The 230,686-nt window shown below is 29.0% G+C and carries 224 protein-coding genes and 3 tRNA genes (2 of these 227 running past the window's edge); 113 read left to right on the plus strand and 114 right to left on the minus strand.

From position 1 onward, the window contains the following. Positions 1 to 2,923, plus strand: partial view of a M16 family metallopeptidase gene (locus tag F7018_RS03335; RefSeq protein WP_150898577.1) — the 3' portion only. Its footprint begins 50 nt before the window's first position; only the last 2,923 of its 2,973 coding nucleotides appear in the window; its start codon lies off the left edge, out of view; its stop codon occupies positions 2,921 to 2,923. 92 nt (positions 2,924 to 3,015) lie between these two features. Then, positions 3,016 to 3,762, plus strand: coding sequence for a 3-oxoacyl-[acyl-carrier-protein] reductase (fabG, locus tag F7018_RS03340; protein WP_150898578.1), 747 nt, complete (start codon positions 3,016 to 3,018; stop codon positions 3,760 to 3,762). Between the two features lie 228 nt (positions 3,763 to 3,990). Here fabG and F7018_RS03345 read toward each other — a convergent pair whose 3' ends face one another. The 3 genes from F7018_RS03345 to F7018_RS03355 all read right to left on the minus strand — a co-directional run bounded on the left by F7018_RS03345 (position 3,991) and on the right by F7018_RS03355 (position 7,523). Beyond that, positions 3,991 to 4,395 carry a helix-turn-helix domain-containing protein gene (locus F7018_RS03345; protein ID WP_150898579.1) on the minus strand — a complete coding sequence of 135 codons (405 nt, stop codon included), beginning with the start codon at positions 4,393 to 4,395 and terminating at the stop codon, positions 3,991 to 3,993. 432 nt (positions 4,396 to 4,827) lie between these two features. Beyond that, positions 4,828 to 6,150 carry a sensor histidine kinase gene (locus F7018_RS03350; protein WP_150898580.1) on the minus strand — a complete coding sequence of 441 codons (1,323 nt, stop codon included), beginning with the start codon at positions 6,148 to 6,150 and terminating at the stop codon, positions 4,828 to 4,830. 2 nt (positions 6,151 to 6,152) lie between these two features. Further along, positions 6,153 to 7,523 carry a sigma-54-dependent transcriptional regulator gene (locus F7018_RS03355; protein ID WP_150898581.1) on the minus strand — a complete coding sequence of 457 codons (1,371 nt, stop codon included), beginning with the start codon at positions 7,521 to 7,523 and terminating at the stop codon, positions 6,153 to 6,155. A gap of 167 nt (positions 7,524 to 7,690) precedes the next feature. On the opposite strand from F7018_RS03355, the gene F7018_RS03360 reads away from it, so the two are divergent. The 8 genes from F7018_RS03360 to F7018_RS03395 all read left to right on the plus strand — a co-directional run bounded on the left by F7018_RS03360 (position 7,691) and on the right by F7018_RS03395 (position 19,434). Next, the gene (locus F7018_RS03360) at positions 7,691 to 8,938 is read left to right on the plus strand and encodes an efflux RND transporter periplasmic adaptor subunit (protein ID WP_150898582.1); all 1,248 of its coding nucleotides are present in this window, start codon (positions 7,691 to 7,693) and stop codon (positions 8,936 to 8,938) included. A 4-nt stretch (positions 8,939 to 8,942) separates the two neighbouring features. Continuing rightward, positions 8,943 to 9,335: a hypothetical protein gene (locus F7018_RS03365; RefSeq protein ID WP_150898583.1), complete on the plus strand. Its 393-nt coding sequence runs from the start codon at positions 8,943 to 8,945 to the stop codon at positions 9,333 to 9,335. Between the two features lie 11 nt (positions 9,336 to 9,346). Beyond that, positions 9,347 to 10,048 carry an ABC transporter ATP-binding protein gene (locus tag F7018_RS03370; RefSeq protein WP_150898584.1) on the plus strand — a complete coding sequence of 234 codons (702 nt, stop codon included), beginning with the start codon at positions 9,347 to 9,349 and terminating at the stop codon, positions 10,046 to 10,048. Between the two features lie 11 nt (positions 10,049 to 10,059). Continuing rightward, complete coding sequence (locus F7018_RS03375) at positions 10,060 to 12,477, plus strand: ABC transporter permease (RefSeq protein ID WP_150898585.1); 2,418 nt, start codon at positions 10,060 to 10,062, stop codon at positions 12,475 to 12,477. 1 nt (position 12,478) lies between these two features. Continuing rightward, complete coding sequence (locus F7018_RS03380; RefSeq protein ID WP_150898586.1) at positions 12,479 to 14,890, plus strand: ABC transporter permease; 2,412 nt, start codon at positions 12,479 to 12,481, stop codon at positions 14,888 to 14,890. Between the two features lies 1 nt (position 14,891). Beyond that, on the plus strand, positions 14,892 to 17,303 hold the full coding sequence (locus F7018_RS03385) for an ABC transporter permease (RefSeq protein ID WP_150898587.1): 2,412 nt from the start codon (positions 14,892 to 14,894) through the stop codon (positions 17,301 to 17,303). After that, entirely contained in the window at positions 17,296 to 18,063 is a 768-nt protein-coding gene (locus F7018_RS03390; RefSeq protein WP_150898588.1) for a GIN domain-containing protein, read from the plus strand. Before F7018_RS03385 ends, F7018_RS03390 begins: the two co-directional genes overlap by 8 nt. A 126-nt stretch (positions 18,064 to 18,189) precedes the next feature. Further along, a complete protein-coding gene (locus tag F7018_RS03395; RefSeq protein WP_150898589.1) occupies positions 18,190 to 19,434 on the plus strand; it encodes an Hsp70 family protein in 1,245 nt (414 codons plus the stop codon). Here the strand turns inward: F7018_RS03395 and F7018_RS03400 are convergent. The 22 genes from F7018_RS03400 to F7018_RS03505 all read right to left on the minus strand — a co-directional run bounded on the left by F7018_RS03400 (position 19,429) and on the right by F7018_RS03505 (position 41,598). Next, positions 19,429 to 20,838 (minus strand): cytochrome P450, encoded by a 1,410-nt coding sequence (locus tag F7018_RS03400; protein ID WP_175578628.1) that lies wholly within the window; start codon positions 20,836 to 20,838, stop codon positions 19,429 to 19,431. The genes F7018_RS03395 and F7018_RS03400 overlap by 6 nt on opposite strands. A 191-nt stretch (positions 20,839 to 21,029) precedes the next feature. Then, positions 21,030 to 24,725, minus strand: a complete 3,696-nt coding sequence (purL, locus tag F7018_RS03405; RefSeq protein ID WP_150898591.1) for a phosphoribosylformylglycinamidine synthase — start codon at positions 24,723 to 24,725, stop codon at positions 21,030 to 21,032. 104 nt (positions 24,726 to 24,829) lie between these two features. After that, on the minus strand, positions 24,830 to 25,624 hold the full coding sequence (locus F7018_RS03410) for a carboxypeptidase-like regulatory domain-containing protein (protein WP_150898592.1): 795 nt from the start codon (positions 25,622 to 25,624) through the stop codon (positions 24,830 to 24,832). A 120-nt stretch (positions 25,625 to 25,744) separates the two neighbouring features. Continuing rightward, positions 25,745 to 25,817: transfer RNA gene (locus F7018_RS03415), tRNA-Lys, on the minus strand. A 166-nt stretch (positions 25,818 to 25,983) separates the two neighbouring features. Beyond that, complete coding sequence (locus F7018_RS03420) at positions 25,984 to 26,589, minus strand: hypothetical protein (RefSeq protein ID WP_150898593.1); 606 nt, start codon at positions 26,587 to 26,589, stop codon at positions 25,984 to 25,986. Positions 26,590 to 26,717: 128 nt separating this feature from the next. Further along, positions 26,718 to 27,080, minus strand: coding sequence for a hypothetical protein (locus F7018_RS03425; RefSeq protein ID WP_150898594.1), 363 nt, complete (start codon positions 27,078 to 27,080; stop codon positions 26,718 to 26,720). A gap of 159 nt (positions 27,081 to 27,239) precedes the next feature. Further along, positions 27,240 to 27,743, minus strand: coding sequence for a hypothetical protein (locus tag F7018_RS03430; RefSeq protein WP_150898595.1), 504 nt, complete (start codon positions 27,741 to 27,743; stop codon positions 27,240 to 27,242). Positions 27,744 to 27,884: 141 nt separating this feature from the next. Beyond that, positions 27,885 to 28,379: a hypothetical protein gene (locus F7018_RS03435; RefSeq protein WP_150898596.1), complete on the minus strand. Its 495-nt coding sequence runs from the start codon at positions 28,377 to 28,379 to the stop codon at positions 27,885 to 27,887. Further along, positions 28,366 to 30,060, minus strand: a complete 1,695-nt coding sequence (locus F7018_RS03440) for a hypothetical protein (RefSeq protein ID WP_150898597.1) — start codon at positions 30,058 to 30,060, stop codon at positions 28,366 to 28,368. The genes F7018_RS03435 and F7018_RS03440 overlap by 14 nt, the downstream gene beginning before the upstream one ends. Positions 30,061 to 30,273: 213 nt before the next feature. Then, positions 30,274 to 30,795 (minus strand): DinB family protein, encoded by a 522-nt coding sequence (locus F7018_RS03445; RefSeq protein WP_150898598.1) that lies wholly within the window; start codon positions 30,793 to 30,795, stop codon positions 30,274 to 30,276. Between the two features lie 38 nt (positions 30,796 to 30,833). Next, entirely contained in the window at positions 30,834 to 31,526 is a 693-nt protein-coding gene (locus F7018_RS03450; RefSeq protein WP_150898599.1) for a LytR/AlgR family response regulator transcription factor, read from the minus strand. Continuing rightward, positions 31,526 to 33,250, minus strand: a complete 1,725-nt coding sequence (locus F7018_RS03455; RefSeq protein ID WP_150898600.1) for a histidine kinase — start codon at positions 33,248 to 33,250, stop codon at positions 31,526 to 31,528. Before F7018_RS03455 ends, F7018_RS03450 begins: the two co-directional genes overlap by 1 nt. A 61-nt stretch (positions 33,251 to 33,311) precedes the next feature. Beyond that, entirely contained in the window at positions 33,312 to 34,739 is a 1,428-nt protein-coding gene (locus F7018_RS03460; protein ID WP_150898601.1) for an SBBP repeat-containing protein, read from the minus strand. Between the two features lie 100 nt (positions 34,740 to 34,839). Beyond that, on the minus strand, positions 34,840 to 35,664 hold the full coding sequence (locus F7018_RS03465) for an alpha/beta hydrolase (RefSeq protein WP_150898602.1): 825 nt from the start codon (positions 35,662 to 35,664) through the stop codon (positions 34,840 to 34,842). A 236-nt stretch (positions 35,665 to 35,900) separates the two neighbouring features. Beyond that, the gene (locus F7018_RS03470) at positions 35,901 to 36,884 is read right to left on the minus strand and encodes a hypothetical protein (RefSeq protein ID WP_150898603.1); all 984 of its coding nucleotides are present in this window, start codon (positions 36,882 to 36,884) and stop codon (positions 35,901 to 35,903) included. Between the two features lie 118 nt (positions 36,885 to 37,002). After that, positions 37,003 to 37,416 carry a hypothetical protein gene (locus tag F7018_RS03475; RefSeq protein ID WP_150898604.1) on the minus strand — a complete coding sequence of 138 codons (414 nt, stop codon included), beginning with the start codon at positions 37,414 to 37,416 and terminating at the stop codon, positions 37,003 to 37,005. A 14-nt stretch (positions 37,417 to 37,430) separates the two neighbouring features. Beyond that, positions 37,431 to 38,267: a hypothetical protein gene (locus F7018_RS03480; protein ID WP_150898605.1), complete on the minus strand. Its 837-nt coding sequence runs from the start codon at positions 38,265 to 38,267 to the stop codon at positions 37,431 to 37,433. A 203-nt stretch (positions 38,268 to 38,470) separates the two neighbouring features. Continuing rightward, positions 38,471 to 38,836 carry a DUF2200 domain-containing protein gene (locus F7018_RS03485; RefSeq protein WP_150898606.1) on the minus strand — a complete coding sequence of 122 codons (366 nt, stop codon included), beginning with the start codon at positions 38,834 to 38,836 and terminating at the stop codon, positions 38,471 to 38,473. 24 nt (positions 38,837 to 38,860) lie between these two features. After that, entirely contained in the window at positions 38,861 to 39,511 is a 651-nt protein-coding gene (locus F7018_RS03490) for a hypothetical protein (protein ID WP_150898607.1), read from the minus strand. A gap of 24 nt (positions 39,512 to 39,535) precedes the next feature. Beyond that, positions 39,536 to 40,705 (minus strand): TlpA family protein disulfide reductase, encoded by a 1,170-nt coding sequence (locus F7018_RS03495; RefSeq protein ID WP_150898608.1) that lies wholly within the window; start codon positions 40,703 to 40,705, stop codon positions 39,536 to 39,538. A gap of 33 nt (positions 40,706 to 40,738) precedes the next feature. Continuing rightward, complete coding sequence (locus F7018_RS03500) at positions 40,739 to 41,257, minus strand: hypothetical protein (protein ID WP_150898609.1); 519 nt, start codon at positions 41,255 to 41,257, stop codon at positions 40,739 to 40,741. Between the two features lie 119 nt (positions 41,258 to 41,376). Then, positions 41,377 to 41,598 (minus strand): phosphate ABC transporter substrate-binding protein, encoded by a 222-nt coding sequence (locus F7018_RS03505; protein ID WP_150898610.1) that lies wholly within the window; start codon positions 41,596 to 41,598, stop codon positions 41,377 to 41,379. 327 nt (positions 41,599 to 41,925) lie between these two features. Between F7018_RS03505 and F7018_RS03510 the strand changes: the two genes are divergently transcribed. From F7018_RS03510 to F7018_RS03525, 4 genes are all read left to right on the plus strand, one after another. Then, positions 41,926 to 43,209: a phosphatidylserine decarboxylase gene (locus tag F7018_RS03510; protein ID WP_150898611.1), complete on the plus strand. Its 1,284-nt coding sequence runs from the start codon at positions 41,926 to 41,928 to the stop codon at positions 43,207 to 43,209. A gap of 130 nt (positions 43,210 to 43,339) precedes the next feature. Next, positions 43,340 to 43,792, plus strand: coding sequence for a histidine triad nucleotide-binding protein (locus F7018_RS03515; RefSeq protein WP_150898612.1), 453 nt, complete (start codon positions 43,340 to 43,342; stop codon positions 43,790 to 43,792). Between the two features lie 291 nt (positions 43,793 to 44,083). Further along, complete coding sequence (locus F7018_RS03520) at positions 44,084 to 44,674, plus strand: helix-turn-helix domain-containing protein (RefSeq protein WP_150898613.1); 591 nt, start codon at positions 44,084 to 44,086, stop codon at positions 44,672 to 44,674. A 148-nt stretch (positions 44,675 to 44,822) separates the two neighbouring features. Continuing rightward, positions 44,823 to 46,475, plus strand: coding sequence for a serine hydrolase (locus F7018_RS03525; RefSeq protein ID WP_150898614.1), 1,653 nt, complete (start codon positions 44,823 to 44,825; stop codon positions 46,473 to 46,475). A 47-nt stretch (positions 46,476 to 46,522) separates the two neighbouring features. On the opposite strand, the gene F7018_RS03530 is transcribed toward F7018_RS03525, so the two are convergent. After that, positions 46,523 to 47,422: an EamA family transporter gene (locus tag F7018_RS03530; RefSeq protein WP_150898615.1), complete on the minus strand. Its 900-nt coding sequence runs from the start codon at positions 47,420 to 47,422 to the stop codon at positions 46,523 to 46,525. A gap of 269 nt (positions 47,423 to 47,691) precedes the next feature. Here F7018_RS03530 and F7018_RS03535 point away from each other — a divergent pair, with 269 nt between their 5' ends. The 8 genes from F7018_RS03535 to F7018_RS18285 all read left to right on the plus strand — a co-directional run bounded on the left by F7018_RS03535 (position 47,692) and on the right by F7018_RS18285 (position 55,936). After that, the gene (locus tag F7018_RS03535; protein WP_150898616.1) at positions 47,692 to 48,846 is read left to right on the plus strand and encodes a helix-turn-helix domain-containing protein; all 1,155 of its coding nucleotides are present in this window, start codon (positions 47,692 to 47,694) and stop codon (positions 48,844 to 48,846) included. Positions 48,847 to 48,988: 142 nt separating this feature from the next. Next, complete coding sequence (locus tag F7018_RS03540) at positions 48,989 to 50,182, plus strand: flavin monoamine oxidase family protein (RefSeq protein ID WP_150898617.1); 1,194 nt, start codon at positions 48,989 to 48,991, stop codon at positions 50,180 to 50,182. 6 nt (positions 50,183 to 50,188) lie between these two features. After that, positions 50,189 to 51,529: a flavin monoamine oxidase family protein gene (locus tag F7018_RS03545; protein ID WP_150898618.1), complete on the plus strand. Its 1,341-nt coding sequence runs from the start codon at positions 50,189 to 50,191 to the stop codon at positions 51,527 to 51,529. Positions 51,530 to 51,945: 416 nt separating this feature from the next. Further along, entirely contained in the window at positions 51,946 to 52,641 is a 696-nt protein-coding gene (locus F7018_RS03550; RefSeq protein ID WP_175578629.1) for a sensor histidine kinase, read from the plus strand. Further along, on the plus strand, positions 52,638 to 53,351 hold the full coding sequence (locus tag F7018_RS03555) for a LytR/AlgR family response regulator transcription factor (protein ID WP_150898620.1): 714 nt from the start codon (positions 52,638 to 52,640) through the stop codon (positions 53,349 to 53,351). The genes F7018_RS03550 and F7018_RS03555 overlap by 4 nt, the downstream gene beginning before the upstream one ends. Before the next feature lie 104 nt (positions 53,352 to 53,455). After that, positions 53,456 to 54,889: a serine hydrolase gene (locus tag F7018_RS03560; protein WP_150898621.1), complete on the plus strand. Its 1,434-nt coding sequence runs from the start codon at positions 53,456 to 53,458 to the stop codon at positions 54,887 to 54,889. Positions 54,890 to 54,899: 10 nt separating this feature from the next. Further along, positions 54,900 to 55,574: a CPBP family intramembrane glutamic endopeptidase gene (locus tag F7018_RS03565; RefSeq protein ID WP_150898622.1), complete on the plus strand. Its 675-nt coding sequence runs from the start codon at positions 54,900 to 54,902 to the stop codon at positions 55,572 to 55,574. A 197-nt stretch (positions 55,575 to 55,771) separates the two neighbouring features. Then, positions 55,772 to 55,936: a hypothetical protein gene (locus F7018_RS18285; protein ID WP_175578630.1), complete on the plus strand. Its 165-nt coding sequence runs from the start codon at positions 55,772 to 55,774 to the stop codon at positions 55,934 to 55,936. A 279-nt stretch (positions 55,937 to 56,215) separates the two neighbouring features. Here the strand turns inward: F7018_RS18285 and F7018_RS03570 are convergent, their stop codons facing one another. Genes F7018_RS03570 through F7018_RS03580 form a run of 3 tightly spaced genes read right to left on the minus strand, consistent with a single transcriptional unit; the run spans position 56,216 to position 60,169 of the window. After that, the gene (locus F7018_RS03570; protein WP_150898623.1) at positions 56,216 to 57,217 is read right to left on the minus strand and encodes a helix-turn-helix transcriptional regulator; all 1,002 of its coding nucleotides are present in this window, start codon (positions 57,215 to 57,217) and stop codon (positions 56,216 to 56,218) included. A gap of 2 nt (positions 57,218 to 57,219) precedes the next feature. Beyond that, positions 57,220 to 59,526: a CAP domain-containing protein gene (locus F7018_RS03575; protein ID WP_150898624.1), complete on the minus strand. Its 2,307-nt coding sequence runs from the start codon at positions 59,524 to 59,526 to the stop codon at positions 57,220 to 57,222. A 28-nt stretch (positions 59,527 to 59,554) separates the two neighbouring features. After that, positions 59,555 to 60,169 (minus strand): HD domain-containing protein, encoded by a 615-nt coding sequence (locus F7018_RS03580; RefSeq protein WP_150898625.1) that lies wholly within the window; start codon positions 60,167 to 60,169, stop codon positions 59,555 to 59,557. A 173-nt stretch (positions 60,170 to 60,342) separates the two neighbouring features. On the opposite strand from F7018_RS03580, the gene F7018_RS03585 reads away from it, so the two are divergent. The 14 genes from F7018_RS03585 to F7018_RS03650 all read left to right on the plus strand — a co-directional run bounded on the left by F7018_RS03585 (position 60,343) and on the right by F7018_RS03650 (position 74,146). Further along, positions 60,343 to 61,719, plus strand: coding sequence for an RtcB family protein (locus F7018_RS03585; RefSeq protein ID WP_150899277.1), 1,377 nt, complete (start codon positions 60,343 to 60,345; stop codon positions 61,717 to 61,719). Positions 61,720 to 61,724: 5 nt separating this feature from the next. Next, complete coding sequence (locus F7018_RS03590; RefSeq protein WP_150898626.1) at positions 61,725 to 62,651, plus strand: hypothetical protein; 927 nt, start codon at positions 61,725 to 61,727, stop codon at positions 62,649 to 62,651. Between the two features lie 133 nt (positions 62,652 to 62,784). Then, the gene (locus F7018_RS03595; protein ID WP_150898627.1) at positions 62,785 to 63,081 is read left to right on the plus strand and encodes a phage repressor protein; all 297 of its coding nucleotides are present in this window, start codon (positions 62,785 to 62,787) and stop codon (positions 63,079 to 63,081) included. Between the two features lie 675 nt (positions 63,082 to 63,756). Continuing rightward, on the plus strand, positions 63,757 to 65,148 hold the full coding sequence (locus F7018_RS03600; RefSeq protein WP_150898628.1) for an RtcB family protein: 1,392 nt from the start codon (positions 63,757 to 63,759) through the stop codon (positions 65,146 to 65,148). Between the two features lies 1 nt (position 65,149). Next, on the plus strand, positions 65,150 to 65,842 hold the full coding sequence (prfH, locus tag F7018_RS03605; protein ID WP_150898629.1) for a peptide chain release factor H: 693 nt from the start codon (positions 65,150 to 65,152) through the stop codon (positions 65,840 to 65,842). A gap of 4 nt (positions 65,843 to 65,846) precedes the next feature. Next, the gene (locus F7018_RS03610; protein ID WP_150898630.1) at positions 65,847 to 66,377 is read left to right on the plus strand and encodes a tetratricopeptide repeat protein; all 531 of its coding nucleotides are present in this window, start codon (positions 65,847 to 65,849) and stop codon (positions 66,375 to 66,377) included. 718 nt (positions 66,378 to 67,095) lie between these two features. After that, on the plus strand, positions 67,096 to 68,196 hold the full coding sequence (locus F7018_RS03615; protein ID WP_150898631.1) for a slipin family protein: 1,101 nt from the start codon (positions 67,096 to 67,098) through the stop codon (positions 68,194 to 68,196). 94 nt (positions 68,197 to 68,290) lie between these two features. Further along, positions 68,291 to 68,599 carry a hypothetical protein gene (locus F7018_RS03620; RefSeq protein WP_150898632.1) on the plus strand — a complete coding sequence of 103 codons (309 nt, stop codon included), beginning with the start codon at positions 68,291 to 68,293 and terminating at the stop codon, positions 68,597 to 68,599. A gap of 176 nt (positions 68,600 to 68,775) precedes the next feature. Continuing rightward, complete coding sequence (locus F7018_RS03625) at positions 68,776 to 69,549, plus strand: XRE family transcriptional regulator (protein WP_150898633.1); 774 nt, start codon at positions 68,776 to 68,778, stop codon at positions 69,547 to 69,549. A gap of 311 nt (positions 69,550 to 69,860) precedes the next feature. Continuing rightward, positions 69,861 to 70,988, plus strand: a complete 1,128-nt coding sequence (locus F7018_RS03630) for a methionine aminotransferase (protein WP_150898634.1) — start codon at positions 69,861 to 69,863, stop codon at positions 70,986 to 70,988. Between the two features lie 52 nt (positions 70,989 to 71,040). After that, positions 71,041 to 71,949 carry an AraC family transcriptional regulator gene (locus F7018_RS03635; protein WP_150898635.1) on the plus strand — a complete coding sequence of 303 codons (909 nt, stop codon included), beginning with the start codon at positions 71,041 to 71,043 and terminating at the stop codon, positions 71,947 to 71,949. 87 nt (positions 71,950 to 72,036) lie between these two features. Continuing rightward, positions 72,037 to 72,564 (plus strand): nuclear transport factor 2 family protein, encoded by a 528-nt coding sequence (locus F7018_RS03640; RefSeq protein ID WP_150898636.1) that lies wholly within the window; start codon positions 72,037 to 72,039, stop codon positions 72,562 to 72,564. 1 nt (position 72,565) lies between these two features. Continuing rightward, the gene (locus F7018_RS03645; RefSeq protein ID WP_217701350.1) at positions 72,566 to 73,108 is read left to right on the plus strand and encodes a nuclear transport factor 2 family protein; all 543 of its coding nucleotides are present in this window, start codon (positions 72,566 to 72,568) and stop codon (positions 73,106 to 73,108) included. A 9-nt stretch (positions 73,109 to 73,117) separates the two neighbouring features. Next, positions 73,118 to 74,146, plus strand: coding sequence for an alpha/beta hydrolase (locus F7018_RS03650; protein ID WP_150898637.1), 1,029 nt, complete (start codon positions 73,118 to 73,120; stop codon positions 74,144 to 74,146). A gap of 84 nt (positions 74,147 to 74,230) precedes the next feature. On the opposite strand, the gene F7018_RS03655 is transcribed toward F7018_RS03650, so the two are convergent. From F7018_RS03655 to F7018_RS03665, 3 genes are read right to left on the minus strand one after another with little or no spacing between them, the layout of a single operon-like run. Continuing rightward, positions 74,231 to 75,412 (minus strand): M50 family metallopeptidase, encoded by a 1,182-nt coding sequence (locus F7018_RS03655; RefSeq protein ID WP_150898638.1) that lies wholly within the window; start codon positions 75,410 to 75,412, stop codon positions 74,231 to 74,233. A gap of 48 nt (positions 75,413 to 75,460) precedes the next feature. Continuing rightward, positions 75,461 to 76,165, minus strand: coding sequence for a LytR/AlgR family response regulator transcription factor (locus tag F7018_RS03660; protein ID WP_150898639.1), 705 nt, complete (start codon positions 76,163 to 76,165; stop codon positions 75,461 to 75,463). A gap of 2 nt (positions 76,166 to 76,167) precedes the next feature. Then, complete coding sequence (locus F7018_RS03665) at positions 76,168 to 77,100, minus strand: sensor histidine kinase (protein WP_175578631.1); 933 nt, start codon at positions 77,098 to 77,100, stop codon at positions 76,168 to 76,170. Positions 77,101 to 77,336: 236 nt separating this feature from the next. Between F7018_RS03665 and F7018_RS03670 the strand changes: the two genes are divergently transcribed. After that, positions 77,337 to 79,187: a S41 family peptidase gene (locus F7018_RS03670; RefSeq protein WP_150898641.1), complete on the plus strand. Its 1,851-nt coding sequence runs from the start codon at positions 77,337 to 77,339 to the stop codon at positions 79,185 to 79,187. A 44-nt stretch (positions 79,188 to 79,231) separates the two neighbouring features. On the opposite strand, the gene F7018_RS03675 is transcribed toward F7018_RS03670, so the two are convergent. The 18 genes from F7018_RS03675 to F7018_RS03760 all read right to left on the minus strand — a co-directional run bounded on the left by F7018_RS03675 (position 79,232) and on the right by F7018_RS03760 (position 94,219). Further along, positions 79,232 to 80,161, minus strand: coding sequence for a helix-turn-helix domain-containing protein (locus tag F7018_RS03675; protein ID WP_246175032.1), 930 nt, complete (start codon positions 80,159 to 80,161; stop codon positions 79,232 to 79,234). A 45-nt stretch (positions 80,162 to 80,206) separates the two neighbouring features. Next, positions 80,207 to 80,572 carry a DUF2255 family protein gene (locus F7018_RS03680; RefSeq protein WP_150898642.1) on the minus strand — a complete coding sequence of 122 codons (366 nt, stop codon included), beginning with the start codon at positions 80,570 to 80,572 and terminating at the stop codon, positions 80,207 to 80,209. A gap of 85 nt (positions 80,573 to 80,657) precedes the next feature. After that, positions 80,658 to 81,707: an alpha/beta hydrolase gene (locus tag F7018_RS03685; RefSeq protein ID WP_217701352.1), complete on the minus strand. Its 1,050-nt coding sequence runs from the start codon at positions 81,705 to 81,707 to the stop codon at positions 80,658 to 80,660. A 161-nt stretch (positions 81,708 to 81,868) separates the two neighbouring features. Beyond that, on the minus strand, positions 81,869 to 82,177 hold the full coding sequence (locus tag F7018_RS03690) for a hypothetical protein (RefSeq protein ID WP_150898643.1): 309 nt from the start codon (positions 82,175 to 82,177) through the stop codon (positions 81,869 to 81,871). A 65-nt stretch (positions 82,178 to 82,242) separates the two neighbouring features. Then, positions 82,243 to 83,175, minus strand: coding sequence for an alpha/beta hydrolase (locus tag F7018_RS03695; RefSeq protein ID WP_150898644.1), 933 nt, complete (start codon positions 83,173 to 83,175; stop codon positions 82,243 to 82,245). Positions 83,176 to 83,333: 158 nt separating this feature from the next. Beyond that, positions 83,334 to 84,230, minus strand: a complete 897-nt coding sequence (locus F7018_RS03700; RefSeq protein ID WP_150898645.1) for a helix-turn-helix domain-containing protein — start codon at positions 84,228 to 84,230, stop codon at positions 83,334 to 83,336. Positions 84,231 to 84,282: 52 nt separating this feature from the next. Then, the gene (locus F7018_RS03705; protein WP_150898646.1) at positions 84,283 to 85,110 is read right to left on the minus strand and encodes an SDR family oxidoreductase; all 828 of its coding nucleotides are present in this window, start codon (positions 85,108 to 85,110) and stop codon (positions 84,283 to 84,285) included. A 218-nt stretch (positions 85,111 to 85,328) separates the two neighbouring features. Further along, positions 85,329 to 86,240: a bifunctional metallophosphatase/5'-nucleotidase gene (locus F7018_RS03710; RefSeq protein ID WP_150898647.1), complete on the minus strand. Its 912-nt coding sequence runs from the start codon at positions 86,238 to 86,240 to the stop codon at positions 85,329 to 85,331. Beyond that, positions 86,240 to 86,989, minus strand: a complete 750-nt coding sequence (locus tag F7018_RS03715) for a 5'-nucleotidase C-terminal domain-containing protein (protein ID WP_246175033.1) — start codon at positions 86,987 to 86,989, stop codon at positions 86,240 to 86,242. The genes F7018_RS03710 and F7018_RS03715 overlap by 1 nt, the downstream gene beginning before the upstream one ends. Positions 86,990 to 86,998: 9 nt before the next feature. Continuing rightward, on the minus strand, positions 86,999 to 87,442 hold the full coding sequence (locus tag F7018_RS03720) for a hypothetical protein (RefSeq protein ID WP_150898648.1): 444 nt from the start codon (positions 87,440 to 87,442) through the stop codon (positions 86,999 to 87,001). Continuing rightward, the gene (locus tag F7018_RS03725; protein ID WP_150898649.1) at positions 87,432 to 88,628 is read right to left on the minus strand and encodes an ABC transporter permease; all 1,197 of its coding nucleotides are present in this window, start codon (positions 88,626 to 88,628) and stop codon (positions 87,432 to 87,434) included. The genes F7018_RS03720 and F7018_RS03725 overlap by 11 nt, the downstream gene beginning before the upstream one ends. Next, positions 88,625 to 89,257, minus strand: a complete 633-nt coding sequence (locus tag F7018_RS03730; protein WP_150898650.1) for an ABC transporter ATP-binding protein — start codon at positions 89,255 to 89,257, stop codon at positions 88,625 to 88,627. The genes F7018_RS03725 and F7018_RS03730 overlap by 4 nt, the downstream gene beginning before the upstream one ends. 1 nt (position 89,258) lies before the next feature. After that, positions 89,259 to 90,938 carry a PhoX family protein gene (locus F7018_RS03735; protein ID WP_150898651.1) on the minus strand — a complete coding sequence of 560 codons (1,680 nt, stop codon included), beginning with the start codon at positions 90,936 to 90,938 and terminating at the stop codon, positions 89,259 to 89,261. 3 nt (positions 90,939 to 90,941) lie between these two features. Then, positions 90,942 to 91,439, minus strand: a complete 498-nt coding sequence (locus F7018_RS03740; protein ID WP_150898652.1) for a hypothetical protein — start codon at positions 91,437 to 91,439, stop codon at positions 90,942 to 90,944. Beyond that, entirely contained in the window at positions 91,439 to 91,915 is a 477-nt protein-coding gene (locus tag F7018_RS03745) for a hypothetical protein (protein WP_150898653.1), read from the minus strand. Before F7018_RS03745 ends, F7018_RS03740 begins: the two co-directional genes overlap by 1 nt. Positions 91,916 to 91,942: 27 nt before the next feature. Further along, positions 91,943 to 93,157: a GTP-binding protein gene (locus tag F7018_RS03750; protein ID WP_150898654.1), complete on the minus strand. Its 1,215-nt coding sequence runs from the start codon at positions 93,155 to 93,157 to the stop codon at positions 91,943 to 91,945. Then, entirely contained in the window at positions 93,157 to 93,822 is a 666-nt protein-coding gene (folE, locus tag F7018_RS03755; protein WP_175578632.1) for a GTP cyclohydrolase I FolE, read from the minus strand. The genes F7018_RS03750 and folE overlap by 1 nt, the downstream gene beginning before the upstream one ends. Further along, the gene (locus tag F7018_RS03760; protein WP_150898656.1) at positions 93,815 to 94,219 is read right to left on the minus strand and encodes a MerC domain-containing protein; all 405 of its coding nucleotides are present in this window, start codon (positions 94,217 to 94,219) and stop codon (positions 93,815 to 93,817) included. The genes folE and F7018_RS03760 overlap by 8 nt, the downstream gene beginning before the upstream one ends. 544 nt (positions 94,220 to 94,763) lie before the next feature. Here F7018_RS03760 and F7018_RS03765 point away from each other — a divergent pair. Continuing rightward, complete coding sequence (locus F7018_RS03765; protein ID WP_150898657.1) at positions 94,764 to 95,648, plus strand: helix-turn-helix domain-containing protein; 885 nt, start codon at positions 94,764 to 94,766, stop codon at positions 95,646 to 95,648. 89 nt (positions 95,649 to 95,737) lie between these two features. Beyond that, positions 95,738 to 96,238: a hypothetical protein gene (locus F7018_RS03770; RefSeq protein WP_150898658.1), complete on the plus strand. Its 501-nt coding sequence runs from the start codon at positions 95,738 to 95,740 to the stop codon at positions 96,236 to 96,238. A gap of 52 nt (positions 96,239 to 96,290) precedes the next feature. On the opposite strand, the gene F7018_RS03775 is transcribed toward F7018_RS03770, so the two are convergent. Further along, positions 96,291 to 96,992, minus strand: coding sequence for a LytR/AlgR family response regulator transcription factor (locus F7018_RS03775; protein WP_150898659.1), 702 nt, complete (start codon positions 96,990 to 96,992; stop codon positions 96,291 to 96,293). Further along, positions 96,989 to 97,993, minus strand: a complete 1,005-nt coding sequence (locus F7018_RS03780; protein WP_150898660.1) for a sensor histidine kinase — start codon at positions 97,991 to 97,993, stop codon at positions 96,989 to 96,991. Before F7018_RS03780 ends, F7018_RS03775 begins: the two co-directional genes overlap by 4 nt. Before the next feature lie 193 nt (positions 97,994 to 98,186). Here F7018_RS03780 and F7018_RS03785 point away from each other — a divergent pair, with 193 nt between their 5' ends. The 10 genes from F7018_RS03785 (at position 98,187) to F7018_RS03825 (ending at position 115,743) form a co-directional block, all read left to right on the plus strand. Then, the gene (locus F7018_RS03785) at positions 98,187 to 99,101 is read left to right on the plus strand and encodes a hypothetical protein (protein WP_150898661.1); all 915 of its coding nucleotides are present in this window, start codon (positions 98,187 to 98,189) and stop codon (positions 99,099 to 99,101) included. A gap of 33 nt (positions 99,102 to 99,134) precedes the next feature. Next, positions 99,135 to 100,304 (plus strand): serine hydrolase domain-containing protein, encoded by a 1,170-nt coding sequence (locus F7018_RS03790; RefSeq protein WP_150898662.1) that lies wholly within the window; start codon positions 99,135 to 99,137, stop codon positions 100,302 to 100,304. A 107-nt stretch (positions 100,305 to 100,411) separates the two neighbouring features. Continuing rightward, on the plus strand, positions 100,412 to 100,783 hold the full coding sequence (locus F7018_RS03795; RefSeq protein WP_150898663.1) for a VOC family protein: 372 nt from the start codon (positions 100,412 to 100,414) through the stop codon (positions 100,781 to 100,783). Positions 100,784 to 101,194: 411 nt separating this feature from the next. Then, positions 101,195 to 102,901 (plus strand): 7TM diverse intracellular signaling domain-containing protein, encoded by a 1,707-nt coding sequence (locus F7018_RS03800; RefSeq protein ID WP_150898664.1) that lies wholly within the window; start codon positions 101,195 to 101,197, stop codon positions 102,899 to 102,901. A gap of 106 nt (positions 102,902 to 103,007) precedes the next feature. Continuing rightward, on the plus strand, positions 103,008 to 104,651 hold the full coding sequence (locus F7018_RS03805) for a helix-turn-helix domain-containing protein (RefSeq protein WP_150898665.1): 1,644 nt from the start codon (positions 103,008 to 103,010) through the stop codon (positions 104,649 to 104,651). Between the two features lie 323 nt (positions 104,652 to 104,974). Then, positions 104,975 to 109,420: a hypothetical protein gene (locus F7018_RS03810; protein WP_150898666.1), complete on the plus strand. Its 4,446-nt coding sequence runs from the start codon at positions 104,975 to 104,977 to the stop codon at positions 109,418 to 109,420. A gap of 41 nt (positions 109,421 to 109,461) precedes the next feature. After that, on the plus strand, positions 109,462 to 112,581 hold the full coding sequence (locus tag F7018_RS03815) for a leucine-rich repeat domain-containing protein (RefSeq protein ID WP_150898667.1): 3,120 nt from the start codon (positions 109,462 to 109,464) through the stop codon (positions 112,579 to 112,581). A gap of 281 nt (positions 112,582 to 112,862) precedes the next feature. Further along, entirely contained in the window at positions 112,863 to 115,076 is a 2,214-nt protein-coding gene (locus F7018_RS03820; protein WP_175578634.1) for a T9SS type A sorting domain-containing protein, read from the plus strand. Between the two features lie 17 nt (positions 115,077 to 115,093). Continuing rightward, positions 115,094 to 115,261, plus strand: a complete 168-nt coding sequence (locus tag F7018_RS18295) for a hypothetical protein (protein ID WP_175578635.1) — start codon at positions 115,094 to 115,096, stop codon at positions 115,259 to 115,261. Between the two features lie 167 nt (positions 115,262 to 115,428). Continuing rightward, positions 115,429 to 115,743, plus strand: a complete 315-nt coding sequence (locus F7018_RS03825; protein WP_150898669.1) for a hypothetical protein — start codon at positions 115,429 to 115,431, stop codon at positions 115,741 to 115,743. Here F7018_RS03825 and F7018_RS03830 read toward each other — a convergent pair. After that, positions 115,731 to 116,018, minus strand: a complete 288-nt coding sequence (locus F7018_RS03830) for a hypothetical protein (RefSeq protein WP_150898670.1) — start codon at positions 116,016 to 116,018, stop codon at positions 115,731 to 115,733. The two genes, F7018_RS03825 and F7018_RS03830, sit on opposite strands and share 13 nt — an antisense overlap. A gap of 105 nt (positions 116,019 to 116,123) precedes the next feature. Next, positions 116,124 to 117,212: a glycoside hydrolase family 53 protein gene (locus F7018_RS03835; protein ID WP_150898671.1), complete on the minus strand. Its 1,089-nt coding sequence runs from the start codon at positions 117,210 to 117,212 to the stop codon at positions 116,124 to 116,126. 185 nt (positions 117,213 to 117,397) lie between these two features. Between F7018_RS03835 and F7018_RS03840 the strand changes: the two genes are divergently transcribed. The 14 genes from F7018_RS03840 (at position 117,398) to F7018_RS03905 (ending at position 129,133) form a co-directional block, all read left to right on the plus strand. Then, entirely contained in the window at positions 117,398 to 117,997 is a 600-nt protein-coding gene (locus tag F7018_RS03840) for a DUF6642 family protein (protein WP_150898672.1), read from the plus strand. Positions 117,998 to 118,061: 64 nt separating this feature from the next. Beyond that, positions 118,062 to 119,063, plus strand: coding sequence for a metal-dependent hydrolase (locus tag F7018_RS03845; protein ID WP_150898673.1), 1,002 nt, complete (start codon positions 118,062 to 118,064; stop codon positions 119,061 to 119,063). A gap of 102 nt (positions 119,064 to 119,165) precedes the next feature. Further along, entirely contained in the window at positions 119,166 to 119,660 is a 495-nt protein-coding gene (locus F7018_RS03850; protein WP_150898674.1) for a MarR family winged helix-turn-helix transcriptional regulator, read from the plus strand. A gap of 1 nt (position 119,661) precedes the next feature. Then, a complete protein-coding gene (locus F7018_RS03855; RefSeq protein ID WP_150898675.1) occupies positions 119,662 to 119,985 on the plus strand; it encodes a cupin domain-containing protein in 324 nt (107 codons plus the stop codon). A 312-nt stretch (positions 119,986 to 120,297) separates the two neighbouring features. Next, on the plus strand, positions 120,298 to 120,669 hold the full coding sequence (locus tag F7018_RS03860; protein WP_150898676.1) for a BlaI/MecI/CopY family transcriptional regulator: 372 nt from the start codon (positions 120,298 to 120,300) through the stop codon (positions 120,667 to 120,669). After that, entirely contained in the window at positions 120,666 to 121,553 is an 888-nt protein-coding gene (locus tag F7018_RS03865) for a M56 family metallopeptidase (protein WP_150898677.1), read from the plus strand. Before F7018_RS03860 ends, F7018_RS03865 begins: the two co-directional genes overlap by 4 nt. 140 nt (positions 121,554 to 121,693) lie before the next feature. Beyond that, entirely contained in the window at positions 121,694 to 122,245 is a 552-nt protein-coding gene (locus F7018_RS03870) for a hypothetical protein (protein ID WP_150898678.1), read from the plus strand. Positions 122,246 to 122,307: 62 nt separating this feature from the next. After that, positions 122,308 to 122,787: a hypothetical protein gene (locus F7018_RS03875; protein WP_150898679.1), complete on the plus strand. Its 480-nt coding sequence runs from the start codon at positions 122,308 to 122,310 to the stop codon at positions 122,785 to 122,787. A 288-nt stretch (positions 122,788 to 123,075) separates the two neighbouring features. After that, positions 123,076 to 123,714: a hypothetical protein gene (locus F7018_RS03880; RefSeq protein ID WP_150898680.1), complete on the plus strand. Its 639-nt coding sequence runs from the start codon at positions 123,076 to 123,078 to the stop codon at positions 123,712 to 123,714. Positions 123,715 to 123,759: 45 nt separating this feature from the next. Next, positions 123,760 to 124,761: a sensor histidine kinase gene (locus tag F7018_RS03885; RefSeq protein WP_175578636.1), complete on the plus strand. Its 1,002-nt coding sequence runs from the start codon at positions 123,760 to 123,762 to the stop codon at positions 124,759 to 124,761. Then, entirely contained in the window at positions 124,758 to 125,519 is a 762-nt protein-coding gene (locus F7018_RS03890; protein ID WP_150898682.1) for a LytR/AlgR family response regulator transcription factor, read from the plus strand. The genes F7018_RS03885 and F7018_RS03890 overlap by 4 nt, the downstream gene beginning before the upstream one ends. A gap of 112 nt (positions 125,520 to 125,631) precedes the next feature. Beyond that, entirely contained in the window at positions 125,632 to 126,411 is a 780-nt protein-coding gene (locus F7018_RS03895; protein WP_150898683.1) for a sterol desaturase family protein, read from the plus strand. A gap of 359 nt (positions 126,412 to 126,770) precedes the next feature. Then, positions 126,771 to 127,463 carry a hypothetical protein gene (locus F7018_RS03900; protein WP_150898684.1) on the plus strand — a complete coding sequence of 231 codons (693 nt, stop codon included), beginning with the start codon at positions 126,771 to 126,773 and terminating at the stop codon, positions 127,461 to 127,463. Further along, positions 127,463 to 129,133, plus strand: coding sequence for a phosphotransferase (locus F7018_RS03905; protein WP_150898685.1), 1,671 nt, complete (start codon positions 127,463 to 127,465; stop codon positions 129,131 to 129,133). The genes F7018_RS03900 and F7018_RS03905 overlap by 1 nt, the downstream gene beginning before the upstream one ends. A 40-nt stretch (positions 129,134 to 129,173) precedes the next feature. Here F7018_RS03905 and F7018_RS03910 read toward each other — a convergent pair whose 3' ends face one another. The 12 genes from F7018_RS03910 to F7018_RS18305 form a co-directional block, all read right to left on the minus strand. Beyond that, entirely contained in the window at positions 129,174 to 129,992 is an 819-nt protein-coding gene (locus F7018_RS03910; protein WP_150898686.1) for an abortive infection system antitoxin AbiGi family protein, read from the minus strand. Between the two features lie 233 nt (positions 129,993 to 130,225). Further along, positions 130,226 to 133,471 (minus strand): hypothetical protein, encoded by a 3,246-nt coding sequence (locus tag F7018_RS03915; protein ID WP_150898687.1) that lies wholly within the window; start codon positions 133,469 to 133,471, stop codon positions 130,226 to 130,228. Between the two features lie 121 nt (positions 133,472 to 133,592). Further along, positions 133,593 to 134,258: a hypothetical protein gene (locus F7018_RS03920; RefSeq protein ID WP_150898688.1), complete on the minus strand. Its 666-nt coding sequence runs from the start codon at positions 134,256 to 134,258 to the stop codon at positions 133,593 to 133,595. A gap of 814 nt (positions 134,259 to 135,072) precedes the next feature. Continuing rightward, complete coding sequence (locus F7018_RS03925) at positions 135,073 to 135,324, minus strand: DUF2798 domain-containing protein (RefSeq protein ID WP_150898689.1); 252 nt, start codon at positions 135,322 to 135,324, stop codon at positions 135,073 to 135,075. 74 nt (positions 135,325 to 135,398) lie between these two features. Continuing rightward, on the minus strand, positions 135,399 to 136,799 hold the full coding sequence (locus F7018_RS03930; RefSeq protein ID WP_150898690.1) for an aldehyde dehydrogenase: 1,401 nt from the start codon (positions 136,797 to 136,799) through the stop codon (positions 135,399 to 135,401). Positions 136,800 to 136,819: 20 nt separating this feature from the next. After that, the gene (locus tag F7018_RS03935) at positions 136,820 to 137,605 is read right to left on the minus strand and encodes an SDR family NAD(P)-dependent oxidoreductase (RefSeq protein ID WP_246175034.1); all 786 of its coding nucleotides are present in this window, start codon (positions 137,603 to 137,605) and stop codon (positions 136,820 to 136,822) included. A gap of 82 nt (positions 137,606 to 137,687) precedes the next feature. Continuing rightward, positions 137,688 to 137,948 carry a hypothetical protein gene (locus F7018_RS03940; protein ID WP_150898691.1) on the minus strand — a complete coding sequence of 87 codons (261 nt, stop codon included), beginning with the start codon at positions 137,946 to 137,948 and terminating at the stop codon, positions 137,688 to 137,690. Positions 137,949 to 138,040: 92 nt separating this feature from the next. Continuing rightward, a complete protein-coding gene (locus tag F7018_RS03945) occupies positions 138,041 to 138,607 on the minus strand; it encodes a Crp/Fnr family transcriptional regulator (protein ID WP_150898692.1) in 567 nt (188 codons plus the stop codon). A gap of 117 nt (positions 138,608 to 138,724) precedes the next feature. Further along, on the minus strand, positions 138,725 to 138,874 hold the full coding sequence (locus tag F7018_RS18300) for a hypothetical protein (RefSeq protein ID WP_175578637.1): 150 nt from the start codon (positions 138,872 to 138,874) through the stop codon (positions 138,725 to 138,727). A 152-nt stretch (positions 138,875 to 139,026) separates the two neighbouring features. Further along, entirely contained in the window at positions 139,027 to 142,287 is a 3,261-nt protein-coding gene (locus F7018_RS03950) for an ABC transporter permease/M1 family aminopeptidase (protein WP_150898693.1), read from the minus strand. A 1-nt stretch (position 142,288) separates the two neighbouring features. After that, on the minus strand, positions 142,289 to 143,182 hold the full coding sequence (locus F7018_RS03955; RefSeq protein WP_150898694.1) for an ABC transporter ATP-binding protein: 894 nt from the start codon (positions 143,180 to 143,182) through the stop codon (positions 142,289 to 142,291). A 132-nt stretch (positions 143,183 to 143,314) separates the two neighbouring features. After that, a complete protein-coding gene (locus tag F7018_RS18305) occupies positions 143,315 to 143,470 on the minus strand; it encodes a hypothetical protein (RefSeq protein ID WP_175578624.1) in 156 nt (51 codons plus the stop codon). Positions 143,471 to 143,591: 121 nt separating this feature from the next. Here F7018_RS18305 and F7018_RS03960 point away from each other — a divergent pair, with 121 nt between their 5' ends. Next, entirely contained in the window at positions 143,592 to 144,188 is a 597-nt protein-coding gene (locus F7018_RS03960) for a sensor histidine kinase (protein WP_246175036.1), read from the plus strand. Then, entirely contained in the window at positions 144,185 to 144,895 is a 711-nt protein-coding gene (locus F7018_RS03965) for a LytR/AlgR family response regulator transcription factor (protein WP_150898696.1), read from the plus strand. The genes F7018_RS03960 and F7018_RS03965 overlap by 4 nt, the downstream gene beginning before the upstream one ends. A 3-nt stretch (positions 144,896 to 144,898) precedes the next feature. On the opposite strand, the gene F7018_RS03970 is transcribed toward F7018_RS03965, so the two are convergent. Together F7018_RS03970 and F7018_RS03975 are read right to left on the minus strand one after the other, a co-directional pair. Further along, entirely contained in the window at positions 144,899 to 145,351 is a 453-nt protein-coding gene (locus F7018_RS03970) for a DUF6702 family protein (protein WP_150898697.1), read from the minus strand. A 3-nt stretch (positions 145,352 to 145,354) separates the two neighbouring features. Then, positions 145,355 to 146,617, minus strand: coding sequence for a YHYH protein (locus tag F7018_RS03975; RefSeq protein WP_150898698.1), 1,263 nt, complete (start codon positions 146,615 to 146,617; stop codon positions 145,355 to 145,357). A 201-nt stretch (positions 146,618 to 146,818) separates the two neighbouring features. On the opposite strand from F7018_RS03975, the gene F7018_RS03980 reads away from it, so the two are divergent. Then, positions 146,819 to 148,150, plus strand: coding sequence for a sulfatase-like hydrolase/transferase (locus F7018_RS03980; RefSeq protein WP_246175037.1), 1,332 nt, complete (start codon positions 146,819 to 146,821; stop codon positions 148,148 to 148,150). Between the two features lie 70 nt (positions 148,151 to 148,220). On the opposite strand, the gene F7018_RS03985 is transcribed toward F7018_RS03980, so the two are convergent. After that, positions 148,221 to 148,775: a 1-acyl-sn-glycerol-3-phosphate acyltransferase gene (locus tag F7018_RS03985; RefSeq protein ID WP_150898699.1), complete on the minus strand. Its 555-nt coding sequence runs from the start codon at positions 148,773 to 148,775 to the stop codon at positions 148,221 to 148,223. A gap of 104 nt (positions 148,776 to 148,879) precedes the next feature. On the opposite strand from F7018_RS03985, the gene rmuC reads away from it, so the two are divergent. Next, positions 148,880 to 150,223: a DNA recombination protein RmuC gene (gene rmuC, locus F7018_RS03990; protein ID WP_150898700.1), complete on the plus strand. Its 1,344-nt coding sequence runs from the start codon at positions 148,880 to 148,882 to the stop codon at positions 150,221 to 150,223. Positions 150,224 to 150,271: 48 nt separating this feature from the next. On the opposite strand, the gene glyA is transcribed toward rmuC, so the two are convergent. The 9 genes from glyA to F7018_RS04035 all read right to left on the minus strand — a co-directional run bounded on the left by glyA (position 150,272) and on the right by F7018_RS04035 (position 155,540). Continuing rightward, entirely contained in the window at positions 150,272 to 151,546 is a 1,275-nt protein-coding gene (glyA, locus tag F7018_RS03995) for a serine hydroxymethyltransferase (RefSeq protein ID WP_150898701.1), read from the minus strand. A gap of 113 nt (positions 151,547 to 151,659) precedes the next feature. Further along, positions 151,660 to 152,061 carry a hypothetical protein gene (locus F7018_RS04000; RefSeq protein WP_150898702.1) on the minus strand — a complete coding sequence of 134 codons (402 nt, stop codon included), beginning with the start codon at positions 152,059 to 152,061 and terminating at the stop codon, positions 151,660 to 151,662. Positions 152,062 to 152,137: 76 nt separating this feature from the next. Beyond that, complete coding sequence (locus F7018_RS04005) at positions 152,138 to 152,617, minus strand: GNAT family N-acetyltransferase (protein WP_150898703.1); 480 nt, start codon at positions 152,615 to 152,617, stop codon at positions 152,138 to 152,140. Between the two features lie 9 nt (positions 152,618 to 152,626). Beyond that, positions 152,627 to 153,217 carry a TlpA family protein disulfide reductase gene (locus F7018_RS04010; protein WP_150898704.1) on the minus strand — a complete coding sequence of 197 codons (591 nt, stop codon included), beginning with the start codon at positions 153,215 to 153,217 and terminating at the stop codon, positions 152,627 to 152,629. 24 nt (positions 153,218 to 153,241) lie between these two features. Then, on the minus strand, positions 153,242 to 153,478 hold the full coding sequence (locus tag F7018_RS04015) for a hypothetical protein (protein ID WP_150898705.1): 237 nt from the start codon (positions 153,476 to 153,478) through the stop codon (positions 153,242 to 153,244). Positions 153,479 to 153,582: 104 nt separating this feature from the next. Continuing rightward, a complete protein-coding gene (locus F7018_RS04020) occupies positions 153,583 to 153,951 on the minus strand; it encodes a hypothetical protein (protein WP_150898706.1) in 369 nt (122 codons plus the stop codon). A 50-nt stretch (positions 153,952 to 154,001) separates the two neighbouring features. After that, positions 154,002 to 154,526 carry a hypothetical protein gene (locus F7018_RS04025; protein WP_150898707.1) on the minus strand — a complete coding sequence of 175 codons (525 nt, stop codon included), beginning with the start codon at positions 154,524 to 154,526 and terminating at the stop codon, positions 154,002 to 154,004. A 13-nt stretch (positions 154,527 to 154,539) separates the two neighbouring features. After that, positions 154,540 to 155,010: a GNAT family N-acetyltransferase gene (locus F7018_RS04030; protein WP_150898708.1), complete on the minus strand. Its 471-nt coding sequence runs from the start codon at positions 155,008 to 155,010 to the stop codon at positions 154,540 to 154,542. Next, on the minus strand, positions 155,010 to 155,540 hold the full coding sequence (locus F7018_RS04035; protein ID WP_175578638.1) for a GNAT family N-acetyltransferase: 531 nt from the start codon (positions 155,538 to 155,540) through the stop codon (positions 155,010 to 155,012). The genes F7018_RS04030 and F7018_RS04035 overlap by 1 nt, the downstream gene beginning before the upstream one ends. Positions 155,541 to 155,789: 249 nt before the next feature. Between F7018_RS04035 and fahA the strand changes: the two genes are divergently transcribed. Next, a complete protein-coding gene (gene fahA / locus F7018_RS04040) occupies positions 155,790 to 157,070 on the plus strand; it encodes a fumarylacetoacetase (RefSeq protein WP_150898710.1) in 1,281 nt (426 codons plus the stop codon). Positions 157,071 to 157,120: 50 nt separating this feature from the next. On the opposite strand, the gene F7018_RS04045 is transcribed toward fahA, so the two are convergent. Continuing rightward, positions 157,121 to 158,293 (minus strand): MFS transporter, encoded by a 1,173-nt coding sequence (locus F7018_RS04045; RefSeq protein WP_150898711.1) that lies wholly within the window; start codon positions 158,291 to 158,293, stop codon positions 157,121 to 157,123. Continuing rightward, positions 158,294 to 158,875 (minus strand): HD domain-containing protein, encoded by a 582-nt coding sequence (locus F7018_RS04050; protein ID WP_246175038.1) that lies wholly within the window; start codon positions 158,873 to 158,875, stop codon positions 158,294 to 158,296. It abuts the gene before it with no gap. A 73-nt stretch (positions 158,876 to 158,948) separates the two neighbouring features. On the opposite strand from F7018_RS04050, the gene F7018_RS04055 reads away from it, so the two are divergent. Then, on the plus strand, positions 158,949 to 159,506 hold the full coding sequence (locus F7018_RS04055; protein ID WP_150898712.1) for a Crp/Fnr family transcriptional regulator: 558 nt from the start codon (positions 158,949 to 158,951) through the stop codon (positions 159,504 to 159,506). A gap of 11 nt (positions 159,507 to 159,517) precedes the next feature. Here F7018_RS04055 and F7018_RS04060 read toward each other — a convergent pair whose 3' ends face one another. Together F7018_RS04060 and ytxJ are read right to left on the minus strand one after the other, a co-directional pair. After that, positions 159,518 to 161,077 carry a DEAD/DEAH box helicase gene (locus F7018_RS04060; RefSeq protein ID WP_150898713.1) on the minus strand — a complete coding sequence of 520 codons (1,560 nt, stop codon included), beginning with the start codon at positions 161,075 to 161,077 and terminating at the stop codon, positions 159,518 to 159,520. Between the two features lie 71 nt (positions 161,078 to 161,148). Beyond that, positions 161,149 to 161,541: a bacillithiol system redox-active protein YtxJ gene (ytxJ, locus tag F7018_RS04065; protein ID WP_150898714.1), complete on the minus strand. Its 393-nt coding sequence runs from the start codon at positions 161,539 to 161,541 to the stop codon at positions 161,149 to 161,151. Positions 161,542 to 161,682: 141 nt separating this feature from the next. Between ytxJ and clpB the strand changes: the two genes are divergently transcribed. The 4 genes from clpB to F7018_RS04085 all read left to right on the plus strand — a co-directional run bounded on the left by clpB (position 161,683) and on the right by F7018_RS04085 (position 167,360). Continuing rightward, the gene (gene clpB, locus F7018_RS04070) at positions 161,683 to 164,286 is read left to right on the plus strand and encodes an ATP-dependent chaperone ClpB (RefSeq protein ID WP_150898715.1); all 2,604 of its coding nucleotides are present in this window, start codon (positions 161,683 to 161,685) and stop codon (positions 164,284 to 164,286) included. Positions 164,287 to 164,397: 111 nt separating this feature from the next. Then, positions 164,398 to 164,958, plus strand: coding sequence for a DUF4956 domain-containing protein (locus F7018_RS04075; RefSeq protein WP_150898716.1), 561 nt, complete (start codon positions 164,398 to 164,400; stop codon positions 164,956 to 164,958). Further along, on the plus strand, positions 164,958 to 166,859 hold the full coding sequence (locus tag F7018_RS04080; RefSeq protein WP_150898717.1) for a PEP/pyruvate-binding domain-containing protein: 1,902 nt from the start codon (positions 164,958 to 164,960) through the stop codon (positions 166,857 to 166,859). Before F7018_RS04075 ends, F7018_RS04080 begins: the two co-directional genes overlap by 1 nt. A 3-nt stretch (positions 166,860 to 166,862) precedes the next feature. Further along, positions 166,863 to 167,360, plus strand: a complete 498-nt coding sequence (locus tag F7018_RS04085; RefSeq protein WP_150898718.1) for a SixA phosphatase family protein — start codon at positions 166,863 to 166,865, stop codon at positions 167,358 to 167,360. Between the two features lie 3 nt (positions 167,361 to 167,363). Here F7018_RS04085 and F7018_RS04090 read toward each other — a convergent pair whose 3' ends face one another. Next, positions 167,364 to 168,086, minus strand: a complete 723-nt coding sequence (locus tag F7018_RS04090) for a DUF6503 family protein (protein WP_246175039.1) — start codon at positions 168,084 to 168,086, stop codon at positions 167,364 to 167,366. 130 nt (positions 168,087 to 168,216) lie between these two features. Further along, complete coding sequence (locus F7018_RS04095; protein ID WP_150898720.1) at positions 168,217 to 168,846, minus strand: OmpW/AlkL family protein; 630 nt, start codon at positions 168,844 to 168,846, stop codon at positions 168,217 to 168,219. A gap of 134 nt (positions 168,847 to 168,980) precedes the next feature. Between F7018_RS04095 and smpB the strand changes: the two genes are divergently transcribed. The 5 genes from smpB to F7018_RS04120 all read left to right on the plus strand — a co-directional run bounded on the left by smpB (position 168,981) and on the right by F7018_RS04120 (position 172,632). Further along, positions 168,981 to 169,439 carry an SsrA-binding protein SmpB gene (smpB, locus tag F7018_RS04100; protein WP_150898721.1) on the plus strand — a complete coding sequence of 153 codons (459 nt, stop codon included), beginning with the start codon at positions 168,981 to 168,983 and terminating at the stop codon, positions 169,437 to 169,439. Next, complete coding sequence (locus tag F7018_RS04105; protein WP_150898722.1) at positions 169,439 to 170,335, plus strand: UbiA prenyltransferase family protein; 897 nt, start codon at positions 169,439 to 169,441, stop codon at positions 170,333 to 170,335. The genes smpB and F7018_RS04105 overlap by 1 nt, the downstream gene beginning before the upstream one ends. Continuing rightward, entirely contained in the window at positions 170,322 to 170,903 is a 582-nt protein-coding gene (locus F7018_RS04110; RefSeq protein ID WP_150898723.1) for a Maf-like protein, read from the plus strand. The genes F7018_RS04105 and F7018_RS04110 overlap by 14 nt, the downstream gene beginning before the upstream one ends. A 53-nt stretch (positions 170,904 to 170,956) precedes the next feature. After that, on the plus strand, positions 170,957 to 171,907 hold the full coding sequence (locus tag F7018_RS04115) for a transketolase family protein (RefSeq protein WP_150898724.1): 951 nt from the start codon (positions 170,957 to 170,959) through the stop codon (positions 171,905 to 171,907). Between the two features lie 119 nt (positions 171,908 to 172,026). After that, the gene (locus tag F7018_RS04120) at positions 172,027 to 172,632 is read left to right on the plus strand and encodes a porin family protein (RefSeq protein WP_150898725.1); all 606 of its coding nucleotides are present in this window, start codon (positions 172,027 to 172,029) and stop codon (positions 172,630 to 172,632) included. Between the two features lie 56 nt (positions 172,633 to 172,688). On the opposite strand, the gene F7018_RS04125 is transcribed toward F7018_RS04120, so the two are convergent. After that, positions 172,689 to 173,558: an FKBP-type peptidyl-prolyl cis-trans isomerase gene (locus F7018_RS04125; protein WP_150898726.1), complete on the minus strand. Its 870-nt coding sequence runs from the start codon at positions 173,556 to 173,558 to the stop codon at positions 172,689 to 172,691. Positions 173,559 to 173,638: 80 nt separating this feature from the next. Between F7018_RS04125 and F7018_RS04130 the strand changes: the two genes are divergently transcribed. Together F7018_RS04130 and F7018_RS04135 are read left to right on the plus strand one after the other, a co-directional pair. Beyond that, on the plus strand, positions 173,639 to 174,028 hold the full coding sequence (locus tag F7018_RS04130; RefSeq protein WP_150898727.1) for an RNA-binding S4 domain-containing protein: 390 nt from the start codon (positions 173,639 to 173,641) through the stop codon (positions 174,026 to 174,028). A 25-nt stretch (positions 174,029 to 174,053) separates the two neighbouring features. Next, positions 174,054 to 174,557: a phosphoribosyltransferase domain-containing protein gene (locus tag F7018_RS04135; RefSeq protein ID WP_150898728.1), complete on the plus strand. Its 504-nt coding sequence runs from the start codon at positions 174,054 to 174,056 to the stop codon at positions 174,555 to 174,557. Here F7018_RS04135 and F7018_RS04140 read toward each other — a convergent pair. Continuing rightward, on the minus strand, positions 174,538 to 175,068 hold the full coding sequence (locus F7018_RS04140) for a shikimate kinase (RefSeq protein ID WP_150898729.1): 531 nt from the start codon (positions 175,066 to 175,068) through the stop codon (positions 174,538 to 174,540). The genes F7018_RS04135 and F7018_RS04140 overlap by 20 nt on opposite strands. 107 nt (positions 175,069 to 175,175) lie before the next feature. Between F7018_RS04140 and F7018_RS04145 the strand changes: the two genes are divergently transcribed. From F7018_RS04145 to F7018_RS18310, 5 genes are all read left to right on the plus strand, one after another. Further along, positions 175,176 to 175,251 (plus strand) — tRNA-Lys (locus tag F7018_RS04145). A 35-nt stretch (positions 175,252 to 175,286) separates the two neighbouring features. Further along, a tRNA-Leu gene (locus F7018_RS04150) sits at positions 175,287 to 175,370 on the plus strand. Between the two features lie 558 nt (positions 175,371 to 175,928). Next, complete coding sequence (locus F7018_RS04155; RefSeq protein ID WP_150898730.1) at positions 175,929 to 176,291, plus strand: hypothetical protein; 363 nt, start codon at positions 175,929 to 175,931, stop codon at positions 176,289 to 176,291. Positions 176,292 to 177,586: 1,295 nt separating this feature from the next. After that, positions 177,587 to 177,859 carry an STAS domain-containing protein gene (locus tag F7018_RS04160; RefSeq protein ID WP_150898731.1) on the plus strand — a complete coding sequence of 91 codons (273 nt, stop codon included), beginning with the start codon at positions 177,587 to 177,589 and terminating at the stop codon, positions 177,857 to 177,859. Positions 177,860 to 179,059: 1,200 nt separating this feature from the next. Next, positions 179,060 to 179,218 (plus strand): hypothetical protein, encoded by a 159-nt coding sequence (locus F7018_RS18310; protein ID WP_175578639.1) that lies wholly within the window; start codon positions 179,060 to 179,062, stop codon positions 179,216 to 179,218. A gap of 517 nt (positions 179,219 to 179,735) precedes the next feature. Here the strand turns inward: F7018_RS18310 and dsrP are convergent. From dsrP to F7018_RS04190, 6 genes are read right to left on the minus strand one after another with little or no spacing between them, the layout of a single operon-like run. Beyond that, positions 179,736 to 180,953 carry a sulfate reduction electron transfer complex DsrMKJOP subunit DsrP gene (gene dsrP / locus F7018_RS04165; RefSeq protein ID WP_150898732.1) on the minus strand — a complete coding sequence of 406 codons (1,218 nt, stop codon included), beginning with the start codon at positions 180,951 to 180,953 and terminating at the stop codon, positions 179,736 to 179,738. A gap of 10 nt (positions 180,954 to 180,963) precedes the next feature. Continuing rightward, positions 180,964 to 182,091, minus strand: a complete 1,128-nt coding sequence (locus tag F7018_RS04170) for a 4Fe-4S dicluster domain-containing protein (RefSeq protein ID WP_150898733.1) — start codon at positions 182,089 to 182,091, stop codon at positions 180,964 to 180,966. 7 nt (positions 182,092 to 182,098) lie between these two features. Continuing rightward, on the minus strand, positions 182,099 to 182,725 hold the full coding sequence (locus F7018_RS04175; RefSeq protein WP_150898735.1) for a cytochrome c3 family protein: 627 nt from the start codon (positions 182,723 to 182,725) through the stop codon (positions 182,099 to 182,101). Beyond that, entirely contained in the window at positions 182,725 to 183,414 is a 690-nt protein-coding gene (locus F7018_RS04180) for a nitrate reductase cytochrome c-type subunit (protein ID WP_150898737.1), read from the minus strand. The genes F7018_RS04175 and F7018_RS04180 overlap by 1 nt, the downstream gene beginning before the upstream one ends. Positions 183,415 to 183,418: 4 nt before the next feature. Next, the gene (locus F7018_RS04185; protein ID WP_150898739.1) at positions 183,419 to 185,743 is read right to left on the minus strand and encodes a molybdopterin-dependent oxidoreductase; all 2,325 of its coding nucleotides are present in this window, start codon (positions 185,741 to 185,743) and stop codon (positions 183,419 to 183,421) included. A gap of 7 nt (positions 185,744 to 185,750) precedes the next feature. Beyond that, positions 185,751 to 185,987, minus strand: a complete 237-nt coding sequence (locus F7018_RS04190; RefSeq protein ID WP_150898740.1) for a hypothetical protein — start codon at positions 185,985 to 185,987, stop codon at positions 185,751 to 185,753. 272 nt (positions 185,988 to 186,259) lie between these two features. On the opposite strand from F7018_RS04190, the gene F7018_RS04195 reads away from it, so the two are divergent. The 11 genes from F7018_RS04195 to F7018_RS04245 all read left to right on the plus strand — a co-directional run bounded on the left by F7018_RS04195 (position 186,260) and on the right by F7018_RS04245 (position 195,512). Then, positions 186,260 to 186,601, plus strand: a complete 342-nt coding sequence (locus tag F7018_RS04195) for a winged helix-turn-helix domain-containing protein (RefSeq protein ID WP_150898741.1) — start codon at positions 186,260 to 186,262, stop codon at positions 186,599 to 186,601. A gap of 104 nt (positions 186,602 to 186,705) precedes the next feature. Further along, positions 186,706 to 187,278, plus strand: coding sequence for a fasciclin domain-containing protein (locus tag F7018_RS04200; protein WP_150898743.1), 573 nt, complete (start codon positions 186,706 to 186,708; stop codon positions 187,276 to 187,278). A gap of 20 nt (positions 187,279 to 187,298) precedes the next feature. Continuing rightward, positions 187,299 to 187,802 (plus strand): c-type cytochrome, encoded by a 504-nt coding sequence (locus F7018_RS04205; RefSeq protein WP_150898744.1) that lies wholly within the window; start codon positions 187,299 to 187,301, stop codon positions 187,800 to 187,802. Positions 187,803 to 187,821: 19 nt separating this feature from the next. Beyond that, complete coding sequence (gene nosZ / locus F7018_RS04210; RefSeq protein ID WP_150898745.1) at positions 187,822 to 189,786, plus strand: Sec-dependent nitrous-oxide reductase; 1,965 nt, start codon at positions 187,822 to 187,824, stop codon at positions 189,784 to 189,786. A gap of 88 nt (positions 189,787 to 189,874) precedes the next feature. Beyond that, positions 189,875 to 190,465: a hypothetical protein gene (locus F7018_RS04215; RefSeq protein ID WP_150898747.1), complete on the plus strand. Its 591-nt coding sequence runs from the start codon at positions 189,875 to 189,877 to the stop codon at positions 190,463 to 190,465. 1 nt (position 190,466) lies between these two features. Beyond that, positions 190,467 to 190,889 (plus strand): nitrous oxide reductase accessory protein NosL, encoded by a 423-nt coding sequence (locus tag F7018_RS04220; RefSeq protein ID WP_150898748.1) that lies wholly within the window; start codon positions 190,467 to 190,469, stop codon positions 190,887 to 190,889. A 41-nt stretch (positions 190,890 to 190,930) separates the two neighbouring features. Next, positions 190,931 to 192,343 carry a nitrous oxide reductase accessory protein NosL gene (locus tag F7018_RS04225; RefSeq protein ID WP_150898749.1) on the plus strand — a complete coding sequence of 471 codons (1,413 nt, stop codon included), beginning with the start codon at positions 190,931 to 190,933 and terminating at the stop codon, positions 192,341 to 192,343. 10 nt (positions 192,344 to 192,353) lie between these two features. Further along, entirely contained in the window at positions 192,354 to 192,788 is a 435-nt protein-coding gene (locus F7018_RS04230; RefSeq protein ID WP_150898751.1) for a CopD family protein, read from the plus strand. After that, positions 192,789 to 194,033, plus strand: a complete 1,245-nt coding sequence (locus F7018_RS04235; RefSeq protein ID WP_150898752.1) for a nitrous oxide reductase family maturation protein NosD — start codon at positions 192,789 to 192,791, stop codon at positions 194,031 to 194,033. Continuing rightward, a complete protein-coding gene (locus F7018_RS04240) occupies positions 194,030 to 194,737 on the plus strand; it encodes an ABC transporter ATP-binding protein (protein WP_150898754.1) in 708 nt (235 codons plus the stop codon). Before F7018_RS04235 ends, F7018_RS04240 begins: the two co-directional genes overlap by 4 nt. Further along, positions 194,730 to 195,512 (plus strand): ABC transporter permease, encoded by a 783-nt coding sequence (locus F7018_RS04245; protein ID WP_150898755.1) that lies wholly within the window; start codon positions 194,730 to 194,732, stop codon positions 195,510 to 195,512. Before F7018_RS04240 ends, F7018_RS04245 begins: the two co-directional genes overlap by 8 nt. A gap of 6 nt (positions 195,513 to 195,518) precedes the next feature. On the opposite strand, the gene F7018_RS04250 is transcribed toward F7018_RS04245, so the two are convergent. Next, positions 195,519 to 195,968, minus strand: coding sequence for an RrF2 family transcriptional regulator (locus tag F7018_RS04250; RefSeq protein ID WP_150898756.1), 450 nt, complete (start codon positions 195,966 to 195,968; stop codon positions 195,519 to 195,521). 46 nt (positions 195,969 to 196,014) lie between these two features. Continuing rightward, a complete protein-coding gene (locus F7018_RS04255; protein ID WP_150898758.1) occupies positions 196,015 to 197,229 on the minus strand; it encodes a hypothetical protein in 1,215 nt (404 codons plus the stop codon). 125 nt (positions 197,230 to 197,354) lie between these two features. Between F7018_RS04255 and F7018_RS04260 the strand changes: the two genes are divergently transcribed. Further along, positions 197,355 to 198,623, plus strand: coding sequence for an acetyl-CoA hydrolase/transferase family protein (locus F7018_RS04260; RefSeq protein WP_150899285.1), 1,269 nt, complete (start codon positions 197,355 to 197,357; stop codon positions 198,621 to 198,623). Positions 198,624 to 198,726: 103 nt separating this feature from the next. Here the strand turns inward: F7018_RS04260 and ccsA are convergent, their stop codons facing one another. The 5 genes from ccsA to F7018_RS04285 all read right to left on the minus strand — a co-directional run bounded on the left by ccsA (position 198,727) and on the right by F7018_RS04285 (position 206,037). Continuing rightward, positions 198,727 to 201,873, minus strand: coding sequence for a cytochrome c biogenesis protein CcsA (ccsA, locus tag F7018_RS04265; RefSeq protein ID WP_150898759.1), 3,147 nt, complete (start codon positions 201,871 to 201,873; stop codon positions 198,727 to 198,729). A gap of 81 nt (positions 201,874 to 201,954) precedes the next feature. Beyond that, complete coding sequence (nrfA, locus tag F7018_RS04270) at positions 201,955 to 203,448, minus strand: ammonia-forming cytochrome c nitrite reductase (RefSeq protein WP_150898760.1); 1,494 nt, start codon at positions 203,446 to 203,448, stop codon at positions 201,955 to 201,957. A 7-nt stretch (positions 203,449 to 203,455) separates the two neighbouring features. Next, the gene (nrfH, locus tag F7018_RS04275; protein ID WP_150898761.1) at positions 203,456 to 204,052 is read right to left on the minus strand and encodes a cytochrome c nitrite reductase small subunit; all 597 of its coding nucleotides are present in this window, start codon (positions 204,050 to 204,052) and stop codon (positions 203,456 to 203,458) included. An 18-nt stretch (positions 204,053 to 204,070) separates the two neighbouring features. Next, positions 204,071 to 204,796: an iron-sulfur cluster repair di-iron protein gene (gene ric / locus F7018_RS04280; protein WP_150898763.1), complete on the minus strand. Its 726-nt coding sequence runs from the start codon at positions 204,794 to 204,796 to the stop codon at positions 204,071 to 204,073. A gap of 2 nt (positions 204,797 to 204,798) precedes the next feature. Continuing rightward, positions 204,799 to 206,037 (minus strand): alginate export family protein, encoded by a 1,239-nt coding sequence (locus F7018_RS04285; RefSeq protein WP_150898765.1) that lies wholly within the window; start codon positions 206,035 to 206,037, stop codon positions 204,799 to 204,801. Between the two features lie 164 nt (positions 206,038 to 206,201). Between F7018_RS04285 and F7018_RS04290 the strand changes: the two genes are divergently transcribed. The 4 genes from F7018_RS04290 (at position 206,202) to F7018_RS04305 (ending at position 209,691) form a co-directional block, all read left to right on the plus strand. Continuing rightward, positions 206,202 to 207,194: a zinc-binding metallopeptidase gene (locus tag F7018_RS04290; RefSeq protein WP_150898767.1), complete on the plus strand. Its 993-nt coding sequence runs from the start codon at positions 206,202 to 206,204 to the stop codon at positions 207,192 to 207,194. Between the two features lie 166 nt (positions 207,195 to 207,360). Next, positions 207,361 to 207,687, plus strand: coding sequence for a DUF6438 domain-containing protein (locus tag F7018_RS04295; protein WP_150898768.1), 327 nt, complete (start codon positions 207,361 to 207,363; stop codon positions 207,685 to 207,687). Between the two features lie 100 nt (positions 207,688 to 207,787). Beyond that, on the plus strand, positions 207,788 to 208,993 hold the full coding sequence (locus F7018_RS04300) for a multidrug effflux MFS transporter (protein WP_150898770.1): 1,206 nt from the start codon (positions 207,788 to 207,790) through the stop codon (positions 208,991 to 208,993). Positions 208,994 to 208,995: 2 nt separating this feature from the next. Next, positions 208,996 to 209,691 (plus strand): pseudouridine synthase, encoded by a 696-nt coding sequence (locus tag F7018_RS04305; protein ID WP_150898772.1) that lies wholly within the window; start codon positions 208,996 to 208,998, stop codon positions 209,689 to 209,691. 65 nt (positions 209,692 to 209,756) lie between these two features. On the opposite strand, the gene F7018_RS04310 is transcribed toward F7018_RS04305, so the two are convergent. The 14 genes from F7018_RS04310 to F7018_RS04375 all read right to left on the minus strand — a co-directional run bounded on the left by F7018_RS04310 (position 209,757) and on the right by F7018_RS04375 (position 223,016). Next, positions 209,757 to 210,236, minus strand: a complete 480-nt coding sequence (locus F7018_RS04310; RefSeq protein WP_150898774.1) for an Lrp/AsnC family transcriptional regulator — start codon at positions 210,234 to 210,236, stop codon at positions 209,757 to 209,759. An 83-nt stretch (positions 210,237 to 210,319) separates the two neighbouring features. After that, entirely contained in the window at positions 210,320 to 211,372 is a 1,053-nt protein-coding gene (locus F7018_RS04315) for a M14 family zinc carboxypeptidase (protein ID WP_150898776.1), read from the minus strand. Between the two features lie 6 nt (positions 211,373 to 211,378). Next, positions 211,379 to 212,845, minus strand: coding sequence for an aminotransferase class V-fold PLP-dependent enzyme (locus F7018_RS04320; protein ID WP_150898778.1), 1,467 nt, complete (start codon positions 212,843 to 212,845; stop codon positions 211,379 to 211,381). A 90-nt stretch (positions 212,846 to 212,935) separates the two neighbouring features. Beyond that, complete coding sequence (locus F7018_RS04325) at positions 212,936 to 213,757, minus strand: hypothetical protein (protein ID WP_394350028.1); 822 nt, start codon at positions 213,755 to 213,757, stop codon at positions 212,936 to 212,938. 42 nt (positions 213,758 to 213,799) lie between these two features. Next, complete coding sequence (gene glmM / locus F7018_RS04330; protein WP_150898780.1) at positions 213,800 to 215,191, minus strand: phosphoglucosamine mutase; 1,392 nt, start codon at positions 215,189 to 215,191, stop codon at positions 213,800 to 213,802. 147 nt (positions 215,192 to 215,338) lie between these two features. Further along, positions 215,339 to 217,108 (minus strand): 30S ribosomal protein S1, encoded by a 1,770-nt coding sequence (gene rpsA / locus F7018_RS04335; RefSeq protein ID WP_150898782.1) that lies wholly within the window; start codon positions 217,106 to 217,108, stop codon positions 215,339 to 215,341. A gap of 525 nt (positions 217,109 to 217,633) precedes the next feature. Further along, positions 217,634 to 217,843, minus strand: coding sequence for a hypothetical protein (locus F7018_RS04340; protein ID WP_150898784.1), 210 nt, complete (start codon positions 217,841 to 217,843; stop codon positions 217,634 to 217,636). 125 nt (positions 217,844 to 217,968) lie between these two features. Continuing rightward, a complete protein-coding gene (locus F7018_RS04345) occupies positions 217,969 to 218,274 on the minus strand; it encodes a hypothetical protein (RefSeq protein WP_150898786.1) in 306 nt (101 codons plus the stop codon). 245 nt (positions 218,275 to 218,519) lie between these two features. Continuing rightward, complete coding sequence (locus F7018_RS04350; protein ID WP_217701353.1) at positions 218,520 to 219,014, minus strand: matrixin family metalloprotease; 495 nt, start codon at positions 219,012 to 219,014, stop codon at positions 218,520 to 218,522. A gap of 383 nt (positions 219,015 to 219,397) precedes the next feature. Further along, positions 219,398 to 220,012: an IMPACT family protein gene (locus F7018_RS04355; RefSeq protein ID WP_150898790.1), complete on the minus strand. Its 615-nt coding sequence runs from the start codon at positions 220,010 to 220,012 to the stop codon at positions 219,398 to 219,400. Beyond that, a complete protein-coding gene (locus F7018_RS04360) occupies positions 220,012 to 220,875 on the minus strand; it encodes an EamA family transporter (RefSeq protein ID WP_150898792.1) in 864 nt (287 codons plus the stop codon). Before F7018_RS04360 ends, F7018_RS04355 begins: the two co-directional genes overlap by 1 nt. 1 nt (position 220,876) lies before the next feature. Further along, the gene (locus tag F7018_RS04365; RefSeq protein WP_150898794.1) at positions 220,877 to 221,485 is read right to left on the minus strand and encodes an HAD-IA family hydrolase; all 609 of its coding nucleotides are present in this window, start codon (positions 221,483 to 221,485) and stop codon (positions 220,877 to 220,879) included. Continuing rightward, positions 221,478 to 222,530 carry a bifunctional diaminohydroxyphosphoribosylaminopyrimidine deaminase/5-amino-6-(5-phosphoribosylamino)uracil reductase RibD gene (gene ribD / locus F7018_RS04370; RefSeq protein ID WP_150898796.1) on the minus strand — a complete coding sequence of 351 codons (1,053 nt, stop codon included), beginning with the start codon at positions 222,528 to 222,530 and terminating at the stop codon, positions 221,478 to 221,480. Before ribD ends, F7018_RS04365 begins: the two co-directional genes overlap by 8 nt. 6 nt (positions 222,531 to 222,536) lie before the next feature. Continuing rightward, positions 222,537 to 223,016: an LEA type 2 family protein gene (locus F7018_RS04375; RefSeq protein ID WP_246175041.1), complete on the minus strand. Its 480-nt coding sequence runs from the start codon at positions 223,014 to 223,016 to the stop codon at positions 222,537 to 222,539. A gap of 38 nt (positions 223,017 to 223,054) precedes the next feature. On the opposite strand from F7018_RS04375, the gene F7018_RS04380 reads away from it, so the two are divergent. The 6 genes from F7018_RS04380 to F7018_RS04405 all read left to right on the plus strand — a co-directional run bounded on the left by F7018_RS04380 (position 223,055) and on the right by F7018_RS04405 (position 226,056). Then, positions 223,055 to 223,546, plus strand: a complete 492-nt coding sequence (locus F7018_RS04380) for a GNAT family N-acetyltransferase (RefSeq protein ID WP_150898797.1) — start codon at positions 223,055 to 223,057, stop codon at positions 223,544 to 223,546. Then, the gene (locus F7018_RS18845) at positions 223,543 to 224,118 is read left to right on the plus strand and encodes a YIP1 family protein (protein WP_150898799.1); all 576 of its coding nucleotides are present in this window, start codon (positions 223,543 to 223,545) and stop codon (positions 224,116 to 224,118) included. The genes F7018_RS04380 and F7018_RS18845 overlap by 4 nt, the downstream gene beginning before the upstream one ends. 11 nt (positions 224,119 to 224,129) lie before the next feature. Continuing rightward, positions 224,130 to 225,011, plus strand: coding sequence for a peptide chain release factor N(5)-glutamine methyltransferase (prmC, locus tag F7018_RS04390; protein ID WP_150898801.1), 882 nt, complete (start codon positions 224,130 to 224,132; stop codon positions 225,009 to 225,011). 71 nt (positions 225,012 to 225,082) lie between these two features. Beyond that, positions 225,083 to 225,430, plus strand: coding sequence for a roadblock/LC7 domain-containing protein (locus F7018_RS04395; protein WP_150898802.1), 348 nt, complete (start codon positions 225,083 to 225,085; stop codon positions 225,428 to 225,430). 22 nt (positions 225,431 to 225,452) lie between these two features. Next, on the plus strand, positions 225,453 to 225,827 hold the full coding sequence (locus F7018_RS04400; RefSeq protein ID WP_150898803.1) for a hypothetical protein: 375 nt from the start codon (positions 225,453 to 225,455) through the stop codon (positions 225,825 to 225,827). Continuing rightward, positions 225,814 to 226,056 (plus strand): hypothetical protein, encoded by a 243-nt coding sequence (locus F7018_RS04405; protein ID WP_150898804.1) that lies wholly within the window; start codon positions 225,814 to 225,816, stop codon positions 226,054 to 226,056. Before F7018_RS04400 ends, F7018_RS04405 begins: the two co-directional genes overlap by 14 nt. Before the next feature lie 76 nt (positions 226,057 to 226,132). On the opposite strand, the gene pdxR is transcribed toward F7018_RS04405, so the two are convergent. After that, positions 226,133 to 227,614, minus strand: a complete 1,482-nt coding sequence (gene pdxR / locus F7018_RS04410; protein WP_150898805.1) for a MocR-like pyridoxine biosynthesis transcription factor PdxR — start codon at positions 227,612 to 227,614, stop codon at positions 226,133 to 226,135. An 80-nt stretch (positions 227,615 to 227,694) separates the two neighbouring features. On the opposite strand from pdxR, the gene F7018_RS04415 reads away from it, so the two are divergent. The 6 genes in view from F7018_RS04415 to F7018_RS04440 are tightly spaced (at most 39 nt apart) and all read left to right on the plus strand, a layout consistent with a single transcriptional unit that may run on beyond the window. Beyond that, positions 227,695 to 228,213 (plus strand): DinB family protein, encoded by a 519-nt coding sequence (locus F7018_RS04415; RefSeq protein WP_150898806.1) that lies wholly within the window; start codon positions 227,695 to 227,697, stop codon positions 228,211 to 228,213. Next, positions 228,213 to 228,503 (plus strand): DUF1272 domain-containing protein, encoded by a 291-nt coding sequence (locus F7018_RS04420; RefSeq protein ID WP_150898807.1) that lies wholly within the window; start codon positions 228,213 to 228,215, stop codon positions 228,501 to 228,503. The genes F7018_RS04415 and F7018_RS04420 overlap by 1 nt, the downstream gene beginning before the upstream one ends. Next, positions 228,481 to 229,026, plus strand: a complete 546-nt coding sequence (locus tag F7018_RS04425; RefSeq protein ID WP_150898808.1) for a GNAT family N-acetyltransferase — start codon at positions 228,481 to 228,483, stop codon at positions 229,024 to 229,026. The genes F7018_RS04420 and F7018_RS04425 overlap by 23 nt, the downstream gene beginning before the upstream one ends. After that, entirely contained in the window at positions 229,023 to 229,682 is a 660-nt protein-coding gene (locus F7018_RS04430) for a pyridoxamine 5'-phosphate oxidase family protein (protein WP_150898809.1), read from the plus strand. The genes F7018_RS04425 and F7018_RS04430 overlap by 4 nt, the downstream gene beginning before the upstream one ends. Before the next feature lie 39 nt (positions 229,683 to 229,721). After that, positions 229,722 to 230,189 carry a CAP domain-containing protein gene (locus F7018_RS04435; RefSeq protein WP_150898810.1) on the plus strand — a complete coding sequence of 156 codons (468 nt, stop codon included), beginning with the start codon at positions 229,722 to 229,724 and terminating at the stop codon, positions 230,187 to 230,189. 22 nt (positions 230,190 to 230,211) lie between these two features. After that, a protein-coding gene (locus F7018_RS04440) for an ATP-grasp domain-containing protein (RefSeq protein WP_150898811.1) crosses the window boundary here: on the plus strand, positions 230,212 to 230,686 show its 5' portion. Its footprint extends 425 nt past the window's final position; the window shows 475 of its 900 coding nt (coding positions 1–475); its start codon is at positions 230,212 to 230,214; its stop codon lies beyond the right edge, outside the window.

Here is a 230,686-nt window from a genome sequence, read left to right on the forward strand (position 1 = left end):
GAGTTGTAAACAAACAACAACCTCCACAGCAAATGAAGTAATAACTGAACAACACACAAGTCAAGACGGTTTTAAATATGAAACCGTAACTAATGATCCAACGGGATTACGATTATACACTTTAGACAATGGTTTAAAAGTATATTTAAGTAAAAATACTGATGAACCAAAAATCCAAACTTACATAGCAGTAAGAGCAGGTTCAAACTATGATCCAAAAAACTCAACAGGTTTAGCTCACTATTTAGAGCACATGGTTTTTAAAGGAACTCACAAAATTGGTACTGCTGATTGGGAAAAAGAAAAAGAGTATTTGAAACAAATTTCAGATTTATACGAAAAGCATAGAGCAGAAGAGGACCCAGAAAAGAAGTTAGCTATTTATAAAGAAATAGATAAAGTATCTTTAGAAGCTTCTAATTATTCAGTAGCAAATGAGTATGATAAAATGACTGCTTCTTTAGGAGCAACTGGTACAAATGCTCATACTTGGTTTGAGGAAACAGTTTATAAGAACAAAATACCAGCTAACGAATTAGACAAGTGGTTAGATTTAGAAGCTGAGCGTTTTAGTACGTTAGTATTACGTTTATTCCATACAGAATTAGAAGCTGTATTTGAGGAGTTTAATAGAGGACAAGATAACGATTTTAGAAAGCGTTATGCAGCTATGTTAGACGGGTTATTTCCAAAGCACCCTTACGGACAACAAACTACTATTGGTACAGGGGAGCACTTAAAGAATCCTTCAATGGTAGATATTCATAACTATTTTGACAAGTACTATGTACCAAATAACATGGCAGTAGTTTTAGTTGGAGATTTAGATTTTGATGCTACAATTAAGAAAGTAAACGAAACTTTTGGAAAGTTTGAGAAAAAAGAATTAAAACACCCAGTTTTACCTAAAGAAGATCCAATTACTCAACCTATTATTAAAGAAGTATTTGGACCAACTTCAGAATCAGTATCTATTGCATATAGATCAGGAGGAGTTAATACTGAAGAGGAAAAATTTGTTACTCTTTGTGATATGATTATGGCAAATGGTAATGCAGGTTTAATCGATTTAAACTTAAACCAAAAGCAAGCTGTACAAAGAGCAAGCTGTTCACCTACATTCTTGAATGATTATGGATACCATTCTTTCTCAGGAAATCCTAAATCAGGACAATCTTTAGATGAAGTAAAAGATTTATTATTAGAACAAATCGAAAAATTAAAGAAAGGTGAGTTTGAAGAATGGATGATTGAAGCTGTAGTTAACGACTTAAAATTAAGTCAAACTCGTCAATATGAGAATAATACAGCGTTAGCTAGTGCATATTTTAATGCGTTTATCCACCATGAAAACTGGGCAGACAAAGTAAAATTCTTAGAAGATTTAAAGAAAATTACTAAAAAAGAATTAGTAGACTTTGCTAATAAATTTTACCAAAACAATTACGTTGTAACTTACAAGCGTAAAGGAGAAGATAAAAACATTGTAAAAGTTGAAAATCCAGGAATTACTCCAGTTAAATTAAACAGAGATAAGAGTTCTGAATTCTTAAAAGAGTTTAACAAGAAAAAATCTGCACCATTACAGCCAAAGTTTGTTGATTATAAAACAGCTATTAAGGAAACAAAAATGGCTAATGATATTAAAGTATCATATGTTTTAAATGAAAACAATGATTTATTTGACTTAAATATCATTTTTGATATGGGTAAAGACAATGATAAAAAGTTAAGCCTTGCTGCTGGATACCTTGAATACCTTGGAACAGACAAATATTCTGCTGAACAAATTAAAAAAGAGTTTTATAAATTAGGAGTAGATTATTATGTAATTGCTCAAGATGATAAAACATATGTAGGTTTAAGAGGATTAAAAGAAAACTTACCTAAAGGATTAGAATTATTAGAACACTTATGGGATAATGCAAAAGCTGACCAAGATGCTTATACTAAATATGTAGAGAAAATTTATAAAGGACGTCAGGACGGTAAAACTCAAAAAGGAAATATTCTTTGGAACGGGTTATATAGTTATGGTAAGTATGGAGAAAACTCTCGTTTAAGAGATATTATGCAAATTGATGAGTTAAAAGCTATCAATCCTGAAGATTTAGTGAACATTGTTAAAGGAATGAAAAATTACAAGCAGCGTATTTTTTACTATGGTAAAGATGTAGACGCAGCTGTAACAGCTTTAAACGATTACCATAAAATTTATGGAGAATTAAAAGATTATCCAGAAGCTAAAAAGTATGAAGAGTTAAAAACTGGTGGTAATGTATTCTATACAAACTACGATATGGTTCAAACAGAAATGATTTTCTTAGCTAAAGGAGAGCCTTTCAAGCCAGAAAACTTAGCAGCTTCAACTTTATTTAACACGTATTTTGGAAGCGGATTGTCATCAATTGTATTTCAAGAAATTAGAGAAAGTAAGTCTTTAGCTTATTCTGCATTTGCTTCATATAGTAATGCAAGAAAGAAAGATGATCCTAACTATGTATTGGCATATGTTGGTACTCAGGCAAATAAATTATCACAAGCAGTAGATGCTATGATGGATTTAATGAATAACATGCCTGAGGCAGAGAAGCAATTTAATGCAGCTAAAAACGCTACATTAAAGAAATTAGCAGCTCAAAGAATTACAAAATCTAATATTTTCTGGTCTTATGAAAGATTAAAAAAGTTAGGTATTGATAATGACAACAGAGAAGAGATGTACAATACTATTAAGAATATGACTATCGAAGATTTAAAAGCATTTTTCGATAAAAACGTTAAAGGAGAGTCATATAACGTAATGGTAATTGGAAATAAAAAAGACTTAGATGTTAAGTCATTACAAAAATTAGGTAAGATTCAAGAGTTAGATGTTGATTACTTATTTAATTATGTAAATGAAAAAAAGATAAAGTCTTAGTAAAATAAAAATTTATCTACTTAAAATCCTGCTAAAGATTATTTTTTAGCAGGATTTTATTTTTATATTTGACCTATTAAAACAACTAATAAATGAGACTTTTAGAAAATAAAACAGCAATTATTACAGGAGCTACCAGAGGAATTGGTAGAGGAATTGCTTTAGAGTTTGCAAATCAGGGATGTAATGTTGCATTTACTTATAGTTCATCTGTTGATGCAGCAGTTGCATTAGAAAAAGAATTGGCAGAATTAGGAGTAAAATCAAAAGGATATCAATCAAATGCGGCTGAATTTGACGCAGCTCAAGAGTTGGCAAAAAATGTTTTAGAAGAATTCGGATCTATAGATGTATTAGTAAATAATGCAGGTATTACTAAAGATAATTTATTAATGCGTATTTCTGAAGATGATTTTGATAAAGTAATTCAAGTAAATTTAAAATCTGTATTCAATTTAACCAAAGCTGTTATTCGTCCAATGATGAAACAAAGAGCAGGTTCTATTATTAATATGAGTTCTGTTGTTGGGTTAAAAGGAAATGCAGGTCAAGCAAATTATGCTGCTTCAAAAGCAGGAATTTTAGGATTTTCAAAATCTGTAGCTTTAGAATTAGGATCTCGTAATATTAGAAGTAACGTAGTTGCTCCTGGTTTTATTGAAACAGAAATGACAGCTAAATTAGATGAGAAAGTTGTAGAAGGTTGGAGAAATGAAATCCCTTTAAAAAGAGGAGGTACTCCAAAAGATATTGCAAACGCATGTGTATTCTTAGCTTCTGATATGAGTGCTTATGTAACTGGACAAACTTTATCTGTAGACGGAGGAATGTTAACATAGGAATATTAGCTTTTAAAAAAGCTAGGTTCAATTAAATAAAAAAAGCCTGTATCATTTTTTTGATACAGGCTTTTTAACTTAAAGGGTATCTTGGAGGGGACCAAGATGATAAGGGGTATCTTGAGGGAATCAAGAAGATAAATATTTTCTTAGTAGGGGTCTAAGAAAAGAGGGGTTTTTCTTAGAGGGGTGATTGTCTAATTAAGGGGCAGGGAAAATATTTTTACACTATCTTTTTTTATAGTCCTCAAAAGTGCCATCTTCATATAGCACAACAATGTTTTTTATTTTTTTATCTAGTATTCTCTGTTGCTCCTGTATGGAAATATTTTCGTTTTTTTTTGAAATATCGTCAGGAGAGGGATTTGAAAATAATGATGGAGAAGTGGTAGCTTCTTCAACATTTGTAAAATTTTCTTTTATAGTATTCGGAAAATTACCTTTACCATATACTAACCAATCTAATTCTACTTCTTCAAAAGCCTTTTCAACTTTTATAATAAAATCCAAGCTTGGTTTATTTCTTCCAGAGAGCAGGTGAGAAATACTTGATCTTGGTACATCAATTCTATCAGCAAAACTTGAAGCTGTTAAATTGTAATAGTCTAATATGCTTTTTAATCTCTCTATCATTTACAATTGTGAACGTGTAATTATTGTTTACGTTTGTAAATATATGTAGATTTACTTTTGTAACCAAATATATTTAAGGTTTTCTTACAGAAAGGGTGTTTTAACCCTGAAAAACACTTTACCTAACGATGCTTAATTATCTAATAAACAGTAAGTTATGTGTTTTGTATAGAGAAAAGTTATATAGCGCTAAAAATCTAACTCTTAATTGATAAAATATTAGTATACACTTGTAACATACTTAAAAACACGGTTATTTAAGGTATTTATAAGCTTTACATATGTAATTTTATTAAAGATAAGTGTATGAGATACATATAATAGCTAATATGATAGTATAAAAGCTATTTAAAGACTTAAAAACTCATAAAAATAGTGTAATTGATCTAATCAAAAGGTGATAATTGACCGTTTACAATTGTAAAAAAGAAGTTAATTTATAAATGTAACAGTAAAAACTGTGTTGCCTGGCTTAGATTTAAACTGTATAATACTATTATGAGCTTCTATTATACTCTTACTTAATGTTAGTCCAATACCAGAGCCATCTTTTCGTGTAGTGAAGTAAGGAACGAATATATTATCCTTAATCTCTTCTGAAATACCTATACCGTTATCTTTAACCCTTAAATAGGGCTTATTAGCCTTATTAACGTCTATTTCTATTGTTATCACAGGGGTATCTATACCTTCTAAAGCATGCAACGCATTCGATATTAAGTTTATAATTACTTGTTCTATTTGCTCCTTATCTGCATAAATCTCATTGTTTACATTTGTAAACTTGTCTAATTTGATGTTTTTCGACTGAAATTCTTTGTTAAATAAGTTTAACGTATTATCCACAAGCGAAACTAAATTTAGTTTTTGCTTATTTGGTAATGGAAGTTCTGCTAGTTTTCTATAAGTGTCTACAAAGGAAGTTAAATGTTTAGAACGCTTTTTTATAATTTTTAAACCAGTTGATAATTCTTCTAATGTTTCCTCATCTACTTCATCTTGAATCAAATCTTCTAAATTTTCAGCTAAACTACTTATAGGTGTTATGGTATTGATAATTTCATGAGACATTACATTCATTAATTTATACCAAGCTTCTTTTTCTTTTTTATTAATTAATTGTTGGATGGTTTCCAGAGTTATAACTAAATACTGATCTTCATTTGTTTGTGTAACTGAGCTTTTAAAAAAGAAATCTTCTTCTTTATTATTTACTTTTAAAGAAATCGTATGCTTTAAATGCTTCCATTCAGAAATAAATTCTGACAAATTTCCAATTCTATTTTTTAACAAATTCCAATTATAAAACTTAGGAATTTTTAAAAAATCAATAAAGGCTTTGTTTATTTGAAATACATCAATAGTATCTTCAGGATCTTTTCTTAATATAAGAACACCAATGGTTAAGCTTTCTATTATATTACTAAAAATTAGTGTTTCGGAAGTTGTTTGTAAACTTAGCTTCCTATGTTTCTCTAGTAATAGGGCTGTTTTATTAAACAAAGGGGTTTCTCTTTTTTCTTTAGAAATAGTATTAGAATAGTCGTTGTTTAATAAACAATCAATAGATTTTTCTATATCAGCAAACAATTTTTTTAAAAAATCGATAAACAGAAATATTTGAAAAACAAATATTAATGAAAAACCAACACTATTGGCTATTAAACCTTTAGTATAAGTATAAAAAATAATGATCCCATTAATTGTCAGAAATAGAATTCGTAGTATTATCTGTGTAAGTTGTGATTTTCCCAAAATTAAAGTCCAAATTTTTCTAAGCGTCTGTAAAGAGCTGCTCTTGTTAAACCTAAATCTTTTGAAGCTTTAGAAATATTACCTTGATGCTTATTCATAGCTTGTTGAATTAGCATTTTTTCAGTTTCTTCTAAATTAAGATTATCACCTAAAGATACATTCAATTTCTTTGTAGAAAAATGTAAATCTTCTAATTGAATAGTATTAGAATCGGTAATAATCACGGCACGTTCAATAATATGTTCTATTTCTCTAATATTACCAGGCCACTGATAATTTTTCATAGCATTGATAGCTTCCTTTGAAAATTCAATTATACTTTTTCTATATTTTTTAGAAAGCTTTTTCAAAAAGTGATTAGCTAATAATAAAATATCATCTTTTCTTTCTCGTAATGAAGGTAGATTTAGTTCTATGGTATTAATTCTAAACAATAAATCTTGTCTAAAACTTTGTTCTTCAACCATGTCATGAATTGGAGCATTAGTAGCACAGATGATTCTTACATCAATATCACGTTGTGTACCTTCACCTAATCGTGTAATTTTTCTGTTCTGAATAACAGTTAATAGTTTAGCTTGTAAGTGGAGTGGGAGGTTGCCTATTTCATCTAAAAAAATTGTTCCTTCCTTGGCCAATTCAAAACGCCCTAAAGTATCTTTTTGAGCTCCTGTAAAAGCACCTTTTGCATAACCAAATAACTCACTTTCAAATAAATTTTCGTTTAAAGAACCTAAATCAACATGAATAAAAGGATGATTCTTTCTTTCAGATAATAAATGAATTTCCTTAGCAAACACGTATTTACCTGTACCGTTTTCACCTAATATTAGAATATTGGCATCGGTTGGAGCTACCTTTTGCATTAATTTCATTGCTGATTTCATCGCTGGAGAATTTCCAATAATATGTTCTGTTTGTTTATGGAAGTCTTTATCCTGTTGTTCTTGAACTGTAGAAAGTTGAGAAGTTTTTCTTAAAGAACGAGCTAATTCAACACCAGCATTTACAACACCATACAGCTTTTCTGTTTTCCAAGGCTTTAAAATAAAATCGGTAGCACCTTGTTTTATAGCATCAACAGCTAAATTGACCGATCCGAAAGCCGTCATTAGAATAACCGTAGTTTCAGGACTAATCTCTTTTATTTGTTTTAACCAATACAGTCCTTCTTTACCATCCTCAAAACCAATCCTATAGTTCATATCAAGTAATACAACATCAATAGTAGCATTGGTTAAATGATTACTAATTTTCTTAGGGTTGTTTGTAGTGATAATTTCTGAAAAATATTTTTTCAAGCTTATTCTGGCCGAAAATAGAATATCATCGTCGTCATCTACAATTAAAATAGTTGCATCTTTTTTTCTCATAATATTACATAATTACATAGTTGTTTGAATTTGGACAAATAAATGTTCGTTTTTGAACACTTAATTTTTGTTTTAAAAACATAACGCACTGATTTTTAATGTTTTATGTACTTGTTCTTTTTGTGGCACATTTATCGTCTTAATTAGGTCAAACAAAGCAATTTATAATGGATAAGAAGATTAAGCCAAAAAATAAAAAGAAGAAAAAAATGATTTTATGGGGTGCTCCAATAGTGTTATTACTAGCAATAATTCTAATGAACCTTACACGTAAAAGCCAAATAAATTTGAAGCGTATGGATATGAGTATACGTGAGGTAAAAAGTGGAGATTTTGAAGATGTTGTTTTATTTAATAGTACTGTAGAACCAAAAACATCGGTTTTAGTAAATGTAATTCAAGGAGGTTCAGTATCAGAAATTTTTGTTGAAAGTGGACAAATGATAAAAAAAGGAACTCCTTTACTTAGAGTATACAATCCAAATGCAGAATTAAATTACTTAACTCAAGAAACAGCAATTATTGAACAAATAAATAATTTAAGAAATATTAGAGTTAGTATTAAGAATCAGCAGTTAACACTAGATCAACAACTGTTAAGTATTGATAACGATTTTAAAAATGCTAAAAGACAACACGACTTAGATAAAAAACTTTTTGACAAAGGAGTAGTCGCACAGAATGATTATCAAAAAACAGCACAACAGTTTCAGTTTCAGAAAGAAAGAAAAAACGTTATAAAACAAAGTGTTAGCGAGGAAAAAAAGAGTAGAGATACTCAACTATTGAGGATAAATACTTCGATAACCAATATGCAAAAGAGTTTAGAATTACTTAGAAAGAACAAAGAAAACTTTACAGTTAAAGCTCCTGTTGATGGATTGCTATCTTCTTTTAATCCAATTTTAGGAGAAAATTATAATCAAGGACAACCAATTGGAAAAGTAGATGTGTTAGATGGTTATAAGTTAATGGCAAAAGTAGATGAATACTACATTGCAAAATTGAATGAAGGTATTAAAGGGAATGTTGCTATCAATGCTAAAAATTATGAAATCAAACTTTCAAAAATACAACCAGAAGTAGTTAACGGACAGTTTCAAATAGAGTTACAATTTCAAAAAGACTCATTACCTAAGGACGTAAAAAGAGGAATGTCTTTAAAAAGTAAGGTCTTTTTATCAAATAATAGTAAAGCTTTGTTAATACCTAAAGGACAGTTCTATCACTCAACAAATGGAAAATGGGTTTTTGTATTAAACTCAGACAACAAAGCTGTTAAGCGAAATGTAAAAATAGGAAGAGAGAATCCTTTTTATTATGAAGTATTAGAAGGTTTAAAAGAAGGTGATAAGGTAATTACTTCTAATTACGACGATTTTAAAAATGTAGAAGAAATAAATATTCAAGAATAATAAAATGATGATTAGATTAAGCATATTTTTAATACTGATATTTATGGTTTCTTGCGCACCAAAAATATTTTATAATAACATAAGCGCTAGAGATTGGAGTATTCAAAAAGAAAAAGAAGAACTCGATGCATCATTCAGCTATTTCTCTGGTAGTGTATATCAAGATATAGCAATAGAAAAGGATGGTGAATTAAAGTTAATCTGGAATACCAATTTAGAAAAGGGAGCTATAGAATTCTCACTGATTGATACTAAAGGAGAAAAACTATGGAATTCAACAAAACAAATAAAAAATGGAACTGAAGAAGTAAATGTTCCAATAACAGAAAAAGGAATTTATAAAATAGAAGTAAAAGGATATGACGCTTCTGGAAAATTTGATTTAAAATGGAAATAAAAAATAACAAAATGATAGCAATAAAAGAATTAACTAAAGTATATAGAACTGAAGATGTTGAAACTACAGCATTAAACGCATTAAGTTTAGAAGTAAAAGAAGGAGAATTTGTTTCTATAATGGGAGCTTCTGGTTGTGGAAAATCAACTTTATTAAATATCATTGGTTTGTTAGATGCACCTGATGGAGGAAGTTATTTGTTTGATGAAACTGAAGTTGCAAATTATACAGAAAAAGAAAGAGCTAGTTTACGTAAAGCAAATATAGGTTTCGTTTTTCAAAATTTTAATTTAATAGATGAGCTTACAGTTTATGAAAATGTTGAATTACCATTAATCTATAATAATGTAAAATCATCAGAACGTAAGCAAAGAGTAAATGAAATATTAGAGCGTATTGGAATAGCACATAGAGCTAAACATTACCCATTGCAATTATCTGGAGGTCAGCAGCAAAGAGTAGCGGTAGCTAGAGCATTAGTTACGAAGCCAAAATTGATTCTTGCCGATGAACCTACAGGAAATTTAGATAGTAAAAACGGAAATGAAGTCATGGAATTATTAACAGAATTACATGCAAGTGGAGCTACTATTATCATGGTAACGCACTCTTCATACGATGCTCAATTTTCATCACGAGTAGTTACATTAAAAGATGGGGAAATTGTTTCAGAAAAGAAAAATGAACACAAAGTAGACATTTTGATTCAATAAAAAAAGTTACTATGATACAAACGTGGTTTAAAATATTTTATAGAAACAGTAAGAAAAACTGGCTGAACATTTTGATTAATGTTTTAGGATTAACTTTAGGATTAGCAGGTTTACTTATAGTACTACTTTATTTTCAAGATGAAAAAGGTTATAATAGTAAAAACCCTAATAAAGAATCTATTTACAGAGTAGTACACAAAATGTCTGATGGTGATATTTGGACGAGTAGTACTGCTGTAGAAGGAGCTAAATATAAAGAAGAAATTCCAGAAATTACTTCTGTATACATGTCTAATGATTGGTATGACAGTAGTTTACTAATAGCAGCTGGAAAAAAAGTATACTCTAGAGATATCTTAATGGGGCAACCGAACTTTTTCGAATTTTTTCCTTTTGAAGTGGTAAAAGGAAGTGTGGAAGATTTTGAGAAAGTAAGAAATCATATGGCGCTTTCAGAGGAAAAAGCAAAAGCACTTTTTGGAAATGTGTCTTTGGCTTTGGGAGAAACAGTAGAAATAAACAAAAGAGTATACAAAGTAGCTTTAGTTTATAAAATTACAGGCAAACATTACTACATGCCGCAAATAGTAGTACAATACGAGAAAGAACCGAAAGGACATTGGGGTAATTTTTCTTTTGGATTATTTATTAAAACTACTCAAAATGCTGAGAGTAATAGTTTAATTGAAAAAATGGATAATGTTTGGTTTACAAACCAAGTAGAACCACAATCGAAGATAGATGGAGTTTCTACTAAAGAATGGGAAGAAAAATACGGAACAAAAGTATTGTTAGAATCTTTAACAGATATTCGTTTAAAATCGTTAGGTAAAGATGCTGGTCCAGAAGGAAAAGGAAACTATCAGTTAATACTTATAATGTTAACCTTATCAATTTTATTGATTATTATTTCATGTGTAAACTTTATTAATTTATCTACAGCATCAGCAACTCAAAGGGCTAAAGAAGTTGGAGTTAAAAAAACATTAGGATTATCAAAATTGACTTTAACACGTCAGTTTGTTTTAGAAATAGTTCTTCAAGGAATAATAGCCTTTGTACTAGCAGTCATATTAGTAGAACTGTTGTTACCTTATTTCAATGACTTTATGCGAAAAAGTATTTCAATTGCAGATGGAACTGCTATATATCAAGTAGCTATAATAGCAGTTGTAATATCATTCATTATTGGAAATATACCAGCAGTTTATTTGGCTAATTTCAAATCGGTAGAAGTCCTTAAAGGAAATATTTCACGAAGTAAAAGAGGAAGACTTGCAAGAAGTATAATGTTAGGATTTCAGTTTTTAATATCAGGATTCTTTTTAATTGGCTCATTAATAATTTATAAGCAAGTAAATTATATGATGAATAAAGATTTAGGATATAATGGAAATCAAGTAATTACGGTTTCTCTAAACGATCCAGAAAACAGGTATAAAAAGTATCTGTTGGCTAAAAAAGAATTAATCAAACATCCAAATATTGAAGTTGTAACTAGTAATTATTTCTTACCTGGTGGAGGTAATTCCAACTCAACTAATGTAGGATATAAAGATTTATCTGTTCAAACCAATAGTAATGCAATGGATTTTGAATACATGGATATGGTAGATATGAAAGTAATTAAAGGTAGAGGGTTACAAGCTAACTTGGCATCAGATACTATTAAAAATGTATTGATAAATGAAACATTAGCCAAAGCATTTGGAATTTACGATAATCCACTAGGAAAGAAAATTAGTACAGGTTTTAGTTCTGAAGATAATGATGGTAAAAACTTAAATGTTATAGGAATGGTTAAAGATTATCATATATATGGAATGGATGCCAAAATACCACCAATTATAATGATGCATTGGAATTCTTTTGATTGGATGAAACAAAATTTTTGGGTTGTTCAGTTTAAAATTAAGTCTAATGATATAGAAAAAACCATTGCAGATATTGAAGATTATTGGAAGCAAAATGTAGAACAAGGATACCCTTTTAGTTATCAGTTTTTAAATAAACGTTTTGCTCGTACATATCGAAAATACCAAAAGCAAAAAACAATTTTTACGGTTCTTACTGTAATTGTAATAGTAATATCACTTTTAGGATTGTTTGCTTTAGCAACATTAAGTATTCAACAAAGGTTAAAAGAAGTTGCGATACGTAAAACATTAGGTGCGACTGTACAGGAAATTATGTATCAATTGATTAAAAACTTTGTGAGAATAGTATTAATAGCTTCAATAATATTAATTCCAGTAGCATATTATTTTATGCAAAGTTGGCTAGATAATTTTGTCTATCGAATTGATATGCCTTTATTACCATACTTAATAACACCAATAATATTAATGATTTTAGTGTTTTTAGTGGTAGGATTAAAAGCTTTTAAAGCAACAAAAGTAGATTTAATTAAATACCTAAAATTTGAATAGTATGTTCCAAATATGGTTCAAGATATTTTATAGGAATAGCAAGAAAAATTGGCTAAATGTACTTGTTAATATTCTAGGATTAGCTTTAGGGTTTACTACAGCTTTAATTGTATTAGCGTATTTAAATGACGAACAAAGCTATAATTCGAGTAATCCACAAAAGGACAATATTTATAGAGTTATTCACAGGATGTCTAATGGAGGAGTAGGAGCACATAGTACTATAGTAGAAGGTGTTACTTATAAAGAAGAAATCCCAGAGATATCAGATTATTATATAAGTCCAAATTGGTATTATTCAGAATTAGTAAAGGTTAATGGGAAAAATCAATTTTCTGAAAACATTTTAAAAGGTTCTGCTAATTTCTTTGATTTTTTTCCTTTTAAAATTATAGAAGGAAGTCAAAAAAAGTTTAGTGAGGCAAGAAATAATATCGCGATATCAGAAGAACAAGCACGTATCTTTTTTGACAATAAATCTCCTATCGGAAAAACGATAGAGTTTTTAAACAGAGTATTTACTGTTACTACGGTATATAAAATTGTTGGAAAGCATTATTATATGCCCAATATGATAATACAGTATAAAAATGAATTGCTGGATCAAGATTGGGAGAATTTAGGTGTTAATTTATTTGTTAAGGTAGCAGAAGAAACAAATCAAGATGATATAGAGAAAAAGGCATCAGATGTTTGGTACAAAAACTATGTACTACCATTTTCTAAAAAGGAAGGAATTACACCAGAGGAGTTTGTAGAAAAACAAGGAATAATACCTTATTTAGAGTCTATTGAAGATATTCGCCTAAAAACAGTAACCGGAAATGCTGGACCAGAAGGAAAGGGTAGTTATCAATTAATATTAATCATGTTATCATTATCAATATTAATAATTATTATTTCTTACGTGAATTTAATCAATCTTTCTATAGCCACAGCATCACAAAGAGGAAAAGAAGTAGGAATTAAAAAAACGTTGGGACTTACTAAGACAAAATTGATAATGCAATATGTGTTAGAGATTGTAATTCAGGGACTAATAGCTTTTATGTTTTCTCTATTGTTATTAGAGCTTATCATGCCTTCATTCAATCTTTTTATGAGCAAATCAATATCGCTATATAAAATAGATTTATTGATAAAATTCTTGCTTTTTGTCATACTAGCCTCAGCTATTATAGGAGTTATTCCATCAATTTACTTATCAAAGTATAAAACAGTTGAAGTGTTAAAAGGTAATGTGTCTAGAAATAAGCAAGGAGTTATTATAAGAAATCTAATGTTAGGAATACAGTTTTTGGTTTCTGGTTTTTTCTTAGCTAGTTCAATAATAATTAATCAGCAGGTTAATTATATGGAAAATAAAGATTTAGGCTTTAATGGAGAACAAGTTTTGATGATTCCTATGAATGAAAACGATGAAAAATATAATAAATATTTATTAGCGAAGAAAGAATTAACTAAACACCCAAATATTGAAGATGTTACAAGTAATCTATCAATTATTGGAGGAGGTATGGGAATGGGAGCTAGGCTTGATTATAAAGGAACTTCAGTAAGAACGAGTTTAGATGCTATAGACTATAACTTTTTAAAAGCATTAAATATTGAGGTTTTAAAAGGTAGGGATTTTAAAGAAGAAATAGCTTCTGATACCATAAAAAATATATTAATCAATGAAGCTTTAGCTAAAACATTAAACATATATAACGATCCTATAGGAAAAGAAATACCTACTAGTTTTGGTGGTTATTCGAATGTAACTATGAAAGTTATAGGTATGGTGAAAGATTATAATGTAGATGGTTTAGATACCAAAATAAGACCTACAGTCTTTTTACATTGGAATGGGTTTGATTTTATGAAAAGTATGCTTTCAACAATTCAAATTAAAATTAAACCAGATAATTTGGATAATACTTTAAATTTTATAGAAGATTATTGGAGTAAAAATGTAGAGCAAGGATATCCATATAATCCTACTTTTTTAAATAAACGTTTTGCGAAAACGTATAAGAAATATTTAAATCAAAAGACTTTGTTTTTTATTTTAACAGTAATAGTAATTATCATTTCATTATTAGGATTGTTTGCATCGGCTACGTTAACCATAGAACAGAGGTTAAAAGAGGTAGCTATACGTAAAACATTAGGAGCAAGTGTACAGGAAATTATACTTCAACTAATAAAAAGTTTTATGAAAGTAGTAGTTGTAGCATCTGTTTTTTTAATACCAATGGCTTATTACTTTATGCAAGGTTGGTTAGATAATTTTATCTATCGAATCAATATGCCTTTGCTACCATATATAGTAACACCAGTTGTATTAATGGTACTAGTATTTTTAGTTGTAGGTTTAAAAGCTTTCAATGCTACCAAAGTAGATTTAATTAAATATCTAAAATTCGAGTAATATGTTTCAAACATGGTTCAAGATATTTTATAGAAATAGTAAGAAAAACTGGTTAAACACTTTTATAAATATAAGTGGTTTAACCTTAGGATTAGCTGGATTATTAATAGTGCTTTTATATTTAAATGAAGAGCAAAGTTATAATCAGTGGAATCCAAATAAAGACGATGTATATAGAGTTAATTTAAAAAAGCCAAAATCAGGTGAAGTTTGGTATACTGTTAATCCAGGAATGTATCTTACATATCCAAAAGAAATACCAGAAGTAACAGATGCTGTTATGGTAAAACCTTACTATAGGAGTAGAGTTATACAGTATGATGAAGTAAATGAGTTTAATAACAAAACAATTTTTACGGATCCTAATTTTTTCGATTTTTTTCCTTTTAAAATTGTAGAAGGATCAACTCAAAAGTTTGCAGAAACAAGGAAAAACATAGCGCTTTCAGTAGACTATGCAAAACGAATTTTTAAAGGAGCTAGTGCGGCTGGAAATTCTGTAAAAATTGATGGTAAAGATTATTTAGTTGCCTGTGTTTATAAGATTCCAAAAAATTCACATCAAGAGCCTGATTTAATAATACAATACGATACACCTTTTGAGGTACATTGGGGAAATCACAATAATGAGCTGTTTTGTAGAATTACAAAAGGAGCAGATATAGAATTGGTTAGGCAAAAAATGACTCAAATTTTAGTTAATGTACATAAAAAGTATGCATTACAAGAAGGTGTTTCAGAAGAAGAGTTTGACGAAAAGTTTGATGCTCCAGGAATCTTATTAGATAAGTTAAGTACAATTTACTTACATAGTACTGCAAATAGAGCTGGACCTAGTGGAACAGGAAATTATCAATTGTTAATGGTATTGTTAGGACTTTCTATACTGTTAATCATTATATCTTGTGTCAATTTCATTAACTTATCAATAGCTTCAGCTAGTCAAAGAGCAAAGGAAGTTGGGGTAAAGAAAACACTGGGGTTGTCTAAAACAAATTTATTATTTCAATATGTACTTGAAATTGTTGTACAAGGTTTAGTTTCCTTTGTTTTTGCTCTTATCATTGTAGAGTTAGCATTACCTTTTTTTAATGAGTTTATTCAAGTAGAGATATCAATTTTTGAAGTTAAATCATTAATAACTTTATTGGTAAGTGTGGTTTTAATATCGATTTCAATAGGAGGTATTTCCGCTTTATACTTATCAAATTTTAAACCAGTAGAAGTTTTAAAGGGAAATATTTCTAAAAATAAAAAAGGGAATTTAGCAAGAAACATCATGTTGGGGCTTCAGTTTTTAATTTCTGGATTCTTTATTATCAGTATGTTAATAGTTTCTAGTCAAATTAATTATATGGTTGAAAAAGACTTAGGTTTTGATAAAGAGCAAGTATTAACTGTTGATGTGTATAGTATAGAAAATGAGTTTGAAAAATATTTATTAATGAAGCAAATCTTGTCAAATGATCCTGATATAGTCGATGTTACAGCAAGTATGTTTGTACCTGGTGAAGGCTTTGTAAACGGAACTTCTTTAGTACATGAGGTAAATGACAAACGATTTAATTCGGCTTCAAATTTGGTTGATTATAATTATATAGATTTTGCGAATATAAAAGTATTAAAAGGAAGAAGCTTCTCTAAAAACATTGCTTCTGATAGTATTAATAAAATTATTATTAATGAAACTGCAGCAAAGCAACTAGGCATTTACAACAATCCAATTGGTGAAAAATTAGGTTTAGGATGGTCAGATGATATGTCTTTAGAGGTAATTGGAATGGTGAAAGATTATCATTTTGATGGATTTGATGCCAAAATAGCACCGATGTTTTTTGTTCTTTGGGATACTTATAAAGAAGCAAAGTCTTGGATGCCAGCAATTCAGTTTAAAATTAAATCTGGTGATATAGAAAATACCATTGCTAAAATTGAAAGCTTCTGGAAAGAAAATGTAGATGCAAAATACCCTTTTTCATATCAGTTTTTAGATAAAAAGTTTGCAAAAACGTACGATAAATATAAAAAACAACAAAGTATGTTTTTAATATTATCTGTAATTGTGGTAATTATAGCTTTGTTAGGACTATTTGCTTTAGCAACATTAACCATTCAGCAGCGTTTAAAAGAAGTAGCTATACGTAAAACCTTAGGAGCATCAGTAAAAGAAATTATGTTCCAATTGGTAAAAAGCTTTTTACAAATAACATTAATAGCTTCGGTTTTTTTAACTCCAATCGCATATTATTTAATGCAAAATTGGTTAGATAATTTTGTTTATAGAATAGATATGCCAATACTTCCATACATTATAACTCCTTTAGTATTAGTTATACTAGTGTTAGCGGTTGTAGGGGTAAAGGCTTATAATGCAACAAGGATAGATTTAATTAAATATTTAAAATTTGAATAAAATAATTATGAGGAGAAATGGTTTATTTGCAAGCTTATTGCTAGTTTTCTTATTGAATGTCAGTTTAATAGCTCAAAATAAGGTAATTCCTTTAGAAGGAGCTTATAATAAAATAATAGTTAGTCCACACATAGAAACTGTATTTATTGAAGGAAAAGAATCTAGCATTGAAATAAAAAACTTAGATGTTTCCGAAGAAAAATTTAAGTATGAACTGAAAAATAAAACACTTCATATTTATTTAGAAGGAGCAAAAACAGTAACAAAGAACAAAAATGTAAGGTATAACAATGGTAAAAGAAAAGTACCAATTTATAGAGGTACTAAGGCACAGATTATTGTAAAACATATACCAGTTAAAATATTTTCAATAAGAGGAGAGGAGGATGTACTTTTTAAAAACTTAACATCAGATAATGAGAGTAAAATACGATTGTATGGTGAATCAAAAACAACTATTGAAAATGTAAAAGCTAATAAACTACGTTTTACTATCTATGGAAACAGTAAAGTAACAGTTAATAAAGGTAGTGTAGACAATTTAAAAGTTATAGCTTATGGAGAAGCGAAATTTATGGCAACCAATTTAGAAACAAAAGAAACTAAGGTAACCTCGTATGGTGCAGCGTCTTTTAAACTTAATGTGTCAGATAGACTGAAAGTTACTGCATATGGAGAAGCTAAAGTATTATACAAAGGAAACGCAACAGTTAAAAAAGGAATTGTTATAGGAAGATCTACTATTAAAAAAGTAGATTAATATTTTATGTAGTTCAGAAAAAAGCTGCCTTTAAAAGGCAGTTTTTTGTTTTATAAAAGAATACTTTTTTGCTTAGAAAGACTAAAGATTAATGTAAATTGCGCGTCTTTCAATTTTCTAGGTGTTATGCAAAATATTTGTGGATTAGATTTCGGGACTTCTAATACAATTAGTACAGTTTATAAGGGAGGAAAGACCATTATGGTTCCTTTTGAAAACAATAATAAATCGCTACCAAGTAGTGTGTTTTTTCCATTTGAGGCAATAGATAAGCCCATTTATGGAGATTTAGCCACCAATACTTATGTAAACAATGGCTATGGTAGATACATGAAAAGTTTTAAACGAATTCTTGGAACTCAGTTTTTTGAACAAAGAACAGCTTTAAAACCAGGAACCAATATCTTTTTTCACGATATTATTGTAAACTATTTAAAACATGTAAAAGAGAAAACTGAAGACTTTTTAGGAGGTGAAACTGATTATGTAGTTGTGGGAAAACCAGTTAGACTTTCTGAAAAAGAAAAAGGGGCAAACTCAGGAATAACACAGTTAGAATCAATTTTAAAGAGTGTAGGATATAAAAACTATTCTTTTTTAGAAGAACCCATAGCTGCAGCTTATTATCATAAAGAGAAAATAGATAAAAATTCCTTAGCTATTGTGGCCGATTTAGGAGGTGGAACTTGTGATTTTACTGTGGTTGGAATAAATGAAGATAAAAAAGATTTAAACATATTAGCTACTTCTGGAATCTCTTTAGGAGGAACAGATATTGATAGTAACTTTGCTTTAGAAGTATTTTTTCCTGAATTAGGTTATAAAACAATAGATAAATTCAAAGGATTAACCTTACCAGCATTGCCATACAGACAAGCTTCCGACTGGAATAAGATTACTACCTCATTATATACTAAAAAGACTGAATTTTTAGTTCGAAAAATGATTAACAATGCGAAGTATAAAGAAAAAGTAGTACAGTTAAAGAGCTTAATAGAAAATAAGAAAGCCCATTCTTTATTAAATCAAATAGAGCAAACAAAAATAAAACTATCAGATGCTAAAGAGCTTATGTTTAGTAGTGAATTTTTATCTAATATCAATTTAACAATTTCAAAAAGCTTATTAGAAGATGCAATTAATGGTGTTATCAGCAAAATAGTAGCTACAGCTAATGATTGTTGTTTAGAAGCAGGAGTTAATGAAAAATCGATTGACTACCTTATTTTAACTGGAGGCACCAGTAAAATACCTTTGGTAAAGCAACTATTTAAAGAAACTTTTTCAAAGGCAAAACTGATAGAAAATAACTCTATGGATTCGGTAGCTTTAGGTTTATTAGAAAAAGCTAAAAAAGATGCGAATCTATAAATTGGCTTTTTTAAATTGAACTTTTAAGTTTTCTGGATATACAGTAAAAGCAAAGTTTTCCTCAACATCTTCAGGTTTTACGCTTAAACTAAGGTCAAATTGTTTGCAAATACTAGAAATAGCGGTTGTCATTTCTATAATTGATAAATGCATACCAGGACATAATCTAGAACCACCACCAAATGCTTTAATAGCTTTAGGAGTATGGTTTTTATGATAAGGACATTCAGATTTTAACCATCTGTTGGGATCAAAATCATTAGAATTAGAAAAATAGCCTTCTTCCATAGCTGCATAGCTATTCAACAGAATAATGCTTGTGTCTTTTGGAATAGCAATATTATTAACAGTAGTCGCTTCATTTGCTTGAAAATACAGCATTGGAGTAGTAGGTTTCAAGCGAATAGCTTCTTGAATTACAGCATTGGTATATTTTAAACTAGAAATAACATCATAATTATCTGGAACAAAACCATCATATTGAGAGGCTTCTTCTCTAATTTTTTGAACTATTTCAGGATGCTGTGTTAAATAATACAAAGTCCAGCCTAAAGTATTAGAAGTAGTGTCTTCACCAGCTAATAACATGGCTATTACATTTCCATACAAGGTTTTTTCATCAAAAACAGTGTCTTCTTTTTCGCTTTCAACCAATAAAGCTTCTAAAAAATTAGAAGGTGCTTCTTTTAATTCAGGATTGTTTGCTAATCTAACCTTAGCTTCATTAATAAAATCGTAAATAATAGCTTCTATCTCTTTAAGCGACTTTTTTAACAAACGATCTTTAGCTGAAGGTAAAATACGCCACATTGGAATTGGAGCAGTTATACGTTCATTAATCATTGGAAAAATTAGCTCTAAATAATTTTGAAAACGATCCTCTTTATTATGTATTGTATTTAGTTTATAACCAAAAGCAATTTCTGTTGTTACGTCAATTGTAAAGGCAATAAAGTCATTTATAATATCTATAGTATTACTTTGGGTAGTGTATCCTTCTATTTTGGAAACTAGATTTTTAGTTTTTTCTTGAATAATAGGGTAGTAGCCTTTTACCTTTTTTACACTTAAGGCTTCAGCTACAGGTTTGCGTTGTTTTTTCCAATGAGCTCCTTCGGCATTAAATACAGTATGAAATCCCATTTCGATAAAGACTTCATTAATTTTAGAGAGTCTTCTGAAGGTATCAGGTCTTTGTTTTAAAACGGTATTATTAAAATCTACATTAGCAGAAACAAGAGCTTTTAAGGGACCTAATTTAACTGTAAAGAATTCACCATGTTCTTTAGCCCATTGTTCTAAAATACGGTGTTTATTCTTTTTCTTGAAGTCTTTTAAGTTTCCTAATAAAAAACTGCCTTTTGGAGTATTTAAATCCTTTATGGTTTTAGTGAGGGTGTCCATTTTAGTTGTTAGTTTTTGTAAAAATAATAATACAAATTGTAACAATGGGTATATATAAAAAGAAAGAGGACACATAAATGCGTCCTCTAAATTTATATTGTTAATCTAACCCTTCAAATATAGATTAATAATAAGCCACAAAAGTAATGTGAATTAAAGAAAGGGTCTGTAACATTTGTTACACTTAAGATTTATTTAACATTTTTAACGTTTTCAATCCACTTTCTAGCATTTACAAAGGCTTCCAACCATGGAGAGACCTCGTCTTTTCTACCAGCAGGGTAGTTTGCCCAGTTCCATTGGAATGTAGAACGTTCAATATGAGGCATTGTAACTAGATGACGTCCAGTAGTATCACACAACATTGCTGTGTTATAATCAGACCCATTTGGGTTGTTAGGATACCCTTCATAACCATATTTAGCAACAATATTATAATTCGACTCACTTTCAGGTAAATTAAATTTTCCTTCACCATGTGAAATCCATACACCAAGCTCTGTTCCTGCTAAAGAAGATAACATTACCGAGTTATTTTTTTGAACTTTTACTGAAGTAAATGAACTCTCGTGTTTTTTCGAATCATTGTGAATTAATCTTCCATGTACTTTATGATCTGGATTGATTAAATCTAACTCCATCCATAACTGTGCACCATTACAAATACCTACGGATAAAGTATCTTCACGTTTAAAGAAGTTCTTTAAAGCAGTATTGGCTTTTTCATTGTATAAAAATGCACCAGCCCATCCTTTAGCAGATCCTAATACATCAGAATTAGAAAAACCACCAACAGCTCCAATAAATTGGATATCTTCTAAGGTTTCACGACCAGAGATTAAATCGGTCATATGTACGTCTTTTACGTCAAAGCCAGCTAAGTACATAGCATTAGCCATTTCACGCTCTGAATTCGATCCTTTTTCACGAATAATAGCAGCTTTAGGCCTGTTTGTTACGTTTCCAACAGTATCACTTAATTTCCCTGTAAAATGTGTAGGGAATGTATAAGTTAATGGTTGTGCTTTATAATTATCAAATCGATCTTGAGCTAAACCATTTGCTGTTTGTTTTTGATCGAATAAGAATGAAGTTTTATACCAAACATCTCTCATTTCAGTAACATTGAAAGAGAAAGTATCTTCATTATTTTTAATAGTTACGGTTCCGCTATTATTGGCAGTACCAATTTTAAAGAACTCAATATTCTTTTCAGCTAAAACAGATTCAACACTTGCATCTGCTTGGAAAACAATTCCTGCATTTTCAGAGAACAATACTTTTATTGAGTCTTCTTCATTTAAAGATGTTAAATCAAAGTCGGCACCTAAATTCACATCAGCAAAACACATTTCTAATAAAGTTGTAATAAATCCACCAGAAGCAATATCATGCCCAGCTGATAATTTATCGGCTTTAATTAAATCTTGTATTGTATTAAAAGTATCTTTTACAAAAGTAGTATTTTGAATATCTGGAGCTTCACTACCAATAGTATTTAATACTTGATTGAATGAACTACCTCCTAATTTATAAGTATCTTGTGATACATTGATGTAATAAACACTTTGTCCGTTATTTTGTAATACAGGCTCAACAACTTTAGAAATTTCATTACAGTTAGCTGCAGCAGAAATAATAACGGTACCTGGAGAAATTACTTCACCATCAGGATATTTTTGCTTCATAGAAAGCGAATCCTTTCCTGTTGGCACATTGATACCTAAATCGATAGAAAAGTCAGAAATAGCTTTTACAGCTTTGTATAAACGAGCATCTTCACCTTCGTTTTTACAAGGCCACATCCAGTTTGCCGATAATGAAACTGATGTTAATCCATCTTTTAAAGGTGCCCAAATAATGTTAGTTAACGATTCTGCAATAGAATTTCTACTTCCAGCTCCTGGATGAATTAAACCTGAAATAGGAGAGTGCCCAATAGTAGTTGCAATTCCTTCTTTTCCGTTATAATCTAATGCCATTACACCTACATTGTTAAGTGGTAATTGTAATGGACCAACGCATTGTTGCTTAGCTACTTTACCACCTACACAACGGTCTACTTTATTAGTTAACCAATCTTTACAAGCTACGGCTTCTAATTGTAATACTTGTTCTAAATAGATTTGTAGATTTCTTGTTTTGTATCGAGGGTTTTTATAATTTCTTACAACTGTCTTATCAGTCATAATTGTTTTTGGAGAACTACCAAACATATCTTCCAATGCTAAATCCATTGGTTTGTCACCTTTAGTTTCAGATTCAAACGTAAAACGATTATTTCCAGTAACATCACCTACAGTATAAATTGGAGAACGTTCACGCTCAGCAATTTTTTCTAAGGTTTCTATATGTTTTTCAGCAATTACTAATCCCATACGCTCTTGAGATTCGTTTCCAATAATCTCTTTAGCAGATAGGGTAGGATCACCTACAGGTAATTTGTCTAAATCAATTTTTCCACCTGTATCTTCTACTAATTCCGATAAACAGTTTAAGTGTCCACCAGCCCCGTGATCGTGAATAGAAACAATAAAGTTATCATCGCTTTCTACCATACCACGAACCGCATTGGCAGCACGTTTTTGCATTTCTGGATTGGAACGTTGTACAGCATTTAATTCAATACCAGAAGAGAACTCTCCAGTATCTGCAGAAGAAACAGCAGCTCCACCCATACCAATCCTGTAGTTTTCACCACCTAGAATTACAATTTTATCACCTTCATTAGGTGTTTCTTTCAATGCTTGCTCTGCTTTTCCGTATCCAATACCACCAGCTTGCATAATTACTTTATCATAAGCTAATTTTCTAGCTTCTGATTCGCTTGCAGCTGAATTTTCTTTGTGTTCAAAAGTAAGTACAGAACCCGTAATTAATGGCTGTCCGAACTTATTTCCAAAGTCTGAAGCACCATTAGAAGCTTTGATTAAAATATCCATTGGTGTTTGGTATAACCAATCTCTAGCTTCAAATTTCTTTTCCCAAGGACGATCTTCTTCCAAACGAGAATATGAAGTCATGTATACCGCTGTTCCTGCTAATGGTAATGAACCTTTACCACCAGCCAAACGGTCTCTAATTTCTCCTCCTGAACCAGTTGCAGCTCCATTAAAAGGCTCTACAGTAGTAGGGAAGTTGTGTGTTTCTGCTTTTAAAGATATTACTGAATCAAATTCTTTAGTTTCGTAAAAATCTGGTTTGTCAGCAGTTTTAGGTGCGAATTGCTCTACTTTTGGCCCTTTAATAAAGGCTACATTGTCTTTATAAGCAGAAACAATATCGTTTGGATTTTGTTTTGAAGTTTCTTTAATCAATTTAAACAATGAGGTAGGCATTTCTTCTCCATCAATGATAAAAGTTCCGTTGAATATTTTATGACGACAGTGTTCTGAATTTACTTGTGAAAACCCAAAAACCTCACTATCGGTTAACTTACGTCCAATTTTTTCTGATACTTCTTCTAAATACGTAACTTCTTCCTCACTTAAAGCCAATCCTTCTTGTTGATTGTACGCAGCAATGTCGTCAATCTCTAAAATAGCTTCTGGTTGAATTTCAATAGTAAATGTACCTTGATTAAGTCCGTTGAATTTTTGAGAAATCATTGGATCGAAATCTGAAAACTCTTCAGAAACGGCTTCAAACTCTTCTATTCTAATAATATCTGAGATCCCCATATTTTGAGTAATCTCAACAGCATTGGTACTCCAAGGAGTAATCATAGCTGCACGTGGACCAACAAAAAAGACGTCCAAAGACGCCGCGTTTATTTTAGGTTGGTTGCCAAATAACCAAGTAAGTTTTGAAACTGTTTCTGTACTTAATTCTTCTGTTGTTTGAACAGCAAATACTTTACTGTTTACGTTTCCAAAGAAATGAATCATTATGTTTGTTGTGTTTGTGTGTTGTTTTAAAGGCGTAAATTTAATTCTTTTGATTGAATTAAAAGCATAAAAAAAGCAGCATTTTTTTGCCGCTTTTTTATAGTTTAATTTCTTTTATCAGGAATTCGATTTCGTTCTATTTTCCCTTTTTTAAGTGCTTTATAGTTTTCGTAGCAGTTTAATACAGCTTCAATCATTTGTAAGTCGCTTGCTTTTTTTATAAAATACTCTGAGTAATTACAATCGTCTAAAAGTTTAGTCAGTTCTTGACGATCCATTTCTAAATATTCCATCATTACTTCTCTATCAAACTTTCCTGCTAACATTTTTCGTAAATCGTCTTCTTTTTTTAGTTTTTTCAGCTTTCTCAGCTGTTTAGGTTTCTTTCCAAAGAGATTGTATACCAAATCTACTGGATTTAATAGTTTAGCTATTGGAGAAGAAGAAATTCTTTGCGGTTTTCCTATTTCATATGTTTGAGGTAATCCGTTTATATGTATACGTGTAAACTTGTCTTTTGGGACTTGTTTTATATCAACTTCTAAAACTCCAATTAGTTTGGTTGATTTAATTACCACTTCTTTTACTTCCTCTGGTTTTTCTTCTAAAGAGATTACTACTTCGTTTCCTTTTAAAAGATCATTAGTTATTTTTAGTTTGATTGAAGAAAAACCTAAAAAAGACACTAAAATGGTATCGTTTGCTTTTGAAGTTAATTCAAATAGCCCTTTTTCATTGGTAATGGTTCCTACAACCGAATTTAAGTTTAATACGTGTGCTGCACTTAAAGGTTTTTTAGTTTCAGCATGAATTATCTGACCTTTTAATTTCTGTTCTTGGGAAAAACCTAAAAACGAAATAAATAATAAGAGGGTTAAAAAAGTATATTTATTTTGCATGTTGCAATAATAAGAATAATTGCAATGAAACTAGTTAATAAACTGTGAAATTGATGGTTTAGGAGAGGAGAAGAAAGATGTAAAAACAAAAAAAGCTAAGCAAATGCTTAACTTTTTTAGTGACCGGGCTGGGGCTCGAACCCAGGACCCTCTCCTTAAAAGGGAGATGCTCTACCAACTGAGCTACCCGGTCATTTAATTGCTTTCCTAAAAGCGGTTGCAAATATACAACGGTTCTTTAAATACACAAAAAAAAATGACAAAAAATTGTATTTATTTTGCAATTATTTTTGTGTGTTATTTTATCTATTTGGTTTTCAAAAAGGTATGTTTTATTTTTTTTAGAAATTTTTATGGGTTTAAATTGCCCAAGTAGATATTAAACCTATCTTTTTCCATTTCCCATTTATTTTTTCAAAAACAAAATCTTCTCCAGAAGATCTTCTATGAATACCAAAACATACTCTATTCATTTTTTTGTTAAAAATAGGTTTATCAATTAAAAAATAACTTTCGTTATGTAGTCTTTCTAAAGGTGTCATCCTTTCATGTACTATTTTACTTAAAGAATCATGAGTAACTCCCTCTTTAAGAAGTTCAGAAGTATTGAGAATTTGGTAATTATACTTAGCTAACATTTTTAAATCAAATGTTTTGTTTTTCTCAATTTGCTTTTTAAGAAATAGAGTATCCTTTTCTTTAAGGTTATGTGAAAGATATTTAAGATAACTAACCGTTTCAATTTCATCTTCTTTTTCAATCATATAAGGTAATTGAGGTAAAAAGTTAAAGTCAGAAATAAATACTCTTTGGTATGGTATTAATTTTAAATCTGTTGTATCAGACAATATCTCATTCAATATTCTTGCTTTATCAGTATTACTAATAATTACTTCACTACTTTTCGTTTTACAAGATATTATGATTACTGATATCAATAATAATATTTTAAGCTTCATTTTCATCAAATACAATTTTTAAAAATGAAAATACAAAGTATTTACTAAGAATGAAAATAGGAGAGAAGTAATTGAAAATAAATTAAAACCCACTCAATAATGAGCGGGTTTAATATATTCATGTCAGAAACTATTTATAAATCGGTGCTCCAATTAATTTCTTTTTTATTAGTATCCACTTTTCCTAAACGGTAATACAATGAAGATGTTACAGTGTTGGTTGTTTCATGTACTGTAGTCACCATACCTTCATCATTAATAGCTACAGAGGGATTAAAGCCTTTGTCAAATGAATGGTCTTTTCCCCAAGAAATCTTATCATTTTCTATAATTCCTACTTTATAATATAACGTGTTGGTAGCAATATTTGAAGTTTCGTGTACTTCAATCACTACATTTTTACTATTAGAAGCTACTGAAGGAGACTTCCCTGAGCTGTATTTTTTGTTTGTACTTGAGTTTGCTGCTACTGCTACGGTTTCTGGATTGTTACTCATAATCTGAAGGGTTTTAAATTATTGTTATCTACTTAAATCTATCATATAATTTGAAACTATCTCAGGTAAAAACCTTAAGATTACATAGGTGTTTTACCTGTTTTTATATAAGGATAATCACTTGTTGTTTTGAGAATTAAATATTTTTAAGAAGTAATATTAGTATGCAACTGTAGTAACACCTACTTTATATGATATATATTTATTTTTATCTATTTTATATAAAAAATAAATATCTTTAAAACTTAGAGGTTTACCTGTGTCAGGTTCTTTTCCATTAATTTGTTTCCATCCTTCTGTTAAGAGCCAATTATAATTTACAATTTTAAGCTGATAAAATTTACAGGGTTCTATCGTTATTTTTTTCTTTGATAAAATTACGAAGGTTAATTTAGTGACATGAATATTTAAGTTATCTCTACCACCTTCTGCATCCCATTCAAAAGTTCCTTTTTCTTTAGCTTCTTTTACCTTTTTTTGATGATAATCATATTCTTTTTTATTATAAACAGTAATGTAGTTAGTTAATACATCTAATTCTCCAATAATTAGATACTTATTACTTTTCTTATTATTCATGATAAAATATACGTCTTCTTTATTTTGAGAAAATGTAAAAACTGAATAAAAGAAAATTATATATAATAATTTATTTGCATTCATTATTTCCTCATTTTTCATAATTAGAATAAGAAGTATTTGCTTACATTTTTACTCCAAGGTTTTGTATTAAATGATAGAAATGTTTATTGATTAAAATTATAAGTACTTCCTTAGTTAAAGTAAAGTCTTGTAAAGATTTATTTAACGAGCTATTAATGTTCTTCCTACCTTAAATTTTAAATACTTATCTCTATCAACTTTAAGTAAAAAATATAAATCTTTAAATAAAATATTAGGATTATTTTCTTTCCAACTGTTTTGAATTAACCATTTATAATTAACTAATTTTAATTTTGAAAAGACTATATCAGAATGGTTAATAAATGTTGTTTTACTATTATGTTGTCTGCTAAAAGATAATGTCTCAACTATTTTATAGCTTTGAAAATTATAAAACTTTTTTTCTTTTTTGTCATTTTCTATTTGTTGTTTTTCTTTTTCATATGAATTTCTATCATAAAATAGAAAACTTTGCAAACACTTCTTATTTTTAACATTTTGAATTTCTTTACCTCCGCTATTAGTAATAATATATTTTGGATTATCAATATCTAATATATAATAAGCATCATTATTTTTTGTTTGAGAAAAAAATAAAAGAGGTATAATAAATAAGAATAATTTAATTACATCCATTATTTTCTGAGTTTTTGAAATTAATAATAGCTTGTTTTATCTTTTGTTGTTTGATAGCTGTAAAAACAGGATCAGCATACATTTTATCCCAAGCATTAGTACCTTCTAAGCCAGCCCATGCTAAATATTTATATAATTGATCAGGGTATGTTTTTCCTATTGCTGTAGCATATTCTTTTAAAGCTTTTTTCATTGCAACTCTATAATAATCAGCCATATAATTATGATGTGGATTTTTAGGATAGTTATCATAGTAATTGAAAAGAGTAGGAAAGTCTGACTCACTACCATTTAATGTGTAAGTATTTGGTGGAGTGTATAATATACCTCCAGTAATATAAACTTTTCTATAAATGTCAGCATGAATCATTTCATGAATAATAGTATGAGCTCCCCATAAAGAAGGAGTATTTTTCATTTCATTTATATCTAAAATAATTGTTATTATATCCCCATACTTAGTTTCACCCGAAATACCTGATTTTAAATTACTCATAGTTAACTTAAGATTAATAAGTGAGTTGGTTCCATCAAATTTTTGTAATGTTTTTTTTACCAAATTATTATTTTTCAACTTATCATAAACACATTTAGCTTTTTCTGTAAGTTGATTAATAATTTGATCTTCAAAATCAATTTCAGCTTCGGGGTTATGCATTAATGTTTTGATAACTTCTTTAGTCCAATTTTTAGCTTTGTCAGTGTTATTCTTTTCTAAAAACTTATCAATTTTAATGGCAATATTTGTGTTTTTTCTTAAAAAATCTTTTTGATCTTTATTTAGGTTTAAAGTATTGGCCACTTTAATATATGTAATATCTTCAGTTATAATTCCAATGTCTCCATTTTCTGTAGGGCAAGGGGAGGTAGTAGAATTATTTTTCATTAAAACAACAACATCTACACTACCATCTGTACAAGAAGTTACTTGAGTTATAGAAGCTCTATCTGACCCTTGACCATTACAACTTTCACCTGGAAGATGATTTCCTCCAGCCCTGCATCTATTAACATGAATATAGGTTGTACAAAATACAGAGCCACCATTATAACTGTTTCCAACAGGTTGTGTTGTATCATTGTTTTGAGATCCACTTCCTCCATTATTACCACTTGTAGGAAAATTTCCTTGAGAAGGATTAAAATCTTGTGGATCGCAATTTGTACTATTACGTTCTAATAATTTAGGGTCTAAAGAAAAATCTTTAAGATTATATTTTGTAACAGTCCCCTTAAAATAAGCAATATCAAAATAATTTTTCTTGAAGGTAGAGTATTGATCAGAAGTACAAGTATATTTTCTAATATATGGATTACCTATTTGCCCATTTTTATCTCTATTAATAATTAAATTATAAAATGTAAATTTTTCAGGGTTATTAACCTCGATGGAAAAAGTATAGTTTATAATACCTTCGGTGTTTGTTATTTTTAAAATATTATCAGTTAAAATGGTAAAATTTCTACCTATAGTTTTATTTTTTTGAAAATCATTTTTGATATTCTGATTAATTAAACTTTCTACTTTTGGAATTGTTTTCACGGAAATAAATTCTATAGTTCCATTATATTTTTGATTCGGAGATACTGGTTGTACTATCTCTTCCTTTTCACAATTCAACAATAACATAATCCCTATTAGAGATATTACAATCTTTAAACTTATTACTTTCTTTTTCATGCCTAATCAATTGGTTATTATAACTTTTTGAATAGGGATAAGGATTCGATAGTAAGGAAAAATGTATTTTAATTCTTCCTAAGATTAATCAAAAAAAGTGTTTATACATAGAGTAAATGAATAAACGGTAGGTTTTATGTAATAAACGGTTTAAATTATTGTTTTAAAGGTGTATAAATAAGTTGAAAAAGGAAATTATATATAATGTGAAATTTATTTATCTAAAGGTAAGTATCGTTCTTTTATAATATTTAAATGATGTATCTGATGAGCTGTAATGGTAAGTCCTATAGCGTAGAGTGGCATTTCATATTCAAAAAACACACAATTAGTATTGAGTATTTCTTTATTAAAAGATTGAAACATCATTACTGTTGATTCTCTTACAACACGGAGTTCTTTTATCAACTGTTCAATAGTTACCTCATTAGCATTTGAGTTATTTCCCATAATCTCTTGATCATGTGCCTCTGGAATAGTTCCTTCTTTTCGAGCAAAAATTATAGCTCTAAAACCCCAAATTCTTTCCCAATCAATAAGATGTTGAATAATTTGATTAATGGTCCATTTATCTTTTTCATAAGTTTTTAAACCAATTCTGTTTAATTGAGAAATGTTAATAGAATCAATAGCTTTTAAACTTAGTTTAAAAGCTTCTGTGAGTTCTTTTCCTGCATTTACTGTATAAACATATTCCAAAAACGCTGGATTCTTTTTAGCTGTAGATTCTTCCATTGTTGTTTTTGTTACTAAGTTACTAAAAAAGGAAGTGCTTAGATGCTATTAAGGAAATGTTTATTATATATAGTTCTACTTAACGCCACAGTATTACCAGTATTTAATTCAATACTATATTTACCGCCTCCATGTTTAATTATATTTTTAATTTTTGATTTTTTCACAACATATGAACGATGTATTCTAATAAAACTATCGGGTAAAATTTTTGTGAGTTTTTCCAGATTCTTGTCATGTAAGTGTTTATTATTATCATTTGTACTTATTTCTGAATAATTACCACATGCTTTTATAAACTCTATGTTTTCAATATCTATTAGTTTTATTATGTTTTTAACCTTAATTGAAAGGTATTTGAGATTTTCTCTATAAGAACTACTATTATTCAAAAATCTATCAATAGCAGCTTTAAATCGTGTTTCAATAATTGGTTTACTAATAAAATCTAAAACTCCATAATCAAAGGCAGTTACGGCATTTTCTCTATTAGCTGTTATAATTATTGTTTGAAAAGATTCTGCCATAACCGATTTAAGCAATGTAAACCCACTTTTACCGTTAAGATTCAAGTCTAAAAGCAACAAATCATAAATTTCTTCTTTAATATAATATTGAGCATCTTTTAAAGAATGTGAAACAGTTATTTTACTGTTTGGTAAATGTTTCTTTGTTAAATCCACAATATAATAGGCAACTAAAGTTATGTCTTCTACTATTAAAACTTTCATTATTTGTGCTTTATTTTAATAATTGATTCCCATCCATTATCAACTTTTTTAGATAATAACTGCCATTTATCTGGATAACATTCTTCAAGTCTAGATTCAATATATTTTAAACCGGTTCCTGAAGTACGTATAAAATTTGTATTCATGTTACTATTATTGAATAGTCGATATATTGTAGAGTTTTTTCTTTCTTGTTTACTCAATTCAAAATAAGCATTTTGATTACCAGTATAGCCATGTGTAATGCCATTTTCTATTAAAGTATGAATTATAGTAGGAGGAATGGTTTCTGTACCTATGATTCCTTTTGTACTCATTGTATATTCAGCATTTTGTTGAATACTCATAATTTTAAGATGTACTTTACATATATCAATTTCTTGAGCTATAGGTACTAACTTCTTTTTATTCATAATAGATAACAAATGAAACTCTTCGGATAAAGCTTCTATCATATTACTAGCAGCTTTTGGTTTTTTATAAATTAAATGCTGTAATGACATTAAAGAATTTATCATAAAATGAGGTAGAATTAGTTTTTGTAAAAATTGATATTCAAGATGCTCTATTTTAAGTTTAGATTCACTAAGAGATTTTGTTTTGTGTAATATACTTTTTGCTGATATAAAAATCATAACTAAGGCAAAAACAAGTATACCAATACTATCAAGCTTATAAATTAATGAAGTAATGAAATAATTACTATTTACAAAAGGCAAGGACTCTAAACTATTCTGATCATCTAAATAATTAAGTATGAATAATAAGACTAAAGACAATGTAATAAAGGAGCTATTTTTTTTTCTCTTTTGAATAGCAACTAAACTTACAATAAGTGGAAAAACACTTAAAATTATTGCTGTATTAATGTTTACTAAAGTAGTTAACCAGTATGAAAAAATAAAAACCAAAATAGACATTATAATAACCTTCTTAGAAAAGTTATATTGATACAATAGTATAATTAGTAATACACCATAAGAAAGGTATTCTAAAACACTTCTTAAAGTATAACTACTTATAAAATAGGTAGATGAAACAAATCCGTTCCAATACATAACTTCATTAATCATAATGAAACTATTTACCAAGAATAATAATGAAAGTAGTAAGAATGTTTTTTTTCTTTCTAAGGAGAAATAAAGAACCAAATTAATAATAAATACAAAAATAAAAATACCTAAAAAGAGGGTAGGAGCTGTAGTCATTATAGCTGTATGCTTTTGAAATTCAGTTAAACTACCTAGGGTTAAATCTCTAATAATAACATTTGATTGACTTTTATAATTGGTAAACTCTATTTCAATTGTATTAATTCCTGATATAAGATTTTCTTTAGATATTTTTCTCCGAACTAAATTTTTTCCTCCCAATAGAGCTGGTTTATTGTACTCAATAATACCGTTTTTAAGAATCAGTTTATTATTTACATATAGATTTGCAGCATTAATATTTGTTCGAAATTCTAACCAAATATCTCCTTTGTTAATTATATTATCCGATACTTTAAAATTGTAAAATAGATACCACAATCCTTTTTTAGAACTTGTTATAGAAGAAATCTCTTTAGCACTTAATTGATTTTCAATGAACTTTTTATCACTACCTTCATATAAAGTAGCTATTTCTAATGTACTTAAATCAATGACACTTCCTGTATAATTAGGAATGTCATTGATTGTTGTGATATTTATAAAATACGTTATGATGAAAAGTATTCTCAAAACTTATAAAATATTAGTCTTACAATATTACACTATCTTAGAAATTGAAAAAATAACTTTTTTATTTTATTAAAAAACGTGAGACAACAATATCAAACCTTCCACCTTTAAATGTAGATTGAATAGCATTTTTGGGAGAAAAATTTGAAGAGTTTGACCCGCCAGAAACGGTTATAACATTATCGGTTCCTAAAGATAATCCTTCAAAAAAATCCTCACCATTGCCTCCAAATAAGTTTGAAAAAAGTATTGTTGATCCATGCATGTCTAACATAGTAATAAACGCATCTATTTCGCCGCTTACATTTATTGAAGTATTGTTGTGATTAGGGTAATTGTTAGACTCTGTATAGCCTACTATAATAGCCGATCCATTTTTATTTAGAATGAAATTTCTTGGGTTTTCATTTTTTGTTCCCCCCAAATAGGTTGAATAAATTAGTTTTTTTTCATTTGGGTTAAACTTAGTTATAAAAGTATCTCTAAGACCTGCTAAATTAGTTTGAAAAGCTTCTTTAGTCGTAGGGTAATCAGATGAGTTCGTAAATCCCATGATATAAGCATTCTCATAAGGATCGATATCAATATTATAAAGCCTTTCAGAATCTTTTCCTCCAAAATAGCTAACAAACTCTAGAACTGATTTATTAGTATTCATAATAGCTACAAAAGCATCATCTTTTCCTTTATTTAGGGGTTGTATAGCATTTATAATTGGCAAATCTTTTGAATTTGTTGTACCGGCCATATAAAGTTTTCCTTTATCATTCGTTTTGATAGAAAACCCTATATCATTACCTGAACCCCCAAAGTAAGTAGAAAATAATACCTTTCCGTTGGAATCTAATTTTGTAATAAAAGCATCTATTCCTCCAGCTAATTTAGATTGAAAAGCCCCAGAAGTAATTGGGAAATTTTTAGATGCTGTTCGTCCAATAATATAAACATGACCATTTTGATCTAATGAAATACTTCTTCCATCTTCATCTTTTTTACCTCCTAGAAAGGTAGACCAAATTACTTTCCCTTTTGGGTTTATTTTTAAAACAAAGGCATCGCTTTTTCCTCCAAATTTGGTTTGAAAACCATTTTCTTTTATAGGAAAATCTTTTGAGTATGTAGTTCCCACTGCATAAATATTTCCTAACTCATCAGAAATTATTCCTTGAACAGCATCCCATTTAGAGCCTCCTAGTTTAGTTAAATATTCTACTTCTTTTCCTGTTTTATTGAGTTTTACAACTAAAGCATCCATTCCACCACTAATAGTATAAGGATATTTATGATAGCCTGGTAAAGTTTTAGAATTAGTGTGACAACCTAAATATGTATTTCCATTTTTATCAACAGTTACAACGTCGGCATCATCTGTACCTGAACCTCCATAAAGTGTTGAAAAAATAGTAGTACGGTATAAACCTTGACTTTGTAATTGACTTGTTACTAATAAAAGACTGGTAAAAATTTTTAGAACTATGTTTTTTGTCATTTTTAAGTTTTTAACTCAAAACTAAGTTTAACATTTATCGTTCATTATAAGAAAATTATGAATTACACGTGAATAATCTGAATCTCACTTTTGATGTTTTTTAAATAAATAGATTATTTTTTTCAAAGATAAAATTTACCAAATGATTTTGTTCTTCTCCTAGTTTATGAACTATTTGATAATGGTTTAAATCCTCGTAGCCATAATATTGTATCAAAGCTTTAGACTTGTTTTTATCATATAATTTTTTCGATTCTTCAATGAACAAATCAGTTTCATTTAAACCTACACTTAATAAAACTGGACATTTTATAACAGATAAATCTTTATTTATAATGCTATAATCCATTACATCGTTATCGCTCAATTTTAAAGTTTCATTGAGATAACTGTTTTTTATTGGGGCTAAATCAAAAATTCCACTAAGACTACAAATAGCTTTAATATTAACTCTTAAATTCTCATTTATTAAATAAATCATTAAGGCTAAATGTCCGCCTGCTGAATGGCCTGAAAGTGTAATTTTATTAGGATTTCCGTTGTATGTATGCGCTTCTTTTATGATCCAATTTGTAGCATTACTAACATCTTCTATGAGTGTTTTCATAGTAACAGTTGGAATGAGTCTGTAATTTATAACACAAACTGTAAAATTGTTTTTTACAAAAGGTTCTGCTACAAAACTATAACTCTTCTTATCTAGTCCTCTCCAGTAACCTCCATGAATGAATATTAAAATAGGGGAGTTAGCAACTTTAGAGGGAAAAATATCTAAGGTTTGTAATGGAGCCTCTCCATATTTCTTATCTAGAAAGCAAGTATAGTTTTTTCTGACTCTTTCTGATTCACTTTCATTAATATCTAAAAAATCTTGAAAATTAGGATGGCATGCACGTAGATTTAACTGATTTTCTGGGGTTTTCATAAGGAGACTAGTATACAACGAATATACTTAAAAAGTGAGTTTAATTCATAGAACTATAACTATTTTAGGAATATAATATTACCTGATAATTTTCTTCTTATCTCTTAGAATTCTTTAATAAATAATACGGGGTTCTTTTTGAACCTTCAGTAATTCCAATAAAGTGTATATTTTGATCGTCATTTCTAAATCATTTTTACATCGTATAAATCTATATAGTAGGAGAGGAGGCTAATTTATTTTTCAGTTTGTTTATGAATCCAATCTATTAGTTCACTTTTATTTATGGCATCCCAAGTTGATTGAACGGTTTTCTTTTTTGAAGGATTATCTCCTGGTTGTAATACAATCAAATCTGTATTTTCATTACCTACAAGCCTTAATTCAGCTAAAAAACTGACTATATCTGTAGAGTTATTTTCATAGAGAGTCTTATATTGTTTTGTCAATTTATATTTAATAGCAGGCTCTATATAAGCTCTTATAGCATAGTTTTTATATAGTGGAATATTTCTGTTTTTCTCATCATAATAATTATATGCTGAAAAATTATGGTAGCTGTTAGGCGAAGTTTTTGGAGTTCCTTTTAAATGTGTTTCTAACATATAATTCATAAAAGTAGGCTCCCATAAGTTATTTCGTTTGATTCTTATTTCACGCTTGTGTTGATACCATTTTCTTGTCCAGTCTAATGTAAAATTACAAATTACAATTCCCTTTATATTTAATTGAAAATCAAGATTATTCTCTTTTGAGACTTTGATATATCTCATTGCTCTATGTCCTGTTAAACTCGCTCCTAAGAAAAATATGTTTTTATTAGGTAGTTTATAATCAGTAAAAGCTTTTTCTATAAGTTTATGTGCTGAAATTATTGAAGAATTAGAAAAGTAAAAATCAAAAGGAATTTCAGTAGAAACAGACAATACTGCAAAGTTCTTTTTAAGTGCTTCGCTATAAGTTTGTTTAGCACTTTTGTTCTTTTTATCGTATCCTGAATCCTCTAGAAAAATAAGAATACCCTCAATTTCTTTATAATTTGGTAGCATTAAAGTATAACCTTCTTGAATATAAGGAAAGAAGTCTTTTGAACCTTTTCCTATTCTTAAACTATCTTTTTTTAAAGGAGCGTACTGTTCAACTATTTTCTGTGAAAAAGATTTAGTGCTAAAAACAGCTAACAAGATGATTATAAAGAATGATTGAATACTTTTACTCATTTTCTTTCTAGACTTTAGATAATAATGTTAAAAGCGAATATAATTTAATACAATGATAAAGTTTTAAAAATTAATACGTAAGCCTCAGTTTTATAGTAAGTTTAACATAATGAAGAAATTAATTTTTTACTCTAGTTCCTACACTAAATTCAGCAAAAGCAAGCAATAATATAATAGTTATTTCGGTTAAAATGTATAACCATCCTATATAAGTAATTAAATGAAAGTGATAAACAGCAAACCCTAAGGATATACAAAAATACAATAGATTGAGTATAGCTATTCCTTTTAATAGCACACCAGTTTTTGAATACTTTTGTTTAAAGCTATAGATATCATATAAAGTAAAAAACAAAGGTACAATGGCTAAGATATATAATACTGAAGATGGAATTCCAAATAATGCTTCAAATCGTACTAATACTACCCCCAACATAAAAGAAGATAATATTGCTCCAAAGCCATCTATTAAAAATAGTTTTTTTGGATGTTGTTGAATCTTAGTTAGTAAACTATTTAGATATGTAAGCATTTATACTATAGGAATTACTTTTTTTCTTGTCGCAGAATTTTCTCATTTTTGCGACCTTTAGCTAATTCAAAATAAAATATTTCATCTTTTTCATCTCTTTTAGCAGTGAAATAACCTGTTCTATCTGTAATTAATATATAATTTATTTTTTCTTTAGAATGAATCAAGTTTTTTATTTTTTTTGGTGAAGACCAATAATTATCTTCTTTAAGTTTTGAAGAAAATAAGTCTCCTCTCTTTTTATCTCTTTGAGAATAAACAATAGTATTATCATTTATTAAAACTGGATGATAATTTTTCTGTTTTATATTTAATTCATCTAAATTTCTTTTAAAATACCAATCTGAATTTAAATTTTGTCTCGCATACAACTTTAGCTTTATTTGATTAGCTTCGTTTGATGAAATTATCATTGATAACCCATTTTTTAAAAAGGCACAATGACCATATGATAACTTTTCAGAATCTAAATTTATTAATTTAGGGTTAAATAAATTGAAGTTATTAATATCACATTTATATAATTGTAAATTACCTGTTATTTTGTTATTTGAGGTGAAATAAAACTCATTAGAAATAGGTAAATATATACCATTAGACATATGATAAAAATCTTTTCTATTTTTGATTTGAAACTTAATTAAGTTGCCTAGTTTAGATTTATTTTTAATTTCTGTATAGTATAAAGAATAAAAATTAGTTTCTTCGTCAAGAGCAGAAATAATTAACCCTTTTTTATATTTAGAATTAGTATAAGCATCTAAATTGATATTTGTTTTTTCTACTATATATGGACTTTTACATGAAGGAAAGGCAAAAAGAAATAATAGTATATAATGTAACTTTTTCATACTTTAATTAGTAAAGTTTAATTGAATATTCCATGAAAATTTGAACATGGTAAGATCTTAGCTTTTTTTGACAAATATAATTAAACCTTGATATCTATTCATAAAAAAAGCAAACCGAAGTCTGCTAGTATCAAAAGCTTTTAATTCTATCGCTTTTATGTTTCTTTCAATATGATATATCTTAATGGGTATTACTTCTTTTCTTATCGCAGAATTTTCTCCATTTTACGACCTTTAGCTAATTCATCAATCAACTTTTCCATACGCCTACATTGTTTATATAATAAAAATTCATCTTCTATTTCTTCAATTCTATAACCACAAACAACTCCTTTTATTAGGTGCGCATTAGGATGTATCGTTGCTTTTTCAAAAAAAGTTTTAAAAGTTACTTTTTCTTCGATGAATGCATCCAATTGCTTTTTATCAAACCCTGTTAACCATTCTATAATTTGATTAAGTTCTTCAATAGTTCTACCATTTTTCTCTATTCTATTCACATAATGTGGATAAATAGAAGCAAATATCATATTGGCAACTTGTTCATTTTTTTTTGCTGTAACTTTCATATTTGTTATTCGATTAATGGTTAATTATATAATTAAAAGACATCTTTCTCCCATATCATGTTCTCCAATTAAAATCATTGCTTGGTGTCTAAAATTGAATTGATCAAAAAGACCTTTTTTCTGTAATTCAATAAGAACATCATGTATTGCAATACACCCTTTAAAATATAAAAAATCATGCAATTCATCAAAACCTTTTAAATCCCAATATTCATTATCTTCTAAAACATATTTTTTCTCAATCTCATCATCGTCATCTAAAAATGAAAAGCTATCGTAAAACTCCAATAAAAAACTAGGATGATGCTCCAGTTCTTCAAGTATTTCATATTGCAAATCTAAGTCTACTTCTTCTTCACTTAATTTATAACTTTTCCAATCATAAATTCCATAAGTATGAGCCTGTCTTGATTTCCACCAAGTTGTATCGTATTCAAATAATAAAGCATCAAGTTTTGGAACTGCTTCTATTTTAGCTAGAATATTTCCCCATTGTTCTATGTTTGAAATTAATGTTTTTTCAATTTTATATTTATAAATATTAAAGTCAAACGTTGAAATTCTTTTTTCTAAGTCTAATAATAATTGATGTTTGTTTTGAATAGACTTGTACTGATTTAAATTCAAGTTCATTTCAAACTCTAAATGTTCTCTGATTCTTTTATTATTTAACATTAGTTGGCTTTTAATGAATCTTATTTATAGATTTTCTTCAATAATTTTTACAATATCATTTATATTTTTTTCAGAAAAACTATTTTTAATAGCTATAATTTTACCATCTTTATCTAAAACCATAAAGGTAGGAGCTCTTTGAATTCCATAAGTTAATGCCATCTTTTTTCCTTTATATAAACTTGGGAATTCAATTTTATAATCGGTAAGGTAGTTTTCTAGTTCTTTTTTAGAATAGTCTTCAACATATTCAACTCCATAAATTTTAAAATCGTTTTTTTTAAACTTTCTTTTAATTTTATTTAGACTTGGAATTGCTTTTAGACACGCTACACAGCCTTTAAACCAAAATTCTAATAAGACCACATTTCCTTTTAATTTAGATAGATTTACTGTACTATTATTATTTAACTCAGGTAACACCCAATTAGTAATTTGTTTTCCAACATTGTTAAGCATGCTATTTTTACGTAGAGTAAGATATTCTTCTATTGTAAAAACAGGATAATCATTAGGTAAATATTCTCCAGTCCAAAGTTTATTATCAAATTTGTAATCTAAGGCTATGTTTTCAATAGTTCTACTTATAAAACCAGTTTTTCCACTTTGACTAATTATTTTATAAGGAAAATAATTGCTTTTATTTAGAATTAAATAATACTCAGAATCATTATTATCGTTCTCTTTAAAGTTATAATTAATCCAGTCTATGTATTTATTTTTAAGCAAAAAATTAAAGACTAAGTATTTATTGTTATTAATAATAGTATCATTTTTTCTTATAATAGAGATACTATCGTTTTGAATAATTTTTGGCAAGAGTTGTTTTAAAGCACTTATGGTAAGTAGTGTAGGATTGTTAACAGATTCATTACTAGTATCGTTATTTATAATAGTAATTTTCTCTTTATGATCTGACTGCATTGTTTTACTACCATTGTAAATAAGTTCACCTTTTAATGAATTAAAATGATATTTTAAATTATTTGATTTATCAATTCTAAAATCAAAAGATATAGTATCTAAATCTTTAAAAATCAATTTTCCTTTGTCCTTAAACTCAAAAGAGGAGGTATATTTTATTGTTTTTATATTGGATAGATTAATAGAAACCTCCTTTAATATTTTTTTGTTTGATTTAGAACAAGAAGCTAATGTAATTATAGAGAATATGATTAATAATGTCTTTTTCATAAGGAAAAATTATTGTTTTAGGAGAGTTTCATTTTATTGAGGTATTCCAATTTGAGCTCTTGTTTTTCCTGTTTTCTTTTCTAAGGTAGAAACTAGTTCATCAAAACCAACTAAATGCATGTGTGCTTTAATGTTTTTATCAGCACTAATAATCTTCATTTCTAAACTTTGTTTTCCAAAAGATAAATCTTGAATTTCTGTCCATCTGATTTCTTTTTGTTTCCCAAAGAGTGTTTTTTCAATAATTGCTAAATCAGTTATTTTTATATAAGATATATACCCTTTAGCAAATAGTAATAAGCCCACAATAAAAGATACGATACTTGAAATAATGGCTAAAATTTGATCATTTTCCTTTGCAAAAAAGAAGGCAAATATTAACAGAGCAACGCCTCCAGTGATTACAAAAACTCCAATTATAGGGTATAGTTTAGGGAGTTGTAAAATTAAATTTCCACTCTCATCTTTTCGAGGTTTCTTTTTAGAAATAGCTAAGAGTAAAGACATAACAATTGAAACAATAATAACGGGTAGAATACTTTTTGATATCATAGTAGTTTTTTTTAAGTAATGTGAAGTAAAACTTCTTGCAATTTTTTCACAAATATAGTTAAACCTTGATATGTATTTATAAAAAAAGCAAACCGAAGTTTGCTTGATGTTAAAAGTCTTTATTTCCATTGCTTTTTACGATTCTTTTTCCAAGATCTCGTATTTTTAGAAATAGTAGAATTAATAGTTTCAAATCCATGAGGAAAGCAAAAAGAACAGCCTCCCATTTTTATGTAATTAATCTCCCTTGAAACCTTTACATTTGAAATTTTCTTTGGAAAATCGATGAAACCGTATTCATTTAATCCAAAAACTTTTTTTAATCTCTTAAGATTTTTCAATTTTTTATTGTTTTAAGTTAAGTACTTAAAACAAGGTTCCTTTTAATATTAGAATTAAGTATTTCATTTTATAGCGTTTTCACAAATATAATAAAGTGTATAATACTTTTAAGATAAGTTTTCTTTTATACCTAATAATCTTGCTCTTATTCAAAAATAATCAAGTTCTATGGTTTTTTTTATCATTTAAACCTTATGAATACTCAAATTTGAGTTGTTAATAATAGTTATCTAATTGATTTTTAATAAGATTAATAATCGTTTTTAACAAAGGTGAAATCTGAAAAACCTTATAAAAAGAGTAGGAACCAACTAAATCAACTAAACATGGAAAACACAATTAATGTAGCTGATTCTACTACTAAAACACATCAGCCAATTGTTGAACAATTAAAAGTTCTTTTGAATAATAATTTAGAATTAAAAGGAGCATTAATATCTTCTTTAATGATAGCTTCTGGTATGGCTAAAGAAAAACTAAATGATCAATTGTATAATGGTTTGAATGAAGTTTTTAATAATAATGCATGGCCAACAACCATAGAAGATTATTATGATTATTTAGATATCTATGTAAAATTAGTACCTAATGAAGAAATATCAGAGAACTATCCAGATGCATGGAGGAGTGGTCCAAATCAAAATGGATACAATCAAAAAGTTTATGATTTATTATGCCAATTTTATTGGTTAGTAGATCAAAATGAGCCAGGTTCTGATGTAACTATCCAAAGTTTTCCAGAATTTGCAGAATGGCTTGTAGCCTTTGCAAATAGTTGGGGAGAGTTTTGTAGTACTACCAATTCTTTTACAGAAAAATCGAAAGCTTCTTTTAAAGCCAATCCAATGTACAACTGGGATTTATACTCAGACAATGAAGAGAGCTGGGATACCTTTAATAAATTCTTTTATCGTGAGTTTAATAATGCTGCAGAAGGAACAGGAATAAGTCCTTTAAGACCTATTACTGATCCTACTAATAACAAAACTATAGTTGCACCAGCAGATTGTACATATAAAAAGGATTATGCTATTGATGCTAATGGGAATGTATTAGAAGATGGTAAACAAGCCTCTGTAAATTTAAAACATACACATTCTATAGGTTCAGTTACTGAACTTTTAGACGGAAGTCAATATGCAGAAGCTTTTAATGGAGGAACTTTTGTACACTATTTTCTAGGACCATTTGATTATCATCGTTTTCATACACCAGTTTCTGGATATGTCTTAGAGAGTAGAAAAATATCAGGCAAAGTATATTTAAACGTTCAAATAAAACAAGATGGACAATGGGATGCACCAGATGGAGCAGATAATGGGTATGAGTTTAATCAATCTAGAGGATTGATAATTTTAGACACGCTAGAATTAGGTAAAGTAGCTGTGCTTCCTATAGGAATGTGTCAAGTATCCGGTGTTTTAATGAATTCAGGTTTAGAAGGAAAAGAAGTGATAAAAGGGCAGGAGTTTGGTAAGTTCCAATTTGGAGGTTCTGATATTATCATGCTATTTGAAAAGAGTCCTGAAGAGCTATATATGTACAAAAGAGATCCAGGTCATAACCGTATTCATTTTCAATATGGTCAAGCAGCAATATTGGCTAAATAGACAACATATTTTTGCACATAATAAAGAAACGGAGAATATTAAATATGTTCTCCGTTTTATATAAAAGCATATTATATCTTTTTGTTTACTTTGGGGTATCATTAAATTATAATTAAACTCAACTCAGAACATGCAAAACAAACATCTTTTTACAATCATTCTTATATTTCAATTTCTTGTAGGGTTTGCTCAGTCTAAAGAATATCAAGCTAAAAAAGAAAGAAAAATAAAGCAAGGATCAGTATTTACTAAAATTATAAAAAAAGAACTACCAGCTACTATTTTATATGAAGATAAAGATGTTATTGCTTTTCTACCAATAAGATTACAATCCAAAGTACATGTATTAATAGTACCTAAAAAAGAGATCCCTACCATTAACGACATTAATGAGAAAGATGCTATGTTACTTGGTAAATTGTTTTTAGTGGCTAAAAAAATAGCTAAAGAAAAAGGTGTTGCAGAAACAGGATATCGTTTATCAATGAATATTAATGAAGATGCAGGGCAATCTGTTTTTCATTTACATATGCATTTGCTAGGAGGAGAAAAATTAGGTCCAATGGTTCAAATAAATAAATAACAACAGTATTTCTTTTCGCTTTACTTAAAAAGGAAAGCAATTCGTCTAAAGATTAATCCATCTCGTCTAATTTTAAAATTTTAATCCTAATTCAAAACTATCTTTACAGTGTAATTAAAAGTTTGATATACATTTTTAACAATTTTAATTAAAAGTTTAGAAAAGAAGCATTCCGGGGGGACAGGCTTCTTTTCTTTTTTATTTCACTTTATAAGCAATGAAAAAGAATAAGTGAACATGAATTATTATATATTGCGTATTAAATTTCAATGAATTTATTTACATGTGATTATGCAGAATGAAAATTCAAGTTTAGCAACTAATTTAAGCGCTTATCGTAAAAATTTAGGACTTTCTCAAGAGGCCTTAGCAGAGAAAGCGAATGTGTCTTTAAGTACTATTCAACGTATAGAAAAAGGGACAGTAACTCCTCGTGCTTTTACGATTAAAATTTTGGCAGAAACATTAAATGTAGATATTACAAGTTTAATGAGCTCTACTACTCAAAGTGAAACTTCAAATTCAAATATTTCTCCTTTAAAAAAGTTAAACTTAGTAACACTTTTTTTTGTTTTTCTACCTTTTATAAACCTTATCGTTCCAACTATATTCTGGAGAATGAATGAAGAGTTAGAAAATAAAAACTCTACAGCAGGGAAAATTTTAAGTTTTCAGTTATTATGGAGTTTTATTGTAGTGATAGGAATGGGAATTACACTTTTTTTAGGAAACCTGATTATTGGAGCGGGTGATAGTCTTTTCTTTATTATGATTTATTATTTACTAGCTGTGCTGTTTAATATTTTTACAATTGCTAAAACAGCTTTTAAGTTGAATAATAAGGATGAAAATATACTTTCCTTTATTCCAAACTTATTCTAAACTCAAATTTATTTAACTTATTAATAGTCAGTATATTGTTTTCAAATGACATATAAATGCGGTAAAAAAGCTATAGGTTTGACATAAGATAATATCCGACATCATTCTAGTTTTACTATTCAATTTTAAAAGAATAGAAATAAACAGAATGAAGAAAAGTATTTTAAAAATCAGCTTAGCTATTATAGCTTTATTAATAATTTGGGGAGGATTCGTTTTTTTTAAACCAGCTCCAAAAACGATTAATGATTTAATGGAAAGCTATGTGAATCCTAGCATTAAAATTAAAACAAGGAGTCCATTTAGCGGAAGTGTTTTAGTGGCCAAAAATGGAAAAATAGTTTTTGAAAAAGCTTATGGAGAATCTGATAGAAAATCAAAAGCACTTAATACAATAGACACTAAATTTGGTATTGGTTCTGTAACAAAACAGTTTACAGCAATGCTTATCATGCAAATGGTAGCAGAAAAAACAATAAACCTACAAGATACTATAGGAAAGTATTTGCCTTATTTACCTAAAGATAAAAAAGATCATATAACTATTCATCAGTTATTGGCTCATACATCAGGATTGCCACATTATGAAGGTTTAGATGCCATAGGAGTAAGTTTAAGAGAATTTGGAAATACAAGTTATACACCAAAGGAGCTAGCAATATTGATAGGAAAAACAAATTTGGTAAGAAAACCAGGGAGGGCATATTATTACAGTAGTTTTGGTTATGACTTGTTGGGAACTATTTTAGAGAAAGTATCAGGTAAAACATACAAAGACTTGTTAAGTGAGAGAATAATAAAACCTCTTGGATTAAAAAACACAGGTTTTGAAAGTAATGAATATGTAGCTAAAGAATTAGCAAAAGGGTATAGGTATAGAGAAGTTTATGGATTGGATTGGTGGACATCAGAACATGGTGGAAAAATCACTGAAGCTCCCTTTAGAGATCAGTCAACTGCTTATTCTGCTGGTGGAATGCATTCTACTGTTAGAGATTTATTTACATGGAGTAAAGCTTTAAAAACATTCAAACTCTTATCTCCTGAATTAACAAAAATAATGCTAACACCCAATAAACATGGGCATTGTTATGGTTTAGTAAGAAACTGGGACGATATTGTAGAAAAAAATATAAATGTAAGATTATATGGACATGGAGGAGCTTTGGCCGGAAATAGTGCTTTTATAGCTTTATATGATGACGGAACTACAATTATTTACTTGGCTAATAGGAATAATTTAAAAGCTGAAGAAATATTACATCAAATGCACATACGCGCAAATAATTTAAAAGATGAATTTAAGTTAAAAGGATATCCAAATAGAAGTTCCTATTCAAAGTTTATAGAAGCAGGTGGGATGCCTGTATTGCATGATTATTTTAACAGACTTTCTAAATACAGCGGTTATAAAGTAAATCCTTCAAACAGTACAATGAGAGGTGTTATGAATATTCATTTAGAGGCTAAAAAATATACCATAGCAGATAGTTTAAAAATGGCTTTTATCAATAATTTTAATAAAGATGAAAGAACTCTTAATGAATTTGGATATTACTTTTTAAATTCCCATTATCCTAAGTATGCTTTAGACTTTTTTAAAGAAAATACTTCTAAATATCCGTATTCATCTAATGCTTGGGATAGTTTAGGAGAAGCATATTTGACTTATGGAAATTACAATGAAGCTGTAAACTGCTATAAGAGAGCTATAGAAATAGGAGAAAAGATAAATCATAGTGCATTAAGACTTTACAAGGAAAATCTTGAGAAAGCATTGGAAAAACTAACTAATAAATAGGTTAGAAAGGAGAATATTTAGTAATGTTAATATTCTCTTTTCTAATTTTAAGAGTATAAAATTAGAAATACACCTATCATAATACCTGCTAAAGGAACTAATTTTTTTCGTTTGTTTTTTTCTTTAAAAACAAGCCCACCTAATACAACAGCAATAATTATTTGACTGCGTTTTATAGCTGATAATAACATTATTAAAGCATCAGGATCTTGTAGCGCTTTAAAATAAAAATAATCGGCGGTTTGTAATAAAACACCAACAGCAATAATTGTCCATCGCCATTTAAAATCCTTTCGTTTTTGTTTGTATGGAAACCAGGTTATTGATAAAATAACAATTAAAATAAGTATCGTATACCAACAAAACCAAAATTGTAGTGTTTGTGGATTTAAACTTAAATTCTGAATTAAAAACTTATCATATAACCCGCTAGATGCTCCTAAAAATGTAGCACCAATAATGGCAAAAATCCATTTATTTCTTTTAAAATTAATTCCTTCTTTTTTCCCAATTTTAGAATAGAGAATTACTGATAATATAATAAGGAAAAAACCAATCCATTGTAAAAAGTTAGGACTCTCTTTATAAATTACGATAGCTCCTATAAAAGTAAAAAAAGGGCCAGCAGAACGAATTGGCGTAACAATAGTAATAGGTAAATGCTTTAATGCCTGATAAGCTAATATCCATGAAGAAGCCATAATCATTGATTTTATAAAAATAAAACCATGAGTTGTCCAAGGAATATCGCTAATATGAAAACCTATTTTCTGCGTATACTCAGGATAAAATATAGAACCAATAAAAAACGGTACTAAAAACAAAAAACCAGAAGAAATAGTACCTAAAAGTACAGGAAAGACTTCGTTTCCTTGTACAGCATGCTTTTTACATAAATTATGTAATCCTAAAAAAAGAGCGGCCAATAAACCTAAATACATCCACATGCCGCGAATATAGTTTTTTAGACTATTTCAAATTCAAAATAATTTAAAAAAAGTACAATGAAAAAAGCTTTATATTTTTTAGGATTATTACTTATAGTAAAAAGGGGGTTTTCCCCTACAAGCAATTATATAGGAAACTATATTTGCCTCCGTATTTGTAGAATGTGGGGACATTGTAAGAATGCAACAATAAAAAGCATCTTTAGAAAAAAGGATGCTTTTTTTATTTTATATGTAGATTTGTTGTTCATAGCAATTACAAATTAACAATGTTAAAAAAATTAAATTTCTTGGATGTTCTACTTACAATTGAAGTTCTTTTTGCATTCATTTTATTCTTTTTTTTAATTCGTCTAACATTTAAAAGCAAGCGATATTTTCCTTTACTATTATTTGTTTTATTATCGCTTTTTGATTCTTTTATTTCAGCTTTAGTAGAAACAGGCATTATTAAAAAGATGCCTTATTTGATAGATACTAACGAGCCTTTTTTTATGTTGTTTGGTTTGCTGTTGTTTCTCTATGTTAGAAATCAAGTGCATCAATGTTTTTATTTTAAAAAGACTGACTTTTTACTTTTTATTCCTTTTGTTTTTGCTTTACTAACCTATCTTCCAATTTTTCTTCAAAGTTCATCTAATAAGTTAGTTGAATTGACTTTAGAAAAGAATGTAATATTTGATACTTCAGCATATATATGGGAATGGAATTTTTATCTAGTTGTAAATATTTACTTTTTACTTAAAGCCTTAAGAGAATTAGATATTTATAACTTAAAATTAAAAACACAATTGTCTAATATTAGAAACTCCAACCTTTATTATACACAGGTTTTAATTAAAATATGTATTGGATTATATGTTTTAGAGTTTCTTTTAACTTTTTTAACTTATTATGGGATTACTTATAATAAACTTATTTATTCATTATTAGAAGTATTGAGTGGTGTATTTTTACTATTGATTGCGGTAGATGCTATTCTTTCTCATAAATACATTGCAGAAAATAATTTATCTAAAACAAATTTATCACTCGTAACTGATATCGGTTCAGAAGAGAAAACTGTAAAGTATGCTAGTTCAGGATTGAATAATGAAGCTTCAAAAGAAATTAAAAAACGCCTACTACAATTCATGAAGGAGCATAAACCTTATTTAAAACCCAAATTACGTATTAAAGAATTATCAGAAGCTATTAATATTCCTTCTCATCATCTTTCCCAAGTAATTAATGAATCCTTTCAACAAAACTTTTATGAGTTTGTAAATAGCTATAGAATAGAAGAGGCTATGAAAATTTTAAAAGATCCTAAATATAAAAATTATACATACGAATCTATTGCTTTTGAAGCTGGATTCAATTCAAGATCTGCTTTTTATACAGCTTTTAAGAAAATTCACAACACAACTCCTTCTAAAATGTAATCGTAACATAATTAGACATTTACTTGTGTTTATTTATAAGTTAACACAACTAATTTGCTTAATATTTGTCTCAACTTAAGAGTTAAAACAAAATAAAAAAGATTTCTCTATTCCTTTGCCTCTAAATATTAAAACAAAGGTTATGAGTAAACTTTTAAACAGCACTTTAAGCACTTTTTTAAGCATCTTTTTTCTGACCTCCACAATGGTTTCATGTAATAGAAAAACGGATATTATAAACCAAAATGATTTTGAAGGAGAAGTAATTATTATAGGTGCTGGAGCTGCCGGTTTAGCTGCAGCTAAAATGTTAGATAGTAAAGGGATTAATTATAAAATTTTAGAAGCTACAAATTATTATGGAGGAAGAGTTCAAAAAAACAATGATTTTGCCGATTTCCCCATAGATGAAGGTGCCGAATGGATTCATGCAGATAAATCTATATTAAATACATTAATTGGAAAGGAAGGTAAAGAACCTAGTATTGAAACTATTTTATACCAACCAATGAATGTATACTCTTTTGATGGAAAGAATTATAAAAAAGTACCTAAAACAAGCTTAGAATATGCATATTCGCTTTTTACAGAATATAAATTTAAGAATACAACTTGGTATGACTATTTAGATAATCATTTTGCTAAAAATGTAAAGCATAATATAATCTACAATACAAAAATCACTACAATAGATTACACAGGAAATAAAGTGAAAATTGTGACAGAAAAAGGAAAAGAATATCAAGCAGACAAAGTAATTTTAACTGTTTCTGTTGGAGTTTTAAAATCAAAAGCTATCAACTTTATTCCTGCTTTAACATCTAACAAAATAAAAGCAATAGAATCTGTAGATTTTTTACCTGGTTTTAAATTATTCTTAAAGTTTTCAGAAAAATTCTATCCAGATATGATTGCTTGCGAGACTTCAAATGGAGAAAAAACTTTTTATGATGTAGCTTATCATAAAAATAGTCAGGATAATGTATTAGGGCTGCTTTCAACAGGCATTTCAGCTGAAAAGTACTATCAGTTAGGGAGTCAAGAAAAAATCATCAAAGAAGTACTTAAAGAATTAGATGAAATATATGATGGAAAAGCCTCAAAACATTATTTAGGTAAATATTTAATTAAGAACTGGGGCAAACAAATATATACTTTAGGTACTTGGACCAGTAATGAAACTGATACTTCAAGTTTAAAAGAACTAAATAAACCACTTCAAAACAAAGTGTTTTTTGCAGGAGAAACTTATGATTTAAATGAAGAACGATCAACTGTACAGGGAGCTATATTATCTGGTTACAATACTGTTAAGTTAATCTTAGAAAAAAACTAAGACTCTATGAACTCAATTATAGCAATTATACTAGTAACTACTTCTTTATTTTCTTTCAACAAAGAGCAGGAGGCTCTAAAAAATAAGGAAAAGAAAATAATCATAATTGGAGCAGGAATTTCAGGATTGGCTGCCGCAAAATATTTTAAAGAAAAAGGTATTAATCCTATTGTTTTAGAAGCTCAAAATAAAGTAGGAGGTAGGTTAAAAACAGATAGAAGCTTAGGAATCGCTTTTGATGAAGGTGCAAGCTGGATTCATGGTTCAAAAGGCAACCCTATAACAACTATAGCAAAGCTATCTAAAGCTAAAACATTTTTTACAGATGATAATAATACAGAAGTATATAATATTGCCGGAACTAAATATCAAGCTAGATTTTTAAGGAGACAAGAAAGAATATATAAAAGGAAAATAAATCGAATTAAAGGAAAGAAAAACCAAAGTTTTGGTAAAGGGTTTTATACAAAATTCCCAAAGTATATAAATAATAATCTTTGGACTTATATGCTTTCTGCTTATTTAGAATTTGATACAGGAGGAGATATTTATAAATTATCATCCACTTATTTTTATGATGATGAAGCTTTTGGAGGGGACGATCTTATAATAACTAATGGATATGATAATTTAACCAATTATTTAGCTGAAGAGATAGATATTAGATTGAATAATAACGTAACCCATATTAATTATACTAACAATACTGTTCTTATAACCACTAATGAAGATACATATGAAGCAGATTTTGTACTGGTAACAGTTCCTTTAGGTGTTTTAAAGAATAAAAGCATAACCTTTATACCATTACTACCTAAAAAAACTCAAAAAGCTATTGAAGGTTTAGAAATGGGTTCAGTAAATAAATTTTTACTTACTTGGGAAAAATCTTTTTGGAATACTGATTTACAATACATTGGTTATACTCCTAAAAAGAGAGGAAAGTTTAATTATTTTATGAACCTGAATAAGTTTGCTCCAATAAATGCCTTAATGACTTTTGCTTTTGGAGAATTTTCTAAAAAGACAGAACACATGTCTGATGAAGAAGTAACTCAAGAGATAATGACAAATTTGAGAGTTATTTATGGTCCAAATATTCCAAATCCTACTAATATTTTAAGAACTAAATGGAGTACAAATAAATACACATTTGGTTCTTATTCATTTGCAACAAATGGTACAACTCCTGAATACTTTGAAGTATTTGAAGAATCAATTAATAATAAGATATTTTTTGCAGGAGAACACACAATCGTAGATTATAGAGGTACTGTCCATGGAGCTTATTTAAGTGGAATTAGAGAAGCTAATAAGATTATTAAACTATTTACTTTAGATAGATAAAATATCTATAAACGTCTATAAAAAATAAAAGAACATCTATAAAATAATAAAAACTAAGGTAGATTATTTTACCTTAGTTTTTCATTATGATAAACGCTCAAGAAAGAAAGTATTTAAAAATTTTATTCCATATTTTAATATGGTTGCTTTTGTTTACTTACCCCTTAGCTTCACTAAATGAAGAGTATCTTATTCATAGAAACTGGGTGTCGCTAACATGTATTTTTATTGCTTTTTATATAAATTACTTTGTTATAGTAGACCTTTTTTTCTTTAGAAATAAGAAACCGGTATTCTATATACTCAACATTCTGTTAATAATACTACTATATGTTTTATTACGACATACGTTAAAATTAAGTTTATTTCATCCCACAGTTGACGGTAAAATTGTACGACAGGTAAGAAATGGAGCAATGACTACTATCCAATTAATTTTACCTATTATCTTAAGTATTGGAATGTGCCTTGGTTTAAAGGTTAATATAAGGTTTCGTAAAAGTCAATTATTACTAGAGCAAATAAAACAAACACAATTAAATTCAGAAATTAAATACTTAAAATACCAAGTACAACCACATTTCTTATTTAATACGTTGAACAATATTTATGCATTAGTTGATTCAGCTCCTGAAATAGCTAAAGAATCTATACATACTATGAGTAAAATGATGCGCTATTTATTGCATGAAGCCTCTAATAGCAAGGTTTCTTTAACTAAAGAGATTGAATTTATAGAACGTTATATTGAATTAATGCAATTAAGAGTATCATCTAATGTAACATTAAAAAAGAACTTCCCTATCATAAATCAGCCAATACAAATAGCTCCTCTGTTATTAATTTCATTTGTAGAAAATGCATTTAAACATGGCATAGATGCTGTAAAACCTAGTTTTATCAATGTAGAGTTAAGTATAAATGGAAAATATATAAATTACAGGGTAGTAAATTCTTCATTCCCTGAAAAAGAAAAAGTAACTAACTCTGGTATTGGTTTAGAAAACTTAAAAAAACGATTAGAATTAGTATATCCAAAGAAATTTGAACTAAAAACCAAAGAAGAAGCTAATCTATTCATTGCCGAATTAAAACTTAAATTTAAAGAATGAAACTATCTTGTATTTTGATTGATGACGAACCTTTAGCTTTAAATTTATTAGAAGGTTACATTAATTCCATTCCATTTTTAGAATTAAAAGCTAAATGCAATAATGCTATTGTAGCTTTTGAAATCATAGAAAATGAAACTATAGATTTAATTTTCACTGATATTCAAATGCCTAATCTGTCTGGAATTGAATTCTCAAAAATGATTTTAAATAAAAATATAAAAGTTATTTTCACTACTGCTTTTGAAGAGTTTGCACTCGAAAGTTATAAGGTAAATGCTATTGACTATTTAGTAAAACCAATAAGTTATACTGAGTTTTTTTCAGCAGCAAACAAAGCCAAACAGCTACTTTTTAATAGTGCACCTAGTAAAACTTCAATGGATGATTATATATTCATCAAATCAGATTATAAATTGATTAAAATAAATCTGAAAGACATTATTTATGTAGAAGGATTGAAAGACTACCTAAAGTTTTATACAGTTAATTCAGAAAAACCATATCTGACTTTAAAAAGTATGAAATCGCTTGAAGAAGAATTATCTAACAAATACTTTATGCGTGTACATCGTTCATTTTTAGTTAATTTAAAAATGATAACAACCGTAGAAAGAAATCGAATTGTCTTTGGTGAAAAATACATTCCTATCTCAGAAAAGTATAAAGAAAATTTCCAAAAATTTATAGAAGGTGATTTTTTAAAGTAGATAGAAAATAGTTAAACTTCTATAAAAAACGCTTCTAGGTATATTTCATTTTAGTAGAAAAATCAAATTTCTCAACTTCGAAATAGAAATAAAATTATATACCTATGAATAAAATAGCTGTTTATCTAATCATTTGTTTAACATCTAACTTTTATGCTCAAAATTTCAATGCAAAAATTGATCAATCCATTCAAAAATATATCGAATTAGATCAATTCTCAGGAACGGTTTTATTAGCTAAAGATGGTAAAATTCTTTATCAAAAAGCATGTGGAGATGCTAATAAAAGTTATGGTGTAAAAAATACAATAGATACAAAATTCAATATTGCATCAATGGGAAAAATGTTTACAGGTGTTTCCATAATGCAATTAGAAGAACAAGGGAAATTAAACATTAATGATCCTGTTATTAAGTATCTTAAAAACTTCCCTTTAGGAAATAACATTACAATATTTCATCTATTATCTCATACATCTGGAGTTGGAAATTATATGAGAGCTTCTGACTATAGATCTGACAGACATCGATTTAAAGAGATTAATGATTTATTACCAATTATATATCAACAAGAATTAGTTTTTAAAGAACCAGGTAAAAGGTTTTCTTATTCCAATTCAGGAATGATTTTATTAGGAGCTATTATAGAAAACATAACGGAGTTATCATATTCAGAATATATTACTAAAAATATATTTGAACCCTTGAAAATGAAGAATACTATAATGAAATTTGGTGATGAAGTAGTTAATAACAGAGCTACAGGTTACTCAAAATCCATATCAGGAAAATATTATAATAATACTCCTTATGGTAGCTCTCCGTTTCCAGATGGCGGCATCTTATCAACCGTAAAAGATATGCTAAAGTTTGATCAAGGACTTTATAATTCAACTTTGATTAATGAAATTTCTAAACAGAAAATGTTTAAAGCCTTAAAAGTAACCTATGGTTTAGCTTTTCAAGTCGAAAATAGACAAGGCAATAAAGTAGTAGGGCATGGCGGTGGTATGCCTGGATTTTCATCATACTTTTCTAGATATTTAAAAGATAAATATACCATTATAGCTTTATCTAATTATGATTTAATTTCTAGAAATATTGTACGTCAAATTGAAGGAATTCTCTATAATAAAGAATATCCTTTACCAAAAGAAAGATTACGTGTTTTCATTTATAAAAACATGGGTACAATTAAGAGCATGAAATCATTTGATGCTATTGTTAATTATATTAATAATAATCAATATTCACTTAGGCATCCTCAGAGATTAAATATTATAGCCTATGAATTTTTAAAAGAAAAAGAAATAGACTTTGCAATAAGCTTATTCAAATTGAATGTACATTTATTCCCAGATGAACCTAATGTTTATGATAGTTTAGGAGAGGCTTATGAAAAAGACAAGCAATATAGTTTAGCACTTAAATATTATGAAAAAGCTGTAGCGTTAGCAAAAAAGCATTCACACAGATCATTAGAATCCTATAAAACAACGCTAGAAAGATTTAAGAAACAAATGAGTAAGGTTTTATAATTTGTAAGAGATGACCAGTTTTATAAAACAAAATAATCAATTAAGTTATTTTTTAGATCTGATAGTATATTTAGCAATAATGTTTCTTATTAGAGAAATACATATTCCTAATACACACTTTTTAGTAAATACATTTTTGTATTCCGGAACAACTTTTATAGTCGCTACATGGCAAATGAATAGGAGAGGAGTCACATGGAGCTCAATAGGTTTGAAAAGGCCTAAAAGTATTTTTATAACACTTTTAAAAGCAGTTTTTTTGTTTTTAGTTATAATAGCTACATTTCTGATTTTTAAATTTATTCAAGAATCTTTTTCATTGGTTAAAGAAAATCCTACCAGAGGAATAAAAACAGGAAAATCGTTAAGCAATGGAGATTATGGATATGTATTTTCTATTATAATTTTTATTTGGCTTCAATCTGCATTAGAAGAGCTACTAGAGCGTGCATTTTTAATTACTTGGTTAGAGAGGCTTTTTGAAAAAACATCGTTTAAAACAACTTTAGCAATCATAATTCAAGCATGTATATGGGGTTTTAGACATTCATATGATATTTCTGACAGATCCTTGTCAGTAGCTTTGGTTGGAATTATTATGGGAATAGCTTACGTGAAGTTTCATAGAAATTTATGGACTCTTATTATTGCACATTGTGCAATGAATACAATGTCTTTAATATAAAAGCATATTAGTTTGGCTTTTAATAGATTTAAAAACCAAACTAATATATAAAAACCTGTAATACAAATAACTATATAATTCAATTTTTAGTTTATCGAACGTTTTCTTCATTTCGTCGACACTTCACCCTGTTTAAACTAACAGATTAAAAAACAAGTAAATAGCCATAGTATCTTAGCTAAAAAATTAAAGAAATAATGAAAGCTCAACCAATTTTAGTAAGACTAGTTAAGATATGTGGAAATAAATATGATATTAAATTTCCTGAATTAGAACTTAATATGACTGTAAATAAAGATTTTTTTGCAAAAATTTCTAATAGTCCTGAACAATATAAATTTTTAGTATATCCTTATAACTAAGAAAACTATTTTAGAATAGATTAAACTAGTAATCAGTTATTTATTAAAGAATCAAAGTTCTTTAAAGGTTTGTAATTCAATTCTTTTTTAGCTTTTTCTTATACTCTGTCAATACTAGGCAAAAACTCCCAATTATTCTTTTTTTAATAATCAATAGCTTGTGGATAATTATCAGAATTCAACAGATGAATTTTTCAACTTTAAACAGATCAATAAAGAACCGTTTTAAATCTACTGCTTTCTTAAAATTAGAATCAAGTTTCAAATAACAAAAAAAACTTAAGAAGTATAATTCTCTATTGCTTTATGTAATTTGTCTATCATACGCTGTCGTAAACGTGCTGGTTTTAATATTTCAATGCTGTTACCAAAACCAAGGATTTTACGTTCCAATTCATAATTAACTTGAACTAAAATATTAAATATCACTCCATCATCGGTTCGTTCTATTAAACGTTGACTTCTATGAAAAGGTTTGGTAATAACATAAGGAGCATTTTCTTTATCAATCCAAAATTCAATGCGTTGTGCTCTAGTGTTGGCTACTGTAGCACCGATTACATCTTTATAATATGTATCTCCATCAATTTGCAAATCGTTATACTCTTGATTCTCTTCTTGTACTATATTTGATATTCTATCTAGAGCAAGAGTGATGTATTGTTTTTTACCAGAAGCTAATAAAAACCATCTGTTATTATACTCCTTCAATAATTGAGGATGTACGGTCATATTGCTTGCTTTACGAGCTTTAAATGATTGATACGTAATTGTTATTACTTTTTTATTTTGAATGGCTGCATAAATAGGATCAATATATTTTAAACCTTTTAATTGTTCATTTTTATCTAAATGAATAATTGCTCGATTTGTTTTTTGTGAAGCATAAACAGAATCTTCTAATCTCTGTAAAACACCATCCATTTCTTTAAACAAAGAAAAATCTTTAAACTGACGTAAAACTTGAATAGCTTCATTCATAATTTGAACATCATTATCTGTTACTGGGATATTCATAATACTGTATTCTTCTTCAGAATAACGATAAAATTTACGATCATATACTTCAATAGGAGCATTGTAGCCTAGTTTATCACTTCGCATTGATTGAATATCCAATTGAACAGTTCGCTTGCTTACATAAACATCTTTACCTTCATATTCATATAAAGCATCAGAACAAGCTTCAATTAAATCATCCAAAGTCCAACGTTTCATTTTATTTCGCAAACATTGATCTATTGTTTTATATCGAATTAGCGCATTTTTATTAGAAGCCATATTTAGTTTTTATTACAGGTTGAACAGTATAAATCTTTTATATAATCGAAGCGTAAATTCTGATAATTTCTATTAATCCAATTACACCATCTGTTTTTATTATACTTAATAGCTTTTTGTTGTATCATTTTCAATAAAATCTTTTCTTGTTTATCAGGATAAGCAATTAAAGTTTGAGCCAAAATAAAGCTAGCATCTTCATTTAATTTACCATCTATATATCCTTTAGATAATAAATTAATCGTTAAATGATACATACTCCAACGATTAAAGAATAAGGCTAAATTAACATCATCTTCAATACTTGAAGATTTTTTGCTATAATAATCTGTTATAAAGACAAATGAGTCATTTATTTTTTGGTAATTATTAATTTGTCCATAATAATTAATTATAGCCATTTGATAATTTAAATACAGTGGATTAATTTCTTCACTATTTTTATAATGAGAAAATAACTTATCTACTTTCTCTGGGTGCAATACTCTGGCCAATCTTTTTTTATCTGTATCCCAAAACATTAATAACTGTTTTGCAGTTATTGAATAAAGGTTTAATAAATTTTTTTGTGCACCAGAATTAAGCTTATCATAATTTTTCAACCAGTAGTTTATATAATAAATTATAGTATCTATTTGATAAAAATTAATATTCTTAATTATTAAAGCACTTGTATTTTGAACTAAATCTTTTTGATGTAGTAACCTTTCTAAGATAAAATCTTGATCTAAGATATAATTAAGGTCATTTTTCTGATTATATAAAGTCGCTAGAGCTTTATTGGCAATATTTATATCATTATTTAATAAAGCATTTATTAAATTATAATAAGCATGGTTTTTATCCGTAGCTGCCCAAGTTCCTTTTTCAAAAATAATAGCTTTAGATTTTCGTTGATTCTCAAACTGTTGTTTCCATTTATTCCTCAACTTTGTATTAGCTAGTTTACGTTTTTCTTTTTTAGAGCTATTAAGTTTTTTATCCAAACCATAAATTTCTAATTGAAAATCAAATAATTCCCAGTTTTCTTTAGCTTCTGTTACAATTTTTATTTGATTAAGCTTTAAGTTATTCTTTAAATACTCTTTTATAAAAACAGCACGTTTATTAAACAAATATTGATTATTTTTAAACGTTCCATCAATAGATGTAAAGCTTTTAATATCAATTAAATTTGTTTTGTCTTTATTAACTTTTATAGGAGTGATTTTATGAGCTGTAACTTTAGAAGAATAGAAGTCAAAGTATAACTCTTTTACAAATGATATTCCTTCAGTTTTTAGTTTTATATTAGGTGTAAATATCTTAGGTTTAATTGGAATAAGATTATATTCACTTGAAGGAATTGTAACTGGTATTTTATAAGCACATTTATTACGCCCTTTTATAATAATTATATTAGGTGCTATTATTTTATTCTTTAAAAAATCAGGTATTTTACCCAATGAAATTACTACTCGATAATCACCTTTAGCTTTATTTTTAGAAATTAATTCGTCTCTATAAAATGGAGGTAATAATACACCATCATAAATAGGTGAGGAATCTAATTTATTCTTAGCACCACATTTTATTTGATCTTTAGTTACTAAATCAACAGCAATGCCATCCCATGAATCATTGAAAATAGTATTAAAGATTTCTTTATTATGAAATCTAAGTATAATTTCATTTTCTTCAATAGAAATATTATTTCCCAGGCTTGCAATAATATTGTTGAATCTATGAAGAGATTTACAATCAGTATTATTTCTTATACCAAATGCATCTTTAGATAATTGATTTGGGACTTTATAAATTTTGTTACCAAAAACATGGGCTACAAAAAACTGTCTTTTTTTGATATTATAAGAAAATCCAAAATCAGCATAAGAAAATTCACTACCAATCATGGTACTATAATGATCTGGCGATTTTTTCCATGCTTTAAACATTAAGTTAGCAATTAAACCTAGTTTTTTATTAGAAAAAGGAGGCTTTATTGATCTTGTTTTCAATACATTTTCACCAACAGATGTAAAAGATTCAGAATATTTTAATACTCTTTTATAAGGAGTTTTTAGTTCTTCACTTTTTTGAGAATGAGTTACATTATTAGATTTAGACATGTAATCAGCATGAAGTTTTGCAGCTTTAGCAAGATTTATGTCTTTTTCTAATAAATGTATCCCCATTTTTTTTCTCTGGAGATTAATTTTTTTTGTTAACAAATCATTCAAGTATTTTTCTTGCGATGTAGTCAACTGTTGAGAATAAATTGAATAAATGTTTACACTTATAGCAATTAATAGTAGTATTTTATTTTTCATAGTAAAGCCAATTAAACAAAAACGATGCCTAAATGCTTTTTAATTCATTTTTCAAATTTGTTCTTGCTTGTTCTTCGTATAAATCTCTAAACGTTGCTGTAGCATAAATAAAGGGCTTATTAATGAAGTGTTGCAATACTTTCTTACGTCCTTTTTTATAAAGAAAATTAGGAACCGATTTGTATTCTTCTCGTATCAACTTAGTATACTTAGAATAAATATCAGAGGAGGTACCTAAAATTCCTAAATCAAAATCGATAAGCCATTTCGTATCACTGTCATTTGCCTCATGAGTTTTAGTGGCTATGATTTGTTTGTGAATAGCATCTAAGTTATTAGAAGATAAATCAATTTTAGAAAGACAATCAAGAGCATATAAAGCGCTTTTTTCTTCGTTATCTTTTTTCCAAATATTATAGATAATATCATGATAAAATACAGAGAATGATACTATATCTATATGTTCAATCTGATTCTTATAAGTATCAGCATAATTGAAAATCTCTTTTAGATGCGTTAGATTATGGTAAGCTCTATGCTTTTCAGAATAATTTGTTACTATCTCTTTCCATAGTAATTCTTTAATAGTAACATCATTCGTATACTTAGATATCAATTCTGAAAAACGTTGTTCTAAATTCATTTACATCAATTTTTTGATAAAATTAGAAAATAATCCCTACTACGCAAAAAGATTGCGCACCTTAGTTGAATATTTGTACCGGAATCATAAAAAAAGAAGAAATTCTTAACAGTAATCGCTCCACAAAACAAGGAGTTTGTGGAGCATAAAAAATGAAAATTATGAAAAATGAAATGAAAATAACGGGAAAAGAATTAATAGGATGGGGACATAAACCAGGGAAATGGTTTCCAGAAGCTCTAGAGTATATAAATAAAAATGAGCTATCTGAAAGTGAAATATTAGAGTATTTAGAACAATTTAAATCAGGACCAGAGATGCCATTGTTGGATAATCCAATGGATTTTAAAATAAATATAAAGGCTGAAAATGAATTAGAAGAAATTAATGTTAATTCTGTAGTTACTTCTATGGAAGTCTTGATGAAAACTCCAACAATAGTTAACGGAGCAATCATGCCGGACGCTTGTCCAACTGGCCCCTCAGGAACTATTCCTGTAGGAGGGATTGTAGTAGCGAAAAATGCCATACATCCAGGAATGCATAGTGCTGATATTTGCTGTTCAGTAATGTTAACAGATTTTGGAAAAGCTAAACCTAAAGATGTTTTAGATGCTGCACATTCAGTAACTCACTTTGGATCTGGTGGTAGAGATAGAAATACCCAATTTCGTTTTCCTATGGATTTATTAGCTGAAATAGAAGCTAATCCATTTCTAAATAATCAAAAATCGATTTCTGCAGCTAGAAGTCATTTGGGAACACAAGGAGATGGGAATCATTTTTTATTTGTTGGTAGATCTAAAAAAACAGGAAATACAATGATGGTTACACATCATGGAAGTAGGGGATTTGGAGCAAATTTATATAAACGAGGAATGCATATAGCTGAGCAATTTAGAAAAAAATTATCTCCTAAAACTTTAAAACAAAACGCATGGATTCCATTTGAAACTGAAGAAGGGAAGAATTATTGGGAGGCATTACAAATTATACGTAAATGGACCAAAAAAAATCATGAAGTATTGCATGATGCGACTCTAGAAAAATTAGGACTTATAAGAGAAAATCGATTTTGGAATGAGCATAATTTTGTTTTTAGAGATGGTGATTTGTTCTATCATGCCAAAGGAGCAACGCCATTAAACCCTAAATTTATGCCTGATATTACTGGGCCAAGGTTGATTCCTTTAAATATGGCTGAACCAGTATTAATTGTAGAAGGAAATACTACTGAAAATAATTTAGGTTTTGCGCCACATGGAGCAGGAAGAAATGTGAGTAGAACACAACATAGGAAAAGTAAAAAAGGAACAATACAAGAAATATTCGATGAAGAAACAAAAGGTTTAGATATTCGTTTTTTTTCAGAAGAAATTGATATTACTGAGTTACCTTCAGCTTATAAAAACGCTAAAACAGTACGTAATCAAATGAAAGAGTATGGTTTAGGAAATGTAATAGATGAAGTTTTACCATATGGCTGTATTATGGCTGGTGATTGGCAGAAAAATGCACCTTGGAAGAAACGAAAAAGAAGAAATAAATAATTGATATGACAGATGAGGATATAATCAATTTATTAGATATAGAACCAATAATTAATGCTAGATATAACCATCTACTTTATGCCATAACTGATTGGAATAATGAAGTAATAAATGTGGATGATTATCTAATGCAAGTAAAAACTTATTTAAATATTAATGAAATTACTTCAGAAGTATTAAAATCAAAAGTAAAATCATTTACTATCAATAATAGTAAAGATATTTGGAATTTAGAATCTATCAGTGAATTAGTTATATTTTTAGAAAATCAAAATAATTACTTGAAAAATATGGGGATTAGTAAAGTTTTAAAACAAAAAGCATATGAAGTTTTGATAAACAAAATTGATATTGAAACTTTTGAGGGATTTATATATAAATTAACAGAGAAAGCAGAATTTAGTAGTAATAGTTTATTGTTTGATATTGTTAGCATTAACTATAAATCTAAAAAATCAAAAAAAGAATTAAAGAGTTTAATAAAAAAGCTTTTCACTAAAAATGAACTATTAAGCTTAAATGTTTATGAGAATTGTTTAAAAATAATACAATATGAAAACATAGAAGAATTTGATAATAGTCTTAAATACCTTTCAGATCAATATGTGGAAAGTAACTATGAATACAATGTTTTCTATAACTTTTATAGACTTAATAACGAAAGTGTTTTTATTTCAGAAATGGGGTATAGTTACATTGAAATAGATAAAGAGCAAATTATAAAAAACACAAAAGAATATTCAAAAATTGTTATTGACATGTTTAATTTTTATAAAGAAAATGAAGACTGGGATAATTTTTTGACAGATAAAAATTATAACAATTTTAATTATGCTAAAAAAGATAACGAGGATATAGAATCTTATATTCCGAAAAAAAGAAAAACAAATAAGTTTTATGATTCTCTTCTTAATTTTTTAGGGCTGACTTAAATTTTACAAACAAAATTTGGAAGTTTAAAAGTATTTTATTCATCTTTGCGTTAGTTCATTGACAGGTTCTTATCTAATTTTTATAAGATATGTAACACAATAATGCGTTACATAATTTATAAAATATAGTATTATGAATTGGAAAATTCAAAAATTGACTAATGGAGAAACCATTATATCAAAAGAACCAGGTAATTCTATGTTACCTCTTTTAAAATCTAAACAACCAGTAAAATTAGCTCCTATTAATTGGAAAGATTGTAAAGCTGGAGATATTGTTTATTGCAAGGTTCGTGGAAATTGTTTTACACATCTTGTAAAAGGTAAAAATGATAAAAGAGGACTATTGATTGGTAACAATCATGGTAGAATTAACGGATGGACAAAAAATGTTTATGGAAAAGTAGTAGAAATACTTCCAATGCCATAGGTATTATTAAAAAAGAAATTATTAATTATATTTTATAAAAATAAAGTAAAAAGCTTATGAGCATAATTAAATTACATAAAATGGGCGCTAAACTGCGACTTTTTAGGTCGGTGTTCTAGGTTAAAAACTTTAAAAAGCATATTAAAGGCGTCCAAAATTGATTTTTTGGACGTTTTTTTATATTTTTTTTTCAAAAACTAATAGATGCCAATACATCGTGTAAGTTTTAGCTACATAACAATAAATCAAAGAGTTATCTAAACTCATTATATCCGCACAAAAGCGGACAGGTATCCTCTTGTTTAAAATTAAATATAACTAGGTGATTATCAGTGAAGTAAATTGGTTTTTGATTTGCATGATTGAAAAAATCCTTTTATGTTTGCACCGCAATAAAGCACAAAACAATTTTAAAACGAAGTAACATGTTTAAATTTCAAATCAACATATGTACAGTAATAGAACCAGGTTCTAGTGTACAGTATTTACTTCGCGACTTTCTTCACAAATAGATAATTAATTATACTATATATGAAAAAGTCCGAAGCAAAAACTTCGGATTTTTTTATGGCTATTTTCTAAAGATTTCCCGAAGTGTTAGCTCGAGTACATTCGAGGTTAAATAGGAGTCAACCAAAGTTGATTCCCTAAAATCAAACATCTCAAAATTAAATCATGGGAAATAAATTAAAAGGAAAAGACCTAATAAAATTAGGGTTTCCAAAAAATAATAGTATCAATATTGCTTTAGGGCAAATTAACAGATACCGGAAAAGAGAAAAGAAGGAACGTATTTTAGAGGAGGCTAAAGAAGTATTACTTGAGCCTGATAGATTTCAAGGAAATGCTATTTGGGGTAAAGTAGTAGAAGGATTACTAAAGCCTGTAGAAGTTCGTTTTCACGAGTTAAAAAATACAAGAGCTCCTTTTACAATTTACGGAGAAAATGAAATAGATGATCAAGCAAAATATCAATTATATAACGCTTTAAAATTACCAATTGCTGTACAAGGCGCTTTAATGCCCGATGCACACTCAGGTTATGGTTTACCAATTGGAGGTGTACTAGCTACTGAAAACACTGTAATCCCCTATGGAGTAGGAGTAGATATTGGTTGTAGAATGTGTTTAACTGTCTATCCGATAAAAGCATCTTATTTAAAAGGAAAAAGACATCAATTAGAAAGCATCCTTTCAGAACACACAAAGTTCGGTATGCGAGAAACACACAAGGTAAAACATGATCATGAAATATTTGAGCGTTCAGAATTTAAGGACATTCCTTTAGTTAAGCGATTAAAAACAAAGGCATATCAACAATTAGGAACCTCTGGAAGTGGAAATCATTTTGTTGAATTTGGAATTGTAAATATTACAGACGAGAACAATGAATTTCAATTACCAATTGGCGAATATATTGGCTTATTAACGCATAGTGGAAGTCGAGGTTTAGGAGCAAATATAGCAAAGCACTATACCTATTTGGCAGCAAAACAATGTCCTTTACCCAAAAATGTTCAACATTTAGCATGGTTAGATTTGAATACTCATGACGGACAAGAATATTGGTTAGCAATGAATTTAGCTGGAGATTATGCTAAGGCGTGTCATGATAATATTCATAAACGAATAGGAAAATTGTTAGGAGCTAAAGCCATTGCTAAAATTGAAAATCATCACAATTTCGCTTGGAAAGAACAAGTAAATAATCAAGAATTAATTGTGCATAGAAAAGGAGCTACACCAGCTAATAAAGGGCAATTAGGTATTATTCCAGGTTCTATGACAGCGCCAGGTTTTATTGTACGTGGTTTAGGTAATGAAGAAAGTCTTAATTCGGCTTCACATGGAGCAGGTCGTTTGTATTCACGTAGAAAATGTAAAGAAAAGTTTACTAAAAGTGATATCAAACATCAGTTAAAAATGAACGATGTAACTCTTATAGGAGGAGGAATTGATGAAGCTCCAATGGCCTATAAAAATATTAAAAAGGTAATGGCAAATCAACAAGAATTGGTGGAAGTAATAGGAACATTTACCCCAAAAATTGTAAGAATGGATACATAAAATGGAAACAAAAATAATACAATTAACAGCTGCAAAAGGACCTGCAGAATGTGCATGGGTTGTAGCCAAAGTGCTAAAAATATTCTTAAAAGAATTGATAATTAATAAGATTGAATATCAAATACTTCATAAAGAAAACGGAATAGAAAATGGCACGGTACAATCAGTAAGTATAGAATTAAATGGTAAAGAGATTTCGAATTTCTTAAAGAATTGGCTAGGGACAATTCAGTGGATAGGAGTATCTACATTCAGAAAATACCATAAACGTAAAAATTGGTATATAGGATGTTATGAATTGAATCAGGTTCAGCAAAATACAATTTATGAAAAAGAAATTCAATTTCAAGCTATTAGAAGTTCTGGGGCAGGAGGGCAGCATGTAAATAAGGTAAGCTCAGCAATAAGAGCAAAACATTTACCTACTGGAATTCAAGTTTTAGTTATGGATAGCCGATCACAACATCAAAACAAAAAAATAGCAGTAGAACGATTAAAAGAAAAAGTTTCGGAACATAATACAAATCAATTAAAAGAAGCTGTAAAACAAGAATGGAAAAACCATTTGAATTTAGAAAGAGGAAATCCTATTAAAATATTTACAGGTTCCGATTTTAAACAAAAAAAGAAAGAGAAATCTTTTAAAACAACACGTAATCAGTTGAAAACAGATTTGCGTAAACAATTAGAATAAAATCATGGAAAACTATATAAATAATTATGTTTTTAAGGCATTAGACGCATTTTATTACGATTTAGAAGAAACAATGGAGTCTTTGAATTATGCTTTGTCTTATGACGATAAAAATACAATGGCACTAACATTAATGGGTAGAGTATATGCTGAAAAGTTATATAAATACTCAGAAGCTATTGAATATTATAAAGAAGTTTTAGCTATCAATATCAATGCTTTTGAAGTGTACTCACCTTATATCAATGTGTTGTTATGGAATGAAGATTTAAAAGAGGCTGAAGATTTTATTGACTTTGCATTAACAGTAAAAGGATCAGATAAAGCAATGTTATATTTAAAGAAAGCTGTTGTAAAAGAACATCAGAAAAAATATAAATCAGCTTTAAAGTTTATCAAGTTAGCAAAAGAGCATAGCTATAATTCTGATTTCATGTATACTATTGATACAACTAAAGATCGTATAAAAGAAAAAATGCCCAATACAAAGAAGAAAAAAACAACTAAAAATAATAAAAAGAAGAAGAAAAAGTAAAATATTTTCAACTACGCAAAAAGATTGCGCAACAGTGTGTAATATTTGCAGTGTAATTATGAAAAAGATCGCGCCTAAGTGGGAAAATTGCAAAAACACCTCACTTTATAAAAGACTGAAGTGAGGTTAGATTTAGAAATAAGATTTTAAAAATATCAAGCAAGTCTTGTTGAGTGTTTCAGTATAGCACCATTGTATAATTCCGTACAATATTTGTATTCGGTTATTATATACAACTAGCCTTGAAGGTTTTGATTATTTACCAAAAATAATCAGCATTCTATGTACGGAGGTTCGAATCCTTCCATAACGAAAGTTATGTAGCAAAGCGGTTATGCAATAGAGAATTCCGTGTGGGTTCGAGTCCCACTATCCGTTAGGATATCGTCTAATTGGTAGGACACTAGATTTGGGTTCTAGAGAATTCGGGCAGTAAAATGCCTATTATTTGAGGAAGCTCATCAACTTGTAAAACTGATGACCATTAACAAAAGCGGTATATTTTTTATGAGTTCTTTCGAGAACACTTAAAAAAGAACTTTGAAATTTTTAATTTTTTAAATAAGAAAGTAGTTCCTTTTTATAAATCAGTTGATTTTATATATGATTTCAATCCATTTTAAAAAACGAATTGTGGCCTTTTTAAAAAGATCAATTTCCGTGCTTTCTTAAGCATTTAAAATATATCGTTTTTATAAAACCATAAAAAAATAGAAGAATGAAAAGAATAAAAATTAACACAGGAAAAGTAGGATTGGTATTTAAAAAAGGAGAATATCAAAAAGTAATTACTGAAGGTACACATTGGTTGTATTTAAATCAAAACGTCATTATTTATGATTTAACAAGTGAGTTTATCGGAACTATTGCCATAGAAATCTTATTAAAAGATACAGTTTTAGCAGACATGTTAGATATTGTAGAAGTAAAGGATAATGAATTCGTATTAGTTTATGAAAACCATAATTTTAAAAGAGTATTAGAAGCCGGTAGGTATTTTTATTGGAAAGGTTTAATTAATAGAACTTTTCAAAAAATAGATAAAAGCAAAATTTATATTACAGAAAATATAGATAAAGCATTGTTTAGTAATTATCAATTAAATAAACATATTAGAGCTTTTGAAGTAGCAGCCTATGAAAAAGCCTTATTGTTAGTAAATGATGTATACACAAAAACATTAACAGGAGGAACTTATCGATTTTGGAGAAATGATACATCTATTAAAATTGCCAAAGCAGATATGAGACAATTGCAATTAGAAATAGCTGGACAAGAATTATTAACAAAAGACAAAGCCAATGTAAGAATTAACTTTTATACGCAGTATAAAGTAGTTGATATTGAGAAAGCTTTGTTAGATAATAAAGAGTATGAAAAGCAATTGTACATTTTAATGCAATTGGCTTTAAGAACTTATGTTGGAGGTTATACCTTAGATGAATTGTTAGAGAAAAAAGAAAACATTGCTAATGCAGTATTTGAAGAAGTTTCTAAAAACACTAATCAGTTAGGAGTAAAAATAGTGAATTGCGGAATTAGAGATGTTATTTTAACTGGTGATATGAAAGATATCATGAATCAGGTTTTAATAGCTCAAAAAAGAGCACAAGCTAATATTATAACAAGGAGAGAAGAAACTGCTTCTACTAGAAGTTTATTAAATACAGCCAAATTAATGGAAGACAATGAAATGTTGTTCAAATTAAAAGAAATGGAATATGTAGAAAAAATTGCCGATAAAATTGGTGAGATAACAGTTTCAGGTAATGGCAATGTTGTAAAGCAGTTAAAAGAAATTTTTACGGTTAATAATTAATAAGTTTATAAATGTAAATAGAGGTATATAAATGTGAAAAAAAGGAGTTTTTGACGAAACTCTTTTTTTTCTTATATTAGAGAAAAATAAGATTATGTCCCTCAACATTAACAATTTAATTGACAAAAATCTTCCTTTAATAGAGAAGCTTACAAGGTCAAAAAAAGCAAACACGAGTATCTGGAGACTCGTAGGATTAGACAACAAAGAATTAAGTGATGTTTACGAATGTAACAGACTTGGTGATGAAATGGAAGCCAAATCTTTAATAAAACGTAAAAGAGCAATGATTCTAAATCTTACCGCAAAGGGTAAAAGAATACTTAAAAATGGAGGATGGTTAAAATACCGTCAACAACTTTTAAAAGAAAAAAATACGGTTCTGGAGCTTACAGAGTCTTAAATAGATTCAGTCTTTTTATTCACAACAACTACTTTGATTTTCAAGTCGAAGCGTATATTTAGTGTATAAAATCAATTAAACTAATCGGTTTTAGAGAGATTATTTGATGTAAAGAATTACGAATATTTTTCCTTAAAACTACAAATTGTAGCAGTACTTGTTTATATTTGTAGCAAATGAGAAAAATATCAACAAATATACGCCATTTAAGAAAATTAAGAGGATTAACTCAAGAACAATTTGCAGAAAAACTAGATATAACAAGGTCTAGAGTTTCTTCATATGAAGAAGGAAGATCAGAGCCTTCTATTGAGTTTTTAATCACTATATCAGATTATTTTAAGTTACCTATTGATGTTTTAGTGAAAAACGATTTAACGTTTTCAAAAGAATCATCATTCATAGAAATTGGGAGTCAAAGAGTGCTTTTCCCAATAATGGTAGATAGCGAAGATGATAACTTAATAGAAATAATACCTACAGAAGCATCTGCTGGTTATTTATTAGGTTATGACGATCCTGAATATATTGAACAATTGCAAAGAATAAAACTACCTTTTTTACCAGTTGGTAAGCATAGAGCTTTTCCAATTAAAGGAGATTCTATGCATCCTATGAAAGACGGATCATTTGTTGTAGCTCGATTTATTGAAAACATAAACGAGGTTAAAGATGGTGTTTCCTACATAATTGTTACTAAAAACGACGGAATTACCTATAAGAGAGTATATGATAAAATTGAAGAGAATAAAACATTATTGTTAGTTCCTGACAATAGAAATTATCAAAGCTATAATGTTCCAATTTCTGAAGTTGTAGAACTATGGGAATTTACTTGTAGTATTAATACTCAAGAATACGACGAAAGAGATTTAAAAATAAGCAGTATCGCTACGATGCTTACGCAATTAGGTGTAGAATTAAAATCGTTAGCACAATTAGAAAAATAAGTATCGATTAGACTATTTAAGCTTCTAAAGCAAAAGTATAAACGAGGATTGAATTGTATTCAATTCTCGTTTTTTATTATCATCAATAGATACTATTTACTCATTCTCTTATCTGATTTTATCCTTAGGCAAACTTAGCCTTCAATACATTTTATTTTCTACATTTTTTTAGGTTTCTTGTATTTAATACTTTTCATCAAAGTAGTAAGAGCCCCCCGCTTTAATTAAAAATACTTTTCAATTTTTGGAAAGTATTTTTTTATCAGTACTCTTAAAATTATAGTATTTTCGTAGCAATAAGTTTTATTTCTATGTCAAAGTTACCTGGTACTACAGCTAGTATATTTTCTGTAATGTCGCAATTAGCACAACAGCATAATGCGATTAATTTATCACAAGGATTTCCAAATTTCCCAGTCGATGAAAGATTATTACAAATATCTCAGCGTTTATTAACTGAGAATATTCATCAGTATACACCTATGGCTGGGCTACCTTCTTTGCTTCAAAAAATAGCTTTATTAACGCAAGAAAACTATCAAAGAAGTATAAACACTTCTACAGAATTATTAATTACATCAGGAGCTACACAAGGAATTTACACAGCAATCAATACTTTGGTAAACCAAGGAGATGAAGTAATTATTTTAGACCCTAGTTATGATAGCTATGAACCTTCTGTTTTAGTAGCAGGAGGGAAGCCAGTAAGAATTTCTTTGAGTGACGATTATTCGCCAAACTTCAATCGAATAGAATTGGCAATTACTTCAAAAACAAAGTTAATTATTGTAAATAATCCACACAATCCAACAGGAAAAATTTGGAAGGAAGAAGAGTTTGAAGCTTTAGAAACTATTTTAGAAAAACATGCTCATGTTTTACTACTGAGTGATGAAGTATATGAGTACATTTCGTTTAAACATTCACATATATCCGTAAATACTCGTCCTAAGCTAGCAAATAAAGCGATTATAGCATCATCCTTTGGAAAATCACTACATGTTACAGGTTGGAAAGTTGGATATTTAATCGCTCCAGAATTTTTAATGAAAGAAATTAAAAAGATTCATCAATTCTTAGTTTTTAGTGTAAACAGTATTTCACAACACGTTATTTCAGAATACTTAGATATTGTCAATTTTAATGAAGTAGCAGACATGTATGCTAAAAAAAGAGCTTTATTTCAAAACTTATTAAAAGATAGTCGTTTTGAGGTTTTACCTTCAGAAGGAACTTATTTTCAAATAGTCAATTATAAAGAAATCAGTACTAAAAACGATATGGATTTTGCTACAGATTTAATAACCAATCATGGTGTTGCTGCTATTCCTATATCCGTTTTTTATAAAGACGCAACCGATAAACAAATGCTTCGATTTTGTTTTGCAAAAACAGATGAAACTTTAATTGCTGCTGCAGAACGATTGAAGCAGATATAAGAAGCTTTAAAATTATATAGCTTATATTTATTAGAAAATGTAGATTTGATTTGTGAAGCATTTTAAAAACATACAAGATTATTGTAAGGCAATTAATATTCCACCTTCAAAGCATCCTTATTTTGATATCAGGAGCTTTGAAGACAATATGCCTACAGTTGTTTCTAAAATGGAATCTTTTAAGCACGAATTTTATGCCATTGCTATAAAAGTAGAAGGAACTGGGAAGGCCATTTCTGGACATCATACTAATTTCCCTAAAGGAGCTACCGTTTTTTTCAATTCGCCTTTTCAACTAATCTCTTGGGATATACTTCCAGATTGGGAAGGCTATTATTTAATGTTTTCAAAAGAATTTATTACACAATCAAAGCATTTACAACAGCTTTTAAAAGAGTTTCCTTTTCTAAAAATAGATAAGTCAATACCTTTTGAAGTACAACCTAAAGAGGTATCTAAATTACTGGCTATTTATGAAACAATACATGAAGAGCAGCAAAATTTAAAGGATGATTCTTTATTAATAATGGAAGCTCAGTTATTAGTATTACTTAATTATGTAAAGCGTTTTTTCAATGCACAAGTAAATAAAGAAGAAGCTTTGGAAGAATTTAGAAAAGCGGATGTAAATCTCTTATCACGTTTTCAAACATTAATAGAAACTAATTTCTACGAAAGCAGCATAGCTAATAAAAAAGCACATTCTCCAAGTTTTTATGCTGAGAAACTTGCCGTACATCCAAATCATTTAAACGCTACTGTAAAACAAATTACTGGACATACCGCAAAGAAACACATACAAAATCATATTCTACGCTTGGCAAAATCACGATTGCTACAAACTCAAATGAGCGTTAAAGAAATAGCTTATTCATTACATTTTGATGCTCCTAACAATTTCAATAGTTTTTTCAAAAAAAATACCTCACAAACACCAAATTCCTATAGAAAAAATCACTAATCTTTGATTTTTATACTTCTTAGTTTGATTTCATAAACTTTTCAGAAAAAGCCTGTCGCATCTTTGTACTATCAAAAACAAAGAGGTATGAGAGCAGCGATAATTTTAATTACAATGGTTTTCTTCATTGGATGCCAAAACACTGAAAAACAAACAAATATTATGAATGACACTAACAAAATTCAACAGGCTATAAGTAACTTATTTGTAAATACAGATAATAAAAACTGGAAAGAAGTAGAAGAATTATTTGCTTCTAAAGTAACTCTTGATTATTCATCTATGACAGGTAATCCAGCCTCAGAAATTACTCCTAATGAAATTACAACTGGTTGGAAAACAGTATTACCAGGATTTGAATACACACATCATCAAATAGGAAATTTTATTACAAAAATTGATGGAAATAAGGCACATTCTTTTTGTTATGGTACCGCAACACATTATTTAAAAGATGAAAAAGGAAATATATGGACTGTTGTTGGTAGTTATGATTTTATCCTTAAAAGCATTGAAAATAACTGGGAAATTACTTCTATGAAGTTCAACTACAAGTACCAAGATGGAAATAATATGCTAATACAAAAAGCTATTGATAATGCTAAATCTAACTAAGATGAAAAGGTTATTAGTCCTATTATTAATCGGGATTTTTACATCATGTAGCAATTCAGAAAAAATAAAAAAATTAGAAATCGAATTACATAAATTAAAAGAACAACAAACTAAGATTATGGATATAGCAACTAAAAATAAAACATCAGTAAAAGCTTTTTTTAAGGCTTTAGAAGATGAAAATATTGATAAACTGGTTGATTTATTTGCTGACGATGCTAAGCATATAAACCCATATCATTCAGGTATTTTTCCAAAAGGTACTTCAGGAAAAGATGGAATTAGAACCTATTGGACTCCTGTATTTCCAAATTTTGACGGTATGACTTTTCCTATCGAGGAAATATATGCAATGGAAGACCCTACAATGGTTTTTGTAAAATATTCAGGGAATATCAAATTAAAGAATAATGCCGGAGTGTATACCAATAATTATTATTCCACATTTAAATTTAATACTGAGGGTAAAATAACTGAATATGTAGAAATTTTTAATCCAATTGTTGCAGCTCGTGGCTTTGGGTTACTAGAAAACATTAAATAAAACTAACAAATGAAAACATACATTTTAAGCTTACTAAGTGTTTTATGCTTATGGAGCTGTAAAACAGAGAAAAAAACAGAAGAAGTAAAAACTTCAACAAACAAAATAGCAATAAAAAAACAGGTAGAAATGAAAAAAGTAAATTTTAAAAGTGAAGGATTAAATTTAGTTGGAAATATTTATTACCCACCTAATTTTCAAATAGGAAAACAATATCCAGCTATTGTATGTTCAGGAAGCTGGACTACTGTAAAAGAGCAAATGGGAGGTTTATATGCTAAACGTTTAGCAGAACAAGGTTTTATTACCTTATCATTCGATTTTAGAAATTATGGAGAAAGTGAAGGAGAGCCAAGAGCTTGGGAAAATCCAACAATGAAGATTCAGGATATTGAAAATGCAGTTGCTTACTTAAAAACCAGACCTGAAGTAAAAGGAGATGCAATTGGTGCTTTTGGAGTATGTGCGGGATCAATGTATACTTTAATAGCTGCTTCAGAAGATAACGATATTAAAGCAGTTGCAACCGTAGCTTCATGGTTACATGATGGAGAAGCTGTAAAATTATTTTACGGTGGAGAAGAGGGCGTACAAAAACGTATTAAAGCAGCTCAAGAGGCAAAAAAGAAATTTGCTGAAACAGGTGAGTTTACTTATATCAAAACGATTTCAACTACTGATGATACAGCTGCTATGTTTGGTGAATTTGATTATTATTTAAATCCAGATAGAGGAGCAATTCCACAATGGAGTGCTGATAAGTTTGCAGTTGCAACTTGGGAAGATTGGTTAACCTTAGATCCATTTCCATCAGCAAAAAACTTAAACAAACCTGTTTTTATGTTACATAGTGATGGTTCTGTATTACCAGATTATACTAAAAAGTATTTTGAAGAAATTAGCTCAAAAGATAAAGAACTGTTTTGGGTTGATACTGAAATTCAATCACCAATGCACCAATTCATGTTTTACGATCAAGAAAAAGAAGTGTCTTTAGCAGTAGAAAAAACAAGCGCTTTTTTTAAGAATAAACTTTAATTCCCCTTAGTTTTTTTTATTAAAGCGCAGAATGAAAGGAGGCTATAAACTTATAGTCTCTTTTTTATTATTATTTTATCTAGCTCATCTATTTTCAATAACTAATTTCTTTTTTACTTTTTCTAAATAAGTATTTAACAAATGTGTAGTATCATCTAATTCTTTAGCTTTTTTTAAATAGTCTAGTGCTTTTTCATATTCATTATTTTCAAAATAATAAAGACCAAAATTTAGATAACAATAAGAATTTGTTCCATCTATTTTCATTGATTTTTTTAAGTCCTCAAATCCTTCTTTTTTATCTCCTAATTTAATTTTTGAAAATCCTCTATTATTCAATGCATAAGCGAAATTTGAATTTAACAATATAGCTTTTTCAAAGTCTTTCAAGCCTTTTTCATAATCTTCTAAAATATTATAAGTATAGCCTCTATTATTGAATGCTAAATCATTATTAGGATCCATTTCAATCGCTTTATTATAATCTTTTATCGCTTCATTATATTTACTCAAGTGTGATTTTAGAAGACCTGAATTAGTATAATCATTTGAATCAAGCTCTTTTTTAAATTTCACAATATATAAATCGTTTATTTTCAAAGCATTTACATAATCTTTTTCTTGCAAATAAGCACTTATCAATAACCGATATACTAATTGTTTTTTATATCCCTTTTTTAAAACTTTTTCTAAAGCTAAAGCACTTAAATAGTATTCTTTTTTATTATAATGTCTAATTGCAATATTATATTCTTCTGGTGTATATTTATATTTAATCAATTCCAATAATTGTTTTCCATCATTATATATACTAGAATCATCATATAATTTGATTGGACGATTACTTGGTAAAATGTCTACAAGAAAATCATAGTATGTTGAGACGTTAAAAAGAAACAAAAAAACTTTTAAATTATCGCTTAACTCATAAAAGAAAATAAAATAACTTAATATTAATGATAATATTAAAGAAGCTATTGGTCCCATTAAAACTATAATAATATGCTTGTTTATAGACATATTTCCATTTTCAAATCTACAAAGACCTATTTTCCAATTAAATAGTTCCTTATTTAAAAAAAGTTCTAATCTTCCTATCTTAACTATAAGGCTCTTTTTTGTATTGCCATAGGAACCTAAGTATATAGTAACTTTTTCTTTAGTAAACAGTAAAGCTGGAATTCCATGCCCCAATTCATGTATTAACGTTGATAATGGCCTTAACACAGCCCCAAAGAGTAATATGAATAAAATAAAGATGTACATACAATTTTTGAGGTTCAATATAATGTAATTCTAATAATTCCGTAGTTTTTACAACTTATTATTCTCTAAATACTCTTTTAATTGATTTCTATAACTATTACCAACTGGTATTTCATGAGAATTAATCAACACACACTTACTATTGTATTGAGATATCTTTTTTAGTGGAATTATAAAAGATTTATGCACTCTAATAAAGTCTGAACTACTTAACTTTTCTTCTATTGATTTTAGTGTTTTTAAAGCTAAATAATAGTTTTTACCACATACAATTTTTGCATAATCTTTCATTCCTTCGATATAGTCTATATCTTGTACAAATACTTTTACAAATTCATCACCTTCTTTGATAAAAAAAGACTTTTCTTGATCTTTTTCTTTTATGTTTACTTCTTGTATATTGAATTTGAATCGTTCTATCGTCTTAGTAAATCGTTCGAACGATAATGGCTTTAAGAGGTAATCAATCACATTCAATTCAAAACTTTCTATCGCATATTCAGAGTAGGAGGTAACCATTACAAATTGTGTTTTATTCTGGGTCAGTTTCACCATTTCTATACCTGATATTTGAGGCATAGCGATATCCGTAAAAACTAAATCTATTATATTTTCATTCAAGTATTTAAAGGCTTCTACTGAGTTTATAAAAGTTTTAGCAATTTCAAACTCAGGAAATCTTTTTAGATAATGAACCAAAACATCTATAGCCAAAGGTTCATCATCAATAATAATAACTTTATACTTTTTCATGCTTAAAAGTTAATTTTAAGTTGCGCTAAATATACATTGTTTTCACTTTCTAGTAATAATTCATGCTTTTTGGGATAAGATAATTGTAACCTGTTTTTTAAATTTTCTAACCCTTTTCCTTCTCTTGAATTTTGATTAAAGTGTTGCTGATCTTGAATACTGTTTTTCACTTTAAATAGTAATGATTTATCGTCTACATCTATAGTTACATTTACAAATGAATTCGAATCATTTGTGTAAAATCCATGCTTAAAAGCGTTTTCTACCAAAGTAATTAATAACAAGGGTTCTATGCTTATTCCTTGAGGAGTTCCTTCTATTTGTAAACTTATATTTGCTTGCTCTCCAAAGCGTATTTTCTCAATAGTAATATATTCGTTAATAAATTTTAACTCATGTTCTAATTTTACTTGTTTATGAACCGAATCGTCGGTTAAATAACGCATCATTCCTGATAGTTTTAAAATAGTATCTGAAGTTTTCGGATTGTTACTTAAAGACATACTATACAATGAATTAAAAGCATTAAATAAGAAATGAGGGTGTAATTGATTTCTTAATAATTGACCTTTAGCCAATTCTAGTTCATTTTTTAATTTTTCATACTTATTAAAAAAATCTAGTCGATTCACTATTTGTATTAAAGCATAGAATAAAAAGGTTTTCCCAATAAATTCTGTAAAAAAATCAAAAGTTCTATCTATTAATATTTCATCATGAATTCTATATGATTTTGTTGCGGCCAATACTGCAATTATGATTATAAATAGTATAATAAAACTTGTTTTAAACCAAAACTTATGAAGCTTTAACACGTAATAGTAAAGTAAATATGCAAGGACTGTAAACACAAAATATTCTACTGCATCACATGTTAAAAAAAGCAACCAATAATCTGGTAATAACGACATTGTTTTATCTAATAACATTATCATAATAATGCTGATAAAAATTATATGAAAAGTTACTTTAAAAACTTGTATTTGTTTATCTGACAATTGAAACATAGCTAAACCTTAAAACTCTTTTGTAAAGATATTAAAATGCCTTTCAGTTAAATCGATGTTCATAGTAAGGTTATCTATCCAGAGTTTACGTTTGTCGATTTCATTTTTCTTGGGGTAAGAATAGAAATATGTTTGAATAGATTTTAATTATAAAAACATATAAAATGAAGGCAAAAATTATAGGAATTATAATTGCTCTATGCTCCCTTAGTGCTTTTGGACAAAAACTTACACTAGAAAAAGCGTCCCCTTTTACGGCTGTTAAATGGGAAAATAATCAACCAATTGTACAGTTTGAAAATGAATGGTATTCTTTTGAAAAACTAGACAATTTTACTAGAAATAAGATATTAAACTTCTGCAAAAAAGAATTTGGACATAAATGGAAAAAACGCTTTTCAGAAGACCTTGTAGAAGTTTTACAAAGATTAAATTATACACCGAATCAAAAAGTACAACTAACTTTATCTAGAAAAGGTATTTCTAAGGAATATACTGGAATGTTTACTGCTGAAAACAGAAAAAAATGTTTACTCTATAATAGAGCTCAAAAAAACTCTAAACCTGTTAAAAAAGCACTAAAAGAGGTAAGTAAAATGCAAGCTATTGATGATTTAAAACAGTTTAGTCATATTCTTAATAATAAATCATCCTATGCTCAACTTTCTAACTACGATTACAATACTGCTATAAAAAAACTAGCTGCAACTATATTAAGTAGTAATAAAGAAACTATAAATATTGATAAATTGACGCATGAAATAGGTAAAATAATGGCTGAAATAGGAGATAGGCACTCATCTATAAAAAATGAAGCTTTTAATAGAAAAGCACATAATACGTATAATTTAAGGTTGCCCTTTGGCATTACAATTTTAAACGGAAAAGCTATTGCAGTTCAACAAAAACCTAATAGTAAAAAAGAATATCGTTACTACAATAATGAATATCCTTACATTAAAAGTATTGATGGTATTGCTATAGAAATCTTAATGAATGACTATAATTATAGAAATAAAAAAGCTCCTAAAGAAGCAAAACTTACACGAGGAGCCAATACTATTCAAAAGCTAGGTGCACTTTTATTTAAAAATAACAAAAACTGTCCTAAAACAGTAGAAGTAGAATTTTCAAACAATAAAAAAACTAAAAAGGAAACTGTTGAATTAACATTAGATAAGAAGGGATATATCTCAAATTTAAGCGTTCATAGTTTTATTTCTATGATGAACATTCAAGCAGGACGTTTTAATGACACTAAAAAGCTGTTGACTAATAATATTGGTTACATTAAAATTCCAAGAATGTTTAATTATAAAAGAGTTGAAGGATATGAAGATTTTTTAGAAAATACTATAAAGGAATTTTCAAAAACCAAAGCTCTGATTATTGATGTACGAGATAATCCAGGTGGCAGAAGAGTTATTTTACAAACTTTTGCGAAATATATAGTACAACCAGCACAATCTCCTTGGATAGCCAATGTCGCATATTTACGTACTAATGAAAAATTAACCACTGATGAAAGTTCAATGAGTAGTCGTTATTTAAATAGCTATAATTCAAATGAGTTTTCAGAGTCAGATAAAGCAGCAATAAATACTTTCAATAAAACTTATAAAACAACTCAACAATTTGATAAGTCTAAATTTAGTAATCCATTTTATATGGTTTTACGAAGTGGAAAAACTCCATATCAAAAGCCAGTATATATTCTTGTGAATGAAAACAGTTTTAGCGCTGCTACCGTATTTACTACAGCTTTTAAAGGGTTACCAAACGTAAAAATTGTTGGAGTTACTACCGATGGCTCTAGTGGAAATTCAAGAAAAGTGTATTTAAACAATTCTAAAATAAGAATCAAAGTATCTTCCATGCTATCTTTCCAACGAAACGGAAAAACACTAGATGGTAATGGAACAGAGCCTGATATTTATATCCCTGTTGATAAAACTCAAGTTTTTACAGGTAAAGATACTCAGTTAGAGAAATTAGTTACTTTAATTAATAAATAGGAGAGAAGTCTTATTTAAAAAAGGTGGATAAAACTATCCGCCTTTTAATTCAATGAATGATTTTTAATATACTCTTTAGGACTCATTCCTACTTTCTTTTTAAATACCCTTGTAAAATACTGAGGATACTCAAAACCAAGTTTATATGCAGTTTCTGATATGGATAAATTTGGATTTAGCAACATGCTTTTTGCTTCTTCAACTAAAAATAAGTTAATTTGATCTACAGCAGTTTTCCCTGTTTCTGCTTTGATAGTATCACTCATATAACGATGACTTACATTTAACTGAGCTGCCATCCAGTCTACTGTAGGAATACCTTCCTCTGCTAATAAATTTTGTTCAAAATAACTATTTAGAATTTCCTTAAATCTTGTAATTAGAATTTTATTCTCATCCGTTCTGTTCAAAAATTGTCGTTTATAAAATCGATCCGCATACTTTAATAAAGTATCTAACTGAGATATGATGATTTCTTTACTAAACTCATCTTGGTTATTATGATATTCCGTTTTAATATTTTTAAAAATATCTTTTATAATCTGTTCTTCTTTAGGCGATAAATGAAGTGCTTCATTTACATTATAATTAAAGAAATTATATTTTTTAATGCTTTCATAAATATCCAAATTCCTGATATAATCTTTATGAAAAGAAATATGATAGCTTTCCGAACTAAAAACCATATCGTTAAAGGTTAAAGTTTGGTTGGGAGCTGTAAATAACATAGTTCCATTGGTACAATCATATTTGGTACGTCCATAAGACAATTCACCAGAAATAATGTTTTTAAAACTAATACTATAAAAATCACATGAAAGTATTACTGGCTCATTAAAAGCATAGGTTTCGCAACTAGATTTCTCGTTCTCTTTTAAATCTGTATGCAGTATGCTAAACAATGGATTTTCTGGCTCTGGAAAATCATAATATTTATGCATTTCTGATATATTATTGAAGCTAAATACTGGCATTATTGTTATTTTGTATTATAAATTTACTATTTAATTTTGATACTCTTAATCAAATATTGGAATCAATTCTAAAGTAGAAGCTTCATGCTTTTTAGTATTGTAGGTTAATCGCATTGCTGGATATAATAAACCTAATAATTTTCTATACGCTTTATTTACTTTCGGATTTACTTCATCTAAATCATGAGGAACTACACCTTTAATTTCTACTTCTAAATTTCCAATTTTCATAGCACCTTCTGGATTTACCAAAAAAGCATCGTACCAACTTCGTTTTCCGAATTTATATTGACGTACAAAAAAGCGTCCTTCAGTAGCAACAATGGTAATGTCGATAAAACGATGGTCTCCGCATCTAATTTGATGTACTTTTTTACTTTGTACTAATGTTTCTAATTCTTGAATTGTCATATAAAGTCATTTTAAAAAGAACCTTTTGTTATTATCATTAGATAAATCAAAAGACTCTTATCTTATAAAAATGTATAAGGAATTATTATTTATTAAAGAATTCTGCTACAGCATCTGTTGATACCTTTACTGCTTCCGGCTTGTAGTAGAAATCTACATGCCCAAATTCTTCTAAAGCCATAACTTCGTGTTCATTTGTTAATTTGTCAATAAATTGTGTTGAACAAGGGGCAGTCATTGCATTTTTACCATATACAACTAAAGTAGGTTGCACAATTTTATCTGCATATGCTTCTCCAATAGAAATTAATGACTGCATAGCTTGGTCGCCAATATGTAAATTTGAAAAGGTTTTAACAGCTTTAGGTCCTCTAAACCCATCTCTTCCGTAATAATCATAGGATTCAGCAGCCATTTCCGGATATGCTGCGGCCTCCATAGCTTCTTCTCTTGACATATCATCAGTAAGCCCAAAAGGAACTACAATATCTGCTTCTCCAGTTTCATACATTTTCTGCTTTGATGCATTAGCTGCAGCAATCATTTGATTAGCAGCATTTTTATCGGCCCATTGAAAACCATCTGCTGCCATCATACCAGAAACCATTGCAATTTTCTTAATTCTATGATCGGTAACAGCTGCCGATGCAATGATAGAACCACCCTGACAAACTCCTAATCCTTCAATCTCTTCTACAAAAGGTAATGTTCCTAAATAAGAAACCGCATCCCAAGTATTTTCTATTAATCTAAACATATATCTAGATTTTTTATGCTCTCCTGGTAATGCTGGAGAATCTCCCATTCCTAAATAATCGAAGCCTAAGAAAACAAAGCCTCTTTTTGCCATTTCTGGCCCATAGGTTGCCATAACCTGTCCTTTAACTTGTGGAAACGGGCTAGCACTTACAATGGCCTTGTATTTTTTGTTTGGGTCAAAACCTTCAGGTAAGTATAAATCTCCTGCTAATTCTACTCCAAATGATGTAAATGTTACACTGTTTTTTCCTGCTTTTAAATTTTCCATTGTATTCTCTTTTTTAGTTGTTATTTGTTCTGAAACCGTTGTTTTTTGTTCTTTTTTACAACTTATAGTTAGTATTACTATACTTGCTAGTATTAAAACTTGTTTCATTTTTATAATGTTTAATGATTACAGTGCAAATTTAAATCGGCATCCAAGCTTGAAACTTAAACATTTTGGTATGAGACTTATACTTTTTGGTTTTATCATTTTAGAATAGAAAAACGCCTTAGTGGTTAACTAAGGCGTTTTAGTTCTTTATAAAATGAATTTTATAAGTTAGGATTGCTTCCAAAAGAATAAGCACACATTAAAGCACATACTGCTATTCCAACAAACATAAGGATGGTACCTATAATGTTTTTAGAATCAATTTTACTAGCTCTATACAAAAAGTAACCAATAATCATATTCATCAAAGCCCAAATAACATTTTGAATAGGAGAAGACAATCCAACTCCTGGAGGGGCTCCAAAAGGTGATGGGAATTCTTGTCCAGAAACACCATTTACCAAATGAGGGATTACATTAGTCAAGAAAAAACCTGCACCAAATGCTGCTAAATAATTATACCATTTCATAGATATGAGTTTAAAATTAAAAAGCAAAGAGCTATGATTTAACTCTTGTACTTCCTATATTGTTATTACTTATTAAAAAACTCTGCTACAGCGTCTGTAGATGCTTTTACAGCTTCTGGTTTCCAGTAAAAGTCTACGTGACTAAACTCGTCAAAAGCTAATACTTCTGGACTATTGCTTAATTTATCAATAAATGCTGTTGAACAAATTGCTGTTGCTGCATTCTGACCATATACCACAAGAGTTGGTTGAATGATTTTATCAGCATAGTGCTCTGCAATAGAAATAAGCGATTCCATAGCCTGATCACCAATATGTTCGTTTGTAAAATGCTCCACTTTTCCTGGCCCTGCCACACCATCTTTGCCATAGAAGTTGTAGGTATCATCTGCCATTGGTGTTCCTGTAGCAACAAATTCTTCTCTGGTCATAGTATCGTTAATAACATTTGGCCAATTGTAATCTGCTTCTCCTGTTTCGTACATTTTTTGCTTAGATGCGTTTGCTCCAGCAATCATCATATTAACAATATCTCTGTTGCCCCATTGGAAAGCATCTGCTGCCATCATTCCTGAAACGGTAGCAATTTTCTTAATTCTGTGGTCAGTTACAGCGGCTGATGCAAGTATAGAACCTCCTTGACATACACCTAATCCATAAATTTCATCAACAAAAGGTAGTGTTCCTAAGTAAGATACAGCGTCCCAAGTGTTTTCAATCAATCTAAACATATATCTAGATTTCATATATTCTCCTGGTAATGCTGGAGAATCTCCCATTCCTAAAAAGTCAAAGCCCAAATAGATAAATCCTCTTTTAGCCATTTCTGGACCATAGATAGCTGGAATTTGTCCTTTTACCTGTGGAAATGGACTTGTACCAACGATGGCTTTATAGGTTTTACTTGAATCAAAGTTTTCTGGCAAGTATAAATCGCCTGCTAAATCAACTCCAAAAGATTTAAATGTTACGCTGTTTTTTCCTGATTGTAAATTCATAATATGTTGTTTTAAAGTTTTGTTTTAATTATTTGATGACAAAATTAATCCAGCGACGCGTTTAAGTACTTAAACATTTTGGTATGAGACTTATACTTTTTGGTATAAATAAGAAAATCCACTTTTTTAAGTGGATTTTCTACAATTCTATTAATTCTCTAGTTCAGAGTATGTCTATATTCTTTGGGCGACTTTCCCGTTTGTTTTTTAAATAATTTACTAAAATGTTGTGGATATTCAAATCCCAAATCATATGCTATTTGACTAATACTTTCAGAAGTTCCTATAAGTTTGTCTTTCGCTTTTTCAACAATAAAAAGAGTTATATGTTCTTTTGCACTTTTTCCTGTTTCTGTTTTCAAGGTATCACTTAAATAACGTTGCGAAACATTCAATCTTAAAGCTATATCTTCAATATTTGGAATACCACTTAACTGATTTTCATTATAAAAACATCTCAGTTCAACTTTAAATTTATCTAATAAAATACTTGAAACTTCTTTTCTATTTAAAAACTGACGTTTATAAAACCTGTCTGAGTATTTCAACAATGTTTCTAGTTGAGAAACAATAATATCCTTGCTAAACTCATCATGATTATTGTTGTACTCAGCTTCAATAGTTTCAAAAACCGACTGTATTAACTTCTCTTCTTTAGGAGATACATGTAAAGCTTCGTTTGTTGAATATGAAAAATATCCATAATCATTGATTTTTTTTGATAATTCTGTACCTCTTATGAAATCTTCATGAAAAGTAATTATAAACCCATTTTGCTCCATTTCAGTGGTTTCATCCCATTGCATTATTTGCCTTGGAGCCATAAACACCATAGCTCCATTAGAAAAGTCATATTTTGTACGACCATAGGTTAAACTTCCTGAAATTACTCTCTTAAATGAAATGGAATAACAATTATTCATCATAGGAGGGGAGCTCTTTCGCAATGACTTTATAAAACTTTTATTTATTGAAACTACACTTAATAATGGATGCTCTGATTTAGGAGCATTTATATATTCTAAGTAGTTTGAGATACTTTTAAAATGTAACATAACTCTTCACTTTAAAATGCTTTTGACAAAAGATAAGTAAAAACTTTTATTCTTAATTTAATAATCCAAATTGATTTGATACCATTTCGAAAAATGCCTTATCATCCATTGATTTACGTGCTGCCATGAATTGTTCTGCATCTGGACCTGCTATATACCTTAGTTGTTCTTTATTGTCAGTTACCGCATTGTATACGATTTCAGCAATGCTATCAGAAGTACTAAGATGTCCCATATATTCTTGAACTGCTGCCATATATTTTTCTAATCCTTCTTTATAATCGCTAATTTCCTTATTACAGGTTAACGATATATTATTGATAAACTCTGTATTGACACCTCCTGGCTCAACCAATTTCACATCAATCCCTAACGATTTTAATTCATATTGAATAGAGCCTGTAAAACCTTCTACAGCATGTTTTGTTGCATGATATAAACCTTGATACGGTAATGTAAATAAACCTACAATGGATGAAACATTTAGAATAAGTCCATTTTTATTGGCTCGCATATGGGGTAAAATAGCTTTGGTTGTTCTAATTACTCCAAATACATTTACATCAAAAATACGTTGCATTAAAGTCTCGTCTGAAGCTTCAGCAATCCCCATCATACCAAAACCAGCATTGTTAATTAAAACGTCTATTTTACCAAAGGTTGTTAATCCTTTTTCTATAGCTGAATCAATAGTGTTTTGTTTAGTAACATCTAATTCTGTAACTAATACATTATCAAGTTTATTTAACTCAGTTTCTTTTTCTGGAGTTCTCATGGTCGCAATCACATTCCATCCTTTTGATTGAAAAATCTTTACTGCTGATTTACCTATTCCTGTTGAACTTCCTGTTATTAATACTGTTTTATTTGTTGAATTCATTGTTTAAAAATTAATATTAAATCTTAAAACAAAATTCTGAACAACTAAGAATTAAAACGTATACTTTTTTACATGAGTTGTATACTTTTTTACTTTAAAGCATTAAAACAGAAAGGCTATAAATTGGCAAGTGGAAACTTAAAATAATATTAAGTTCCCACTGTAGCCCCCATTTAACTTACTATAATTAATAGCAAACTTTATTTTTAAGTTATTTCTTAAACCAAAATTGTTGTTCCTGATGATGATTTATTTTTCGATTCATCAAAATAAAAATCAATTCGACCAAGATTTACTCCATAAGCTCCAACTTGATTTACCAACATATTTTTGCCTTCAATATTTTTTACAATGGTAGGTTTAGGTAAAAAAGTATGTGTATGTCCTCCAATTATTAAATCAATATCCTTTGTGACTTTAGCTAAATTTAAATCGGAAATTTTCTCTGGATTATTTTTATAATAGTACCCTAAATGTGATAAACAAATGATTAAATCACATTTCTTCTCATTTTTCAACTCTGCGGTTATATCTTGAGTAACTGTTATAGGATCTAGATAACGAGTTTCTTTATACATCTTTTTATTTACTAGACCATCAAGTTCAACCCCTAAGCCAAAAATCCCTATTTTAATTCCGTCTTTTACTATAATCTTATAAGGTTTTACATGTGTGTCTAATACCGTGTTTTTGAAATCGTAATTTGCAGATACAAAATCGAATTTAGCGTTGGGAAGCTGCTTATATAAACCATCTATTGAATTGTCAAAATCGTGATTTCCCAAAGTTGCTACATCGTATTTTAACATGCTCATTAACTTAAATTCAAGTGCTCCTCCAAAGAAATTGAAATAGGGAGTACCTTGAAAAATATCTCCTGCATCTAATAAAAGTGTATTTGGGTTTTCTCTCCTTACTTGTTCTATTAAAGTTGCTCTTCTAGATACCCCTCCTTTATTAGCATATCTATTATGATTTGCATTAAAAGGCTCAATATGACTATGTGTATCATTGGTATGCAAAATGGTTATATGATGTTGTTGCTTACCTATAAATGATGGTAATGTTAATCCACTAGCTGCTAAAACAGATGCACTTCCAACTTGTTTTATAAAATCTCTTCTCTTCATTACTCTATAATTACACGGTTATCAATTGAAGCTTGTAAGGTGTCAACCTTTTTAAAATACTCTATAATCACATCTCTCATTTTGCAATCTAACTTCGTTAACTTTTCAGGATTTTTGAAAAAGGTCATTTTATCTCCTCCGCTTTGTAAAAAATCTGATGTTAGTACTGTATACGATTTGTTTTTATCAAAATCTTTTCCTCTGATTTTAAGTAAGTAATCATTATCATTTAATGTTAAATTTACATTTCTACAAAAAGGATGCGCTGTTTTATTTTTAATAAAATAATCTACTAATTCTGTAATTTTCTCACCTGTAAGAGTTACCGCTACAAGTTCATTTTCAAAAGGCATTAGTTTAAAAGCACGTTCTACAGTTACTTTTCCTTGTGGAATTGTTGCTCTAATCCCTCCATTATTAAGCATTACAAAATCGATAGACTCATTTGTTTTCTTTTTATAAATAGGATTGGCCATTCTATAGCATAAATCGGCCATTAAATTCCCTATGGAAGTTTGCATTCCTTCATTATTTTTAAGAAAATCTTTAGGTGCATAGGTAAGTACCTCTTGCATTTCTGCTGTTAACTTCTCCTTATATGGAGCAATTACACTATCTATTTTTTCTGAAGATGCAATTGTAGTACTTACAGCTATATTTTTGGCTGTTATTTTATTAAGGCTCTTAGATTCTCTCTTACAAGAAACTAGAACCAGTAATAAAAGGAGTAAACGAAGTGTTCTCATCATAAAATTTCTTTACTTTTTATTATATAATTCTATTCTACATTCTGTGAGAATATAATTAAAATGTTCAACATCGTTACTATTTAATTTTAAAATTCCTCTTGCTGTAACTGTAGCATCTGTTCTAAAATTGCGTTTGCCTACTACATGTAATTCTATGGCTGTTTCTGGACCTCCAACTCCACAAAAAAAACAAGAAGACATAGGACCTTTAGATAAAACAAAAATTCTTCCTTTTGGATCTACATTTAGAAAGTATCCTGTAATAGCTATCGACCTACCATTTAAGCTTTTAACCGATTCTGAAAATGTTGGATGTAAAAAAGTTTCATCGTGTTCTGGAAAGTATTTATCTCTAAACTTTACTTTAGATAAATCATTCCACGTAACCTTCTGCTGACTAAAGCAAAGGCTAACAATACTTAGAAACACTATGAATAAAACTTTATTTTTCATTACTTAAAATGGTTGAAATATTCATTTTCACAATAGGGTAGATAGCTAAGGTAATTGCCATAATTATGAATAAAAACACCAATAAACCGATATTTGATATTTCTTGAAATGATAATTCTTTAATAATATCTTGATGAAAAATTGATTTAATAACATACTCTAAACCTATTTTCAAAATAATTAAAGCCAATACAAAGGCTAGTAATAGAATTATAAAGCCTTCATAAGCAACTATTTTTATTAGTTGGTATATGCTTGCTCCAAAAGATCTAAAAAGAGCTAAATCAAATGCTCGTTCTTTTATTATTTTATATAAACTTATAAAGATTGTAATACCAGATAATATTAAAATTAAATAGGCTATCCATGTAATGGTTTTTAAACCAATTCCTGTATACTCATATAATCTATCTAATTCATATACAGGTAATGCAGCTTGCAAATTTGTTTGCTTATCTATTTTTCTAGGAAATGTTAAAAACGCAGTAGGATTCTTAAATGAAACTAATAACGAAGTGATTTCTTTATCCTCTTCTATTTCTTCATGTTCATGCTCATGATGTTCATTACCATGGTCATGTGCATCCCAAATACTTTCTAAACTTGTTAGTAATAACCTATCAATTACTTTATCTGTTTGTTCTAAAACTCCTACAATAGTATATTTTTCATCATGTGATTCTATATCATTTTCTATTAAACCATGTGAGCTTAAAAAAGTATCTCTAATATCTAAATCTAATTTTTCAGCTACTGTGGCACCTATAACTATTTCAAAAGTGTTTTTTATTTGAGTTCCCTTTGCTAAGCTTGCATTGTATAAGGTCATAAACTCATTTGTAGTTCCTACAATTCTGTAACCTTTATAATTATCTCCGTAGGAGATAGGCACAGCTTTTTTGATTAAAGGACTATTAGTAATTTCTTTAACTTCTCTAAAAAGAATATTCCCAGTAGGATTATCAACATGTAAAACTGATGCTAAAACCAACTGTAAAGGACTCCCTTTAGCTCCGATAACTAAATCAATTTCTCCTAAATTATTCTTTCTTTGAAATTCAAAAGATGACTTTAATTGCTGAGTACCTAAAAGAAGTACTATACTAAGCGCTAATGAGAAAACACTTAAAATAGTATACAGTGGTTTAGACTTTATATTTTCTATGCTAATCTTCCAAATATTCATTCTAAAGTGATTTTATTTTGAAAGAATGGTTTAATTCTCTGATCGTGAGTGATTAAAATTAATTTTGCTTTGTGTTGTTTAGCTTGTTTTTTTAGTAATTCAATAACTATCTTACAATTCTCATCATCTAAACTAGATGTTGGTTCATCTGCTAAAATGATCTTTGGATTATGAACTACGGCCATTGCTATATTTAGCCTCTGCAATTGTCCCTCACTAAGTTCTTTTACTTTGCTGTTTATACAATGTTTAATTCCTAGTTCTTCTAATAACCTGTTAATCTTGTTATTGTCGACTTTTTTCTTACTAAAAAAAAGACGTGTTTGTAAATTTTTTAAAACACTTAATGATTGAATAGTATATTTTTTTTGAAAAACCAATCCAATATGTTTCCCTCTAAATTCATCTAATTCGCTATTAGAAAGTAAACTTATATCTATATTTTCTACTATTACTTTTCCTTTTGATGGTTTTAGCAAACCTGCCAATAAATGAAGAAATGTAGTTTTCCCTATCCCAGATTTACCAAGAATGAGCAAGCTCTCATTCTCAGTTACTGAGATATTGGGAAAACTTAATAAAGACCCCAGATCTTTATATTGAAAAACAAGATTTTCAGTTTGAATCATCTTATAACTCTTCTATTTTATTTAGGTTGTTCATTTTTGCAATCAAATTTCCTTTAATTGCTACTACTGCTGATTTAGGTATATTATCGGCATCAAAAGGCCATGTACTTGTTGGGTTTTTAATATCTTTTGTTTGTTCTCCTGGATGTTGAACACTTAAAAACAAAGTCTCTCCATCTGGAGAAAACCAAGGTCCAGTAAGCTCTGCATCTTTTGGGGCTGAGGCTACTCTGATTACCTTCCCAGCTTCTTTTCCATATCTAGGTATTACAAAAAGGCTGTTATTTTTAAAAGGCATATAAGGTTTATCCTCTCTATTCATTGAGCTACCAGACATATCTGATGTCATCCATAAATTCCCTGATAAATCAAAAGCTAAATTGTCTGGACAAGAAAATCCATTTTCTTCGCCTCCAGCTAAATAAGCAGAAGCTTTAAACGTTAGCGCATCAAATTCTCCTTTAGCTTCTTCAATTTTAAGAATTGAACCGTGATAGTCGTTTTTCTCTTTGTTATTTGTTAGTGTAACAAAAATATTTCCTGTTAAAGGATCTATTTCAATGTCTTCAGGTCTATTTAATTCTGTAGCTCCTAAAAGTTTTGAAGCTTCTCTTGCTCTTATAAGTACCTCTGTTTGGTTTTTAAACTTATTTTTTAAAACAGGTTGATTTTCCCAATCTAGGGCTAACCATTTACCATTAATAGTATCAGCAACATACAGAGTTCCTTCTTTAAGTGAGTGTGGTTTAGATGATATAAATTTATATAAATGTTCACTGTTTCTATCATCTCCAGTATAAGCAACTACACGTTTGTCTTCTAACTCATAAAGAGTACAGCATTCATGTGCAAACCTTCCTAAGGCAATGTGTTTTTGTGCTGTTCCTTTTAAAGGATCAACTTCAACTACCCATCCATAATGTTCTGGAGGATATTTGTAAAATTTTTCCCATCCATAATCGCTAGGTTGATGTGTTGGTTGATTGTTTTTATCATAAACTGTTTCACCCCAAAAACCGTCATAATTTTCTTCACAAGTAATGAAAGTCTTCCAAGGTGTAATTCCACCAGAACAATTACTATTTGTTCCTATAACCGTTGTTTTTCCTTTTATAGGACTGTCCCAATTTAGTTCTATGGGGGTTTGTGCTGTAATACGTCTGTTTAATGGATCATTTTTTACAATTTCCCATACTCCTTTATTTTCTCTTACTCTAACAATACTACCACCAACATTATACATTTCTTTATTTACTTGTTCAATGGTTCTATGTTCTTCTGGATTTTCATAGTCCCAGTAATTAAAACCTGAAACAAACATCGGATTTATATACTCATGATTTACCCACAGTAAACCATCTTTGGGGTTATTTTCATCTAATGGAATGAAACAGGTAAAATCGTTATTAAACCCAAAAGTATCTTTATCGTTAATCTTGTCGCCCCATTTTATAAGTACTTGATAATTTAATTCATCTGTAAGTAACAAATCATCTTTATCAGAAGGAGCTAAGTCTTTTATTGTTATTTCTTTTAACTTCCTTAAAAACTCTTCAGATATTTTTTGCTTAGATAGGGGAGTTGTTGTATTCCCACAACTAGTTATAAAAGGAGGTATTGTTAAAACTCCCAAGCTAGCTTTTCCTAAAAAGGATATAAATTTTCTTCGATTGTATTCCATGCTTTAATTCAGAGAATGCTTTTTTAAACAGGTTAAATTTGAATAAATACTCTTAAAATTATTTTCATACCTGTTATATACTTTACCACTTATTTTTACTGATTGTCTGGGAAAATTACCCAAACTAAGCTGTAACTCTTTTATCTTATTATTAAGGAAATATGAAAAAATAGCATCTTGTCTATGGTCACCCAACCAAACTAATTCTGAATGCCTTTTCTCTTTGGTTATTTTATTATAAAATGAATCTAACCCACTTATATTTGAAAAAGATTGTCCTCCTAATGCATCTAAAATGATTTTATTATCATTAGAAAGGACAAAACAAATGTTCTTTATATGATTTTTTATGATTAATTCTTTTAAGCTGTCTAAAGTTTTATGGTTTGGTGAAAAAGAATTTCCTAACGATGTATAAAAATAGTTTTGATACTTGAAAGTATCATTAACAACTGTTTCTAAACAATCTGTTGGGCATAAAAGAAAAAGAACTTTATTCATTAGGCTACATTATCTGGATTTGTATAAGGGAATGATGAATGGTGTAAGTCTATTTTTAATTCTCCATCAACTAACTGATAACCAAATGTGTATTCTACTTTAGCTTCATTTCCTTCTAAATCTGTAAAAAAATAGTTCCCCATAGCAATGGCACGATTGTCTTCAAAAATAAATCCTGCATTTTCAAATCGAACTTTAGTCCATGGTTGAATAGCAAACCCTTTATCTTCCTTACAAGCTCTATCTTCACCTGCAATAAAATATGACAAAGCTTCTGCTTTTGTTGGTCTAAATTGTTCTATCTCACATTTGGTTGGCTTGAATAAAACAGCAGCAGTTTTAAAAGCATAACGCTCATCTAAAAATTCTTTTGCATAGTTCTCACATTCAGATCTATTATCTTTCAATGAACCTATTTTAACTACTCCATTTCCCCATTTAGTTTGTGCATCTAGTACTTGTTCTTTTGTTATCATTTTTAATATAATTTGAAGTTTAATATTTTAATTTGCATAAGTTCTCTGTACAGGCCAATTATCCTCATAACCAATTGCCCATTCGTGAGTTGATAATTCTTTGTTTGTTGCTAAACATGCATCCAATTTGGATGTTATCTCTGCTTCATTCATATTTTGACCGATGAAAACAATCTCATTTTTTCGATCACCAAAAGTGATGTCCCATTCACTTTCAATAGTTCTTTGGTTATTTAAAAATGAAGCATGTTGCGAACGTTTTTCAAAAGACATACTTGCCCACCAAACACCTGCGCTATCTGCTCTTAAAGAACCACCAGCTTGTCCCCAAATGAGGGCTTGTTCTGGACGCGAAGCAATCCAAAACAAACCTTTACTTCGTATAATTGTATGAGGAAACTCTTGCGCTACATAGTTCCAAAAGCGAATAGGATCGAACGGTTTTTTACTTCTATAAACAAATGAATTAATACCGTATTCTTCAGTTTCAGGAGTATGATTTTCTTTGTTTAACTCTTCTATCCATCCTGCACTTTGCTCAGCTTCTTCAAAGTCGAAAAGCCCCGTATGAAGTATTTCTTTAGAATTAATTTTACTAAATGCTGATTCAATAATCTTTGCTGACGGATTTAGTTTATGAATGGTAGCTCGTAAAAGAGCTAAATCTTCTTTTCTGACTAAATCTATTTTATTCAAAATGATAACATTAGCAAATTCAACTTGATCTGTTAATAAGTTAACTATAGTACGATAATCTCCTTCAATATCTGTTAAATCTCTATCTATTAAAGTTTCAGAACTTCCAAAATCCTTAAAGAAATTAAAAGCATCTACCACAGTAACCATCGTATCTACATAACTAAAACTAGATAAATCGATACCTTTTTCTTCATCTACAAAAGAAAATGTTTGAGCTACTGGAATAGGCTCACTAATACCAGTGCTTTCAATAAGTAAATAATCAAATCTGTTTTCTCTTGCTAATCGTTCAACTTCAATCATTAAATCTTCCCGTAGTGTACAACAAATACAGCCATTACTCATTTCTACAAGCTTTTCTTCTGTTCGAGACAACGTATTTTCACTTTTAACTAAGTTAGCATCTACGTTTACCTCACTCATATCATTCACAATAACAGCTACTTTTAGCCCCTCTTTGTTATGCAAAATATGGTTGAGTAAAGTTGTTTTCCCAGCACCCAAAAAACCACTAAGTACAGTTACAGGAAGTTTTTTATTCATTAGTCTATGTTTGAATTATTGATAATATTTAGAAATTCTTTCCTTAAGCCTTCGTCTTTAAATGCTCCACTATATTCAATCGTTGTTGTATAACTGTTCTTATCTTTAATGCCTCTTGATGAAACACATAGGTGTTTAGCGGCAATCATTACAATTACATCTTCAGTATCTAGAGCATTTTGTAAATCTTTAAGAATTTGGAGAGATAATCTTTCTTGAACCTGAGGTCTATGTGCATAGTAATCTACCAAACGATTAATTTTAGATAAGCCTACAACTTTATCTTTTGGCATATAAGCTATATGTGCATGACCTGTAATAGGTAAAAAATGATGTTCACAAGCAGAATCAATGGTTATATTCTGTTCAACCAACATTTTTTTATATCCATATTTATTTTCAAAAATTGAAAGCTTTGGCTTATTCTTTGGATTCAAACCATAGAAAAGTTCTTTTACATACATCTTTGCAAATCTGTAAGGAGTACCAGATAAACTATCATCTGTCAAATCAAGACCTAATTCCTCCATTATTTTCCCGAAATGGTATTGAATTTCTTTTATCTTTTCATCATCTGATTTTTCAAAAGCATCTGGACGTAAAGGAGTTTCTACATTTGATGAAAAATGATTATCTCCAATAATTTCTATCTGTTCTTTATTCATGATTAACGGTGTATTTATCTGATTTACACTGACAGTATTTTAAATTGTAAACATGTAATACTATCAATATAGTAGCTGGTATATGCACAGCATATTCTGGAATAGAAATCCAGTTCAATTTTTCATTAAGAATAACAACAAGTAATAAAGCCCATGTTACCCAAAAAGCTGGTTTTATATACTTATTTGTTGTTGTTTCTGCTGAACGATAAATAGCCAAAAATGAAATAGCTAAGAAAACATAATCTATACTTTTCCACCACGTAGGAGCATTTTCACAACCTCCAGTTGCACAAGTTTGGACTATAAATAAAAAAGGAGTAGCAATACAGTGTATCATACACAAACCACTTGCAAATGCACCAAAAGTATCTGGTTTAGCTAAAGTTATTTTCATTATTTGTTTTTATAATTAAACGCAACTTAGTTGCAAATATATACATCTTTTTTATTTTAATGCAACAAAGATGCGTTAAGTTGAGTTGTTATTTTTTCTAATAGATATAAAAACAGAGTAGGAGAAAAGAATAAAACAAATTGATAAAGAGGAATAAATATGGTTAACAAGCTATAAATCAGCAACAGAAGTGTAATTTTAATTAATCGAAGCTTTTGTACATTTCATCGACACTTTTTGTCCTTTAAACTAATAAGTAATATCAAATTTTAGCATTTTTTGTAAAGAAAAATTTTAAAACATGAAATTTTATAGCTATATTGCAACTGGTAATCAACAGGTTACCTAGCAATTGTATAGGTCGGGGGACTTATTTTTGCTAAGAAAGAACTCTACTTGTAGGGTTCTTTTTTTGTTATTTTGATAAACTAAATAAATTCTGTTTACTTGAAGCACTAAACTAAAAACATAATTTTTGAATTATTACAATCCAAATAAATATCAATAGTTATGTTTTGTATCTTAGTTTTCAAATTATATCAATATGACATTTAACACTATTGAAGACTTATTGGAAGAAATGAATATTTCTAAGTTTCAAAAACATCAAAACTTTCACATTCTTAAGTTTAAAGATCATTTAGACGAAATTCCGATGAAAACTGATTTTCGTAAATGTGATTTTTTTCAAATTGTTATAACGAAAAATCATAATGTTGATGTAATTGTTGATAATGTATCTTTTTCAGCTATGGAAGATAGCATTACTTTTATGGCTCCACATCAAACATTATCTACTAATGTAAAGAGCGTTGAAGATTTAGGCTTGGGGTATATGCTAGTCTTTAGTTCTAATTTTTTGCGTCTAGGAATTTCTGAATTTGATTTAATCCAAAAATTCCCTTTTTTTAACGTTAACTATTCACCTGTCTACTTTTTAAAAGAAAATACTGTTGATTTTTTTTATTTAATGGAAAAAATTTATGAACTCTTCCAAGAGTTTAGTTCTGAAAATCTTGAAATTATCCGATCGTATTTAACAATTTTACTTTACGAAGGTCGAAAATCGTTTTTTAATGGTGAAATCCAAAGCACTGTTGCATCTCGACATAATGAAGTAGCTTTTGCCTTTGAAAACCAAATTAAAGAAACGGTTAACAAAAGAAAACCTATAGAATATTATGCCAATAAACTAAATATCAGTAGTGTTTATTTATCTGAATGTGTTAAAAAGGCCACAGGTAAAACTGCTAAACAGATTATTACAGAATATGTTCTTCTTCAAGCCAGTTCTATGCTATTGCAATCGACAAAAACCATAGATGAAATTGCATATACTGTTGGATATACTAACACTTCTAATTTTGGCATCTTTTTTAAAAAACATATTGGAATATCTCCTTCAACTTATAGAAAAAACCACAAATAACATAATTTTTAATAATCATTACCTAGTTTTTAATATCAATATTCATGTATTACGACTGTAAATTTGCAAATGATTATTAAAATTAAATTATGTCTGAAATAACAAATACAAAATCAAGAAAAGATTTTTTTTGGTTAATGCTTACTTTTATCTCATTAACAGCATTAGGTGCGGTAGAGCTTTTTGAACAAATAACATATGTTATTAATTGGCTTGTAGGTGATCCAGTTGTAAATGCTGATAGTTTTAGAAAATTTCATCATGCTGTAGATGCTGGTGTTTTTCATTTCCCTGTTTCAACTACTGTACTTGTTGGTTTTATCATGTTGATTAGGAAAAAATCTAATTTTATGAAAAGTGCTGCTGAAAAGAATGCTATTTGGATGGCCTTTATTGCTTTTTTAATAACTTATGTAATTTCTGTATATATTATCACAGGAATTAATGTTCCTGTTTTTAATGAAAATAGTGTTCCTACAGAGTTAATTCCAGGCAAACTAAAACTATGGGGGATTTTAAATGTATTTAGATTTGTTTTACCTGCTTACGGAATCTATAAACTATCTACACTACTTAAATTGAAAAATTAACCTTGAAAATTAATTTTAAAAGTCTGTATATAAATTACAGACTTTTATTGTTTTAGCTCTTGTTTTCTGCTAGAAGTTTTATTTTTTCAAAAACCATAACCTTATAGGTAGCACTTACAGGTATTTTTTTGTCTTCAATTACTAAATCTGTACGCGTTGCTTTAGAAACTCTATCTAAATTGGCAATATAAGACTTATGAGTTCGCTGAAAATTGTCTGGTATGAGAGTAGCAATATTAATTAAAGTTTCTGTGATAAGATACATTCTTGCATCGGTAAATATTTTTAAATAATTTCCAAAACTCTGAATGTATTGAATTGATTTGAATGATATATTAAGCGGCATTCCATCGTGTTTGATTTGTAACTCTTCATTCTCTTTTTCTTTTTTAAGTTCAATTAATTTAGAAGAAGAAACTTTATTAATCGCTTTTAAAAAACGGGCTAATTTTATAGGCTTTAATAAATAATCAACTACGCCATAATTATAACTTTCTAAAGCGTATTCTGAGTAAGCTGTTGTTAAAATAACCTTTGGTGGATTAATCAAGGAACGCAAAATTTCCATACCATTTAACTCAGGCATTTCAATATCTAGAAAAATTAAATCTACAGTATTTTGCTGTATAAAATTGACAAATTCAATTGGGTTTCCTGTACTTAACACCAGTTCAAAATTGTTAATTTTTGAACAGTACTCTTCCAAAACCTTACGTGCTAAAATTTCGTCATCTATGATTCCTATTTTAATCATTTATCTCTTTTTCTTTTAGTTAAATCAATTGTTAAACTAGTACAGAATTCATTTTTTTTATGCTTTATTTCTAATTCATAAGCATTAGAATATAATAAATTTAAACGTCTCTTCACATTTTCAAGTCCAATTCCATTTCTCTTAGATTCCTTTACTATGGTTGGGATGGAATTTACAACAGTAAAATAAAATATACTATTTTTTATAGAAGCTGTTACATCAATACTACTTGGTTCATTTGTAGCTTGTGCACCGTGCTTAATAGCATTTTCAACAAAAGGTATTAAAAGCATTGGCGCTAATTCAAAACCAGATAAATCGCCTCCAATTAAGAATTCTATAGTACAACGTTTACTTAACCTTTTTTCTTCTAACAATAAATAATTTTCTATAAACTCAAGTTCTTCTTTTAATAGCACTGTATCTTTTTTAGCACTTTCTAATTGATATCTCATCAATTCAGAGAGTTGCATTACAACATCAGGAGTTTCGAGAGATTGTTGTCTAGAAAGGGCATAAATACTATTTAATGAATTGAATAAAAAATGGGGGTTTACTTGTTCTTTCAAATAATTTAATTCCATTTCTTTTTGCAATTTTTCTTTTTCCGCATTTTCTTTTTGAACTATCATATTTCTTCTTAAAAAGAAAGCTGCCATTCCTGTTCCTGTAGTATATAAAAAAAAGAAAAAAATTTTAGATACAATAGCCCAATCTTTTCCGTAAGTTTTTATGTAGGACACCAAAAATATACTTCCCATGAGCAATGTTATGAATAAGAAATATCGCTTTTTATCTAAAAAAAAAGGAATAAGAATGAAATGATTTATCCATATCAAAGTCATGATAATAATTGTATATTCTAATTCCCATAAGTAAAAAGAAAGATCAGATTCAAATTGATCTCTGGTTAACCATCCACTCATTATTTCAAGTAATAGCACCAATAAAAAAGCACCTATATTAATAAGTAGCATATTTTTCCAAGACTTTTTTTTCATGAATAGTTTCTATTAAAAAAAAATAAAGATACTATCTATCACTACAAGTTTCATAATTTCTTTACAAAAGCGATATATCAATGATGAAACGGTTTTATCATTTAATCTTTCCCTTTGTCCTGTAAAAATAAATTCACGGTTTTCATCCACTACTTTTATCGAAGAGTTTTCAATAATCATTAAAAAAATAAGTATGAAAAACTACCCAATTTTATTGTCAACACTTGCATTGACACTTTTTTATATCTCTTGTGACACTAAAAAAACAAGTTCTATTCAAAATGTTACAGCTACAATAGAAACTCCCTATAAAGGACTAAAGACACCTGATAAAGTAGCTGAGTTGTTTCCTGCAAATTTTCATTCATCAAGAGATAGAGAATTAAAAGGAAGCTTTTCTCCCGATATGAAAGAATTTTCTTTTACTACTTCTCATTATTCACCTTTTTTACCTAGCGTTATTGTATTTAAAAAAGAAGAAAACAAGTATAACTCTTGGAAAAAATACGATTTCCATGCAATGGATAGTGGTGATGATAACATTTTATATGCTAAAACCAAATATATAGAACGTACCGATACTGGCTGGTCAAAAATTAAAAATCTAGGCTCTATGATTGAAAAAGATAACTGGGGAATAATGCGTTTAACAGCATCTGCAAAAGGAACTTATGTTTTTGATGATTATAAAAATAATGATGTCATTCGTATATCAACCATTAAAAATGGAAAGCGTGAAGAGCCGAAGCTATTAGATAAAAATATCAATACTGGTAAATGGACAGCTCATCCTTTTATAGCAGCTGATGAATCTTTTTTAATGTGGGATTCTGAAAGAGAAGAAGGTTATGGTGGTTCAGACATTTATATCAGTTTTAAACAAAAAAATGGTTCTTGGGGAACAGCAATTAATTTAGGCAATAAGGTAAACACTGCTATTGATGAAAATACTGCAAGGTTAACTAAAGACAAAAAATATTTATGCTTTTGGAGAGCCATTGAAAAACAAAAAGAAGATGGAACTACTTATTGGATATCTAGTAAACACTGGGTGGATTTCATTCAACTTAAAAAAGAGCTAATGAAACTTGATAATTCCAATCAATAAAATATTATTCAACTTTTATAAATATTCAATATTATGAAAAATAACCTACTGATTTTACTATGTTTTATACTAACACATAGCGGCTTTTCTCAACAAATACATAGTTCGGAAGCCGAAGCAACAGAAGCTGAAACTAAACTTACATTTTGGAATATTCCAGATATTAAAAAAGCTTTTATCGATACTTCTCCTGATAAAAGAAATGATGGTATTTCTGTTGGTAAATTGACAAATAAGAATGGAAAAGACAAAATTGTTCAATTAGCAAAAGAAATTGCAGAAGGAAAACACGGTAAATATGATGGCTTACTCATATCTCATAAAAATAAATTGGTTTTTGAATCCTATTATAAAAAGGGACGTATTAACCTTGCACATGGTCAAGCTTCTGCAACTAAAGGTCATACAAGTTTAATATTAGGGCGTGCAATACAAATGGGGTATTTGTCTATGAATGATTTAAATAAACCTCTTGTTCATTTTTTAAAGGATTTAGACCCAACAAAATTTGTAAAAGGAGCAGAAAGAATTACTCTTCATAAAGCTTTAACCATGCATGGTGGACTTACAATTGATCGTGATAAGTGGAAAGAAATTGAAAAAGACACAGCATTATTAAAAGGTCAAGGTTTGGTTCAAACACTTCTTAAACATAGCAAACCAATTACAAAAGCTACTCAAACTTATTTATATGGTAATTTTAATCCTAGATTAGTTATGCAGGTTATTGATGCTGTCGTACCTGGTACAGCACAAGATTTCATCAAAAGAGAACTTCTAGATAAATTAGGAATTACTAATTATAATTGGAAAAACGAAGTTAGTGGTTTACCAGAATCTGGATGGAAGGTAAAAATGACCTCTCGTGATATGCTTAAATTAGGAAAATTAGTACTTGATAAAGGAAAATGGAATGGAGAACAACTTATCCCTGTATCATATCTTAAAAAAGCTACTAGTGGAATAGTAAAGCCTACTGAAGATTGGATGCCAAAAACTTATCGTTATGGGTATTTCTGGTACCAAACACCTATTGTAGTTGGTAACAAAAGTTATAATGCTGCTTTTGCCTGGGGAGGAGGTGGACAACGTATTATTGTAGTAGATAAACTTGATTTAGTTATTGTTATTACTGGACATGATAGAGATGATAAGATAATGACTCCAATTTCTGAAATCGTTATACCTGCATTTGTTCAATAAATTAGAAAGACTATAAAATTAAACTAACCAACTCATATTAAGCAGAAAAAGTGTAATTTCATAGAGCTTTTTTGTACAGAAAATGAATACTATAAAAACAAAATCAAATGAAATTAGGAGCTTTTTCAATAAGTCTTAGTGTAAAAGATATAAAGGAATCTAAGAAATTTTATGAAACATTAGGTTTTAGTGTTTTAGGAGGAGATATAGATAAACATTATTTAATAATGAAAAATGGTAAAGCACTTATAGGGTTATTCCAAGGAATGTTTGAAGGTAATATTTTAACATTTAATCCTGGATGGGATGAAAATGGGAAAAATATTGATGAATTTGATGACGTTCGTAAAATTCAACAACATTTAAAAACTAATGGAATCAGTTTAACAAATGAAGCAGATGATACAACAAAAGGTCCTGCTAGTTTTACATTAAACGATCCAGATGGTAATATCATTTTGATAGATCAACATCGTTAGAAAAAATAAAATAACAATGATTCTTTTTAAAATATAAGCTTAATTCGAAACGAACAGAAAAAATACAGTTTACTGGTCTTAAAGTTTTTAAGAAAAAATGGTCATATGATGTAGTAAATATGTAGTGCCCTTTGTAGTGGTTTTGTAGTTCTACAAATAAGAAAAGGAGGGGAGACTGTATTTATATTTGTTTCGCTGTTGAGTATTTAGCTGTTGGGAACGGCTAAATTAATAGATAGTTTTATGGTTAAAAGCACCCTTCTTGGGTGCTTTTTTATTTTACCTCTTTTGGGAGAAAAATAGCTATAAACTCCTATCCTAAATCAAAATGATAATTTTTATGAATTAGAAAAATTCAATTTATAAAAAAAGAATAAATTTGTTTCGAACGTAGAACCCCTTCATGAAACAATGTATATTAAGAATTCCCCACTTATAGCTACTTATTGTAAATGGTATATACTATTGTTTCTATCAACCTTATTAATAAGTTGCCATCAATCAAAAGATACTCCTTTAATAAAAGATGGAATAATTGATCTTTCTCATTGGAATATCAATCAAAACACTTCATTTCGTATTCAAGGTAAAGGACTATTTTATTGGAAACAATTTCCTTTGAAAGACAATGATAATTTTTCTCTTAAATATTTAACCAAAGCAGACACTATAGATTGGCCACCTGTACTATGGACTTCTTTAGGCTATGAGTCAAAAGGTTATGGAACCTATCGAATATTTATAAAAAACAATAACAGTAAGAAAAAATTAGTGTTAAATGTTCCTAGAGTTTTAGGAGGTGTAGAAGTTTGGATCAACGGAAAAAAAATAAAATCACATGGTAAAATCTCGAAAAATCCAGAAAATGAAGAGCTAGATGGTAGGCCATTACGCATAAAATTACCTAGAGAAGAAAAATTAGATCTTATGTTTTTAATATCTGACAATAAACATAGGTTAGGGGGTGGACTTCCTATGCTTAATACTATTCAGGAAGAAGATTTTTTTGAAAAGAATAATAAATCTGATTTTCTTATTGAAGGTATTATAACCTTCTTAATTTTAGTATTTGGAGTCTATCAAGTTATCAATTATTTAAGCTTTCCTCAATACAAGTTTTTCTTATTCTTTGGATTATTTTGTTTGTTTGGAGCTTCAAGACAATTATTTATTGGAGAAGCTATTATTTATAATTTTATACCGAATATAAGTTTTAGTATAGTACAAAAAATGCGTTACATTGGATATTATGGTGGTTTAGCGGCTATATTCCTTTATCAAGTTTCTCTATTTCCTGGCTATATTCATAAAAAAATAATACAATCCTGCTTTGCTATTGCCATTTTAGGAGTTGTTTACGTAATTTTAGTTCCTGTATTTTATACTACACTTAGTGCGCCTTTTTATCAAGTATTTGGATTAATTATAATACTTATAGGTACATATCAAATGGCATGTGCTATTAAAGATAAAAAACCATTTGCTATTGAAATTGGTATAAGCTTATTCATTATGTGCTTATTATTAGCTAATGATTTGTTAAACGCTATGATGTTAATTCAAACTAAGTTTCTTATTACCTATAGTTTTTTAGCTTTTGTATTTTTTCAAGTAATCATTAATAAAAAAATTCAAAAGAAAAGAGAACTTGATCTAATCAATCTATCAAATAGTGTAGAGGAATTATCAGTGAAAATTGATAAAAAGCAAGAAGAAATATCAGAGCTAAAATCTGAATCTTATAAACAAATCAAATCTAAAGAAATATTAGTTGAAAATCTTAAAAAACTAGCTTCTAAAGACGAATCTATTTCAATACAGAACATTATTATTGATATAAAATCTGAATTACTTGAAAATGCTCAATTAGTAAAAATTAAGAGTGAATTAGAAGTTATTAATGATAACTTTTTTGAAAGACTAAACGATAAACATCCTAGTTTAACAAAAACAGATTTAGAAATTTGTTCGATGATTCGCATGGGTTTAAAAAGAAAAGAAATTGCTAGCATCAGAAATACATCATTAGAAGCTGTAAAATCTTCTCGATTTCGTTTAAAAAAGAAGCTAAACCTATCTAAAGAAGAAGATTTAGATTTCTATATTAAATCACTATAAATCAACAAAATGATTCATTGCACCCCATTTGCACCCTATCAATAATTTTTTACCAGAAGTGTTTTTTACTCTTTTGTAGAACTTAAAAGTTCAAGTAAAAAACACCATGATAAGCCTTCAAAACTCACAACAATTTTATTCTTTCTTTTTCTTACTAATTTTTCAACAATTCCTGTTTTCTCAAGAAAACAACTTTAGAAAAGATAGTATTAGTTTCGAAAAAGATTTTAATGCTGTAAAATCATTCAAACAAGATTATAAAAAAGCTCGAGAGTTTTATAAATCAGCAATAGTATTGCTTGATTCATTAACTCAAAAACATCCTAAAAAGATGTACTTCAAAAAACGAAAAGCAGATGTCTTAGATAAACTAAGCGTGATTGCTATTAATGAAGGAGACTTTGTTACTACTCTAAAACAACTTAATAAAGCAATCGAACTTCGAAAATTATATGGTCAACCAGATGATGCTGCATATGCTTACTATTTAAAAGGAATTGTTTGGGTAAGACAAAGACAGTTTCATAAAGTTAAAGCAGAATACGATTCAGCTTATATAATGACTGAGCGCAATATTGCTCGAGGTATACCAAAAGAAGGGTTTAAAGGAAATATGCTTAGCGCTTATGGAAGTCATTATACCAATATGGATAGTATTCATAAAGCTGAATATTATTTTAAAAAAGCTATAAAATATGTTGATTCTATAGGTGATAAAGGAGCTGGAGCAATTAACCGAATTCAATATGCTGAAGTAATAGGGGATAGAGGTAGAAATTCAGAAGCTTTAAAATTACGTTTAGAAGCAGCTAAACTTTATAAAAGCATAAACTATCATGATGGTTATTTAAATGCAATTTCAGAGGCTGCAATTAGTTATAATGCTATGGGTAAATATGCCAAAGCATATCAATTAAAAAAACAATTTATTGAATACTTAAAATCAGCAGGAAGAAAAGATCGTTTATTGTTAGAGTATAAATATTATATACCAATTCTTGAAAAAAACAAAAAATATAAAGAAGCATTTATTGCTCAAAAAGAAGTAACTACACTACGAGATTCTCTTCGTAATGCAAAAAACTATAAAGAGTTAGCTGATTTAGATGCTAAACTGAAATATCAAAACCTAAAAGCTATCGATAGTATGAAGATAGTTTCAGAACGTGTTTTAATTGAGGAACGTCGTTCTAAATTGGCAAATACTAAATTCTGGTCAGTTATTACATTTTTACTACTCGTTTCTGGGATTGTTACTTTATTCTACCTAAAAAAAACAGTAAAAGTAAAGGAGCAAGCCTATCAAAATATATTGCTGAATAATAAAATAGCGACAAAAACAGAAGAAATTAATGAACTACTTACTGAAACAATTCAGCATATAAAATCTAAGGAACGAATTGCTGATAATTTACAAAAGCTATCTAATGAAAAAGAAGGGATAACTCTTAAGAGTATTATTGCCGATTTAAAAGCAAACAAAGCTGATAATGCCAAACTGATATTGATAAAACAAAATATAGAACAAGTTAATTTTGATTTTATTAAAAAGTTAGAATCTCTTCATCCAAAACTTACAAAAACCGACATTGAAATTTGTTCTTTAATCCGAATCGGTTTGAATAGAAAAGAGGTAGCTAATTTGAGAAATACTTCATTAGAAGCCGTAAAATCTTCGCGATTTAGATTAAAAAAGAAATTAAATCTCTCTTCAGAAGACAGTTTAGACACCTATATCAATTCCTTATAAAACAATACATTAAGAGTTTGCACCCCATTTTGCACCCTGTATTTTTTTGGAACTGAACCCTCTTCAACGATACTTTAGTCGAGCATTTGAACTCTTATAACTAGCTTATGTTTAAACGAGATCTGTTTGAAAAAATATATGTAAAAAGAAACTGTGTTACTCGCTTTTTAAAAAACAATTCAATGACATATGTATATCGTCAAGAAAAGTTTTTAGAAAAGCATTTGAAGGAGTTAAAATCTATAAAACAAAAGTTAAAAGATTTAAAAAGATGAAATCATCTAATACAAACAAGTATAAAAAACAACAACTAAGAACCTAACATGAAAAGACTTTTATTTTTTTTCCTATGCAGCTTTATAGCCTTAAGTATAAAGGCTCAGTATACTCAAATACCAGATGCTAATTTTGAATCAGCATTGGTTTCTTTAGGTCATGACACAGTGAATGGAGATGGACAAGTCCTAACAGAAAACATTGAAAATATTACTTCCTTAAACATTGCTAACAAAAACATTAGTAATTTATCTGGAATAGAAGATTTTAGTTCTTTAAAGCAATTAACTGCCAATGGTAATTCATTAAAATCTATTGACATTAGCAACTTAACAGATTTAGAAAAACTAATATTATTTGATAACCAACTTAAATCTATTGACTTAAGCAATAATTTTGAATTAACCGAAATAGACTTTTATAACAATCAACTTACAAGTTTAGATTTATCACAAAATACATCTTTAGTAAATGCTTATATAGACAGTAACTCAATAACAAGTTTAGATTGTTCTGAAAACACTTCATTAAAAAGATTAGATGTAAGAAATAACAATCTTAGTTCTTTAAATATTAAAAATACCAGTTTAATAAACTTAGGAGCAAAGAACAATGTCAATTTAACTTGTATTGAAGTAAATGATGTTAGTTATGCTGAGTCAAACTTTACAGATATAGATAATGGTGTACGCTTCATTACCACTGATTGTGCTTATCTTTCTATACCTGATGTAAATTTTGAGGCTGCTTTAACTGCTTACGATGATGTTGCAAACGACGGACAGGTGCCTATTGCAAATATTGAAAACTTAACAACATTAAACCTAGATAATCAAAATATCAACAACCTATCTGGTATTGAGTATTTTACTGCTTTAACCATATTAAATGCAAATGGAAATTCATTAACTACTATTGATGTAAGCAACCTAGTAGAATTGGTTGAATTAGAACTTGCAGAAAATCAAATCTCTACGATAGACTTAACCAACAATACTAAACTTCAGAGAATTGACTTTTATAACAATTCCCTTTCTAGTATTGATTTTTCTAAAAATACACTATTACGTAGAATTTATATAGATAGTAATTCTATTACAGAAATTGACCTAACATTAAACACTAAACTTACCCATATAGATGTTAGCAATAATAGTTTAACTTATTTAAACATAAAAAACGGTAGTAATGAAAATATAACTTCATTTAACGCTTCTGGTAATACAGGTTTAACATGTATTTTAGCCAGTAATGCTACTTATGCTCAAACAAACTTCACTGTTGATGCTGGAGTAGTTTTTAATACTGTTAATTGTGACTATACAGAAATTCCAGATTCAAACTTTGAAGCGGCATTGGACGCTTTAGGCTATGATGATGTTTCTGGTGATGGACAAGTACCTAGTACAAATATTGCTACTGTAATAAATTTAGACCTTCGTAATAAGGATATTACAAATTTAACAGGAATAGAAGGATTTGAAGCGTTACAACAATTATGGGTAAATAATAATAACCTTACTTCAGTAGATTTAAGTAGTAATACTGCATTAGAACAATTATTTATTGGAAATAACAATCTAACAAGTTTAGATGTAACAAATAACAAAAACTTAGATTATCTATTAATTAGTAATTTAAATCTATCTACAGAGATAGATCTATCTCAAAATACAAAACTAACTAGAATTGAAGCTAGTAATTGTAGCTTAAATAGTATAAATCTATTAGCTAATACATCTTTAACATACCTTAAATTAGATGAAAATCCATTAACAAGTTTAGACATAACTAGCCTAGTTAATTTGAAATATTTATTTTTAGATAATACGGCACTTACAACAATAGATTTATCACAAAACACACTTTTAGAATCATTTAATTTTGGAAATAGTAATTTTACGAATATTGATTTTTCTGGACTCGCTAATCTAGAGATTATTAATGGAAATGGTAATAATAATCTTTCTTCTTTAATTTTAAGTGGTAATGCCTCCCTAGAAACTTTCCAAGTAAATGTAGGTAAATTATCAACTTTAGATTTTAGTGATGCTGTCAGTTTGCGTTTTTTAAGTGCTGCTAATCATCGATTAGAGAATTTAGATTTAAGTAATAATACAGCTTTAACTACAGTTCAGTTAATTAGTAACAACCTAACAAGCTTAAATCTTAAAAAGATAGATTTATCTCAAGTAAGTAATTTAAATCTTTCAGGAAATTCTAATTTAACTTGTATTTCTGTAGATGACGTAGCTTATGCTAAGCTAAATTTTAGTTCAGATTTTGAATACAGTATTGGATGCAATTCATACACATATATTCCTGATGCTAATTTTGAAAATGCACTTTCTACATACGATGATATTCCAAACGATAAATACATACCAATTTCAGCCATTGAAAATCTAACTAGTTTAGATATATCAAAGAGTAATATTGTTGATTTAACAGGAATTGAAGCTTTTACAAAACTACAAACTATAAATGCTAGTGAAAATAATATAAAAACTGCTGATTTTTCAAAAAACACCGAACTTGAAAGTATCAACTTACAAAACAATGTATTAAATGTTTTAGATATTTCTAGTTTAACCAAAATATCAAATTTAGATGTAAATACCAATGCTCTACAAATTTTAAATATCAAAAACGGAGCAAACACAGATATAACCTCGTTTGATGCAAGAAATAACCCAGATTTAACTTGTATTTCTGTAGATAGCGAAACATATGCTAATAACAATTTCTCCAACATTGATAATCAAACATTGTTTAATGAAACGGAATGTACTGTTTATATTTCCATTCCAGATACTGCATTTGAAACAGCTTTAGCTGCTTATGATGATATTAGTAATGACAATAAAATTCCTCTAAAAAATATTTACTATTTAACATCTTTAGACATTGGAAATTCAGGGATTTCTGATTTAACAGGTATTGAATATTTTGCTCATTTGACTGATCTAGATGTTGGCGATAATTCACTTACAAGTATAAATCTTTCTAATAATACCTTCATAAAGAATCTAATTATTGAAACAAATCAATTAACAACCATAGATCTGTCTAACAATTTATATTTAGAAGATATTGATTGCGATGAAAATCAATTTACCAGTTTAGACTTTTCAAACAATACAAATCTAATTCAGTTAAATGTTGATGATATGCCAACTTTAACTTCGATTAACACTACTAATTGTAGCCTATTACAAGAAATGATTGCTGATGATAATAATATCAGTGTAATAGATTTAACAACCAATATTAATTTAAAGAATTTAGACCTAGATAATAATAATTTATCCTCAATTGATTTAAGTAAAAACACACTATTAGATGATATTGATTTAGAGGCAAATAATTTAACTAGTATTGATTTTTCTCAAAACACTCTTTTAACTGATGTTGATGTAGATGGCAATCAAATTACAAGTATTGATTTTTCAACAAATAAATTATTAAAAAGAGTTGATATTGATGATAACCCATTATTAACTACAGTTATATTTGATGAAATAAATACATTAGCAACTATTTATGCTGATAATACAGCAATTGAAACCATAGATGTTTCAAAATTATTCTCATTACTCACGCTAGATGTAGGAGAGACTAATTTAACTTCATTAGATATTTCTCAAAATATCCAACTTAATGACCTTAGAGTAGATAATGCAAATCTTACCTTTTTAAAACTAAATAATGGAAATAACACTAGTTTTTCTAGAATGGAAGCTAATGGAAACCCTAATTTATATTGTATCCAAGTAGATGATGCTGATTATGCTACTACAAATTGGACAACTATTGATATGCAAGCTAAATTTAGCACTGATTGTGAATCATGTATTTTAGATACTAATACGTTTTTAGAAGGCCCATTTAATAGTACTGAAAGTACTATGAACGATGATTTAAGGATTAATAATTTACTTCCAACTACTTCTCCTTATACCGATGCAGTTACTTGCGAAGAATCTGTTTTTGATACTACTGGAAATTCAGCTGTTGTAGATTGGGTAGAGATTCAATTGAGAAACGCTAATAATATTGCAGAAGTAAACTACACAAAATCTGCTTTACTATTAAAAAATGGGAATATAGTAGATGTTGATGGAATATCAAATCCCACGATTAACGCTTGGCAAGGTAATTTTTATGTAGCTATAGCTCATAGAAATCACATAACTATTGTTTCAAACACAACTTATTCTTTATCCACAATAGTTACAACTATCGATTTTAATGATCCCAATATTACTAAAGGTGGAACTAATGCATTAAGTGATTTAAGGAATGGAAATTACGGATTGCCTTTGGGAGATATTGATGAAAACGGACAAATTCAAAATGCAGATATCAGCAATACCATTTTACAACTAGGAATCTCTGGTTACAGCACATATGATATCGATATGAACGGTCAAGTCCAAAATGCCGATGTAAACAAAATACTTCAAAACCTTGGAAAAGGGGAGCAGTTTTAAAATTTAACCAATTAAAAAGAGTAATCAATAAAAATATAATTATGAATAAATATGTCTTTATTTTTTTTATAAACTGTATTGTATTCCAATTACAAGCACAGTATACACAAATACCAGACAGTAACTTCGAAAACGCTTTAGCTGCTTATGATGACATTGCTAATGATGGACAAATACCTACTTCTAATATTCAATCTTTAACTGAATTAGTTGTCAATAACAAAGCTATTTCTGACCTAACAGGTATTGAAGCTTTTATCAATCTAGAAGAACTGAATGTAACCCAAAACAACCTAACAATACTAGATTTATCTTCAAATACTAAACTGGTTGATATTAATATTTGGAACAATAAAATTGAAACCTTAAATATTCAAAACCTAATTTATTTAGAAAAGTTAACTGCAACCACCAATGAGCTTACTGGCTTAGATGTATCAACAAACATAGCCTTAAAAACACTTTCTATTAGTTATAATGATATTGTAAGTATAGATTTATCAGACTTAACTAAATTAGAACAATTTACGGCTTTTAGAGTACCTACTTTGCAAACACTTATTTTAGGTAATAACAGCTCTTTAGACGATATTTATGTAGGAAGATGTAACCTAACTAGTTTAGATGTATCAGAATGTCCTAAACTTGAAAAAATCTATTTAAATCAAAATAACTTAACAACCTTAGATTTTAGCAATAATCCTTTACTTGAAGATATTGACGCTTCAAAAAATCAATTAACAAGCATTGATCTTAGAACAGGAAATACTCAAAATTTTTCTAACATAGATTTATTAGACAATCCGAATTTAACTTGTGTTTCAATTGACGATCCTGGATTAGCTACTAAACTATTTACCTCTGAAATTGATCCGCAAATGGCATATAGTAAAGACTGTAACACTTTAACCTTTATTTCTGATGACAATTTTGAAACTAAATTAATTGATTTAGGAATAGATGATATTCAAGATAACCACATTCTAAATACAAATGCTACAGCAATAAACTCTTTAGACATCAGTAATTCAAATATTTATAATCTCTCTGGAATAAGTGCTTTTACAAATTTGACAAGCCTAAATGCTAGTCAAAATCAATTAGAAGAAATCGATTTTTCATCAAACTTATTATTACAAGAGATAAACCTATCCAATAATTTAATAAAAGTACTTGATGTTTCAATGTTAGCACAGTTAACTAGTGTAGAAGCACATACTAATCAATTGTTTCATTTCAATTTACAGAATGGCAACAATACGAATATTACAACTTTTTCTTCTAATGGAAATTCAGACTTAGTTTGTATTCTAGTAGATGATGAAATTTTTGCAAATACCAATTTTACTACCAAAGATTCTGGTACAAGTTTCAGTACTACAGCATGTACAACGATATATACAGCAATACCAGATGTAAATTTTGAAGATGAGTTAAGTGCTTATGATGATGTGGCAAGAGATGGGAAAGTACCCAAATTAGCCATTCATAATGTTACCTCTTTGTATATGAGATCAGATAATATTTCAGATTTAACTGGAATAGAAGATTTTTACAATCTTAAAACGATTACCCTTACCAGAAACAATCTAAGTACAGTCGATTTTTCTAGCAATGAAAAATTAGAAACACTAATTATCGATAGCAATAACTTAACTTCTATCGATGTAACTAATAATACTGCACTATTATCATTAAATCTGGAAGACAATAACTTGTCAACTATTGATTTAACTGGAAACCCTTATCTAAAATCTTTAAACCTTTCAAGAAATAGTCTTACTTCGATAGACCTCACAAACAATACCATATTAGAAGACTTAGAATTACAAGCAACTAATCTTAGCACTCTTGATATAACAAAAAATACAGCGTTGGTAAATCTAAACCTAAATGGAGTTCCTTTCTCTTCATTAGACCTTAGTAATAATACAAAACTGGAAGTTATTTATGGTGAGGAAAGCGATTTACAAACAATAAACACTACTGGATTAGTTAAATTGGAAGAACTTCATTTTTCTGAAGGATCAATTTCTTCTCTTGATTTATCTACCAATACCGCTTTAATAGAATTAAGTATTGATGAGTGTAATTTGTCTAGTATAGACCTTAGTAATAATACAGAGTTAACCAATTTATATTTAAATAATAATGCAAATCTAGCTACCGTTACTTTTTCCAATCAATCGTATAACAATCTTAGAGAACTTAGTTTGAGTAGCACGCTCATAGAAAGTTTAGATCTTTCTTATATGCCAGCATTAGAAACTATTGGAGTAAGCAATACAAAAATATCTAGTTTAGATATTTCTCAAAATCCAGTATTAAGAAGACTATCTGCTAACGATGCACAATTGGAAATTTTAAATATTAAAAATGGTAATAATAGTAATTTTACTTATTTCGATGCTTCAGGGAATACAAAGCTTACATGTATTCAAGTAGATGATGTAGATTATGCAGATACTAAATTTACTAGAAAAGATTCACAGACCAATTTTAGTACAGATTGTGAGTCATGTACAATGAATGTAAGAGCTATTTTAGAAGGTCCTTTTAACAGTTCTGAATTTGAAATGAATGACGATTTAAGAACTAACAACTTACTACCTACAACATCGCCTTACGAAGACGGAGCTACCTGTGATACTTCAATTTTTAATACATCAAATTCTAGTGCCGTAGTTGATTGGGTTGAAATCCAATTAAGAAGTGCCGACGATATTAATGAAATAGTTGCCAGAAAATCATTTTTCCTACAAAAGAGTAGTGCTGTAATGAATTTAGATGGCTCATCACCCCCGGTAATTAGTGCTTGGCAAGGTAGTTACTATGTAGCTATTGCACACAGAAACCATTTAACAGCAGTAACCAGTACACCTTTAGTTTTTGGTGATGACGAAGCTAATGTTGATTTTACTTCCGATGGAAACGTGTTAAATGGTTCTAATGCCTTGGTAGAGGTTACCAATTCAATTTTTGCCTTACCTGCAGGAAATGTAGCTGGAAATGGACAAATTCAAAATTCAGATATAAATATAACAATCCCTCAATTAGGAATCTCTAGTTACTCATTGTTTGATGTAGATATGAATGGACAGGTTCAAAACGCTGATATCAATCTAATTATGCAAAACACGGGTAAAGGAGAGCAATTTTAACCACAAATAATTAACCAATGAAACTACTAAACCCCAGAAAGAAATTCAAAGTCAGAAAAAAAATAGAACGATTTTCATTTTTACCAATTGTTTATAAAGGAACTCTCTTTTGGTTGTCTAGAATAATTATTGAAAAATCATTTAATGGTTCTAGCATGCAAATTATAAATATTCAAAAAAAATAAAACATATAACCAGCCTCCTGATTAAAAATGTATCTATGTGTCATAACTATAGTAAGGGTTTGGGAGGTTTGGTTTTTCAAAAAAATTGAACAAATCATGAACAAAAAAATACTATTTATCGCGTTAACTTTATTAAGTAGCATCACCTTTGCTCAAAATATAAGTTTCACCTTTGTTAATGCCAAAAATACCAACGATGGTACAAACGATTATTATGAAGCTGATATTTACATAGCTTCTGATGTTGATTTCAAACTAGGTTCTGGACAAATCTATTTCACCTATAATACAGCGGCTTTTGGAACCAATATACATACCAATAGTAATTTTGAATATTCTCAACCTTCGGGAAGTATTTTAGGAGAAACTTATTCAGGTTTTCCTGCTTATAAAGACTTTATTGTAAACGATAATACAACATCAAGAGTATCAACATCCTTTCAACAAGGATTAAGTAGCGGTACTATTACTGCTAATAATATTACTTCAACACCAAAGCATTTATTTAGTATTAAAATTAAATATACAGATGTTAATGAAGAGCCAACCGTAGCTTTTGAAACAGGAGGCGTATTTTTAGATCAGTTTTTTACGGCTTGCGGACCTGCAACTTTTGGTTTCCCTGATTGTACAAACGAGCCAGGAGCTCAAATTACAGGAGATTCTTTTGATTCAGCAGGAGCTGTTGTGGTCGATGGAGTTAGCTGGACAGGGAATACCGATTCTGATTGGTCTGTTACAGGAAATTGGAGTGGAGGAGCTATACCAATTACCACAGATGATGTTACTATTCCAAATGTAGCAACTACACCACACGTTACTACAGGAAATAATGTTCAAATTAATTCACTTAGTATTGATGCTTCATCATCTTTACAAGTTTCAGGAAGTGGAGCAATTAATGTTACTGGCAATTTTACCAACAATGGAACAGTTACTATGAGTTCAAATGCAAGTACAAGCAGTTCATTAATTGTACAAGGAACAGCCAACGGAACAGTTACTTACCAACGAGGAGATTTAGTAGCAAACCAATGGTATGTTATTAGCGCTCCTGTTACTGGGCAAAGCATTAAAGAGTTTGCTGAAAATGTGGCTAATGATATTCGTATGAATACTACAGTAACCCCTAATAGATATGCTATTGCATATTATGACGACAGTAATAGCACAGGTTCTAAATGGGTATACTATACAACTGACGATTTAGCGACCAATGCATTAACTTTTGAATCGGGTAGAGGTTATGCTATTTCAAGAGCTACCAATGGAAGTGTGAGCTTTACAGGGAATCTGGAAAATAATTCAGTAGCAAAAGCTATTACTGCTTCAGAATGGAATGCTGTTGGAAATCCTTTTACTGCATTTTTACCTATTAACGAAAACTCTGGAGATAACTTTATTGCAGATAACTCTGGAAGTTTAGACCCATCCTATGTAGCAGCTTATATTTGGGATCAGGCACAGAATAAATATGTTCCTAACTCATCTGTTAGCTCAGAAAATTCATTAGCTCCAGGGCAAGGTTTTTTAGTAAAAGCAGCTACAAGTGCTAATTCAATAACATTAGATCAAGATCAACGATTAAATCAACCTGCTACAGGTGGAACTTTTTCAAAAGCTAGTAAATCAGATAAACAAACCATTAAACTACTTGTTTCCAATGGAAAACTACAAGTAAATACTTTGGTTATTTTAAATGAAACAGCAACCGAAGGCTTAGACCCTGGCTATGATATTGGAAATTATGGAAAAACTTCTTTTGATATTTTTACTCGATTAGTTAAAGATGATGAAGGAATAGAATTCGCTATTCAATCCTTAGCAACTCCAGAAAGTAAAAGTATAATTCCTTTAGGAATAAAAGCTGCAGCTGATTCTAAACTGCAATTAACTATGGAAGCGAATAATATTCCTCAAAACTTAGAGCTGTATTTAGAAGACACAAAGGAAAACACGCTACAAAAGTTAGACAATTCGACTATTGAAATTGATCTTATAGAAGACAATAGCGAACGATTTAAATTACACTTAGTAAAAGCATCAAAAACGAATATTGATCCAACTATTATAACTGATAATACTCTAAAAGTATTTACCATTGAAAGTGACTTAATTGTTGAAGGGATTTCAGAAGGAGAATTTACTTTAAACCTATATAACACACAAGGAGTTAAAGTTATAGAAACAAAGAGAGTTTCTGATGGAAAAACAATAATCAAACTACCAAAATTAGCTACTGGAATCTACTTAGCAAATGTACAGTACAAAGAAGGAAATAAGCAGGTTAAGCTAATCATTAAACAATAATTTAAGAGATCAAAACAATGAACAAGAATATACAATCAGAAAATAAAATAAGTAGAAAAGAAGCTTTAACAAAACTTGGAAAATATGGTAAATATACTGCTTTAACAGCTTTAGGAACCTATATGATTCTTAACCCGCAAAAAGCACAAGCACAAAGTCCTGAAGCCCCAGGTGATGGGTTTTAAATAGTCTTTGAAAGTTTATTAAGAAAGCATCCTTTTTAGGATGCTTTTTTTGAGTATTTACCATTGTAAATAAAGATTGTGTGTAACCTAAAACTATATATAGACAGCATTATATATCAATTATTTTATTATATTTGATAAATATACGATACAAAAAAGTTAAATATATGATACAGTTAGTTAAAGATTTTGAATTGTATTCTTTAAGAATAGGAGAGCTAATTGAAAAATCTAATTATAAAACAAAGTATTTTATTGAAAAACTCGAAGTTTCTAAACCTACCTTTTATAGAAAGTTAAAAGACCAAACTTTTACTGTAAAAGAGTTAGTAAAAATTGCGGAATTACTTTATCCTCAAGAATATTACGAATGGAAATTGAATAATAATATCTCTGAAAGTAAAAAACAATATAGAGAAGGTAAATTTGAAAATGCTCGTACTACTATAGAAGAATTACGAAAAGAATATCAAAACCAATAAGGGTAACGTTTATTATTCCATACAGAAACAATTAAATAAGTATCATTGTCAACCTGATCATATAGTATATAAATTTGCTCAACAACTAAAATCTTTCTAAGATTTAACCTTTCATCATATATTCCTGTATATAATCCTTTCTCCAATAATTCAATAACCTTATCAAAAAAATCCAAATAGTTTAAGGCAACTTTTTTTCCAAAGTTCTTAAATAAATATGCTACATTTTCTTTATTTTCTAAGCTAGCAAGCTCAGATATCACTATCTTTTTCATTTGTAAAAAAGTAAACTTAATAAGTTATATACTAGGCTCTTTTTTACAATGGGGAGAATTATGTAAATATAATATTAAGACATTGAACAACCAAAATAAACAATTTTAAAACTCTTCTAAAGCAGGCAAAACTTTGTTACTAAAGTCAAATAAAGCTTGATTCTCCCATGGAGATGCATTAGTAGCTTGAGTTCCTTTCCATGCTACTAACTCAGCTCCCCAATAACAAAAACCTATTCCATTTTTAACTTCATTCGTAAGTTTTTTAACTTTTCGTATAAATAACTGTTGTCCCTCTGGTGATGATGGATAATCAGGTAAAATCAAGTGACTATCTAAACCAACAATATTATTGGTCCAATCATTCCAACCTAGTGTAAAAGGATATGCTGTTTCAGCTATGAGTATTTTTTTATCATGCTCATTAGCCAACTGATTCATTGTAGATGCCAGCTTATTCAAAGATTTCCCATGCCAAATTGGGTAGTATGAAAGTCCAATTATATCATAATCAAGTGTTTTTACTTGATTATAAAACCATAGAGCATTTTCTATACCTGCAAAATGTATTATAATTTTAGTACTCTTAGAGTGGTCTCTAACAGCTTTAATTCCTGAACTCATTAGTGCACTAAACTGATTATAATTATCAGTTATATGTCCCATTGGATGCAAAAATCCAGTATTAATTTCATTACCAATTTGAATGTATTCTGGCTGTAAATTTTCTATTACTTGTTTAGTATAATCATAAACTTTGTCTTTCATTTCAGAAAAATTGAGCCCCATCCAATTCGCAGGTATTTTTTGCTGACTAGGGTCTGCCCAAGTATCTGAATAATGAAGCGTTAACCATATTTTAAAACCCTTGGTTTTTAACTCTTTAGTAAACTTTTGGGCTTCATCAAAACCCGAATGTACATTCGAAGGATTTACCCATAGTCGTAACCGAATAGTATTGATACCACTTTGTTTCAGGATATCTAAAAAATTTCTCGAATTTCCGTTTGAGTCATAAAACTTTGTGTTTGAACTTGATATTTCAGGAAACCTAGAAATGTCTACAGCAGAAATAAACTCTTGTACTTCATCTTCATTTTCAAGATTTATAGTATTGCTCTTACTACAAGAAGTAAAAACTAAAACAATTACAAATAGAATCCTGAATACATTCAAAAAAGCACCTTTATTCATCTTTAAAATATTGGAAAAACGAATATAATTAAAAAGAGTCTATTTTTTAATTGAATACATTAAAAAAAAGGAGGGAAGTATTGTTTAAATTACCAACATTCTCTTTACTTTTTACGCTCAATTTAGAGTTAAATAATAGAAAGAGTTGTAGTATTTTTGTCTTTCATTTTTATAAATCCAGAAACTTGTTAAAAAACATAGAGCATTTACCCCAAGAAAATTATAGAGATACAGACTATTTTATATTCTGTTTAGAAGCTGTTGATGATGTTGAAATGAATGAGGATACACTTACTCAAAAGAAATTAGAGGAGTTAACTATGCAATATGGAATCGCTAGTATTTATCAAACATGCGATTCTATTGAAGGCTTAGAAGCAAGTTTAAATACTTTGGTTTTAGATGATCACAATTTTAAAAACTATGAAATTATCTACTTTGTTATAACAGGCGAAGCCAATAGCATTTGTTTGAATGATTATTACTATAGTTTACAAGAAATTGCAGAGATTTTTGAAGGTCGATTAAATGATAAACTATTGCATTTTTCTAATGCAAAAGTGCTTGATTTAGATGAAGATGAAGCACAGTATTTTTTAGATATTACAGGAGCAAAAGGTATTTCTGGATACGGTAATCAATTTAATGGAATAGCTAGTTCTGATCTTGATAAAGTGTTTTTTAACCTGTTTAAAAAAGACGATGACATGTTAAATGCAGTAGAAAAACTTTACAAAAAGCACTATAAACTATGTAAACTTCTCGATTTTAGGTTGTATTATTAAATTACTAAAGCCTATTTAATTCACACATTATAATTGTATTATTGTTAAAGAAAAGTAGTTAAAATTGGATTCACTTACTCAAATTGTATTAGGAGCAGCAGTTGGCGAGGCTGTCTTAGGAAAAAAAATTGGCAACAAAGCCTTACTTTATGGAGCTATTGGAGGTACCATTCCTGATCTTGATGTATTTCTGGGTTCTTTTACAGATACCATTACTGCTATAGAATTACATCGTGGTTTTAGTCATTCTATTCTATTTTCTATCATTATGGCACCACTTTTGGGCTGGCTAGTCAATAAATTAGAAAAAAAGAAAAACCTTGGTTGGCAACCTTGGGCAAAACTATTTTTTTGGAGCTTGATTACACATCCATTATTGGATGCTTTTACTACATGGGGCACACAAATACTTTGGCCATTAGATATCAAAGTAGCGTTCAATTCTATTTTTGTTATAGATCCCTTATATACTTTACCATTTCTCTTTTGTTGTATCGCAGTTCTTTTTTATAAACCTGAATCAAAACGCAGGGCACAAATTAATCAGTTTGGTCTTATAATATCTACAAGCTATCTTTTTATCGCCTTGATTTTAAAGTTGATAGTTTATAATAAAGTTGAAAACGAATTAAAAAATCAAGGGATACAATATACTGTCATTAGTACACGTCCAGCAGCTTTGAATACTATTTTATGGAATATTAATATCGATACAAAAGACAATTATCTTATTACTGATTATTCTTTTTTTGATACTCAACCCTTAAAATTTACTGCATATCCTAAGCATCGTGAAAAATCTGATGTATTAACTAAATATACTAATGTACAACGACTTATAGATATTTCAGAAGGTTGGTATATTATAGAACAAAAAGATAACCAATGGTATTTTAACGATTTACGTTTTGGATTAATTCCCAAAAAAGATGGTACTTCATTTTTTACTTTTTCTTATCTTTTAAAAGAAGAGGAGGGCAATATCCAAGCAACAGAACTTCCTAAAACTGGTCGTGATGCCAAATTCTTGATGAAAACACTTTGGCAAAGAATTAAGGGGAATTAATTCCTTTTTTAATAATATACTAGATTGATTATTTAAAACTCAATCCAAAATGTAACCAGTTACATTTATTTCGATATATTTGCGTAACCAGTTACATATAAAATGGAGAAAGATTTTTTAACAACATTAGATTATTCAGGAATTATAGCTAGAGTAAAAAGATTTAGCGATAGCATAATTTATGATGTAAGAAAAATATATGACAATTCTGAATTTGATATTGAACCTAATTGGCATTTATATTTTTTACTCTTAGAAAAAGAACATCGCTTAACAGTAACAGAAATAGCAGACAAGCTAAAGTTCTCACATCCAGCAGTTATAAAAGTAATTAAGAAAATGGAGGAGAAGGGCTATGTGTTAATTTCAACAGATGAAAAAGATTCGAGAAAGAAACTTATTGAGCTCTCTCAAAAAAGTAAAGAAATGTTTCCTGCTTTTAAACTTCAATGGAAAAAGATTAAAGATATAGTCAATGAAATTGTTAATGAAAATTTTTTATTACAATTTTCTCAAATAGAAAAAAATTTAGATGAAAAGAATTTTTTCGAGCGTTTCAATGATGATAAAAAACTTAAAAACAACAAAATACAATAATATGTTACCTGAAATAATAGATAGACATCCTAGTGCAATAATTCCTTTAGAAGGAGTTACTTCAAAACTAATTCAAGCTGGAAATCAACAGTTTATTTTTATGGAATTTGAAAACGATGCTGAAGTTCCTACTCACTCTCACAATGCACAATGGGGAATTGTTTTAGATGGAGAAATGGAATTAACCATAGATGGAAAACCTAGATTATTAAAAAAAGGCGATAGCTATTTTATCGAAAAAGATGTTTTGCATTCTGCTAAAATTAAAGCTGGTTATAAAGACTTAACTTTATTCGATCAAGCTGATAGATATAAAACTCTTTAATATTATATCAAATTCACTAATTTTAAACATCTTGTTTAGAATTTATAAATTGAGATAAAAAACATTAAAATCTGTTACTTTTTTTGACCTTCCTGAGAATCGCGTATTTTAAAATTTCTGTATCATAGTACTGAATACTCAATTCTCAGAGAGGTTAAAATTTGGGTGTTTTTTTCTAAATTTTCACCAATAAGTTTCTTTTAAATATTGAAGTCAATATAACCTTAAAATAAATGTTAATTATAAGAATCTAAAGTGTTCTATACGATTAGAACAAAAAAACGTTCTATATTTGTAGAAAGATTTTGAGATATGCAATTAACAAACACAGAAGAAAAATTAATGCATTATTTATGGAAAAGGGAAAAAGCATTATTAAAAGAATTGTTGAATGATTTTCCTGATCCAAAACCAGCAAAAACAACCATAGCTACTTTGCTAAAAAGAATGACAGAAAAGGGAATTATTAATTATCATCTCTTAGGATCAAAGAGAGAATATTATCCGTTAATAGCAAAAAAAGAATATTCATCGAGTTCAGTTAGTAAGCTGATTAAAAACTTTTTCAATAATTCAGCTGTGCAGTTAGCTTCATTTTGTACAACAGAAAATAACATGACAGAAGAAGAGCTAAAAGAACTACGCAGCATTATAGATAAACAGCTTCAAAACAAGTCAAAATGATGTATTTCTTTATCAAATCAACTGTTTGTGTAAGTCTTTTGTTTGTGTTCTATAAATTGTTTTTAGAACGTCAAAAAATGCATCAATTCAATCGATTCTACTTGTTAGCAATGCTATTAATGGCTATCATATTTCCTAATTTAAAAATATATATGGAAAGCCCAATAGAGAATATAAGTAGTATTAGTACAATACAAAATAATACATATTTTACTTATTTTTTCTACCTATATATAATTGTTACAAGCTTTTTATTAGTTCGTTTCATTAAAAGTTTAGTAGCTATTTTAAAAAGGATATTTAAGAATAAGCACATAAAAAAGTATAAAAATGTATCATTGATATTATTGGATGAGAAAATACTTCCACATACTTTTTTAAGTTATGTATTTCTTAATAAAGAAGACTATAAATCAAAAAACATTGCACAAGAGTTATATACTCACGAATACACACATGCTATTCAAAAACATACCATAGATGTATTGTTTACTGAACTTTTTCAAATAGTATTCTGGTTTAATCCTTTAACACATTTAATAACAAAAGCGATTAAGTTAAATCATGAATTTATTGCAGACGAATGTGTAATTGCTACTCATAAAAATCAATATTCATATCAAAATATGTTGTTAGATCTAGCAACTTTTCACAATTCGAATGTTCTTACCAGTAATGTAAATTATTCACTTACAAAGCAACGCTTTTTAATGATGAATAAAAGAACACCATCCGTTTTAAAAAGAATAATTCAAATAGCGGTACTACCATTATTCACTTTAGTTTTTTTATTTATAGCTGATATTACTACAAATAAAGAAGAGCATCATCACAATGAAGAGCATAGAAGCTATACAGAAAGCTCTTTAAAAGAACACGAATAAACATCCATTTTATCTATTAAAATTTAGACCAGCTTTTTTCTAAAAGTTAAAAAAAACCTAAAATATTTTTGTTCTACAATATTAGAACAATATATTTGTTCTGTATCTGTAGAACAATTATTAATTTAAATTTTAAGAAAATGAAACTAAAAAATGTACAACGATTAACAGTTTTAATGGCAATAGCTTTAACTATTTCTTGCAAAACTAATGCACAGCACAGTGAAGGAAATCATTCTGAAAATAAAGGACACGAAACTAAAATGATGAAAGGAGCCCATGAACGTGATTATGAAGGGGGAGAAAGTGAAGAGGATGGAAGCCAATTAAAAAAGAATGAAACCTATAATTTAACAAAGAAAGGAGTTCAATTAGTGCTAAAGTTTGATGAAAAATCAAATGCTTTTAAAGGGTTTATGCAAAATAAAACTAAAGAGCCAATAAAAAGAGCTCGTGTAGAAATTCATTTATCAAATGGCAAAGAGTTGGGGCCAACAAAACCAATAACATTACAACCAAATCAAAAGCAAAAACTAACTATAAAATCAACAAAAAAATCTTTTACAACTTGGTCTACACATGCAGAAGTAGGGAGTAACGAACATGCTCACGGAGAACAAGAAGGCAAGGGGCATGAAGGTCGAGAACGTGGAGAACACGGAAAAAAGAGAGAAAGAAAAGGAGAACATTAAACTAAGAGCAATGAAATAAGATTACCTAATATTTTTAATTAATCACTTAAATTTCAATAATTATGAAAAAAGTAGTTTTATTTTTTGCGATGATTTTCGCAATAAACCTGATAACAATTTCATGCAGCCAAAACAACAATGAAGCTGGAGAAATGATGCATAATGAAAATGGCATGGGAGAAGCAGGAGAAGGAAATCATTCCGAAACAGGCAATGAACAAGGAGAAAGTGGAAAGCGTTGGGCAAAAAATGCCACCGCAGACGAAACTTTAAATGGTATTCGAGCTATTATTACATTTAATGCATCAACCAACACTTTTGAAGGAACTTTTCAAAACCTAAACACAAATGTGGCACAACAAACACGTTTGGAAGTACACATTTTCGATGCTAATGGAAATAGTACAGAGTATGGTCCAACTCCAGGAGTTGATATGCAACCTAATGAAACAAGGAATATAACATTATCAATTCCTACTGGTACAAATTTTGTTGAATTTGCAATGCATCCAGAAGTAGGAACAGCAGGATCTGGAGGCTAAAAAAATTCCATAACTATCTTATACAACGAGAACAGAATTGAATTCTGTTCTCGTTCTTATTTATATATAAATTTAACTTCTAGTAAAAATTTAATAAAGCTTATCAAAATAGAAAAACGTAACTTTTCATATTCTTTGCCTGAAACAACGATAGGAGTGAAGCATCATTAAAATATTTCAATATAAATCAAAGTCATTTCACATATCATTTTAGACGTTTCACTTTAAAAATTAAATTATGCTTCAACTACTGAAATACATTTGTCTCATAATTATTAAAAAATAAAAATGAAAGCAATCAAAAATATCTTAATAGTTACATTATTAATAGCCAGTTCAATAACATTTGCTCAAGACAAAAAACTTAGCGAAAAACAAAAAGAGCAAGCAAAAGAAAAATTAGCACAGTATTTTGAAAAACTGAACTTATCTGAAACTCAAAAAGCATCATATGAAACTATTGCTAAAAAATATGGCGAGCAATTAAAATTTGTAAAAGAAGCTGGTCTTTCTAAACAAGAAAAAATAAAAGAAGTACAGCGTATTCAGTCTGAAAAGGATTCTGAACTAAAAGAATTATTGTCTGAAGAACAATATTTAATGTATCAAGATTTCAAGACAGATAAACGTAAATCATTAAGTAAAAATTTTTCGGGTGAGTTTTCAGAATATATCAATCGATTAAATCTAACAGAAGATCAAAAGCCGCAATATATCGAAATTTCAAAAAGATATGGTAGTCAATTAAAAGCCTTAAAAAATAGTAGCAAATCTCGTTTTAGTAAATACAGAGCATATAAATCTATTCAAAAAGGTAAAAACAAGGAAATGAAGTCCTTATTGTCATCTAAACAATATAAAGTATATTTAGAGATACAAAAAGAAGTTCAAAAGAAGATGAAGGAAAAACGAAAAGAAAAAAAATAATAACTCTTTAATTATAAAAGGCTTGCAATGCAAGCCTTTCTATCTATGAATAACAACAAACTCATACTTATAGTAGCTATTAGCTTTTCATTGCTGGTAAATATTCCTCGTCTTGTATTTTTATTCGGTAGTGCAGATGGTAGTGGTCTTTGGGAAGTATCAACAAATGATACCTTGCTTCGTATTATATCCTTATTTGGATTTTGTTTTTTCATTCTAAAACTTAATATAGATTGGAGTATTCAATGGTTTCAAAAGAAGACTTTTTTGAAAGCTATTTTTTTAAGTTTTGCAATTCTTGTTGTTTGGATTTTCATATTTAGAATTTTCGATGTTGTTATCAATGGAAATAATTCAACAACATTAAACCCTCGTTTTAATAGTTTTGTTTATTTCTTTGTTATGCTGATGCTTATAGTTATTAGCAGAACTATTACACTTAATAATCAAGCGAAAATTGATGCTGTTGAAAAAGAGCAACTCAAGCAACAAAGTTTACAAAATGAATTGGCTGCCTTAAAAAATCAAGTTAATCCTCATTTTCTATTTAACTCTTTAAATTCATTGAGTTTGTTGGTTAGAGAAGACCAAAATTCAGCAGGAAAATTTATAAAGAAACTCTCTTTTTTATATCGCTATATTCTTCAAAGTAAAGACCAGGATTTAGTTAGCTTAAAAGAAGAATTAAAGTTTTTAGATAGTTATCTTTATTTAATCAAACAGCGCTATCGAGAAAATTTTAAAGCCATTATCAACATTGATGATGCCTTACTTCAGAAGAAAATTCCGTCATTAGCATTGCAATTATTGGTTGAAAACTCTGTAAAACACAATGAGATTTCTGTAAATAAACCTTTAAGGGTTACTATTTATAGTCAAGATCATTTTTTAGTTGTAAAGAATAAATTGCAAAAACGAACAGGCAATGTAGAAAGCACCAACACCGGATTAAGCAATCTAAATACCAGATTTAAGCTACTTTTAAATAAGGAAATAAGTATTGAAAACAACAGTGATTATTTCATAGTAAAATTACCAATAATATGAACGTACTAATCATAGAAGACGAACAAGCTGCAGCAGAAAATTTAAAATATCTTTTAAAGGAAATTGATCCTTCAATTACTGTAGAAACTGTTATAGATACTGTGGTTGATGCTGTAGATTTTTTTAATAAAGAACATTCAATAGCTTTAGCTTTTTTCGATATTCATTTAGCCGATGGTATATCCTTTGAAATATTTGAAAAAGTCCAAGTTAATGTTCCTATCATCTTTACAACGGCTTTTGACGAGTATGCTATTAAAGCTTTCAAGGTTAATAGTGTAGATTACCTATTAAAACCAATTGACGAAGAGGAATTAAAAGATGCTATTGATAAATACAAATCTACAAGACAAGCTTCGCCAATTAATGAGCAATTTCAGCAAATGTTGCAGTTAATAAAATCAGAAAAGAAGTCGTATAAAAACACTTATTTGGTACAACAACGAGATACCTTAATCCCTTTAAATGTAAACGATGTAGCATATTTTACTATTGATGATAGTATTGTAAAAGCAGTTGATAAAGACAATAAAAGTTTTATTATCGATAAAAAGCTTGAAGACATTGAAACAGAATTGAACCCTGCGCTATTTTTTAGAGCTAATAGACAGTTTATAGTCAATAGAAACGCTATCGAAAATCTTCAGCTCTATTTTAATGGAAAATTGATTTTAAATGTCAATCCTAAACCACAGGAACAAATAGTTGTAAGCAAGGCTAAAGCGCCCCAATTAAAAAATTGGATGCACCATCAATAGTTAAAATAACATTAAGGTCGTTTCACTTTCTATTTTAGCAGCTTCACTTTCATTTTTTAAATAAACACTCTTTTCCTCAATACTTTTGAACCATAATTAACACACAAATATTATGGAAACAACATATGCAAAAGTATTCTTCTTGATTTTTATAGGTTTAATATTCGCTGAGATTATTTGGTCTTTAATTACTAAAAAGGGAAGTTATAGCACAAAAGATTCTCTTTCTAATTTGGTAATTATCATTATTGGTAGATTTATAAAACCAATTTCATTGGCTTGGGGATTATTTTTATTTGAAGCTGTTGAGTCCTTCAAACTATTTACAATTCCAGTTAACATTTACACATTTCTTATAACTTTTATGGTGGTAGAAATGGTGTATTACTGGTATCATAGATGGAGTCATGAAATTCCATTTTTATGGTCAATCCATCATACACATCATTCAAGTATGTGGTTTAACTTAACAGCAGCGGGTCGTTTAAACTGGGTAGGTAAATTTACGAGTATTCTATTTTATGTGCCGTTGGTTATTTTAGGCTTTGATCCCACCTTAATATCATTATCACTAGCCATCAGTTTATTGTATCAATTTCTATTACACACAGAAGCCGTAGGAAAGTTAGGAGTTTTGGAGGGAAAGTTTTTCAATACACCCTCTGCCCATAGAGTACATCATGGTTCTAACGAAAAATACTTAGATAAAAACTATGGTGGAATGCTTATTTTTTGGGACAGAGTTTTTGGAACTTATGTTCCCGAAACTGATAAAGTAACCTATGGAGTTACTACTGGGTTTATGGGACACAATCCGTTTGTAATTGTATTTAAGCCTATGGTAGACTATTTTAAAGGGGTATTTAAAAAACAAAAATTATCAAAACAGTAAATTATAGTATAATAAAATGAGTAGGAGAGTGGGGGATTCAGTTTTATTAGATTATGAAATAACAATTAAATAGAAAAGAGACAGTTAAAATGCTGTCTCTTTTTTGGTTTATTTCCTCTGAAATTATAAACCTTCTAAGTTTTAATTTTTCAGCATATTGCTACATTTTGTTTATTCTCTAAACTAGCCTAATTGGATGTAACAACCTTTCTCATACGTAAAAAAACGACATTTAATATTAATAAATTATATTAATTTATATTCTTAAAAATTAACCCAAGCTTCGCTTTTCTGAAGTATCATAAATTTTTATATTTACTTAAAACAAATGGACAATACTATTATAAAAATATGATGATTTGAATAACTCTTTAACGAAAATAAAAAAGAAAATATTAGAAATAACAAGCAGTTTTTCAATTATTTCAGATTATTCACAAATTAATGATGATATAGATTTATACATCGCTGGAGGTATTTTAAGAAATTATTTTATTGAACCTAATTTAAATATTAAAGACATTGATGTTTTTTATAAGGGAGAAAGCGAAAAATTTATAAAAAAGTTAAAAGAAGAGGGAGAAATTAATAAAGGACCTTTTGGTTCTTTACGTTGGTTTCCAAGAAATGAAGATAATATATATTATGATATAATATCAATTAATGAATTTAATAATGGAGTAGAAAGATGCTACAGTATTGAAGATGTTTTGAAGCAATTTGATTTTACAATTAATTGTTTTGCATATTCTTTACGAACCGGTGAATTTTTTGCTTCAAATAAAGCAATTGATGATATTAGAAATAAGGTAATAAGATTAGTTAGATTTGATTACCCAGATGAAAATATAACTTCATTAATTAAATTAAAAAGAACATCTGTACTTTGGTTTAGAATATTACATTATGCCAGTAATTTAGGTTTTACAATTGAAGAAGAAACAATGTTATGGATAAAACAAAATAAAAATTACTACAATGATTTATCTCTTTTTGAGAGATTTTTCTTTATTCCAAAATTAAATGAAAAAATATTAAAAGAAATTATTTAATGGAACAACAAACACTAGACAAGATATTAAAACATTTCACAAGATTTACATTAAAAACATATAAAGAATTAGAGAAAGGAGTAATGACAACAAAATATGTCCTTACAGGTTTTGAAGGTTCAAATGAAAAAAAATTCATTGTTAGAGTATTCCCAAAAGGAAGAGAGTTTATAATGAAATATGAACCAAAAATATTACAAGAGGCTCATGAAAAAAAGATCAAAGTACCTAAATTAATAGGTTCTTCAAATGAATATCCTGTATCTAATTTATCTTATATAATTTATGAATATTTACCAGGAAGACCTTTAAATGAAATTTACGACAATTTAAACAAAAAAGATAAAAACATCATTATCAGCGAAATAGTAGATAATATTTTCAATCTTTCAAAAATAAAATGCAATAATTTTGGTCCCTTAGAGAATGAATTGACAGCAAAGCATAATTGTTGGGAAGAATTTTTAATTGATTCTTATAAAAATTCTGAAATTTATTTAACAAATAATAAAGAACTAAAAAATGATTTATTAAAACACTATAATTTTTCTTTAATAAAAGGGAATAACAACAAAGAGAAACTTAATAATTTGGTTTGGTTAGATTTTCATCCAGAAAATATAATTATAAACGATTTAAATAGATTAGAAGGATTTATTGATTTTGAAGAGGTCATTTCTGGTGATTTAAAAATGGCATTAGGTTACTTGTATGCGAGGGAAGGATCAAGCGATTTTTTTAATGAGGTATATAAAGAATATTTAAAAAAAGATAATACAATAACAATAAAAAAGATAGAAGAATATTCTTTTATAAGAATTTGCAGAATAGCACCTTATTTAAATTTAGACTTACCTTCAGGAAAAAAAAGAGATCCTTTATTAAATGTTTTCAAAGGAATAAAAGAAATAAATTTGAGATTTAACACAAACTTAAAAAAATATAAATCTTTTTTAAATGAAATATTTTTTATAGAAGAAAACACTGAAAAAAGATCAAACAATCAACAAAAAATTAGAGCAGCTATGAGCTTATTTTGGTTTTCAATAATAATTGTAATTGCATTTTTAACCTTATTTAATATAGAATTAGATAGAACTAAAATTTATAATCAAACATGGAATAATACAGAAAAAATTTCTTTAAAATATGCTAATGCTCCTGTTTGGTTTAAACATCAAGATAAAAATTTGTATAGTGATGTTGTCATTTCTGATAAAATGAAACAGCAGCTATATAAATTAGCTTCGGACTCATTACCAAGAAATAATTCCTATTTTAAAGCTGTAAACTCTTTAACTTTTGATTCAAGACAAAATGCTCCAAATACATTAGCTGTTATATTTGCTTGTGGATTACTATCAATATTAGGGGTTAGTATAAGAAGTATGTGGGATTTTGTAGGAAATGCAAGTTATAAAAATGATTTAAATTTAAACCGCTGGTGGCCTTGGTATTTTTTAAGACCTTTGATAGGATTTCTTGCTGGTATTTGTTTTTACTTTTTATTTAACGCAGGAATACTAGAATTAAAAGGAACAGGGGTTACAAAATCAAAATTATATTTATTACTAGGTTTAACAACATTAATTGGATTTGGACTTAATGATTTTATTGAGCGATTAAGATTAATTTCTAAAGCAATGTTTGGGAGTGATAGTAAAAAATAATACAGTAGATAAAAGGTAATTAAAATCTATATGATTTAATTTAAAAATCATCATGAATTAATTTATCATTAATAATCATTAAGTTACCTGAAATAATTGACTCAAGTACAACTGATTCTCCAAAAGTTTTATTTAAAAGTTTTAGAACTTTTTTTCTTTGAGTTTCGTTATTTATTAAAATATATCTTATATCATTTATATCATCTAATTTAATTGAATATTCTGGTAAGTGAGGTTTCTTTAGTTTTTTTATTGAACTAAACTCACTTTGTTCTTGATGAATTATTTTTTTATTATCTTCTAATTTCGGTATAAATCTCCATTCTCTTTCTTGATATGTTATTATTTCACGTTTTCTATATAAAGTTTTCCAATTTTTAAAAAACTGAATTATAGATGTATTAATTTTAGAGATATCTTTTGATTTTTCATCATACTTAACAAAGAAATTTTCATTCAATTTATTTTCCACTTCTTCAATTGATTTATTATGAAAAATATCATTAATCATATGCTTAAAATGTAAACTAATTAAACTATTATGAAATTTACCAAAAGGAGTAGTTTCATGAATATATACTACTGGAGAAATTGTGTTTTTTATAGCCCATTGTAAACTCATACCAATTCCATATTTACCGTAACGTAAATATAAATCTACATCTCTTAAAGGAATATTACAAAAACTTACCATTGGAATGTAATACTCTATATCATTTATTTTTTCTATACAATAAGAAGGAGCAAAACCATTTCTTAAAATTTTAAGTAATACTTCAAAATTATTTGTATAGTGGAAAATATGATTAATCTTTTTTTGTTCAAATGGAGGTTCTAAATTTCCTTTTTTTAAATTCATTTTTTTAGCATTTTAAAATCAAGCAAACTTTCCTACACAAATTATAATCAAGTGCTTTCTATCTTTTTCTTGTTTTGTAATCTAGAATAAAATATAAAGTTATAAGAGAATCAATAACAACTTAGGCAATTATATAAACATCAATGGTTAACAGTTTTCTCTTATTGATTTTTTATTGGTTACTTATTTTCAAAAGTAGACTTAATTATATGTTTTTATACCTACCGATATGCTTATTTCTTATTTCTTTTTTCTTTGAGTAATTCTAAAATAGGTGCATTGTCTATATTACTAGGAATAATAGGTTCATCATCATCAGTTATTACCACTCTTTCAGGATTATGAATTCCAATTTTCCAAGCATCAATTATTTTTAGCTTACTTTTTTGTATACCAAGTTCAAAAAAAGGTTTCATATCATAATTCTTATCAATGAATGCAGGAATTAATGTGTAATTATTAAAAAACTCGAAACCTTTTATTAAATTTTTAAGGTTTATATCATTTTTTGGTTCCATCATATGAAATCGAGAAGATGATGAAATAAATTGACCTTCTTTCATATTATCTATATCCATAAACTTGTTAATTAATATTTTATACCAATAAGGATTCTTTTTTCTAATACCTTTAATAATAGTAATGCAAATTTCATCATTAGTATCAATTGCACCATATTCATTTATCCAATTTTCAAATATTTTTTTTCCTGCATCTTCATTTTGAAAAGCTAAGACTATACCTAATGTATTATTAGAAGGCAATTTCAAAAAACCAAAACCTTTCCATTTAGCTTTATCCCATAGTTCTGCATCAATAACTGTTTGTGCTTTAAAATTTTGATGAGTTACAGAGTTGAAAAAGGTTTTCTCATTTATCTTTTTTTCTGATTTCAAATTTAATTTAGACACTTTTAATTCTATCGGATTTGATTTCCTTTTAAGTATATAATTCGTTGTCTTTTCATTTTTCCAATTTTTTAGAAAGAATTTTGGCTTTGAAGTTAAAATGTTTGTTAAGGAATTTTTATGCCTAAATATTAAAGATAATCTTTCATTTACTTCATCATTTTTATATAGGTTCTCGAAAAATTTATTATAATCTTTGAAAAGATAGTTTTTTCCAATAATTAAAGGCAAAAACTCTTCCATTAACCCTAATATATCTTTTGATTTATAGGAATAATCTTGTTTTATAAATAAAATAAATGAATTTTTACTAGCAGATTTTATTTTAAAAAAATCATCTAACTTTTGATATTTAATACTGATTATAATTTTTTCTGACAAAGGGAATGCATTTTCAAATGCAGTTGCTAAATAAGATTCAAAATAGGCTAGAATAGTTTCTCCTAAAATAATAAGTTGAATGTCATCATTAGATTTTATTATAAAATCAACACCTAAAACCCTAGTATTAAACGATATGTCTTCTGAATTTAAAAAATTCGTTTGAAAAGCCATTTGTTTTGCAAAAGGTTGATTTGCTAATGCATTATAGAATTTTTTAAAACTATCTTTGGTAAATGAAGAGTCTTTGGATTTATCAATTTCTATTTTTTCCTCATAACCTAATAAATATAAAACCGAACCATTACTTAGCCATAACTCATGTTTATCAAGAATTTCGGGTAAATCTGATAATTCATGAAAGTTCTTATAGTCTGTATTCAATAACCTAGTAGAAAGACAACCATCAATAAGTTCTTCGATAGACATTTGGTCATTATCTAGTTTTTTTTCTGAATCAAAATATTTTTTTATAATATTAAATAATTCATACCAAGAAAGTAATACAGGTATTCGACCTAAGATAACCTCATTTTTTAAAATTTTTTCAAGACTTATATAAATTCTCTTGTCAATCTTACCTTTAGTAAACCATTCATTTGCATATAAATTAATGGCAATAATTAAACAATTATTTGCAGCCCAATATAGCCCCAATCTTGAATATGCATCACTTAATAAAATTAAACAAAAATAAAACTCATCTTGTACTTCTTCTTTAGCTAATTTTCTCACAGCTTTTCCAAAAAACACTAAACTTTCTCTGTTTAAATTGTTTTTTAATTTTGTTGTACCTCTACTCAAATAAATTTTAGCAGATGATAATTCTGAAACTCTAATTGATTCTAATTTTGCAATTAGATCAATTAACTTGTCAAATTCTATATTGTCTGGTAATAACTCACTATAAATATCAATTATTCCTTTTAATTGCTCGAAAGGAATGTCCGAATGGTTTTGGCTTTTTTTAAAATAGGCCTGTAAATTTATAAGCTCGTTAGTTATTGATTTTCTCTTCTTTAATTTAATTGAAATATTAATAATAGCTAAATAAAACTTACATAATAAAGCAGTTGAAGGTTTGCTCTGATTCTTACTGCATTCTTTTAATAGTTTTATAAACTCTTTTTCATCATGACTGAAGTTATTTCCAATATAATCTTTAATTTCTTCAATTGTAGATATTCTTGTTAATAGATTATATAAGTTTAAATACAATTCCAAATTACTCAAATTAGGCTCTTTATTTACTAGAGATTTAAACTCTAAAAACTCTTGATAAAAACCTTTATAATCGTCATACCAATTTAAATAAGTCCAAGCAAGTTGATAATGTATTTTTATTTTTTGTTGTAAGTTATCTAGTTTAATCACAAATCTTTTTGCTCTCTCAAATTTCCCAACAACCTCATTTTTAGGTAATTCTATCATTCTTGATAAAATTGCACTTTTTAAACAATCCTCTACTAACTGAAAATCAACTTCAAAAGTTCTATTTGGATTATTTATTCTTTCTTCAATATCAAAGAGTTCTTCTTTTCTTTTTAAATCATTTGGACCTACGACTTTTTCTTCTAAATGTAAAGATGATAAATTTAAACTGTCAATTACATCATTTAGGAGATGATTGCTATAAACATTTTCAATTATCCATTCTGCATCAAGAATAATCAACTCAATTTTATAATTTTTATTAATTAGGTCTTGAGTTTCTTTTTTATCCTTACTACGAATCTTTTGGTTTGAAAAAAAATATACTTTTGTATAACCTCTATTTGTCCCAATAATCTTATCTACATCAGATTTTACTTTTGGTTTCCAATCCTTTTTAGCACTCATGGCAAAAGCCCAATTTTCATTCTCGTTCCATTTATTATTACTTTGAAACCATCTCTCAGAAATGTAATTAGAAACAGGATATGTTTCTGAATCTGTTTTTCCATCTCCTCCTCCTGTTGGTCCAACTTGGGGTATTAAATTAGGAGTGATTAATTTTTCTGCTAATCTTCGACAAAGAGTTTCAAAACTATCATGCTTTTGATTTGTTGAAATCTGACTAATTTCAAAAGCTAATTGTTCTTTAGTTAATAGAACTTTGGATATTGTTTTAGAGTCAGAAAAAAATTCAGGTCTAATATTTCTATAAAATTGAGAAGGAGTTATGAATTCTTCTTTTTTTTTCACATTCATTGTTGAGTAAGTTCTTATTAGCAATTATTTTATACGCTACTGTTAGTTCTTTTACTGAATCATATATTTTTTCAGCTGTCTCTTATTTGAACATCTGTCTAAGTTATAATTAATAGAAAATTTATATATAACATATAAATTCAAGAAATTTAGAAACTGTTTGAAAGTATTTGTTATGAAACTCTTGACTATCAATATAAAAAAAAGCTTTATCTGAATATTCCTTTACAGTTAGATGTTCTATTTTTTTAAGTTTGATATATTCTTTACTATTCTTTTTAATATCAAAATCAACAGATTGACTATGGACTAATTTATTTCTAAGTAAAGCATAGCTTGTTATTAATTCCCATTCATTTTGTTGAGAACTAAAATCAATTGAATGTACTTTTGATAAAAATTTTTTATACTTATAAATACCTTTTCCTGATATATCATTCAATAAAATAGAATTCCTTGGTTCTATTAATTTACATAAAAGCAATAACCTAGTTTCTAAAAAAGAAAATATAGAAATCATCATTGAATTATGTATAATGTTTGATGCTTGTCTTGAACTTATATAATCAAGATAATCTACGTTACTTTGAACAATAGTATCATCAATAATAATATCATTTTCCATTTCGGATTGCATCTCTTTTATTTCATTTTGAAGAATATTGAGAGTCCCAACTTCAATTGACTTTAATGATAATTTAATAGCGTCTAAATCTCCTTCTAATCCAAGAGGGTTTAATTTAGTTAAATCATTAAATTCAGTAAATCTGTAAGAAGTTAATCCCATAATATTTTAAGGTTTGTTTTTATAGTTCTAATTAGTAACAAAGTGTTAATCTTAAATATTTTGATTTAAAAATATTTATGAATTTTCAAACTCTCGAATGTAAAATAAAATAAACTCCCAGCCTTACGGAAAACCTTACTATAAATAAGGTTTTTCCCTATTTATAAGAAAGGCAAAACACTAGTTTAGAGTAGTAGGAAAGAGCACTTAAAAGCATATTTATTTAAAAAACAACAAATTAAAGCATCTGTAATAGGGACAGTAGGGTAGTATGCTCTCATAAATCTTCTGAATTATTGTGACCATAAATAAACCCTTATTTTTATTAGAATACTGTACTTAAACCAGAACTTTTTGACCATTTTAAGCTAAGATTTTTATTAGTTTTTCATATTTTACAATACTTTGTTTTATTATTATGTTAAATAGGGAATGTATTAGTGTTTTTGAGTTAATGGTATTGCAAAATTTAATATTGAACAGAAGAATTGCCACCAAATTAATTTAGTGATATACTTAAAATAGAAATTAGAAGTAACTACCAAGAAGCATATTGATTGCTTATTGGAAAAAACAAAAGCAATGTCGTTTTCTTCGAAAAATACTGTTACGGAAATTACTCTTGATTTAGATTTAGAAAGCTTTTAATAGTTTAACCTAAAATATAGCGTAACGAACCGTTAATTGTTTACAAAGTTTTATACAGTTTTGATTAACACCGACAATTTACAATCACTGAGAATCGTTTGGATAATCCAACATTAAAAATGTATTATAATTTATATTATGTTAAATAGAATTATTTAACCACTACTTATTCTATTCTTTTATTAAAAATATTATTGACAAACTTTTCTACTGGTGGCGCTATAAAAAGAATTGCTGGTATCACAAAGAAATATGCATATCCCCATGATTTAAACCAGTTTGTAAAAAAACGTTCTGTATATCCTATATTAATTAGTATTAATGAAAATGAAATTATTCCTGTTGTAATCGATCCCATTAATAATGCAAAAGTAATTTTCTTCTTAATCTCTGTTATTTTATCTTTTTCCGTATTCATTTTCAGATAATTAATTGAGTTGAATACACGTTATTTATAGAATAACGTGTATTAATTATTGTTATAGATTTAATTTAACTTAATGCTTTTATTACTTTAAGTTGCTTCTCACTATATCCGTAGTATTTCAAATTAGTTTCTATGACTGTTGGCTTGTCTAGAACTCCTTTAAAATGTGAAAAACATTCAAAACTATATTTCCCATGATAACGCCCCATACCACTATTACCAACACCTCCAAATGGAATATTCGGGTTCGTAACTTGCATAACACAATCGTTAATACCACCACTTCCAAAAGGAATTTCATGTAAAAAACGTTCTTTTATTGAGCTGCTATCAGAAAATAAATAGGCCGCCAAAGGTTTTTCAATACCTTTAATTAATTCAAAGGCTTCATCTATTGTTTCATATTCTATTACAGGTAAAATAGGTCCAAATATTTCTTCCTGCATTACCGCGTCATCTAAAGAAACATTGTTTAAAATAGTAGGCTTAATTCTTCTATCATCTCTATCGTAAGTACCTCCATAATATACCTTTTCAGGATTAATTAGACCTACTACTCTATCAAAATTTCTTTTATTTATAATTTGAACGAAATTATTATTCTCAGCAGAAAAATTAGCTTTTTCAATTTCTTTTACAGCTAGTTTTAAGAATTCTTCCTTTACATCTTTATGTACTAAAGCATAATCTGGAGCAATACATAATTGACCTGAGTTCACGAATTTTGACCAAATCATTCTTTTTACACCTGTTTTTAAAGCTGCATCTTTATGGAATATTACAGGGTTCTTTCCTCCTAATTCTAATGTAACATCTGTTAAATGCTCTGCTGCTGCTTTATTAACAATTTTTCCTACCATAGGACTTCCTGTAAAGAAAATCTTATCGTAACGTTGCTTTAAAAGCGCAGTAGTTTCTGGAATAGCCCCTTCTACCACTTTTAAATAGTTAGGATCAAAGTTTTCATTGATAATTTTTGCCATTATCTTACTTGTTTCTTCAGGTAATTCACTAGGTTTTAATATTGTTGTATTACCTGCTGCCATTGAACCTACTACTGGCGTAAGTGATAAGTTATAAGGAAAATTCCAAGCGCCGATTACTAATGTTACCCCAAGAGGTTCTGGAACTAAATAACTTTTGGCTGGAAAATTTAATAAATTAGTTTTTACCGATTTATGTTGCATCCATTTCTTTAAATTTTTTATTGAAATATTTATTTCATCAATCAAAGGAAAGAATTCTGTTAGCTGATTTTCATATTTCGATTTTCCAAAATCTTTAAAAATAGCTTCGTGCATTGCATCTTCATTTTCTAATAATAATGCTTTAAGCTTCTTTAATTGGGTTAACCTAAAGTCTAATGACCTTGTTGCATTACTATTAAAATATGCTCGTTGGTTTGCAACTAATTGATTTACTTCTGTTTCAAAAGTATATTCTTTATTTTCTATTGTTGTATTCATGATTTCTGCTGTTTTATAAATTAGTGTGTTGATTGTTTTTTCATTCTTTCTATCAATGCTTTTTTAGGCATAAATGGAATGAATTTTAATTCCATGCGCTGCTCCCATGGTAAACCTGCTATAACTTCTATTTTACCTTCTAACATCGCATTATAACCTTCTTCTGCTACCTCTCTTGCACTTGCTGGTCTTTTGTAAATTGGAGTTTTATTCATTCCAGAAGCGTCTCCAAAAGCTGTTTTGGTTGCACCAGGTAATAAGGCTGTCATTGAAACCCCTGTATCGCTTAATTCTCCCGAAAGAGCATTACTAAATGATGTCACATAGGCTTTCGTTGCAAAATATACTGCTTGTAAAGGCCCAGGAACTAAACTTACAGTTGATGATACATTTAATATTTTACCTGAATCACGTGCTACAAAATCTGGTAAAAACTGTCTTGTTAAAGATGTTAATGCCAATACATTAACTTGTATCATAGCTTGATCTTTAGCCCAGTCTCTTTCATGAAAAGCTCCTACACCTCCAAAACCAGCATTATTAATTAAATAATCTATCGCTACTCCATGACTTATTACCTCGTCATGTATCTCTTGTGGAGCCGATAATTGTGTAAGGTTCTTAACAATAGTATATACCTCTATACCATGTTCGTTTTCCAGTTCTGTCTTTAAGTTTTTTAAACCTTCTGCATTAATATCAATAGCCACAATATTTCCTCCTCTTTCTGCATGAATTCTTGAAAATTCTCTTCCAATTCCGCTTGCTGCACCTGTTATTAAAGCTGTTTTCTTTATTGTTTTCATAATATTTGTTTTTATGTTTTTTATTTGAGCGCAAGTTATAAGTACTTGTTAACTAATTATTTAACATATGGTAAAAAACTCCTTACTTGGAAAAATTTATTAATGAAGTATTTAAAGTAGTTGCTGAAAGGCTATTACCTAAACCTGATACATCAAAGCTTATAATGCTAAGACTTTTAGTAGATAAATTATTGATTAGTTTTCGGTAGAAATATGATGATATAGGTATGCTATAGAAAGATTGTATCGTTTCTTCAGAACCTTTTTCATATATAAAAACTCTTGTATTTGCTAAATGAATAAAATTACCATTACAAGAGTATTTAATTGCTTTGTGCTTCATAGTGTTGATATAAAAGGGATAGTACCCTTTGAATTTTTACACTACAAAGTTGAGTTGCTAATAAAGTTGTTTTTTTAACTTATGGTAAAAAATTAAGAGATAAGGTTTTTTCTTATTCTGCTTAAACTTTGTATTGTTATTCCCAGATAAGATGCAATATGTGATAGTTTAGTTCTCTGAAAAATTGTGGGATATTCTTTGATTAATTTAAGATACCTATACTCAGCTGATTCTGTATGAACACTCATTACTCTTCTACTTAATGCAACTGTAAAATCAACAATAAGTTTTCTGTAAATAACATCGAAATTAGGTATGTTTTTAGAAGCTGTTTTTAAATGTTCTCTAGTCACCAATAAAAATTCACAATCTTCTAAAGCTTCAAAATTTAATATATTTTCATTGTCATTATAGAAGCTATCTGGAGAGGTTATCATCATATCTTCATTAGAAAACCAATGAGTTACTTCATTACCTTCTATATCGAAATAAAACATTCGCATTAAGCCTTTAGTGATATAATAGAAGTAATCGCATTTATGACCTTGCTTAAGAAAAACTTCTCCTTTCTTTACTTTTTGACTTTGAATTTTTAATCCTAGTAATTTGTCGTATCTGTGAATATCATCTAATGAAATATACTTGTTTGTTCTGACCAAAACACATTAAATTTTATGAAATCTAAAATTAATAAAAACTTTATCATTCAGATCAGTTTATAGTATAAAGATGCTTTTATGATAGTGTTCTTTAATAAACACCTCTAGTCCTGAAGATTAAATGAACGTAAACTCTTCAGGACTGTTAACTAAACGTTCGTAATAATAACGTGTTACTGTTAGAGGCTTTTTTAAATTCGGAAACTTTATTTCGTACTGATTTCCGTAAGCTTTGATAAATTTGATTCGTGTTGGCTGCGTTTTCATATATCTAAATTTTATACTTTATAATATGAAAATTATCAGCTAATTGAGAAAATAATCGTTCAATGGTCAATTTTACTCGTTGAATATCAATTAATTATAGATAAAACTATAAAAAGGAATTTGTAAAAACTCCTTTTTATAATCATATTTCACTATTTAAATAACTCATTTATAAGCTCTTGCTTGTTTTCTGGAGTTACATTTTTAATATATGCTAGTAAATCTTTGCTTGTAGCATATCGTTTGGTGGCGGTTTTTAGCTTTCCATGCTGACTATGCCAGTCTGTTATAAACTTTTTTAATGCCCTATTTACACGATCTTCTCCTATTGCTTCTTGCAATTTATACATGTTTATTGCTCCTTTTGCATAGTATACATACGACTGATTTTCAACCAATGCTAACGAAGGTTCTTGCTTTGATTCCTTACGTAACCCTTCTTTATAATCTGTTTCTTGCAATTCTAAAAACTGAGCTACTTTCTCTTTAGAAAAATGTTTTTTAAGCACCATTAAAGCTGCATATTGCGATAAAGTTTCTAAAATAAAATGCTGTCCTTGTACATTCGCAGCCTCTACTTGCATACCAAACCATTGATGTGCCAACTCGTGAGCTGTTATAAAAAACGCCATGTCTACATCTTTTTTATCATCAATATTTAATACAAATCCCATAGCTTCAGAAAATGGCACCGTTCCAGGAAACGACTGTGCAAACTGTGCATAACGCGGAAACTCTGTAATACGCATATGGTCGTATTGGTACGGACTAAAATGTGTGCTATAATATTCAAAAGACTTTTTCATAGCATCCATCATACGTTGTAAGTTGTATTCGTGTCCTTTATGATAATATACTTCTAATTCAACTAAATTTTTAGTTTTTGGTGCTACCCAAGTATCTTTTGCTAACTCATATTCTGCCGATACTATTGAATAAAAATTAATAATTGGAATCGCAGTTTTATAATGAAAATAATTTCGATTATTTGATTTCCATTGCTTTACCAAATTCCCTGGAGCTACCGCTGTTTGATTTTTGTTAGTTCCAATAACAATTTCAAGCTGTATACCATCAGAATCGCTTCCAGAACGTGCATTTTCCAATTCGTTAGCATCTTCCCTCCTAGCTTTATTAAATCGTTTTGGCAAGTCGAATTTAGCTCTATCGTTTGTATTTCTAAGCTCATACTTTCTATTATATCCTAAGGTTGGAAAGCTATTATTGTTAAAAAATGTACCATTGTGTACGATGCTCTGATTGCTGCTTTTCATCTCAAAACCTTGACTCGTATATTCTTGTACAAAATTCATTTTAATAGAGTCTCCAGGCTGTAAAGTCTTGTTTAATTGGTAAATACTATAATCGTATTTTTGATAACGATTATCTAGCTTAGCGCCTCCTTCAAAAGTGACATTTTTAAGCGAAACATAGTCTTCTATCTTCTTTTGAACATGAATTTTATCAATTGATATTTCACTAGTATTCTTTAGTATATAACTTCCTTTAGCCGTATAATTTTGTTTTTCAGGATACAATTCAACCTGTAAATTAACGGTAGTAATTTTGGGCTGTTTGATATATTCAAATTTCTTTAATTCCTTTTCATAAGATGCTCTAAAGGCTATTTCTTCAGTATTTGACCAATACTTGTTTAAAACATTAGTATTGTAATAAATGTAGGTTCCTAGCCCTAAAAACGAACAAAATACTACAATTGTAAAAGTTTTTAAGCGCTTACTCATACTGGTCTTACCACTACTCCATCGTTTTTTAAGGCTGTTTTCTGTTCCTCTTACCGAAAGTATAGCTCCTAAAATAAGTAGCAACAATCCAACTAAAAACCAATAGGTTTTAATGTATAAATAAGGCTTTAAAAGGTGTCCATAACCATTCATATCAGAATATTTTCCTAAAGAACTTCCTCCAAACCAATACAAATCATGGTCGTAGCCCATAACAGCCAAGGCTATATTGAACATAAAAAATAACAGTACTGCTAAGATTCCTACAAACTTACGGTTGGTTACTACCTGCGCAAAGATGGCTATACAAGTGTACAAGGCTAAAAATGGCAATACTTCTAAAAAGAATCCATAAAAGTAAACTTCCAGCTCATAATCATAATAACCATTTAGGGTTTGAAAAATGATTCCTGTGAGTATCAACGTAGCTATTAACACCAAATAAATCAGTAATAAACCCACGTATTTACTCAATAAACTAATAAAGTTTGAAATTGGTGTTGCATCGTATATCAGGTTTACATTTGCCCCTCTTTCTTTCCAAATAATTTCTCCTGAATAGAACACTAATAAGATGATAAAAAAGTACGAAGAGGTTTCTTGAAGTTCTTCTACTATAAAATATGTTTTTGGGTAACTGTCTACACCATAAATGGTTCCTAAGCTTACCGAATTGATAAGAATGATAATCATTCCACAAATCATAATTGCCCAAAAGGATGGCTGCTTACAGATATTGACAAAATAAAACCACGATAAATGTAAAAACTGTGTCCATTTTGTTTGCAACTCTTTTTGAAATGTAAACTGCGGAATTTTAGTCGCATAATTTGAATGCTCTTCTGTAATTGTTGTTGCTAAACCTTTCTTTTTTAAGCGTTTGTTTCGAATTAAATTAAAACTGAATTTTCGATATCCAAAACATAAAATAACTGCTCCTAATAGCATCCAAAACAGCTTGTTATACAATAAAACTCCACTAAAAGGAATATTAAATTCATTACGATCTACAATGCTCCAAGAATCGGTAAGCAAGGTTAAAGTAGTTAAGGAAAATGGATCCATAATAGCCTGTAAATACTCATTCTTTATCGCTTTTGTTAGCATAAACGCTACAAAAAACACCACTCCTTGCGTGTAAACTACCACCAATTTTCTACTTAAAGCTCCTGTTACAAAAAACAAACAGGCTCCAAATAAAAGTATTGGTAACGTAATAATTACAAATGGTTTTAAGTAAACAGACAGACTAAAAGAGTTCAGGTCATTTGGATTATGCCATGGCATAAATTCGCCTAAAATCATTCCGAATAAAATCCCTGTAAACACAAAAAACAATACAGTAAATGAACCTAAAAAGCGTCCTAATAAATACTCTTTTTTCTTTATGGGATTTACATACATTAGCGATTCTATATTGTATTCAAAATCGCGCAATACAGCTACTCCCATAATCATAGAAGCTAGTATCATAAAAATTCCGGTAATAGCGCCCATAGTTTTGGCAATAACCAACGGAGCGTTCTTTTTAACTGTGGTAAACTCCATTCCTTGAAAAATAAAGTCGACACCAACCATTGAAAACAAGAAGAGTACTAGAAAAAACACATAAGTATCTGCACGTTTAGCTCTGTACTTTAATTCGAATTTAAATATCTCGTACCACATATTATACAACTTGTTTTAATTGATTATTTGCTCCAAATATTTGAGAGAAATACACATCCTCTAAACTTGCCTTAACTGGTGTAAAACCGTTATGTGGATTGCTTTCACTTAGAATATTTATAATTGGTTTTCCTAAAAACAACTTCTCGCTAATTACATGATAAGCTTGCTTATAACTTTTTAATTCTTCCTTCTGAATTGTTTTCTCATATACCTTTCCTTTCAAACTATCTATAATTTGCACTGGATTTCCTTTAAGCAATACTTGTCCTTGATTTATAATTGCCATATTGGTACACAGCTCTTTTACATCCTCTACAATATGAGTTGACAAAATAACCACCGTGTTCTCGCCTATTTCACTAAGAATATTATAAAAACGGTTGCGTTCTAAAGGGTCTAATCCCGCTGTAGGCTCGTCTACTATTAATAATTTGGGGCTATTTAATAAGGCTTGTGCTATACCAAAACGCTGTTTCATTCCGCCAGAGAATCCATGAAGATTTTGTTTTCTAACCTTATATAAATTTGTTTTATGCAAAAGACTTTCTACTATTTCTTTTCGTTCTCCTTTGTTAGTAATTCCCTTAAGTACAGCAAAATGATTTAACAACACTTCTGCCGATATTTTTGGGTACAATCCAAACTGTTGTGGTAAATAACCTAATACTTTTCGGATGTCATTTTTTTGCTTTAAAACATCTAAATTCCCCAGTTTAATAGAACCTTTGTCTGCTTCTTGCAGTGTAGCAATCGTACGCATTAAAGTAGATTTCCCCGCTCCATTTGGCCCTAACAAACCAAACATTCCATTTGGAATTTCTAAGGATATATTTTGCAAGGCTTGCACGCCATTTGAATAGGTTTTTGATAGGTTTTCTATGATAAGTTCCATGTAGTTAATTTTTAATTGTTTACAGCAAACCTAACCGCAAACCATGCGCTAAAAAAGTATTTGTGATGTATGGAATACAAACCGTGTTACAAAGGTTTCATGACGTTATAAAGGCTCTTTATCACTTAAAAATTAACGTTTATCACTTCCTAAAGTTTGTTTGTCAACTAATTTGTTGGTAGCAATTAATTTGTCTAATATTGAACTTGAATTACACGCAAATACCCATATGTTTAAACGAATTCCTAAAAAACTTTCTTGGTTTATATTAATCTTTATAGCAGTCATTATTCTGATATTTAATGATGCTTTTGGAAGCAGTGAGCCTTTTGTAACTTTTAGTTTTTTTTATTTCTTACTTCTCATCTTTTTATTGATTAGATGGACTTTTAAACAGATAAAATCTATTTTGAGTCTTAAAAAGGAAAAGAAAAATGCTGAATTATTACATTTAAAAAGTCAGGTAAGTCCTCATTTTTTCTTTAACATGCTAAATAACTTATATGGCTTGGTTGATAAAGATTCTAAAAAGGCAAAAGAACTGATTTTAAAGCTTTCTGATATGATGCGGTATAGTATTTACGACGGACAAAAAGAAACCGTGCTTTTATCGGAAGAAATAAGTTATTTACAAACCTATATTGAGCTTCACAAAATGCGATACCGCAAAAACATTGATATTCAATTTAACTACGATATTGAAGGAAACGATTATGAAGTAATGCCCTTGTTATTTATCATACTTTTAGAGAATGCTTTTAAACATGGAGTAGAAAATTTAAGAGATAATGCTTATGTTTATATCAATATGAAAGCCGAAAAAAACAACGTTTATTTTGATATTGAAAACAATTTTGATGAAACTGTTGTTAATGACGAAAAAGGAGGCATTGGTTTGCAAAATTTAAAGCGTAGACTTGCACTGGTATATCCAAAAACACATACATTGTCCTTTTATAAAACCAATGATGTATACAAATCTCAATTGAACATTTCTAAATTATGATTACCTATATTATTGTTGATGACGAACCTATAGCTCACGATATTATTAAAGATTATTGTGATTTGCTTCCTAATTTAGAATTTAAAAAGCATTGTTACGACGCTATTGAAGCTTTAAGTTATTTAAGTGAACATACAGTCGATTTGATTTTTTTAGACTTGAATATGCCCAAACTAAAAGGTTTCGATTTTTTAAAAACATTGTCAAATCCTCCTAAAGTTATTGTTACTACGGCTTATAGTGAATTTGCTTTGGAAAGCTACGAACTAAACGTTGTTGACTACCTCTTAAAACCATTCAGTTTTGAACGTTTTTTAAAAGCGGTAAATAAAGTAATTGATACACCACAAAGTAGCCCTAAACAGCCTTCAACGATTAATAATGAGACATCTAAGACTAACAAACAGTTGTTTTTGCGACAGAATAAAAGTCATATCAAAGTAGAAACTGATGAAATTTTATTTATTGAAGCTGCTGGAAACTATACCAAAGTAATTACAACAAAACAAACAGTTACTGTAAGAGAAAAAATTTCTGAAATGTTAGAAGTTTTACCTCCAGAAAACTTTTTACAAGTACACAAATCATTTGCCATTGGTTTAAAGCATATTAAGAGCATTGAAGGGAATAAAATAACTATAGAAGAATATAGTATTCCTATCGGGAAACTATATAAAATAAACGTAAACAAGCTTTTAAAAACCTAAGTTTTATAACTGAATATTTCCCTTGCCTTTAGTCAATAAAAATGATTTTTGAAACTGTTTTATATCAATTCGAATTCTATTTTTAAACTTTTTATTTACTTCGTAAAAACAGGTGTTATCAATTTGTAAATCAGTGATATTCTTATAGGTCTTCTTTGATTTAAAATTATAAATAATATGATCATTATAAGTTGATGATTCTACAAAGTCAAAATCAACTTTTTGATTATTCAACTGTAAATCAGTTTTTGATAATAAATATTCTTGAATACAAATATCAAACAGTTTATTTTGCTGACAGTTTTTATTAATTCGATAATGTTCTAGTTCGTGTTTGTCCATTTCAAACTTTAAAACTACATAGTCATTCTCCATAAAATAATGGTACTCAGCTATACCAGCAGCATGAAAAAACGTAAGAAAATAAGTGCTAATTAAAAGAATAAACGCTTTCATAAGTTATGCTGAAATTTTTTTGGTGATACTTCCATTTGAAAAATCAACTTGAATATAAAAAGACTTTAAATCGTGCATTGTGTTGCTATTCAATTCATTTGTTGAATTTGATGCATAGGCTAAGCTTCCATCAGTCGTATAAATTTTAATCTGATTGATCTTTGCGTCGGCATATCTACTTCCAAAATCTAAATCGTTTAACTTTTCATATAATTTTGAATCCAGTTTGTTTTTCAAATCGTCAAAAACATTGGCATTAATTGAAGTAACAGCAACAGTGCTACAATCTTGTGCCGCTGTTGAATCAGGACAACCAGGACTAATTTGAAATGAATTATCTACGTATTTTCCTTTAAAACACCTTGGAATATACGGCCAATTATCGGTTAACACATAATAATAAGTTCCATTTGGATATTCAGGAGTCACGGCAAAACGTCCTCCACATTCATCTAAATCGGCACCAGTATACTCGTAATCTTCAATATAAGTTCCATCGTAAGCACCATCAGGAGCCGTAACACCATCTCCAGGACGATTTCCTTGCTTTAATGAGTATCCGCTAGTAAATGCTGAAACAGTTGGATTAGAAGCCTTTGTAGTGGCATCTGTATACAAATACTTATAATAAATAGGAAAACCATCTGCGGCATAACCTAAAATAGGAGAATGTTGAGTTCCATCAATTTTTAAATCATTGGTAAAATAATCTTTAGGAATATTATGATAATGATACCTACTTACATTATTTACATGTCCCCCATTTGAATCCATTGCCAATGTAAAATCAGCTTCAACATGCCAATTTAAATTTTCTTCTTGTGTGTTCGGATTAACCCAGTATAATCTAGCAAAAGGAGAGTAATTTATCCCTTGATTTGACACCCCAAAAATAATTCCTCCTCCACAAGCTTGCGAACTAGGATCTTCTTTAATTTCTGTAATAGTAGAAGTTAATTCTGGATATAAACACATAGAATATTCAAAATCTTGTGCTGCTAAAGTATTAGGCCCAGCCCAAGGTCCATAACTATGCGCTGGAAAGTTATTGGTATATACTTTTCTTACATTATTATCTATTTCAAAACAGACAGCGTTGCTTGTTTCGTTTCCAAAAATTTCAGAGACATTACAAGGTATTGTAGGTTCTTCTCCAATGTCAGGATCATCCGAATGAATACCGCTATTACTAGAACATGAAAACAACAGTGTACATAAAGAAATGGTTAAAAACTGAGCTAAACTTTTAGAAAAATATACTTTCATAATTTGGGGGTGTTGGTTTAACTTTAGATACAGAAAAATTAAAATAGTTTAATTAAAAGCCAATATTTTTTCATTATTTTTATTAAAAGGTACAAAAAACTAAGATCTAATGATAGTATTTCAAAAAAAAATCTATCCATAAATTAAACTTTTTAGCTTTTTAGCTGTCTAAATCAACATAACACATTAAAAACCCTTGATATGACTACTCACATAAAACGTATGCTATTTTTTGCTGTTGTTTCTTTCTTTATTATTTCATGTAGTTCTTCTGATTCCATAGTTAATGAAAATCCAGACGAAAATCCTACTCAAAATGAAAGCGCTCCTAATATACTGTTTGTAATTGCAGATGATATGGGCTTAGATGCAACTCCAGGATACAGTATTGGAAATCAAAAACCAACAATGCCGAATCTGCAAAATTTAATTAATTCTGGTGTACGATTTAATAATGCTTGGTCTAATCCTACTTGTTCTCCAACCAGAGCTTCTATTATAACTGGAAAATACGGAATTAGAAACGGTGTTTTAAAAGTTGATGATCCTTTATCTACTACAGAAGTAGCTTTACAAGATTATATCAAATCAAATGCAAGCAATTCGTATAGCAGTGCCGTAATTGGGAAATGGCATTTATCTAAAAACGCCAACCATCCTAATAATATGGGAATCGATTATTATGCAGGACCATTAAGCGGTGGTTTACAATCGTATACTAATTGGAATTTAACCATTAACGGGCAAACTCAAACATCTACAGAATATGCAACTACGAAGGTTACCGACTTAGCTATAAACTGGGTTAAAGACCAAACAAAACCATGGTTTTTATGGTTAGCATACAATGCGCCACATACGCCTTTTCACTTACCACCAAATGATTTACATAGCCAAGGAGCTTTACCTTCAGACCAAGCTAGTATAGATGCTAATCCATTACCGTACTATTTAGCTATGATTGAAGCTATGGATAGCGAATATGGGCGTTTATTAAGCTCTATGAGTCAAGAAGTAAGAGATAATACCATTATTATATTTATTGGAGATAACGGTACTCCAAATCAAGTATTACAGGGATATAAAAAAGGAAAAGGAACCTTATTTCAAGGGGGAATCAATATACCAATGATTATCGGCGGAAAAGGTGTTACTCGATTTAATCAAACTGAAGATGCATTGATTAATCTTACCGATTTATTTGCAACCATTGCCGATATTGCTGGTGTTAGTGTTTCTTCTATACATGATAGTAGAAGTTTTAAAAGTTTACTTACTCAAAATACCAATGATAATAGTAGAGATTATACGTTTATAGAAGATGGAAACGACGATGGTACTGTAGACTATACTATTAGAAATGCTACTCATAAATATATTTTATATAACGATGGTAGTGAAGCCTTATTTAATTTAGCAAGCGATCCTTTAGAGAGTACAAATTTCATGAACGCAAATCAGCTGCCTTTGAGTGCTGCAAATAGCGCTATAAAAAATGAATTATCGGCAAAATTAACAGAGATTAGAAATTAAGATAACGACTTAAAAATAAAAAGGTTCTGATGTATTAATCAGAACCTTTTTTATGTTGTTAAGTATCTTTTTATTCAACCTCGTCTGGCACCACAAATAATTCTGGTTTAGCACCTTTTACATTTCTATAATAATTGTAAAAATGTTTGAAGTCTTTGTCCATATCGTCAGTAGTATAATAGGGTTCAGAAACTCTTACGGTTTTGTTTTCAAAATCGAAAGTAAACATAACAATAGGTACATTAGCACCTTTGGCTATATAATAAAACCCCGTTTTCCAGCTTTTTACTTTCTGACGAGTTCCTTCTGGTGAAAGAGCTAATCTAAACTCATCATGCTTATTAAATACAGCTACAATCGCATCTACTTTATTGGAGGTTTTAGTTCTATCAACAGGCCTCCCTCCTAACCATCTGAAAATAAATCCAAATGGCGGTTTAAATAAAGACTTTTTAGCTATAAAGTTAATAGGAACACCCCATGAATTTCTAGCCAAAATAGCAATAGGAAAGTCTTTCCAACTCGTATGTGGAGCTCCTATAACTACATATTTTTTTAGGTTTTCAGGGAAACTACCCTCTAATTTCCAACCTAAAACTTTGGTATATATAAATTTTGATATCATCGATTAAAAAGGAAAAGCCAATGATACGGTTTTCCTTATAAAAATCAAACATTTTTAACCTATCTTGTGCTATATTTGTTTTCTTTTAAATTTATAAAAACTCAATGAATACAACTCTTATAATCATATTAGTAGCTTTATTTACCCTTATTTTAGGTTTTATAATTGGTACGTTAATTTCTAAATTAAAGACGAAACAAGTTGTTTCTGATTTGGAAAAAGAAATGTCTGCTATAGAAATTAACCAATCTAATATGGAGGTTCAAAAAAGAGAAATTCAGAATCGCCTTGAAGAAAAAGTTAAGGAAATTGAAGAGATTAGACGTGAAAAAGAATTTTCTAGTATTGAATTGGCTAGAAAAAATGAAGAGTTGAAAAATCTTCAATTAAAATTAAACGAGAATAAAGAAGAAGTTGAAAAGCTTCAAGATAAATTCACCAAAGAATTTGAAAATTTAGCGAACAAAATTTTAGATGAAAAATCGACTAAATTTACCGCTCAAAACAAAGAAAATATTCAAAATATTTTAAATCCGTTACAGGAAAAAATTAAAACTTTTGAAAAGAAAGTAGACGATACTCAAAAAGAAAGTATTTCTATGCATTCTGCCTTAAAAGAGCAATTATTAGGTTTAAAAGAACTCAATGCTCAAATGAGTAAAGAAGCTATAAACTTAACTAAGGCATTGAAAGGTGATAGTAAAACTCAAGGAAACTGGGGAGAATTGGTTTTAGAAAGAGTTTTAGAAAAATCTGGTTTAGAAAAAGATAGAGAGTATTTTGTTCAGCAAAGTTTTACCAATGAAGAAGGTAAAAGAATTTTACCTGATGTTGTAATTCATTTACCAGACAATAAGAAAATGATTGTCGATTCTAAAGTATCGCTTACTGCGTATGAACAATATGTAAATGCTGAAGATGAAGCAGAGAAAGAACGCTTTTTAAAAGAACATTTAAACTCTTTAAAACGTCACGTAGAACAATTATCTGACAAGAAATATGAAGATATTTATAAAATAGCTTCTCCTGATTTTGTGTTACTTTTTGTTCCTATAGAACCAGCGTTTGCAGTAGCTTTAAACCTTGATAATACTTTATATAATAAAGCATTTGAAAGAAATATTGTAATTGTAACTCCAACAACCTTATTAGCCACTTTACGTACTATTGATACTATGTGGAATAACGAAAAGCAACAACGTAATGCCATTGAAATTGCTAGGCAAGCTGGTGCTTTATACGATAAGTTTGAAGGATTATTAAAAGATTTAATCAGTATTGGTAAGAAAATAGACGGTACCAAAGCAGATTATACCGCTGCCATGAATAAATTAGTAGATGGTAGAGGAAATCTAATAACTAGTGTTGAGAAGCTAAAGAAAATGGGAGCTAAAGCTAAAAAGGCTTTACCACAAACTATTATAGAAAGAGCTGAAGATAACGAATAAAAAAAGCGACCAAATGGTCGCTTTTTTTATATCTATAAGAATGTATTTCTACATTACAAATAATCTCTTATCGTGCATTAAATCATATACCTTCTCTCCTATTTGCTCTAAAGCTTCGTCGTTTCCAGCGTTCATTAATGCTTCATCAATTAAGTCTACTACAGTTTCCATATCAGACTCAACTAATCCTCTTGTAGTTACAGCAGCAGTACCAACACGGATTCCTGAAGTTACAAATGGACTTTGAGTATCAAATGGCACCATGTTTTTATTTACTGTAATTTCAGCCTTACCTAAAGCTTCTTCAGCTTCTTTTCCAGTAATGTCTTTGTTACGTAAATCGATTAACATACAGTGGTTATCAGTTCCTCCAGAAATAATATCGTATCCTTTAGCTACAAATGCTTTAGCCATTGCTTGTGCATTTTCTTTTACTTGTAATTGATATTCTAAGAACTCATCAGTTAAAGCTTCACCAAAAGCAACTGCTTTAGCAGCAATAACGTGCTCTAATGGTCCACCTTGGTTTCCTGGGAAAACTGCTGAATTTATCAATGTTGACATTTTCTTTAATTTCCCTGACTTTAATTTTAATCCAAATGGATTTTCAAAGTCTTTTCCAATCATAATCATACCTCCACGAGGTCCACGTAATGTTTTATGCGTAGTTGTTGTTACAATATGACAATGAGGTAATGGATCCGATAAAATACCTTTAGCAATTAATCCTGCCGGGTGTGAAATATCTGCCATTAAAATAGCACCAACACTATCAGCTACTTCTCTAAACTTTTTAAAATCGATATCACGAGAATAAGCAGAAGCTCCAGCAATAATTAACTTTGGCTTGTGCTCTTTAGCCTGTTGCTCTAAATGATCATAATCAATAATACCTGTAGCTTTATCTACTCCATAAAACACTGGATTGTATAATTTTCCAGAGAAGTTTACTGGCGAACCGTGCGTTAAGTGTCCTCCATGAGATAAATCGAAACCTAAAATAGTATCACCTGGCTTTAAACAAGCAGCAAAAACAGCTGTATTTGCTTGAGAACCAGAATGTGGTTGAACGTTTACATATTCAGCTCCAAATAACTGTTTAGCTCTATCAATCGCTATTTGTTCTACAACATCTACAACTTCACATCCTCCATAGTAACGTTTACCAGGGTATCCTTCAGCATATTTATTGGTTAAAATAGAACCTTGAGCTTCCATTACTTGCTCACTTACAAAATTTTCAGAAGCTATCAACTCTAAACCATGTAGTTGACGTTCTTTTTCTTCTTGAATTAAATCAAATATTTGATGATCTTTTCGCATCTTGCTATGTTGTTAAATAAGTAGTCAAATGTACTAATTTTATTAATTAAGATTTATGCAATTTTAGCTTTATTTTAATCTTATTTTACCTCTTTTAAGCTAATTTTATTTGCTTATTTTTTTGTGTTATTTAACTCTTCTATTTTATCATTTATTTCTTTAATTCTTGCTCTTTCTTTTGCATTACGTATTTCAGTTTTCTCAAAAATATGTCCATCAGTCCAAATTAATTTTAATTTTATCGCTTCATTTTTCAAATCTTCATAATACTTTTCATCTACTCTTTCAAATGCCCATATTCTCCATTTTACAATTAAAAATGACCACATTAACCAACCCAAAATAATAGGTATTATAAATCCTATAATTGCTAATTGACCTGATATTAATTTAGATTCATAAAAATAATTTGTCAACCACATTAGCCCAATCATTACAATCATTACTGGAAAATTGACAAATATTTGTCCTCTGTTTAATACTTTATTAAATTCGTTTTTTTCTTCTTCTGACATATTAAAAACTATTTGTTATCACACTTATTTAATTTCCCTCCTAAATAAGTTTATTAATGTTATACTTTAATTTATTTTATAATTCTTTATACATAATATAAGCATCTACCAGCCCTAGTGTTTTATGTTTGAATGCTTTGGGTGTTGTACCTATAATTTCAAAACCAAACTTCTTCCAAAGAGCAACTGCTCCTTTATTGGTACTTACTACAATATTAAACTGCATTCCAATAAAACCTAGGTCTTTGGCTAATTTTAGAGAATGCTCACACAATTTTTTACCAATACCTTTTCCTTGAGCTTTTGGAGAAACCATATAACTTGCATTGGAAATATGACTTCCTAAATCAATCTGATTAGGTTTTACAATATAAGTTCCTAGAATTTGGCCTTCTTCTTCAAATACGTATGTATGCATATAACTTGCAAACCAGTGTTTTTGTAAATCGGTTTTAGGTGTTTCTGGTGAAAAAACATAGGTATCTTCTGTTTTTATGACAGCTTGAAAAATCTCCCAAATTTGATCAACATCTTTTTCTGTGGCTTTTCTTATCATTATTAGGTTTTAATTGGATTTTTTTAATTCCTTAAGTAGTGTTGATATTCTAGCTATAAATTCAGCTTTATTCTTCTCTTCATTATCAATATCATTTGGAATTCTTTTCTCTATATTTTTAATTATCAAATTTTTATCGATAATTAACGTTTTAGGATATCCAAAAAACCCATAAGTATCTATATATTCTTTTGCCTCAATAACATGAGTAAATTCAAACTTGTTTGACTTTAAAAATTCATTGACTTCAGTATTACTTTGGAAAGTAATTGAAATAAAATTTACTGTGCTTCCAAATTCTGATTTTATCTTATTTAAAAGTGGCATTTCATCTATACAAGGATGACAATTACTAAACCAAAAATTTATTACTGTTGGTTTTCCTTTTAAAAATTCTGACTTAATCTTTTTACCATTCAAAAGTGTTAGCTCAAATGGCGGTAATTTTTTTCCTTTAAAATCATAAATTTTTTCTTTAAATAAACCTTTAAGACTCATTTCTTTCATCATAGCTTTTTTTAATGAGTCAGACTCTGTTTTTTGTCCGAATGCTAAGCTTGAAATAGATACTAGTAACACTAATAATAGTTTTTTATTCATAGTTATTCATTTAAAACAATTGATTTATTCTTCTATGATATTTCTATTTAATTCAAGTAACGTAGAAAATTTAAAGAATTCATTTTTAGCTACCATTTCATATTCAAATTCAATAAATAATTCACAGGTTACTTTGTATAAATCATCATCAACTTTTTCGAATTTCATCTTTTTTATATCACATGGATTATACCTAGTACCTATATATACTGATGTTTCAGTATTATCTTCAGGAGTTGTTATTATAACTAGATTATCCAAATCAAAAGGATCTTTCTTATCTAATAAAATCCATTCTGATATAATGCTAGTTTCTTCAGGTTGTGATACATCTAAACCAGAATCAAACGTCTTTAATGGAATTATTATTCTATGATATAGCTTTTTTTCAAGACCAATATTCTTATTTTCAAACCAATAACATAAAACCTCTCCTTTTTCTGCTTCAGTTTTATTTTGTGGTCTATCCTTGGCATTGGTTTGATTAATTCATCAATGTCATCTTTATCTAACTCTATAAATTCTCCAAGTGAATATATTTTATTTTTTAAGTCTGAATCAACTTCTAACTCTAACTCCGAAATACAATTTAGTAAATACTCTAGAGCCAGATAATCATTATTATTCTCTATATGTGCTTTAATAGTATTATTGATATTTGACTTTTCTGTTGGGATTATTTTTAGCTTATCTAAAACTAAAATTAATTCTTTTGAATACTTTTCTAATGTCATTATTCTATTATATATGTTGAATAAAATGGAGGAAAAAATCCTCCGTTTTTTTATTTTTTCAATTTATCAATCATCCTTTCTGCCCTACCAGCAACAGACTTTCTTTTATCTGATGTTAACCTTAGCAAGTGCGGAAATAACCATTCTTTTAACTCTCTATCAATTATTGACCATTTTGTTAATGTAACCATTGTTTGATTAAGAACTATCCAATCGTTATGATTTGCAAGATTTCTTTTCATAATACTCTTTGCCTGTTCTATTTGTTTATCATTCATATCTACTTCTAATACTTCAAACAATTGTGCTAAAGTCCATTGAGTAGACGCCTGATTTATTTGAGCTATGTCGGTTAAAAACAAATCGATATAAGGAATTAAGAGTATCTTTTTTACCTTGCAAATCCTTTTCATTGCATTTGAAGTACGCAATCGAACAACTTCATCATTACTGTGATAACAATTGAATAATTCATTAAAAAGTTCGTTTTCAGCTAAAACTTCCTCTACAATTTCAACCGTATTCCCCAATGAATTTGGATGCCCTCCTTTTAAGCGTTCTTCAAAATTTCTCATTCAAAAAAGTATGTTAATTTATCCTTGACCATTTTATTTTTACAGCAGAAATCTTTTCCAGTTCCAGTCTATTTTTAGCTAATTTTTTAAATCCATTTTTAAGATAAAAATTTAAAGGTGAATTATACAAATCACCATTTTTCTTTTTATCCAAGTTATGATCTACTACCCATCCGTTTAACTCTTTCTCCTTTTGTTTGGCTAAATCTAATATTTTAGTACCGAAACCATGTCCATGAACACTTGAATCTAAAATTATAACAAACCATCTTTCATTATCACGCTCAAAATCAAAATACCAACCTCTAATTTTTTCGTTTTTATCAACTAAAAGTATGTGAGATTGACCTAACAAATTTTGAAGATATTGGTCAAACTCATCTATGGTAGCATAAGACAGCTTTTCTGGATATTCATTATTCCATAATTCAAAAATCTCAAGCTTTTCTGTTGTTGATAATTTAGAACGGGTAATAAATTTCATTATTCATTAAATTCTTTTGGATATTCAACAGTTCCACTAACACCTTTTAATCCATTTTTTACTAACTCAATTACCATACAATTCTCTTTTGGAACTTCAAATGGCAACTCAATACCATATTCATTTGCTTGCTTGTATCCGAATCGTGGATAATAATTTTCGTGTCCTAATAAAACAATTGATGTATATCCTAAATCTGTTGCTTTTTGATGTGCTTCTATAATTAGTTTCCCACCTATTCCTCTATTTTGATATGTTGGTAATACTGAAACTGGTGCTAATGCTAAAGATTCAAATTCATTAACAGAATTATTAATTTTTAACTTGGTAATTAAAATATATCCAACAATTTTTCCATCTATTTCTGCAACTAAAGATAATTCTGGTATAAAAGCTTCTGATTTCCTTAATCTTTCTACTAAAAATTGTTCTTTATGATCACTAAACTGCTCGTCTTTAAAGGCTTCTTTTATTAAACTGAAAACTTCTTTAAAATCGGTTACTTTTTCTTGTCTTATATTCATTTTCATTGGTTTAATTTATATAGGAAGTAATTTGAAATATTGTATAGCATTTTGTAAGCGAATATAGTTAAAAATAGACTTTAATAAGCATTACTGCTACGATTATACGGTAAAGTCAATTCATTTAATCTGTATTTATTTTAAGTTTTATATAACAATAAATTATTATTTTCTTTTCTAATTTTTTAACCATGAAATTGGGTAAAATTGAAAAAAATATGTAGGTTTGATGTAAAATAAAACACAACAAATTCAATGGAAATTACTGCGAATAATCCTAATAGAAAATCATGGTTAACTGTTAAAGAAGACTCTGATTTCCCTATCCAAAATATTCCTTTTGGAGTATTTATTACTAAAGACGATATTATTACTATTGGTACTAGAATTGGTGATTTTGCTATTGATTTAGGGGCCTTACACCAACTTGGATATTTTGAAGGTATTCCTCTTACTGATGATATTTTCTTACAAGATACTTTAAATGACTTTATTGCCGACGGTAGAAAAACTTGGCGTTTAGTTAGAAATAGAATTGCCGATATTTTTGATGTTACTAATGGTAAATTACGTGACAATGCAAACCATAAAGACAAGGTAATTTTTAGAATGGAAGATGTAGAAATGCAATTGCCTGTTGCTGTAGGTGATTATACAGATTTCTATGCTAGTAAAGAACATGCTACAAACGTAGGTTCTTTATTCCGTGATCCTGAAAATGCTTTATTACCAAACTGGTTACACATACCTATCGGATACCATGGAAGAAGCTCTTCTATTATTCCATCAGGAACACCTATTCGTCGTCCTTTAGGACAACAAAGACCTAGTGAAGGAGAAACTACTCCTAACTTTGGTCCTTCAAAATTATTAGATTTTGAATTAGAAATGGCATTCATAACTACGGCTTCTAACCACCTAGGAGAACGTATTCCAATCGAAGAAACTGAAGATTATATTTTCGGATTAGTATTATTTAACGATTGGTCTGCTCGTGATATTCAAGCTTGGGAATATGTACCGTTAGGTCCTTTCTTAGGAAAGAACTTTGCTTCTACTATTTCTCCTTGGATTGTTACTTTAGATGCTTTAGAGCCTTTTAGAGTTGAAAATCCAAAACAAGTTCACGAACCTTTACCATACTTAAGAAAAGAAGGAAAAGGAAGTTATGATATTAACTTACAAATGGCTATTCAACCAGAAAATGCAGAAGAAACTGTAGTTTGTAATTCAAACTTTAAGTACATGTACTGGACTATGGCTCAGCAATTAGCACATCATACTGTAAATGGATGTCCTGTAAACGCTGGAGATATGATGGGAAGTGGAACTATTTCTGGTCCTACTAAAGATAGTTTTGGTTCTATGCTTGAATTAACTTGGAGAGGTCAAAATCCTATCAAGATGAATGATGGTACAGAACGTAAGTTTATCAACGATCACGATACAGTTATTATGCGTGGATATTCTAAAAACGATAAAGTACGTATTGGTTTTGGTGAGTGTATTGGTAAAATTTTACCTGCTATAGAATAGTAAAACCATATAATTTATAATAAAAAGATGCTCATTTTGAGCATCTTTTTTTATTTATAATCTTTATTTCTTTTTAGCCTAGTTATATAATACAAGCCAACAACAGCAAAGAAAGCACAGGTATAAAAAGTTATAGGAATTTTTAAAATATCATCTTTATAGTACCAACCAGAGAAAAATGCACCAAGCCCAATTCCTGCCTCTAAAGCAATATACATTGTTGCTATAGATTTTCCCTTGGCTAATGGATTACTTAGATCTATTGTCCAAGCATTAATTGTTGGTGATAAAATTCCCATAGCTAAACCATAAATTGCTGCACTAATTAATAAACCATTTTTAAAATTTAAATAGCCCAATAAAACCAGTGAGATAGCTAAAACTAAAAGTCCTATTTGGATCACTATTATTCTTCCGTATTTATCAGAAACTTTTCCTGCTATCATTCTTATAAATAAAGACGAAATTGTAAATACAATAAAAAATGTTCCCTTATTTATAATTGTTAAATGCTCACTCCAATCTGGTATTAAGGTTAAAATAACTCCAAAACCTAAGTAAGTTACAAATGTTATAACTGCTGACGGCAATGCTTCTTTAGCAATTATATCTCCTTTAGCTATTTTAAATGTAGCATACTGTATTTTTTGAGTATTGATTAAAGTTTCTTTTACTCTAAAAATTAATACAATAGATAGCAATGCTAGTAATGATGAACTATAAAAAAGAATCGTATAACTTGTATAAAGTTTAATATAACTCCCCAAAGCTGGCCCTAAGGCTAAACCAGAACTAAAACAAAGTCCTTGAATTCCCATGGCCTCTCCTAGTCTATTTTTAGGTATAATGTCTGATACATAAGCTGCAATGGCTGTTGGACTAAAACCTGTAGAAAATCCATGTAATAAACGTAAGAATAAAAATCCTGATACAGTTGTTAAAATTGGATATAAAGCCCCACAGATAATACAAACTAACGCACCAAAAATCATAATTGGTTTACGCCCAACAGTATCTGTAAGCTTACCACTAAAAGGTCTTGATAAACCTGCTGTTAACGTAAACAATGCAATAATTAATCCTTTGTATTCTGCTCCTCCTAAACCACTTATATAATTTGGTAATTCAGGAATTAACATATTGTAACTTGCTGAAAAAAATAACGAGCTAATACAAACAAGAATAAAGCTTGTAGAATATAATTTAGTGTTTGTTGTTTCCATTTAGAATGATGTAAATACTTCTTCTATTTCTTTTTTTGAATAATCCCATATCAATTTCGATCCATTTTCAATTGGACTCGTCTTTTTTAATACTTTGTCCAACGGAACATTGTATTCTTTCCAAGTTCCTCCATTATTAGAAATATTTTGTAAAATAGGTTCAAAACGGTCCATTACTTTGGCAAATTTGGCTTCATTGGTTTCTCCTTCCTCAAATTCTAACCAGATCTCAATAAATTCTTTAGCCTGCTTCTCTGGTAATAATCCAAATATTCTTTTGGCAGCTTTTAATTCTTCAAAAGTATTTTTATGGTTCTTATCATTATCAAAAATAAAAACATCTCCCGAATCAATTTCAACAATGTCATGAATCAAAACCATTTTTAAAACTTTTAAAATATCTATCTTAACATCAGAATGTTCTGCTAAAATAATTGTCATCATTGCTAAATGCCAACTATGCTCTGCATCATTCTCATATCTATCGCTATTAAACAACTTTGTTTTTCGTTGTATATACTTTAACTTATCTATTTCTTTTATAAAATTTATTTGCTCTAAAAAACCCTTCATGTAATTCATTATTTATAATTTTACACTGCAAAAAACTAGCTATTATAATTCTTATAAAAGGACAAATGTCCCAACTATAAAAATGATTCGAATAAATCCTGATTTTCTATCCTATGTTGAAGTTCTAGTTGAAAAACATTTAGATTATTTTACATTAGAAAAGTATACTTCAAAAGAGGTTATTTTAAAACAAGATAAGCGCTATCATTCATTATTCATTATAAAAAGTGGTATTACTAAATGCTATTTATCTGATGAAAATGGAAAAGATTTTATTCAAGAATTCTTAGGAGAAGGAATGGAATTTGGTGAATTAGAAGTTTTTAGTGGAAAATTAAGCTTTTGTACCATTGAAGCCATTTCTGAAGTAGAGTTATATAAAATTTCTCACCAAAACTATACTCAATTACTTGAAAACGATCCTATTTTTAATAGACTTGTGATGAAATCACTTGCAGCTAAAATTGCTTACAAAGCACCAAGACACTCGTTTCAACAATCGTATTCTATAGAAGAAAATATTTTAAAACTAAAAAAATCCTATCCAAACTTCGATAAAGTATTTTCTAAAAAAGATATTGCTAACTATTTAGGAATTACGGTTCGTAGTTTAAATAGGACTCTAAATAATTTGAACTAAGAATCTATTTTTTATTCTTCTTCTGGTGGTGGATGACCGTGAATTTGTTCGTAAACTTCATCAAAATTATTACGTAAATACGTATTTAATTTCTTTCTATAATCATCTTGTAACCAATCTATAAAATTGTGTGTACTCTTACAAATACACTTAGAATATCTAAAAATTCTATCATCAATATCACCGCCTAGTTTTTTAGCTAAAATTAAAGCATCAAAAACATCTTCACTATTTTCAATACAAAGTTTTGCGTGGTGTTCTATCGATTTTTCAAGTACCTTTTTAGAAGATTGACCTGCCTGAATTGTATCTACATACACTCGTTTTACATCAAAATATAAATCGGTAGAATTTGAAAATTCTTCTTTTACATCTGCAGGTAATTCATATCTAAAATCACTTTCAATTTCTTCATCTGATAATAAATTATCTAAATAGAAATTAGGTGATCTAAACATTTTTTGCCAATCTAAATCAGCTCCCCAAGGTCCAAAACGGTGGAAATTATTACCTAAATCAATTACATTGAATTCAGATTTCCCTGGTAAAATACGAGAACCTCTACCAATCATTTGGTAGTATAACGTTAATGATTTTGTAGCTCTATTTAAAATAATAGATTGTACTGATGGTTCATCAAATCCAGTTGTTAAAATACTTACAGAAGTAATAATAGCATTTGGTGTTTTATGAAACCACTGCAATATAAAATCTCTTTCTTTTTTAGTATTTGTATTATCTAAATGAGCAATTGGATATCCTGCTTTCTTAAAAGTGTCAAATACATGCAAGGAAGTATTAATACCATTATTAAAAATAAGTGTTTTAGTTCCTTTAGCACGTTCTTCATAAGCTTGTAAAAGCTTAGATAACATGTCTGTATTTGTATATAAATCCTCTGAAGACTTTACAGTATAATCACCATTGGCACCAACTTCTAACGAAGTTAAACCAACATTATATGAATATACATTTGCTTTTGCTAAATATTCATTCTGAATTAAGTTACCAATACTTTCACCAGCAATTAACTCATCATAATTATCTCGCATTGGTAATTTGATATTCGAACTTAATGGAGTTGCTGTAACACCAAGAACAAACGACTTATCAAAAAACTTAAATAATTTGGTGAACGAATTATAGTGAGCCTCATCAATAATTACTAGTCCAACATCTGAAATATCTAACATATCGTCGTTCAAACGATTGTTAAGTGTTTCAACCATTGCTACAAAACAATCATATTGACCTTGATCGTCTAAGCTAGCTTTACTATCTATAATTTTATTTTCAACACCGAACTCACTTAGCATTCTAGCTGTTTGTTTACAAAGTTCTATACGGTGTGTCATTATCAAAACTTTCTTTTGATAATGTTTTAAAAATTGACGTGTAATTTCTGAGAAAATTACAGTCTTCCCTCCTCCTGTTGGTAACTGATATAACAGATGATAATTTGGGGGAGCATTTTCAAAACTTTTAAAAATTCTATTAAGCGCATCCTTTTGGTAGCTATATAAGCTTTTTCCTTTAGGAGCTTGTGAAGTCGTCGTTGTTTCGTTACTCAATTTTAAAACTTTTTTGGGAGACGCAAAATTACGATGTATTTAGATAAATACAACAATAAACACTAGGTTTTTTAAAAACTTTTTAAATCAATTTGAGCAATACTATAGTGTGAAGCATGTGCTACAGCTATTCCATTTTTAATTACCAATAACTGAGGTGATTGGTGTAAAACTTGGAATTCATATCCTACCTCATTTGATAAATCTCTATAAGAAAGTAAATCTAAATAGTACACTTTAAAGTCTTTCATCGACTCATCAAAACTGTTTACAAAACGTTTTATAGCCATACTACTAATACCACATCTTGTCGAATGCTTAAAAATAGCTACAGCTTCATTTTTAGATTGCTTTTTTATTTCTTCTAATTGATTTATTGAAGTCAAAGGAATCCAATTTACAAATGATTGTTGTTCCTCTTTTTTAGCTTTTTTACTACCAAATATTGAATTTAATATACCCATTACTATTTTTTTGATTCTGTCGCCTCAATTTACAATTCCTTTCAACAAGTCAAAAAGTCAGCAAAAACAATAAAAATAAAGACATTTTGACCGTTTTATTCACTTTTTTTTGAATGGTATTGAATTTGAAATCTACAAAACATGAATTTTAACAATTATACAATAAAATCACAAGAAACCATTCAGCAAGCGCAGCAATTAGCGCAAAGTTATGGTCATAATCAAATAGAAAATGAGCATATTTTTAAGGCTATTTCTTTAGTTGATGAAAATGTGTTACCATTTATATTAAAAAAACTCAACATCAATTTAGATGTTGTACAGCAAATTTTAGACAAACAACTAGAAAGTTACTCTAAAGTTTCTGGTGTCGATATAATGCTTTCTAGAGAAGCAAGTAAAACCTTAAATGAAGCAAGTATTATTGCAAAAAAAATGAACGATGAATACGTATCTATCGAGCATTTAATACTTGCCATTATAAAATCGAAAAGCGGAATTGGGCAAGCTTTAAAAGATCAAGGAGCTACTGAAAAGTTAGTTATGGCTGCTATTAATGAATTACGTAAAGGAGATCGTGTTACATCTCAAAGTGCAGAAGAAACGTATAATTCATTAAATAAATATGCTAAAAACTTAAATCAATTAGCACAAGATGGAAAATTAGATCCTGTTATTGGGCGTGATGAAGAAATTCGTCGTTTACTTCAAATTTTATCAAGAAGAACAAAAAACAATCCAATTTTAGTGGGTGAACCAGGTACTGGTAAAACTGCTATTGCAGAAGGCTTAGCTCATAGAATTATCCGTGGTGATGTTCCTGAAAACTTAAAAGAAAAACAAATTTTTTCTTTGGACATGGGAGCTTTAATCGCGGGAGCAAAATACAAAGGTGAATTTGAAGAACGTCTAAAGTCGGTTGTAAAAGAAGTTACTACTTCAGAAGGTGATATTGTTTTATTTATAGACGAAATTCACACTTTAGTTGGTGCTGGAGGTGGTCAAGGAGCTATGGATGCTGCTAATATTTTAAAACCTGCTTTAGCTCGTGGTGAATTAAGAGCAATTGGTGCCACTACTCTAGATGAATATCAAAAGTATTTTGAAAAAGATAAAGCTTTAGAACGTCGTTTTCAAAAAGTATTGGTAGATGAACCTGATACTGAAAGCGCTATTTCAATCTTACGTGGTATTAAAGATAAATACGAAACGCATCACAAAGTTCGTATTAAAGATGAGGCCATTATTGGTGCTGTAGAATTATCACAACGTTATATTACCAATCGTTTTTTACCAGACAAAGCCATTGATTTAATGGATGAAGCTGCTTCTAAATTACGAATGGAGATTAACTCTAAGCCAGAAGAATTAGATGTCTTAGATCGTAAAATAATGCAGTTAGAGATAGAAATTGAAGCTATTAAACGAGAAAATGATGAAATAAAGTTAAAATCGTTAAATGCAGATATTGCTAACTTGAAAGAAGAACGCAATGAAATAAATGCTAAATGGCAATCTGAAAAAAGTGTTGTAGATGCTGTTCAACAATTAAAAACAGATATTGAAAACTACAAAGTAGAAGCTGAAAAAGCTGAACGTCAAGGAGATTACGGAAAGGTTGCTGAAATACGTTATGGTAAAATAAAAGAGGCTCAGGAAGCATTAGAAACACAGCAAGAAATTTTAGCAAATCAAAGTGAGAACGCTTTAATTAAAGAAGAAGTTACTTACGATGACATTGCAGAAGTTGTTGCAAAATGGACTGGTGTACCTGTAACTAAAATGTTACAGTCTGAAAGAGAAAAGCTTCTAAAATTAGAGGATGAATTACACAAACGTGTTGTTGGACAAGAAGAAGCTATTGAAGCTGTTTCTGACGCTGTACGTAGATCAAGAGCAGGATTACAAAATCCTAATAAACCAATTGGAAGTTTCTTATTCCTAGGAACCACTGGAGTTGGTAAAACAGAATTAGCAAAAGCTTTAGCTGATTATTTATTTGACGATGAAAATGCAATGACTCGTATTGATATGAGTGAATATCAAGAACGTCATTCAGTAAGTCGTTTAGTTGGAGCACCTCCAGGATATGTTGGTTATGATGAAGGCGGACAATTGACAGAAGCTGTTAGAAGAAAGCCATATTCGGTAGTTTTATTGGATGAAATTGAAAAAGCTCATCCTGATACTTTTAATATTCTTTTACAAGTTTTAGATGAAGGTAGATTAACTGATAATAAAGGTCGTGTAGCTGATTTTAAAAACACCATTATTATTATGACTTCAAATATGGGAAGTCATATAATTCAAGAAAAGTTTGAAAACTTTAAAGGAGATGTTTACTCTACCATGGAAACAGCTAAAACTGAAGTTTTAGGATTATTAAAACAAACAGTTCGTCCTGAGTTTTTAAATAGAATTGACGACATTATCATGTTTACACCTTTATCGCAAGATAATATTAAGCAAATAGTGAAGTTACAGCTAAACAGCGTAAAGAAAATGGTATCAGAGCAAGGAATTACTCTAGATGCTACGGATGAAGCTATTAGTTATTTAGCTGAAAAAGGTTTTCAACCTGAATTTGGAGCACGTCCAGTAAAGCGTGTCATACAAAAACAGGTATTAAACCAATTATCTAAAGAAATATTATCAGGTAAAATAACAACTGACAGTATTATTTTATTGGATGCTTTTGACGATAAATTAGTTTTTAGAAACCAATCCAATTTAGTAGAAAATTAATAGTTTGTTTATCTATAGTTATTTAGAAAAGTCAAAACCTTTGTGTTTTGGCTTTTCTTATTTATAGGAATCTAATAATTTCCTATTTTAGTAGAAACAATACAGCCATCAATGAATGAATTTCTACTTAAACTACTGATAAACATTGTTATTTCAGTCATAATAATTCGTTTTATTTATTATAAATCGAACAAGAACAGCGATTATGTTTTTACCTATTTCATTATCGGATTAATCGTTTTTTTGCTTTGTTATCTCCTTAAAAGTATTGAATTACAACTAGGTTTTGCTTTAGGACTCTTTGCTATTTTTGGAATTATCCGCTACAGAACTTCGGCTATAAGCATTAAAGAAATGACTTACCTATTCTCCATTATAGGTTTATCTATTATTAATTCTTTAACCGAATGGCATTACTATAAAGAGCTTATACTTTCAAACATCATTGTTATTATTTTTATCGGAGTATTAGAAAAAATTTTCATGCATAAGAAATTAAAAACCACTACAATTACTTATGCTAACACTGAAAACTTTAATCTTCAAGATGAACAAGAATTAATAAAATCTATTGAAAAACAATTGAACATTACAATTCAAAAAATTGATGTAAAAAAGATTGACTATCTTAACAACACCACGGATATTGTTATCCATTATTCTACAATTTGATGAAGCCTTTAATTACAATAGTAACTTTTTTATTTCTTGCGTTTAACCTACATGCGCAAAATTATAAAGGCAGTTTAAAAACAATTGAAGAATTTAACAATCTATCTCACAAACCATTATCTAACAAATATGGCTTTGTAAAATCGCTAAAAATAGTTTACAACTTAAAAAATAAAAAACTGTATTATACCAACAGTAAAACTTATAAATATCACTATGAGTTTGTTATAAACTACCTAGAATACGACATTCCTTTAGACAATTTCAACAAGTATAATTACAAAGAACAGCACAAAAACAAACGATTCTTACTCGCTAATATTAACCACTATCAAAACCTAAACACTTATACTTTAGAACTATCTCCTGCTGATAAAATGAGTGTTCAAGACATTATTTTTCTATACAATAAGATTAAAAGTACTTCTTATTTCAAAAATTTTAAGTTCTTCTTAAACACATCTAGATTAGTTAAAGAAAAAAAACAGTTATCAATTCCTACAATTTCAGCAAATGAGATTTATGGCAACCAAATTTATCAACCTATTTCTTTAAATAAATCTTATGGAAAACTACGTTTTATTGATATTGATAATTTAGAAAATGAAAAAATCGACAAGACTGATATTGTTGTGGTAAACAAGCCTGTTTTAAGATTACCCATTGTAAATGGAGTAATTACTACTAGAATGCAAACACCTTTAAGTCATATCTCAGTTTTAGGGATTAATAGAAAAATACCTGTTGCAACCTATAAAAATGCTTATACCAACCCTCTTCTAAAAGAAAAAAATGGAAATTATGTTTCTTTTGAAGTTAAACCAGACACTTTTTTAATTAAAACTATTTCAAAAAAGAAATTTGATAGAAAAACTAAAGAGAGAAAAAGAAAATTAAAAGATTTAGACATTAACAGTAAAATTGATCAGTTAATTTCTGGAAAAGACTTACATCATAAAATGATTGATGCTGTAGGTGGAAAAGCTGCTAATTTTGGAGAATTATACAAGTTATCTTTAAATTCTAATTTCAAAGTTCCAGAATGTTCTTTTGCAATTCCTTTTTACTATTATTTACAGCATATTAAAAAGCATAATATTGATAAACTCATCCATAAAACTATTGATGATTATAATACATTTAAAAATGATAGTTTGCTATTTATCAATCTAAAAAAAATAAAAAAAGAAATAAAAAAAGCTCCTATTGATTCTGTATTAATCGCTAACATCAATAAAAGAATTAGTAATAATTGTAATTATGATAGAATTCGCTTTAGAAGCTCTACCAACGCAGAAGATATTATTGGTTTTAGTGGTGCTGGTTTATACACATCTAAAACTGGTGTTTTAAACAATTCAAAAAAAACATTTGCCAAGGCTATAAAAAAAGTTTGGGCTAGCTTATGGAACAAATCAGCATTTTTAGAACGAGAATTATTTAATATCAATCAAAAAACAGTAGCAATGGGAATTTTAGCACATCGTTCTTTCCCTAATGAAATAGCAAATGGTGTAGCAATTACAAAAAACTTATATCGAAAAGATTTTTATGGAAATGTCATCAATATCCAACTAGGTGAAGAACCAGTTGTAAATCCAAATAAAGATATTGTAAGCGAGCAAATTTTATGTTACGAAGGAGCTGATGTTGAATTATACTCTAATAAAGAAGTTATTGAAGTTATTACCTATTCAAGCTTAAGTAAAAACAAATTGATACTTTCTGAAGATGAAATTTTAAATTTATCAAAACAACTTTATACTATAAAAAAATACTTTTATAAAAAAGTTTATAAAAGACGAAAAACCTTTCTTAATTTTGGCTTAGACATCGAGTTTAAAATTGATGGCAATAATAGAAATTTATACATTAAACAAGCTAGATACTTTAACGATTAGGAAATGAAATACTTTAAACTTTTTATCTTATTATTCATCATAAGTTCTTGTACTAAAAAAGAAACTGTTACAACAACTTACTATTTAATTCGTCATGCCGAAAAAGACAGAACTGATGCTACTAATAAAGATCCTAATCTGAATGAAAAAGGATTAGCTCGAGCAAAAAAATGGGCTGAAGTTCTTAAAGATGTTGATTTCGATATGGTTTATGCTACTAACTACAAAAGAACACAACAGACTGCTGCTCCGACGGCAAAAAATCAAAATTTAGAAGTACTTTCATACAACCCAAAGAATTTATTTGATTCAGAATTTGAAAAAGCAACTAAAGGAAAAACAGTTTTAGTGGTTGGTCATAGCAATACAACTCCGACTTTAGCTAATAAAATTTTAGATGAAGAAAAATATGAATTTATCAATGATCGTAATAATGCAAATTTGTACATCATTACAACCATTGATAATGTGAAGTCTCCTACTTTATTAAAAGTAGATTAACTTCTATTTGTTTAATTTAATTTGAACATTTTCTAAAATAATTTCAGAAACTTTTTTAAGCTTTCCCTCATCGTATAATTTATCGATGTTATAAAAATCAATGTCTTTATTTAAAGGTTTGTAGTTATTATAATCTACAATACGAATTCCATCGACCAAAGTTTCTTTTTTTACATCTCTAAAACGTATTCCTCCACCATTTGTGTGGTATTTATAAGCTAAATAATCTAACTGAAAGTTATCTTTAGAAAACCAATAAATAAACACATCGTCAAAATCGGTTCCGCCACCTTCTTCACTAAAAGTTACTTCTATTTTGTAATAGTCTTTTCCTTTTATGGTAGTTTCCTCTAATATTTTCTTAAAAACAGCTTTATCATTTAATCCTAAAGGTAAAATTGAGAAATAATGTACTGAGTTTACCGAATTTCCATACCCCTTTTGCTTTTTCTCTGATAATTCAACCAAACTATCATTTACATATCGTTTAAAACTATCATTTGATAATATATCTTTAATAGTTAAAGAATCTTTTTTTTCTTCTTTGATAAATTCAAAAAGACCATTATTCCTGTTAGCTTGATAAAATTTCTTTCTAAAATTAAAAGAAATTGTAGCATTTTTTAACGCACTCAAATTAGAGTTTTCTATTGATTTGTCTACTATCTCTTGTGCTGTAAACTGAGGTTTACAAGAAACTAGGAATAGTATACAAATTGCATACATATAACGCATAAGTTTTATTTTACTGTTTGTTTTAACAAAACTACAAGAATATTATACGATAAAATTTAAAGTTATGTTAATAAAAAAAGCAACCCAAAAAGGTTGCTTTTTCATTAATATCAAATAGTAATTAAAACCTTATACCAATACCAAAACCAATTAATAATGGATTAATATCTACATCAGCAGGAACAGTAGCAGCTCCAGCATTTACAGTAACATCTGTACTTAAACCTATGTATTTAGCATCTACATTTAAAAACCATGTGTCATCTAAATCATAATCAAATCCAGCTTGAAATGCATAACCAAAAGAGTTTTTGTAAGATACATCAACAACAGCACCTGGATTAGCACTATAAAAAATAGTATAGTTACCACCAGCACCTACATAAGGTCTAAATTTATTTAAATTAAAGTGGTATTGTACCGTTAAAGTTGGAGGTAACAACCATACATGTCCTAAATCTACATTACCTAAAGCTGTTCCTACAGCATTTACATTATGTTTCGTAGTTCCTAAAATTAATTCAGCAGCAATGTTTTCAGTAAAAAAGTAGGTGAAATCAAGTTCAGGGATAAAACTGTTACTAATTTCAACATCTCCTCCAATAGTTCCTATTGTAGCAGATTCATTAGGCATTACAGACACCCATCTAAATCTAGCTTGCCATTTTTTCTCATCTTTTGTTTTTTCTTGAGCATTTATATTCCCTACTAATAATGCCCCGAAAATTAAGCCCAACACTAATTTTTTCATAATTTTTAAATTTAATTATTCACTTATTTCTAAGACAAAATTACTTTGAAGGTTTATCTAAAATCATGACTAAAATCATAGTTTATTATTTTTATAAATAAGCTTAACAATTATATTTATATTTGCTATTACTTATGCAAAAAAACATCAACATACAGAATAAAAAAGCTCGTTTTGAATACGAGATACTTGATAAATATACAGCTGGAATTCAACTTACAGGTACTGAGATAAAATCAATAAGACTTAGTAAGGCTCGTATTACCGAAAGTTTTTGTGAATTTAATGATCGAGGAGAGCTTTTTGTTATTAATATGTATATTGAAGAATACGCTTTTGGAAATAGCTATAATCATAAACCTAAAAGTGAACGCCGTTTATTATTAAACAAGCGTGAATTAAAAAAACTTGAAAGAGAAGTTGAAGCTAAAGGAAACACTATAGTCCCTTTAAAGCTTTTTATCAATGAAAACGGTTGGGCAAAACTTGAAATAGCATTAGCTAAAGGAAAAAAGACTCACGATAAACGCCAAACTATAAAAGATAGGGACAACAAAAAGAATTTGGCAAGGATTAAAAAAGCATTTAATTAATGCTTTCTGTTTTTTTTAATATAATTCGTTGGAAAGAACTACTCTATTTTACCTTTATCCTCTTTCTCTTTAAATACTGCTTCTTATATGGTTGTGGTTTTAAAACAACACTGTCTTTTTTAGATTTAAGCATTTTAGCATTAGCTACTTCTTTTATAATAGCAACAGGTTATTTATCTAGTTATTACAGACGAAAGAAAGGTAAAAAAAATGTTTTCCCTCTTTATAAGATAAAGAAGTTTGTTATTCTTTTTTCATTTTTAGGTATTTCCCTAGGAACTTTATTGTCTTTTAAAATAAGTAAACCTTATTATAGTTTTATTTTCATCTGCTGCTTAATTGCTACTATTATTTATGCTGCTAATACTATGAATAAAACCTTTATTAATAGTATTGGTAGGTCGTTTTTAAAACCTTTTATAATTCTGATTGTTTTATGGTTTGATGCTCCAATCAACTTAACCCCAGATCAATGGGATTTATTCTTTAAATTACAGTCTATTGCTATTCTATTTGCCATACTTTCTTTTTTAAGTAACCTTCTTAGAGATACTGTAATTGACATTAATAGAATAGATTATGATTACTCTAGAAAAAACACAACATTACCCGTAATTTTAGGAAGAAAAAGAACTAAGAATATCGCTTTAATTTTAGTTATAGTAATATGTATTATTGTATTATATTTTTCTGTAACCTATATTAAAGACAGAACCTTTTTATTAGCAGTTTTTCTACTTTGCACTATTCCTGAATTAATTATTATGTATTTTTTAATTAATGCAAATGGTCCAAAAGGATATAAACTCGCTTCCAAAGCTATTAACATAGCCTATTTATTAGGTATTTTTAGTATTCCTGTTGTTACTTATTATTTTAAATATGTTATCAAATAAACTATCCAATTACAATATTATTCTAGCTTCTAATTCACCTAGAAGACAACAACTTCTTAAAGATTTAGATATCGATTTTGAAATAAGAACAAAAGAAATTGAAGAAATTTATCCTTCTGAATTATTAGGTACTGAAATAACTGATTTTTTAGCAGACTTAAAATCGAAACCTTTTATAGATGAACTAAATGAAAATGATTTATTAATTACATCAGATACTATTGTTTGGTTTAATAACAAAGCGCTTGGTAAGCCTAAAAATTATGATGAGGCCTTTCACATGCTTAAAGAGTTATCAAACAATACACATCAGGTAATAACTTCTATCTGTTTATCAGGAAAAGAACATAAGCATATATTAAATGATACAACAATAGTAACGTTCAAAGAACTTACCGATGATGAAATTAACTATTATATAAATACCTATAAACCCTTTGATAAAGCTGGTGCTTATGGTATTCAAGAATGGATTGGTAAAATAGGAATTACGAAGTTAGAAGGTAGTTATTTTAATGTTATGGGCTTTCCTGTTCATAAACTTTACAAAGAATTGATAAATTTGTAGCATACATTTTTATAAAAGATTATTTTTGACCCGTATTTCACACAACATAACTGATGAAAAAATATACTTATACTGAAAAAAAAGATACCAGATCTGGATTTGGTGATGGTTTAACTGAATTAGGAAAAACAAACGAAAATGTTGTTGCATTATGTGCAGACTTAACTGGATCGTTAAAAATGGGAGATTTTCAAAAAAATCATCCTGAACGTTTTTTCCAAATTGGTATTGCAGAAGCAAACATGATGGGAATTGCAGCTGGATTAACTATAGGAGGTAAAATTCCTTTTACAGGAACTTTCGCAAACTTTTCTACTGGTCGTGTTTACGATCAAATCCGTCAATCAATTGCTTATTCAGATAAAAATGTAAAAATTTGTGCTTCTCACGCCGGATTAACTTTAGGTGAAGATGGAGCAACACACCAAATTTTAGAAGACATAGGTTTGATGAAAATGTTACCTGGTATGACAGTTATTAATACTTGTGATTACAGTCAAACAAAAGCAGCTACTATTGCTATTGCTGATTTTGACGGACCAGTTTACTTACGTTTCGGTAGACCAAAAGTACCAGTATTTATGACTGACGAACCTTTTGAAATTGGTAAAGGAATTAAATTAACTGAAGGAAATGATGTTACTATTGTAGCTACTGGACACTTAGTTTGGGAAGCTTTACAAGCAGCTGAGCAATTAGAAGAAAAAGGAATCTCTGCTGAAGTAATTAACATACATACAATTAAGCCTTTAGATGAAGAGATTATTTTAAAATCTGTTGCTAAAACGGGTTGTATTGTTACTGCTGAAGAACATAATAAATATGGAGGTCTAGGAGAAAGCGTTGCTCGTTGTTTAGCTACTAACACCCCTACTCCACAAGAATTTGTTGCTGTAAATGATACTTTTGGTGAATCTGCTACTCCAGCTGAATTGATGGATAAATATGAAATAAACGATAAAGCAATTATTAAAGCTGTTGAAAAAGTAATTTCTAGAAAATAAACTTTCAAAGCATAAAATTAAAAGCATCATTTTAGTCTTAAAATGATGCTTCTTTATTTATACATATCCAATATATTAATTAAAAGTAAGTTTTATATATACACTCAAATCAAAAAAAGATGAAAAAAGTAATTTTAATCGCGCTTCTTTTTATAGGAAGTATTCAGTTTGCACAAAGTCAAATACATTTTGGTATTAAAGGTGGAGTTAACTACAATTCTAAATCTATTTCAAATGTAAGTAGTGATATTCTTAGTGGAGCAAAAAGTAAAACAGGATTTCATGCTGGTATTTGGTTACGTGGAAAAATTCCTATTTTAGGTTTATTTATTCAACCAGAATTAGTGTACACACAATTAAGTAATGAAGTGGTTTATTTACCTAAATCGGCAAATCCAAGTACTACTAGTTATGAGTTTAGAAAAATTGATATCCCTGTATTATTAGGAAAAAAGGTTTTTGGTATTGGACGTATTTTTGCAGGGCCTTCATTCCAATATGTTTTAGATGGAGATTTTAGTATAAGCGATATAACCAATGTAAAAGCTGATGGTTTTTCTGTTGGAATGCAATTAGGAGCTGGTGTTGATTTAGGAAAGTTAGGTTTAGATCTACGTTGGGAAAGAGCTTTTTCTGATACGGAAAGTAGTTTATTAAATACAAGTACTGTTAATTTTGATACAAGAGTAAATCAAATTATTGTAGGTTTATCATATAGATTCTAAAAAAATATAAATCTAGATATAAAAAAACCGAAGTTTTAACTTCGGTTTTTTTATATCTATTTAATATCTCTATTTAAATAATCTGGTACAGTAGGTTTGTTCGGATCACTAAAATCATTTCTTGGATCCCCATCGCCATTTGCATCTTCATCTTTTGTTAATTTACCATCACCATCATCATCAAGGTCAGTAAAATTTGGTCTGTTATCTCCATCCGTATCGTCATTTCTTGGATCTCCATCTCCGTCTAAATCTTCAAAAATAGAAGGAATACCATCTCTATCTTCATCTGTATTTTCAACTAAATCCCTTAATTCAAAATAAAAAAGTAAGTTTTCATTAGCTAAAATAGGTGCTCTACCTACTTCTCTATACCCCAAACCTGAAGGTATAAATAAAATTCCTTTACCTCCGTTTACATATGTTATAGGCCCATTATTAGTAATATTCTCACCACCTTTAAAATGAATAAAACTATATGTCCATCCTCTAATTACTCTACTAAGCATAAACCATGTAGTACTATTATCAAAATCAGGACTCAAACTATCTCTTCTCATTATTCTTTGCCCTCTATACTTGGCATAAATAGAATCTACTACTGTAGGAAATCCTTGAGGTGTTGGTAATACAGGTGTACCAACTCTATTTACATAATAATACAGTTTATAATCTACATCACCTTCTTTTACTTCTTTAGTTTTCAAATTAGGATCATCAAATAATGATGTTTGCCCATTATCAATCACTTTAACTGAATCTAAAGTCGCATTGTAATAATTATTCTTCAAAAAAGCGATTAATGAATCATTATCAATCAAAGCCTGAGCTGCATGATCAAAATTTGCAACAGAACTAGATCCTCCACAAGAATATAAAATAATACTAACTATAGCTGCGTAAAAAAAATGTTTGAATTTTATCATTTACTTTTGAAATTTTAACGCGCAATTTACCATTTTTATACCTTTGTAAAAAATGTATTTTTAAATTTTAACCTTTTTATATGAGAATTGATAAATATCTGTGGTGTATTCGTTTATTTAAAACACGTAGCATAGCTACAGAAGCTTGTAAAAAAGGACATGTTAAAATTGATGGTACCAACTTAAAACCATCAAAAGACATCTTTGGAAACGAAGAAATTACCATCAGAAAAAATCAAATCAACTATAAAATTAAAGTTTTAGACATCCCTCCAAATAGAGTTGGTGCTAAATTGGTTGATTTATATAGAAAAGATTTGACTCCTAAAGAGGAATTTGATAAAACTGAATTATTAAAATATTCGAAAGATTATTATAGAAAAAAAGGTACAGGAAGACCAACTAAAAAAGATCGACGTGATATTGACGATTATTATGAAGATTCTAGTGAAAAAGACTTTAATTTATAATAACTTTACACAAAATTAGAACAACATGACATCTGCTGAGACTATTATTTTAACAAATACTCAAATAGAACAAAAAATTCGTAGAATTGCTTTTCAAATTTATGAAAGTAATAGTAGTGAAAATGAGATTATTATAGCTGGAATTGCGAATAATGGTTATTTGTTTGCTGAAAAAATTGTGGAAGTATTATCTAAGATTTCTACTTTGAACCCTGTGTTATGTAAAGTTTCTATTGATAAGAAAAATCCTATTACACCTATTACAACTTCTTTAAAAGTAAATGAGTACGAAAACAAATCCTTAGTTTTAGTTGATGATGTTTTAAACTCAGGTACGACTCTTATATATGGTGTAAAGCATTTTTTAGACGTACCTTTAAAACGTTTTAAAACAGCTGTTTTAGTGAATAGAAATCATAAAAAATATCCTGTAAAAGCTGATTTTAAAGGGATTTCTCTTTCTACTTCTATTAAAGAGCATGTAACTGTTGAGTTTAAAGAAAACGAAACTATTGCTTATTTGGATTAAAGTATTCCTCTAATTCTGTAAGAATTTCTTCCTCGTTTTTATTATCTATTTTAAGTTTTATAGTTGCTTTATTATAAAAGTAACTTCTTTCAAATAAATGCTTGGCTATATATTCTGGCAATTCTTCTTCGCTAAGTCTTGCTACTAAAGGACGTTTGTTTCTTTCATTTTTTAGCCTTTCTACTATTGCAGTAATACTTGTTTGCATATATACTGTTTTTACATTTGTATCTGCTAACAACAATTCCATATTACCAGCATAACAAGGAGTTCCTCCTCCTAAAGCTAAAATAAAACTTGCATCAAGGGCTAACAATTCTTTTAAATAGAAATGTTCTTGCTTTCTAAAATATATTTCTCCTTTTGTTTCAAAAATTTCTGAAATAGATTTTTGTTCTTTTTCTTCAATATAATCGTCCAAATCAATAAAAGAAATTCCCATTTTTTTGGCATATAACCTACCAATTGTAGATTTTCCACTCGCCATGTACCCTAATAAAACAATTTTCATAAACTAATAATTAAGCAGTTACAAATATGAGTAAAAATTATTACAAAAAAGCTTTTTTAGGTTAAAGAACAGTTGTATATTTGCAACCGCTTTTGCAAGGAAGCAATGACCGGGTAGCTCAGTTGGTAGAGCATCTCCCTTTTAAGGAGAGGGTCCTGGGTTCGAGCCCCAGCCCGGTCACCAAAAAGTTAAGCATTTGCTTAACTTTTTTAGTTTATGCACGTATGGCGGAATTGGTAGACGCGCAGGCTTGAGGGGCTTGTGTTCGTAAGGACGTGCGGGTTCGACTCCCGCTATGTGCACAGATAATAAAACTTTAATTATCAAACACTTATGAACATATTTATAAGTGTTTTTTTATACTTCACTCCTAGCCTTTCAAGAAAAAAAGCATAAAAGTACCTGTAACAGTACCTATATCCTTATGTAAAAAAGCTTTATCCACCTATAAATCAAATAAATAAGTACAAACAACAAGCCCTTTTTACTTAAATTTTTGATAAAAAAACACCTTAACAAAAGGAGGCTTTTAGTAAATAATTATTTCACCTCCAGATAATAGTTTTATAAACTTAATAAAGAAATTATAAATCCAATAGAATAATTCTAAATATTACAAGACTTAATAAAAATCTTAAACCATTATTACTTATATACTTTTTGAAGCTTTCTTCATACTGCAAAACTTACCTTTAATTACTTAAAATCAACATCTTATTACATTTTCTAAAAATTCTATTTTTTATTTCTTCAATTTTGAATTGTTAAGAAAAAATTATTTGAATAATTAGTTCTTAATTACAAAGGCGGTATCTGAAAAGCCATTATAAAAGAGTAAGAAATTTTTAAAACTTATTATTATGAACAACTTAGAATTAATTCCAGAAGTTTCTGCATCAATTAAAGAACAATTAACACAAGATTTTTTAGATAATTGTATTAAATCCGATAGAGGAGCTGCCTTAGCTGATTTAGTATACAATAAAGCAATTAATAATCCTTTGGTTCGTACACCTCAAAAGATCTCGTTTGGTCAACTTAGTACTTTTTGGGTTGTGTTAACTCAAATAGGAGAAAAAGTTAATTTAGGAGGTCATTGGATTACAGGTGGAGCAGTTAAAGCAGATGCATTAGGTATTAAATCTGTTATTGATGGACAATACGAAGGAACTCCTCAGATTACAGTTGGAGAAGTAACTGAGCAGGCTATTTGGATACCATAATCTTCATCGAATAATCAAAAATTTATGATTTAGCTTATTAAAAGGGATACTATTTATCCCTTTATTTGTTATATCTAATATGATTAACATGTATAACCTGTTTATATATAATTGTAAAACATATTAATATCTTTCTAACTGAATTAGAGGAACTATTATTTACTACTATTTATGTCAATGAACTTTTAAGTTTTTAGGATCTGAGAACCTACAGATTGTTAATATTTTGTTTAAATGAACTGGATATCTATCTTGTCTATAATCCCTCTTAATTTATTTAATAATTCTAATCACTTTATTATAATTATATTGGCAACCATTTAAGAGATTGTGCTTTGTTATTAACCATCATTACAGAAGTTTTAATATCACTTATTTTTAACATTGATTATCTAAAATATTGATTATAATTTCATTAATATATTAATTAAATTAAAAAAAGTACCTTTAAAAGCACCTATAATTACTACAAAAAACATAAGTAGTAAAAACATAACAACCTGATAACTAACACTAAAGAAGTTGAAAAAATATATCACCTAAATTGAGGGGCTTGTGTTCGTAAGGACGTGCGGGTTCGACTCCCGCTATGCGCACAGAAAAAAAATCTTTATTTATTCTTTTTATAAATCACTCTCAATATTCTACTTATTTGTGAAAGAATACTATTCAACGATACTTTAACTCTTTTTATCTAAAAAGACAAAATCCAACCCCACTCCTATTCTATCTTTGAAGTATAAATTAAGATTTTGTTTTTCATTTTATAGTTTAATTAGTTAAAAAGAAGTTATCCGGGGGGACGCTTCTTTTTTATTACATTTTATTCCTAAAATAATCGTATTACATTTTTAATTTTTTTCTCCAAATATTACGGATTTCCCTTACTTTTTTTCCGGCTTTTTTTCATATAAATAATTTACATGCATATATTTTTGCTGCCTCATATTTTATTTGAAAAAATTACAACGGAGAAATCTTAGATTTATACAATTTAATTCCCTTTTTTCTTAGCTCCTTCGGGAGCTTTTTTATTAATTCTAAATTTCTATTAATCGAACCAGTGTTTTTCCTGTTCATTTATCAGGAAATTAACTATTTGAACCTTAACCTAAACATTATAAATTAGTTATAAAAAATAATTTAATTAACTAATACAAAATAATTAACTAAAATTATTTTATCTATTATTTTTCTTCTTTTTATCGAAAGTAAATTGCGTTTTACCGAAAGAAACATGCTTATTAGATATCTATAGTTGATATTTACATATACAAACACTAAAAATTACAACCATGGCTTTACAAATCTCAGAAAAAAAAGGAATTTTCTATTTAAAAGGTAAAATTAACTGTACAACTGTTAAATCTTTCATTACTTATTTTGAGCACTATATTTCACAAAATAAGAAAACAGTAATTAATTTAGATAAAATAAAAGAGATTGATTCTGATGGATTAAAGGCTATTAAAAAATTAAGGGCTTTGGCTATTAAGAATCAAAAAATATTTTCTACCATAGGTAATGGTGCTAAAGATATATTTAATCGTTTAAATCCAGCTTCTTAAAACTATTTATTGCATGAGTTAAATTTTAAATTTTTACTCTATGATTAATTTATTCCCCCTACTAAGTTTATCTAAAAATAAATCTGAGAAACTAAACGTTAATGAAACTAGTTTTACTCAAAAAATATGTAATGTTTTAGATATATTACTTTGCATTATAATTGCCATAGGTTATACAATTTTATTAATCAACACAGCTACATATTTTCATAATATAATATTTTATTTCTCAATATTGTTGATGTTCATTTCTACGGGGCTACGTATAATGTATTACGATAAGAAAAATATTCTTTTATCTTTTAATACTTACGTTTACTATACATTTGTATTTACTTTTATTATTAGAACACTTGTATTAATTTTTATTGGTATTTGATACTATTAAAAGGTTCTGTAAAATAAATATAGTTTCAAGGATAGTTTTTAAATTGATCTAAAATTTAAAAACGAAACAACTTCTTCTTAATCTACTTGTAGTGCTAACTGGTATAAGCATGGAAACTTAAATAAAGCTCGATCATATATGCTATGTTAACTAGTAACTCAGTATTAGGTAATAGAAACAACTAATAAAAATTCAACTGAATGGAAAAGTTGAATATCTCAAAAAACTGATTATGAAACAGCCTATTGATTAATATTCTTTAAAGGTATTGAATCTAACTGTAAATAATCATTTCAATAAATAAAAAACCCACTCAAAAAATTGAGTGGGAAAATTGCTATGAAAAAGAAATCTTATTGACGTCTCAATAAGATAAGTACAATATAACATTAAAAATTTAAAAAAACAATTTTTTCTCAGTTTACTTTCTTCTTGATTTTATCACTAATAGACAAAAATTCAATTAGCTTATAAAAAAAGGTAACTCATCGATACTTTATTTCTCTTCATCTAATTTTTTAAAAAATAAGTACTTCTCTAAATTATCTTTGAAGTATAATTTAAAAATTTGATTTTTTCATTTTACAGTTTGATAGATTAGTTAGTTTTAAAAGAAGAAGTGTCTGGAGGTGATAACTTCTTCTTTTTTATTATTCATGATTCTCTTTTTCTTTTTAAGCAGGGAATCAAAATACTTCTTAAAAAACTAAATAACAACAAATTAAAAGGTAATACCTTACTTATTTTATGGTTTTTCTTAAAGTTTATTCTCTTTCAATATTTAAATTTGAAACAAATCAAAATTTATTACTATGATTAGAAGTGTATCAAACTTAGGTTCTATTTTAAATAGAAAAGAACAAAAATTTATTAATGGAGGAAGTCTTTCATGTAACACTAACAAACAGTGTGTTTTAGCTTGGAACGATCCTTATGCTATTTGTCACAGAGGAAGATGTCTTCCAGGATAAAATTTAAGCGAACTTCGGTTCGTTTTTTTATGGGTTCTTATAAAATTTCTTAATAAATTAGGTAGGGTTTTCTGCTATTCAACCGTTATTATTTAAAATGAATACCTTTATGAGAAAAATTAAATCCTTTTTATTATTCCTTATTTTATTATTCACTTTTACTTGTTTAATACTTATTTCTTAAATTAAAGCTTATCCTTAAAAGGCTTAAAAAAAAGTAAATTATACTAACGTGTAGCAATAAACTTAATAGAAGTTTTATGCTACATTTTTTTATGAATTACTTAGATATTATTTTGCTAGAAATAGGCAAAAAAAAAGGAACACTTTCAGTTCCTTTTCGAAGTTAGTCTTAACAAAAGCCCCCCGGCTTTAAATTTTGACATTTCGAGAACGAAAATAACAAGTTTATTTCGATAGACAAAATTAATAGAACAAAAAAATCACTGTATAAAAAAGAGTGATTTCCCTTAAAAAATCACTCTTCTACAAATAAAATATTTCCAATTATTTTTTACTATTTCTTATACCTCAACTTTCCAGTTTCTATACCAATTGCTGTTTTAGCTAAAACTGTAAAAATTAAAGCTCCCATTGCCCAAATACCTAGTGTAACACCTATTTCTATTGCTGTTGGCGTATACTCTGCTATTTTACCATAAGGTCCTGGAATAAAACCTGGTACTATTAAGCCAAAACCTTTTTCTATCCAAATTGCTATAAAAAGAATAAAACAAGCAAAGTATAATACTTTTAAATTGTTACGTAGCTTATGAAACGTTAATATAACCGTTGCTAATACATTTAAAGAAATTGCTGTCCATATCCAAGGTAACAAAGCCGTTTTTCCATCTAAACCAAAAAACAGATAATAAGCACTTTCACTGTGATGCGTAGGGGCATAAAACTCTTTAAATAATTCAGAAATTAACATAATAATATTAATCTGAGCAGCAACAGTAACTACCATTGCTAACTTCTTCAAAGTTTTGTCTTCTATTTTAAATGCTGTAAATGATCTTATAATAGCTAATACTATAATAATTAAAGCTGGTCCAGCTGCAAATGCAGAAGCTAAAAAGCGAGGTCCTAACAAGGCATTATTCCAAAACGGTCGTGCTTGTAATCCTTGATATAAAAATGCTGTTACTAAGTGTATTCCTACTGCCCAAAAAACCGATAATATTGCTCCTGGTACATAAACACTCTTTTTAGATTCTTTTCCTTGATAGTGCCTAAATAATATATAAAATGGAATTGTAATATTTAAAAATAAGTATCCATTTAAAACAATTACATCCCAAGTTAACATTGAATTTGGAAAATTAAAAACCCCAATACCTGGTATCATATGCCATAATACAGAAGGCCCTCCCATGTCTGCTACAACAAAAGCTAAACACATAATAAGAGCTGCTACTGCGAGGCCTTCTCCTATTAATACTGCTTGTTTAAAATCAATATCCTTTAATACATAGGTTGGCATTACCAGCATAACTGCCGCAGCCGCTACTCCTACTAAGAATGTAAAGTTAGAAATATACAATCCCCAACTAACTCTATCTGTCATTCCAGTTACACTAAGTCCATGTTCTAGTTGAATTGAATAACAATACATTCCAACAAGCATTACTAAAGTTAAAAAAGCCATCCATAAGTGGTACTTTTTAGAACCTTGTGTAATTATATTTAAACTGTCTTTTACTAAACTTGTAAAAACTTTAAGTCTTCTCATACTATATATTTTAGTCCATGAAGTACCAGAACTTTGGTTCTGTACCTAAATCTTCTTTTAATCTGAATACTTTTTTATTTTCTAGCACCCAACGTATAGAACTATTTGGATCTAGTAGGTTTCCAAAAATTCTAGCTCCCGTAGGACATGCCTCTACACAAGCTGGATTTTTACCAGCTCTGGAACGCTGTACACAGAAAGTACATTTTTCCATGACTCCTTTTTTACGCATTCTATTTCCTAAGTAATGTTGATTTTTATTAATCTCTTCTTCAGGAACTTCAGGCTTACTCCAATTGAATCTACGTCCGTCATATGGACAAGCTGCCATACAGTATCTACATCCTACACACCAATCATAATCGACCACTACCAAACCATCTTTTTCTCTCCAAGTTGCTTGTACTGGGCAAACCTCAACACATGGTGGGTTATCACAATGAAAACACTGAGTTCCCATATAGAAATGTCCTTCTGCTGGTACTTCATGATAATAATTATCATCAGCTTCATTAAAATTAAAGCCTTTTCCATCCTTCATTTCATGAATTCGGATGTACTGCATTTGAGAATTTCTATCTTGATTATTTTCTTCAACACAGGCGCTAACACAATCCATATATCCCTGACATTTTGATATATTAAATGCATATCCAAATAACACATCTTCTTCTGCATTTTTAGAAGACATATTGATTGTTTTTCCTGTACGTAATTGATATGAACGAACCAATCTATTCACTGTTGCTTCCTTCTCTTCATCCGTCATCAATTTATAGTTTCCTTTAAATTGCTCTTCCCAGTCTATTTGAGCTTTCTCTTTAGTATCACTACTTGTTGTTACACTACAAGAAGTTGTTACCGCTCCAGCTCCTATTAATAAACTTGCTGTTAGCTTTTTAAAAGCACTACGCCTATCCATTTTCACATCAAAAACTTGTTCAAAACCATCTCTATGACGTTCTTCACCAATAGATGCATCTACAGCAGCTTCAAAGAATTCTTCTTTGCTAAGTTCTTTCTTTGAAGAATTAGAATTACATCCTCCTTCTGTCTTACCACATCCGCAAGAATTTGATTTTTGTTTATGTCTGCTATTTAGGTTTAGAGTAAACCATTTTTTATTGTTATTGCTCATGCCTAAATTATTTACGTTCTTTAACTTTTTGTGTATTAAATCGTGCTGGCCACTTAGTATGAAAACTTGGCGAGTGCGGATTATGACAGTTTACACATGTCATTGATGCTCTAGGTGGTGCCCAACTATTAATTATTTTTCCATGTGCTCCGCCAGTCCAATCTTTATATTGTTTTTGATGGCATTGACTACATAGTTTGTAACTTTTATTAAAATCTATTCCATGTCCAGTAATACTTCTTAACTCATCCATATTATCGCTATTATGACATGTAATGCAATTCATTGTATTAGAGTTTGCATGATTTAGTTTAATATTCCAATGCGCCTTTTTGATATCTCCAGATTTCATCTTAGCCAAAGGCTGTGTATGGCATTCTGTGCATTTAAAAGATTTAATTTTATCTTTTCTTGTAGGTATTTTAAACGTGATTTCGTTTTCTGTTACTTCAATCATGTTTAAACCATCAATAAAATTTTCTGATGAAACCGACACTCCTTTATAATGCTTACTCTCTGCCTCTATCTTATCTGTAATACTATGATATTCGTGTTCTTTGTGTTTACATGAAATCATTAAAAAAGCAATGACAAACAAGTAACTAACTAATTTTATGTATTTATTTTTCTTCATTAGTTTTCCATTTTTCTGATAAAGTTTCCTATATCTTCTGTTACTTTATTATTGGGTACGTGACACTGACGACAATTAATTCTTTCTGGGTGCGATACTCTAATTTCTTTAGGTGCACTAGGTCCTGCATGACACGCTAAACAATTTTCTCTTAATTGTAATTGATGTGGAATTGCTGGTGGACTACCCAACAAAGCATTATTATTACCTACTGTAGGAATAGTGCCTTTTTTAAAGTTATTTGCTACAAATAATGAATTACTTTTCTGCGGAACATGACATTGACGACAATTTACCAGTTCGGGATGAGGAGTAACAGGCGTGTATGCTTTAAATTTCTCTACATATCCTCCATTTTCGTGACACTTTAAACAACTATTGTCTCCCATGTTTCTCTCACTATTTATATCATGAGGAATACTTGGTGGCGCACCATAGAAGGCTCTATTATTATAATAGTTTTTCATGCTTCGTTGATGCGTTTCATCTACAGGCATTTCAACATAATCTAAAGCATGCTCTGAACGTTTAAAAACACCTTTTTCTAATGGGATAATTGGTGTTATCCCGTTTTCTTTTATGAGGACATATGTATCCTCTCTTCCAGTCTGATAGCTATAATTCCATATTGCAATAAAAGCAATAAAAAGAATTACAAATAAAGATATAATACCTAATCGTTTTCTCATGACCTTATACTTTTTCTACTTTAACTGCACACTTTTTATAATCTGGCTCTTTAGAAATAGGACAAAAAGCATCTAAAGTAACGTCGTTGATTAACATGTTTTCATCAAAGAAGGGAACAAAAACCTGACCTTTAGTTGGTAAACCTCTTTCGTTTATTGATGCAGGTAATACACAAGATCCTCTACGAGAAGAAACCTTAACTTTTTCTCCATTTCTAATTCCTAAGGCATTTGCATCTTCTGGATGAAACTCAACATAGGCATTTGGCATTGCTTTATGCAAAACAGGGATTCTACGTGTCATAGAGCCTGTATGCCAATGTTCAATTACACGTCCTGTATTTAACCAAAATGGATATTCATTATCTGGTACTTCTGGCGCTGGTTCGTATGGACGTTGCCATATTACAGCTTTACCATCTGGCTTTCCATAAAAATGGAACTCTTCTCCATTGCTACAAGCAGGATCATATTTAGAATTAAAACGCCATTGTGTCGATTTTCCATTTACATAAGGCCATATTGCTCCCGATTCTTTTTTAAGAACTTCAATTGGAGCCATATTGTGCTTTTTACCTTCATGAAATTGACGGTATTCATTATAAATTTCTTCAACATGATTTTCTCTTGAGTAAGGGAACAAATCACCATACCCCATACGTTTCGCTACTTCTATAAACATCCAAGCATCTGGGGTTGTTTCTCCGGGTCCTTCTACCATTTTATCCCAGTGTTGAGTTCTTCGTTCTGAATTTCCATATAATCCAGATTTTTCTATATGCCAAGATGCTGGTAAAATAACATCTGCAACATCAGAAGTTGGAGTTGGAAATACATCTGATACAACTACGAAACAAGACTTTTTCTCCATCCCTGGACGGAATCTACTTGTTCTTGGTAAAGACACTAGTGGGTTTACTGCTTGTGTCCATATAAACTTAATATCACCTCTATCTACTGCTCTAAACATCTCTGTAGCATGATATGTCGGTTTAGCAGGGATTTTTTCCACTGGAACTTTCCATATTTTAGCTGCTTTAGCTCTATGCTTAGGATTCATTACAACTCCTTTAGGTAACTTGTGCGTAAATGTTCCCACCTCACGTGCAGTACCACAAGCTGAAGGCTGACCTGTTAAAGAGAAAGGACCATTACCTGGTTGTGAAATTTTACCAGTTAATAAATGAATGTTATAAATAATATTATTCATCCATGTACCTCTGGTATGTTGATTAACTCCCATACACCATAATGACATTACTTTTTTGTTTGGATCACCATATATTGAAGCTAAATACTTAATATCTTTTACAGAAACTTTCGTTAGTTTTGATACTTTCTCTGGAGAATAGTCTTCTAAAAAAGCCTTGTACTCTTCGAAGTTTATTTTTGTAGGTTTGTCTTTAAACTTATATTTATCTTCTAATCCATACCCCATCTTAGTAAGTCCTTTACTAAAATTACAGTACTTCTCTACAAAGGATTTATTTACCCAACCATTATTTATAATCTCATAACAAATAGCATTACCAACTGCTAAATCTGTTTGAGGTTGAAACAATATAGATCTATCCGCTGCCATACTAGAACGTGTTGTTCTAGTAGCAAAATCGATGATCTTAGCACCTCTAATATTTTTTTGCTCTAACATTCTAGAAAATAAAACTGGATGCATTTCAGCCATATTATTACCCCAAGTTATGTAGTAATCTGCGTAATCGAAATCTTCATAACATCCCATAGGCTCATCTGCACCAAACGTGGTTAAGAAACCAGCAACAGCACTTGCCATACATAAACGAGCATTACAATCTAAATTATTAGTACCAATAGCTCCTTTCATGAATTTAGAAGCTACATAGCCTTCGGGTATTGTAGATTGCCCAGAAGTATACATTGCAACAGAATCTTTACCATGTTTTTCAATGGTTTCTTTCATCTTATTTGCTACTATATCTAAAGCTTCATTAAGTGGTGTTTTTACATAGGTTCCATTCTTCTTAACTAAAGCATGCTCTAATCTATCTTTTGCTTGAATACACATTATTTGATGGTATCCTTTTACACATAGTAATCCTTTATTTACTGTAGAATTTGGATCACCTTTAACGGCAACTGCTTTTCCATTTTCTACTCCGACTAGAATTCCACAACCTACACCGCAAAAACGACATGGTCCTTTTTTCCAATCTAAACTTCTTCCCTCTACTCCTTCTAATTGCTCGTTAGCAAAAATAATCCCAGGGAACATAGCTGCTGCAGCTGTCATTGCTGCAGTAGCAGCCATTTTTTTTATAAAACTTCGTCTACTTGATAATGAGGCGCTCATATGGTATCTATTTTATTGGTGTATTAAATCCTGAAACCAAGGCTAGTAATTTTAAACTCTTTATGGTTTCTATAACTTCTTTTAACTTTTTATCTTCTGCATCGTCTTTAGTCTCTGTAACAACTACAAGAACATTTTGATTTTCAGCAGGTATAATTTCACAGCCATTTAAAACAGAAATTGCTTGTTGAAGCTCTTCTTTTTTTCCTTCGTGTGGATGTGCTAAATAACTTTTAATAGGCATAGAAAATTGATATTTAATTGTTTAACAAATTACAGAAATACTCAATAGGAATCATATGACATTTATCATAACTAACAGTTTATCAAAACGTTATATCTCCATAAATATAACGAAACCCTTACAGAATCTTAGATTTCAATCACTTAGTAAAGCGTAAAACCTTTAATATTTTTTTAATTTATTTTTAGTATAAATAAGAATAAGCAAGAGTGATATATATCATAGTTAGCTTTTACTATTTAAAATAGTTTTGAGCTATTAAACATTTGATTATGATATATAAAATAAAAAGTAGGATATGGATTGAGGCTGAAAACAAGATGTTTTTAGGGGAAGGAAGAATAAAATTATTAAAATCTATTCATAGGACTAACTCTATATCAAAATCGGCTAAAGAACTTGGAATGTCTTATAAAAAGGCTTGGAATTTAATAGACTCTGTTAATAAATCAAACCACAAGCCTATTGTTATAAAAAGTACTGGAGGCTCAAAAGGTGGTGGAACTAAACTTACCCCCTATGGAAAAAAGATGATTGATATTTTCGATACAATTAATATGAATTGTTGGAAGTATTTAGACAAACAGTTAAAAAAATTACACGAAATAGATTAATTACAAATTAATAAAAGATAAAAAAGTCTTTTAATATGATATTAATCATATTTTAACTTAAAACTGCTCTATAAATTTGTACATGAATTATAAATCTTACACAGATGAAAATAAAAATTCCCTTACTATCATTTATACTTTTGGTCTTTTTTATCTCATGTAAAGAGACTAAAAATGAAGCTTCTAATAATGATACAAAAGCTACTACAACAGTACATAAAGGACAAGCAGCAGTAGTTGATAAAGATTCTGAAGCTAATGCTTTACAAGTAGCAAAATCCTTAGATGATTTTAAAACATTGGTCGTAGCTGTAAAAGCCGCAGGTGTAGAAGATGCACTTGTAAATGCTGGTCCATTAACTGTATTCGCTCCCATCAATACAGCTTTCGATAAACTTTCAGAAGGAACCGTAGAAACATTATTAAAACCAGAAAACAAATCACAGTTAGCTTTTGTACTCAAAAACCATGTAGCTCCTGCTAATTACCCAATAAAAACTTTGGAGAAAAATGTTAGAAAAAACAGAAAACTATATATGGCATCTGGTAAATATTTAGATGTTACAAAACAAGGTAACGATTTGTATGTGGGAAATACAAAAATTTTAAAATCGGTAAAAGTAAGTAACGGATGGGTCCATGTTATTGGAGATGTCTTGGTACCTAAAGATAACTAACCCTAAAATCAATTTAGCATATGAAATTACAAAACCTACTAACAACGCTTCTAATCATAGTTTTCATAAGCTGTGGTGGTAATGATAAAAAAAGACCTTCTTATAATTCTTCAACAGTATCTAAAGAAGCAGTAAAAAAGACGCCTGCTAAAAAAGTAGTAAAAAAAGCTACTGAAAGCGGAACAATTGATTTAAACAACAAAGGAATAGGTCCTGTTAAATCTTTAAAATTAGATCCTACAATTAATACAGCAATGGCTGAAGAAGGTAAACTATTATTTAAAAATAAGTGTTCATCATGTCATAGAGTAAATAGAAAATTTATAGGACCAAACCCTACAGGTATCCTAGAAAGACGTTCTCCAGAATGGGTTATGAATATGATTTTAAACCCAGAAGAAATGGTAAAAAAAGATCCTATAGCTAAAGAATTACTAATCAAGTTCAATGGTTCTCCAATGGCAAATCAGAATTTAACTGAAAAAGAATCAAGAGCTGTATTAGAATATTTCAGAACCTTATAACAACCAAAAACAAGAATTTATGAAAACTACAATTAAAATATTTCTTGCAATAATCTCATCATCACTGTTTTTGATTAGCTGCGGGAACAATAATAAAAAAGGAACCAGCAACGGTGTATTATCAGGAAATAATGCCGATAAAGTATACGTAGCTCCTGGAGAACACGATGAATTCTATGCCTTTGTATCTGGTGGATTCAGTGGACAATTATCTGTATATGGATTACCATCTGGAAGATTATTTAAAGTTATTCCTGTATTTTCAGTAGATGCTGAAAAAGCTTGGGGATTTAACGAAGAAACCAAACCAATGCTAAATACTTCTCATGGTTTTATTCCTTGGGATGATGCCCATCACCCTGATATCTCTCAAACCAATGGTGTTTTAGATGGTCGATTTGTATTTATCAATGGTAACAATACACCTCGTATTGCTAAAATAGACTTGTCTACTTTTGAAACTACTGAAATCATTGAGATTCCTAATACAGCAGGGAACCACAGTTCGTCATATGTAACAGAAAATACAGAATATGTAGTAGCAGGAACTCGTTTTGCTATACCAGTCCCTCAAAGAGATATGCCTATTAAAGAATACAAAGGTAATTTTAAAGGAGCCTTATCATTTATTAAAGTAGATCCAGAAGATGGAGGAATGGATTTAGAGTTTCAAATTTTAATGCCTGGATTCGATTATGACAAAGCACATCCCGGACGAGGGGATTCTAAAGATTGGTTTTTCTTTACCACTTACAATACTGAAGAAGCAAATACATTATTAGAAGTAAATGCTTCACAAAATGATAAAGACTTTATTACGGCTATTAACTGGAAAAAAGTAGCTGATTATGTAAAAAACGGAGGAGGAAAAAAGATGCCTGCTAACTATGCCCATAATGTATATGATGAGCATACACATTCAGCAACATCTACCATGAAAAAAGAAGTTTTAGTAATTGATCCTTCTGAAGTACCTGGAGCAATCTACTTCTTACCTACCCCTAAATCTCCTCACGGTTGTGATGTGAGTCCTGATGGTGAATACATTGTAGGTAGTGGAAAATTATCAGCAGATTTAACGGTACACTCTTACAGTAAGATGATGAAAGCTATTGAAGATAAATCTTTTGATGGTGACGCATACGGAATTCCTATTTTGAATTTTGAAGCTATTAATGCTGGTAGTGTAAAGCAAGCAGGTTTAGGACCTTTACATACAGAATTTGATAATGAAGGAAATGCTTATACTACGTTCTTTATTTCTTCCGAAGTTGTAAAATGGAAATTAGGTTCATGGGAAGTAATCGATAGAAAGCCTACTTATTATTCACCTGGACACTTAATGGTTCCTGGAGGAAACTCTCGTAAACCATTTGGTAAATACGTATTGGTTATGAATAAAATAACAAAAGACCGTTATTTACCTACAGGTCCAGAAGTAACACAGTCGGCACAGTTATATGATATTTCTGGAGAAAAAATGGAGCTATTACTAGATTTCCCTACTGTTGGAGAGCCTCATTATGCTGCTGGTATTCCTGCTGATTTAGTAAAACCTCGTTCTAAAAAGTTTTTCAAATTAGAAGATAATAAACATCCTTTTGTAACTAAAAGTGAAGCAGATGCAAAAGTAGTTAGAGATGGTAATACTGTACATGTATACATGACCATGATTCGTAGTCACTTTGCCCCTGACAACATTGAAGGAATTAAAGTAGGCGATAAAGTATACTTCCATATTACCAACTTAGAACAAGATTACGATGTTCCCCATGGAGTAAGCATGATTGGTGCAAATACTTCTGAATTATTAATTATGCCTGGACAAACTGAAACATTTTTATGGGAACCAAAACAAGTAGGTGTTTGGCCATTCTATTGTACTGATTTTTGTTCGGCGCTGCATCAAGAGATGCAAGGATATGTTAGAGTATCCCCTAAAAGCTCTAACATAGAACTATCCTGGTCTTTAGATGGTGAGTAATTAATTTTTTTTGATTGACTGGCTGCTTGAGTTTTGAGATTGAATATGTTTTCAAGCAGCCTTTCATCAAAAATTAAATCAACAAAAGATGAAACAGCCTAAAATTACAATGATAGCCGGTGCTTTATTATTATTAGGTCTCTTTATATTCCCTTTATGGAATATTACCTTAGAAGCTCCACAATACCCTACTCCGCTTGGAATGGATATTTATATCAATAAGTTTTCTGATACTAATGAGTTTGATATTAAAAATATCAATTTAATGAATCATTATGTAGGAATGCAATACATACCTAAAACTATTCCTGAATTTAAAGTTTTTCCTGTAGTAATTGGAATTATGGTAGCTTTAGGAGTACTTATAGGATTAAAAGCAAACTACAAATGGTATTTAGGTTGGTTTATAGTGATGACTATTTTAGGTATTGCGGGTATGTACGATTTCTACTTATGGGAATATGACTACGGACATAATTTAGATCCAAAAGCAATTATGAAGTTTACCAACCCTGATGGCTCTGTTATGGGATTTCAACCTCCTTTATTGGGAACTAAAGAAATCTTAAACTTTACAGCACATTCTTATCCTAGATTAGGAGCTTACTTTATGTTTATAGGTATGTTATTAACACTTTCTTCTTATTTCATAGGAAAAAAACAAACCAAAAAGAATTAGTATGAATTATATAAAGCCTTTTATCTTTTTATTTGCCTTACTCCTATTAGCTAGCTGTACAGTGGAACCTCAAAAAATTGATTATGGTACCGACGCTTGTAGCTTTTGTAAGATGACAATTGTAGAGAAGAAATTCGCTGCACAAATTGTTTCTAAAAAAGGAAGAGCATCTAAATACGATGCTACGGAATGTATGCTAAACGATATTAAAAACAAGGAAGAAAACTCTTTAGCACATATCTTAGTAACAGACTATACTAAGCCTGAAAAATTAATTAATGCTACTGAGGCTACTTATCTAATAAATAAACAAATTAAAAGCCCTATGGGCGCATATTTATCAGCTTACGCTACTGAAAGCGAGGCTAAACTTAATGGAAATAACATATTTAATTGGGAAGCTATCAAAGAGCACTTCAATTAAGACAATATAACTAGAATTCAACAATAAAATCAATCAAAAAAATGAAAGCAAAATATTATTTGTTTTGCCTAATTGTTGTTCTATTTCTAAATAAAACAGCTATTTCTCAAAACCAAGATTCTTATAATCAGTGTATTCAATGTAATATGCTTATTAAAGATAAATTACATAATGCTCAAGCAACAACAAACACTAATAAAGTTCTAAACTTTGATGCTATTGAATGCCTTGCTAATTATTTAAAAGAGCAAAAAACAACTTCTATTTCTAACCTAACAGTTGCCGATTATAACAGTGGTAAACAAATTAATGCTATAACAGCTACTTATCTAATCAGTAATGCTATTAAAAGTCCTATGGGCGCTAACTTATCTGCTTTTAAAACTAAAAAAGAAGCTGAGTTAATCCTAAAAACTAAGAAAGGAAAACTATATACATGGCAAGAAATTAGAAATGCTTTTAATACTAATAAAATTGGAGATACAGAACATCATCATGAGCACCATAATAGACCTGATGCACATGCACCAATTGGTGTAATGGGAGATCATTTACACTCAAAAAATGGGTTTATGGTTTCGTTTCGTTATATGAATATGGAAATGGACGGGAATCGTTCTGGAACTTCTACTATAAATAACACTTCTATTTTTAATTCATACATGGTTGCTCCACAAAATATGACTATGGATATGTATATGTTAGGAGTAATGTATGCTCCTTCTGATAAGCTAACTCTTATGCTAATGCAAAATTTTGTTAGAAATAAGATGAATTTAAAAGCTCGTATGGTGATGGGCGGTAATACCATGTTTAGAGATTTTTCTACAAGTTCTTCTGGATTTGGGGATTTAAAATTAGGTGCATTGTATAGCATTTATAATAAAATGAATACTTCTATCCACTTAAATGGTACATTAAACATCCCAATTGGTAACATTAAACAGAAAGATGATACTCCTATGATGCAAAATGCCAAACTTCCTTATGCTATGCAGCTAGGTTCTGGTACTTTTGATATTACCCTGGGTGCAACTTATAAAGGAAATACCGAATACATTTCTTGGGGAGTACAACCTTTATTTACCTTCAGAACAGGAACCAATAGTCAAGATTACAGATTAGGAAACACACAACAGATTAATATTTGGGGAGCTTACAAAGTTGCCAATTGGATTAGCATTTCCGGAAGAGTTTTAGGTATTTCTCAAAGTAAAATATCAGGAAGAGATACTGAGCTTAATCCTATGATGGTTCCTACTGCAAACACCAATAACTATGGTGGCGAAAAAATAAAAACATTTCTAGGTTTTAATCTTATGTTTAATCAAAACTCGAGCCTTAAAAATTTTAGAATTGGTATTGAAACTGGTGCTCCTATTTATGAAAACTACAATGGTATTCAAATGGACGAAGATTTATCTTTTCAGTTAGGTATTAAATACGCTATTTAACACATTAAAAATGTATTCACTATTAATTTTAGTACATATTATTGCTGCCTCAATTTGGGTTGGAGGCCATTTAATTCTGGCTATTCGTTTTCTCCCAAAAGCCTTAAAAAAGAATGATTTTTCAATAGTTGAAAATTTTGAAAAGGCATATGAACCTGTGGGGTTACCTGCTTTATTAGTACTGGTTATTAGTGGTATATCATTGGCTTTAATTCGAGTACCTGAGCTAGCTAGTTGGTTTACATTAGAGTCTTATTTTTCTAAACATATAATACTAAAACTAGTTTTATTAGCAATCACACTAGCATTAGCCATTCATGCACGTTTTTTTCTAATCCCAAAAAGAAAACTAAAACCATTAGCTGCTCATATTATTCTAGTTACCCTTGTAAGTATTCTATTTGTATTGGTTGGAGTTAGTTTTAGAACTGGTTTACTATTTTAAATGAAACTAAAAGTTACATATCATATAATCACTTGTATCTTCCTTTTTACTGGAATGTTTGTGAATGCGCAACAGCTACGTGTTTGTTCTAATTGTAAAATTAAAACAATACAAGAAGCGGTTAAAGTAGCTTCTAAACATGATTCTATTTATTTAGGAAAAGGTGTATATAACGAACATGATATATTTATAAATAAACCTTTAACTATTATAGGCAATAAAGAAGCCATTATTAATGGAAATAAAAAAGGATACATTCTTAAAATAGCTTCAGATAGTGTTGCTATTAATGGAATTACTTTAGAAAATGTAGGTAAAAGTTACACCAAAGATTTTGCTGCTATCTATATTTCTAAAAGCAAGCATTTTAAGATTGAAAATGTTCGTTTAAAAACTGTGTTTTTCGGGATTTTAATTGAAAAATCTCACCATGGACTTATCAAAAACAACCATATTTCTAGTGAAGCTAAAGATGAAGCAGGATCGGGAAATGGTATTCACTTATGGCATAGTTCTAATGTTCTCATAGAAGAGAATAAAGTTCATAATTTAAGAGACGGTATCTATTTTGAATTTGTAACCCATAGTAAGGTTCTTAATAACTCAAGTTTTAAAAACTTACGATATGGGTTACATTTTATGTTCTCTAACAACGATGAATATCATCATAATACTTTTGAAAATAACGGTTCAGGTGTAGCAGTAATGTTTTCAAAGTTTATAACAATGACCAACAATACCTTTTTAAAAAATTGGGGAACAGCTTCCTATGGATTGTTATTAAAAGAAATTTATGATGCTGAAATCAATAACAATACCTTTCAAGAAAACACTACAGCAATTAATATTGAAGGATCTACAAGAATTAACTATTCTAAAAATACTTTTACTAGTAACGGATGGGCTTTAAAAATAGCCGGAGCTTGCTATGCTAATAAATTTTATAGAAACAATTTTTTAAACAATTCTTTCGATTTATCATACAATAGTAAACTAAATGACAATAGTTTTAATAACAATTACTGGAGCTCTTATACAGGTTATGATTTAGATAAAAACGGAATTGGAGATGTACCATACAGACCTGTAAAACTCTTTTCTTATGTAGTAAATAAGACTCCAGAAGCAATAGTATTATTAAGAAGTTTGTTTGTAGATATTATCAATTTTTCTGAAAAGATATCACCAGCATTTACTCCAGATAATTTAGTAGATAAAGAACCATCAATGAACAAGATACAATGATACACATTAAAAACTTACATAAAACTTTTGGTAAAATTACTGTATTGAAAGAATTGGATTTAGATATTCAGTCTAAAGGAATTTTTGCAATACTAGGTCCAAATGGTTCTGGAAAAACTACGCTTATAAAAAGTATCTTAGGAATGGTAATTCCTGATAAGGGAACTATTAAAATAAACGACAAGGATATTTTAAAAAAGCACACCTATCGTAATAACATAAATTACCTACCACAAATTGCTAATTTCCCTGAGAACCTTACTGTATCAGAGTTAATTCAAATGATTAAAGATGTTCGTACAAAAGAAGCTGTAAATTTTGGTTTAATAGAACTCTTTGGGTTGCAACCTTTTTTAAAACAAAAACTTGGGAATTTATCTGGAGGTACCAAACAAAAAGTCAACTTGGTGTTAACCTTTATGTTTAATAGCGATTTAATAATACTAGATGAACCTACAACTGGTTTAGACCCTATTTCATTACTGCACTTAAAAGAATTGATTAAATGGGAAAAAGAAAAAGGAAAAACCATTTTAATTACTTCTCATATCATGAGTTTTGTTGAAGAAATGTCTGATGAAATTGTGTTTCTTTTAGATGGAAAAATTCACTTTAAAGGAAAAATTGAGCAACTGAAAGAGCAAACCAATCAAACTGATTTAGAACATGCAATTGCTAACATTTTAACTAAGGAACATGCTTAAAATATTAAAATATAGTTTTTCGGATTTACTACGAAGTAGATGGAGTTATGTATATTTCTTCTTTTATTTAGTTATTGGTTTTGTTTTATTATTTCTAAATAATGATACCTCTAAAGCTGTGATTACCTTAATGAATATTATAGTGGTACTAACTCCTTTAATAGGAACCATTTTCGGAATTATGTACTATTATAATTCAAGGGAATTTACAGAACTTTTATTAGCACAACCTTTAAAAAGAAGTACCATATTTTTAGGACAATATATTGGAGTTTCTCTATCTCTTTCTCTAAGTTTAGTATTAGGTTTAGGCATACCTTTTTTAGCCTATGGAGTAATACAATCTTCTGCTATTTTTAACTTTATTTCTTTATTAGCTATTGGTGCTTTTTTAACCTTTATTTTCGTGGCTTTAGCATTTAATATTGGTTTAGCTAATGAAAACAAAATAAAAGGATTTGGTTATGCTATTTTATTATGGTTGTTTTTAGCAGTTATTTATGATGGCTTATTTCTAATTTCTTTAATTGTTTTTCAAGAGTATCCTTTAGACCAATTTTCTCTATTCTCTACACTTTTTAATCCTGTAGACCTATCGAGAATATTAATTCTATTAAAACTAGATATTTCAGCCTTATTAGGCTATACAGGAGCTGTGTTTCAAAAGTTCTTTGGAACTAACTTTGGTATGTTACTCTCAAGTATTGTTTTAATATTATGGGTAGTTTTACCTACTTGGAAAATTGTTTTAAAATCAAAAAAGAAAGACTTTTAACTTGAATTAGTTTACATCTAATTGTTTTAAAGAAATATGTCTTCCTTTAATTTTTATCTCTTTTGTAAACTCTCTAATGGTTTTGTCTTTAAAATCGTCCATTAATTTCTTTTTAAATGGAGCAACTGTAAAATGAACGGGACAAGGATTTTTATCGTCACAAGAAGACAATCCCATAAAGCATTGATCAAACTTATCGGTTCCGTCTATACTTTTTATAATATCCCAAACAGTATTCTTAAAGTTGAGTTCATTCAAATAAAAACCTCCTGTTGGACCTTTTGAAGAAGAAACTAATTTACTTTTTGTAAGCTGTTGTAATAATTTTGCTAAGAAAGGTTGAGGTACACTTAACTCTTCAGCAATTTTTTTAACTCCTACTCTACTATTTTCTTCATTATGAATAGCTAAATAAAGTACTGATCGAATAGCGTATTTACAAGCATTTGATAACATTCACGTTTTTTATATAAAAGTAATAAAAAAGATGTTTTAGTCTTTATTATTTTCGTTTAAACTGACTCATAAAAATGTAAGTTATCGCTATAAAAAATATAAAACTAACAATAACTAAAGCTTCGAAATAAAAATCAATTAGTAATAGATTAAACCAAGAAGTTAGCGCCTTATAAAAAATTAGCACTTCGGTTAAAAGAAATCCAGTTACATAAAAAGCAATACTTCTTTTTGACAATGTTACAAGCTTAAAACTATACAAAAACAGTAGCAAACAAATACTAACTACTCCTAAAAAAATCCAATGCAAATAGCCTATAACTAAATCTATATTCGAAGCAGTTCTATTTGCTATTTCTGGAATTGTTCCTAATAATTGAAACACTAATTTTAAGAAAAATAAAAGAACTACTACTTTTAATGTTTTAAGGAAAAAACCTGAATATGACTTTTTAATTTTTTCTTTAAAATCTCTTAATTTATATATTAAATAAACGAATGATATTAATTGAAATACAGCACCTAACCCTGAAACTAAATAAACCCCAAGATGAGGTTTCATCCATAATAATGAAATACCAAAAGTTAAAATAACTCCAAGATTCATTAACCAAAAGAATATATTAAAAACGCTCTTAGAAATTCGAATATTTTGTTTTTCTAAAATATAGAATCCAATACCAAACAATGCTAAAATAAACCATCCATTGTATTGAAAATGAAGGTAAAAATAAATTGCGTTCTTATATAAATCGGAACTACTTCCCGCTGTTTTCATAATTACTCCCAAAGCCCATGGACCAATACTAGAGATAATCATATACCATAAAGCTATACGAACACATTGATAAGAATGTGTTTTTTTCTGTTCTACAGGAGTATACTTAAACAGTATGTATGCATATACATATGAAACAATTAAAAATAGTGTAGAAAAAATAATAGAAAATAAAGCATATCCGGTAAATGGAAATGTAACTAACATTCCTATGATGGTTACTTGAGTTGCCCAAAATATTTTCTGATATTTACTTTTTATATTTAATTCACTCAAATACATCTTAAAAATGAGTGTTGTTATAGCTGTATATACCCATCCTAATAAGGCAATATGTGAGTGTGTATGCACTACAAACCGATAAGTAAACGATAAATCATAAACAGAAAACAAACGCAATAAAACGCCTAAAAAAGCTATAATAAAAAAATAACCTAAAGCTATTTTACTATGTTTTTGCAAGAAATTATTTGATGATAGCATACTTGTAAAAATACGGAATATGAGGTGAAAATAATCTTAAAACTAATATGATTTTTATCATTTTATACCATCAGCTTTCGGCGGAACTTTGCAATAAATAAAACAAAATGATGAGTAGAGATATGATGAAAATTGTAACCGCTGAAGAAGCAGTTTCAATTGTAAAATCTAACGATAAAATATTTTTTCAAGGAGCAGCAATGACTCCTAATGTATTAATAGATAATTTATGTGAGCGTTATAAAGAGCTATCTAATGTAGAAATTATTCAAATTCATACACATGGTGAAGCTAAATACTTAGAAGAACCATATTCTAATTCTTTTAAGTTGATTAGTTGTTTTGTAGGAAACAATGTTAGAAAAGGAGTTAACACAAATAATGGTGATTATGTGCCTATTTTCTTGAGTGAAATTCACTGGTTATTTAGAAGAGGAATTTATCCTTTAGATGTAGCTTTTATTCAAGTTTCTCCTCCAGATAAGCATGGATATTGTTCTTTAGGAGTATCTGTAGATATTACCTTACCAGCTATTCAAACGGCCAAAGTAGTTATTGCTCAAATAAATCCAAATGTACCTAGAACACATGGTGATGGAATAATCCATATTAAAAACATTGATTATGCTGTTGAAGTAAATTCACCAATACACGAATCTATTACAGGAAGTCCTTCTGAAATTGAATCTCAAATAGGAAAACACGTTGCTGAATTAATTGATGATGGTGCTACTTTACAAATGGGTATTGGAAATATTCCAAATGCTGTGCTTCATAACCTAACCAATCATAAACGATTAGGAATTCATACCGAAATGTTTTCTGATGGTATTCTTCCCTTAGTAGAAAAAGGGATTATTACTGGTGAAGAGAAAGAAATTAAAACAGGTAAAATTGTTACTTGTTTTGCTGTAGGTTCTCAAAAACTATATGATTTTATTGACGATAATCCTTTAGTACACTTTAAAGAAGCTGGTTATACAAACGATACCTCACTTATTAAATTAAATCCAAAAGTAACGGCTATTAATAGTGCTATTGAAATTGATTTAACTGGGCAAGTTTGTGCCGATACTATTGGTAAATACCAGTATTCTGGTGTAGGTGGTCAAATGGATTTTATCCGTGGAGCATCTTTATCTAAAGAAGGAAAAGCTATTATTGCTATGCCATCAATGACACCTAAAGGAATTTCAAAAATTACACCTTTCTTAAAAGAAGGAGCTGGTGTTACTACAACAAGAGCCCATGTTCATTATGTAGCAACAGAATATGGAGTAGTTAATTTATTTGGTAAAAGTTTAAAGCAACGAGCAAAAGCTTTAATTTCTATTGCTCATCCAAATTTTAGAGAAGAATTAGAACGAGAAGCTGCCAAAAGATTTTCGTTATAAAACTTTTCATTTTTCCCCTCCCCTTATAATTAAAAACTCCATAATCTTTATTGACTATGGAGTTTTCTATTATATTTTCTAACAAAATTCGAAATTCATAATGTTATTTTATCGATTGTTTTCGTTTGTATACTACTAAAACAGTTAATAAAATCATACTAAATAGAATTACATACACAAAACTTGGTATTGGTACAGGATCTCCTGAAGCATAACTGTGTAAACCTGATAAATAATAATTTACACCAAAAGAAGTCATAATAATTGACCAAAAAGCAAACATACTTGCTGTATTGATAACAAAGAAATTATTCAACTTTGGTACAAAACGTAAGTGTAAAACAATTGCATAAACTATTATACTAATTAATGCCCAGGTTTCTTTTGGATCCCATGCCCAATAGCGTCCCCAACTTTCATTTGCCCATACTCCTCCTAAAAACGTTCCTATAGATAAAGTAAACAATCCTATAGTCATAGAAAGTTCATTTATATAGCTAAGTTCTTTAATTTTTAACTCTATAATAGTTTTGTTCTTTTTTGTTTTAAATAACATTAAAAACAAAGCCATAATTCCTAAAACTGCCGATAAAGCTAATGGTGCGTAACTACTTACAATTGTAGCTACATGTATTTTTAACCAATATGATTTTAATACAGGCATTAAGTTGGTTATCTCTGGATTTAACCAATCCAAATAACTTACAAATAATAAAGCTCCCGTAAACAAAGTAGCTAATGGCAATGAAAAATCTGATTTTCTAAAAGTTATCAAACCACTTAAAAGTAAGCACCAAGCTACAAAAATGAGCATTTCATATCCATTACTCCATGGTGCGTGTTGAGCTATATACCATCTTAAAATGATATTAAATGTAAAGAATAAAAAAGATACTAATGTGATTAAAATTAATCCATTCCATAAAAAATTAATCCATCTCTTTTCAGTAAACATCTTTACTACGGCTAAGATTAAAAGTAAAAATCCTACAGTGAAAAATACTTGGAACAACCAAAAATTTATATTCGCTTTGTTATACCATAGCTCTGCTTCTACTCTCTCTTCTGTTGGAATAATATCAGCACTTAACACTTCCTGATACTTTTTAATATAAAGCATTTTTTGATAAGCTTCTTTATATTTTCCTTGCTCTAAATCTTTAAAATAGCTTGGTAAAATTGTTTTAGTAAAACGTGCATCTTCTTCAGTAAAATCATTAAAATGATGATTATAACTATACCATGTATTATTCTCATCTCCTTTTTTAGGAAATATTTTTAAATAGTTCCCTGTAAATAAGTTATACAAAATATTAAAACGCTCATCAATCTTTAAAACCTCTTTATCAAACTCATTACGTTCGGCAGGTTTCTTTTTATTGGCTTCTTCTACTTCATTTGACAATAAGTAATTTCCTTCTTTATCTAAAAAACTAATAAATGAGTATAAACCATTCTTACCTTGAATTACATCTTTTAATAAATCTCCTGTTTTATCAACATCTGCTTTAATAATTGGAATTCTTTGCCATAATTGTGGCACCATGTGCATTCCTAAAAAAACTTGATTTACATCCAATTTTATTGTTCCAGTAGCAATTGGGTATTTAAAATTTGATTTTCGAGAAATTTTTCGAATACATTCAGATGCCAATGTATTAATTGGTTTAATACGACCATCTAAATCTTGAACTAACAAACGTCCAAATATTTCTGATTGTTGTTTATCTATTTCTAAGGAAGAAACTAATCTTTCAATAGCTATTTCTTTAGGAATAGAATCTTGTTTAGTTATAGCAAATGTTGAACTAAATGTAATTAAAAGAAGCGCTATAATAGTAGCTTTAGTTTTCAATTTCTTTAATTTTTTATTTATAAGTTGGAAACGTGAAGCCTTTCCAAAAAAAGTAAAAAACATCCCTATTCCCATTAATAAATAGCCCAAATAAGTTACCCAAGTACCTAAAAAATCGTGATTAACAGAAAGTACCGTTCCTTTTTCGTCTGTATCATAACTTGCTTGAAAAAAACGAAATCCTTTATAATCTAAAACGTTATTCATAAAAATACGATAATCAAAGTTTTCTTTTTGATCTATTACGGTTACTTCACTTGCATAAGCAGATGGACTAGACGATCCTGGATATCTTTCTAGTTGAAAATCATTTAACTTTATAGAAAATGGTGTCTGAATTGCTCCAGCTCCGTAAGACAAAATAACTTGCGTTCCATCTTTAAAATCTACTTGATGTTTTATTGGTAAAAAACCTTCTCTGTATAATAAGTTTACTTCTTGTGTTTCTTTTCCTACAGTTAGATTTACAATAAGAGCATCGTCTAAAGAAACATCGTTATCTGTTTTGCTTTTTGCTGAACTTATTAACTTAAACTTTCCTTTTGGATGGTATGAAGTAGGTACAAATGAAAAATCGCTCGATCTAAATAAAGTTCTTAAATTAATTTCTTGTAAGCTATCATGTTTAATTCTACCAGCTTGCTGATTTGACATCATAAAGAAATCTATTGGATGTGGAGTAATCATTTTAAACTTACCATCTTCCTCTATAATATTAATAATTCCTTCTTTATTAGCTTCAAATCCAACTTCATGCTGATGTTTTCCTATTTTTTCTATTTCTCCTTTTTGTAAATAAATTGTATTCCTTCCATTACCTGTCGTTGTAACCATTTTAAGTAAAGGAACTCCTATAATGCTATCTGTAATTACTTCAGGAGATGCATCTGCTACATACTCTTTAAATGAAATTGAAATAGGTGTATTCTTTATACTTTCATGAAAATGAAAACTATTATCTCTTAAAGGAGAGAATTGTAATTTTTCTTGAATCGTTTTACGTTGATTGTCCTTTATAAATGTAGCTGATAATAGTTTGGTATCTGAAATAATTACATTTGAAGTTGCTCCTTCTCTAATACGCATAATCCCGCTATAAGAAGTATAACGCGTTATTCCAGCACCTAACAAAACAATAACAAAGGCTAAATGAAAAAGAAAAATAGCCCACTTACGCTTACTTAACAAATTGTATTTAAAAATATGCAAAAAGAAACTAATTGCTAGTCCTAACATTACTATTTCAAACCACCAAGCATCATAAATACTAGCCCAAGCAACAGCTGTTCCGTAATCGTTTTCAACAAAGGTAGCTACTCCCATAGCAATTGCAAATACTAGCAATAATAGTAATGCTAATGAAGATGATGATAAAATTTTATATAGTTTTTGCATATTTTACTTATTTAAAAAAGATAATTTTTAAAGTTTAACCTCTAAAAATTATCTTTTAACATCTAAACACTGAAGTTTTAATTAATTCAAAGAAACTTTTTTACTTCCGTAAGTCTTTTCTCTTTCTTTTGCTTCCTCTAACCATTTTGGAAGTAAGTTTTGTTTAAACTCTTCCTTTTCTTTATGAAGTTTTTCCATGTCTAAGCCTATGTATGCTTGTGCTTTCTCTTTAGTAGAAATATCTGGCATTTCTACAGGCTTATTGTATCCTAATTCTGCTAACAAACGAGCTAATTTTACACGTCCTTCTGTAGCTTTGTCCAAACCACTTGCTATAACTCTACCCGTTTCTACTGGTGAATGAAAAGAAGCCCCGTGTGAAGCTGCTGCATAATCCCAACGCCATTGAGCATGACGGATATCCATCAAAATATCTTTCATTTGTTCTTCTGTAGCTCCTAAATCCCAACATTTTTTTGCTTCTACATGCATTCTTACTAAAGCATCTTCTAATTTTAACCTTGCTTCTGTAGATTTTTGTTGACGCTCATATACATTTGCTTTTAATTTATCTGCTTCTTCTCTATGACAAACTTGACATGAGTTTGCTACATTATTCATTGGAGATTGTATATGGTGATCGGTAAACTTCTGTCCTCCTTCACTTTTATAAGGCATATGGCAATCGGCACAAGAAACCCCTCTATCTGCGTGTACTCCTGTTAAATAAGTTTCATACCCTGGATGTTGTGCTTTTAACATTGGAGCTTTACTTAATTTGTGCGTCCAATCTTTAAAATTCATATCATCATAATACTTTTCCATTGCCTCAACCGACATTCCGTTTTTCCATGGAAATGTTAAATATGGAACTCCTTCTTTACCTGGTTTTTTCTTATCAAAATAATACTCAACATGGCACTGTGCACATACTAACGAACGCATTTCTTGGTGAGTTGCTTTGTTAATGTCTTTACCCATTGCTTCAAAAGCTTCTACCAATGCTGGTCTGGTAATTGTAAGTTTCATTGTTTTTGAATCGTGACAATCTGCACAACCTATTGGATTGATTACTTCATGTCCTTTATCGGCCCATTTTCCTTTATAAAACTCTGTAATTCCAACTTCATTCATCAACCTAGGTACATCAGGACTTTTACATGTCCAACAAGTAGCTGGCATTGGTCCATCTCCTTTTCCTTTAGGCCCTCCAGTTCTTAAACTGTTTTGTAAATCGACCACTGCATTTTGGTGACCACGACCTTGACTATAATCTTTTGAAAAACCATAACCAGCCCAAAGTACTACTAAACGAGTGTCTTCTTCTAACATATCTCTCATTTTTGAACCTCCTTGAAAAGATTCAAAATCACTTTTTTCAGTTTGTAAGAAAGATTGATACTCTGCCGGAAAATTTTTACCCCATTCTTCATTTCTAGGCTCATTTTCGCTAATTTCTACCTGAGGTACGTATTTATACTTTGCTTCATTTTTTCTATTTACAATGCTTGAAGCTAGTAGCCCTAGTAGAAAAACGACTACTACAGTTACTAAGAATAATAATTTGTTTTTCATTGTTTTGTTACTTTTTTATTTGTTGATTAAGCCATTCTGGAATTACCGTTTCTACATTATCTGTGGGGATTGGAGCAATGTTATTTCTTATAGTAGAAATTCCATGCACCGTACCATGGGGAAGTTCTTGATGACAAGACCAACATTTACGTTCTGTTCTATTTTCTTGATGATTTTCAAGCCAACCGTCGTATTTTACTTGTGTTACTTGTTGTATATGACATCTTATACAATTGTTTTGTACTACTTCTTGTGAAGCTTCTCTCATAAACATTACCTCTGGCTCTGCTCTTGCTGTAAAAACCGAAGCATGAAATAAACCATCCTTAGCTTTGAAATAATATTTGTTAAAAACATTATCATGTGGTACATGACAATCATTACAAGAAGCTTGCTCTCTATGCGAACTATGCATCCAACTATTGTACATAGGCGTCATTACATGACAGTTTACACATGCCAAGGGATCATCTGACATATAAGAAACTAAAGAAGCCTCTTTTGCCATAAAAAAACCTAATCCTGTAACTATTCCTATTAAAACAATAGCTACTTTTCTCCATTTAGATTTTTTATTTGGTAATATTTCGCGATTAAAATTCAAGTCTTTTGTTTTTATTCTTTAAGAGGCTGTTAACTCTTTTTCTAACTTAATAGCCTTTGGGTGTAAAATGTTATTTTCTAAATGTATATGCTGATGTAAATCCTGTTCAAACTCTTCTAGTTTAGCATATAAAGCTTTAAACGTATTACATGCTCCTTCTGGTGGTGTATAATTGTTTGTTAACCTAGCTATTTCCTTTAAAACACCTCCTGCATTTTCATGCTCATGTTCCATCATTTTAATTGGATTATTTACGGTGCCAAATGGAGGTCGTTTATACACTTCCTTTTTCTTTTTGGCATCTACCAACTGATTTATAAAAGGAAATAGAATTTGCTCTTCTTTTTGCATGTGAGAAATTAACTCGTTTGCTACTTCATGAAAGAGCTTATTTACTATAACTACTTCTTCATAATGATGTCCATGAACTTTTGCCACTTTATTAGCATATTGAGACAATAAAGGAAGACTTTCTCTTACATATGTATGGTGAAGATTTTCAATATAAACTATTAAAAAATCTAAGCTCCAACTATCAAAATCTTGTAACTTATCTACCACTTTATCTACTTCAGAAAGCTCTTTTTCTAAAATTGCTTGATCAACATTGTTTTTTTTACAAGCTTTTTCTACTGTAATAGCTCCTCCACAACAAAAATCTATTCCATGCTTCTTGAAAATATGTGCAGTTTTAATATTTTCGGTAACATATGCTGCTACTGTTTTTTCTCTTGACACTACCATAACTATTTATTTTTCGTTTTAAATAATACAGGGTTAATAGTTACCATTACCCATCCCCAGTTATTGGTATTTTCAAAGTTCCCTTTTAGTGCTCTCATTCCTTCTGAAGCAAATAAGTGAGAATACCCAGCTTTAACTCCAATTTCTTTAGTAAATCTGTATCCATAAACAAGATCCACTTCTGTTCCTAGCTGTTTTGAAACTGTGCTATTGATATCGGCTGCAGCAGAAAAATTATGAACAAATGCTGTTAAATTAGATTTTGGATTTAATTTAAAATTAGCTTTAGCATAAATATCTAATAACCCTACACTATTTATGTGATTTCCAACATAGAAATAATCCATAAACCCATTAAACTTGTGGTTTGTTCCATAAAAAGGGTTAAAAGCATTGTTCTTTCCACTTGCAATATTGTAATCGTTACCGCTTTGTAACTCAACACCTAAACCTACCGTTGTTTTATTTGTTACCTTGTAGTTTGATTCCAAACCAAATAAATAAGCGCTTAAATCATTGTTATTAACATCGTTTCCAAACTGATAAAAGATATTAGCCGCTATATTTAATTTATTTCTTTTAGTTTTTAAATGTGTACCAACAGTTTGGCTATATTTTATTCCAGAAGTAGATTGTAGTCCATTATTCAAGAATAAAAAACTACCTGAGAAATTCTCAAAATCTTTATGAATCCATGCATACTGTAATGCTTTATATGTGTTGGGTGTTATTAGGTTTGTACCAATAATATTTTCTCTAGACTGATTGAACGCTAAACCAACATCTAACTTAAAAGTATTCTTTCTATATTTTAATAGCGCCAAATCATGACTTCTAGCTTGTTGTGCCCAAGCTACATTACCAAACATTCTACTATCATCGTAAACAATTTCTTGACGCCCTAGTTTTAAAGAAAAATTAGAGTCTAACATAATTTCTCCCCATGCTTGGTGTATACTTAATCCATTTGAATCGCTTGAATTTAATTGAGGTACATCTCCCCAAACTCTAACATCTTGAACACTTACATAAAAGTTCAATTTCTCAATTCTATAATCAATATTTACACGTGTTCTTTGCGATGTAAATAAAGCTGCTTTTTCGTTATCTGGAAATAACGTTTTAAAACCATGTCTGTATTCTGCACGAGGACGTATTTCAGCATCAATTTGTAATTGTTGTGCATAACCTGTTAATGAGAATAACAGTAAAAATGCTGAGAGAAATTTAAATACTTTCATAATAATTCGATTTTACATTATCTATAAGCACAAATTTCAGTAGAAACAATTCTTTATTCTATGATAAAAATCATAGATGCATTTTTTAAGTAGGGTAGATTTTGTTATTGCTGTTTAACTTATATAGCCGCGCGGATTTAGTTACTAATTAAAATTTAAACATTATGAAGAAAATCAAAAGATTAATTATACCTCTTTTCATTGTTTTATCAATTTTAGTGATAAACTCGTGTAGCAATGATGATACTATTGTAATCCCTTCTAATGGCACTGGTAACTCTAACGGTTCAAATTCAGGAAACACTGGTACTGGTAGTCAAGAACAAGGTAGTGATGGTGAAATTACTTTATATAAAATTGATGGCGATAATATTTCAAAAATCAAAGATTATAAAGTTACTGGGCAAGATTTAGAATATCAGAAAGATGTTGCTAAACATAATCAGATATGGGATTTAGTAAAAAAGATAGTACCATTAAATCAACGAAAAAAAATGGGCGAATTTTTAATTTACAATGGCTCAGTTTCTGGAAGTGCTGGTTTTGTAGTACAATTAAAAAAAGATTTATCTAGTTGGAAAATGGGTATTGCTATTAATTATGCTTATCAAGGTGGTTTTAATGCTGGTGGAGAAGTTTCTTATACTATTATTCATGAATTTGGGCATGTTTTAACTTTAAACGACACTCAATTGAATGCTGCCATTACAGCAGAAAATTGTAAAAACTATTTTCCAGGAGAAGGTTGTGCTAAAGACAATTCTTATATAAATGAATTACATGGAAAATATTGGAAAGATATTTGGGAAGAATATCAAATAGCTAAAAAAGATCAAGAGTCTCAACAAAAATTCTATAATAAACATAAAGAAAAGTTTGTAACCCAATACGCCTCAACAAACCCTCCTGAGGATATTGCCGAAGTATTTGCAACTTTCATTACTAGAAAAGATAAACCAGCAGGAAACTCAATTGCAGAAAAGAAAATTCTACTAATGTATGAAAAGAGCGAGTTATTAGAATTTAGAAATCATATTAGAAAAAATTTACAGCTCAGAGGAAAAGGTAAAGCTTATGCATTTGAATTGCCTGAACCTGGTAAATGGAAACAAGCTAATACTTTTGGAAATCCTTATAAAACTAAATGTAGACATTAATAATTAATATACGTTAAAAGGCGCTGTTGAGAGTAAATACCCTTCTATACTACCCTTCAATCATTTATCTCTTGATGGCGTCATTTTTAAACTATTAAATATGAAACAATCGTTATTATACATATTATTTTTTACTGTTCTTAGTAGCTGTTCTTTATCTAAAAATATGAAAGAGACTCCGTTATTATATTATGGTAAAACTCCATGTATGGGTAAATGCCCCGTTTTTGACATGTATGTTTATAATGATGGTAAAGTAATTTATAAGGGATTACAAAATGTAACTTTAGAAGGTGAACATAAATTCTCTCTTTCTAAAAATCAATTACAGGAAATTGAAGATGAACTTAAAAAAGTTGATTTCAATATAAAAAATGAAACTATAAGAGACTTACCTTCTACAATATTAAAGTATAATGGTAAAAAGCTTTCGGTAAGAAATAAAGAAAAAATAAAAGACTTAGTTAGGTTATTGGAAAAAATTATTGAGTAGTTTTTTTCTATTTGTTTGTTTTAAAAAGACCATTGTATAAAAATGGTCTTTTTTTGGTTATAAATGGTTATACTGAAGATAAACGCAGTATTTTTGCCGAATGCAAAAACAAGAAAACAATTCTAAATTAGAATTCATAGCTTTAATGGCCTCATTAATGTCGCTAGTAGCTTTATCAATAGATGCTTTATTACCTGCTTTAGAACAAATAGGATTATCTCTTAATATTCAACAAGCATCAAGTGATAATCAATTACTTGTAACAATGATTTTCTTAGGTTTAGGTTTTGGTCAATTAATATCTGGTCCTATTTCCGATAGCTTAGGTAGAAAACCCATAATTTATGGTGGTTTTATACTTTTTGTCATTGCTAGTTTTATTTGTGTAAGTGCCTCTTCTATTGAAATGATGGTTTTTGGTAGAATACTTCAAGGAATTGGATTATCAGCTCCTAGAACAATAAGCATAGCAATGGTTAGAGACTCTTTTAGTGGCGATTATATGGCTAAAATAATGTCGTTTATTGTTGTTATTTTTATCATGGTTCCAGTTGTAGCACCAGCAATAGGCAAGTTAATGTTAGATATTTATGGATGGAAATCTATCTTTTATAGTCAGTTAATTTTTGGAGTTATTGTCATGATTTGGCTATGGAAACGTCAACCAGAAACTTTAAAGGAAGAGAATAAAATTAAATTTTCTTTCCAATTATTTATTACTGGTACTAAAGAATTCATAAAGCATAAACAAGCCATTGTTTTTACTTTAATATCTGGATTTATCACTGGGTCCTTTATGGTTTATTTAAGTGCTTCTCAACAAATATTTCAAGAACAATATCATTTAGTAGATGAGTTTCCATACATCTTTGCAGGTCTTGCAATAGCTGTAGGTTTTGCTACTTTTTTAAACGGAACTTTCGTTATGAAATTTGGTATGTATAAATTGGTTTCTGTCTTTTTGGTTGTATTTACATTGATTCCAATTTTATATATCTTTTTATTTTATCAAAAAGAAAACCCAAGTATTGTAATTTTATTAACCTTTTTTGCTTTACAATTTTTTGCAATTGGTTTTCTATTTGGAAACTTAAGAGCACTTGCTATGCAACCTGTAGGGCATATTGCTGGTATTGGAGCGGCTATTAATGGATTTGTTTCTACAATAATGGCTGTACCTATTGCTACTTTTATAGGTAAATTTGTTATTACCACTACCCTTCCACTATTCATTGGATTTCTAGTTTGTGGTACCTTATCAATAGTTTTATTGAAAATAACTAAACTTAAAGCAGTAAAAAGCTAATTATGACATTAGACATACTTTTTGAAGACGAATATATTATTTGCGTATCTAAACCTAATAATGTTGTTGTACATCACGCACATCATTCTAGAAATGTTTCTGATGAAGACTCTTTATTACAACTGTTATTTAATCAATTTGGAAAGAAATTTTACCCTATTCATAGATTAGACAGAAAAACTTCTGGTATCATTTTATTAGCAAAAGAAACTTCTTTTGTTTCTAAGTTCCAAGAATTGTTTACCAATAATGAAATTCAAAAAACATATTATGGAATTGTTCGTGGACATGCGCCTGAAAGAAAAATAATTGATTCTCCTGTAAAAGGTAGAGATGCAAATGTGCATAAAGAAGCTGAAACTTTACTTGAATTAGTCGATAAGATAACTCTTGATATTCCTGTAAAACCTTATGATACTTCACGATATAGCTTAGTTAAATTATCTCCCAAAACAGGACGCTTACATCAATTGCGTATTCATATGAATAAGATAAGTCACCCCTTAATTGGTGATCCTAAATATGGTGATAAGAATCATAATACTATGTTTATAGAAAACTTTAATTGTGAGAATCTTTTTCTACATGCATATTCTTTGACATTTAAGCACCCAATATCTAACAAGGAAATGATATTAAAAGCTAAGCTTCCTAATGATTGGAATATTCTTTTCGAGAAATTTAATTGGAATATTTAAAAACTAATAATATTAAAAAAGGGTTACATAAAAATGTAACCCTTTTTTAATTAATTATTCTAAAATTAAATTTCTTTAAAAATAGCGTGCATTAAACGCTTTTTATCATTGATACTTTCTTCTAAAGAAATCATCGTTTCTGTACGATTTACACCATGAATATCGTCAATTCTATAAATAATATCTTTAGCATCGTTTGTGCTTTTAGCCCTTACTTTACAGAATATATTATACTTACCAGCTGTAACATATGCTACTGTCACATTTGGTATTAAGCGTAAATTATCTAAAACATGTTGTGTCATAGATGTTTTTTCTAAAAATACACCTACATGGGCTATAAACGAATATCCCATTTTTTCATAGTTCAAGGTTAATGTAGATCCTTGAATAATTCCTTCATCTTCCATTTTTTTAACACGAACATGAATAGTACCAGCCGATACTAATAATTTCTTTGCTATGTCAGTAAAAGGAGTACGAGCATTTTCAATTAAAATGTCTAAAATTTGGTGATCGATTTCATCTAGTACGAACTTCTTCATTTTTTTTGTTTTCTTCAAGTAATACTGCTAAAATATGTTTTTTTTACAAATAAAAACAACTTAGTTTAACAAAAGTTTAATTTTTAGTTATTTTTATTGAATTCTTTATGACCTAGAAAGGTTGATAAATTTCCTTCCTTTTCTTTAGTTAAGGTGAGTGCAAATTTACCATTTTCTACTTTCTCGACATACTGATATGCTACATCTTTTTCATTATTTTTTGTTCTATAAATTACATCATAGAAGTTCTTGATATTGTTTGGAATAGAAAAATAATCGGTATAATTTTCAAAGTTTTTTGCTGTAGAAATGTGATAAATTCCCTGTAATAGCGCGAAAAAATTAAATTTTCTCGCCATTTCTCGGTTATAATCTTCTTGATAATGTCCTGCTTCAATTAAAATTGTATTGTGCCCTAACTTTTGAAAATTATCTCCTGTTGCTGTTGGGTAAAATTCATCTGTGTAACGTCCAATATGATTTGGAATAAATTCTTGTAATAATGAATTCATAGCTACAATTACATTCATGGTCTCTTTTCTACCACTTGTAACTTTTCTTGAAACATCTTCCGATGGTGCTAAAAATGAAATTGTTGCTGGATTTTTAGTTCCTTCTACACCAAAAATGGTTCTTTGATCGTGTAAATTAAAACAAAACTCTGGATTAAATGCGTTCAATACTTTTCTTAATAACTTACTTTCTTTAGCTTCCAATGCTACAGCATCTCTATTTAAATCAATGTTATTAGCATTAACTCGAGTGTATACCTCTGCTCCATCTGGATTTAACATTGGTATCATAACTATCTCACAATTTTCTTCAATAGCTTTTACTATTTCAGAATCTGAAAAATCTTTTATAAAGTTTAAGAAATCAAATAATGCTTTGGTCCCTGTACTTTCATTACCATGCATTTGGCTCCAAATAAAAATTTTTCTTTTTCCTGAACCAAATTTTAATTGATAAATATCTCTTCCTTCTTCTGATACTCCTATTACTTTCTTTTGAATAGAAGTAGTTAATTTTTCATATAGTGGTTCAATATCTTTTAAGGTAATCCATCTACCAGATATTTCACTTTCTTTAATTGTTGAATAATTATTTTCTAAAAAAGAAGATGCTATTTGTTTCATATATTGTTATAAAGAAAACCAGTTTGCCACTAGCTCTTTTTCTATAGGTATGGCTGATATATGAATATAATCGTTTTTTTGCATATCATATGTATAATCTTTCGACCACTCTTCTATATTATCAGCTAATGTATTTAATGAATTACAGATGTAATTAACCTCTTCATTTGTAATGGTTGGGTGTACTGATAAACGTACCCATCCTGGTTTTTCGGTATTACATCCTTCTAATATTTGATCTTTTATTTTATGTGAAGTATTTTGATCTACATTCAATAAAAAGTGCCCATAAGTACCAGCACAGGAACAACCTCCTCTTGTTTGAATTCCAAATCGATCATTTAATAATTTTACTACTAAATTAAAGTGATACTTTTCAAAGTAAAACGAGAAGATACTTAATCGATCTTTATGGTTTGGTGCTAATATCTGAACGCCATCTAAGTTCTCTAAACAATCAAAAATGATTGGATTTATTTCATCCTCACGTTTTTTCATGTTTTCAGTTCCCATTTGGTCTTTTACCTGAATTGATAAAGCTATTTTAATTGTTTGTAAAAAAGCTGGAGTACCTCCATCTTCACGTGTTTCAACATCATCAAAATAGTCATGTTCTCCCCAAGGATTTGTATAACTTACTGTACCTCCTCCTGGGTTATCTGGCACCATATTTTTGTATAATTTCTTATTAAAAATAAGTACTCCTGAACTTCCAGGCCCACCTAAAAACTTATGTGGAGAAAAGAAAATAGCATCTAAATACTCATCTTCTTTTTCTGGGTGCATGTTGATATCAACATAGGGTGCTGAGCAAGCAAAATCGACAAAACAAAGTCCACCATATTTATGTATCAATGCAGCTACTTTATGGTACTGAGTTTTAATTCCTGTTACATTTGAACCTGCTACTATTGAAGCTATTTTAATTGGTCTGTCTTTGTATTTCTGGATTGTTTCCTCAAACTTTTTTAAGCATACCAAACCAGCATCATTACATGGTACTACTACAACATCGGCAATTGTTTCTATCCATGATGTTTGGTTTGAATGATGCTCCATATGAGACACAAATACAATCGGTTTTAATTCCTCAGGAACTTGTGTATGATCTTTTAAACTTTCAGTTACTTTTAAACCTAAAATTCGTTGAAACTTATTTACAACACCAGTCATTCCAGAACCTTCTGTAATTAAAACATCATCTTTTGATGCATTTACATGACGTTTTATAATATTTCTTGCCTCATGGTATGCTAAGGTCATAGCTGCACCAGAAGTTGATGTTTCTGTATGTGTATTGGCTACAAAAGGTCCAAATTTGTATAATAACTGTTCCTCAATAGGTCTATACAATCTACCACTAGCAGTCCAATCTGTATATACCATTTTTTGTTCACCATAAGGCGACTGGTAGGTTTGATCGATTCCTACAATGTTTTTTCTAAATTTATCAAAATATTGCTCTAAATTCATAATTAGATTGTATTACAGTTAAAATTAAGATTAATAAACTATCTAGTCTAATAGATTTATAATATTAACCAATTAATATTTTTTGTTTAATTATAGTCTAAACTTACCTCCTATTAATATAGTGTTTTCAAAAAAGTAAAAACTTTGAGAAGCACTATCTGCTGGATTCATTGTTGTTCTTATGTCAGACATATTGATGTATCCACCTTTTAAATCAGCTTGTATAAAGAAGTGTTTTAAGAAAGCGATATTTAAACCTGCCCCTATAGACATTCCGTAACCCGATAAATGAAATTCATCGTATCTTTCTTTTTCTAATAACTTTGTGTTACTTCTTGGAAATAAAATACCTGCACCTACTCCTTCTGTTAAGTTAATTTGTAAGTTCTCCATATTTAATCCAAACCAGTGACTTACATCGTCAAATCTTTTTACTTCTACATTTACATAGTTTAAACCATCAGTATGCTCAAAACGCAAGAAGTCGTCTGTTAACTTAATTGTCTGATTGTTATAAGTACCATCGTACTTTGCATTTCCTATATTTATATTTCCGTTTATGGTTACATCCTGATCATTTACCATTACATATTTCATATGATCAACTCCAATAGAAATTGTATAATTCTCTTTAAAGAAATATCCTATTCTATAATTTGTTTGTGGAATGGTAATTCTCCCTGGGTGAAAATAATCTCTAAAAGAAAACTTAGTAGGTCTGTCTTTTGCTCTTACATTAGATAATGTAAAATCGTAGTTTTCACCTTTAAATCGGATATCAGAATCAGAATAATCTGCCCAGTTCCAACCCCAGTAAACAAAGAACTTTCCTTTATTTGTAACTTTCTTTTTCTCTCTTACTTTTTCTTCTTTCTCTTGCCCTACTATTAATGATGTTGTTAACAACATCATTAATAAACTCACTATTCTTAATTTCAACGCGTTGTTATTTTCTTATTTTATTATTGCTTTGATTTCTTCTATCACTCTTTCAGCCAGTGAATCTGCTTTTTCTTGTGATTTTGCTTCTGTATAAATTCGAATAATAGGCTCTGTATTCGATTTACGTAAGTGTACCCACTCTTCAGCAAAATCTATTTTTACTCCATCTATGGTATTTACTTCTTCATTTTTATACTTTTCAGCCATTGTTTCTAAAATCTTATCAACATCAATTTGTGGTGTTAACTGGATTTTATTTTTACTCATAAAGTAACTTGGATATGAATCTCTTAATTCTTTACAAGACATTTTTTTATGTGCTAAATGCGATAAGAATAAAGCAACTCCTACTAATGAATCTCTTCCGTAGTGAGAAGCTGGATAAATAATTCCTCCATTTCCTTCTCCACCAATTACTGTATCGGTATCCTTCATCATTTGCACCACGTTTACTTCTCCTACTGCAGAAGCTGTATATGTTCCTCCGTGCTTTTCTGTAACATCTCTTAATGCTCTTGATGATGATAAGTTTGATACTGTGTTTCCTCCACCTAATCTTCCTAATACATAATCGGCACAAGCAACTAATGTATATTCTTCACCAAACATTGATCCGTCTTCAGAAATTAATGCTAAACGATCTACATCTGGATCCACAACAATTCCTAAATCGGCTTTCTTTTTTACTACTAATTCTGAGATATCAGTTAAGTGCTCTTTTAATGGCTCTGGATTGTGTGGGAACTGTCCATTTGGCTCACAATATAATTCGATACATTTTACACCTAATTCTTTCAATAAAGCTGGAATAAATACACCTCCTGTAGAATTAACTCCATCTACTACCACTTTAAACTTAGCTTTTTTAATAGCTTTTACGTCTACTAAATCTAACTTTAAAACTTCTTTGATATGCTTTTTTAGATACTTCTTATTCTTTTTGTATGAACCTAAATCATCAACTTCAGCAAAAGAAAAATCTTCACTTTCAGCTAACTTTAAAATTTCTTCACCATCTGCTCCATTTAAAAATTCCCCTTTTTCGTTCAATAATTTTAAAGCATTCCATTGTTTTGGATTATGAGAAGCAGTTAAAATAATACCTCCCTGTGCTTTTTCTAACGGTACAGCTACTTCTACCGTTGGTGTTGTAGACAATCCTAAATCGACTACATTAATTCCTAAACCAACTAAAGTATTGGCTACTAGGTTACTTATCATTTTACCAGAAATACGTGCATCTCTTCCTATAACTACTTTAATTTTTTCAGCTTCTGGATTTCTTTTTTTTATGAATGCTCCATATGCTGAAGCAAATTTGACAGCATCAATCGGTGTAAGGTTATCTCCTGTAGCTCCCCCTATTGTACCTCTGATTCCTGATATTGATTTTATAAGTGTCATATTAATTTTTATTAGGGTACAAATATAATGGTATTTAAGAAATTAACTTAAAAACTAAGCGTCTTTAACTGTAACAAATGTTACAATTAAGAGCATAAAAAAACCGCTACAATTGTAGCGGTTTTATAGGTATAAATGTTTAGAAAATTATTTTCCTTCCATTTTCTTCTTTAACTCAGCTAATCCACCGATATCACCTAATGTAGTTTTCTCTACATCAGCAGCTTTCTTAGCAGCAGCCTTGATGTTTTTCTTTTCTTCTTCTCTAAAGATAGAAGTATGAGAAACAACAATTCTACGGTATTCTTTACTAAATTCAGTTACGATAAACTGTACAGTATCTCCTTTAGCTAATTTCGATCCGTCTTCTTTTTCTAAGAAACGAGTTGGAGCAAATGCTTCAATTCCATCAGCGAATACTACTGTAGCACCTTTATCATTCTTTTCTTTAATAGTACCTTCGTGAGTTGATCCGATTGCATACGTAGCTTCGTGAGCATCCCAAGGGTTATCTTGAGTTTGCTTGTGACCTAAGTTTAACTTACGGTTTTCAACGTCTAATTCTAATACTTGAACATCTAACTTATCACCAACAGTTACGAAATCTGATGGGTGCTTAATTTTCTTAGTCCAAGATAAATCAGATATATATACTAATCCGTCAATACCTTCTTCTAATTCTACGAATACACCGAAGTTAGTATAGTTACGTACAGTACCAGTGTGAGTAGAACCTACAGGGTACTTAGTAGTAATATCTGTCCATGGATCTGGGTGTAATTGCTTCATACCTAAAGACATCTTACGATCTTCACGATCTAATGTTAAGATTTGAGCTTCTACTTCGTCACCAACTTTTACGAAATCTTGAGCAGAACGTAAGTGAGTAGACCAAGACATTTCAGATACGTGAATTAATCCTTCAACTCCTTCTTCAACCTCTACAAATGCACCGTAATCAGCTAAAACAACAACTTTACCTTTTACTTTATCTCCAACTTTTAAGTCAGCATTTAAAGCTTCCCATGGGTGAGCTGATAATTGTTTTAATCCTAATTGGATTCTAGACTTGTTATCGTCAAAGTCTAAGATTACAACATTTAATTTTTGATCTAATTCAACAACCTCGTTAGGGTGGTTGATACGAGACCAAGATAAATCAGTAATATGTACTAATCCGTCAACACCACCTAAGTCAACAAACACACCATAAGAAGTAATGTTTTTAACAACACCTTCTAATACTTGTCCTTTTTCTAATTGACCGATGATTTCACGTTTTTGATCTTCTAAATCAGCTTCGATTAATGCTTTATGAGATACTACTACGTTTTTAAATTCGTGGTTGATTTTTACAACTTTGAATTCCATAGTTTTCTCTACATACTGATCGTAATCACGGATAGGCTTCACATCAATTTGAGAACCTGGTAAGAATGCTTCAATACCAAATACATCAACGATCATACCTCCACGAGTTCTACACTTAACAAAACCGTTAACGATTTCTCCAGTTTCGTGTGCATTGTTAACACGATCCCAAGCTTTAATTACACGTGCTTTTTTGTGAGATAATACTAATTGACCAGAAGAATCTTCTCTTTTATCAACTAATACTTCAACTCTATCACCAACAGCTAAATTTGGGTTGTAACGGAATTCGTTTAAAGAAATAACTCCTTCAGACTTAGAATTGATATCGATAATTGCATCTCTATCAGTAATTCTTGTTACTTCACCTTCGATTACATCACGCTCGTTTACGAAACCTACTGTACCTTCTAAGGCTTTTTCAAATTCTTTTAATTTAGACTCATCAACTTCATCAATACCTTCTTCGTATTTGTGCCAGTTAAAGTTAGCTAAAAATTCTGCTGGGTTTACTGCTTCTGCAGCTTTTTTTGTTTCTTCAGACATGTCTGAAATAAATTTTGTATCTTCTTGTTAGCCAGATTTTTAACAATACTAACTCAAAGAGAAATTAAACTTTTATAAATATATTTTACACCTTTTATAAATCTGTTCTTGTAAAAAGGCGTGCAAATTTACGAAGTTTTATTGAAATAACCTACAAAGCTTTTGATTTTAAAAGATTTAATCTCACTACTGGTTATATAACCACAAACATTTTTTCTTATTTACGCTTATTTTGCTTTTTAAGCATCAATTTAAAATATATATTTTTTACACAATCTAGATTTCACCGCTTCTAACAGAACTTAATACCGTAACTTAACGAAAATGCTACTCGAATTGAACAGTACATAATATATAAAAAACTGTAAATTAGTTATTAATCTCAACCATTTTGAATAATTACTCAATTAGGATGTTACTAATTTTATAATTAAAAAAGATAATAGGAATTTTTCATATCAATTTGTAGATTATAAGAAAGAAGTCTTCAAATATTGTCTTTTGAAAGACTTCTCTTGTTTTAAATTAATCAACTTCAAGTACAATACAATATCCAGGACTATATTGTGGTGCTCCTGCCAAATCAGGATTATTATATTTATCTACACACCTGTAACCGGAAGGACAATCAGAATGATTTAAACACTGAGCATAATTAATTCCAGTTCCTCCGTTAATTAATTTTTGTTCAGCTTTATTCAAAGCTTTTCCGATGTTTAAAATTGATTTTTTCATCTCTAAAATTTTAAGTTATTTTACAGCGAACATTTAGAGACACTCACCGTTTGTGTCTATTTTCATTAGAAAATATTATTCAAAAGCTCACAATGTTTTTTTTATTAAAGAATAGCTTTTATAATCTAACATGTAATAATCCCTCCAGTACTTAAAGTCCAATTCATTCCCACATTAGAAGACGACTCTGTTACTTTTACTCCTTCGGAGTGATAAGAAAGAGAAACATCAACCTCTAATCTTCTATTTTTTACTGAAGTTATTGGAATATTTATATTGGGAGTTCCATATTGATATCCTATGGGTATTTCTCCATACTTTCCCAAAGAAGCAACATCTGGTGAGGGTGGTACAATTTTAGGCAACTCTTGTACACTTATAAGTAGCACATTTAAAAACATTATAATAATGTTTACTATAAACTTTTTCATAAGAATTTTATTGAAATTAGCAATTCGCGTTTTTTATCGAAACTAAGTTAAAACCCTCATTACTAACTCACAAAAACCTATAGTTTTAAATAATCGCTATTAGTTTTAAATTATTCCTAATAGTTTTAATTTGCATAAAATTGCTTTTTTCTTGTCATCTTCATTTAAAAAAATTAGCTATTTTTTTCACATAAAAAAACTACCTTAATTTACATTAAAGTAGTTTTTCGATTTTAGAAGTTCACCTAAACTAAATCTCCAGACATATGATAAGGAAAAAAAGTTCTTATCGGTGTCCCATTAATTTCTCTTAATTCTCCATTCCAAACTTTATTATAAAGAAGCTTTAAATCAGCTATATCATTTTCGGTCATTATTGACTTACTTCCGTAATTCATTATACTAAAAGGTTTATGCTTTCCAAATTTTACAGAAGGCCAATCCTGCTCTCTAATTTCTGCAAAGAAATGTCTAAGTCCAAATACATGTCCTAATTCATGAGCTATTGTTTCTATTTGTTCTTGCTTACTTTGTGTAAACATTTTAGGATAAATTACTAATTGATGCCTTCCACTATCAGGAAAGAAAGCACTTGCAAGAGTACATCCCATATAATCACAATTATCTTTTTTTATAATTATTTCAAAATCCCAAGCATCATATCTTTCACTAAACTTTACTGGAACTGCATCTTTCCATTCCATAACACCCAGTGAAAATATTTCTCTTATACCATTCATAGCCTCTTCTGGGCTCTCAAAATAATTATATAAACTAGGATTAAATCTCCATCTAAGAATTACATCTTTTTTCCATAAGGGAATAAAACCTTCAGAAGCATCTAATACAATTTCTGTAGGTTTTTTATTCCTAGGTGTAGGATAACCTTTAGAGTCTGTATTACATTTTACATCATTTTTTCCATAAATATGTACTTCAGCACCAGAAGGTTTAAATGGATTACTTTTTTTCTTTCCAAATAAATATTTTTAGCTTTCATTGTTAGTATACTTTTAGTTAAAAACCAAACTTATACATGATTACAATAAATTAAAATACCTAACCATAGGTATTATATATTCAAAAAGAACCTAAAAGTCAAATAAAGAATAAAACACTAAATCTATTCTAACTCTTCAATCTCCACCTTAAACAGCGTATCAAAAATTTCAAATATGGTTTGTGATTCTTTTTTACGGACAGAAATAATATACTCGCAATTCATTTCTAATTTTTGAACTACAATAGTTAAATTTCTTTCTTTTATAATACGTTGAACTTTATTCATCATATCGTATTCAAAAGTCAATTTATATCGAATATCTATTGTTTTCTCAATAATTTCTGATGCTTCTAAAGCAAATTGAGCTGAAGTTCGATAAGCGTTTATTAAACCTCCTACTCCTAGTTTAGTTCCTCCAAAATAACGAACAGATACTATTAATACATTAGTTACTTCAAAGGCTTGAATTTGCCCATAAATTGGTTGTCCTGCCGAATTACTTGGCTCACCGTCGTCATTAGCTCTAAATCTAATCTTTTCAGTACCAAGTTGCCAAGCATAACAAAAATGGCGTGCAGAATGATGTTTCTTTCTTAAACCTTCTAAAGCTTCTTTAATATCTTCTTCAGAAAATACAGGAAATGCATAACCAAAAAACTTACTGTTTCTATCTTTAAATAAGGTTTCCTCTGAAGGAACATCAATTGTTTTATATGTGTCTTTAATCTCTTCCATTATGCCGAAGCTACTAATAAAATACTAATTATCGCTAATCCTATACCCACCCAATTCTTTTTAATCAATCTCTCCTTAAAAAATAACAAAGCAAAAACTGTAGTCAATATTACAATTGACACATTGTTGATAGTAAATATAGTAGAACTCTCCAATCCTTTTGTTTGCAATGCTTTAATTAAAAACTCCATTGAATAATAATTTGGAATACCCAAAGCTATCCCTCCTATCAAATTTTTCCAATGAAACTGAAACTTACCGTTAATCATTTGGATAATTACAAAGAAGGTACCTAATATAAATGCACAACCGAATATTGTTCCTAAAAACATAGGTACTGTTCCGTCTGGTACAGATGTACTTTCTACATATTTCAATCCTGCATCAATACATCCAGAACCAACAAATAACAATAATGGAAATACTAAATTTTTAAACTTTACGGGAGAAGTATCACTTTTTGCTGATGATAAATAAACTGCTACCAAAGCCATCAAAATCCCTACAACCTTTACAAAACCAACACTTTCTTTATAAACAACAATTCCTACAATTATAGGAATAACTACCGACATTTTCCCTGCAACTGAAGCTACCGAAAGTCCGTTTTTCTGTGCTGTAAGCCCCATAACATTGAATACTGTTATGAATAAAAACCCTAAACAAAATGCTCCAAAAAACCACGGCTGATCTGGTATTTCTACTACAGACATTGATATATCGGAAGTAAATAAACCAAAAGATAAAGCTATAGCATAATTTACTACGATAGCTTGTAATGTATTAATCTTAAAAACATCAAATAGCTTAAAGATTACAAACAATAAACTAGAGACTAAAACACTTAATATTAAATAATCCACTTTAAAATTCTTTCCTCTTTAATAAATCAACTACATCTTCTTTTCCAGGAGCTAAATTCCAAACGTGTATTCCTAATTCTTTTGCTGTATTTGTATTTTCATCTGTATCATCAATAAAGATTGTTTCAGATGGATTCAAATTATTTTCATTCAACACAAATTCATAAATATTCGCATTCGGCTTTCTAAAGTTTATCTCATGCGATAAATAAAATTGCTCAAAACAACTTTTAAATTCATTATATAATGCTGCTCCCCAATCATTTTGAATCCACGAAATATGCAAATCGTTCGTATTACTTAATAAAAATATTCGGTATTTTTTTGAAGCAACAAGTTCTTTAAGAAACTCTAGCCTATGCAATGGAAAATCTAACAAAATAGCATTCCATGCATTTACTAAATCTTCTCTATTTAATTGCGAAAATTTTACTTGATAAAAATCAACAAATTCATCAGTAGAAATTAGCCCCATCTCGTATTTATAATAGGTTTCTATCATATCTTGAGAAATATCAGTTACTCCTAATTTTGCTAATTCTCTATAGGTTGCTTCCTTATCTAAATTGATGAATATATCACCAAAATCAAAAATGATGTTTTTAATCATTTAAATATATCTTTAACACATCGTTATCGATGTTTTCTTTATTTATTATTTTTCCTTTTATCTCTGGCCCCTTAACTCCATTTCTAAATTCTATATTCCCTACAAAAACTCTAGCTTCATCCCATAATTCAGCATCTATAAATGTTTGCAATGTTTTTGTACCTCCTTCTACAATTACCGATTGAATATGGTGCTTTTGTAAAACTTCACATACCTGCTGAGCAATGTTTGTTTTGAAATCTATTTCTTCATAAATAACATTTTCTTTTTCTTTTGAAATCTGCCTCTCCTCTTCTCTAGTTTCTGTTACAAGAATAGTTTTCACGTTAACATCAAACACATTTGCTTCTTGTGATATTCTCAAGTTTTTATCTAATACTATTCTTATAGGATTACGCCCCGTCCAACTGCGTACAGTTAACGAAGGATTGTCTGCTATTACCGTATTAGTTCCAATCAAAATGGCATGTTCTTCACTTCTCCATTTATGAACTAACTGTTGTGAATATTGATTCGAAATCCAAACTGGTTTTTGTTCATCTTTAGTTATAGGAGCTACAAAACCATCATTAGTTTCCGCCCATTTTAATATGATATACGGACGCTTTTTGTTTTGTACTGTAAAAAACCGTTTATGCTGCTCTTTACACTCTTTTTCTAATACTCCTACTGTTACAGAGCATCCTGCTTTTCTTAATCGCTCTACACCTTTTCCTGCTACCAAACTATTCGTATCAATACAACCAATTACCACATTAGGTATTTGACTTCTAACAATTAAATCTGCACAAGGTGGTGTTTTACCATAATGCGAACATGGCTCTAGCGTTACATATATAGTAGCTTCCTTTAACTGTTCTTTATTCTTAACTGCATGAATTGCATTTACTTCTGCATGATTTCCCCCATAGTCGCTTGTATACCCTTCACCTATAATACGATCTTGATAAACAACCACTGCCCCAACAGATGGATTAGGACGTGCAGTACCTATGCCTTTCTCTGCTAATTCTAAACAGCGTTTTATGTATTTTTCGTGATTCAAAAAAAGCTATAGTTTTATTTTAATATCTTCAGTTTTATCAATGGAATAAATATGTGAAAATCCTAAAACTTTATATTTTATATCTCCTTTAAACTGAACTTTTACACTTTTACTTTTGCTTAGTAATGAATTAATCAACCCTCCTAAAATTCCACCGTCTTCACTAGAAAATACTTTCTTAGTAGGAATCACAACTTTTAATGGAATTGCAAACTCCTTTCTTGCTGGAACTTTAAACACTTCTGAAGACACCTTGGCCATTTCATCTCCATTAACCAAAACTTTTATTTCATCTGTAGATATTTTCCCTCCAATATCGTTAGGATTTTTAAAAAAAGCATTTGCATTTAAATGTATTGTATCTGGTGTTATAGACATAATCTTTACATCATCAACCTTAATAAATACTGGTTTTTCTTTTACAGAACAACCAATAACAAGTAATACCACTACAAAAAACACCAATTTCTTCATACGAATTCTCATTTTTTAGCTAATTTGCAGTGCAAAAATAAGGTATTCCTATGACACCCTCTGATTTTATTATTCGAGAAATACAACCTAATGACAATCAACAAGTAGCACAAATAATCCGTGAAGTATTAATTGAACTTGGAGCTCCTAAAGTAGGCACAGCTTATGAAGACAAAGCTACGGATCAAATGTTTGAAACTTACGAAAAAGAAAATGCTTCTTATTTTGTAATTGAACATAACAATAAAATTGTTGGAGGCGCAGGTTTTGCAAAATTAGAAGGTACTGAAGAGGCTATTTGTGAATTTCAAAAAATGTATTTCTTACCTATTACTAGAGGAAAAGGATTAGGAAGTAAACTAATAGATCATTGTTTAACCGAAGCTAAAAAACAAGGTTATACCCAGTGTTATTTAGAAACCATGCCTTACATGGAAGCTGCTAGAGCTTTGTATAAAAAAAATGGTTTTACAAATCTAGACAAGCCAATGGGAAATACAGGACATTACTCTTGTAATGTTTGGATGATTAAAAAGTTATGAAAACATTAATATTATTGATTTTATCTCCAAATAATGGAGCCATTAACTTTCAAAATAGATTTAGAGACGACCTTTATAAGGAAGGTATATTTTTAGCTTTCTTATACGGTATAATATATAGTTTCAACAGTGAATCAGTAGTACCGGATGATAAAACTCTCTTAATTTATTTTAAGCTTTTTGAAAAAATTATTCAGGTTTGTTTATGGTTATTAATTTCTACAACACTAAGTTTTGTTATCTATAAATTAGGATTGTTTTTAAAAGGAAATTCATACTACAAAGAAACATTTGCTCTATTAATGTATTCTTACTTTCCTATATTTTGCTATGTATTTATTTTGAATTTGTTAAATCACCCACATTTATATAATTCTGAATTCTCCACATATTATTTTAAAACTCTTCTCTTTATTATAAGTTGGTTTATTTCCTTAAGGACTTTATTGATAGGATTTAAAGAAATCTATAATATTAGTTTGAAAAAAGCAATTATCGTAATACTTCCAATACTAATTCCATTTTTTAGCTTAATAGTATTCCAATTATATTTACGCAACTTTTACCTTTAAGAAATTACACTTTGAATACATTAAAAACATATAAAACCTATTTTTCAAAACAACTTTCATTTATATATCCTAAAACAGAAATTGACACCTTTTTTACTTATTTGGTTGAAGAGTATTTGGAACTACAGAAAATTGATATAATCATGAAACCAGATTTTGAAATTCCTACAGAAAAAGAAGCAGTTTTAAATAATGCCTTAGAAAGACTTTTAAATGAAGAACCTATTCAATACATTATTGGGCATACTGAGTTTTTTGGATTACCATTTAAAGTAAACAATCACACACTAATTCCTCGCCCTGAAACCGAAGAACTTGTAGAATGGATTATTCAAGAGGTCAATTCTATGAGAAAAGAATTCGATTCTGATAAAAAGCTATCAATCTTAGACATTGGAACCGGTTCAGGATGCATTCCTATTAGTTTAAAAAAGAACTTATCTAATGTTGATGTTACAAGCATAGATATTTCTGAAAAAGCATTAGAAACAGCCAAACAAAATGCTAAACTTAATCAGGTAGATGTTGAGTTTATTGAAAAAGACATTCTTAACACCAATTCTTTACCTAAACAATACGACATTATTGTTTCTAACCCTCCTTATGTTAGAAACTTAGAAAAAGTAGAAATTAAAAATAACGTTTTACAAAACGAACCTCATTTGGCTTTATTTGTTGATGATGATAACCCTTTAGTTTTTTATGAAAAGATAGCTGATTTAGCTAAAATCCATTTAACTGATAATGGGCTTTTATTCTTTGAAATAAATCAATATTTAGGTCAAGAAACTTTAAAAATGTTAGAGGATAAAAAGTTCACAACTAATGAGCTTAGAAAGGATATTTTTAACAATGATAGAATGATTAAAATATCCAAAAAAAACGACTTATAAAAGCGAATTTCATTTTTTTTATAATCTTAATTTTCTGTATATTAGCTAATAAGACAAAAGATTAAGAAAAATTGGATTTACAAAAACTACTTACGGATACAAACAGCAAAGCTATTTTTTTAATAGATAATGAAGGGCAAATAGTTGACTTTTTTCCTAAGGAAAATGAACTTGTAGACCTTAAAGAAAAAATAGCAGCTTTTGATGCTGTTATCTTTAATATGTCCGAAAACTTTTTTAATCTGTTCTTCAATACAGAATTAAACGAAATAATTTTAAAATCTACTAATGAAACGCTCTTACTTTTTAAACACGAAGAGTATGTTTTATGTTTTTTGACAGACAAAGCCACCAACATTGGATTACTAAGTTTAATGTTAAAAAAACAAATGAAAAACACTCAAAAATTAATTATTTAAAAACACTTAAGTCCCCCAGACCATGGAACAAATTTTAAAAGATTTAATCAAAAACGTAAAAGAAAACATCCCAGGATTTATTGCAATTAGTGTTGCAGAAATGTCAACAGGAGAATCATTAATGTCAGATTCAGTTGATCCAGATTTTGACCCAGCATTAGCATCTGCTTTTAACGTATCTATCATTAATTCCAAAAGAGAAGCTATTAAAACTCTTGGTTTAGACGAAAACCTAAGAGATATCCATTTTAAATTAGACAACCACATTCACGTTATTAATATGTCACCTGGAGGTGATTACTTTATTTACCTAGCAGTAGATAGCAAAAAAGCAAATTTAGCTTTAACTAGAACTATGCTAAACAAATATAAAATCGAGTTAAATGCAGTCTTATAAAGCTATCAATATTCAGCAAACCAATACTGATGATGAATTCAAAAGCTTTATTAAATCATTTCAACAAGAGTATCAACTAAAAGTTTTAAATAACAGTACAGCTTCTAGTGAACAGCAAAAAAAATCAGAAGAAAATTCTACGAGTTTATTAAGCTTGTTATTTAAAGAATATGATAGTATTAATGATTTAATGAAGGATTTTTCACATCAACTTAAAAATGCCATTTAAAACTTAAATTAAGTTTCTTTACAAAGTATTAAAATATAATTATATCAAAACCACAATAAAAGCACAATAAATAACATTATTGTGCTTTTAACTTTTTAAAAACCAAAACTAATTTATTTATCAAGTCATATATTTCTTTTTCATTATAACTCGCAAACCCCATCCTTATAGCATTATGTCCTGTTTTTGCTATATCATACCGATACCACTCTCCTATCTCTAACTGATGTTTATATCCTTCTTCATAAACCTGTTTCCATGAATATTTTTTATTCAAGCGAATCCACACAGCCATACCTCCTTTTGGTATTTCAAATTGAAAACAGTCTGATAACTTCTCCTTTAACAAAGCACAAAATAAATCTCGACGTGCTTTATAAATCTTCAATACTTTTCTAATATGTCTATCCAAATCTCCCGACTTAATAAAATCGGCAAAAGTAAGTTCCAATAACGCATCACCTTGCCTATCTACAAAACCACGTAATTTAGAAGCTTCATCTACAAACTCTTTTGAAGCAATTAAATAACCTATTCTAAACACCGGAGCTACAGTTTTACAAACAGAACCTATATAAATTACATTTCCATTAACATCATGGCTCGCTAAAGGTAAAATTGGCGCATGATTATAATTAAAATCGTAATCATAATCATCTTCAATAATCGCAAACTTATATTTTTTAGCTAGGTTTAATAAATGAATCCTCCTTTCAGCCGATAACGTAACCGTTGTTGGATGGTGATGATGTGATGTTACATACACAGCTTTAATCTGCTGTTTTTTACACTGCTTTTCAATTTCTTCAGTTACAATACCATTTTCATCTACCAATACACGTAATAAGTTTGCTTTTTGATGTAAAAAAGTTACATCAGCTGAAGCATAATTAGTTTCACCAACTATAATATTATCTCCTTCTTTTAATAATAGTTTCGACGATAACCAAATTCCCATTTGGCTACCACGAGTAATTAAAATATTCTCTTTTGAAATCTGCAACCCTCTTGTCTCATTCAAATAACCAACCAATGTTTCTCTTAGCTTAGTATTCCCAAAAGTTGAACCATAGCCAAACTCTTTATAAACACTTTGTTTTGACGCTATTCTTCTATAAGTTCTAACTATTTCTTCTATCGGAGTTAATCTTTCATCAGAAGTCCCATCATTTATATAAATCATATCAGATGATTTTTTTTCTCCTTTAGACAACAACTCATTGTTTTCATAAAAAGAAAAGCCTGTCTTCAACTTTTCTTTCTTAACACTCTCTTTTACAATACTAGTTGTATTTAACAAAGGGAGATTACCATGTACAAATGTTCCTTTTTTCGGAATGCTTTCAACCCAACCTTGCAATGCCAATTCTTCATAACAAGCTACAATTGTTTTTCGATGCACATTCAGTAATTCAGCAAAACTTCTTGTTCCCAATAATTTTGTGCCAGATGAAAGATTTCCTTCCTTTATAAAAACGATAAATTGATTTGCTAATTGTAAATACAAGGGCTCTTTTATATCTCTATTAATTTTAAAACTAGTTTTATATGGAAACATCTGGACTACAAACTCTTTTTATTCTGGGCTAATAAAATAGTCCATAAAAATAGTATTTTTGGATAACAAAACAACAAAACATGCTTAAACAAGATTTAAAAATTACTGAATACAACGAATACTTTTCTAGATACATCAATAAGGTTGCTAATAATACAAGTCTTTCAAAAGGCTTTGAAGAAGATAAAAACATGGTAATTAACTTCTTTTCTTCCATACCTAAAGATAAATTAGAGTATCGTTATCAACCAGAAAAATGGAGTATTAAAGAAGTATTACAACATATTATAGATACTGAACGAATTTTTATGTATCGATTCTTACGAATTGCCAGAAACGATAAAACAGCTTTAGCTGGCTTTGATCAAAACATATACATTTCTCCGTCGCAAGCTAACAGCAAATCGTTAGAAGAATTAATTCATGAATTTACTACAACTCGTTTGTATTCAATAAACCTGATAAATAGTATTTCAGAAAATAACTTACAAAACATAGGAACTGCCAGTGAATCTCAAATATCAGCTAGAGCTTGTGCATTTGTTTTATTAGGGCATAGCATTTGGCATATAGAGATTATTAAAGAACGCTATTTATAATGTTAGAAATTAGACCAAATTGCGAACACTGCAATAAAGATTTGCCTAATACATCAACCGAGGCTATGATTTGCTCTTTTGAATGTACTTATTGTAAAACTTGTGCTTTAGAAATTTTTGAAAATGTTTGCCCAAGTTGCTCGGGAAATTTTGTGGAAAGACCTATTCGACCTTTAAAAATGATTGAAAAATATCCTGCTTCATCTAATCGCATTTTCAAGCCAAAAGAACTCTCAAAAACAAAAATAAACTCAGAAAAATTTAAAGATGTTAAACCAGAAAGAAGATAAAACAATACATATTAGAAAAGCAACAGAAACCGATGTTGAAGTTTTAGCTTTACTTGGAAGAATAACTTACAGTGAATCTCACGGTCATTTTATTAATGATAAAAATGACCTATTAGCCTACAATAATAAAGCATTTTCTATCGCAAAAATTAAAGAAGACATAGATAACGATAACAATTTATTCTACATCTTATATGTAAACAACCTACCAGCCGGATACGCAAAATTAGTACTTAATGCAACACATGAAAGTATAACGTCTACCAATAATTGTAGATTAGAAAGAATATACATTTTAAATGATTTTATTCCTTTAAAAATTGGACAACAACTTTTAACCTTCATCGAATCGAAAGCTAAAGAATTACAATTAGATACTATATGGCTATCTGTTTACATCAAAAACGAAAGAGCCATACGCTTTTATAAAAGAAATGAATTTAAAGACACAGGAAAATTAGATTTCTTAGTTAATGGAAATTCTTATGAAAACTTCGTTTTATCTAAAAAAATTAAATCATGAAAGAATATTCTAAATCAAAACTAAACAGAGTAAAAAGGGGGCAAAATAGAGCTACTTACGATATTGAAAAAATTAACACCATTTTAGATGCTGGTTTTATTGGTTATGTAAGCTATGTTTATCAAGGAGGAGCTATTACACTCCCAATGGCTTACGGAAGAAAAGATAACAAAATATACCTACATGGTTCACAAGCCAATAGAATGCTATTAGCTCTTCTAGAAGCTAAAGAAATGAGCATGACCGTGATGCATTTAGACGCCTTAGTCTTGGCGCGTTCTGGATTACATCATTCAGTAAATTATAGATCAGCAACTCTATTTGGGTCGGTTAAAAAAATTACAAATCCTGAAGAAAAAGATGCTGCTTTATTTTGTTTTATGGAACATATGATGAAAGGTCGATGGGATGGAATACGCACAATGCATCAAGAAGAATTAGACAGAACCATGGTTGTAGAAATGACTATTGAAACAGCTTCTGCTAAAATTAGAGATGTTGGAGTAGCTGATGAACCAGAAGATTACAATTTAGATTTTTGGGCTGGTTTGGTGCCAATTAAACAAATAGCCCTACCTCCTATTTCTGATGAAAATTTAAAAGAAGGAATTGAAATTCCTCAGCACGTTACAAATTATTATAATCAAAATAAATAGTACATTAGCCGACTTTATTAACCCCCTTAAAATTTAACTATGTTGTTAAAAAAATCCCTAATAGCCCTATTTGTAACTTTATTTTTTATTTCTTGTAGCGACAACAACTCTGAAAACTTAATCTCTGGAGAAAACGCCACGATTACACAACAAATTCATAAACTTGTTAATCAACATAGAGTTAGTATAGGTAAATCTGAACTTACTCTTAATAACGAAGTTTCAGTAATAGCTTTGAAACACACAAAATATATGATTGGGATTAGTAAAATTAACCATGATATGTTTGATGACCGATTCAAAGAATTGCAAAATTTAGACAATGCAAAAAGTGCAGCAGAAAACGTAGCTTCTCATCAAAAAACTGCAGAAGAAGTTGTTAATGCTTGGCTAAATAGTAGTGGACACAGAAAAAACATTGAAGGTAACTATACTCATACTGGAATAGGTGTTGAAAAAAATAGTGCCGGACATTACTATTTCACACAATTATTCTATTCTAAATAATTTTATAAAATCATTTAATATTATGAAAACTTACGATGTTGTTATTCTTACAGACAATGAACACTTAAAACTTGTTGAGAATAACAACATCGTAAAAAATGTACTTGACGAAGACAACTATATTAAAGTTGCTTTAGAAAAACTTAATTTAAAAGTACTTCGATTATCTTGGAATGATAAAAACTTTGATTGGTCTCAAACTAAATATATACTGTTTAGATCTACTTGGGATTACCATAAACACTTTCAAGAATTTTCAAGTTGGTTAAATAAAGTTAGTAAACAAACTACCTTATTAAACTCTGAAAACATCATTAGATGGAATATCGACAAGCATTACTTGCTAGATTTACAAAAGCAAGGAGTTCATATATGCGAATCTTATTTTATAGAAATAGGTGAAACTAAAAACCTAAAAAGTCTAGCTACTCAATTTAACTTATCGGAATTTGTTTTAAAACCATGTGTTTCAGGTGGTGGAAGACACACTTATAAAA

It is taken from the genome of Tenacibaculum aiptasiae (assembly GCF_008806755.1).
Lineage (GTDB): Bacteria > Bacteroidota > Bacteroidia > Flavobacteriales > Flavobacteriaceae > Polaribacter > Polaribacter aiptasiae.

Coding starts and splice junctions, on each gene's coding strand:
- fabG (WP_150898578.1), top strand. CDS start 3,016: ATGAGACTTTTAGAAAATAAAACAGCAATTATTACAGGAGCTACCAGA.
- F7018_RS03345 (WP_150898579.1), bottom strand. CDS start 4,395: ATGATAGAGAGATTAAAAAGCATATTAGACTATTACAATTTAACAGCT.
- F7018_RS03355 (WP_150898581.1), bottom strand. CDS start 7,523: ATGAGAAAAAAAGATGCAACTATTTTAATTGTAGATGACGACGATGAT.
- F7018_RS03360 (WP_150898582.1), top strand. CDS start 7,691: ATGGATAAGAAGATTAAGCCAAAAAATAAAAAGAAGAAAAAAATGATT.
- F7018_RS03365 (WP_150898583.1), top strand. CDS start 8,943: ATGATGATTAGATTAAGCATATTTTTAATACTGATATTTATGGTTTCT.
- F7018_RS03370 (WP_150898584.1), top strand. CDS start 9,347: ATGATAGCAATAAAAGAATTAACTAAAGTATATAGAACTGAAGATGTT.
- F7018_RS03375 (WP_150898585.1), top strand. CDS start 10,060: ATGATACAAACGTGGTTTAAAATATTTTATAGAAACAGTAAGAAAAAC.
- F7018_RS03380 (WP_150898586.1), top strand. CDS start 12,479: ATGTTCCAAATATGGTTCAAGATATTTTATAGGAATAGCAAGAAAAAT.
- F7018_RS03385 (WP_150898587.1), top strand. CDS start 14,892: ATGTTTCAAACATGGTTCAAGATATTTTATAGAAATAGTAAGAAAAAC.
- F7018_RS03395 (WP_150898589.1), top strand. CDS start 18,190: ATGCAAAATATTTGTGGATTAGATTTCGGGACTTCTAATACAATTAGT.
- F7018_RS03400 (WP_175578628.1), bottom strand. CDS start 20,838: ATGGACACCCTCACTAAAACCATAAAGGATTTAAATACTCCAAAAGGC.
- purL (WP_150898591.1), bottom strand. CDS start 24,725: ATGATTCATTTCTTTGGAAACGTAAACAGTAAAGTATTTGCTGTTCAA.
- F7018_RS03410 (WP_150898592.1), bottom strand. CDS start 25,624: ATGCAAAATAAATATACTTTTTTAACCCTCTTATTATTTATTTCGTTT.
- F7018_RS03420 (WP_150898593.1), bottom strand. CDS start 26,589: ATGAAAATGAAGCTTAAAATATTATTATTGATATCAGTAATCATAATA.
- F7018_RS03425 (WP_150898594.1), bottom strand. CDS start 27,080: ATGAGTAACAATCCAGAAACCGTAGCAGTAGCAGCAAACTCAAGTACA.
- F7018_RS03430 (WP_150898595.1), bottom strand. CDS start 27,743: ATGAATGCAAATAAATTATTATATATAATTTTCTTTTATTCAGTTTTT.
- F7018_RS03435 (WP_150898596.1), bottom strand. CDS start 28,379: ATGGATGTAATTAAATTATTCTTATTTATTATACCTCTTTTATTTTTT.
- F7018_RS03440 (WP_150898597.1), bottom strand. CDS start 30,060: ATGAAAAAGAAAGTAATAAGTTTAAAGATTGTAATATCTCTAATAGGG.
- F7018_RS03445 (WP_150898598.1), bottom strand. CDS start 30,795: ATGGAAGAATCTACAGCTAAAAAGAATCCAGCGTTTTTGGAATATGTT.
- F7018_RS03450 (WP_150898599.1), bottom strand. CDS start 31,526: ATGAAAGTTTTAATAGTAGAAGACATAACTTTAGTTGCCTATTATATT.
- F7018_RS03460 (WP_150898601.1), bottom strand. CDS start 34,739: ATGACAAAAAACATAGTTCTAAAAATTTTTACCAGTCTTTTATTAGTA.
- F7018_RS03465 (WP_150898602.1), bottom strand. CDS start 35,664: ATGAAAACCCCAGAAAATCAGTTAAATCTACGTGCATGCCATCCTAAT.
- F7018_RS03470 (WP_150898603.1), bottom strand. CDS start 36,884: ATGAGTAAAAGTATTCAATCATTCTTTATAATCATCTTGTTAGCTGTT.
- F7018_RS03475 (WP_150898604.1), bottom strand. CDS start 37,416: ATGCTTACATATCTAAATAGTTTACTAACTAAGATTCAACAACATCCA.
- F7018_RS03480 (WP_150898605.1), bottom strand. CDS start 38,267: ATGAAAAAGTTACATTATATACTATTATTTCTTTTTGCCTTTCCTTCA.
- F7018_RS03485 (WP_150898606.1), bottom strand. CDS start 38,836: ATGAAAGTTACAGCAAAAAAAAATGAACAAGTTGCCAATATGATATTT.
- F7018_RS03490 (WP_150898607.1), bottom strand. CDS start 39,511: ATGTTAAATAATAAAAGAATCAGAGAACATTTAGAGTTTGAAATGAAC.
- F7018_RS03495 (WP_150898608.1), bottom strand. CDS start 40,705: ATGAAAAAGACATTATTAATCATATTCTCTATAATTACATTAGCTTCT.
- F7018_RS03500 (WP_150898609.1), bottom strand. CDS start 41,257: ATGATATCAAAAAGTATTCTACCCGTTATTATTGTTTCAATTGTTATG.
- F7018_RS03510 (WP_150898611.1), top strand. CDS start 41,926: ATGGAAAACACAATTAATGTAGCTGATTCTACTACTAAAACACATCAG.
- F7018_RS03515 (WP_150898612.1), top strand. CDS start 43,340: ATGCAAAACAAACATCTTTTTACAATCATTCTTATATTTCAATTTCTT.
- F7018_RS03520 (WP_150898613.1), top strand. CDS start 44,084: ATGCAGAATGAAAATTCAAGTTTAGCAACTAATTTAAGCGCTTATCGT.
- F7018_RS03525 (WP_150898614.1), top strand. CDS start 44,823: ATGAAGAAAAGTATTTTAAAAATCAGCTTAGCTATTATAGCTTTATTA.
- F7018_RS03530 (WP_150898615.1), bottom strand. CDS start 47,422: ATGTGGATGTATTTAGGTTTATTGGCCGCTCTTTTTTTAGGATTACAT.
- F7018_RS03535 (WP_150898616.1), top strand. CDS start 47,692: ATGTTAAAAAAATTAAATTTCTTGGATGTTCTACTTACAATTGAAGTT.
- F7018_RS03540 (WP_150898617.1), top strand. CDS start 48,989: ATGAGTAAACTTTTAAACAGCACTTTAAGCACTTTTTTAAGCATCTTT.
- F7018_RS03545 (WP_150898618.1), top strand. CDS start 50,189: ATGAACTCAATTATAGCAATTATACTAGTAACTACTTCTTTATTTTCT.
- F7018_RS03550 (WP_175578629.1), top strand. CDS start 51,946: ATGACTACTATCCAATTAATTTTACCTATTATCTTAAGTATTGGAATG.
- F7018_RS03555 (WP_150898620.1), top strand. CDS start 52,638: ATGAAACTATCTTGTATTTTGATTGATGACGAACCTTTAGCTTTAAAT.
- F7018_RS03560 (WP_150898621.1), top strand. CDS start 53,456: ATGAATAAAATAGCTGTTTATCTAATCATTTGTTTAACATCTAACTTT.
- F7018_RS03565 (WP_150898622.1), top strand. CDS start 54,900: ATGACCAGTTTTATAAAACAAAATAATCAATTAAGTTATTTTTTAGAT.
- F7018_RS18285 (WP_175578630.1), top strand. CDS start 55,772: ATGAAAGCTCAACCAATTTTAGTAAGACTAGTTAAGATATGTGGAAAT.
- F7018_RS03570 (WP_150898623.1), bottom strand. CDS start 57,217: ATGGCTTCTAATAAAAATGCGCTAATTCGATATAAAACAATAGATCAA.
- F7018_RS03575 (WP_150898624.1), bottom strand. CDS start 59,526: ATGAAAAATAAAATACTACTATTAATTGCTATAAGTGTAAACATTTAT.
- F7018_RS03580 (WP_150898625.1), bottom strand. CDS start 60,169: ATGAATTTAGAACAACGTTTTTCAGAATTGATATCTAAGTATACGAAT.
- F7018_RS03585 (WP_150899277.1), top strand. CDS start 60,343: ATGAAAATAACGGGAAAAGAATTAATAGGATGGGGACATAAACCAGGG.
- F7018_RS03590 (WP_150898626.1), top strand. CDS start 61,725: ATGACAGATGAGGATATAATCAATTTATTAGATATAGAACCAATAATT.
- F7018_RS03595 (WP_150898627.1), top strand. CDS start 62,785: ATGAATTGGAAAATTCAAAAATTGACTAATGGAGAAACCATTATATCA.
- F7018_RS03600 (WP_150898628.1), top strand. CDS start 63,757: ATGGGAAATAAATTAAAAGGAAAAGACCTAATAAAATTAGGGTTTCCA.
- prfH (WP_150898629.1), top strand. CDS start 65,150: ATGGAAACAAAAATAATACAATTAACAGCTGCAAAAGGACCTGCAGAA.
- F7018_RS03610 (WP_150898630.1), top strand. CDS start 65,847: ATGGAAAACTATATAAATAATTATGTTTTTAAGGCATTAGACGCATTT.
- F7018_RS03615 (WP_150898631.1), top strand. CDS start 67,096: ATGAAAAGAATAAAAATTAACACAGGAAAAGTAGGATTGGTATTTAAA.
- F7018_RS03620 (WP_150898632.1), top strand. CDS start 68,291: ATGTCCCTCAACATTAACAATTTAATTGACAAAAATCTTCCTTTAATA.
- F7018_RS03625 (WP_150898633.1), top strand. CDS start 68,776: ATGAGAAAAATATCAACAAATATACGCCATTTAAGAAAATTAAGAGGA.
- F7018_RS03630 (WP_150898634.1), top strand. CDS start 69,861: ATGTCAAAGTTACCTGGTACTACAGCTAGTATATTTTCTGTAATGTCG.
- F7018_RS03640 (WP_150898636.1), top strand. CDS start 72,037: ATGAGAGCAGCGATAATTTTAATTACAATGGTTTTCTTCATTGGATGC.
- F7018_RS03645 (WP_217701350.1), top strand. CDS start 72,566: ATGAAAAGGTTATTAGTCCTATTATTAATCGGGATTTTTACATCATGT.
- F7018_RS03650 (WP_150898637.1), top strand. CDS start 73,118: ATGAAAACATACATTTTAAGCTTACTAAGTGTTTTATGCTTATGGAGC.
- F7018_RS03655 (WP_150898638.1), bottom strand. CDS start 75,412: ATGTACATCTTTATTTTATTCATATTACTCTTTGGGGCTGTGTTAAGG.
- F7018_RS03660 (WP_150898639.1), bottom strand. CDS start 76,165: ATGAAAAAGTATAAAGTTATTATTATTGATGATGAACCTTTGGCTATA.
- F7018_RS03665 (WP_175578631.1), bottom strand. CDS start 77,100: ATGATAATGTTATTAGATAAAACAATGTCGTTATTACCAGATTATTGG.
- F7018_RS03670 (WP_150898641.1), top strand. CDS start 77,337: ATGAAGGCAAAAATTATAGGAATTATAATTGCTCTATGCTCCCTTAGT.
- F7018_RS03675 (WP_246175032.1), bottom strand. CDS start 80,161: ATGCCAGTATTTAGCTTCAATAATATATCAGAAATGCATAAATATTAT.
- F7018_RS03680 (WP_150898642.1), bottom strand. CDS start 80,572: ATGACAATTCAAGAATTAGAAACATTAGTACAAAGTAAAAAAGTACAT.
- F7018_RS03685 (WP_217701352.1), bottom strand. CDS start 81,707: ATGAAACAAGTTTTAATACTAGCAAGTATAGTAATACTAACTATAAGT.
- F7018_RS03690 (WP_150898643.1), bottom strand. CDS start 82,177: ATGAAATGGTATAATTATTTAGCAGCATTTGGTGCAGGTTTTTTCTTG.
- F7018_RS03695 (WP_150898644.1), bottom strand. CDS start 83,175: ATGAATTTACAATCAGGAAAAAACAGCGTAACATTTAAATCTTTTGGA.
- F7018_RS03700 (WP_150898645.1), bottom strand. CDS start 84,230: ATGTTACATTTTAAAAGTATCTCAAACTACTTAGAATATATAAATGCT.
- F7018_RS03705 (WP_150898646.1), bottom strand. CDS start 85,110: ATGAATTCAACAAATAAAACAGTATTAATAACAGGAAGTTCAACAGGA.
- F7018_RS03710 (WP_150898647.1), bottom strand. CDS start 86,240: ATGAAGAGAAGAGATTTTATAAAACAAGTTGGAAGTGCATCTGTTTTA.
- F7018_RS03715 (WP_246175033.1), bottom strand. CDS start 86,989: ATGATGAGAACACTTCGTTTACTCCTTTTATTACTGGTTCTAGTTTCT.
- F7018_RS03720 (WP_150898648.1), bottom strand. CDS start 87,442: ATGAAAAATAAAGTTTTATTCATAGTGTTTCTAAGTATTGTTAGCCTT.
- F7018_RS03725 (WP_150898649.1), bottom strand. CDS start 88,628: ATGAATATTTGGAAGATTAGCATAGAAAATATAAAGTCTAAACCACTG.
- F7018_RS03730 (WP_150898650.1), bottom strand. CDS start 89,257: ATGATTCAAACTGAAAATCTTGTTTTTCAATATAAAGATCTGGGGTCT.
- F7018_RS03735 (WP_150898651.1), bottom strand. CDS start 90,938: ATGGAATACAATCGAAGAAAATTTATATCCTTTTTAGGAAAAGCTAGC.
- F7018_RS03740 (WP_150898652.1), bottom strand. CDS start 91,439: ATGAATAAAGTTCTTTTTCTTTTATGCCCAACAGATTGTTTAGAAACA.
- F7018_RS03745 (WP_150898653.1), bottom strand. CDS start 91,915: ATGATAACAAAAGAACAAGTACTAGATGCACAAACTAAATGGGGAAAT.
- F7018_RS03750 (WP_150898654.1), bottom strand. CDS start 93,157: ATGAATAAAAAACTTCCTGTAACTGTACTTAGTGGTTTTTTGGGTGCT.
- folE (WP_175578632.1), bottom strand. CDS start 93,822: ATGAATAAAGAACAGATAGAAATTATTGGAGATAATCATTTTTCATCA.
- F7018_RS03760 (WP_150898656.1), bottom strand. CDS start 94,219: ATGAAAATAACTTTAGCTAAACCAGATACTTTTGGTGCATTTGCAAGT.
- F7018_RS03765 (WP_150898657.1), top strand. CDS start 94,764: ATGACATTTAACACTATTGAAGACTTATTGGAAGAAATGAATATTTCT.
- F7018_RS03770 (WP_150898658.1), top strand. CDS start 95,738: ATGTCTGAAATAACAAATACAAAATCAAGAAAAGATTTTTTTTGGTTA.
- F7018_RS03775 (WP_150898659.1), bottom strand. CDS start 96,992: ATGATTAAAATAGGAATCATAGATGACGAAATTTTAGCACGTAAGGTT.
- F7018_RS03780 (WP_150898660.1), bottom strand. CDS start 97,993: ATGAAAAAAAAGTCTTGGAAAAATATGCTACTTATTAATATAGGTGCT.
- F7018_RS03785 (WP_150898661.1), top strand. CDS start 98,187: ATGAAAAACTACCCAATTTTATTGTCAACACTTGCATTGACACTTTTT.
- F7018_RS03790 (WP_150898662.1), top strand. CDS start 99,135: ATGAAAAATAACCTACTGATTTTACTATGTTTTATACTAACACATAGC.
- F7018_RS03795 (WP_150898663.1), top strand. CDS start 100,412: ATGAAATTAGGAGCTTTTTCAATAAGTCTTAGTGTAAAAGATATAAAG.
- F7018_RS03800 (WP_150898664.1), top strand. CDS start 101,195: ATGTATATTAAGAATTCCCCACTTATAGCTACTTATTGTAAATGGTAT.
- F7018_RS03805 (WP_150898665.1), top strand. CDS start 103,008: ATGATAAGCCTTCAAAACTCACAACAATTTTATTCTTTCTTTTTCTTA.
- F7018_RS03810 (WP_150898666.1), top strand. CDS start 104,975: ATGAAAAGACTTTTATTTTTTTTCCTATGCAGCTTTATAGCCTTAAGT.
- F7018_RS03815 (WP_150898667.1), top strand. CDS start 109,462: ATGAATAAATATGTCTTTATTTTTTTTATAAACTGTATTGTATTCCAA.
- F7018_RS03820 (WP_175578634.1), top strand. CDS start 112,863: ATGAACAAAAAAATACTATTTATCGCGTTAACTTTATTAAGTAGCATC.
- F7018_RS18295 (WP_175578635.1), top strand. CDS start 115,094: ATGAACAAGAATATACAATCAGAAAATAAAATAAGTAGAAAAGAAGCT.
- F7018_RS03825 (WP_150898669.1), top strand. CDS start 115,429: ATGATACAGTTAGTTAAAGATTTTGAATTGTATTCTTTAAGAATAGGA.
- F7018_RS03830 (WP_150898670.1), bottom strand. CDS start 116,018: ATGAAAAAGATAGTGATATCTGAGCTTGCTAGCTTAGAAAATAAAGAA.
- F7018_RS03835 (WP_150898671.1), bottom strand. CDS start 117,212: ATGAATAAAGGTGCTTTTTTGAATGTATTCAGGATTCTATTTGTAATT.
- F7018_RS03850 (WP_150898674.1), top strand. CDS start 119,166: ATGGAGAAAGATTTTTTAACAACATTAGATTATTCAGGAATTATAGCT.
- F7018_RS03855 (WP_150898675.1), top strand. CDS start 119,662: ATGTTACCTGAAATAATAGATAGACATCCTAGTGCAATAATTCCTTTA.
- F7018_RS03860 (WP_150898676.1), top strand. CDS start 120,298: ATGCAATTAACAAACACAGAAGAAAAATTAATGCATTATTTATGGAAA.
- F7018_RS03865 (WP_150898677.1), top strand. CDS start 120,666: ATGATGTATTTCTTTATCAAATCAACTGTTTGTGTAAGTCTTTTGTTT.
- F7018_RS03870 (WP_150898678.1), top strand. CDS start 121,694: ATGAAACTAAAAAATGTACAACGATTAACAGTTTTAATGGCAATAGCT.
- F7018_RS03875 (WP_150898679.1), top strand. CDS start 122,308: ATGAAAAAAGTAGTTTTATTTTTTGCGATGATTTTCGCAATAAACCTG.
- F7018_RS03880 (WP_150898680.1), top strand. CDS start 123,076: ATGAAAGCAATCAAAAATATCTTAATAGTTACATTATTAATAGCCAGT.
- F7018_RS03885 (WP_175578636.1), top strand. CDS start 123,760: ATGAATAACAACAAACTCATACTTATAGTAGCTATTAGCTTTTCATTG.
- F7018_RS03890 (WP_150898682.1), top strand. CDS start 124,758: ATGAACGTACTAATCATAGAAGACGAACAAGCTGCAGCAGAAAATTTA.
- F7018_RS03895 (WP_150898683.1), top strand. CDS start 125,632: ATGGAAACAACATATGCAAAAGTATTCTTCTTGATTTTTATAGGTTTA.
- F7018_RS03905 (WP_150898685.1), top strand. CDS start 127,463: ATGGAACAACAAACACTAGACAAGATATTAAAACATTTCACAAGATTT.
- F7018_RS03910 (WP_150898686.1), bottom strand. CDS start 129,992: ATGAATTTAAAAAAAGGAAATTTAGAACCTCCATTTGAACAAAAAAAG.
- F7018_RS03915 (WP_150898687.1), bottom strand. CDS start 133,471: ATGAATGTGAAAAAAAAAGAAGAATTCATAACTCCTTCTCAATTTTAT.
- F7018_RS03920 (WP_150898688.1), bottom strand. CDS start 134,258: ATGGGATTAACTTCTTACAGATTTACTGAATTTAATGATTTAACTAAA.
- F7018_RS03925 (WP_150898689.1), bottom strand. CDS start 135,324: ATGAATACGGAAAAAGATAAAATAACAGAGATTAAGAAGAAAATTACT.
- F7018_RS03930 (WP_150898690.1), bottom strand. CDS start 136,799: ATGAATACAACAATAGAAAATAAAGAATATACTTTTGAAACAGAAGTA.
- F7018_RS03935 (WP_246175034.1), bottom strand. CDS start 137,605: ATGAAAACAATAAAGAAAACAGCTTTAATAACAGGTGCAGCAAGCGGA.
- F7018_RS03940 (WP_150898691.1), bottom strand. CDS start 137,948: ATGAAGCACAAAGCAATTAAATACTCTTGTAATGGTAATTTTATTCAT.
- F7018_RS18300 (WP_175578637.1), bottom strand. CDS start 138,874: ATGAAAACGCAGCCAACACGAATCAAATTTATCAAAGCTTACGGAAAT.
- F7018_RS03950 (WP_150898693.1), bottom strand. CDS start 142,287: ATGTGGTACGAGATATTTAAATTCGAATTAAAGTACAGAGCTAAACGT.
- F7018_RS03955 (WP_150898694.1), bottom strand. CDS start 143,182: ATGGAACTTATCATAGAAAACCTATCAAAAACCTATTCAAATGGCGTG.
- F7018_RS18305 (WP_175578624.1), bottom strand. CDS start 143,470: ATGACTGCTATAAAGATTAATATAAACCAAGAAAGTTTTTTAGGAATT.
- F7018_RS03965 (WP_150898696.1), top strand. CDS start 144,185: ATGATTACCTATATTATTGTTGATGACGAACCTATAGCTCACGATATT.
- F7018_RS03970 (WP_150898697.1), bottom strand. CDS start 145,351: ATGAAAGCGTTTATTCTTTTAATTAGCACTTATTTTCTTACGTTTTTT.
- F7018_RS03975 (WP_150898698.1), bottom strand. CDS start 146,617: ATGAAAGTATATTTTTCTAAAAGTTTAGCTCAGTTTTTAACCATTTCT.
- F7018_RS03980 (WP_246175037.1), top strand. CDS start 146,819: ATGACTACTCACATAAAACGTATGCTATTTTTTGCTGTTGTTTCTTTC.
- F7018_RS03985 (WP_150898699.1), bottom strand. CDS start 148,775: ATGATATCAAAATTTATATATACCAAAGTTTTAGGTTGGAAATTAGAG.
- rmuC (WP_150898700.1), top strand. CDS start 148,880: ATGAATACAACTCTTATAATCATATTAGTAGCTTTATTTACCCTTATT.
- glyA (WP_150898701.1), bottom strand. CDS start 151,546: ATGCGAAAAGATCATCAAATATTTGATTTAATTCAAGAAGAAAAAGAA.
- F7018_RS04000 (WP_150898702.1), bottom strand. CDS start 152,061: ATGTCAGAAGAAGAAAAAAACGAATTTAATAAAGTATTAAACAGAGGA.
- F7018_RS04005 (WP_150898703.1), bottom strand. CDS start 152,617: ATGATAAGAAAAGCCACAGAAAAAGATGTTGATCAAATTTGGGAGATT.
- F7018_RS04010 (WP_150898704.1), bottom strand. CDS start 153,217: ATGAATAAAAAACTATTATTAGTGTTACTAGTATCTATTTCAAGCTTA.
- F7018_RS04020 (WP_150898706.1), bottom strand. CDS start 153,951: ATGACATTAGAAAAGTATTCAAAAGAATTAATTTTAGTTTTAGATAAG.
- F7018_RS04025 (WP_150898707.1), bottom strand. CDS start 154,526: ATGAGAAATTTTGAAGAACGCTTAAAAGGAGGGCATCCAAATTCATTG.
- F7018_RS04030 (WP_150898708.1), bottom strand. CDS start 155,010: ATGAAATTTATTACCCGTTCTAAATTATCAACAACAGAAAAGCTTGAG.
- F7018_RS04035 (WP_175578638.1), bottom strand. CDS start 155,540: ATGAAAATGAATATAAGACAAGAAAAAGTAACCGATTTTAAAGAAGTT.
- fahA (WP_150898710.1), top strand. CDS start 155,790: ATGGAAATTACTGCGAATAATCCTAATAGAAAATCATGGTTAACTGTT.
- F7018_RS04045 (WP_150898711.1), bottom strand. CDS start 158,293: ATGGAAACAACAAACACTAAATTATATTCTACAAGCTTTATTCTTGTT.
- F7018_RS04050 (WP_246175038.1), bottom strand. CDS start 158,875: ATGAATTACATGAAGGGTTTTTTAGAGCAAATAAATTTTATAAAAGAA.
- F7018_RS04055 (WP_150898712.1), top strand. CDS start 158,949: ATGATTCGAATAAATCCTGATTTTCTATCCTATGTTGAAGTTCTAGTT.
- ytxJ (WP_150898714.1), bottom strand. CDS start 161,541: ATGGGTATATTAAATTCAATATTTGGTAGTAAAAAAGCTAAAAAAGAG.
- clpB (WP_150898715.1), top strand. CDS start 161,683: ATGAATTTTAACAATTATACAATAAAATCACAAGAAACCATTCAGCAA.
- F7018_RS04075 (WP_150898716.1), top strand. CDS start 164,398: ATGAATGAATTTCTACTTAAACTACTGATAAACATTGTTATTTCAGTC.
- F7018_RS04080 (WP_150898717.1), top strand. CDS start 164,958: ATGAAGCCTTTAATTACAATAGTAACTTTTTTATTTCTTGCGTTTAAC.
- F7018_RS04085 (WP_150898718.1), top strand. CDS start 166,863: ATGAAATACTTTAAACTTTTTATCTTATTATTCATCATAAGTTCTTGT.
- F7018_RS04090 (WP_246175039.1), bottom strand. CDS start 168,086: ATGTATGCAATTTGTATACTATTCCTAGTTTCTTGTAAACCTCAGTTT.
- F7018_RS04095 (WP_150898720.1), bottom strand. CDS start 168,846: ATGAAAAAATTAGTGTTGGGCTTAATTTTCGGGGCATTATTAGTAGGG.
- smpB (WP_150898721.1), top strand. CDS start 168,981: ATGCAAAAAAACATCAACATACAGAATAAAAAAGCTCGTTTTGAATAC.
- F7018_RS04105 (WP_150898722.1), top strand. CDS start 169,439: ATGCTTTCTGTTTTTTTTAATATAATTCGTTGGAAAGAACTACTCTAT.
- F7018_RS04110 (WP_150898723.1), top strand. CDS start 170,322: ATGTTATCAAATAAACTATCCAATTACAATATTATTCTAGCTTCTAAT.
- F7018_RS04115 (WP_150898724.1), top strand. CDS start 170,957: ATGAAAAAATATACTTATACTGAAAAAAAAGATACCAGATCTGGATTT.
- F7018_RS04120 (WP_150898725.1), top strand. CDS start 172,027: ATGAAAAAAGTAATTTTAATCGCGCTTCTTTTTATAGGAAGTATTCAG.
- F7018_RS04125 (WP_150898726.1), bottom strand. CDS start 173,558: ATGATAAAATTCAAACATTTTTTTTACGCAGCTATAGTTAGTATTATT.
- F7018_RS04130 (WP_150898727.1), top strand. CDS start 173,639: ATGAGAATTGATAAATATCTGTGGTGTATTCGTTTATTTAAAACACGT.
- F7018_RS04135 (WP_150898728.1), top strand. CDS start 174,054: ATGACATCTGCTGAGACTATTATTTTAACAAATACTCAAATAGAACAA.
- F7018_RS04140 (WP_150898729.1), bottom strand. CDS start 175,068: ATGAAAATTGTTTTATTAGGGTACATGGCGAGTGGAAAATCTACAATT.
- F7018_RS04155 (WP_150898730.1), top strand. CDS start 175,929: ATGAACAACTTAGAATTAATTCCAGAAGTTTCTGCATCAATTAAAGAA.
- F7018_RS04160 (WP_150898731.1), top strand. CDS start 177,587: ATGGCTTTACAAATCTCAGAAAAAAAAGGAATTTTCTATTTAAAAGGT.
- F7018_RS18310 (WP_175578639.1), top strand. CDS start 179,060: ATGATTAGAAGTGTATCAAACTTAGGTTCTATTTTAAATAGAAAAGAA.
- dsrP (WP_150898732.1), bottom strand. CDS start 180,953: ATGAGAAGACTTAAAGTTTTTACAAGTTTAGTAAAAGACAGTTTAAAT.
- F7018_RS04170 (WP_150898733.1), bottom strand. CDS start 182,091: ATGAGCAATAACAATAAAAAATGGTTTACTCTAAACCTAAATAGCAGA.
- F7018_RS04175 (WP_150898735.1), bottom strand. CDS start 182,725: ATGAAGAAAAATAAATACATAAAATTAGTTAGTTACTTGTTTGTCATT.
- F7018_RS04180 (WP_150898737.1), bottom strand. CDS start 183,414: ATGAGAAAACGATTAGGTATTATATCTTTATTTGTAATTCTTTTTATT.
- F7018_RS04185 (WP_150898739.1), bottom strand. CDS start 185,743: ATGAGCGCCTCATTATCAAGTAGACGAAGTTTTATAAAAAAAATGGCT.
- F7018_RS04190 (WP_150898740.1), bottom strand. CDS start 185,987: ATGCCTATTAAAAGTTATTTAGCACATCCACACGAAGGAAAAAAAGAA.
- F7018_RS04195 (WP_150898741.1), top strand. CDS start 186,260: ATGATATATAAAATAAAAAGTAGGATATGGATTGAGGCTGAAAACAAG.
- F7018_RS04200 (WP_150898743.1), top strand. CDS start 186,706: ATGAAAATAAAAATTCCCTTACTATCATTTATACTTTTGGTCTTTTTT.
- F7018_RS04205 (WP_150898744.1), top strand. CDS start 187,299: ATGAAATTACAAAACCTACTAACAACGCTTCTAATCATAGTTTTCATA.
- nosZ (WP_150898745.1), top strand. CDS start 187,822: ATGAAAACTACAATTAAAATATTTCTTGCAATAATCTCATCATCACTG.
- F7018_RS04215 (WP_150898747.1), top strand. CDS start 189,875: ATGAAACAGCCTAAAATTACAATGATAGCCGGTGCTTTATTATTATTA.
- F7018_RS04220 (WP_150898748.1), top strand. CDS start 190,467: ATGAATTATATAAAGCCTTTTATCTTTTTATTTGCCTTACTCCTATTA.
- F7018_RS04225 (WP_150898749.1), top strand. CDS start 190,931: ATGAAAGCAAAATATTATTTGTTTTGCCTAATTGTTGTTCTATTTCTA.
- F7018_RS04230 (WP_150898751.1), top strand. CDS start 192,354: ATGTATTCACTATTAATTTTAGTACATATTATTGCTGCCTCAATTTGG.
- F7018_RS04235 (WP_150898752.1), top strand. CDS start 192,789: ATGAAACTAAAAGTTACATATCATATAATCACTTGTATCTTCCTTTTT.
- F7018_RS04240 (WP_150898754.1), top strand. CDS start 194,030: ATGATACACATTAAAAACTTACATAAAACTTTTGGTAAAATTACTGTA.
- F7018_RS04245 (WP_150898755.1), top strand. CDS start 194,730: ATGCTTAAAATATTAAAATATAGTTTTTCGGATTTACTACGAAGTAGA.
- F7018_RS04250 (WP_150898756.1), bottom strand. CDS start 195,968: ATGTTATCAAATGCTTGTAAATACGCTATTCGATCAGTACTTTATTTA.
- F7018_RS04255 (WP_150898758.1), bottom strand. CDS start 197,229: ATGCTATCATCAAATAATTTCTTGCAAAAACATAGTAAAATAGCTTTA.
- F7018_RS04260 (WP_150899285.1), top strand. CDS start 197,355: ATGAAAATTGTAACCGCTGAAGAAGCAGTTTCAATTGTAAAATCTAAC.
- ccsA (WP_150898759.1), bottom strand. CDS start 201,873: ATGCAAAAACTATATAAAATTTTATCATCATCTTCATTAGCATTACTA.
- nrfA (WP_150898760.1), bottom strand. CDS start 203,448: ATGAAAAACAAATTATTATTCTTAGTAACTGTAGTAGTCGTTTTTCTA.
- ric (WP_150898763.1), bottom strand. CDS start 204,796: ATGGTAGTGTCAAGAGAAAAAACAGTAGCAGCATATGTTACCGAAAAT.
- F7018_RS04285 (WP_150898765.1), bottom strand. CDS start 206,037: ATGAAAGTATTTAAATTTCTCTCAGCATTTTTACTGTTATTCTCATTA.
- F7018_RS04290 (WP_150898767.1), top strand. CDS start 206,202: ATGAAGAAAATCAAAAGATTAATTATACCTCTTTTCATTGTTTTATCA.
- F7018_RS04295 (WP_150898768.1), top strand. CDS start 207,361: ATGAAAGAGACTCCGTTATTATATTATGGTAAAACTCCATGTATGGGT.
- F7018_RS04300 (WP_150898770.1), top strand. CDS start 207,788: ATGCAAAAACAAGAAAACAATTCTAAATTAGAATTCATAGCTTTAATG.
- F7018_RS04305 (WP_150898772.1), top strand. CDS start 208,996: ATGACATTAGACATACTTTTTGAAGACGAATATATTATTTGCGTATCT.
- F7018_RS04310 (WP_150898774.1), bottom strand. CDS start 210,236: ATGAAGAAGTTCGTACTAGATGAAATCGATCACCAAATTTTAGACATT.
- F7018_RS04315 (WP_150898776.1), bottom strand. CDS start 211,372: ATGAAACAAATAGCATCTTCTTTTTTAGAAAATAATTATTCAACAATT.
- F7018_RS04320 (WP_150898778.1), bottom strand. CDS start 212,845: ATGAATTTAGAGCAATATTTTGATAAATTTAGAAAAAACATTGTAGGA.
- F7018_RS04325 (WP_394350028.1), bottom strand. CDS start 213,757: ATGATGTTGTTAACAACATCATTAATAGTAGGGCAAGAGAAAGAAGAA.
- glmM (WP_150898780.1), bottom strand. CDS start 215,191: ATGACACTTATAAAATCAATATCAGGAATCAGAGGTACAATAGGGGGA.
- rpsA (WP_150898782.1), bottom strand. CDS start 217,108: ATGTCTGAAGAAACAAAAAAAGCTGCAGAAGCAGTAAACCCAGCAGAA.
- F7018_RS04340 (WP_150898784.1), bottom strand. CDS start 217,843: ATGAAAAAATCAATTTTAAACATCGGAAAAGCTTTGAATAAAGCTGAA.
- F7018_RS04345 (WP_150898786.1), bottom strand. CDS start 218,274: ATGAAAAAGTTTATAGTAAACATTATTATAATGTTTTTAAATGTGCTA.
- F7018_RS04350 (WP_217701353.1), bottom strand. CDS start 219,014: ATGAATGGTATAAGAGAAATATTTTCACTGGGTGTTATGGAATGGAAA.
- F7018_RS04355 (WP_150898790.1), bottom strand. CDS start 220,012: ATGGAAGAGATTAAAGACACATATAAAACAATTGATGTTCCTTCAGAG.
- F7018_RS04365 (WP_150898794.1), bottom strand. CDS start 221,485: ATGATTAAAAACATCATTTTTGATTTTGGTGATATATTCATCAATTTA.
- F7018_RS04375 (WP_246175041.1), bottom strand. CDS start 223,016: ATGAGAATTCGTATGAAGAAATTGGTGTTTTTTGTAGTGGTATTACTT.
- F7018_RS04380 (WP_150898797.1), top strand. CDS start 223,055: ATGACACCCTCTGATTTTATTATTCGAGAAATACAACCTAATGACAAT.
- F7018_RS18845 (WP_150898799.1), top strand. CDS start 223,543: ATGAAAACATTAATATTATTGATTTTATCTCCAAATAATGGAGCCATT.
- F7018_RS04400 (WP_150898803.1), top strand. CDS start 225,453: ATGGAACAAATTTTAAAAGATTTAATCAAAAACGTAAAAGAAAACATC.
- F7018_RS04405 (WP_150898804.1), top strand. CDS start 225,814: ATGCAGTCTTATAAAGCTATCAATATTCAGCAAACCAATACTGATGAT.
- pdxR (WP_150898805.1), bottom strand. CDS start 227,614: ATGTTTCCATATAAAACTAGTTTTAAAATTAATAGAGATATAAAAGAG.
- F7018_RS04415 (WP_150898806.1), top strand. CDS start 227,695: ATGCTTAAACAAGATTTAAAAATTACTGAATACAACGAATACTTTTCT.
- F7018_RS04420 (WP_150898807.1), top strand. CDS start 228,213: ATGTTAGAAATTAGACCAAATTGCGAACACTGCAATAAAGATTTGCCT.
- F7018_RS04425 (WP_150898808.1), top strand. CDS start 228,481: ATGTTAAACCAGAAAGAAGATAAAACAATACATATTAGAAAAGCAACA.
- F7018_RS04430 (WP_150898809.1), top strand. CDS start 229,023: ATGAAAGAATATTCTAAATCAAAACTAAACAGAGTAAAAAGGGGGCAA.
- F7018_RS04435 (WP_150898810.1), top strand. CDS start 229,722: ATGTTGTTAAAAAAATCCCTAATAGCCCTATTTGTAACTTTATTTTTT.